Source organism: Cryobacterium psychrotolerans (assembly GCF_900101115.1).
In the GTDB taxonomy this organism is placed as follows: Bacteria; Actinomycetota; Actinomycetes; order Actinomycetales; family Microbacteriaceae; genus Cryobacterium; species Cryobacterium psychrotolerans.
The window spans coordinates 1-221,391 of sequence record NZ_FNFU01000004.1; the positions used below are offsets into that span (position 1 = coordinate 1).

The 221,391-nt window shown below is 68.3% G+C and carries 226 protein-coding genes, 4 tRNA genes and 1 riboswitch; of the genes, 65 read left to right on the forward strand and 165 right to left on the reverse strand.

Translation table 11 applies throughout. The features are described 5' to 3' along the window. Both BLQ39_RS04695 and BLQ39_RS04700 read left to right on the forward strand, forming a co-directional pair. On the forward strand, positions 1-295 hold a 295-nt coding region (locus BLQ39_RS04695), incomplete at its 5' end, for an IS30 family transposase (protein WP_143006461.1). Positions 296-369: 74 nt separating this feature from the next. Beyond that, a complete protein-coding gene (locus BLQ39_RS04700) occupies positions 370-1,188 on the forward strand; it encodes an aldo/keto reductase (protein ID WP_198417073.1) in 819 nt (272 codons plus the stop codon). A 43-nt stretch (positions 1,189-1,231) separates the two neighbouring features. Here the strand turns inward: BLQ39_RS04700 and BLQ39_RS04705 are convergent, their stop codons facing one another. From BLQ39_RS04705 to BLQ39_RS04715, 3 genes are all read right to left on the reverse strand, one after another. Beyond that, the gene (locus tag BLQ39_RS04705) at positions 1,232-2,548 is read right to left on the reverse strand and encodes an MFS transporter (protein ID WP_167738524.1); all 1,317 of its coding nucleotides are present in this window, start codon (positions 2,546-2,548) and stop codon (positions 1,232-1,234) included. Next, the gene (locus BLQ39_RS04710; RefSeq protein ID WP_092322143.1) at positions 2,545-3,531 is read right to left on the reverse strand and encodes an aldo/keto reductase; all 987 of its coding nucleotides are present in this window, start codon (positions 3,529-3,531) and stop codon (positions 2,545-2,547) included. The genes BLQ39_RS04705 and BLQ39_RS04710 overlap by 4 nt, the downstream gene beginning before the upstream one ends. Before the next feature lie 67 nt (positions 3,532-3,598). After that, on the reverse strand, positions 3,599-4,456 hold the full coding sequence (locus tag BLQ39_RS04715; RefSeq protein WP_092322145.1) for an alpha/beta fold hydrolase: 858 nt from the start codon (positions 4,454-4,456) through the stop codon (positions 3,599-3,601). 102 nt (positions 4,457-4,558) lie between these two features. On the opposite strand from BLQ39_RS04715, the gene BLQ39_RS04720 reads away from it, so the two are divergent. The 4 genes from BLQ39_RS04720 (at position 4,559) to BLQ39_RS04735 (ending at position 9,122) form a co-directional block, all read left to right on the forward strand. Then, complete coding sequence (locus BLQ39_RS04720) at positions 4,559-5,419, forward strand: DUF4349 domain-containing protein (protein WP_092322146.1); 861 nt, start codon at positions 4,559-4,561, stop codon at positions 5,417-5,419. Between the two features lie 10 nt (positions 5,420-5,429). Beyond that, positions 5,430-6,617, forward strand: coding sequence for an acyl-CoA dehydrogenase family protein (locus BLQ39_RS04725; RefSeq protein ID WP_092322147.1), 1,188 nt, complete (start codon positions 5,430-5,432; stop codon positions 6,615-6,617). After that, a complete protein-coding gene (locus BLQ39_RS04730) occupies positions 6,614-7,957 on the forward strand; it encodes a threonine/serine exporter family protein (protein ID WP_092322149.1) in 1,344 nt (447 codons plus the stop codon). Before BLQ39_RS04725 ends, BLQ39_RS04730 begins: the two co-directional genes overlap by 4 nt. Before the next feature lie 295 nt (positions 7,958-8,252). Beyond that, the gene (locus tag BLQ39_RS04735; protein WP_092322150.1) at positions 8,253-9,122 is read left to right on the forward strand and encodes an alanyl-tRNA editing protein; all 870 of its coding nucleotides are present in this window, start codon (positions 8,253-8,255) and stop codon (positions 9,120-9,122) included. 6 nt (positions 9,123-9,128) lie between these two features. Here the strand turns inward: BLQ39_RS04735 and BLQ39_RS04740 are convergent, their stop codons facing one another. After that, positions 9,129-9,911 (reverse strand): putative endonuclease domain-containing protein, encoded by a 783-nt coding sequence (locus BLQ39_RS04740; protein ID WP_092322152.1) that lies wholly within the window; start codon positions 9,909-9,911, stop codon positions 9,129-9,131. A gap of 151 nt (positions 9,912-10,062) precedes the next feature. On the opposite strand from BLQ39_RS04740, the gene BLQ39_RS04745 reads away from it, so the two are divergent. Then, positions 10,063-11,088 carry an acyl-CoA thioesterase gene (locus tag BLQ39_RS04745; RefSeq protein ID WP_241982779.1) on the forward strand — a complete coding sequence of 342 codons (1,026 nt, stop codon included), beginning with the start codon at positions 10,063-10,065 and terminating at the stop codon, positions 11,086-11,088. Between the two features lie 138 nt (positions 11,089-11,226). On the opposite strand, the gene BLQ39_RS04750 is transcribed toward BLQ39_RS04745, so the two are convergent. From BLQ39_RS04750 to galU, 4 genes are all read right to left on the reverse strand, one after another. Then, positions 11,227-11,299: transfer RNA gene (locus tag BLQ39_RS04750), tRNA-Ala, on the reverse strand. Positions 11,300-11,366: 67 nt separating this feature from the next. Then, complete coding sequence (locus BLQ39_RS04755; protein ID WP_092322153.1) at positions 11,367-12,317, reverse strand: hypothetical protein; 951 nt, start codon at positions 12,315-12,317, stop codon at positions 11,367-11,369. Positions 12,318-12,370: 53 nt separating this feature from the next. Continuing rightward, on the reverse strand, positions 12,371-13,030 hold the full coding sequence (locus tag BLQ39_RS04760; protein WP_092322155.1) for a GNAT family N-acetyltransferase: 660 nt from the start codon (positions 13,028-13,030) through the stop codon (positions 12,371-12,373). Positions 13,031-13,091: 61 nt separating this feature from the next. Further along, positions 13,092-13,985, reverse strand: a complete 894-nt coding sequence (galU, locus tag BLQ39_RS04765; protein ID WP_092322156.1) for a UTP--glucose-1-phosphate uridylyltransferase GalU — start codon at positions 13,983-13,985, stop codon at positions 13,092-13,094. A 33-nt stretch (positions 13,986-14,018) separates the two neighbouring features. On the opposite strand from galU, the gene BLQ39_RS04770 reads away from it, so the two are divergent. Genes BLQ39_RS04770 through mscL form a run of 3 tightly spaced genes read left to right on the forward strand, consistent with a single transcriptional unit; the run spans position 14,019 to position 15,487 of the window. Continuing rightward, positions 14,019-14,597 carry a 5-formyltetrahydrofolate cyclo-ligase gene (locus BLQ39_RS04770; protein ID WP_092322158.1) on the forward strand — a complete coding sequence of 193 codons (579 nt, stop codon included), beginning with the start codon at positions 14,019-14,021 and terminating at the stop codon, positions 14,595-14,597. 48 nt (positions 14,598-14,645) lie between these two features. After that, on the forward strand, positions 14,646-15,020 hold the full coding sequence (locus BLQ39_RS04775) for an FmdB family zinc ribbon protein (protein ID WP_092322160.1): 375 nt from the start codon (positions 14,646-14,648) through the stop codon (positions 15,018-15,020). Positions 15,021-15,046: 26 nt separating this feature from the next. Beyond that, on the forward strand, positions 15,047-15,487 hold the full coding sequence (mscL, locus tag BLQ39_RS04780; RefSeq protein ID WP_092322450.1) for a large conductance mechanosensitive channel protein MscL: 441 nt from the start codon (positions 15,047-15,049) through the stop codon (positions 15,485-15,487). 22 nt (positions 15,488-15,509) lie between these two features. Here the strand turns inward: mscL and BLQ39_RS04785 are convergent, their stop codons facing one another. From BLQ39_RS04785 to BLQ39_RS04825, 9 genes are all read right to left on the reverse strand, one after another. Further along, positions 15,510-15,749, reverse strand: a complete 240-nt coding sequence (locus tag BLQ39_RS04785) for a hypothetical protein (RefSeq protein WP_092322161.1) — start codon at positions 15,747-15,749, stop codon at positions 15,510-15,512. 17 nt (positions 15,750-15,766) lie between these two features. Continuing rightward, positions 15,767-19,531: an AAA family ATPase gene (locus BLQ39_RS04790; protein ID WP_422386357.1), complete on the reverse strand. Its 3,765-nt coding sequence runs from the start codon at positions 19,529-19,531 to the stop codon at positions 15,767-15,769. A 70-nt stretch (positions 19,532-19,601) separates the two neighbouring features. Next, positions 19,602-20,618 (reverse strand): magnesium and cobalt transport protein CorA, encoded by a 1,017-nt coding sequence (locus BLQ39_RS04795; protein WP_092322163.1) that lies wholly within the window; start codon positions 20,616-20,618, stop codon positions 19,602-19,604. Positions 20,619-20,864: 246 nt separating this feature from the next. Then, a complete protein-coding gene (locus BLQ39_RS04800; protein ID WP_092322164.1) occupies positions 20,865-22,655 on the reverse strand; it encodes an acyl-CoA dehydrogenase in 1,791 nt (596 codons plus the stop codon). Between the two features lie 75 nt (positions 22,656-22,730). Continuing rightward, positions 22,731-22,802, reverse strand: a tRNA-Arg gene (locus BLQ39_RS04805). Between the two features lie 46 nt (positions 22,803-22,848). Further along, on the reverse strand, positions 22,849-23,805 hold the full coding sequence (locus tag BLQ39_RS04810; RefSeq protein ID WP_092322166.1) for a CHAP domain-containing protein: 957 nt from the start codon (positions 23,803-23,805) through the stop codon (positions 22,849-22,851). 109 nt (positions 23,806-23,914) lie between these two features. Beyond that, a complete protein-coding gene (locus tag BLQ39_RS04815; protein ID WP_092322167.1) occupies positions 23,915-24,412 on the reverse strand; it encodes an HNH endonuclease in 498 nt (165 codons plus the stop codon). Between the two features lie 336 nt (positions 24,413-24,748). Further along, positions 24,749-25,438 carry a C40 family peptidase gene (locus tag BLQ39_RS04820; protein ID WP_092322169.1) on the reverse strand — a complete coding sequence of 230 codons (690 nt, stop codon included), beginning with the start codon at positions 25,436-25,438 and terminating at the stop codon, positions 24,749-24,751. 391 nt (positions 25,439-25,829) lie between these two features. Beyond that, a complete protein-coding gene (locus tag BLQ39_RS04825; protein ID WP_092322170.1) occupies positions 25,830-26,537 on the reverse strand; it encodes an iron-dependent transcriptional repressor DtxR in 708 nt (235 codons plus the stop codon). Positions 26,538-26,610: 73 nt separating this feature from the next. On the opposite strand from BLQ39_RS04825, the gene serC reads away from it, so the two are divergent. After that, positions 26,611-27,729 (forward strand): phosphoserine transaminase, encoded by a 1,119-nt coding sequence (serC, locus tag BLQ39_RS04830; protein ID WP_092322172.1) that lies wholly within the window; start codon positions 26,611-26,613, stop codon positions 27,727-27,729. 101 nt (positions 27,730-27,830) lie between these two features. Here the strand turns inward: serC and BLQ39_RS04835 are convergent, their stop codons facing one another. Together BLQ39_RS04835 and BLQ39_RS04840 are read right to left on the reverse strand one after the other, a co-directional pair. Then, positions 27,831-28,439 carry a DUF3027 domain-containing protein gene (locus tag BLQ39_RS04835; protein WP_092322173.1) on the reverse strand — a complete coding sequence of 203 codons (609 nt, stop codon included), beginning with the start codon at positions 28,437-28,439 and terminating at the stop codon, positions 27,831-27,833. Beyond that, entirely contained in the window at positions 28,432-28,812 is a 381-nt protein-coding gene (locus tag BLQ39_RS04840) for a cold-shock protein (RefSeq protein WP_092322175.1), read from the reverse strand. The genes BLQ39_RS04835 and BLQ39_RS04840 overlap by 8 nt, the downstream gene beginning before the upstream one ends. 113 nt (positions 28,813-28,925) lie before the next feature. Between BLQ39_RS04840 and BLQ39_RS04845 the strand changes: the two genes are divergently transcribed. The 5 genes from BLQ39_RS04845 to BLQ39_RS04865 all read left to right on the forward strand — a co-directional run bounded on the left by BLQ39_RS04845 (position 28,926) and on the right by BLQ39_RS04865 (position 35,333). Beyond that, positions 28,926-29,201, forward strand: a complete 276-nt coding sequence (locus tag BLQ39_RS04845; RefSeq protein ID WP_134574550.1) for a multidrug ABC transporter ATPase — start codon at positions 28,926-28,928, stop codon at positions 29,199-29,201. 4 nt (positions 29,202-29,205) lie between these two features. Then, positions 29,206-31,086, forward strand: a complete 1,881-nt coding sequence (locus tag BLQ39_RS04850; RefSeq protein WP_092322178.1) for a helicase-associated domain-containing protein — start codon at positions 29,206-29,208, stop codon at positions 31,084-31,086. 45 nt (positions 31,087-31,131) lie between these two features. Beyond that, a complete protein-coding gene (locus tag BLQ39_RS04855; protein WP_092322180.1) occupies positions 31,132-32,772 on the forward strand; it encodes a DNA repair helicase XPB in 1,641 nt (546 codons plus the stop codon). A gap of 114 nt (positions 32,773-32,886) precedes the next feature. Continuing rightward, positions 32,887-33,579 carry a response regulator transcription factor gene (locus BLQ39_RS04860; RefSeq protein ID WP_092322181.1) on the forward strand — a complete coding sequence of 231 codons (693 nt, stop codon included), beginning with the start codon at positions 32,887-32,889 and terminating at the stop codon, positions 33,577-33,579. A 32-nt stretch (positions 33,580-33,611) separates the two neighbouring features. Then, on the forward strand, positions 33,612-35,333 hold the full coding sequence (locus BLQ39_RS04865; protein ID WP_092322183.1) for a sensor histidine kinase: 1,722 nt from the start codon (positions 33,612-33,614) through the stop codon (positions 35,331-35,333). Here BLQ39_RS04865 and BLQ39_RS04870 read toward each other — a convergent pair. Beyond that, positions 35,330-36,253: a glycerophosphodiester phosphodiesterase family protein gene (locus BLQ39_RS04870; protein WP_092322184.1), complete on the reverse strand. Its 924-nt coding sequence runs from the start codon at positions 36,251-36,253 to the stop codon at positions 35,330-35,332. The two genes, BLQ39_RS04865 and BLQ39_RS04870, sit on opposite strands and share 4 nt — an antisense overlap. 215 nt (positions 36,254-36,468) lie before the next feature. Between BLQ39_RS04870 and BLQ39_RS04875 the strand changes: the two genes are divergently transcribed. Continuing rightward, complete coding sequence (locus tag BLQ39_RS04875; protein WP_092322186.1) at positions 36,469-36,759, forward strand: WXG100 family type VII secretion target; 291 nt, start codon at positions 36,469-36,471, stop codon at positions 36,757-36,759. A gap of 121 nt (positions 36,760-36,880) precedes the next feature. Here BLQ39_RS04875 and groL read toward each other — a convergent pair whose 3' ends face one another. The 5 genes from groL to BLQ39_RS04900 form a co-directional block, all read right to left on the reverse strand. Further along, positions 36,881-38,500, reverse strand: a complete 1,620-nt coding sequence (gene groL / locus BLQ39_RS04880; RefSeq protein ID WP_092322187.1) for a chaperonin GroEL — start codon at positions 38,498-38,500, stop codon at positions 36,881-36,883. A gap of 120 nt (positions 38,501-38,620) precedes the next feature. Continuing rightward, complete coding sequence (locus BLQ39_RS04885) at positions 38,621-39,670, reverse strand: DUF3048 domain-containing protein (RefSeq protein ID WP_092322189.1); 1,050 nt, start codon at positions 39,668-39,670, stop codon at positions 38,621-38,623. A gap of 90 nt (positions 39,671-39,760) precedes the next feature. Then, positions 39,761-39,964, reverse strand: coding sequence for a cold-shock protein (locus tag BLQ39_RS04890; RefSeq protein WP_092322190.1), 204 nt, complete (start codon positions 39,962-39,964; stop codon positions 39,761-39,763). A 242-nt stretch (positions 39,965-40,206) separates the two neighbouring features. Then, positions 40,207-40,785 carry a LytR C-terminal domain-containing protein gene (locus tag BLQ39_RS04895; protein ID WP_092322192.1) on the reverse strand — a complete coding sequence of 193 codons (579 nt, stop codon included), beginning with the start codon at positions 40,783-40,785 and terminating at the stop codon, positions 40,207-40,209. A 22-nt stretch (positions 40,786-40,807) separates the two neighbouring features. Continuing rightward, positions 40,808-41,104, reverse strand: coding sequence for a DUF3263 domain-containing protein (locus tag BLQ39_RS04900; protein WP_092322454.1), 297 nt, complete (start codon positions 41,102-41,104; stop codon positions 40,808-40,810). Between the two features lie 228 nt (positions 41,105-41,332). Here BLQ39_RS04900 and msrB point away from each other — a divergent pair, with 228 nt between their 5' ends. Both msrB and BLQ39_RS04910 read left to right on the forward strand, forming a co-directional pair. After that, complete coding sequence (gene msrB, locus BLQ39_RS04905; RefSeq protein WP_092322194.1) at positions 41,333-41,734, forward strand: peptide-methionine (R)-S-oxide reductase MsrB; 402 nt, start codon at positions 41,333-41,335, stop codon at positions 41,732-41,734. A gap of 6 nt (positions 41,735-41,740) precedes the next feature. Continuing rightward, positions 41,741-42,289, forward strand: a complete 549-nt coding sequence (locus tag BLQ39_RS04910; RefSeq protein WP_092322195.1) for a nitroreductase family protein — start codon at positions 41,741-41,743, stop codon at positions 42,287-42,289. Between the two features lie 45 nt (positions 42,290-42,334). On the opposite strand, the gene BLQ39_RS04915 is transcribed toward BLQ39_RS04910, so the two are convergent. Both BLQ39_RS04915 and BLQ39_RS04920 read right to left on the reverse strand, forming a co-directional pair. Further along, a tRNA-Thr gene (locus tag BLQ39_RS04915) sits at positions 42,335-42,407 on the reverse strand. Between the two features lie 61 nt (positions 42,408-42,468). Next, positions 42,469-43,389, reverse strand: a complete 921-nt coding sequence (locus BLQ39_RS04920) for a DsbA family protein (RefSeq protein WP_092322197.1) — start codon at positions 43,387-43,389, stop codon at positions 42,469-42,471. Between the two features lie 230 nt (positions 43,390-43,619). On the opposite strand from BLQ39_RS04920, the gene BLQ39_RS04925 reads away from it, so the two are divergent. Together BLQ39_RS04925 and BLQ39_RS04930 are read left to right on the forward strand one after the other, a co-directional pair. Beyond that, positions 43,620-44,717, forward strand: a complete 1,098-nt coding sequence (locus BLQ39_RS04925; protein ID WP_092322455.1) for an ABC transporter ATP-binding protein — start codon at positions 43,620-43,622, stop codon at positions 44,715-44,717. Between the two features lie 124 nt (positions 44,718-44,841). After that, entirely contained in the window at positions 44,842-46,134 is a 1,293-nt protein-coding gene (locus BLQ39_RS04930; RefSeq protein WP_092322198.1) for a DUF4032 domain-containing protein, read from the forward strand. A 99-nt stretch (positions 46,135-46,233) separates the two neighbouring features. Here BLQ39_RS04930 and rlmB read toward each other — a convergent pair whose 3' ends face one another. The 4 genes from rlmB to BLQ39_RS04950 form a co-directional block, all read right to left on the reverse strand. Beyond that, positions 46,234-47,319, reverse strand: a complete 1,086-nt coding sequence (gene rlmB, locus BLQ39_RS04935) for a 23S rRNA (guanosine(2251)-2'-O)-methyltransferase RlmB (RefSeq protein WP_092322200.1) — start codon at positions 47,317-47,319, stop codon at positions 46,234-46,236. After that, positions 47,319-48,734, reverse strand: a complete 1,416-nt coding sequence (cysS, locus tag BLQ39_RS04940; protein WP_092322201.1) for a cysteine--tRNA ligase — start codon at positions 48,732-48,734, stop codon at positions 47,319-47,321. Before cysS ends, rlmB begins: the two co-directional genes overlap by 1 nt. Then, positions 48,731-49,945 carry a 2-C-methyl-D-erythritol 4-phosphate cytidylyltransferase gene (gene ispD, locus BLQ39_RS04945; protein WP_092322203.1) on the reverse strand — a complete coding sequence of 405 codons (1,215 nt, stop codon included), beginning with the start codon at positions 49,943-49,945 and terminating at the stop codon, positions 48,731-48,733. Before ispD ends, cysS begins: the two co-directional genes overlap by 4 nt. A gap of 114 nt (positions 49,946-50,059) precedes the next feature. Next, complete coding sequence (locus tag BLQ39_RS04950; RefSeq protein ID WP_092322204.1) at positions 50,060-50,542, reverse strand: CarD family transcriptional regulator; 483 nt, start codon at positions 50,540-50,542, stop codon at positions 50,060-50,062. Between the two features lie 277 nt (positions 50,543-50,819). On the opposite strand from BLQ39_RS04950, the gene BLQ39_RS04955 reads away from it, so the two are divergent. Beyond that, on the forward strand, positions 50,820-51,302 hold the full coding sequence (locus BLQ39_RS04955; RefSeq protein ID WP_174775320.1) for a hypothetical protein: 483 nt from the start codon (positions 50,820-50,822) through the stop codon (positions 51,300-51,302). Between the two features lie 53 nt (positions 51,303-51,355). On the opposite strand, the gene BLQ39_RS04960 is transcribed toward BLQ39_RS04955, so the two are convergent. Both BLQ39_RS04960 and BLQ39_RS04965 read right to left on the reverse strand, forming a co-directional pair. Continuing rightward, positions 51,356-52,045: a response regulator gene (locus BLQ39_RS04960; RefSeq protein ID WP_092322206.1), complete on the reverse strand. Its 690-nt coding sequence runs from the start codon at positions 52,043-52,045 to the stop codon at positions 51,356-51,358. Beyond that, positions 52,042-53,196 (reverse strand): sensor histidine kinase, encoded by a 1,155-nt coding sequence (locus BLQ39_RS04965; protein WP_092322208.1) that lies wholly within the window; start codon positions 53,194-53,196, stop codon positions 52,042-52,044. Before BLQ39_RS04965 ends, BLQ39_RS04960 begins: the two co-directional genes overlap by 4 nt. Positions 53,197-53,383: 187 nt before the next feature. On the opposite strand from BLQ39_RS04965, the gene phoU reads away from it, so the two are divergent. After that, positions 53,384-54,040 carry a phosphate signaling complex protein PhoU gene (phoU, locus tag BLQ39_RS04970; RefSeq protein WP_092322210.1) on the forward strand — a complete coding sequence of 219 codons (657 nt, stop codon included), beginning with the start codon at positions 53,384-53,386 and terminating at the stop codon, positions 54,038-54,040. A gap of 79 nt (positions 54,041-54,119) precedes the next feature. Here the strand turns inward: phoU and BLQ39_RS04975 are convergent, their stop codons facing one another. The 4 genes from BLQ39_RS04975 to BLQ39_RS04990 form a co-directional block, all read right to left on the reverse strand. Then, entirely contained in the window at positions 54,120-54,869 is a 750-nt protein-coding gene (locus BLQ39_RS04975) for a phosphoglyceromutase (RefSeq protein WP_092322212.1), read from the reverse strand. Between the two features lie 143 nt (positions 54,870-55,012). Next, a complete protein-coding gene (gene ygfZ / locus BLQ39_RS04980; protein WP_092322214.1) occupies positions 55,013-56,176 on the reverse strand; it encodes a CAF17-like 4Fe-4S cluster assembly/insertion protein YgfZ in 1,164 nt (387 codons plus the stop codon). 4 nt (positions 56,177-56,180) lie between these two features. After that, on the reverse strand, positions 56,181-56,792 hold the full coding sequence (locus tag BLQ39_RS04985) for a heme-binding beta-barrel domain-containing protein (RefSeq protein WP_092322216.1): 612 nt from the start codon (positions 56,790-56,792) through the stop codon (positions 56,181-56,183). Positions 56,793-56,945: 153 nt separating this feature from the next. Next, positions 56,946-57,209 carry a hypothetical protein gene (locus BLQ39_RS04990; protein WP_092322217.1) on the reverse strand — a complete coding sequence of 88 codons (264 nt, stop codon included), beginning with the start codon at positions 57,207-57,209 and terminating at the stop codon, positions 56,946-56,948. A 73-nt stretch (positions 57,210-57,282) separates the two neighbouring features. Here BLQ39_RS04990 and BLQ39_RS04995 point away from each other — a divergent pair, with 73 nt between their 5' ends. The 8 genes from BLQ39_RS04995 to pstB all read left to right on the forward strand — a co-directional run bounded on the left by BLQ39_RS04995 (position 57,283) and on the right by pstB (position 66,207). Beyond that, positions 57,283-57,975 carry a winged helix-turn-helix transcriptional regulator gene (locus BLQ39_RS04995; RefSeq protein WP_174775319.1) on the forward strand — a complete coding sequence of 231 codons (693 nt, stop codon included), beginning with the start codon at positions 57,283-57,285 and terminating at the stop codon, positions 57,973-57,975. Then, complete coding sequence (gene mshD, locus BLQ39_RS05000; protein WP_241986916.1) at positions 57,950-58,834, forward strand: mycothiol synthase; 885 nt, start codon at positions 57,950-57,952, stop codon at positions 58,832-58,834. The genes BLQ39_RS04995 and mshD overlap by 26 nt, the downstream gene beginning before the upstream one ends. Before the next feature lie 57 nt (positions 58,835-58,891). Continuing rightward, positions 58,892-61,066 (forward strand): RNA degradosome polyphosphate kinase, encoded by a 2,175-nt coding sequence (locus tag BLQ39_RS05005; protein WP_092322222.1) that lies wholly within the window; start codon positions 58,892-58,894, stop codon positions 61,064-61,066. Then, a complete protein-coding gene (locus tag BLQ39_RS05010; protein WP_092322223.1) occupies positions 61,063-62,001 on the forward strand; it encodes an NUDIX hydrolase in 939 nt (312 codons plus the stop codon). The genes BLQ39_RS05005 and BLQ39_RS05010 overlap by 4 nt, the downstream gene beginning before the upstream one ends. 152 nt (positions 62,002-62,153) lie before the next feature. Continuing rightward, entirely contained in the window at positions 62,154-63,239 is a 1,086-nt protein-coding gene (gene pstS / locus BLQ39_RS05015; protein WP_092322224.1) for a phosphate ABC transporter substrate-binding protein PstS, read from the forward strand. 135 nt (positions 63,240-63,374) lie between these two features. After that, on the forward strand, positions 63,375-64,319 hold the full coding sequence (gene pstC / locus BLQ39_RS05020) for a phosphate ABC transporter permease subunit PstC (protein ID WP_092322226.1): 945 nt from the start codon (positions 63,375-63,377) through the stop codon (positions 64,317-64,319). Beyond that, positions 64,319-65,407 carry a phosphate ABC transporter permease PstA gene (pstA, locus tag BLQ39_RS05025; RefSeq protein ID WP_092322227.1) on the forward strand — a complete coding sequence of 363 codons (1,089 nt, stop codon included), beginning with the start codon at positions 64,319-64,321 and terminating at the stop codon, positions 65,405-65,407. Before pstC ends, pstA begins: the two co-directional genes overlap by 1 nt. 20 nt (positions 65,408-65,427) lie before the next feature. After that, on the forward strand, positions 65,428-66,207 hold the full coding sequence (gene pstB, locus BLQ39_RS05030; RefSeq protein ID WP_092322229.1) for a phosphate ABC transporter ATP-binding protein PstB: 780 nt from the start codon (positions 65,428-65,430) through the stop codon (positions 66,205-66,207). Between the two features lie 8 nt (positions 66,208-66,215). Here the strand turns inward: pstB and BLQ39_RS05035 are convergent, their stop codons facing one another. The 4 genes from BLQ39_RS05035 to BLQ39_RS05050 form a co-directional block, all read right to left on the reverse strand. Next, complete coding sequence (locus BLQ39_RS05035; RefSeq protein ID WP_092322230.1) at positions 66,216-67,103, reverse strand: aminodeoxychorismate lyase; 888 nt, start codon at positions 67,101-67,103, stop codon at positions 66,216-66,218. Between the two features lie 63 nt (positions 67,104-67,166). Then, positions 67,167-68,021 carry an anti-sigma factor gene (locus tag BLQ39_RS05040; RefSeq protein WP_092322232.1) on the reverse strand — a complete coding sequence of 285 codons (855 nt, stop codon included), beginning with the start codon at positions 68,019-68,021 and terminating at the stop codon, positions 67,167-67,169. Next, the gene (locus tag BLQ39_RS05045) at positions 68,018-68,602 is read right to left on the reverse strand and encodes a sigma-70 family RNA polymerase sigma factor (RefSeq protein ID WP_241986915.1); all 585 of its coding nucleotides are present in this window, start codon (positions 68,600-68,602) and stop codon (positions 68,018-68,020) included. Before BLQ39_RS05045 ends, BLQ39_RS05040 begins: the two co-directional genes overlap by 4 nt. Positions 68,603-68,909: 307 nt before the next feature. Beyond that, positions 68,910-69,539: a DNA-directed RNA polymerase subunit beta gene (locus BLQ39_RS05050; RefSeq protein WP_092322235.1), complete on the reverse strand. Its 630-nt coding sequence runs from the start codon at positions 69,537-69,539 to the stop codon at positions 68,910-68,912. 91 nt (positions 69,540-69,630) lie between these two features. On the opposite strand from BLQ39_RS05050, the gene BLQ39_RS05055 reads away from it, so the two are divergent. The 3 genes from BLQ39_RS05055 (at position 69,631) to BLQ39_RS05065 (ending at position 72,761) form a co-directional block, all read left to right on the forward strand. Continuing rightward, positions 69,631-69,703: transfer RNA gene (locus BLQ39_RS05055), tRNA-Lys, on the forward strand. Positions 69,704-69,816: 113 nt separating this feature from the next. Then, a complete protein-coding gene (locus BLQ39_RS05060) occupies positions 69,817-70,998 on the forward strand; it encodes a MarP family serine protease (RefSeq protein ID WP_092322236.1) in 1,182 nt (393 codons plus the stop codon). Positions 70,999-71,114: 116 nt separating this feature from the next. Then, on the forward strand, positions 71,115-72,761 hold the full coding sequence (locus BLQ39_RS05065) for an AMP-binding protein (protein WP_092322238.1): 1,647 nt from the start codon (positions 71,115-71,117) through the stop codon (positions 72,759-72,761). 24 nt (positions 72,762-72,785) lie between these two features. On the opposite strand, the gene BLQ39_RS05070 is transcribed toward BLQ39_RS05065, so the two are convergent. From BLQ39_RS05070 to BLQ39_RS05090, 5 genes are all read right to left on the reverse strand, one after another. Further along, complete coding sequence (locus tag BLQ39_RS05070) at positions 72,786-74,693, reverse strand: PKD domain-containing protein (protein WP_092322239.1); 1,908 nt, start codon at positions 74,691-74,693, stop codon at positions 72,786-72,788. A 161-nt stretch (positions 74,694-74,854) separates the two neighbouring features. Then, entirely contained in the window at positions 74,855-76,147 is a 1,293-nt protein-coding gene (locus tag BLQ39_RS05075; RefSeq protein ID WP_241986914.1) for a DUF445 domain-containing protein, read from the reverse strand. Beyond that, a complete protein-coding gene (locus BLQ39_RS05080) occupies positions 76,140-77,087 on the reverse strand; it encodes an aldose 1-epimerase family protein (protein ID WP_092322241.1) in 948 nt (315 codons plus the stop codon). Before BLQ39_RS05080 ends, BLQ39_RS05075 begins: the two co-directional genes overlap by 8 nt. Positions 77,088-77,133: 46 nt before the next feature. Continuing rightward, the gene (locus BLQ39_RS05085; RefSeq protein WP_092322242.1) at positions 77,134-78,030 is read right to left on the reverse strand and encodes an ABC transporter substrate-binding protein; all 897 of its coding nucleotides are present in this window, start codon (positions 78,028-78,030) and stop codon (positions 77,134-77,136) included. A 31-nt stretch (positions 78,031-78,061) separates the two neighbouring features. Further along, positions 78,062-78,538 carry a YbaK/EbsC family protein gene (locus BLQ39_RS05090; protein ID WP_092322244.1) on the reverse strand — a complete coding sequence of 159 codons (477 nt, stop codon included), beginning with the start codon at positions 78,536-78,538 and terminating at the stop codon, positions 78,062-78,064. Between the two features lie 40 nt (positions 78,539-78,578). Here BLQ39_RS05090 and BLQ39_RS05095 point away from each other — a divergent pair, with 40 nt between their 5' ends. Beyond that, positions 78,579-79,118: a gamma carbonic anhydrase family protein gene (locus BLQ39_RS05095; protein ID WP_092322245.1), complete on the forward strand. Its 540-nt coding sequence runs from the start codon at positions 78,579-78,581 to the stop codon at positions 79,116-79,118. Positions 79,119-79,183: 65 nt separating this feature from the next. Here the strand turns inward: BLQ39_RS05095 and BLQ39_RS05100 are convergent, their stop codons facing one another. The 5 genes from BLQ39_RS05100 to BLQ39_RS05120 all read right to left on the reverse strand — a co-directional run bounded on the left by BLQ39_RS05100 (position 79,184) and on the right by BLQ39_RS05120 (position 85,466). Beyond that, positions 79,184-80,881, reverse strand: coding sequence for a flavin monoamine oxidase family protein (locus tag BLQ39_RS05100; protein ID WP_092322247.1), 1,698 nt, complete (start codon positions 80,879-80,881; stop codon positions 79,184-79,186). Positions 80,882-80,885: 4 nt separating this feature from the next. After that, complete coding sequence (locus BLQ39_RS05105; RefSeq protein ID WP_241986913.1) at positions 80,886-81,719, reverse strand: nitrilase-related carbon-nitrogen hydrolase; 834 nt, start codon at positions 81,717-81,719, stop codon at positions 80,886-80,888. A 54-nt stretch (positions 81,720-81,773) separates the two neighbouring features. Next, positions 81,774-82,658, reverse strand: a complete 885-nt coding sequence (locus BLQ39_RS05110) for a bifunctional methylenetetrahydrofolate dehydrogenase/methenyltetrahydrofolate cyclohydrolase (RefSeq protein WP_092322248.1) — start codon at positions 82,656-82,658, stop codon at positions 81,774-81,776. Positions 82,659-82,736: 78 nt separating this feature from the next. Then, positions 82,737-84,035, reverse strand: a complete 1,299-nt coding sequence (gene glyA, locus BLQ39_RS05115; RefSeq protein ID WP_134474608.1) for a serine hydroxymethyltransferase — start codon at positions 84,033-84,035, stop codon at positions 82,737-82,739. Positions 84,036-84,062: 27 nt separating this feature from the next. After that, positions 84,063-84,151: riboswitch (ZMP/ZTP riboswitch) on the reverse strand. Between the two features lie 91 nt (positions 84,152-84,242). Next, on the reverse strand, positions 84,243-85,466 hold the full coding sequence (locus BLQ39_RS05120; protein WP_092322251.1) for an MFS transporter: 1,224 nt from the start codon (positions 85,464-85,466) through the stop codon (positions 84,243-84,245). A gap of 164 nt (positions 85,467-85,630) precedes the next feature. Between BLQ39_RS05120 and purU the strand changes: the two genes are divergently transcribed. Further along, a complete protein-coding gene (purU, locus tag BLQ39_RS05125) occupies positions 85,631-86,503 on the forward strand; it encodes a formyltetrahydrofolate deformylase (RefSeq protein ID WP_092322253.1) in 873 nt (290 codons plus the stop codon). Positions 86,504-86,617: 114 nt separating this feature from the next. Further along, positions 86,618-86,971, forward strand: coding sequence for a YrdB family protein (locus BLQ39_RS05130; RefSeq protein WP_092322254.1), 354 nt, complete (start codon positions 86,618-86,620; stop codon positions 86,969-86,971). Here the strand turns inward: BLQ39_RS05130 and BLQ39_RS05135 are convergent. The 4 genes from BLQ39_RS05135 to BLQ39_RS05150 form a co-directional block, all read right to left on the reverse strand. Next, entirely contained in the window at positions 86,964-88,172 is a 1,209-nt protein-coding gene (locus BLQ39_RS05135; RefSeq protein WP_092322256.1) for an MFS transporter, read from the reverse strand. The genes BLQ39_RS05130 and BLQ39_RS05135 overlap by 8 nt on opposite strands. A 97-nt stretch (positions 88,173-88,269) precedes the next feature. Beyond that, on the reverse strand, positions 88,270-91,356 hold the full coding sequence (locus tag BLQ39_RS05140; protein WP_241986912.1) for a S8 family serine peptidase: 3,087 nt from the start codon (positions 91,354-91,356) through the stop codon (positions 88,270-88,272). Between the two features lie 129 nt (positions 91,357-91,485). After that, entirely contained in the window at positions 91,486-93,378 is a 1,893-nt protein-coding gene (locus tag BLQ39_RS05145; protein WP_092322259.1) for a heavy metal translocating P-type ATPase, read from the reverse strand. A gap of 125 nt (positions 93,379-93,503) precedes the next feature. Beyond that, positions 93,504-94,718 carry an NADP-dependent isocitrate dehydrogenase gene (locus tag BLQ39_RS05150; protein WP_092322260.1) on the reverse strand — a complete coding sequence of 405 codons (1,215 nt, stop codon included), beginning with the start codon at positions 94,716-94,718 and terminating at the stop codon, positions 93,504-93,506. A gap of 156 nt (positions 94,719-94,874) precedes the next feature. Here BLQ39_RS05150 and BLQ39_RS05155 point away from each other — a divergent pair, with 156 nt between their 5' ends. From BLQ39_RS05155 to BLQ39_RS05165, 3 genes are all read left to right on the forward strand, one after another. Next, positions 94,875-95,327 carry a GNAT family N-acetyltransferase gene (locus BLQ39_RS05155; RefSeq protein ID WP_092322261.1) on the forward strand — a complete coding sequence of 151 codons (453 nt, stop codon included), beginning with the start codon at positions 94,875-94,877 and terminating at the stop codon, positions 95,325-95,327. A 2-nt stretch (positions 95,328-95,329) separates the two neighbouring features. Beyond that, positions 95,330-95,644 carry an MGMT family protein gene (locus BLQ39_RS05160; protein WP_092322263.1) on the forward strand — a complete coding sequence of 105 codons (315 nt, stop codon included), beginning with the start codon at positions 95,330-95,332 and terminating at the stop codon, positions 95,642-95,644. 61 nt (positions 95,645-95,705) lie between these two features. Then, a complete protein-coding gene (locus tag BLQ39_RS05165) occupies positions 95,706-97,199 on the forward strand; it encodes an alpha-amylase (protein WP_241982874.1) in 1,494 nt (497 codons plus the stop codon). Positions 97,200-97,251: 52 nt separating this feature from the next. Here BLQ39_RS05165 and BLQ39_RS05170 read toward each other — a convergent pair whose 3' ends face one another. The 9 genes from BLQ39_RS05170 to sucC form a co-directional block, all read right to left on the reverse strand. Then, the gene (locus BLQ39_RS05170) at positions 97,252-99,057 is read right to left on the reverse strand and encodes an ABC transporter ATP-binding protein (RefSeq protein ID WP_092322266.1); all 1,806 of its coding nucleotides are present in this window, start codon (positions 99,055-99,057) and stop codon (positions 97,252-97,254) included. Beyond that, complete coding sequence (locus BLQ39_RS05175) at positions 99,054-100,907, reverse strand: ABC transporter ATP-binding protein (protein ID WP_092322267.1); 1,854 nt, start codon at positions 100,905-100,907, stop codon at positions 99,054-99,056. Before BLQ39_RS05175 ends, BLQ39_RS05170 begins: the two co-directional genes overlap by 4 nt. 443 nt (positions 100,908-101,350) lie before the next feature. Continuing rightward, complete coding sequence (gene ddaH, locus BLQ39_RS05180; RefSeq protein WP_092322269.1) at positions 101,351-102,121, reverse strand: dimethylargininase; 771 nt, start codon at positions 102,119-102,121, stop codon at positions 101,351-101,353. A gap of 106 nt (positions 102,122-102,227) precedes the next feature. Continuing rightward, a complete protein-coding gene (locus BLQ39_RS05185; protein WP_092322270.1) occupies positions 102,228-103,307 on the reverse strand; it encodes a Glu/Leu/Phe/Val dehydrogenase family protein in 1,080 nt (359 codons plus the stop codon). A 152-nt stretch (positions 103,308-103,459) separates the two neighbouring features. After that, entirely contained in the window at positions 103,460-105,145 is a 1,686-nt protein-coding gene (purH, locus tag BLQ39_RS05190) for a bifunctional phosphoribosylaminoimidazolecarboxamide formyltransferase/IMP cyclohydrolase (RefSeq protein ID WP_092322271.1), read from the reverse strand. Continuing rightward, a complete protein-coding gene (gene purN / locus BLQ39_RS05195) occupies positions 105,142-105,735 on the reverse strand; it encodes a phosphoribosylglycinamide formyltransferase (protein WP_092322273.1) in 594 nt (197 codons plus the stop codon). Before purN ends, purH begins: the two co-directional genes overlap by 4 nt. Before the next feature lie 9 nt (positions 105,736-105,744). Next, positions 105,745-106,968, reverse strand: a complete 1,224-nt coding sequence (locus BLQ39_RS05200; RefSeq protein WP_092322274.1) for a cell division protein PerM — start codon at positions 106,966-106,968, stop codon at positions 105,745-105,747. Between the two features lie 245 nt (positions 106,969-107,213). Next, positions 107,214-108,101, reverse strand: coding sequence for a succinate--CoA ligase subunit alpha (sucD, locus tag BLQ39_RS05205; RefSeq protein ID WP_092322276.1), 888 nt, complete (start codon positions 108,099-108,101; stop codon positions 107,214-107,216). Between the two features lie 11 nt (positions 108,102-108,112). After that, complete coding sequence (gene sucC / locus BLQ39_RS05210) at positions 108,113-109,282, reverse strand: ADP-forming succinate--CoA ligase subunit beta (protein ID WP_092322459.1); 1,170 nt, start codon at positions 109,280-109,282, stop codon at positions 108,113-108,115. A 216-nt stretch (positions 109,283-109,498) separates the two neighbouring features. Between sucC and BLQ39_RS05215 the strand changes: the two genes are divergently transcribed. From BLQ39_RS05215 to BLQ39_RS05225, 3 genes are all read left to right on the forward strand, one after another. Beyond that, positions 109,499-110,209, forward strand: a complete 711-nt coding sequence (locus tag BLQ39_RS05215; RefSeq protein WP_092322277.1) for a VIT1/CCC1 transporter family protein — start codon at positions 109,499-109,501, stop codon at positions 110,207-110,209. Between the two features lie 86 nt (positions 110,210-110,295). Continuing rightward, complete coding sequence (locus tag BLQ39_RS05220; RefSeq protein WP_092322279.1) at positions 110,296-110,646, forward strand: DUF3054 domain-containing protein; 351 nt, start codon at positions 110,296-110,298, stop codon at positions 110,644-110,646. A 118-nt stretch (positions 110,647-110,764) separates the two neighbouring features. Beyond that, complete coding sequence (locus BLQ39_RS05225) at positions 110,765-112,084, forward strand: MFS transporter (RefSeq protein ID WP_092322280.1); 1,320 nt, start codon at positions 110,765-110,767, stop codon at positions 112,082-112,084. A 13-nt stretch (positions 112,085-112,097) separates the two neighbouring features. Here BLQ39_RS05225 and BLQ39_RS05230 read toward each other — a convergent pair whose 3' ends face one another. The 7 genes from BLQ39_RS05230 to BLQ39_RS05260 all read right to left on the reverse strand — a co-directional run bounded on the left by BLQ39_RS05230 (position 112,098) and on the right by BLQ39_RS05260 (position 118,987). Then, on the reverse strand, positions 112,098-112,334 hold the full coding sequence (locus BLQ39_RS05230; RefSeq protein WP_092322282.1) for a hypothetical protein: 237 nt from the start codon (positions 112,332-112,334) through the stop codon (positions 112,098-112,100). 106 nt (positions 112,335-112,440) lie between these two features. After that, entirely contained in the window at positions 112,441-113,232 is a 792-nt protein-coding gene (locus tag BLQ39_RS05235) for an FAD:protein FMN transferase (protein WP_241982873.1), read from the reverse strand. Next, positions 113,216-113,704 carry an FMN-binding protein gene (locus tag BLQ39_RS05240; protein ID WP_092322285.1) on the reverse strand — a complete coding sequence of 163 codons (489 nt, stop codon included), beginning with the start codon at positions 113,702-113,704 and terminating at the stop codon, positions 113,216-113,218. Before BLQ39_RS05240 ends, BLQ39_RS05235 begins: the two co-directional genes overlap by 17 nt. After that, a complete protein-coding gene (locus tag BLQ39_RS05245; RefSeq protein ID WP_241986911.1) occupies positions 113,701-115,113 on the reverse strand; it encodes a ferredoxin reductase family protein in 1,413 nt (470 codons plus the stop codon). Before BLQ39_RS05245 ends, BLQ39_RS05240 begins: the two co-directional genes overlap by 4 nt. Before the next feature lie 11 nt (positions 115,114-115,124). Continuing rightward, positions 115,125-115,403, reverse strand: a complete 279-nt coding sequence (locus BLQ39_RS05250; RefSeq protein WP_092322286.1) for a hypothetical protein — start codon at positions 115,401-115,403, stop codon at positions 115,125-115,127. Between the two features lie 47 nt (positions 115,404-115,450). Next, the gene (locus BLQ39_RS05255) at positions 115,451-117,940 is read right to left on the reverse strand and encodes an ATP-dependent helicase (RefSeq protein ID WP_092322287.1); all 2,490 of its coding nucleotides are present in this window, start codon (positions 117,938-117,940) and stop codon (positions 115,451-115,453) included. A 42-nt stretch (positions 117,941-117,982) separates the two neighbouring features. Further along, positions 117,983-118,987: a glycerophosphodiester phosphodiesterase family protein gene (locus BLQ39_RS05260; RefSeq protein WP_092322288.1), complete on the reverse strand. Its 1,005-nt coding sequence runs from the start codon at positions 118,985-118,987 to the stop codon at positions 117,983-117,985. 37 nt (positions 118,988-119,024) lie between these two features. On the opposite strand from BLQ39_RS05260, the gene BLQ39_RS05265 reads away from it, so the two are divergent. After that, positions 119,025-119,540, forward strand: a complete 516-nt coding sequence (locus BLQ39_RS05265; protein ID WP_092322289.1) for a hypothetical protein — start codon at positions 119,025-119,027, stop codon at positions 119,538-119,540. Positions 119,541-119,612: 72 nt separating this feature from the next. Continuing rightward, the gene (locus BLQ39_RS05270; protein ID WP_092322463.1) at positions 119,613-120,419 is read left to right on the forward strand and encodes a Bax inhibitor-1/YccA family protein; all 807 of its coding nucleotides are present in this window, start codon (positions 119,613-119,615) and stop codon (positions 120,417-120,419) included. Positions 120,420-120,553: 134 nt separating this feature from the next. On the opposite strand, the gene BLQ39_RS05275 is transcribed toward BLQ39_RS05270, so the two are convergent. The 9 genes from BLQ39_RS05275 to BLQ39_RS05315 form a co-directional block, all read right to left on the reverse strand. Next, positions 120,554-120,775: a hypothetical protein gene (locus BLQ39_RS05275; protein WP_092322290.1), complete on the reverse strand. Its 222-nt coding sequence runs from the start codon at positions 120,773-120,775 to the stop codon at positions 120,554-120,556. 96 nt (positions 120,776-120,871) lie between these two features. Next, a complete protein-coding gene (locus BLQ39_RS15770) occupies positions 120,872-121,048 on the reverse strand; it encodes a 2TM domain-containing protein (RefSeq protein ID WP_166784498.1) in 177 nt (58 codons plus the stop codon). 496 nt (positions 121,049-121,544) lie between these two features. Then, entirely contained in the window at positions 121,545-123,128 is a 1,584-nt protein-coding gene (gene guaA / locus BLQ39_RS05285; protein ID WP_092322292.1) for a glutamine-hydrolyzing GMP synthase, read from the reverse strand. Next, the gene (locus BLQ39_RS05290) at positions 123,125-123,562 is read right to left on the reverse strand and encodes a DUF3817 domain-containing protein (RefSeq protein ID WP_092322294.1); all 438 of its coding nucleotides are present in this window, start codon (positions 123,560-123,562) and stop codon (positions 123,125-123,127) included. Before BLQ39_RS05290 ends, guaA begins: the two co-directional genes overlap by 4 nt. 10 nt (positions 123,563-123,572) lie before the next feature. Beyond that, positions 123,573-124,334, reverse strand: coding sequence for an SURF1 family protein (locus BLQ39_RS05295; protein ID WP_241986910.1), 762 nt, complete (start codon positions 124,332-124,334; stop codon positions 123,573-123,575). Positions 124,335-124,339: 5 nt separating this feature from the next. Then, positions 124,340-125,782 carry a cation:proton antiporter gene (locus BLQ39_RS05300; protein WP_092322295.1) on the reverse strand — a complete coding sequence of 481 codons (1,443 nt, stop codon included), beginning with the start codon at positions 125,780-125,782 and terminating at the stop codon, positions 124,340-124,342. 3 nt (positions 125,783-125,785) lie between these two features. Next, positions 125,786-126,313, reverse strand: a complete 528-nt coding sequence (locus BLQ39_RS05305) for a cation:proton antiporter regulatory subunit (RefSeq protein WP_092322297.1) — start codon at positions 126,311-126,313, stop codon at positions 125,786-125,788. Between the two features lie 74 nt (positions 126,314-126,387). Next, on the reverse strand, positions 126,388-128,115 hold the full coding sequence (locus tag BLQ39_RS05310) for a glycerol-3-phosphate dehydrogenase/oxidase (RefSeq protein WP_174775318.1): 1,728 nt from the start codon (positions 128,113-128,115) through the stop codon (positions 126,388-126,390). Positions 128,116-128,156: 41 nt separating this feature from the next. After that, complete coding sequence (locus BLQ39_RS05315; RefSeq protein ID WP_092322298.1) at positions 128,157-129,275, reverse strand: GuaB3 family IMP dehydrogenase-related protein; 1,119 nt, start codon at positions 129,273-129,275, stop codon at positions 128,157-128,159. A gap of 117 nt (positions 129,276-129,392) precedes the next feature. Here BLQ39_RS05315 and BLQ39_RS05320 point away from each other — a divergent pair, with 117 nt between their 5' ends. Further along, positions 129,393-130,580: a MalY/PatB family protein gene (locus tag BLQ39_RS05320; RefSeq protein WP_092322300.1), complete on the forward strand. Its 1,188-nt coding sequence runs from the start codon at positions 129,393-129,395 to the stop codon at positions 130,578-130,580. A 38-nt stretch (positions 130,581-130,618) separates the two neighbouring features. Here BLQ39_RS05320 and guaB read toward each other — a convergent pair whose 3' ends face one another. Next, positions 130,619-132,121: an IMP dehydrogenase gene (gene guaB / locus BLQ39_RS05325; RefSeq protein WP_092322301.1), complete on the reverse strand. Its 1,503-nt coding sequence runs from the start codon at positions 132,119-132,121 to the stop codon at positions 130,619-130,621. 277 nt (positions 132,122-132,398) lie between these two features. On the opposite strand from guaB, the gene BLQ39_RS05330 reads away from it, so the two are divergent. The 4 genes from BLQ39_RS05330 to BLQ39_RS05345 are packed head-to-tail and all read left to right on the forward strand — an operon-like array spanning position 132,399 to position 136,317. Then, positions 132,399-133,664: a branched-chain amino acid ABC transporter permease gene (locus BLQ39_RS05330; RefSeq protein WP_092322303.1), complete on the forward strand. Its 1,266-nt coding sequence runs from the start codon at positions 132,399-132,401 to the stop codon at positions 133,662-133,664. 14 nt (positions 133,665-133,678) lie between these two features. After that, positions 133,679-134,659 carry a branched-chain amino acid ABC transporter permease gene (locus BLQ39_RS05335; protein ID WP_092322467.1) on the forward strand — a complete coding sequence of 327 codons (981 nt, stop codon included), beginning with the start codon at positions 133,679-133,681 and terminating at the stop codon, positions 134,657-134,659. Further along, the gene (locus tag BLQ39_RS05340) at positions 134,649-135,560 is read left to right on the forward strand and encodes an ABC transporter ATP-binding protein (RefSeq protein WP_092322304.1); all 912 of its coding nucleotides are present in this window, start codon (positions 134,649-134,651) and stop codon (positions 135,558-135,560) included. Before BLQ39_RS05335 ends, BLQ39_RS05340 begins: the two co-directional genes overlap by 11 nt. Beyond that, a complete protein-coding gene (locus BLQ39_RS05345; RefSeq protein ID WP_092322306.1) occupies positions 135,547-136,317 on the forward strand; it encodes an ABC transporter ATP-binding protein in 771 nt (256 codons plus the stop codon). The genes BLQ39_RS05340 and BLQ39_RS05345 overlap by 14 nt, the downstream gene beginning before the upstream one ends. A 503-nt stretch (positions 136,318-136,820) precedes the next feature. On the opposite strand, the gene BLQ39_RS05350 is transcribed toward BLQ39_RS05345, so the two are convergent. From BLQ39_RS05350 to groES, 4 genes are all read right to left on the reverse strand, one after another. Further along, positions 136,821-138,116, reverse strand: coding sequence for an ABC transporter substrate-binding protein (locus tag BLQ39_RS05350; protein WP_241982899.1), 1,296 nt, complete (start codon positions 138,114-138,116; stop codon positions 136,821-136,823). A gap of 161 nt (positions 138,117-138,277) precedes the next feature. Continuing rightward, on the reverse strand, positions 138,278-139,009 hold the full coding sequence (locus BLQ39_RS05355; protein WP_092322309.1) for an ABC transporter substrate-binding protein: 732 nt from the start codon (positions 139,007-139,009) through the stop codon (positions 138,278-138,280). A 48-nt stretch (positions 139,010-139,057) separates the two neighbouring features. Then, positions 139,058-140,026, reverse strand: a complete 969-nt coding sequence (rarD, locus tag BLQ39_RS05360) for an EamA family transporter RarD (protein WP_092322310.1) — start codon at positions 140,024-140,026, stop codon at positions 139,058-139,060. A gap of 73 nt (positions 140,027-140,099) precedes the next feature. Beyond that, positions 140,100-140,396, reverse strand: coding sequence for a co-chaperone GroES (groES, locus tag BLQ39_RS05365; RefSeq protein ID WP_066597535.1), 297 nt, complete (start codon positions 140,394-140,396; stop codon positions 140,100-140,102). A 131-nt stretch (positions 140,397-140,527) separates the two neighbouring features. Between groES and BLQ39_RS05370 the strand changes: the two genes are divergently transcribed. Further along, the gene (locus BLQ39_RS05370) at positions 140,528-141,718 is read left to right on the forward strand and encodes a class I SAM-dependent methyltransferase (RefSeq protein WP_092322312.1); all 1,191 of its coding nucleotides are present in this window, start codon (positions 140,528-140,530) and stop codon (positions 141,716-141,718) included. Between the two features lie 39 nt (positions 141,719-141,757). Here BLQ39_RS05370 and BLQ39_RS05375 read toward each other — a convergent pair whose 3' ends face one another. The 10 genes from BLQ39_RS05375 to glmS form a co-directional block, all read right to left on the reverse strand. Further along, positions 141,758-142,168 carry a hypothetical protein gene (locus tag BLQ39_RS05375; RefSeq protein WP_092322313.1) on the reverse strand — a complete coding sequence of 137 codons (411 nt, stop codon included), beginning with the start codon at positions 142,166-142,168 and terminating at the stop codon, positions 141,758-141,760. A gap of 67 nt (positions 142,169-142,235) precedes the next feature. Next, positions 142,236-142,793 (reverse strand): DUF4190 domain-containing protein, encoded by a 558-nt coding sequence (locus tag BLQ39_RS15775; protein ID WP_167738523.1) that lies wholly within the window; start codon positions 142,791-142,793, stop codon positions 142,236-142,238. A gap of 50 nt (positions 142,794-142,843) precedes the next feature. After that, a complete protein-coding gene (locus BLQ39_RS05385; RefSeq protein WP_092322316.1) occupies positions 142,844-143,293 on the reverse strand; it encodes a DUF4190 domain-containing protein in 450 nt (149 codons plus the stop codon). Positions 143,294-143,391: 98 nt separating this feature from the next. Continuing rightward, positions 143,392-144,459, reverse strand: a complete 1,068-nt coding sequence (gene tsaD, locus BLQ39_RS05390) for a tRNA (adenosine(37)-N6)-threonylcarbamoyltransferase complex transferase subunit TsaD (RefSeq protein ID WP_092322318.1) — start codon at positions 144,457-144,459, stop codon at positions 143,392-143,394. Next, positions 144,456-144,941, reverse strand: coding sequence for a ribosomal protein S18-alanine N-acetyltransferase (gene rimI / locus BLQ39_RS05395; protein ID WP_092322319.1), 486 nt, complete (start codon positions 144,939-144,941; stop codon positions 144,456-144,458). The genes tsaD and rimI overlap by 4 nt, the downstream gene beginning before the upstream one ends. Beyond that, positions 144,938-145,573, reverse strand: coding sequence for a tRNA (adenosine(37)-N6)-threonylcarbamoyltransferase complex dimerization subunit type 1 TsaB (tsaB, locus tag BLQ39_RS05400; protein WP_092322321.1), 636 nt, complete (start codon positions 145,571-145,573; stop codon positions 144,938-144,940). Before tsaB ends, rimI begins: the two co-directional genes overlap by 4 nt. Positions 145,574-145,582: 9 nt before the next feature. Further along, on the reverse strand, positions 145,583-146,137 hold the full coding sequence (tsaE, locus tag BLQ39_RS05405) for a tRNA (adenosine(37)-N6)-threonylcarbamoyltransferase complex ATPase subunit type 1 TsaE (RefSeq protein ID WP_092322322.1): 555 nt from the start codon (positions 146,135-146,137) through the stop codon (positions 145,583-145,585). A 10-nt stretch (positions 146,138-146,147) separates the two neighbouring features. Continuing rightward, entirely contained in the window at positions 146,148-147,266 is a 1,119-nt protein-coding gene (gene alr / locus BLQ39_RS05410; RefSeq protein WP_092322324.1) for an alanine racemase, read from the reverse strand. After that, positions 147,263-147,616 (reverse strand): holo-ACP synthase, encoded by a 354-nt coding sequence (locus BLQ39_RS05415; protein ID WP_092322326.1) that lies wholly within the window; start codon positions 147,614-147,616, stop codon positions 147,263-147,265. Before BLQ39_RS05415 ends, alr begins: the two co-directional genes overlap by 4 nt. A gap of 24 nt (positions 147,617-147,640) precedes the next feature. Then, the gene (glmS, locus tag BLQ39_RS05420) at positions 147,641-149,491 is read right to left on the reverse strand and encodes a glutamine--fructose-6-phosphate transaminase (isomerizing) (protein ID WP_092322328.1); all 1,851 of its coding nucleotides are present in this window, start codon (positions 149,489-149,491) and stop codon (positions 147,641-147,643) included. Positions 149,492-149,524: 33 nt separating this feature from the next. Between glmS and coaA the strand changes: the two genes are divergently transcribed. Then, complete coding sequence (gene coaA, locus BLQ39_RS05425; protein ID WP_092322330.1) at positions 149,525-150,481, forward strand: type I pantothenate kinase; 957 nt, start codon at positions 149,525-149,527, stop codon at positions 150,479-150,481. 89 nt (positions 150,482-150,570) lie between these two features. Here coaA and glmM read toward each other — a convergent pair whose 3' ends face one another. The 58 genes from glmM to rpoB all read right to left on the reverse strand — a co-directional run bounded on the left by glmM (position 150,571) and on the right by rpoB (position 200,861). Further along, positions 150,571-151,932 carry a phosphoglucosamine mutase gene (gene glmM / locus BLQ39_RS05430; protein WP_092322332.1) on the reverse strand — a complete coding sequence of 454 codons (1,362 nt, stop codon included), beginning with the start codon at positions 151,930-151,932 and terminating at the stop codon, positions 150,571-150,573. Between the two features lie 19 nt (positions 151,933-151,951). Next, positions 151,952-152,437 carry a 30S ribosomal protein S9 gene (gene rpsI / locus BLQ39_RS05435; RefSeq protein ID WP_092322334.1) on the reverse strand — a complete coding sequence of 162 codons (486 nt, stop codon included), beginning with the start codon at positions 152,435-152,437 and terminating at the stop codon, positions 151,952-151,954. Between the two features lie 48 nt (positions 152,438-152,485). Continuing rightward, positions 152,486-152,932, reverse strand: a complete 447-nt coding sequence (rplM, locus tag BLQ39_RS05440; protein ID WP_092322337.1) for a 50S ribosomal protein L13 — start codon at positions 152,930-152,932, stop codon at positions 152,486-152,488. Between the two features lie 177 nt (positions 152,933-153,109). Then, entirely contained in the window at positions 153,110-154,045 is a 936-nt protein-coding gene (truA, locus tag BLQ39_RS05445; RefSeq protein ID WP_092322338.1) for a tRNA pseudouridine(38-40) synthase TruA, read from the reverse strand. Between the two features lie 29 nt (positions 154,046-154,074). Beyond that, on the reverse strand, positions 154,075-155,118 hold the full coding sequence (locus BLQ39_RS05450; RefSeq protein WP_092322339.1) for a GNAT family N-acetyltransferase: 1,044 nt from the start codon (positions 155,116-155,118) through the stop codon (positions 154,075-154,077). A gap of 25 nt (positions 155,119-155,143) precedes the next feature. After that, positions 155,144-156,187, reverse strand: a complete 1,044-nt coding sequence (locus tag BLQ39_RS05455; RefSeq protein ID WP_092322341.1) for a GNAT family N-acetyltransferase — start codon at positions 156,185-156,187, stop codon at positions 155,144-155,146. Positions 156,188-156,532: 345 nt separating this feature from the next. After that, complete coding sequence (gene rplQ, locus BLQ39_RS05460) at positions 156,533-157,066, reverse strand: 50S ribosomal protein L17 (protein WP_092322342.1); 534 nt, start codon at positions 157,064-157,066, stop codon at positions 156,533-156,535. Between the two features lie 47 nt (positions 157,067-157,113). Continuing rightward, positions 157,114-158,103, reverse strand: a complete 990-nt coding sequence (locus tag BLQ39_RS05465; protein WP_092322344.1) for a DNA-directed RNA polymerase subunit alpha — start codon at positions 158,101-158,103, stop codon at positions 157,114-157,116. Between the two features lie 125 nt (positions 158,104-158,228). Then, positions 158,229-158,627: a 30S ribosomal protein S11 gene (rpsK, locus tag BLQ39_RS05470; protein WP_092322345.1), complete on the reverse strand. Its 399-nt coding sequence runs from the start codon at positions 158,625-158,627 to the stop codon at positions 158,229-158,231. A 45-nt stretch (positions 158,628-158,672) separates the two neighbouring features. Further along, positions 158,673-159,047 carry a 30S ribosomal protein S13 gene (rpsM, locus tag BLQ39_RS05475; protein WP_092322347.1) on the reverse strand — a complete coding sequence of 125 codons (375 nt, stop codon included), beginning with the start codon at positions 159,045-159,047 and terminating at the stop codon, positions 158,673-158,675. Positions 159,048-159,191: 144 nt separating this feature from the next. Continuing rightward, on the reverse strand, positions 159,192-159,305 hold the full coding sequence (gene rpmJ, locus BLQ39_RS05480; RefSeq protein WP_035834639.1) for a 50S ribosomal protein L36: 114 nt from the start codon (positions 159,303-159,305) through the stop codon (positions 159,192-159,194). Between the two features lie 66 nt (positions 159,306-159,371). Then, positions 159,372-159,593: a translation initiation factor IF-1 gene (gene infA / locus BLQ39_RS05485; RefSeq protein ID WP_055811571.1), complete on the reverse strand. Its 222-nt coding sequence runs from the start codon at positions 159,591-159,593 to the stop codon at positions 159,372-159,374. 245 nt (positions 159,594-159,838) lie between these two features. Next, positions 159,839-160,669 carry a type I methionyl aminopeptidase gene (map, locus tag BLQ39_RS05490; RefSeq protein WP_092322348.1) on the reverse strand — a complete coding sequence of 277 codons (831 nt, stop codon included), beginning with the start codon at positions 160,667-160,669 and terminating at the stop codon, positions 159,839-159,841. Between the two features lie 19 nt (positions 160,670-160,688). After that, a complete protein-coding gene (locus tag BLQ39_RS05495) occupies positions 160,689-161,291 on the reverse strand; it encodes an adenylate kinase (protein WP_092322350.1) in 603 nt (200 codons plus the stop codon). Further along, a complete protein-coding gene (secY, locus tag BLQ39_RS05500; protein WP_092322351.1) occupies positions 161,288-162,610 on the reverse strand; it encodes a preprotein translocase subunit SecY in 1,323 nt (440 codons plus the stop codon). The genes BLQ39_RS05495 and secY overlap by 4 nt, the downstream gene beginning before the upstream one ends. Positions 162,611-162,705: 95 nt before the next feature. Then, positions 162,706-163,416 (reverse strand): 50S ribosomal protein L15, encoded by a 711-nt coding sequence (rplO, locus tag BLQ39_RS15970; RefSeq protein ID WP_092322353.1) that lies wholly within the window; start codon positions 163,414-163,416, stop codon positions 162,706-162,708. Continuing rightward, positions 163,416-163,598 (reverse strand): 50S ribosomal protein L30, encoded by a 183-nt coding sequence (gene rpmD, locus BLQ39_RS05510; protein WP_174774754.1) that lies wholly within the window; start codon positions 163,596-163,598, stop codon positions 163,416-163,418. The genes rplO and rpmD overlap by 1 nt, the downstream gene beginning before the upstream one ends. After that, the gene (gene rpsE / locus BLQ39_RS05515; RefSeq protein ID WP_092322354.1) at positions 163,598-164,269 is read right to left on the reverse strand and encodes a 30S ribosomal protein S5; all 672 of its coding nucleotides are present in this window, start codon (positions 164,267-164,269) and stop codon (positions 163,598-163,600) included. The genes rpmD and rpsE overlap by 1 nt, the downstream gene beginning before the upstream one ends. A 35-nt stretch (positions 164,270-164,304) precedes the next feature. After that, positions 164,305-164,676 (reverse strand): 50S ribosomal protein L18, encoded by a 372-nt coding sequence (gene rplR, locus BLQ39_RS05520; protein WP_092322356.1) that lies wholly within the window; start codon positions 164,674-164,676, stop codon positions 164,305-164,307. A gap of 2 nt (positions 164,677-164,678) precedes the next feature. Beyond that, positions 164,679-165,215 (reverse strand): 50S ribosomal protein L6, encoded by a 537-nt coding sequence (gene rplF / locus BLQ39_RS05525; protein WP_092322357.1) that lies wholly within the window; start codon positions 165,213-165,215, stop codon positions 164,679-164,681. 6 nt (positions 165,216-165,221) lie between these two features. Further along, positions 165,222-165,620 carry a 30S ribosomal protein S8 gene (gene rpsH / locus BLQ39_RS05530; RefSeq protein WP_092322359.1) on the reverse strand — a complete coding sequence of 133 codons (399 nt, stop codon included), beginning with the start codon at positions 165,618-165,620 and terminating at the stop codon, positions 165,222-165,224. Between the two features lie 110 nt (positions 165,621-165,730). Beyond that, the gene (gene rplE, locus BLQ39_RS05535) at positions 165,731-166,318 is read right to left on the reverse strand and encodes a 50S ribosomal protein L5 (RefSeq protein ID WP_092322360.1); all 588 of its coding nucleotides are present in this window, start codon (positions 166,316-166,318) and stop codon (positions 165,731-165,733) included. After that, the gene (gene rplX / locus BLQ39_RS05540) at positions 166,318-166,677 is read right to left on the reverse strand and encodes a 50S ribosomal protein L24 (RefSeq protein ID WP_092322362.1); all 360 of its coding nucleotides are present in this window, start codon (positions 166,675-166,677) and stop codon (positions 166,318-166,320) included. The genes rplE and rplX overlap by 1 nt, the downstream gene beginning before the upstream one ends. 2 nt (positions 166,678-166,679) lie before the next feature. Continuing rightward, positions 166,680-167,048 carry a 50S ribosomal protein L14 gene (gene rplN, locus BLQ39_RS05545; protein ID WP_092322364.1) on the reverse strand — a complete coding sequence of 123 codons (369 nt, stop codon included), beginning with the start codon at positions 167,046-167,048 and terminating at the stop codon, positions 166,680-166,682. A 33-nt stretch (positions 167,049-167,081) separates the two neighbouring features. Further along, positions 167,082-167,381, reverse strand: a complete 300-nt coding sequence (gene rpsQ / locus BLQ39_RS05550; protein WP_092322365.1) for a 30S ribosomal protein S17 — start codon at positions 167,379-167,381, stop codon at positions 167,082-167,084. Between the two features lie 2 nt (positions 167,382-167,383). After that, positions 167,384-167,725 (reverse strand): 50S ribosomal protein L29, encoded by a 342-nt coding sequence (rpmC, locus tag BLQ39_RS16210; protein WP_092322367.1) that lies wholly within the window; start codon positions 167,723-167,725, stop codon positions 167,384-167,386. Beyond that, positions 167,725-168,144: a 50S ribosomal protein L16 gene (gene rplP, locus BLQ39_RS05560; protein ID WP_092322369.1), complete on the reverse strand. Its 420-nt coding sequence runs from the start codon at positions 168,142-168,144 to the stop codon at positions 167,725-167,727. Before rplP ends, rpmC begins: the two co-directional genes overlap by 1 nt. A gap of 2 nt (positions 168,145-168,146) precedes the next feature. After that, positions 168,147-168,920, reverse strand: coding sequence for a 30S ribosomal protein S3 (rpsC, locus tag BLQ39_RS05565; RefSeq protein WP_092322370.1), 774 nt, complete (start codon positions 168,918-168,920; stop codon positions 168,147-168,149). Further along, positions 168,920-169,285 (reverse strand): 50S ribosomal protein L22, encoded by a 366-nt coding sequence (gene rplV / locus BLQ39_RS05570; RefSeq protein WP_092322372.1) that lies wholly within the window; start codon positions 169,283-169,285, stop codon positions 168,920-168,922. The genes rpsC and rplV overlap by 1 nt, the downstream gene beginning before the upstream one ends. Positions 169,286-169,311: 26 nt before the next feature. Next, entirely contained in the window at positions 169,312-169,593 is a 282-nt protein-coding gene (rpsS, locus tag BLQ39_RS05575; protein WP_092322373.1) for a 30S ribosomal protein S19, read from the reverse strand. Positions 169,594-169,602: 9 nt separating this feature from the next. Continuing rightward, positions 169,603-170,442 carry a 50S ribosomal protein L2 gene (gene rplB, locus BLQ39_RS05580; protein WP_092322374.1) on the reverse strand — a complete coding sequence of 280 codons (840 nt, stop codon included), beginning with the start codon at positions 170,440-170,442 and terminating at the stop codon, positions 169,603-169,605. Positions 170,443-170,467: 25 nt separating this feature from the next. Then, positions 170,468-170,770 carry a 50S ribosomal protein L23 gene (rplW, locus tag BLQ39_RS05585; protein WP_092322375.1) on the reverse strand — a complete coding sequence of 101 codons (303 nt, stop codon included), beginning with the start codon at positions 170,768-170,770 and terminating at the stop codon, positions 170,468-170,470. Further along, on the reverse strand, positions 170,770-171,420 hold the full coding sequence (gene rplD, locus BLQ39_RS05590; RefSeq protein WP_092322376.1) for a 50S ribosomal protein L4: 651 nt from the start codon (positions 171,418-171,420) through the stop codon (positions 170,770-170,772). Before rplD ends, rplW begins: the two co-directional genes overlap by 1 nt. Before the next feature lie 5 nt (positions 171,421-171,425). Continuing rightward, complete coding sequence (gene rplC, locus BLQ39_RS05595; RefSeq protein WP_092322377.1) at positions 171,426-172,085, reverse strand: 50S ribosomal protein L3; 660 nt, start codon at positions 172,083-172,085, stop codon at positions 171,426-171,428. Positions 172,086-172,093: 8 nt separating this feature from the next. Continuing rightward, positions 172,094-172,402: a 30S ribosomal protein S10 gene (rpsJ, locus tag BLQ39_RS05600; RefSeq protein WP_005050520.1), complete on the reverse strand. Its 309-nt coding sequence runs from the start codon at positions 172,400-172,402 to the stop codon at positions 172,094-172,096. A 528-nt stretch (positions 172,403-172,930) separates the two neighbouring features. After that, on the reverse strand, positions 172,931-173,911 hold the full coding sequence (locus tag BLQ39_RS05605; protein ID WP_092322379.1) for a hypothetical protein: 981 nt from the start codon (positions 173,909-173,911) through the stop codon (positions 172,931-172,933). Positions 173,912-174,093: 182 nt separating this feature from the next. Beyond that, positions 174,094-174,303 carry an antitoxin gene (locus BLQ39_RS05610; RefSeq protein WP_241977134.1) on the reverse strand — a complete coding sequence of 70 codons (210 nt, stop codon included), beginning with the start codon at positions 174,301-174,303 and terminating at the stop codon, positions 174,094-174,096. A 192-nt stretch (positions 174,304-174,495) separates the two neighbouring features. Further along, complete coding sequence (gene tuf, locus BLQ39_RS05615; RefSeq protein WP_092322382.1) at positions 174,496-175,689, reverse strand: elongation factor Tu; 1,194 nt, start codon at positions 175,687-175,689, stop codon at positions 174,496-174,498. Between the two features lie 137 nt (positions 175,690-175,826). Beyond that, a complete protein-coding gene (fusA, locus tag BLQ39_RS05620) occupies positions 175,827-177,941 on the reverse strand; it encodes an elongation factor G (RefSeq protein ID WP_092322383.1) in 2,115 nt (704 codons plus the stop codon). 99 nt (positions 177,942-178,040) lie between these two features. Further along, complete coding sequence (rpsG, locus tag BLQ39_RS05625) at positions 178,041-178,511, reverse strand: 30S ribosomal protein S7 (protein WP_092322384.1); 471 nt, start codon at positions 178,509-178,511, stop codon at positions 178,041-178,043. Then, on the reverse strand, positions 178,511-178,885 hold the full coding sequence (gene rpsL, locus BLQ39_RS05630; protein WP_055811472.1) for a 30S ribosomal protein S12: 375 nt from the start codon (positions 178,883-178,885) through the stop codon (positions 178,511-178,513). The genes rpsG and rpsL overlap by 1 nt, the downstream gene beginning before the upstream one ends. Positions 178,886-179,170: 285 nt before the next feature. Further along, complete coding sequence (locus BLQ39_RS05635; RefSeq protein WP_092322387.1) at positions 179,171-179,824, reverse strand: spermidine/putrescine ABC transporter substrate-binding protein; 654 nt, start codon at positions 179,822-179,824, stop codon at positions 179,171-179,173. 24 nt (positions 179,825-179,848) lie between these two features. Then, on the reverse strand, positions 179,849-180,337 hold the full coding sequence (locus tag BLQ39_RS05640; protein ID WP_092322389.1) for a DUF6121 family protein: 489 nt from the start codon (positions 180,335-180,337) through the stop codon (positions 179,849-179,851). A 10-nt stretch (positions 180,338-180,347) separates the two neighbouring features. Then, complete coding sequence (locus tag BLQ39_RS05645) at positions 180,348-181,334, reverse strand: acyltransferase family protein (protein ID WP_092322390.1); 987 nt, start codon at positions 181,332-181,334, stop codon at positions 180,348-180,350. Between the two features lie 92 nt (positions 181,335-181,426). Then, the gene (locus BLQ39_RS05650) at positions 181,427-182,158 is read right to left on the reverse strand and encodes a type IV pilus inner membrane component PilO (protein ID WP_092322392.1); all 732 of its coding nucleotides are present in this window, start codon (positions 182,156-182,158) and stop codon (positions 181,427-181,429) included. A gap of 2 nt (positions 182,159-182,160) precedes the next feature. Further along, positions 182,161-182,826, reverse strand: coding sequence for a hypothetical protein (locus tag BLQ39_RS05655; protein ID WP_092322393.1), 666 nt, complete (start codon positions 182,824-182,826; stop codon positions 182,161-182,163). After that, entirely contained in the window at positions 182,823-183,872 is a 1,050-nt protein-coding gene (gene pilM / locus BLQ39_RS05660) for a type IV pilus assembly protein PilM (RefSeq protein WP_092322395.1), read from the reverse strand. The genes BLQ39_RS05655 and pilM overlap by 4 nt, the downstream gene beginning before the upstream one ends. 25 nt (positions 183,873-183,897) lie before the next feature. After that, positions 183,898-184,731, reverse strand: coding sequence for a prepilin peptidase (locus BLQ39_RS05665; RefSeq protein ID WP_092322396.1), 834 nt, complete (start codon positions 184,729-184,731; stop codon positions 183,898-183,900). A 3-nt stretch (positions 184,732-184,734) separates the two neighbouring features. Next, positions 184,735-186,369 (reverse strand): bactofilin family protein, encoded by a 1,635-nt coding sequence (locus BLQ39_RS05670; protein ID WP_135109259.1) that lies wholly within the window; start codon positions 186,367-186,369, stop codon positions 184,735-184,737. Further along, positions 186,360-186,944, reverse strand: coding sequence for a hypothetical protein (locus BLQ39_RS05675; protein WP_092322399.1), 585 nt, complete (start codon positions 186,942-186,944; stop codon positions 186,360-186,362). The genes BLQ39_RS05670 and BLQ39_RS05675 overlap by 10 nt, the downstream gene beginning before the upstream one ends. Further along, positions 186,944-187,372 carry a type II secretion system protein gene (locus tag BLQ39_RS05680; protein WP_134575349.1) on the reverse strand — a complete coding sequence of 143 codons (429 nt, stop codon included), beginning with the start codon at positions 187,370-187,372 and terminating at the stop codon, positions 186,944-186,946. Before BLQ39_RS05680 ends, BLQ39_RS05675 begins: the two co-directional genes overlap by 1 nt. Positions 187,373-187,505: 133 nt before the next feature. Next, on the reverse strand, positions 187,506-187,913 hold the full coding sequence (locus BLQ39_RS16215; RefSeq protein WP_092322402.1) for a type II secretion system protein: 408 nt from the start codon (positions 187,911-187,913) through the stop codon (positions 187,506-187,508). Positions 187,914-188,048: 135 nt separating this feature from the next. Beyond that, positions 188,049-189,278: a type II secretion system F family protein gene (locus BLQ39_RS05690; RefSeq protein WP_241982930.1), complete on the reverse strand. Its 1,230-nt coding sequence runs from the start codon at positions 189,276-189,278 to the stop codon at positions 188,049-188,051. Continuing rightward, on the reverse strand, positions 189,279-190,763 hold the full coding sequence (locus BLQ39_RS05695; protein ID WP_277870638.1) for a type IV pilus twitching motility protein PilT: 1,485 nt from the start codon (positions 190,761-190,763) through the stop codon (positions 189,279-189,281). A 19-nt stretch (positions 190,764-190,782) separates the two neighbouring features. Next, the gene (locus BLQ39_RS05700; protein WP_092322405.1) at positions 190,783-192,453 is read right to left on the reverse strand and encodes a GspE/PulE family protein; all 1,671 of its coding nucleotides are present in this window, start codon (positions 192,451-192,453) and stop codon (positions 190,783-190,785) included. Between the two features lie 165 nt (positions 192,454-192,618). Continuing rightward, positions 192,619-193,329: a hypothetical protein gene (locus BLQ39_RS05705; protein WP_092322407.1), complete on the reverse strand. Its 711-nt coding sequence runs from the start codon at positions 193,327-193,329 to the stop codon at positions 192,619-192,621. 99 nt (positions 193,330-193,428) lie between these two features. Next, positions 193,429-197,325, reverse strand: a complete 3,897-nt coding sequence (locus BLQ39_RS05710; RefSeq protein WP_092322408.1) for a DNA-directed RNA polymerase subunit beta' — start codon at positions 197,323-197,325, stop codon at positions 193,429-193,431. A gap of 44 nt (positions 197,326-197,369) precedes the next feature. Beyond that, entirely contained in the window at positions 197,370-200,861 is a 3,492-nt protein-coding gene (rpoB, locus tag BLQ39_RS05715) for a DNA-directed RNA polymerase subunit beta (protein ID WP_092322411.1), read from the reverse strand. Positions 200,862-201,249: 388 nt separating this feature from the next. On the opposite strand from rpoB, the gene BLQ39_RS05720 reads away from it, so the two are divergent. From BLQ39_RS05720 to BLQ39_RS05735, 4 genes are all read left to right on the forward strand, one after another. Next, a complete protein-coding gene (locus tag BLQ39_RS05720; RefSeq protein ID WP_092322413.1) occupies positions 201,250-202,119 on the forward strand; it encodes a spermidine synthase in 870 nt (289 codons plus the stop codon). Between the two features lie 146 nt (positions 202,120-202,265). Further along, entirely contained in the window at positions 202,266-202,850 is a 585-nt protein-coding gene (locus BLQ39_RS05725; protein ID WP_241977136.1) for a hypothetical protein, read from the forward strand. A gap of 141 nt (positions 202,851-202,991) precedes the next feature. Further along, the gene (locus BLQ39_RS05730) at positions 202,992-204,134 is read left to right on the forward strand and encodes a PQQ-dependent sugar dehydrogenase (protein ID WP_092322415.1); all 1,143 of its coding nucleotides are present in this window, start codon (positions 202,992-202,994) and stop codon (positions 204,132-204,134) included. Beyond that, positions 204,134-204,625, forward strand: coding sequence for a SprT-like domain-containing protein (locus tag BLQ39_RS05735; protein WP_092322416.1), 492 nt, complete (start codon positions 204,134-204,136; stop codon positions 204,623-204,625). The genes BLQ39_RS05730 and BLQ39_RS05735 overlap by 1 nt, the downstream gene beginning before the upstream one ends. Positions 204,626-204,636: 11 nt before the next feature. Here the strand turns inward: BLQ39_RS05735 and BLQ39_RS05740 are convergent, their stop codons facing one another. The 3 genes from BLQ39_RS05740 to BLQ39_RS05750 form a co-directional block, all read right to left on the reverse strand. Beyond that, the gene (locus tag BLQ39_RS05740; protein ID WP_092322418.1) at positions 204,637-205,191 is read right to left on the reverse strand and encodes a 2-phosphosulfolactate phosphatase; all 555 of its coding nucleotides are present in this window, start codon (positions 205,189-205,191) and stop codon (positions 204,637-204,639) included. Positions 205,192-205,303: 112 nt separating this feature from the next. After that, the gene (locus tag BLQ39_RS05745) at positions 205,304-206,569 is read right to left on the reverse strand and encodes a hypothetical protein (RefSeq protein ID WP_092322419.1); all 1,266 of its coding nucleotides are present in this window, start codon (positions 206,567-206,569) and stop codon (positions 205,304-205,306) included. Positions 206,570-206,711: 142 nt separating this feature from the next. Beyond that, positions 206,712-207,155, reverse strand: a complete 444-nt coding sequence (locus tag BLQ39_RS05750; RefSeq protein WP_241986909.1) for an EVE domain-containing protein — start codon at positions 207,153-207,155, stop codon at positions 206,712-206,714. A 42-nt stretch (positions 207,156-207,197) separates the two neighbouring features. On the opposite strand from BLQ39_RS05750, the gene BLQ39_RS05755 reads away from it, so the two are divergent. The 5 genes from BLQ39_RS05755 to BLQ39_RS05775 all read left to right on the forward strand — a co-directional run bounded on the left by BLQ39_RS05755 (position 207,198) and on the right by BLQ39_RS05775 (position 211,290). Next, a complete protein-coding gene (locus BLQ39_RS05755; protein WP_092322423.1) occupies positions 207,198-207,704 on the forward strand; it encodes a hypothetical protein in 507 nt (168 codons plus the stop codon). A 4-nt stretch (positions 207,705-207,708) separates the two neighbouring features. Further along, positions 207,709-208,347 (forward strand): DUF1684 domain-containing protein, encoded by a 639-nt coding sequence (locus BLQ39_RS05760; RefSeq protein ID WP_092322425.1) that lies wholly within the window; start codon positions 207,709-207,711, stop codon positions 208,345-208,347. Between the two features lie 263 nt (positions 208,348-208,610). After that, entirely contained in the window at positions 208,611-210,149 is a 1,539-nt protein-coding gene (locus tag BLQ39_RS05765) for a DEAD/DEAH box helicase (protein ID WP_092322426.1), read from the forward strand. Positions 210,150-210,277: 128 nt separating this feature from the next. Then, a complete protein-coding gene (locus BLQ39_RS05770; protein WP_092322427.1) occupies positions 210,278-210,811 on the forward strand; it encodes a GNAT family N-acetyltransferase in 534 nt (177 codons plus the stop codon). Further along, positions 210,808-211,290 carry a GNAT family N-acetyltransferase gene (locus BLQ39_RS05775; protein ID WP_092322429.1) on the forward strand — a complete coding sequence of 161 codons (483 nt, stop codon included), beginning with the start codon at positions 210,808-210,810 and terminating at the stop codon, positions 211,288-211,290. Before BLQ39_RS05770 ends, BLQ39_RS05775 begins: the two co-directional genes overlap by 4 nt. A gap of 112 nt (positions 211,291-211,402) precedes the next feature. Here the strand turns inward: BLQ39_RS05775 and BLQ39_RS05780 are convergent, their stop codons facing one another. After that, positions 211,403-211,990 (reverse strand): NUDIX hydrolase family protein, encoded by a 588-nt coding sequence (locus BLQ39_RS05780; RefSeq protein ID WP_092322430.1) that lies wholly within the window; start codon positions 211,988-211,990, stop codon positions 211,403-211,405. A gap of 161 nt (positions 211,991-212,151) precedes the next feature. On the opposite strand from BLQ39_RS05780, the gene BLQ39_RS05785 reads away from it, so the two are divergent. Further along, complete coding sequence (locus tag BLQ39_RS05785) at positions 212,152-212,811, forward strand: alpha/beta hydrolase (RefSeq protein ID WP_092322432.1); 660 nt, start codon at positions 212,152-212,154, stop codon at positions 212,809-212,811. Here BLQ39_RS05785 and BLQ39_RS05790 read toward each other — a convergent pair. After that, a complete protein-coding gene (locus BLQ39_RS05790) occupies positions 212,808-213,272 on the reverse strand; it encodes a DUF5997 family protein (RefSeq protein ID WP_166784356.1) in 465 nt (154 codons plus the stop codon). The two genes, BLQ39_RS05785 and BLQ39_RS05790, sit on opposite strands and share 4 nt — an antisense overlap. Positions 213,273-213,338: 66 nt before the next feature. On the opposite strand from BLQ39_RS05790, the gene BLQ39_RS05795 reads away from it, so the two are divergent. Continuing rightward, complete coding sequence (locus tag BLQ39_RS05795) at positions 213,339-214,130, forward strand: LysR family substrate-binding domain-containing protein (protein WP_092322433.1); 792 nt, start codon at positions 213,339-213,341, stop codon at positions 214,128-214,130. 45 nt (positions 214,131-214,175) lie between these two features. Here the strand turns inward: BLQ39_RS05795 and BLQ39_RS05800 are convergent, their stop codons facing one another. The 3 genes from BLQ39_RS05800 to BLQ39_RS05810 all read right to left on the reverse strand — a co-directional run bounded on the left by BLQ39_RS05800 (position 214,176) and on the right by BLQ39_RS05810 (position 216,597). Then, complete coding sequence (locus BLQ39_RS05800; protein WP_092322435.1) at positions 214,176-214,961, reverse strand: ABC transporter permease; 786 nt, start codon at positions 214,959-214,961, stop codon at positions 214,176-214,178. Between the two features lie 38 nt (positions 214,962-214,999). After that, entirely contained in the window at positions 215,000-215,998 is a 999-nt protein-coding gene (locus BLQ39_RS05805) for an ATP-binding cassette domain-containing protein (protein WP_092322438.1), read from the reverse strand. Between the two features lie 83 nt (positions 215,999-216,081). Further along, positions 216,082-216,597, reverse strand: a complete 516-nt coding sequence (locus BLQ39_RS05810) for a hypothetical protein (RefSeq protein ID WP_135109257.1) — start codon at positions 216,595-216,597, stop codon at positions 216,082-216,084. 174 nt (positions 216,598-216,771) lie between these two features. On the opposite strand from BLQ39_RS05810, the gene BLQ39_RS15540 reads away from it, so the two are divergent. Further along, positions 216,772-216,951, forward strand: coding sequence for a hypothetical protein (locus tag BLQ39_RS15540; RefSeq protein WP_134475362.1), 180 nt, complete (start codon positions 216,772-216,774; stop codon positions 216,949-216,951). 59 nt (positions 216,952-217,010) lie between these two features. Here BLQ39_RS15540 and BLQ39_RS05815 read toward each other — a convergent pair whose 3' ends face one another. The 3 genes from BLQ39_RS05815 to BLQ39_RS05825 form a co-directional block, all read right to left on the reverse strand. Beyond that, positions 217,011-218,426 carry a MinD/ParA family ATP-binding protein gene (locus tag BLQ39_RS05815; RefSeq protein WP_092322441.1) on the reverse strand — a complete coding sequence of 472 codons (1,416 nt, stop codon included), beginning with the start codon at positions 218,424-218,426 and terminating at the stop codon, positions 217,011-217,013. Between the two features lie 114 nt (positions 218,427-218,540). Continuing rightward, a complete protein-coding gene (locus BLQ39_RS05820) occupies positions 218,541-218,882 on the reverse strand; it encodes a hypothetical protein (protein WP_092322443.1) in 342 nt (113 codons plus the stop codon). 67 nt (positions 218,883-218,949) lie between these two features. After that, positions 218,950-220,167 (reverse strand): acyl-CoA dehydrogenase family protein, encoded by a 1,218-nt coding sequence (locus BLQ39_RS05825; RefSeq protein ID WP_241986918.1) that lies wholly within the window; start codon positions 220,165-220,167, stop codon positions 218,950-218,952. 133 nt (positions 220,168-220,300) lie between these two features. On the opposite strand from BLQ39_RS05825, the gene BLQ39_RS05830 reads away from it, so the two are divergent. Next, entirely contained in the window at positions 220,301-220,897 is a 597-nt protein-coding gene (locus BLQ39_RS05830; protein ID WP_092322446.1) for a TetR/AcrR family transcriptional regulator, read from the forward strand. Between the two features lie 72 nt (positions 220,898-220,969). Here the strand turns inward: BLQ39_RS05830 and BLQ39_RS15785 are convergent. Next, on the reverse strand, positions 220,970-221,391 hold a 422-nt coding region (locus tag BLQ39_RS15785), incomplete at its 5' end, for an HNH endonuclease signature motif containing protein (protein WP_176759154.1).

A 221,391-nucleotide genomic window follows, 5' to 3' on the forward strand; every position in this document is an offset into this window, starting at 1 on the left:
CTGGGACCGCGGCACCGAGCTCGCCGACTACGCCCGCATCCAGGTCGCCCTGGACACGAAACTCTTCTTCTGCGACCCGCGCTCGCCCTGGCAGCGCGGCAGCAACGAGAACACCAACCGGCTCCTGCGGTTCTGGTTCGAGAAGGGCTCGAACCTCTCAGCCCACAGCGCCGACGATCTCCGCCGAGTCGCTGCGACCCTCAACCGGCGTCCCCGACCGACCCTCGACCTCGACACCCCAGCCACCCGGCTGAACCAGCTGCTCAAGGCAGCTGAAACCACCCGCGTTGCCTAGACCGCTTGACTTTGCCGTCCAACGAAGGTGCCAAACTCACAGTTCGGCGGAAGATGGTTGGTTTAATGGGGGGCATGGATACGTGGCTCAGGTTTAATGACGGGCGGAGCATTCCGCAGCTCGGCCTCGGCGTGTACAAGGTGACGGATGCCCTCGCCGCGGACACCGTGCAGGTCGCGCTCGATGCCGGGTACCGCCACATCGACACGGCGGCAATGTACGAGAACGAGCGCGGCGTCGGCCGGGGCATCGCCCGGTCCGGGCTTCCCCGAGGCGACGTCTTCGTCACCACGAAGGTCTGGAACGACCAGCACGGCTACGAGGAGACCCTGCGCGCCTTCGACGACAGCCTCGCCAGGCTCGGGCTCGACTACGTCGACCTGTACCTCATCCACTGGCCCGCGCCGCGCCAGGACCGCTACATCGACACCTACCGCGCGCTCGAGACCCTCCGGGCCGACGGGCGCGCCCGCTCGATCGGCGTGTCCAACTTCCACACGCACCACCTCGACCGGCTGCTGCGCGAGACGGATGTCGTCCCCGCGGTCAATCAGGTCGAGCTGCACCCCTGGCTGCAGCAGGCCGAGGTGCGCCGGTACGACGCGGCCCACGGCATCCTGACCGAGGCCTGGTCTCCGCTGGCCCGAGGGCGCGCGATCGGCAACCCCGTGCTCGACGCGATCGGCGCCCGGCACGGCAAGACCGCAGCCCAGGTCGTGATCCGCTGGCACCTCGAGCTCGGGAACGTCGTGATTCCGAAATCCGTGACGCCGGACCGCATCCGCGAGAACATCGACGTCTTCGACTTCAGCCTGGCCGCCGACGACCTGGCGGCCATCACCGCGCTGGACTCCGGCGAGCGCACCGGCAAGGACCCCGACGACCACGGATAGGGGCGGCACGAGAGGTCGGCGCCAGGCCGGCGCTGCCGAGCGCCTAGCCCAGCGGCACGAGCGCGGCCGGGCCCATCGGGTCAGGCACGTCCTCCGCGTTGGGCAGGCTCGTGATGAACCGGAAGAAGGCGACCGCCAGCAGCGTGGCGACCCCTCCCCCGATGATGAACGGCAGTGCGAGGTCGACCCGGCCGACGAACCCGCCGAGCAGGCTGCCCAGCGGCATCGCCCCCCAGAGCAGGGTGCGCCAGGTTCCGTGCACCCGGCCGAGCAGGTGCCCGGGGATGATGCTCTGCCGCAGCGACATCACGAGGATGTTCCAGACCGTGATCGACCCGCTGGAGAGCGCGAAGGCCACTCCGACGACCCAGACGTTCGGCCAGACCCCGACCAGGATCAACGTGCTGCCGCTGAGCAGCAGCATGAGCGCCATCGTCGGGCCCGCGTTCAGCCGGTTCTTCAGCGGAGCCGTCAGGACCGAGCCGACGATCCCCCCGACCGCACCGGAGAGCATGAACACGCCGAAAGCCGCCTCCGGTACCCGGAGGGGTCCGAGCAGGAACAGCACGAAACTCGCCGTCGCGAACGAGAAGGCCAGCCCGCCCGCGGTACTGACCAGCCAGAGCGTCACCAGCATCCGGCTCTTCACGATGAACCGGTAGCCGTCGACGAACTGGAGGTACCAGGCCACCTGCGGCGTGTCGAGCAGTGCGGCGTGCTGGCGGCCCGAGGCGACCTTCGGCAGCAGGAGCGCGAGCGCGGCGGCGCCCAAGAAGGCCAGCGCGTTCACGCCCAGCGGGATCAGCACGGACACCGCGAACAGCAGGGAGGTCAGCGGCCCGGACAGGAAGCTCTGCACGACGAGCTCGCCGGCCTCGATCCGCGAATTCGCCCGGGGCAGATCCACCCGGGCGACGATGCTCGGCACCACCGCGCGGGTCGCCCCGTCGTACACGGTCTCGAAGGCGCCGTAGACGAAGATGACCAGGTACAGCCACCAGATCGTGAGGCCGTTCGTCGCGCTCAGCACGCACAGCGCGACGGCGAGCAGCATCCGCACGGTGTCGGCGAGCGCGAGGGCCTTGCGCCGGTCGATGCGGTCGATCAGGATGCCGGCGGGAATGGCGCAGAGCAGCCACGGCAGCATCGCCATGGCGGCGATCCCGCTGATCAGCAGAGGGTCGTCGGTGAGCCGAGCCGCCAGCAGCGGCATCGCGGTGCGGGCGATCCCGTCGCCGAGGTTGCTCGCGATACTGGCGGCGAAGAGATTGGTGAAGGCGGGCCCGAGCCCGCGCTTCGCCGGCGCGGGCGAGCGATCGCCCCGCGCATCCGTCGCAGCGGCCTCCCCCGGGCCGGTCACCACCGAGAGTGGATGTTCTCGCGCAGGAGTCGGTCGTAGATGTCCTGAACACCCTCGTTGAATGCGAGGCTGAGCGGTTCCGCGCGTCCGGCCGCGGCGTTGGCCTGCGCCTGCGAGATCGAGCGCGCGCCGGGGATGACGCTGCTGACGCCGTCGATCTGGGCGACCCAGGCGAGCGCCGCCTGGGCCGGCGTCAGGCCCTCGGGAACGAGCGCGGCGAATTCCGCCGCCGCGGCCAGCCCGGTCTCGAAACCGACCCCGGAGAAGGTCTCCCCCACGTCGAAGGCGCTGCCGTCGAGGTTGTAGTTGCGGTGATCGGTCTCGGCGAACTTCGTGTCGCGGGTGTACTTCCCGGTCAGCAGCCCGCTCGCCAGGGGAACCCGCGCGATGATGCCCACCCCGGCCGCGCGCGCCGCCGGCAGCACCTCGTCCAGGGGCTTGAGCCTGAAGGCGTTGAGGATGATCTGCACGGTCGCGACCCCGGGCCGGGCGATGGCCGCGAGTGCCTGGTCACAGGTCTCGACGCTGACGCCGTAGGCGGCGATCGCGCCTTCGCTGACGAGGGTGTCGAGCGCGTCGTAGACCTCGTCGGACTCGATCACCGAGCTCGGCGGGCAGTGCAGCTGCACGAGGTCGAGCCTGTCGGTGCGCAGGTTCGCGCGCGACCGGTCGGTCCACTCGCGGAAGTGGGCCAGCACGTAGTTCTCCGGCAGCTGCTCGGACCGGCGTCCCATCTTCGTCGCGACCGTGATGTCCTGGCCCGGCGCATCCACCTCGAGGAAGTGGCCGATCAGGCGTTCGCTGCGCCCGTCGCCGTAGACGTCTGCCGTGTCGAAGAAGGTGACGCCCGCGTCCACGGATGCCGCGAGCACGGCCAGCGCGTCGGCCTCGGAGACGTCGCCCCAGTCCGCTCCCAGCTGCCATGTTCCAAGTCCGATGACCGATACGGTTCGCCCGGTCCTGCCGAGGGTTCGCTTCTCCATGACGCCAGCCTAACCACCCGCGCGCGCCCTCGCGAGGTGCCGCGGCCGCCGCGCCGCTCCGCACCGCTCAGTCGACGGGAGGGCGGCGCGAGTCCCCGGCGGCCGACGCGGAGATCGCCCTCGATCCGGCTTCCTCGATCGCCCGGACGACGGTCCGCGCCAGGCGCGGCCGGATGAGGTGGTCGTTCGCCTCGACTCGGTACGTGGTGACGTGCCGCATCCGCTCAATCACCGTCATGCTCCCCGGCGCGATGAATGCGTCGAGTGACCCGTAGACGACCGCGACCGGGATGTTCAGGCTCGCCACGTCGCTCACCACGGTCTGCGACTCGATGCAATGCTCGAGCGACTTCACGAACGGGGTCCAGCTTTTCGTGGTGATCTCGAAGATCCCCTTGGGCAGCAGCCGCGAGATGATGGCCGCGTTGGCGAGCGTGAAGTCCTTGTTCGCCCGCAGGAATTCGTAGGCTCGCAGGTAGGCGGTCACCCGGCCGCGCACGCGGGGGTCGCCGATATCGGCCGGCGAGAGGTAGACCGGCGGGCCGACCAGCACCAGTCCGGAGACGTTTCGGCGGTTCTTCGCGGCGTAGCGGGATCCGATCAGGCTGCCCAGCGAATGCCCGACGAGGGTGAACGGCTCGTCGAGCTTGAGGGAGCGGATGGTGGCCTCGAGCGAGGCCACGTGGTCTTCGAGGGTGTACTCGGAGTTCTCCGGCGCGGGCGATTCGCCGAAGCCGAGGATGTCCACTGCGATCACGCGGTGTCGCGGCACCAGCAGGGGGACCATGTTCCGGAACGTCACCGACGACGAGGCGATCCCGTGCACGAGGACAACCACGGGACCTGACCCCTCATCGGTGGCGACGTGCAGGAGCGGTGGACGGCGCCGGCCGAACACTGCCGCGAGATCCGCCCACCAGGTCATGCGTCCAGTATGGCCGCGCCGGTCGAACCCCGACGCCGAATTGTGATTGGACTCCCAGACAACATGCAGACAGCGGCCGTCCGCGTGGCCATACTGTGAGGCATGAAGCGAACCCTGGCCGCCACCGCGATCGTACTCGCGGCGCTCATCCTCTCCGGATGCACGTCATCCGGGTCGAGCGACAGTTCCGGACCGCCGGTCAGCGACGGCGGCGTCACCGACGGCGGCGGCGTCACCGGCGAGCCGGCCCCGGACAAGGGAGTCACCGGCGGCGGCGAGGTCGTGACGGACAACCGCGACGTGATCACCACCGGAACGGTCTCGCTCACGGTGAAGGATCCGATCGAGGCCGCCCAGACCGCCGCGGACATTACCGAGAAGGCGGGCGGTCGCGTCGACAGCCGCACCGAGAACCCGAGCGTCGACGACCAGCCGGCGAGCGCGAACCTGGTGCTGCGCATCCCCGCCGACGAGCTCGACAACGCCGTCGTCGAGCTGAAGAAGCTGGGCACCGTGAACAGGGTGTCGCTGAACTCCACGGACATCACCCAGCAGACGCAGGACATCGAGGCCCGCATCACATCGCTGCAGACCTCCGTCGACCGGCTGCTCAGCCTGATGGCCAAGGCGACCGACGCCACCGACCTGATCGCCATCGAGAGCGCCCTGTCGCAACGGCAGAGTGAACTCGAAGGGCTGCAGGCGCAGCGCGACTACCTCGCCGACCAGGTCGATTTCTCGACGATCAGCCTCGAGCTGTACTCCGAGGGCACGGTCGATCCGCCCAATCCGGACAACTTCTGGGACGGCCTTCTGGCCGGCTGGAACGCGCTCATGTCGGCCCTCGGCGGCGCCCTCGTGGCCATCGGATTCCTGCTGCCCTGGCTGGCGGTGCTCGGCGCGATCGGCGCGGTCGTGCTGCTGATCGTCTGGCTGTCAACAAGGAAGCGCAAGGCTGCATAGGCTGGCAGGTGTGAACGATTCCACGCCTGCCACTCCGCCGCTTCTGAGCGACGAGTTGTTGGCGCGGATTCACGGGCGAGCGGCCGGTTACGACCGGGACAACGTCTTCTTCACCGAGGACCTCGCCGAGCTCGCCGAGGCCGGCTACCTCCGCGCCCTCGTCCCGGCCGGCTTCGGCGGACTCGGCCTGACCCTGCAGCAGGTCTCGCGCGAGCAGATCCGGCTCGCTGCGCACGCGCCGGCGACCGCCCTCGCCGTCAACATGCACCTCGTCTGGACCGGCGTGGCCAGGGCGCTGCTCGAGCGCGGCGACGACAGCCTCGCCTTCCTGCTCGAGGGCGCGGCGGCCGGCGAGGTCCTCGGCTTCGGCGTGAGCGAACCCGGCAACGACCTCGTGCTGTTCGGGTCGACGACGGATGCCCGCCCGCAGCAAGGCGGCGGCTACCGGTTCTTCGGCACCAAGGTCTTCACCTCCCTCTCCCCCGCCTGGACCAGTCTCGGCGTGATGGGGCTGGACTCCTCGGCGCCGGGCGCCCCGAAGATCGTCTGGGCGTTCATCGACCGCAGCGACCCCGGCGTCAGCGTCAAGGACGACTGGGACACGCTGGGCATGCGGGCCAGCCAGAGCCGGAGCACCGTGCTCGACGGCGCGTACGCCCGGCCCGACCGGGTGTTCCGCCGCCTCGACCCTGGGCCCAACTCCGATCCGCTGATCTTCGCCATCTTCGCGACCTTCGAGATCCTGCTGGCGTCCGTGTACACCGGCATCGGCCGGCGCGCGCTCGAGCTCGCCGTGGAAGCGGCCGGGCGGCGCACCTCGCTGAAGAACGACGGGCGCAGCCTGGACCAGGACCCGGACATCCGCTGGCGGGTCGCCGACGCCGCGATCGCCATGGACGGCATCTACCCGCAGATCGACGCGCTCGCCCGCGACGTCGACGCGCTCGCCGACCACGGCGCCCAGTGGTACCCGAGGCTCGCCGGGCTCAAGCACCGGGCAACCGAGAACGCGAAGCACGTGGTCGACCAGGCGCTCCGCGTCAGCGGCGGCTCCTCGTATTTCGCCGGGAACGAACTCGGACGGCTGTACCGCGACGTGCTCGCCGGCCTGTTCCACCCCTCCGACGCCGAATCCGCACACTCCACCGTGGCCTCGGCCTGGCTCGGACCGCTCACTGACTCTGGACCCGCAAAATGACCAAAACCTCGAGCATCGGCATCATCGACACCGCCGCCCACACCCGGGCCGTCCTCGACCTCACCATGCGCCTGGCCGAAGTCATTTTCGCCGCCGGCGCCGGCGCGGAAGATGCCACGGCGGCCATGGAGGCGATCACGCGCGCCTACGGCCTCAAGGGCACCGAGGCGAACATCACGCACACGATCATCAACCTGACCCACGAGGATCCGGCCACGCACGAATCCATCTCGCGCAGCCGAAACGTGAAATACCGGTCGCTGAACTACGCGAAGCTCACGGCGACATCCGAGCTGATCGCCGAGATCCTCGAGAACCCGATGGATGTCGCGGACGCCCGGAAACAACTGGCCACGATCGTCAGCGCGAAGCCGCAGGTTCCGATGCTGTTCCGCCGCGTCGGCTGGAGCCTGGTCGGTGCCGGCGCGGCCGTGCTGATCGGCGGCGGACCGGTCGTGATCCTGGCGGCGTTCGTCGCCGCGTTCATCATCGACCTGATCACGACCATGCTGGACAACCGCCGCGTCCCGGTGTTCTACCAGACGGTGGTCGGCGGCGCGATCGGACCGATCCTGGCGGCCCTCGTGCAGGTCATCGACCCCAGCGCCAACCCGTCGCTCGTCGTCGTCGCCGCGATCATCATGCTCCTGGCCGGGGTGACCACCTTCGGCGCCGTGCACGACACCCTGTCCGGGTTCTACCTGACCGGAACCGCCCGCGCCCTGGAAGCCATGGTCATCACCGGGGGTCTGGTCACCGGTGTTGCCGGGGCGTCGCTGATGCTCAGCCGGCTCGGCCTCGGGCTGCGGGTCGACTCGGATGTGGCCCTGACGCTGGCCAACCTGCCGCTGCTGCTGGTGGCATCCGTTGTCGTCGTCATCGGCTTCGGGCTCGCCGTTCAGGTTCCCTGGCGCGCGTTCTGGGTGGTCTGCCTGCTCGGCGCCGTCGCCGAATTCCTCTACCTGGCCGGAGCGAACGCGGGCTTCGGCCTGGTCTGGTCGTCGGGCGCGGCCGCGGTCGGCGTCGGCCTGCTCGCCGCGGTGGCCGCGCGCATCGTGCGCACGCCGCCGCTGGTCATCATGGTGTCGGCGCTCGTTCCGCTCGTGCCGGGACTGAGCCTGTTCCGCGGCCTGCTGCAGGTGTCGGAGGGCGAGATCGAGGGGCTGCTCAGCCTGCTGACGGCCGGCGCGGTCGCCGCCGCGCTGGCGGCGGGCGCCATCCTCGCCCAGTCGCTCGTGCAGTTCGTCTGGGGTCCGGCCCGCCGCCTGCAGCGCCGCTCCATCGGCCCGCTGATGGCGCTGCCGATCGCGCTCGGACGCGGCTCCGGCAAACGCATCTAGACGCCCGACGCGCCGATTCGGGCGATCCCGCGTAGGGTCGAGGAAACGGATGCCGCCGGGGCTCGGTTCGAAGGGGTACACATGGCTGACAAATCACCGAAGAAGGATGCGTCCAAGAAGGTCGCTGGAAAGTCGCTGAAGGAGAAAAGGGCCGACAAGCAGGCCAAGTCGAGCGAAACCGAGAAGGCCAGGAAGCGCTAAGGCCTGTCTCCTCCACCATCACCGGGTGCTGCCTCGCAAGACGGGGCAGCACCTTTGTTTTCCCGAAAGCCCTGTTGCTGAAAGAAAGGTCCCCATGACGCTCCCCACCCAGGACACCGTTGTGCTCTACCCGTCCGGGTCGGTGCGTAACGCAGCCACGGTCCTCCATGTCGAGGTGCTGCCCGGCGGGCGGGTGGCCGTGCTGCTCGACGCCACGAGCGTGCACCCCGTCGACGCCGGCTGGCCCGACCAGGGCGCCGACGCGGCCGTGCTGCGGATCGGGGAGATCGACCACACCGTCGTGGACGCCATCGTGGGGGCAACCGACGGGGCCGAACTGCACCTGGGCCGGGACATCCCGGTCGGCAAGGGCACCGAGGGCTGGGCGTTTGTCGTGGTGCACGTGCTGGAGAGCGGCGCCCTGGCGGCCGAGGGCGACCCGGTGCGCGTGTCCGTGGATGCCGGCGCCCGGCTGCGCACGTCGGCCGGCCACACCGGCTGCCACGTGGCCTCGCTCGCGCTCAACCGCGCCGTCGCCGACCGCTGGAAGAAGGAGATCCGCGCCGACGGCCTCGGCAACCCCGACTTCGACGGGGTGGCCATCGACGTCTCCCTCATCCGCGAGAACGGATCGACCGATACCTACCGTCTCGGCAAGTCCCTGCGTAAGAAGGGCTTCGTCACGGAGGGCCTGGCCGACGACCTGGCCCAGGTGCAGGACGCGATCAACGCGGCCCTGGCCGGCTGGGTCGCCTCGGGCGCCGCCGTGCGGATTGAGCGCGACGGCGATCTGCTCACCGACCGCCGGTACTGGGTCTGCGAACTGCCGGAGCAGACCGTGCGGATCCCCTGCGGCGGCACGCACGTGGACTCGCTGGCCGAGCTCGGCGCGCCGCAGGTGCTGCTGTCACTGTCGGAGGTGGACGGCACCAGCGTCCTGACGATGGAGACCAGCGTCGGCTGAACTCCCTCAGTCGGCTGAGCTGCCTCGGTCGACGAGGATCGCGTCCACCGGTTCGTCGCCGCGGATCTCGCGCAGCAGCTCCACGATCCGGTCGACGACGGCCATCGAGATGCCGGCACAGACAATGCTGTGCGGTCCGAGTTCACCGAGCCCGCCGGCGCGCACCCGGATGACCTCCCAGCCGACTTCGCCGAGCGCGGCGTCCTTCTCCCGGTCGGACGCCTCCTTCAGCCCGCGGTGTGCCGTGCCGTCCCGGCCGGGGTCGTCGTACTCAATCGCGACCTTGAGCGCGGGAATGATGATGTCCGGCCAGACCTCGGGCTTGCCGTAGAAGGTGCGGCTGATCCGAACGGCGTTGACCCGGTGCGGCAGACGGATGCGCTCGGCCAGCAGCATCCGCAGCCGCTGCTCGGTCATGGACGTTCGTGTCTTCAGCCCCGGTTTCATGAACGGGATGCCGCCCTCGAACCGTGCGGACGGCGCCTGCGCGTTCGCCCGGCACTTCGGGCAACCGGGCCCGGTGAGCGCCTCACGGACGCTCGCCTCGAACCGGGAATGCCCGCGTTCGCAGATCCACTCGTAGGAGGCCCCGATGCGGGTTTCGGCCGCGAGGGCCGCGCGACCGCCGGGGGCCACTTTCCGCAGCAGCTGAGCGCGGCGGCGTTTCGTCTCGGCCAGGAGCATGCAGAGCGGGCAGTCACGCTGGAGGGTGATCCTCGCCTCGCCCGGCGGGGCACCGTGCCCGCAGCGAAAACGGACGCTGCTGCCCTGGTTCGCACCATCGCCCATGCCTGCCCTCCTCCTGTCTGCATCCACGCTAATCACGTCCACCGACATCCGCGGGGACGGCGCGTCACACCCGCCCGCGGGGCTGCCGGATGTGCGATTCTGGGACCGGGACCGGACAGAGAGCACCCGGCCGCCCAGAGTTGGAGTTCCCGTGACGATCCCCGAGCCCGCCGCCGCCACCGTCCCCGAGCCCGCCGCCCAGCCCGAGCCCGAGCCCGAGCAGAGCGACCGCATCACCCTGCGGTTCATGGCCAATCCGCAGGATGTCGCCGCATCCGGCACCACGGTGGCCGCCGGCAGCGTACTCGAGTGGATCGACAAGGCCGGCTACGCCTGCGCCGTCGGCTGGAGCGCCTCCTACTGCGTCACCGCGTACGTCGGCAACGTCCATTTCACGCGGCCGATCGAGCCGGGCAGGCTTGTCGAGGTGCACGCCAGGATCATCCACACCGGCCGCACGAGCATGCACGTGCTGGTCACGGTGGAGACGACGGATGTCCGCGAGCGGCGGTACACGCCGGCGACACACTGCATTCTCGTCTTCGTGGCCATGGACGACGCCCGCCGCCCGCGCGAGGTCCCCGAGTGGCGCCCGCGCTCGGCGGCCGACGAGGCGCTGCAGCGGAACGCGAGGGAACGGCTCGAACCGCGCCGGCGCATCCAGGCCGCCATGCGCGACCAGCTCTATTCGGACGAGGGCACGACCCCCAGCACAGTCTTCCGCTTCCTGGCTGCGCCCGGCGACGTGAACTGGGGCGGCAAGGCTCACGGCGGAACGGTCATGCGCTGGATCGACGAGGCGGCCTACGCCTGCGCGGCGAGCTGGAGCTCTGAGGCAGCGGTGGCGGTGTACTCGGGCGGCATCCATTTCTACCGCCCGATCCGGATCGGCGACATCGTCGAGGTGGATGCCCGGCTCATCCATACCGGACCGCGCAGCATGCACATCAGCATCCGGGTACGCTCCGGGAGCCCCCGCACCCCGCACGACCTGCAGCTCACCACCCAGTGCATGAGCATCTTTGTCTCCCGCGGGGCGGACGGCGGCGCGGAGCCGGTGCGCTCGCTCCCCCTCGCCAGCGCGGAGGACGAGCGCCTCGACGCCCACGCCCGGGCGCTGATCGCGATGCGCGCCGACCTCCCGACCCTGCCCGTGGGCCTCGCGCACACCCCCTAAAGCGAACGCCACCCGCCTCCACGCTGAGTTGCGGACAAAGTACCTTCAATTTCCCAACGAAGGTACTTTTTCCGCATCTCAGCCAGGGCTTAAACCGGGAAGGGCCCGCCTTGCGGCGGGCCCTTCCTCAAACAGCGGTGGAGCTAAGGAGATTCGAACTCCTGACCTCCTCGATGCGAACGAGGCGCGCTACCAGCTGCGCCATAGCCCCCGACTGCTACTGAAGAATATCATGCACGCGCGGGTGGTGTGTGCCGCGGTCGGGTCGGCTGGGTCGGCTATCCGACGGCCCGACGGCGACGCAACACGGCGTCGAGGTCGGTCATGCCGGGTTCGGTCTCGCCGACGACGCCCATCGAGGCGAATCGGTTCGGCGCCGAGGTGCCGGCGGAAGCCGGCTGGGCGGCGGGGCGCGCGGCGGCCGGGCGGGAGATCGGGGTGACGGCGGCGGCGATCCGGGCGGCCCGGAGGGCGAGCTCGGATTCGGCGGCCGCCTTGCGCAGCTCGGCCGCGGCATCCACCGACGCCATCGCGGTCTGCGCGATCGAGCCCCGGGACAGGTGCAGGGGGCGCGGAAGGGGCTGCGGAGTCCAGGTGGGGTTGGCCACCGGGGCCTCGTCGAAGTGCACGGGTTCGAAGCGTTGTGCCGTGAGGGATGTCGCGATCGGCGCCCGGGCGAACACCCGGGCCGCACGGGCGATTCGGGCCAGCCGGGACAACGAGCCGAACGCCAGGGCGACGGCGATAGCGCCGAAGCCGAGCACGGTCCACGAACCGGCCACCAGGGCGGTGACCGCGCCGACCACCAGCGAGACGAGTCCGGACAGGAGCACGAGGGAACTGAGCGCGCGCCACCTGCGCAGCCGCCGGAGGGCGAGCGCGGGCGACCCCGCCGAAGCGGAAGCGGAAGCCGACCGGGCGAGGCCGGCCGCGCGCCGCGCCGCAGCGGCGGCATCCACCGCCTGCTTCGACTCCGCACGGGCATCGTCTTCGGCCCGGGCGAGGAGTTTCTGCTGGGCGGAGACCGTGCGCGCGTTCGCCTCCAGCCGAACCTGCTGGGGAACTTCGGCGGTTTCGGCCATGATTCGCAGCGTCTGCTGCAGCCGAACGGCGTTGCGCTCCACGGCGAGGTACTGGCGACGACGGGACCAGGTCGGCATCAGATAGGTCACCCAGAGGGTGGCGGCGACCGCCACCATCACTCCACCGCCCAGCGCCTCGCTACTCATGGTCACTACGGTATGAGCGCGGAGCACCACCGGGCATGATTACCAAGGGTGTGTCACCGCCCAATGATGGGCAAGGGCTGCGCGGCGGCGGCGAGATCCGCCGGCGACACCATGGCCGCATCCTCGGGCACGAGCCCGGCGCGCCAACGGCGCAACACACCCTCCGGCAGTTCCTCGGCGACGAGGCCGAAGCAGAAATGGTCGCGCCAGTCCCCGTTGATGTGGATGAAGCGGCGCCGGAGCCCCTCGTACCGGAATCCGAGCTTCTCGACCACGCGCAGCGACGGAGCGTTCTCCGGTCGGATGCAGATTTCCATCCGGTGCAGGCCCAGTTCGGTGAAACAGTAGTCGGTGGCCAGGGCGACCGCCGCCGGCGTGATCGATTTGCCGGCGAATTCCTTGCCCGCCCAGTACCCGATCGTGGCCGACGACAGCGAGCCCCAGGTGATCGACGACACGTTCAGCTGCCCGGCGATCTGCCCGTCGTACTCGACGATGAACGGCAGGCCGTGCCCGGCCCGGGCGTTGAGCAGCAGGTTCCGGATGCTCGCGCGGGTGTCGAAGGACATCGGCGCGTACGGGTTGGTCGCTTCCCAGGCGCGCAGCCACGCCCGGTTCTCCAGGAGAACGCGCTCGAGGGCCCTGGCATCACGCACCCGGATCGGGCGCAGGGCGACGGGGCCCTCGTGGAGCGTCGGGATCGCGAGTGGCACTGCTTGCCTGTCTAGTCGTGGGCCGCGGCCCGGTGGTTTGCGCCCACTGTAGTCGTCTGGCCTAGCTCATGCGGCCGGCGAAATCGCGCAGCCAGGGGCGAAGGTCCGGACCCAGGTCGTCGCGATCCACGGCGAGCTGGATGATGGCCTTGATGTAGTCGAGCCGGTCGCCCGTGTCGTAGCGTCGGCCGCGGAAAATCACGCCGTACACTCCCCCGGTCTCCTCCGGGGTGATAGCCATTTCCTGCAGCGCGTCGGTGAGCTGGATTTCGTTTCCCTTGCCCGGCTTGGTGTGCTCGAGCACGTCGAACACCTCCGGCCGGAGCACGTAGCGCCCGATGATGGCGAGGTTCGAAGGGGCGTCGGCGGCGCTGGGCTTCTCGACCAGGCCGGTCACGCGCACGACGTCGGGATCGTCGGTCTCTTCGATCGCGGCGGCACCATACATGTGGATCTGCGACGGGTCCACCTCCATCAAGGCGACAATGCTGGCGTTGCGCTTGTCCTGTTCGTGCAGCATCTTGCCCAGCAGCGGGTCGCGGGCGTCGATGATGTCGTCGCCGAGGAGAACGGCGAAGGGTGCCCGGCCGACGTGCATCTTCGCGCGCAGGATGGCGTGGCCGAGGCCCAGGGGGTCGCCCTGGCGCACGTAGTGCATGTCGGCCAGATCGGTGGATTCGTTGACCTTGGCCAGTTTGGTCAGGTCACCCTTGCGTGCGAGCAGGTCTTCCAGCTCGGTCATCCGGTCGAAGTGGTTCTCGAGGGAGTTCTTGTTGCGTCCGGTGATCATCAGGACGTCGTGCAGCCCCGCCGCGACCGCCTCTTCGACGACGTACTGGATGGCCGGCTTGTCGACAACGGGCAGCATCTCCTTCGGCATCGCTTTGGTTGCCGGCAGGAATCGTGTGCCGAGTCCTGCTGCAGGAATGACGGCCTTGGTTATAGGGGTGCCCATGGGGTCAAGGGTATCGGCATCTAGGATGACTTTATGGACTCCGACATCCCTCACCGAAAGCGGGCGCTCCGCGCCGAGTTGCGGGAGCGCCGTCAGAACATGACTTCGGTCGAGCGAGAGGCCGCGACTGCGGGTCTCACCGAGAACCTGCAGAGCCTCGCCATCGACCTGTCGGCCCGGTCGATTTCGTGTTACCTCTCCTCCCGCACCGAACCCAATACCCGCCCCTTCGTGAACTGGGCGGAGGCCGACGGCATCCGTGTCCTGTTCCCGGTGTCGCGCGAAGACGGGCTGCTCGACTGGACCGTCGGAGAAGGCAATGGCGAGACGGAGGGCATCGCCGGGGTTCCGGAGGCCGCCGGCACGCTCCTCGGCCCGATCGCCATCAACGACGTCGACCTGATCATCGTTCCGGCGGCGGCCGTCGACAGCACCGGCATGCGGATGGGCTGGGGTCGCGGTTATTATGACAAGACCCTCGGCTCCATGGACAAGTGCCCCCCGGTGTACGCCGTCGTGTTCGACAACGAGTTCGTCGACGAGGTGCCCCGCGAGGTGCACGACCAGCCGGTCAACGGACTGGTCACCCCCACGAGAATCATCTCGTTCTAAGACCCCTGGCCAGCATTTCGCTCGCCGTTCCATCAGCTGGAGATTGACGTGCCCACTTACTCGTACCGTTGCACGGAGTGCGACACCGCCTTCGACATCCAACAGTCCTTCAGCGACAGCTCACTGACCGTGTGCCCCACCTGCCAGGGCAAGCTGCGCAAGGTGTATTCCGCGATCGGGGTGAGCTTCACCGGTTCCGGCTTCTACCGCAATGACGCCAGGGCGGAAGCCACTGCGTCCCGGGACACGAGGTCAGGCGCGAAGAAGGCGGCCGACAAGGCTCCGGAGAAGGCGTCCGAGAAGCCGGCGAAGGCTGCCGGCGAGAAGTCGTCGGCCGCGCCCGCCGCCACGCAGAGCAAGCCGTCCGCCAGTGTCTCGCCGACCACGTCGAGCACGGGCTCCTCTGCCCCGAAAAAACCGTAGTGGAACGCTTTGAGAGAGGTTCGATCATGATCAAGGGCTTCAGGGACTTCATCATGCGCGGCAATGTGATCGACCTCGCGGTCGCCGTTGTCATTGGCGCGGCATTCACGGCGGTCGTGAATGCGATCGTGACGGGGATCTTCAACCCCCTGATCGCGACGCTCTTCAACGCCGAAAGCCTGGCCGAGTCCATGATCGTGGAGCTGCCGGGCGGGGCGAAGATGTCCTTCGGGCTCGTGCTCGCCGCGATCATCACCTTCCTGCTGATTGCGGCCGTGGTGTATTTCGTCTTCGTGCTCCCGCTCAACAAGATGAAGGAAGCCCAGGAGCGCCGCCGAGCCGCCGGCGTCCCTGCCGCCGCGGAAGCCGTCCCTGCGACCGAGCTCGACCTGCTCGCCGAGATCCGCGACCTCCTCGCGTCGAGCGCGAGCGAGGCCGCCAGCGAAGGCCCCAAGCACACGCTCTAACCAACGGGCCCGGCCCGACCGGCTACCAGTGCGGCGGGCGGTCCCGCCGGAGTCGGTCGTCGTTCGCGCCACGGGACCCCGACGCCGTGGGGGCAACGCCGCCCTCCTCGCGCTCGATCGGCACGTCCGGGCTCGGGTCCGTATTCGGCGCGGGCAGCAGTTTGGCGCGTCTCGCGCCGCGCTGGCGCACGATCGGCTGCCGGGGTGCGCCGGTCGTGCCGGCGCGCTCGTCCGCGCCACTGGTGTCGTCTTCAGCGCTCATGGGACAAGGCTAGCCCGTCAGTCGCGGGCAGGCACGACCGCGATCGGAGCCGTCGCCAGCTCGGCAGCGGGGCCACCCCGCTTGACCCCGGCGAGAGTCGCCACCCGCTGGGCGACGGCATCCGGGTTGCTGAAGAGTTCGAAGCTGTGCACCCTCAGGTAGTGCCAGCCCAGCCGGCGCAGCACCTCGGGGCGCAGCCGGAGCGACTCGCGCAGGCTCGCCCGGCCGACGACGGCGTCCGTTTCAACGACGACCGCACGGCCGGCGTGCGAGGCCGCGAGCGCGAGCTTGCCGCGGTGGCCGAGGGAGACGGTCAGGCCCAGCCGTTCGAGCCGGCCGGCCAGGTCGACCAGCATCGACTCACTCGGGTCGGGCGCCTGGTTCTCCCTGGCGCGCGCCTCGGTTTCGCTGAGCACCTGGGAGAGGGCCAGGATGCCGTGGCGCTGGCGGTCCGCGTCGATGTCCTCGGGCCGGAAGCAGGAGACGATGTCCATCGCACGCCTGGCACGGGTCATGCCGATGGCGAGCAACCGTTCGCCGCCCGGCTCGCCGAGGGACCCGAAGTTGGAGAGCAGCCGGCCGTGCGGGGTGCGCCCGTAGCCGATCGAGAAGATGACCCGGTCGCGGCTCTGCGCGACGGCCTGCTCGAGGGTGAGCACGGTGAACGGCTCGGCGCGGTCCTTGAGGATGAAGTCGGAGAGGTCGGTGCGCTTGGAGAACGCGGCCAGGACCGCCTGGTGCACCCGCACGGAATGGCGGGCGCTCGCGGTGATGACCATGAGCGACTCGCGGGGGCGCTTGACCGCGTGGTCGAGGACCAGTTCGACGACCTTGGCGACCTCGGCGTCGACACTCTCGATGGCGCCGCTCTCCGCATCCGGCATGCCGCGGCCGCCGGCGACGTAGCTGAGGCTGAGGCTCCCGTGGCCGAGGAAGCTGCCGGCCCAGGGCAGGGAGTCGATGCGGCCGCCGTAGAAGCGGTGGTTGACGATCTCGGCGAGGTCTTCTCCCCCGGCGCGGTAGCTGCGGGTGAGGGTGAGGGTCGGCAGCAGTTCGCCGAGGCGCGCCAGCGCCGAGTCGGCGTGCAGGGCGTCCACGTTGTGCGGTTCGGCGTCCCCGGATTCGCCGATGCCGGTCTCGAACGGTGAGGGCGTCTGGGTGACCGGGTCACCGAAGGCCACCACCTGCTTGCCGCGGCGAACCGCCCCGACGTTCTCGGCGAAGGTGGTCGCACCGGCGTCGACGAGCAGCACGGTGTCGAAGCTGAGCCGGTCGTCCAGGTCGGCGACCTCATACGGGGAGGCAAGCCACACGGGCGCCAGCACCCGGCCGAGGTGGGGGGCGGCATCGTGCAGCCTGGTCGGCGTGGCGCGGCCGGAGCGCAGCAGCCGGCGCAGGTGGTCGGCCTCCTCCGGCCAGTCGACGACTCCGATCTTCCACGTCTCGGCGAGCAGCCAGGCCACCAGCTGGCCGGTGGCGGATGCGTGCGCCTCGTCGACGAGCCGGAAGTCGGCTTCGAGGCGGTCGAGCACCTGCGTGTTCGCGTTCAGGAGGGCCTTGTTGTCGCTGAGCATCGCCTCGAGCACGGACTGCCACCAGGCGAGCTCGAGTTCGTCGGCGACATCCTTCTCCGACACGTGACGCTGTGCCAGGTCGGTCATCAGCGGGTCGAGGTTGTGCTCGCGCAGGGTGGAGAGCAGCGCGGTGCGCTCGTGCAGGTTCGCGAGCACTTCGCTTTCCGCGGCCAGCCCGGCGACGGTGTAGATGAGAGCCTTGATCGGACGGTTGGCGAGCATTCGGGTGGTCCCCGCGGCGCCGAGCGGAATGTCGAGCAGGCCCAGGTCTTCGGCGACGCGCTGGTAGGCCACGTGCACGTCGTTGATGCCGACGGGGACCTCGGGGGTGGAACCCGCGACGACGTACCGCTGCCAGAGGGTGCGCTGCTGCTGGATGCGGCGGAGGCTCTCGTTCATGTCGCTGACGTGCACGCCCGGCCGCAGGTACTCGTCCGCGAGCTTGCGCAGCCGGCGACGGCTGCTGGAGGGCATGTCGGGCGAGTCGCGCCGCGCCGAGGTGGCGGCGATCAGCTCGGTGAGCGGCCGGTCGTACACGGCCGGCTGGAACCGGTCGAGCGTTTCGCGGATGTCGAGCAGCAGCCGCAGGTAGATGCCCAGTTCCGCGATGGTCTCGAAGGGACGCAGCCGGGTCTGGCCGACCAGCCCCGACGCACGTTCGAGCAGGCGCGGCAGTTCGATCTGGTTGACCCGTTTGGCCAGCTGGTGCGCCGACGACGCCTCGGCGGTCGAGGTGAACGTCGCGCCGTACCAGGGCGAGTCGCCCGGGCCGTAGCGGAACTCGCCGAGCGCCGCCGCCTTGATCAGGGTCGCCGCGGCGGCCCCGCGGTTGTGCGCGAGCCGTTCGAGTGCGCCGCGGTCCAGCCGCGCGATCGTCGAGGGCGGGGACGGCAGCTGGGCGAGCCGGGCCAGTTCGCCGAGCGCGTCGAGCACGGACACGCCGAGCGCCGCGTCGCGCCGGGACAGGGCCGATCGGTAGTCGAGCAGAACCTTGCGCAGGCGCACGAGCGCGTCGTCGACGTCGCCCACGCGGGGCTGGGTGGCCTTCTCGTTGCGCGTGATCGACTGCACGAGGTCGCGGCGCAGGTTGCGCGGCGTGACGGCTGCTCCGGGGAGGCCGACCTGCACGAGTCGGTGGGCGATGCCGTCGAGGCTGGACCGGCGGGCGCTGACCACGAGCACGCGTTTGTGCTGGGAGATCAGCGCGCCGATGGCATTGACGATCGTCTGCGTGCCGCCCGTGCCCGGCAGCGTCTTCACGACGAGCGAGTTGCCGGCGGCGATCTGCGCGATGACGTTTTCCTGCTCCGGGTCGGCGTCGAGCAACAGGATGTCGGTGGCCGGCGGGCGCACGTCCTGGCCGATCGGGACGACCGGGTTGTACGCGGTCTCGACGGCGCGGCGGGCGGAGGGGTTTCCGGCGACCGCGTCGAGCAGCGGGTGGTCCAGCCGGGCGATGTCGGCGGCGAGGGCTCGCCCGACGTCGGCGAAGGAGGAGACCACCAGTCGCGGCACGACGTTGAACCAGGGCAGGTGCGAGGTGAGGCCGCGGAGCCGGTCGATCACCGGCTGGGGCTTGAACGCGCCGTTGGTGACCGCGAGCGCCACGAAGGCGTCCGCGTCGAGGGTGATCTGGAACTGGTCGTGCAGGGCGCGGGCCAGTTCCGGGTTGAGGAACGGCTGGCCCTTGAGCTTGAGTTCGAAGTCGCGCCCGTAGCGCCGGATCGCCAGCGGACGCAGCAGGATGGGCGCGCTGAACTCGGCCTCGCCGTTTTTCCACTGGGCCAGGCCGATGGCCAGGTTGACCGATTCGATCCCGCGCATGGAGCGCAGCTCGATGCCCTTCTGGGTGATCTCGTTGGCGGCCAGGCGGGCGTTGCGCAGCGCGAGCTCGTCGCGGATCAGGTTGGAGAGCAGGGTGGTCTTGCCGGTGATGAACTGCGGCAGGCCACCGGGGTGCGTGGCGCTGAGCTCGATGCGCGTGCGCGTGCCGTCGTTGAAGTGCAGCAGCGGGGACCGGCCGCCGACCGCGGCGAGTTCGTCGCGCCAGCGCTGCCAGGTCGGCTCGGCGATATTGCCGGCCACCAGGGACGGATCGCCGAGGCTCACGGAGTGCGGGGAGGTCGAATTCGGCGCGTCGGAGCCGGACGCATCCGTGTACTCCGACAGGATGCCGTCGTCATCTTGTTTCTTATCGAGGCGCCACACAGGGATACCCTAATTCGGACTGGCACGGTTTGCGGGTAGGCGCCCCCGGGTTTCGCTCGATCACTGATGGTCAGAGCCAGTTGCGCTTCTTGAAGATGACGTAGAGGCCCACGCCCATCCCGACCATCAGGGTGACGGCGAACGGATAGCCCCACTCCCAGAGAAGTTCGGGCATGTGCCGGAAGTTCATGCCGTAGATCGTGCCGATGAGCGTGGGCGCGAACAGGATGGCCGCCCAGCCGGAGATCTTCTTAACCTCTTCGCTCTGCGCCAGGCTCGTCTCGGAGAGGCTGCGGGTTTCATCGTTCTGCCGCTGGTTCACCAGGGTGCTGTGCACGGTGAGCGCGTTGGACAGCAGCTCCCGGAACGAGTCTCCCCGTTCCACCACGCGGATGGTGTGGTCGAGCACGTCGCGCAGGTGGTGGCGGATTTCCACGTCGACGTTGCGGGTCTCGAACCCGCGCTGCAGGGACTCCATCATGCCCACGAGCGGCTGGGTCGCCCGCTGGAACTCGATCACCTCGCGGGAGAGCGCGTAAATGCGGCGGGACACCTCGGGGTCGCCGGTGAAGAGCTGGTCCTCGATCTCATCGATGTCGTTCTCGAGGCCCGCGACGACGGGCCCGTATTCGTCGACGATCTGGTCGAGGATCGCGTAGAGCACGGCCTCGGGCCCGAGGGCCAGGAGCGCCGGGTCCTCCTCCATGCGGCGGCGCACGGTCGCGAGGTTGGGGGCCTCGGCGTGACGGATGGTCAGCACGAAATCCGGCCCGACAAAGAGGTGCACTTCGCCGAACTCGACCCGCTCCTCCGCGTCGATGTACCGCGCCGGGCGCAGCACGAGGAAGGCGATGTCGTCGAAGCGTTCGAGCTTGGACCGCTGGTGGCCCTTCAAGGCATCCTCGACCGGCAGGTGGTGCAGATTGAACTCCTCGGCGACGGAGCGCACTTCCTGCTCGGTCGGCCGGTACATGCCGATCCAGGCGAACCCCGCGTTCGCCTTGAGGACTTCGTAGGTCTCATCGAGCGAGGCCGGCGTCGCCGCCCGTCGGCCGTCCACGTAGATCGCATTGTCGATCAGCGCCATCGGTTCTCCTTCGCTCGCGTACCAGTGTCGCAGGGGCGGGGCGAACTGTGGTGCAAGCCGGGCGGGCCGGGCATGCGAAAGGGGGCCAAACCCGAATTGGCCCCCCTCGCAATTCCTGGCCAGGGTGACAACCCGAATGTCTCCTGAACCGGCGATGCAGCTCGAGGAGCGTGCATCGTGTTCCATAGTCTGCGGCAGCGCCGACGCCTCCGGTAGTCAGCTCTTTGGGGGACCGGCGGTCGCGCGTCAGCCGCGGCGCACCGCGCCCGCCAGCCGGCCGGCGTCCAGCGCGAACAGGTCTCGGGATCCGGCGGTGGCTGCCCCGAGCAGGCCGGCGCACTGCGGCAGGAGCTGCTCCGCGTAGAAGCGGGCGAGCACGAGCTGGGTCTCCGCCATCTCGGCGTCGCCGGTGGCCGGCCCGGCCAGGGCCGAGCGGGCCAGCAGCCATCCCCCGACGCAGAGCCCCCACATGCGCAGGTAGGGCGTGGAGCCCGACAGCGCGGAGTCCGGGTCGGTGCTTCCGGTGGAAAGCATCCACGCGGTGGCCGTTTCGAGGGCGTCGAACTGCCGGCCGAGCTCCATCCGGATCAAGTCGAAGTCATCGCCGGCGCTCGCCAGCTCCGCCTCGACCTCGCGCATGGTCGCGATGAACTCCATCGCCGAGGCGCCGCCGCGCACGCCGAGCTTGCGGCCGACGAGGTCCGCAGCCTGGATGCCGTTGGTTCCCTCGTAGATCGGGGTGATCCTCACGTCGCGGTAATGCTGCGCGGCTCCGGTCTCCTCGATGAAGCCCATGCCGCCGTAGACCTGGAGCGCGAGGGAGGTGATCTCGGTGCCGAGGTCGGTGCCGAACGACTTGCAGATCGGGGTGAGCAGGCCGACGACCTCGCCGGCCCGCGCGGCGGCCCGCTCGTCCTGGTCGTGGCTGGCGTGGTCCATCTGCACGGCGTTGAAGAGCATCATCCGGCGGAGCGCTGCGAGGTAGGCCCGCTGGGTCATCAGCAGGCGGCGCACGTCGGGATGCTCGATGATCGCCGAGTCCTTCCCCTCCGCCCCGATCGCCAGGCCCTGCCTGCGGTCCTGGGCGAAGTCGAGCGCCTGCTGGTAGGCGCGCTCGCCGATGGCGAGGCCCTGGGTGCCGACGGAGAGCCGGGCGCTGTTCATCATCACGAACATGATCCGCATGCCGAGGTTCTCCTCGCCGATGAGGTAGCCCGTCGCGCCCTCGTAGGAGAGCACGCAGGTCGGCGAGCCGTGGATGCCGAGCTTGTGCTCGATCGAGAGGCAGGTGACCGGATTGTGCTCGCCGAGCGAGCCGTCCTCGTTCACCAGGAACTTGGGCACGATGAAGCAGGAGATGCCCCTGGTGCCGGCGGGTGCGCCGGGCGTGCGGGCCAGCACGAGGTGCACGATCTGCTCGGCCAGGTCGTGCTCGCCGTAGGTGATGAAGATCTTCTGCCCGGTGATGGCGAAGGTCCCGTCACCGTTCGGCGCGGCACGCGTGGCGAGCGCCCCGACATCCGACCCGGCCTGCGGCTCGGTGAGGTTCATCGTGCCGGTCCACTCGCCGCTGATCATTTTGGGGAGGTAGCGCTGCTTCTGGGCATCGTCGCCGTAGTGCAGGAGCGCGTCGATGGCGCCCTGGGTGAGCAGCGGGCAGAGCGCGAAGGCCATGTTGGCGGATGCCGTCATCTCCTGGATCGCGAGGTTCACCGACCAGGGGAATGCGCCGCCGCCGAACTCCTCCGGGAACGGGACCGAGCCCCATCCGGCGTCGACGTACTGGCGGTAGGCCGCCTTGAACGGGGCCGGCGTGACCACCGAACCGTCGGGCTGGCGGCGCGCGCCTTCGACGTCGCCCGGCTGGTTGGTCGGCGCCACGACTTTGGCCATGAAATCGCCGCACTGTTCGAGGAGGTCGACCACGGTGTCGAGGTCGGCATGCTCGTAGCCGGGCAACCGGGCGACGCCCGGGTAACCCACGACATGCTCGAGGACGAAGGCGAGATCGGTCAGGGGAGGTCTGTAGGTGCTCACGATCGTCAGCGTAGCCCAGCCTCCAACATCCGCCGTAAGGCGTTGTAGGAAATATCCAAGTTGTTGGCGGTGAAGTGCCCCTGGAGGGATTCGAACCCCCAACCGTTTCCTTAGGACGGAACTGCTCTTCCGTTGAGCTACAGAGGCTGACCGGTCAAGTTTAGCGGTGTGCGCCAAACCCGGTGTGCGCCGACTATGTCGGGGGGTACAGGAAGAGCGGCACCTCGCTGGCCGGGACGGTGCGCGTGTGGTACGCGCTGCTGCCCATCCAGTTGTACTCCTCGAGCACGACGGAACCGCCGGCCGAGACCGACTGCACGTAGGCAACATGGTTGTAGTTGAACCAGGCGACCGCTCCGACGACGGGCTTGTTGCCGGTGGCCCAGCCGTGGCCGGACCAGGCGTTGGCCCATTGGGAGGCGTCTCCGCCGCCGGGGGTGAGGTTGCTCCAGGTCCAGCGCCAGTTGCCGCCGGTCACGCCGGCGTCGCGGTTGAGGCGCCAGGCGACGAAGTCGACGCACTGTCCGTAGACGTAGCCGAGCGGAGAGAGCCCGCTCGTCTTGCCCGCCCAGGGGTAGTCGTCACCGTCGGCACGGATGCCGTAGACGGCGTAGGCGGCGGTCGTCGCGCGGGCCGCGTCAGCGGCCTTCTCCGCGGCGGCCGCGGCGGCGGCGCGCTCACGCTCGGCCAGTTGCGCGGTGGTGGTCGCGCTGAAGCCGTCGCGGGCGACCGAGATGCTCGCCGAACCGGCTGCCACGGTCACGTCCTGCGCTTCCGCCGACGCTCGCTGGTGCGCCGTGCGGGCGCCTACGAGGCCCTCGCCCGGCGTGAACGCGTAGGCCGGGAGCGCCGCGGTGAGGAAGAGTCCGGGAATCGCGAGCAGGGTGACCGCGACCGTCAGGGGGCTGTTGCGCTTGGAAGGCGGCGGGCGCGTGGCCGCCGGCGTTGGGGTCACGGGCTGCGCGGCCATGGGCCGCGCGGCTGCGCGGGCGGCATCCGGGGCCACGCTGACGGCCGGGGCGGCCTTCTGCTCGGCCGGCTCGGTGGAAACTTCCGGGGTTTCTCCTGCCTCCCGCTGCGCGCGAAGTTCGCGGCGCGTGGGAGTCGCAGTGGAGTTCTCGGGAGAACCGGTCTGGCCGGGCTGGGGCAAAAGGGGGTCCTCCGGAGTGCGGGTTCAGGTCGTCTGGCTCCCCCACACTATGGGAACGAGCGCCGAATGTCACCTCGGGCGTTACATTGCCGTGACTTTCGCGTCGTCCTCAGGCTGCCGGGGCGAGGTACTCGTCCCACTGGGGCAGGGGGCGCTCGACGCCTCTGACCACCCAGGTGGTCCCCTGCGGCATGCGCGGATCGAAGAGCAGGTCCCAGTTCATTTCCGCCGGCGTGTGGTCGCCCTTGACGTTGTTGCAGCGCAGGCAGCAGGCGACGAGGTTGTCCCAGGTGTCCCGGCCGCCACGGGACCGCGGCAGCACATGGTCGATCGTGCTGGCCGATTTGCCGCAGTAGCCGCAGCGATGCTCGTCCCGGCGCAACACTCCCCGCCGGCTGACAGGCACGGCCACCGACCGTGGGATGCGCACGTATCGGGTGAGCAGGATGACGCTCGGGCGCTCCCAGAACCCGGAGGCGGCCACGACCGGGTGCTCCTGGTCGCTCTCGACGATCGTTGCTTTGTGATTCATGACCAGCACGAGTGCCCGTTTGAAGGACACCACGGCGAGGGGCTCGTACCCCGCGTTGAGGACCAGTGTGCGCATGCGCTCCCTTTCGAAGGAGGCTGGACGGCTTCCAGCCATTCGAACTACGTTCCGGCGCCCAGCGAAACAGGAGAGTGCAGCCAAACAAGAAAGAGCGCTGTCACGAGGACAACGCCCGACGAGCCACGGCGTGGCCCGGACATGTTTGACTGCCGTGCCGCAGCACCGAGTGTCCGCGCACATCCATGGCATGGACTGTGCGAAGCTCGCGCATTGGCTCTCCCGAAAGAAAATCGCAGAACATCAGGCCCTCAGGTTAACGCACAACTGGCGTTCCACGAAAATATGGCACGCCAGATGTGCTAAGGGCGGGTCGGCGGGGCGGCCGGCCGCGGATCAGGTTCCGATGCGGACGATGTAGTAGTTGCTCGTCCAGATGGGCTGGACCCGCACCCTGGTGCCCGAGTATGGGGCGTGCAGGATGTTGCCGTTGCCGGCGTAGAAGCCGATGTGGCCGGGCATCACGACGAGGTCGCCGGGCCTGGCGGAGGAGGTCGCGACGCGGGTTCCGGCGGCGGCCTGGCCGGCCGACGAGTGCGGCAGGCTCACACCGAACTGCGCGTAGACGTACATCACAAGCCCGGAGCAGTCGAAGCCGGCCGGCGTCGATCCTCCGTATACATAGGGGACGCCCTGGTACTGCGCTGCGACGTTGTAGACCGAGGACAGGCTGACGTTCGGATGCGCCGGGGCGGCCAGATACTGCTTGGCCGACGGGCCGGTGTACGACGCCGCATACGAGGTCATCTGCCTGGCCACTTCCTTGCGGCGCGCCTCAGCGGCCCTGGCCGCCGTTGCCGCGGCCCTGGCCCGGGCGCGGGACGCCAGCTCCTCCACCGTCGTCGCCGTGAAGCCGTCCCGGGAGACGCTGGTCGTTGCCGCCAGCGTGGACACCTCCACGGCCTGCGCGCCGGACCGGGCGAGCTCGGTGGCCGCGGTCGCCCCGTAGCGGATCTCGCCCTTGCCCGGCGTGAACGCATAGGCGGGAAGCGCCAGGGTGGCGACGAGCCCGCCGGCGAGGGTCATGACAACGATGTTGCCGAGGCTCCCCCGCCGGATCGAGGGCCGGGGTTGCCGGGGGACGGGAGCGGGCGGGGAGACCTCCCGCGGGTCCTGCGTGTTGAGTTTCGGATTTGTTCCGCGACGGAACCGTGTGATGCCGTAACCAGCCAAAGTTTTTACCTCCGGCGCCTCGACAACACTAGGGAGTTGTCCCGTCCACTGCGCTCATGGCGTGTGATGTACCGAGTCAAGAGACGGGAGGGAAAGGCGTCTTAACCCGGGCCCTTCGACCGACTTCCGGCCTGCGGGACAGGTCCGACGCTACGTGACGATCCCTCGTTTGTCACTTTCATCGACACATTTTTAACGAATTGGTAACGACAAACCGGCTGTGAGGGAGTGGCTCCCCCACGGTTCAGGCCGAGGCCGGCGGGGTGGCGACGAAGATGTGGACGGCCAGCTCGTGGGGCAGTTCGAGCCCCTCAGCGAACCCCTCGACCCGCACGGAAACGTACTGTCCGGCGGCCCGGAAGGTGCCGGTCCGGCCGGGCAGCACGCCGGCCTGCTTGAGCTGGCGCAGCAGCTCCGGGTCGAACTGCACGGGTTCGCCCAGTCGCCGGATGACGGCCGTCACGGGCTCGCGGGACGTCGCGACCACATCGACCAGGCTGGTCACTCCGGCCATGAACGCGACGGCGGGCGAGTCACCCAGCTCGTCGAGGCCTGGGATCGGGTTGCCGTAGGGGGATTCGGTCGGATGGCCGAGGATCTCGAGGATCTTGCGCTCGACCTGCTCGCTCATCACATGCTCCCAGCGGCAGGCTTCGTCATGGACGAACTCCCACTCGAGCCCGATGACGTCGCTGAGCAGCCGCTCGGCGAGGCGATGCTTGCGCATCACGTGGACGGCCTTGCTGCGCCCCTCGGTCGTGAGTTCCAGATGGCGGTCGCCCGACACGATGACCAGGCCGTCGCGCTCCATCCGGGCGATCGTCTGCGATACCGTCGGGCCGGAGTGGCTGAGTCGCTCGGAGATGCGTGCCCGGAGCGGCACGATCTGCTCCTCCTCGAGGTCGAGGATCGTGCGGAGGTACATCTCGGTGGTGTCGATCAGATCAGTCATCCGCAGCCCTCCGCTCGCCCTCCAGCAACGTCACAACCCTACCTGTCGCCTCCCGGCCAACTAGAATCGCCCTATGCCGGATCTGAAAATTCCCTCCGAACTCCTGCCCAGTGACGGTCGATTCGGCTGCGGCCCGTCGAAAATCCGGCCGGAACAACTCGAGCACCTGCTCACCGCGGGAGCGGCGGTGCTCGGCACGTCCCATCGCCAGCCGCCGGTCAAGGACCTCGTCGGTCGCGTCCGATCGGGCCTCGGCGAACTGCTGCGCGCGCCGGACGGCTACGAGGTCGTGCTCGGCAACGGCGGATCGACCGCCTTCTGGGACGCGGCCGCTTTCTCCCTGATCGACAAGCGCAGCCAGAACCTCGTCTTCGGCGAATTCGGCGGCAAATTCGCCGCTGCCGCGGCTGCCCCCTTCCTCGATGCACCCGACGTGATCTCGGCGGCTCCCGGTTCGCGCAGCGAATTCGTGGTCACCGAGGGAGTCGACGTGTACGCCTGGCCGCAGAACGAGACGTCGACGGGCGTCATGGCGCCGGTCACCCGGGTGCACGGCGACCCCGGTGCGCTCACCGTCATCGACGCCACGAGCGCCGCCGCCGGCATCGACTTCGACGCCGCAGCGTCGGATGTCTACTACTTCGCCCCGCAGAAGAACCTCGCCTCCGACGGCGGCCTGTGGCTGGCCCTCTTCTCCCCCACCGCCGTCGAACGGGTCGAACGCATCGCCGCGAGCGGCCGGTACATTCCCGAGTTCCTCAGCCTGAAGAACGCGATCGACAACTCGCGGCTCAACCAGACGCTGAACACCCCCGCACTGGCCACCCTCCTGCTGCTGGAGAGCCAGCTCGACTGGATCAACGGCAACGGCGGACTGGCCTGGGCGTCCGCACGCACGCGGGAATCGTCATCCGTGCTGTACGAGTGGGCCGAGCGCGTCGACTACGCGACGCCGTTCGTCACCAACCCCGATCACCGTTCGCAGGTTGTCGTCACCATCGACTTCGACGAATCGGTGGACGCGGCCGCCGTGGCGCGGACGCTCCGTGTCAACGGAGTCGTCGACACCGACCCGTACCGCAAGCTGGGTCGCAACCAGCTGCGCCTCGCGACGTTCACGGCGATCGCGCCGGACGACGTGCGCAGCCTCGTCGGGGCGATCGAGTACGTCGTCGCACACCTCGGCCGGTAGACCAGATGCGGCTCTGGCTGAAAGACAGCGAACGGCGCCCCGACCCGCTGCCCGCGCGCACGGATGCGCGCACGGCCTTCTTCGCGGGTTCGGCGGTGTGGCTAGTCGTCCTCGTCGTCGCGGTCGTCTTCCGCGTCGAACTCGCCGCTCGCGGCTTCGAATGGTGGGTCTGGTGTGCCGTCATCGGTCTCGGCCTCGGCCTGGGCGGCCTCGCCTGGGTTCAGGGGAGACGCCGCTAGCGCTTCCCCGAAATCGATGCCGTCGAGTTCGTCGTCGCCGCCATCCTCGTCTTCGAACTCGTCGTCCTCATCGAGGGCGTCGGCTTCGTCCGTCTCCACGTCGAACTCGTCGAGGGCGTCCAGCGCTTCGGCGGCGGCCTCGGCCTCGGCGAGTTCCTGTGCGGTGCGGTGGTCGGCCAGCCGGTCCGACCACGGAACCCACTCGGGGGCGAGCAGGGCTTCGCCGCCGGGCATGAGCTCGGTCTCGAGCACGGAGGGCTGGGAATCGCCATCGATGCGAGACAGGCTGACGGTCCAGTGCCAGCCGGGGTAACCGGTCATCAGGCAGTCGAAGAGGAGCGACACGACGTGTTCGCCCTCAACGATGTGGCCTACCGGTTCGCCGATGGTGTCAGCGGGGGTGATCTCGATCAGGGCGGCGCGCGCCACGTCAACGGCCTGGAGCAGGGTTTCGTCCGCCAGCTCAGGCATCGAGCTCCTCGGCAACCTTGCGCAGCATGGCCGCGATCTTCTTGCTGTGGGAGCTTTCCGGGTAGCGTCCTCGGCGCAGGTTGGCGCCCATCCCGTCGAGCAGCTTGACCAGGTCCTCGACGATGATCGCCATGTCGTCGGCCGACTTGCGGCTGAGCTTTGCGAGGCTCGGCGGTGACTCGAGCACCCGCACGGACAGCGCCTGGGCGCCCCGTTTGCCGTCCGCGATCCCGAATTCGAGCTTCGTCCCGGCCTTGACCGTCACGCCGGAGGGCAGGGCGGAAGCGTGCAGGAAGACCTCCTGGCCGTCATCGGAACTGATGAAGCCAAAACCCTTCTCTTCGTCGTAAAACTTGACCTTGCCGGTAGGCATCTAGACCTCGCTGGGTTCCGGGCGCGCGGAAATGCGCGTCATCCGAGCCAAGCCTATTCGCTTCGGCGGGTCCCCGCCCCGTCTTTGTCGGGTCCGACCACTATCCTTGGGGTGTGACCATTCAAACCGCACAAAGCTTCAGCCGGATCGAGCGCATCCTGGCATTTATGGTCGCGGGTGTTGTGGGTCTGTCGATCCTCGCCTTTCTGGGCATCATCTTCGGCACGATGGCCGGAGCCGGAACCAACGACGGTTTCAGCTCGGGAATCTGGCCGGTCATCTTCACGCTGCCGTACTACGGCCTGCCCGCCGGTTTCCTGGCCATCGTCGCCCTCATGGTGTTGACGGGCGTTCGCCGCAGTCGCGAGGCACGCCAGAGCAGGCGGTAGCGGCATGCTCTCGCTGGCAACGCGTCTCCGGTCCCTCGACGACGAATCCCTGCGCCTGGCGATCGTGGCCCGCTCCGTGCCGGCCACCGGCATCCGGGACTTCTTCGACCTGGCCGAGAGCCTGCTCGACCCGGCCTCCGTGCAGGCCGCGCTGGCCCACCTGGACCGGGCCACCCTCGCCGCCCTGGCCGTAGCCGGCGAGCTTGCTGGCGGCCTGGCCGCCGCGGACCCGGCCACCCCGGGGCCGACGATCGCGGAGCTCGCTGACCGATTGACTGTGCTTGCGGGGGCATCCGTCGCGGAAGCCGACGTTGCCGCGCGCGCCGCGGAGCTCCACCGCCTCATGCTCGCCTGCGTCTCGGACGGGCGGCTGGCCCCGTACGACGCCGTCAGTGCCCAGCTCCAGCGCTGGTCCGCCGACGGACTGCCGAGCGCCACCGAGCTGGCGGCCGCCCCGCAGCCCGCGCCCCTCCCCCCGGCGTCGGAGAACGACATCCGATTCGCCGACCGGCTGGCCACCGAGCGCGCCTTCACCGCCGTCTCCGCGATCGCCGAACTGGTCACGGAGCTCGCGCGCGAGCCCGCACGTGAACTCAGCCGCGGCGGGCTGGGGCTTCCGGACAGCAAACGGCTCGGCCTGGTCATGGCGGTGGACCTCGAGATCGTCGCCCCCCTGGTCGCGACCGCCGCCCGAGCCGGACTCATCGCTCAGTCCAACGGACACTGGCTGGGCACCGAGGCCGGGGAGGCCTGGATGCTCGAGGGCACCACCCGTCGCTGGGCGGCGCTCGCCCGCGCCTGGCACGATGCCCTGCCTGCCGATGTTCGCACCCTCCTGGCCCGCCGCCCCTCGTTCTCCTGGGGCGCGGGCCTGCACGCCTTCGTCAGCTGGCTCTACCCGGCCGGCGGCGACGCGATCGACGCACGCGTGAGGGAATTCACTCGCGATGCCGAACTCATCGGGGTCATGGCGCACCACATGACCAGCCCGGCCGGGGTGGCCCTCCTGGCCGGCGACCTCGACGCGGCCGCCGCACTCATGGGCAGGTCGCTGCCGGCCGAGGTCGGCGCGGTGTACCTCCAGCACGACCTGTCGATCGTTGCCCCCGGCCCCCTCGCCCCCTCGATCGACGCGCGGCTCCGCGGCCTGGCCGATGTTGAAAGCCGCGAGCTCGCCTCCAGCTACCGCATCACGGCGGCCTCGGTGAGCCGCGCCCTGGCGGCCGGCGAAACCGCCGACTCGCTGCTCGACTTCCTGCGCGCCGTTTCGCTCAGCGGCATCCCGCAGCCGGTGGAGTACCTCATCCGGGAATCGTCGGACCGGTACGGCCGCGTCCGGGTGGGCAGTGCCCACGCCCCCGGGTCCCCGACGCAGAGTTACGTCCGCTCGGACGACGCCGCGCTGCTGGGCACCATCGCGGTCGATCAGACCTTCGCGCCGCTCGCGCTCGTTCGAGACACCGAGAATCGCCTGACCAGCCGCATCCCCGTCGAAACCGTGTTCTGGGCGCTCACCGACGCGCGCTACCCGGTCGCCGCGGAAGACAGCGACGGCGAGATCGTGCACCTGCGCCGCCACCAGCTCGCCCGCGTGCAACCGGTCGTCGTGACCGACCCGGCTGCCGCGCTGGTCGAGAAGCTCCGCGCCGGTGACGGCGGGGAGGTCATGGCCGGGGACGCGTGGCTCGCCCGCCAGCTGGACACGGCCATCAAGGGCAAGCAAACCGTCACGGTGAGCATCGCCATGCCCGGCGGGGTCGTCGTCGATTACCTGCTCGAGCCGGCGAGCGTGGGCGGCGGGCGCTTCCGCGCCCGGGACCGCCGCGCCGACATCGAACGCACGCTTCCGCTCTCGAGCATCATCAGCATCACGCCGGTCGGGTAGGTCGGCTCCCGGCTTTCAGCGCGCGCTGGCGTAGGATTACCGGTTATGTCTGACGGACCCCTGATCGTCCAAAGCGACCGCACGGTTTTACTCGAGGTCGCCCATCCCCTCGCGGAGGATGCGCGTCACGACCTGGCCGTGTTCGCCGAGCTCGAGCGCGCCCCCGAGCACATCCACACCTACCGGATCACCCGCCTCGGGTTGTGGAACGCGCGGGCGGCGGGGCACGACGCCTCCGACATGCTGGCCACGCTGGAGAAATACTCGAAGTTCGCCATTCCGCAGACCGTGAGCGTCGACATCACCGAGACCGTCGGCCGTTACGGCCGGCTCGTGATCGAGCGCGACGACGCCGGCGCGCTCATCCTGCGCAGCAACGACCAGGCCGTGCTGATGGAGATCTCGGGCGCCAAGCGGATTTCGCCCCTGCTGGTCGGACATCCGACGCCGGATTCGTTCCTGGTCGAGCCGTGGGCCCGCGGGCAGCTCAAGCAGGAGCTCGTCAAGCTCGGCTGGCCGGCCGAGGACCTCGCCGGGTACACACCCGGCACGCCGCATCCGATCGCGCTGCTCCAGAGCGGCTGGGCGCTGCGCGACTACCAGAACAAGGCGGTGGCGAACTTCTTCGAGGGGGGCTCCGGCGTGGTCGTGCTCCCCTGCGGCGCCGGCAAGACGCTCGTGGGAGCCGGGGCAATGGCCACCGCGCAGACCAACACGCTCATCCTGGTCACCAACACGATCTCGGCCCGGCAGTGGCGCGACGAACTGCTCAAGCGCACGACCCTCACCGCCGACGAGATCGGCGAGTACTCCGGCCAGGTGAAGGAGGTCAAGCCGGTCACGATCGCGACCTACCAGATCCTCACCGCGAAGCGGAAGGGCGAGTACGCCCACCTCGAGCTCCTCGACGCCATGGACTGGGGCCTGGTGATCTACGACGAGGTGCACCTGCTGCCCGCGCCCGTGTTCAAGCTCACCGCGGAACTGCAGGCGCGCCGCCGGCTCGGCCTCACGGCCACCCTGGTGCGCGAGGACGGCCGCGAGGGCGACGTGTTCAGCCTGATCGGTCCCAAGCGCTTCGATGCGCCGTGGAAGGAGATCGAGGCCCAGGGCTTCATCTCCCCCGCGTCCTGCTACGAGGTGCGGATCGACCTGCCCCAGTCCGAGCGGCTCAGCTACGCGGCGGCCGCGGACGACGAGCGCTACCGCATGGCCGCGACCGCGCCGGCGAAGCTGGATGTCGTCAAGCAGCTGGTGGCGAAGCACCCGGGTGAACGCATCCTCGTGATCGGCCAGTACCTCGACCAGATCGACGAACTGGCCGAGGCGCTCGGCGCCCCGAAGCTCACCGGCGCGACCCCCATCGACGAACGCGAGCGGCTCTACCAGGCCTTCCGGGTCGGCGAGGAGAACGTGCTCGTCGTCTCGAAGGTCGCGAACTTCTCGGTCGACCTGCCCGAGGCCACGGTCGCGATCCAGGTCTCCGGGTCCTTCGGCTCCCGGCAGGAGGAGGCCCAGCGCCTCGGCCGCCTGCTCCGGCCGAAGGAGTCCGGCCTGTCGGCGAACTTCTACACCCTCGTCGCGCGCGACACCGTCGACCAGGACTTCGCCCAGAACCGCCAGCGTTTCCTCGCCGAGCAGGGTTACAGCTACACGATCCTGGACTCCCACAACCTCGCCGCCTGACTCGCGAAACCGCAGTTGTGCGCGTTATGAGCGCGTTTTAACGCGCACGACTGCGGTTTCGCGGGGAAGGGTAGCTCTCAGGAACATCCCAGCTAACGCGCAGATACTGGTGGCATGACCGATGGCCCCCGCATTCTCATTGTCGACGACGAACCCAACATCCGGGATCTTCTCACCACCAGCCTGCGCTTCGCCGGCTTCGCCGTGCGCGCCGTGGGTAACGGCGCCCAGGCGATCTCCGCCGTACTCGAGGAGGAGCCCGACCTGATCATCCTCGACGTCATGCTCCCCGACATCAACGGTTTCGGCGTGACCAAGCGCCTGCGCACGGCCGGCTACACGGCCCCGATCCTCTTCCTCACCGCGAAGGATGACACGGAAGACAAGATCACCGGGCTCACGGTCGGCGGCGACGACTACGTCACCAAGCCGTTCAGCCTCGACGAGATCGTCGCGCGGATCAAGGCGATCCTGCGCCGCACCATGCACGCCGACGAGGATGCCGTCATCCGCGCCGGCGAACTCACCATGGACCAGGACACCCACGAGGTGCTCGTCGGCGACCAGCCGATCGAGCTCAGCCCGACCGAGTTCAAGCTCCTGCGCTACCTGATGCTCAACCCGAACCGGGTGCTGTCCAAGGCGCAGATCCTCGACCACGTGTGGGAGTACGACTTCAACGGGGACGCCGGAATCGTCGAGTCCTACATCTCCTACCTGCGGCGCAAGGTCGACACGCATTCGAGCGAGCCGCTGATCCAGACCAAGCGCGGCTTCGGCTACATGCTCAAGGCGGCCAAGGCGTAGCTCACAGGCTGCGCCCGTAAACTGAGGGCCACATGCATGAGTCACTGACGGAGCGCTGGAGCCGTACCTCCCTTCGCTCCAAGATCACCGGCGTGACCGTGCTGATGCTGACCCTCGGGCTCCTCGTCTCCGGCATCGGCACGATGGCGATGCTCCGGCAGTACGTCATCCAGCAGGTCGACGCGCGCCTCCAGACCGAGGCGCAGACGGCGCTCAACGGCAACTCGGCGGCTTCCCTGACCGCGGGCAGCGCGGAGGGCGTGCCGTCCGACTACTTCGTCGCCCTGTACGACGAGAGCGGCACCCTCCGGGACCGCACCTGGCGGGACCGGCCCCGCCGGGACCTGCCCGTGGTCGACATGCCGCTCGATCTCCAGACCGTGACCCGGCTCGACGGCGAGATTCTGACGTTCCACAGCGCGAACCACGACACCGAGTTCCACGCCGTCGCGGTGCCGTTCGTGATCAGTCCCCAGGGCACCTACGGAACCCTGCTGATGGCCGTGTCGCTGAAGCCGACCGAGAATACCATGGCCACCTATCTCACCATCTTCCTCGGCTTCGGCGTGGGCGTCGTGCTCGTCGGCGCGCTACTGACCCGGCTGCTCGTGACGACCACCTTCGCGCCGTTGCGCGAGGTCGAGCGCACGGCGGCTGCGATCGCGGACGGCGATTTCAGCCAGCGTCTCGGCGGCGCCACCCCGAACACGGAAGTCGGCCGCCTGAACCGCTCGCTCAACACCATGCTCAACCGCATCGACCGGGCCTTCAAGGACCGCGCGCGCACCATCGACCAGATGCGCCGGTTCGTCGGTGACGCCAGCCATGAGCTGCGCACCCCGCTCGTCTCCGTTCGCGGCTACGCGGAGCTGTACCGGATGGGTGCGCTGCAGACGCCCGAGGACGTCGCGCAGGCGATGGAACGCATCGAGAAGGAAGCGATCCGGATGGGCGGCCTGGTCGAGGACCTCCTCGAGCTGGCCCGGCTGGATGAAACGAAGCCCCTGGACCTGGCCGAGGTCGACCTCATGCCCCTGGCCCGCGACGCGGCGCTCGACGCCATGGCGTCCTCCCCGGGCCGGCGGGTGACCGTCGTGTCGCGCCCGCCGGAGGAGGAGCTCCCCGACACCGCGGACATCCCCGCCGTCGACGCCGACCCGGCCGACACCGCTCGGCCCGTCAACGCGGCCGGAGCGCAGCCGGCCAACGGGGCTGCCCTCACCGGTCCCATCTCCTTCGCCGGCGCGACGCTCGCCCGGCTGCGCACGCGCAAGCCGCGCCGAACCGACCCCCCGGCCACGCAGACCGAGCCCGCGGCGCCGTCGGGCGCGGTCCCGGCCGTCGTGATGGCCGAGGAGAACAAGATCCGCCAGGTGATCACCAACCTGATGGGCAACGCCCTGCGCTTCAGTCAGCCGGACAGTCCGGTCGAGCTCGAGGTGTCCGTCGATCGGCGCAACCAGCGGGCGTCGATCGCGGTGGTCGACCACGGCGAGGGCATCCCCCCGCAGATTCGGGACAAGATCTTCCAGCGCTTCTGGCGCGCCGACACCTCTCGCGCCCGGGAAACCGGGGGCAGCGGCCTCGGCCTCGCCATTGTCGCGTCGATCGTGGCCAGCCACAACGGCACGGTCGAGGTCCTGGACACCCCGGGCGGCGGGGCAACTTTCCGGGTCTGGCTCCCCCTGGCCGGCTCGCCGAATGCGCCCCAGGGGATCACCCCGCCGAGTGCCCCCGAGGCGCGGTCGGATTAGCCTCGGGCGACCCCGTCGGCGAGGATGCGCTTCAGTGCGTCCGGCCGATTGGTGATCACGCCGTCGACGCCCAGGTCGATCGCACGCCTGATGTCAGCGTCGCTGTCGACCGTCCAGGTCAGGCACTCCATCCCGAGGCGGTGCACCTCGGCCACGTACGCGGCGTCGATGGAGTAGTGATACGGGTTGATCTGGTCGGCCCAGGTCGCCAGCTCGGGCAGTTGGGCGATCGTCGGCGTGCCGAGCAGCCCGACGGGGATGGTGGGCTCGAGCGACTTGAAGGCTTTCATCGAGCCGAAACTGAATGACTGCACGACGAGTCGCCCCGCGGCGACGGCCGACTGGACATAGCCGGGGAACGTGCTCATCTCAGCGGCCACCTCGGCCTCGATGCCGGGGTAGAGATCCGGCGCCTTGATCTCCAGGAGCATGCCGCCGCTGCCGTTGCGGATGGTCTGGATCGACTCGGAAAGGGTCGGGATCTTCTCACCGGCGAACTTCGGGTCCTTCCAGGAGCCGGCGTCGAGGCTGAGCATCTCGGCATAGGTGAATTCGCTGACTTTCCAGGGAGCGCGGTCGGGGAAGAGCTGCTCCACGTTCGTCGTCCGAGCCAGGTTGGTGTCGTGGATGACCACGAGTTCACCGTCCCTGGAGCGCTGCACGTCGAGCTCGGTGAGGTCCCCGCCGAGGGCGATTCCCTCCCGGAAGGAGAGAAGCGTGTTCTCGGGAAAGTAGGCGCTGGCACCTCGGTGAGCCGCGTTTACGACCGTGACGGACGCCGGGGCCTCGCTCGCGTGCGCGACAGCGGTCACGGGCACGGTCGCGCCGGCGGCGAGGGCGATACCCACGAACACACTCGCTGCCCTCGCGGACCGGCGTCCACTCGGACGGATCTGGCGGGTGGGGGTGAGAAGTCTCATGCGGTCTCCTTGGGGTTGGCGTTACGCCCTCAGGTTGTCGGGGGCGCACGACGCGCAGATGGCCCGAGGATGGCCGGGTCGTGGCCGCAGAGCGACCCTCGGGGGGCGCCCTCCCCACCGGCGGGCCCCCGGGGCGCCGTCCACAGTCCGGGCTCCCTCGATCGGGGCGGCAGTCGGCGGCACTACGGTCGCGTGCGAGCGGAAGGACGACGGACATGACGAGCTACCAGGTGGACAGCGAGGCCGTGCTGAGTACGACGGCCGCCGCGCGGGCGTCAATCGCCCGAATCCAGGCCGAGGTCGCCGGCCTGCTGGCGCAGTTGACCGGCCTCGAAGGGTCGTGGACGGGGCAGGCCGCAGCGGCCTTCCAGGGCGCCGTGGCCGATTGGCGAGCGACCCAGCGACACGTCGAGGAGAGTGCGGAGGGACTCAACCTGGCCCTGTCGCAGGCCGGCCGGCAGTATGCCGATGTCGAACAGGCAAACGCGCGCCTGTTCTCACGCTGACGTCACGGGCATCTGAGCGGGCGCCAGAGGCGGCGCAGGCGCACACGAGACACAACAATGGGCGCCTCCCGAAGGAGGCGCCCATCATCTGGAACTGCGGTGCTGTGGAACGGGTTGGGACTTAGAAGTCCATTCCGCCGCCCTGGTCGCCGGCCGGGGCCGGGTGCTTCTCGGGCTTGTCGGCGACAACGGCCTCGGTGGTGAGGAACAGTCCGGCAATCGACGCGGCGTTGAGCAGCGCGGAGCGGGTGACCTTCACCGGGTCATTGATGCCGGCGAGGAGCATGTCGACGTACTCACCGGTCGCGGCGTTGAGGCCCCAGCCGACGGGCAGGTTGCGCACCTTGTCAGCGACGACGCCCGGCTCGAGGCCGGCGTTGAGGGCGATCTGCTTGAGCGGCGCGTCGATGGCCACGCGCACGATGTTCGCACCCGTTGCCTCGTCACCCGTGAGGGAGAGCTTCTCGAAAGCGGTCTTGCCGGCCTGGATCAGCGCAACGCCACCACCGGCGACGATGCCCTCTTCAACGGCAGCCTTCGCGTTGCGGACGGCATCCTCGATGCGGTGCTTGCGCTCCTTGAGCTCAACCTCCGTCGCGGCGCCGGCCTTGATGACTGCAACGCCACCGGCGAGCTTCGCCAGGCGCTCCTGGAGCTTCTCGCGGTCGTAGTCGCTGTCGGTGTTCTCGATCTCGCTGCGGATCTGCTGCACGCGGCCGGCGATCGCCTCGACGTCTCCGCCACCCTCGACGATCGTGGTCTCGTCCTTGGTGATGACGATCTTGCGGGCGGTGCCGAGCAGGTCGAGGGTCACGTTCTCAAGCTTGAGTCCGACCTCCTCGGCGATGACCTGTCCACCGGTCAGGATCGCGATGTCCTGCAGCTGGGCCTTGCGGCGGTCACCGAAGCCCGGAGCCTTGACGGCGACGGACTTGAAGATGCCGCGGATCTTGTTCACAACGAGCGTGGCCAGGGCCTCGCCGTCGACGTCCTCGGCGATGATGAGGAGCTGCTTGCCGGTCTGGATGACCTTGTCAACGATCGGCAGCAGGTCCTTGATGTTCGAGACCTTGGAGTTGACGATCAGGATGTACGGGTCTTCGAAGACCGCTTCCTGACGGTCGGGGTCGGTCACGAAGTACGCCGACAGGAAGCCCTTGTCGAAGCGCATGCCCTCGGTGAGCTCGAGTTCGGTGCCGAGAGTGTTGGACTCTTCGACGGTGACAACGCCTTCCTTGCCGACCTTGTCGATCGCCTCGGCGATGATGGCGCCGATTTCAGCGTCACCGGCAGAGATGGAAGCCGTGGCCGCGATCTCTTCCTTGGTCTCGACCTCTTTGGCGTTCGCGATGAGCTCTTCGATGACGGCAGCAGTGGCCTTCTCGATGCCGCGCTTGAGGCTGATCGGGTCGGCGCCGGCTGCGACGTTGCGCAGGCCTTCGCGAACCAGCGCCTGAGCGAGGACGGTGGCGGTGGTGGTGCCGTCGCCGGCGACGTCATCCGTCTTCTTGGCGACCTCTTTGACGAGTTCCGCACCGATCTTCTCGTACGGGTCGTCGAGTTCGATCTCCTTGGCGATGGACACGCCGTCGTTGGTGATCGTGGGTGCGCCCCACTTCTTCTCCAGAACGACGTTGCGTCCGCGCGGGCCGAGGGTGACCTTGACCGTGTCGGCGAGGATGTTCAGGCCGCGCTCAAGGCCGCGACGGGCCTCTTCGTTGAAAGCAATGATCTTTGCCATAAGTGTTTCTCGTCCCTCCCGGACGTTCAAAAACGTGATGGGGTTAGCACTCATAAGGAGAGAGTGCCAAAGACGATTCTGGCACTCTGGTGCCGAGAGTGCAAGTGAACGGGCGGGGCGCTACGGCACCAGCTGGACGGAACCCTGCTTCGTCGGGACCAGCTCGATCCAGGTGTTGCCGGCGGCAAGCCGGATCGTCACGCCGTTACCGTCGACGAGACTGATCGGCGACGATGGGTATCGCTTGACCCAGGTGGCGCGCAGGCTCCGTCCGCCGGTCGAGACCCAGGCCTCTCCCGAACCGATCATGGTGGTCTTGGGGACGTCGCCGTAGCGCCGGTCGATGCCGACACGCATGACGACGACGTTGGTCGCCTTGAGCTGCGCGCCCTTGCTGTTGCGGTCCGGCGCGCCCTCCTGGGAGCGCAGGTAGTAATTCGCCTTGGCGTTCCAGGCCCAGGATGGCCAGCGTGCGGTGGAGAAGCGGGTCTGGATCGTGCGGATGGCCTTGCCGTCCACCACCGCTGACGACGACGCGGCGGTGGCCGCGTAGGCGAAGTGCTGCCTCGGCGGGGCCAGCTTGGGGTACCGGCCCACGAGCGTCCTGGCGTTCACCACGACATTGTGCGGGGACGACTTCGTGTCGATCCGGTAGAACAGTCCGCTGCGGTCGTAGTCGAAGACGGCGTTCACGACCGGGGTCGCCTCCATCGCCTTGACGAACTGCGGCTGGCCGCCGGAGTAGGCGACGATTCCGCCGAAGGGCGTAATGATGTCCGGATCCATCGGCCGGATCGAGCGCACCGGCCCGATCAGCTTCGGGATGTCCGAGTGCCAGACCCCGACGTAGCGGGTGATCCCGCCTTCGACGAGTTCCTCGAAGACGATGTCGGCGCTCTCGAGGCCGATCTGCGGCCTCGCCGCCTCGTGGTTGTCGATCTTCACCGCCAGCGACGGATGCGCCGCGCTCCCCGGAGGCACGGGTGTTCCGCGCAGCGGTGCGAGCACGGTCGCGGCCGGGGCCGTGTAGGTGGACACCCAGGCCTTCGCCGTCGAGGTCGGCTTGATGCTCGCGGTCGGCCGCGGTGCTTCGGCAGTGCAGGCGGCCAGAAGCAGGACCGGAATGACCGCGGCAACTATCCTCACGGTCACGCGTCGGCTGCGTTTCATCGCTTCACTGTTCTGATTCACCGTTTCACCCTAACGCCGCGCGGTGCTCCCGCGCGGCGTTGGGCGTGCAAGCCTCGAAACTGGTGCAGCTCAGGCCGGTCGAACCGACTCGGCCTGAGGGCCCTTCGCTCCGCTGCCAACCTCGAAGACGACCGCCTGGCCTTCTTCGAGGACTTTGTATCCGCTCATGTCAATGGCGGAATAGTGGACGAAGACGTCCTGCCCCCCGCCGTCAATGGTGATAAAGCCGAAGCCCTTCTCAGCGTTGAACCACTTTACGGTTCCGTGCGCCATGTGTTACTCCCCAGTGCTGTGATTGCGTCGGCACGGGCCCACTGGCCGCGCCGGGCCTTCCGCGGAAACTGCTTCGGTGCAGTGCCTGCGTCCACCATGGCCGTGCAACGGGTCCACCTCCACAGAGGCGAGCTGCACGGACAAAATGAGCGACCATGGCCGAGCGTAGCGAAGAGGCTCTGGAATAACAGGGGGTTGACAAATTGCCGGTCGATGGCTGAAAAGCAGGGCTGCCGGGCGCCCTATCCGGCCGGCGGAGAGTAGTCGTTGCCGACGACAACGGTGAGCTCGGCATCGGACTCCGCGAAGTCGTTCGCGAGCATTATTTCGGCCCCCGGCAGGGACTCTGCGACCCCCCGTGCCGCGCCCTCCAGGGCGGGGTCGGCGTAGTAGACGATCGTCTCGGCAACGTCGGAGGTGGCGGCGTCGCCGAGCGTCCCGACGGTCCACCCCTCGGAGCCGAGGACGTCTCCGACGGATCCGGCCAGACCCACCGTCAGGGTGCCGTTGAGCACGGTGACGGACAGGTTCGGGTCAACGGTCGGCTTCGGCGTGGGCGTCGCCGACGGCTCCGGCTTCGGCGTCGCGGTCGGGGTCGACGTGGCCGCAGTGGGCGCGAGTCCGGACGTGTCCGGCGCGAGGCGGTTGTTCAGGAACAGCAGACCCAGCGCTCCGATCGCGATCAGCACCACCGTGGCGGCCAGTGCCCACCAGAATGCCAGCCAGCCGCGACCCTTCTTGCCCGGGGCCCGGTGTGCGCCCACCCGGTCGAGAGCAGGCGGGTGGGCGTCGAAGCGGTCTTTCGGATAGGGCTGGGGCATTGTCAGTCTGGTTCGGTCTCGATCAGTCGGTGGGGAGTGCGGCGCGGCGCGCTCGCGCCTGTGCCCTGGCTTCGCGCATCCGATGCAGTCGCTTAACCAGCATGGGGTCGCGGGCGAGGGCCAGAGGTGAGTCGATGAGGGCACCCAACAACTGATAGTACCGTGCAGCCGAGAGACCGAATTCGGCCCGAATGGCCTGCTCCTTGGCGCCGGCGTGATTGCGCCACTGTCGTTCGAAGTCGAGGATCGCCACGTCCCGCGCGGACAGTGAGGCCGACTCCGGGCTGCCGTCGGCGGCCGGTTCGTGTGATTTCTCCATCGGCCACCTCTCCCTCGTCATCTCACCGGGCACGTGCCGCCCGCTTTCACCGACGCCGGCTACGGTCATCCTATTTGGGTGCGCCCGGTGCATGTCCGCCAACCGTACGCCGGTTCGAGTCTGTGGGAGTTCGCTGGACGCTGCCCGTGAAAGGAATGCCGGGGCGGCCGCGCGAGTTTAGGCTGATGGAGTGAGAACCGGGCGGCGCCCGGGAACGAAGGGACGCACATGGACCACGAAGTCAAGAAGTCTGAAGCCGAGTGGCGCGAGGAATTGGGGCCCGAGCGCTATGCGGTGCTCCGCGGGGCCGCGACGGAGCGCGCCTGGACGGGAGAACTGCTCGATGAGGCGCGCTCGGGCGTGTATACCTGTGGCGCCTGCAACGCCGAGTTGTTCAAGAGCGGCACCAAATTCGATTCCGGCTGCGGCTGGCCGAGTTTCTACGAGTCCGTGCGCCCCGAGGCGGTCGAGTTGATCGAGGACCGGACCCTGGGCACCGTGCGCACAGAGGTGCGTTGCGCCAACTGCGGCTCGCACCTGGGGCACGTCTTCGACGACGGCTTCGGCACGCCCACCGGAGACCGGTACTGCATGAATTCCATCGCGCTCAACTTCACGCCCGTCGAGTAGCCGGCGGTGTCGGCCGTTGCCGACGCGCTCGCGGCGCGCCGGTCGTACTCCAGGGTGACCCCGGATGCCCCCAGCCACGACGAACTGCTGCCTTTGGTAGCCGCCGTGGCACGTGTCGCCGACCACGGCGCGCTGAGGCCGTGGCGCCTGATCGAGGTGCGCGGAGACGCACGGCGGCGATTGGGCGATGCCCTGGTCGCGGCATCCGGCCACACGGCCGCCGAGGCGGCCACGACCGCTGCCAAACCGCTGCGCGCCGAACTCCTGATTGCCCTCGTGATCAGCCGCCGCGAGAGCGAGAAGGTCGCGGACTGGGAGCAGGATGCCGCGGCGGCCGGGGTCGCCCACGCACTGAGCCTGCTGCTGGCTGACGCCGGCTGGGGCGTGATGTGGCGCACCGGGCCCCACACGCGATCCGCGCCGGTTCGCCGCATGCACGAACTTGCCGACAACGAGGAGCTTCTCGGCTGGCTCTACGTGGGCGGCGTTCCGCCGGACGCCAAACCGGGGGTGCGCCTGCCCATCGATCCGGCCGAGTTCCTGACCGTTCTCTAGCGCCGAAACCCCTGGGCCGGGGCGGGCCTTAACGGGACTGTCCAGGGCCGGCCACGGGACTTGAACCCGTAACCCCCACTTTACAAGAGTGGTGCGCTACCAATTGCGCCAGGCCGGCATGAGGCCCGAGGGCCTCGAACACCCATCCTAAATCACAGAACCGAAAGGGCGGGCGCGTTCTACCCGGCCGGGGTCGTCGTCGGAGTGGGCGTCGGGGTGGACGTGGAGTACGTGGCGCCCGCCGACTGCAGCACGAACGCCGCGAATTCCTTGGGGTCCTTCAACGACCCGAGGTACTGCTTGCCGTTGACGAGCACGGTCGGCGTGCCGGTGACCTTGGGAATCGAGGCGTTGGGGATCGGGCCGGTCAGGGCCCGGTCGGTGGCGTCGAGAACCCAGGACTTGTACGTCAGGTCGTCGATGCACGTGTCGATCTTCGACAACGAGGACGTGACGCCCGAACTCCGCACGACCTGCTTGATTTGCTTGTCGGTGAGGCCCGCCGTGCCCTCCTCGGGCTGGTCGGCGAACAGGGCGGCGTTGAACGCGTAGAAGTCGTTGGGCGAGGAGTTCGCCACACAGGCAGCGGCATTGGCCGCGCGCAGGGAATACTGGGTACCGGCGGACTTGCTGGTCAGGATCGAAATGGGGTGGATCTCGACCGTCGCGGCCCCGGCCTCAACCCACTGGGCGATCTGGTCGCTGTTGTTCAGTTCGAACTCGCCGCAGTACGGGCAGAGGTAGTCGACGTAGACCCGGATGTCGGCCACGGTGCCGGTCGCGTCGGGCACCGAAGCGACGGGCTTCGCGTCGGGCTGGAGGGCGGGGGTCTTGACCGTGGTCAGCCCCTCGCCGATGAGCACGCCGTCGCTGGCCATGTTGGCCGGGCCCGGCCCGACCGGCCGGATGGAGTTGACGATGATCAGGGCGATGATGCCGACGATGGCGATGGCCGCCACGGCGATTCCACCCTGCAGGAAGACCCGGTTGCGACGATCCTTCTTCTTCTGTTCCTCGCGCAGCAGCGTGGCCTTTTTGCGGGCCGCGTCGCGTCGCTGATTCTTGGAAGGACGGCTGTCGCCTGGTCCGCCGTTAGTCATGAATAGTTGCTCCGAACGTGTGGATGCCCGCACTGTGTGTGCATAGCCCTCCACAGAGTAGAACGCGTGTCTGGGAAAACCCCAAACGGCGGCTGTACGCCCGCCGCGGGGCGAGGGCGGCTGCCATGCAATACTGGTCAGGATACCCGGCCCGCCTGGCGGGACAGGTGTCACATCCCACTCACAACGGATCGTCCGGCACGTTCCTGCCGGTGAAGGAGAAGAAAACCATGGCTTCGGTCACTTTTGACAAGGCAACCCGCCTCTACCCGGGTTCCACCCGCCCCGCTGTCGATCACCTCGACCTGGAGGTCGCTGACGGCGAGTTCCTCGTCCTCGTCGGCCCTTCCGGCTGCGGCAAGTCCACCTCGCTGCGTATGCTGGCCGGCCTCGAAGAGGTCAACGACGGCAACATCTTCATCGGCGAGCGCAACGTCACGGATGTCCCACCGAAAGACCGCGACATCGCCATGGTCTTCCAGAACTACGCCCTGTACCCGCACATGACCGTCGCCGAGAACATGGGCTTCGCGCTCAAGATCGCCGGCATCAACAAGGACGAGCGCGCCGCCCGCGTGCTCGAGGCCGCCAAGCTGCTCGACCTGGAGCCGTACCTCAGCCGCAAGCCCAAGGCTCTCTCCGGCGGTCAGCGCCAGCGCGTCGCCATGGGCCGCGCGATCGTGCGCCAGCCGCAGGTGTTCCTCATGGACGAGCCGCTGTCCAACCTCGACGCGAAGCTGCGCGTGCAGACCCGCACCCAGATCGCGTCCCTCCAGCGTCGCCTCGGCGTCACCACGGTCTACGTGACCCACGACCAGACCGAGGCGCTGACCATGGGCGACCGCATCGCGGTGCTCAAGGACGGCGTCCTCCAGCAGGTCGGCACGCCCCGAGACCTGTACGCGAAGCCGAACAACGTGTTCGTTGCCGGTTTCATCGGCAGCCCGGCCATGAACCTGTTCCTGGCCGACCGGGTCGACGGAGGCGTCAAGTTCGGCACCGCGACCGTCCCCGTGCAGCGCGACACCCTCGCTGGGGCGAGCGGCGACAAGGTGACCATCGGGGTCCGCCCGGAGGACATCCACCTGGCGACCGCGCAGGGCGAAGGACTCCAGGTTGAGGTCGACCTGGTCGAGGAGCTCGGCGCCGACGGCTACCTGTACGGTCATTCCACGGTCGAGGGCAAGCGCACCGACATCGTCGCCCGTGTCGACGGACGCTCGCACCCGAACGCCGGGGACACGGTCTACCTGACCCCGACGCCCAACCACCTCCACGTCTTCGACGCGGAATCCGGCCTGCGCCTCGGCGGAGCGGTTGCGGACTAGGTTCACGAAGTGACAACGGCCGGACGGGGCATTGCTCCGTCCGGCCTTGTCATTGCGGCGCTGATACGTTCCCCAACAGATTCATTCCTGCACAGATTCATTCCTGCACAGTGAGGCTCACTTCATGAGCGGTTCCCTCAACATCACGTCGGCCACCGCCGACCCCGCGCTTCTCGACCTGCCGTGGCAGCTCCCGCTTGACGCCTGGCCGAACGAGAACATCGCGGCACTGCCCAAGGGGATCTCGCGCCACCTGGTGCGCTTCGCCCACCTGAGCGGTCGCGTCGTGGCGATCAAGGAGACCACGAGCGAGATGGCCAAGCGGGAGTACGACATGCTGCGCACCCTCCAGACGCTGGAGATCCCCTGCGTCGAGCCCGTCGCCGTGATCACGAACCGGTCGGATGAGGACGGCGACCCGTTGAACTCAGTGCTCGTGACCCGGCACCTGAAGTTCTCGCTGCCCTACCGCGCCCTGTATTCCCAGACCCTGCGGCCCGACACCGCCACCCGCCTCGTTGACGCCCTCGCGGTGCTCCTCGTGCGCGTGCACATGGTCGGACTGTTCTGGGGCGACGTCTCCCTCTCCAACACCCTGTTCCGCCGCGACGCCGGGGCGTTCGCCGCCTACCTCGTCGACGCGGAGACGGGACAGCTCTACTCCGGCGGGCTCTCCAACGGGCAGCGCGAAAACGACCTGGAAATCGCCCGGGTGAATATCGCCGGCGAACTGATGGACCTCGAGGCCGGCGGCCGGGTGGCGGACGAGCTCGACCCGATCCGGGTCAGCAACGGCATCGTCGCGGCGTACCGGCTGCTCTGGAAGGAGCTGACCGGCTCCGAGTCGTTCGCGAGCTCCGAGCGGTGGCGCATCCGCGAACGCGTCGAACGTCTCAACAACCTCGGCTTCGACATCGACGAGCTCGCCATCAAGACGGATAACACGGGCACGACGGTGCGCATCCAGCCGAAGGTCGTCGACGCCGGGCACCACCAGCGCAGGTTGCTGCGCCTGACCGGGCTCGACGCGGAGGAGAACCAGGCCAGGCGCCTGCTCAACGACCTCGACTCCTACCGGGCCGCGTACGCCCAGCCGGACTCCGACGAGGAGATGATGGCCCACGAGTGGCTCGTGCGCGTCTTCGAGCCGGTCGTGCGCGCGATCCCCCGCGAGCTCAAGGGCAAACTCGAACCGGCCGAGGTCTTCCACCAACTGCTCGACCACCGCTGGTTCATGGCCCAGAACCAGTCGCGGGAGATCCCGCTGGCCGAAGCGGTGACCTCGTACGTGCAGGACGTGCTGCGCCACCGCCGGGACGAGGCGACCGTGATCGAGCCGCCGACGGGGTCGATCACGCTGCCGATCTCACTGCCCACCGACGCCGACGCCGAGCCCGACTGGCGCCTGAAGGTCTAACCCCAGTCTAACACCCCCCGCGAAACCGCAGTCGTGCGCGTTATGAGGCACTCATAACGCGCACGACTGCGGTTTCGCGGGGGTGGGGGGTGGGGCGGGTTACTTCGCCAGCTTGGCGGCGGCCTTCGCGGCCTTGGCTGCGGCGCGGAGGCGGGAGATTTCGTAGAGGGTCACTCCGGCGGCGATCCCGGCGTTCAGCGACTCGGTCGCCGCCTGGATCGGGATCGACACGATGGCATCGCAGGTCTCGGTGACGAGGCGGGACAGGCCCTTGCCCTCGCTGCCGACGACGACGACGATCGGACGTTCGGCGTAGCCGAGGCCGAGCTCGGGCAGCATGACGTCGCCGCCGCCGTCGAGGCCGATGACGAGAACGCCCTGCTCCTTGAGCGCCTTGAGCGTCTGGGTGAGGTTCGGGGCCATCGCGACCGGGGTGCGGGCGGCCGCGCCGGCCGAGGTCTTCCAGGCCGAGGCCGTGACACCGACCGAGCGGCGCTGCGGCACGATCACGCCGTGCCCGCCGAAGGCCGCCGTCGAGCGGATGATCGCGCCGAGGTTGCGCGGGTCGGTGATGCCGTCGAGGGCCACGAACAGCGGCTTGTGGCCCCGGCTGATGGTGAGCTCGAGCAGCTCCATCGGGTGCGCGTACTCGTAGGCGGGGACCTTGAGGGCGAGGCCCTGGTGCACCGAGTCACGGCCGGCGAGGCGGTCGAGCTCCGGGCGCATCACTTCGAGGATCGGGATGTTGCGCTGGTTGGCGAGGGTGAGGATCTCCTTGACCCGGTCATCCATCTCGATGCGGGTCGCGATGTAGAGCGTCGAGGCGGGGATCTTCGCCCGAAGCGCCTCGAGCACGGAGTTACGGCCGGTGACGATCTCGTGCTCGTCGACCTGCTTCGCCTTGCGCGTGGACGTTCCGCCGCCGCCGCTGCCCGCGGTTCCACGGGAGGCCCCGCGCGCGGCACCCTTGGCCGCGGCCGGGCGGGCGCGCCCGCCGCTGGCGGCGGTGTAGCGGTCCTCGGCGAGCTTGCGCTTGCCGGCGGGGTGGTACGGCCGGTCCTCGGCCTTGGGCGTGGGCTTCTTGCCCTCGAGCGCCTGGCGGCCCTGGCCGCCCGAGCCGACCTGCGGGCCACGGCTGCCCTTGCGCACGGCCCCGGTGCGAGCCTTGCGGTCTGTGTTCTTCATCAGTCAAAACTCCAATGTGCACCCGACGGGGTGTCTTCGATGGTGATTCCGGCGGCGACGAGCTCGTCCCGGATTCGGTCTGCGGCCGCGTAGTCGCGGCTCTGCCGGGCAATTTCGCGGTCGTCGAGCAGGCGCTCGACGAGCGCGGTGAGCGCGATCATGGCCGGTTCGTCCGTGGCAACGGACCAACCGGGCGAGAGGGGGTTGATGCCGAGGACCTCGCTCATCGCGAGCACCTGGCCGCGGGCGGATGCCGCCGCGTGCAGGTCTTCGGCATCGAGCGCGGCGTTGCCGGCGCGCACGGTTTCATGCAGCACGCCGAGGGCCTGGGGTACGGCGAGGTCGTCGTCCATGGCCTCAGCGAACTCCTCCGGCACGATTTCGACGCCCGATCCGGCGAACCGGGTGTCCGCCAGGCGCCGGTCGGCCCGGTCGAGGAAGCTCTCGATGCGCTCGAGCGCGGCCTCGGCCTCGGCGAGCGAGCCTTCGTGGAAGTCGATGGTCGAACGGTAGTGGGCCGCGCCGAGGTAGTAGCGCACGACGATGGCACGCGCCTGCTCGAGCAGCTCCGCCGCGTAGATCGAGTTGCCGATCGACTTCGACATCTTCTGGCCGTTGACGTGCACGAGGCCGTTGTGCATCCAGTAGTTGGCGAAGGCGTCGCCGGCCGCGGTGGACTGGGCGAGTTCGTTTTCGTGGTGCGGGAAGCGCAGGTCGAGACCTCCGCCGTGAATGTCGAACTGGGCGCCGAGGTAACGGGTGGCCATGGCGGAGCACTCGATGTGCCAGCCCGGGCGACCGTCGCCCCAGGGCGACGGCCAGGCTGCCGAGGCGGGCTCGTCGGTCTTGTGGCCCTTCCAGAGCGCGAAGTCGCGGGGATCTCGCTTGCCGCGCGGGTCGGCATCCGTGGCCGCTTCCATGTTGTCGAGCTTCTGCCGGGTGAGCTCGCCGTAGGCGGGCCAGCTCCTGGTGTCGAAGTAGACGTCGCCGGTATCGTCGGCGGCCGGGTAGGCGTGCCCGGCCTCGATCAGCCTCCCGATCAGGTCGAGCATGTTCTGGATGCTGGCGGTCGCGCGGGGTTCGTAGCTGGGAGCGAGGATGCCCAGCCGCTGGTAGCCGGCCGTGAACTCCAGCTCGTAGCGGTACGCCAGCGCCCACCACTGCTCGGTGGTGCCGGTGGAACTGACGAGGATCTTGTCGTCGATGTCGGTGACATTGCGGATGAAGGTGACGTCATTGCCGCGGTAGCTGAGCCAGCGGCGCAGCTGGTCGTAGACGAGGGCGCTGCGGAGGTGGCCGATGTGCGGCGAGGACTGCACCGTGGGGCCGCAGACGTAGATCCCGACCTTGTCCGGGACGAGGGGAATGAAGTCGCGAAGCGCCTGGGCCTTCGAGTCGTACAGTCGCATGGTCACGCCTCCCAGCTTAGGACAGGGCCCCGTGCCTCGGCAGGGACCAGGAGCGCGGTGGCGATCGCCGCGATGCCCTCACCCCGGCCGGTGAAACCGAGGCCGTCGGTCGTCGTCGCCGAGACGCTGACCGGCGCGCCCAGGATCGAGCTGAGGCGAGCCTCCGACTCGGCCCGGCGCGGTGCGAGCCGGGGCCGGTTGCCGATGACCTGCACCGAGACGTTGCCCACGCGGAAGCCGGCGTCGCCGACGCGGCGCAGGGTTTCGCGCAGGAAGACCTCGCCGTGGGCATCCGCCAGGGCCGCGTCGGCGGTGCCGAAGACGCCCCCGACGTCGCCGAGGCCGGCCGCCGCCAGCAGGGCGTCGCAGATGGCGTGCACGGCCGCATCTCCGTCGCTGTGCCCGGCCAGCCCGCGCTCCCCCGGCCAGTGCAAGCCTGCCAGCCACAGCTCGGACGTGTCGTCGAAGGCGTGCACGTCCAGGCCTGTGCCGACGCGGGGCGAGCCGGCGGGGTCCGCCGGGGTGGCCAGCAGCAGTTCGGCCCGGCGCAGGTCCCAGGGGGTGGTGATCTTGAAGGCGAGGGGGTCGCCCGGGATGATGCTGACCGGGAAGCCCGCGGCCGTGACGAGCGCTGCGTCATCCGTCAGCTCCTCGGTCGCCGCGGCGAAGGCCGCGACCAGCATCCGGCGCGGGAAGCCCTGCGGCGTCTGCACGGCGGAGAGCTCCCGGCGGTCGACGCCGGCGAGGACCGTGCCCCGCGGGTCGACGCGCTTGATGCTGTCGACCAGATCGAGGCCGGGCACGACGCCCGCGCCCGAGGCACGCACGGCGGCCACGACCGCGTCGCAGAGCGTCGACGGCGTCAGCGCGCGCGCCGCATCGTGCACGAGCACGGTGTCCACATCCGGCCGGAGCACGGCGAGCCCCCGTTCTACGGATGCCTGCCTGCTGTTTCCGCCGGGGACGACGTCCAGGTAGCCGCCGGCCGCGCCGGCGCGTTCGGTCGCGATGGCACGTGCCTCGTCCAGCCGGTCTTCCGGGGCCACGACGATGACCTGGGACGCGTCGCGCATGCCGAAGACGGAGTCGAGGGATCGCTCGAGCAGGGTGCGCCCGGAGAGCGGCACGAACGCCTTGGGCAGTTCGTGTCCGAGCCGGGTTCCGCTGCCCGCGGCGACGACGATGACCGCGACCAGGGGCGCAGGTGAATCAGTCATGTCTGGAGGCTATCTGGTGAGGTCGTGCGAGTGAAGGACCGCGCCCGGGGTGCGCGTGCGAGGGCAACGAGAAAGGCGGCACCTTTCGGCGCCGCCTTTCACCGAAACGTGGGGCTAGGACGCAAGGACCTCGTCGAGAACGCTGGAGGCCTTCTCTTCATCGGTCTTCTCGGCCAGGGCCAGCTCGGAGATCAGGATCTGGCGTGCCTTGGCAAGCATGCGCTTCTCCCCGGCCGACAGGCCGCGGTCCTGGTCGCGGCGCCACAGGTCGCGAACGACCTCGGACACCTTGATGACGTCACCGGAGGCGAGCTTCTCCAGGTTGGCCTTGTAGCGGCGTGACCAGTTGGTGGGCTCTTCGGTGAACGGCGCGCGAAGCACCTCGAACACCTTGTCGAGCCCCTCCCGCCCGATGACGTCGCGAACGCCGACCAGGTCGACGTTCTCGGCCGGGACTTCGATGGTGAGATCACCCTGAGTGACATTGAGCTTCAGGTACAGTTTCTCTACACCCTTGATCGTCCGCGTCTTCACCTCAGTGATCGTTGCGGCTCCGTGGTGGGGATAAACGACAGTTTCGCCAACCTCAAAAAGCATGTATTCATATCCCTTCAGCAACGTCTAGGATACCACAGCCTGCGGTGGTAGGGTTCGCCGAGCAGCGCCCGGCCACGCACCCCTCCACCGCCGCCTTTCCGTGAGTCTCCGGCCGCCGCCGCGAGCCGCGGGTAGGCTAAACTCAAAGCGAAAATTTGCGGCGTCCCGACCACTCGGCCGGGGCCCGAAATGACCTGGAGGTCTTGTGAGGGCGCGTATCGTCGCATCCGCCATTCTGGCGACTGCCATCCTGTCTGGGACTGCCGGCTGCGGCCTGATGGCGCCCCAGGCAACGACCATCCGCTACGACGCGAGCGACGGGGTGAGCGGCGACGTCGGCGACATCGCCGTGCGCAACGCCATCCTCGTCTCGGACGGGGCCGACTCGGCCAACCTGGTCATCACGCTCGTGAACCAGGGCGACTCGGCCCACATCGTGGGCGTGCAGTACGAATCGGACGGCGAGAAGGTGACGGAGGAGTTGACCGTCGAGGCCAACTCGACGCTCGCCCTCGGCAGCGAGGATGAGCCGGCCCTGGCCCTGCGCGGCATCGACGCCCAGCCCGGATCGCTTTTCCCGGTCTTCGTGCAGTACGGCAACGAGACCGGCGCCCGGCTGCTGGTTCCGGTGCTCGACGACACCCTGGAGCCGTACTCGACCCTGGTGCCCACGCCGGAGCCCACGCCGGTGGACTTACCCCTCCCGCAGGCCCCGACCGAGCCGCTGGAGCCGACTCCGACTCCGACCGCCGCGCCGTAACGGCGCTGCGCCTGCTGCACGACGCCGCTCCGGCACCGTACAGCAGGCGCAGGTCAGGCCTCGAAGCGGTAGCCGAGACCCCGGACGGTCACCAGCATGACCGGTTGCGAGGGGACCGCTTCGATGCGCGAGCGAATCCGTTTGATGTGCACGTCGAGCGTCTTCGTGTCCCCGAAGTAGTCGGTGCCCCAGACCCGGTCGATCAGCTGGCCGCGCGTGAGCACGCGCCCGGCGTTTCGCAGCAGGAATTCCAGCAGCTCGAATTCCTTGAGCGGCATGTTCACCAGCTCCCCGGAGACCATGACGGCGTGGCGCTCGAGGTCCATCTCCACGGTGCCGGCGGAGAGGACATCCGGCGCCTTGTCCCGCTCGTCGACGAGGTCGGCGTGGCGCCTCAACACGGCCCGGATGCGCGCCAGCAGTTCCCGGGTGGAGTACGGCTTGGTCATATAGTCGTCGGCGCCCAGCTCGAGGCCCACGACGATGTCCACCTCGGAGTCCTTGGCGGTCAGCATGATGATCGGCACGGCTGACCGGGTGCGGATCTCCCGGCACACCTCGGTGCCCGGGATCCCTGGGAGCATGAGGTCGAGCAGGATGACGTCGGCGCCGGCCCGGTCGAATTCGCGGATCGCGCTCGGCCCGTCCTCGGCCACGCTCACCTCGTACCCTTCGCGTTCCAGGATGAAGCTCAACGGCTCACTGAGCGAGCGCTCATCTTCGACCAAAAGGATGCGGGTCACGGGGTGTCTCCTGTCGCCGCCGGAGCGGGGTGGGGCGCCTCGGGGAGGCGGATGGTAAACGTGGAGCCCTTGCCGGGCTGGGACCAGACCCGGATGTCGCCGCCGTGGTTCTGCACGACGTGCTTGACGATCGCGAGGCCGAGGCCCGTCCCCCCGGTGTGCCGGGAGCGTGCCTGGTCGACGCGGAAGAAGCGCTCGAAGATCCGGTCCAGGTCCGCTTCGGGAATTCCGACGCCCTGGTCGGTGACGGTGATCTCGACTGCGCCGTCGTTCCGGCGCACGCCAACCCCCACGCGCGACCCGTCCGGTGAGTAGTTCACGGCGTTGGCGATGAGGTTGTGCACAGCGACCACGAGCAGCCGTTCGTCGCCGTAGACCTCGGAGCGCGATTTCTTCCCCACCGCGATCGTGATGTGGTTCGCGTCCGCGACGATCCGGGCCTGGTCGACGGCCGCGGCGACGACCGCGTCGATCTTCACCAGCTCCGGCTGCGCGACGGCCTCCTGCGACTGCAGCCGGGACAGCTCGATGATCTCCTGGGTGAGGCGGCCGAGGCGGGCCGACTCGGTGGTCAGGCGGTTGGCGAAGCGGCGAACCTGCTCCGGCTCATCCGCCGCATGGACGAGCGCCTCGGCCAGCAGGCCCACCGAAGCGATCGGCGTCTTCAGTTCGTGGCTGACGTTGGCGACGAAGTCGCGGCGCACCTCGTCGAGCCGGAACGCTTCCGTACGGTCCTCGGCCAGCAGCAGCACGTAGCGCGTACCCAGCCGGGCCAGCCGCACCCGCACGTGCATGCTCGCGTCGCCGAAGGGGCCGCGCGCCAGCAGGAGGTCGTCGGAGATCGGGTCGCCGGAGCGGCGCACCCGGCGGGCGAGGTCGAGCAACTCCGGGTGCACGAGCTGCTGATTGAACACCAGCCCCATGGCCAGCGCCCCCGGGGAGGTCTTGATCACGTTGTTGGACGGGTCCAGAACGATGCCCGCGGACTCGAGCGCGTCGAGGACCTGGTCGATCCCATCGGGGACGGCGGGGTTCACAACCTCGGCCGCGCGGCGCCCGTGTCGCTCCGCGACGTGCAGCAGAGTCACGAAACCGGCGCCAACGGCCAGCCCGAGTGCCAGCGACAGCAGCACGAGCCACGTCGATTCCATTCCCCCAGATTAGTGACTTTCTCCCGCGCCGACCGCGCCGGACGGGCCGGAGGGACGGTACGTTAGGAAGTGTTCAAACCCGCGGCACCTGCCGTTCACCTTTATCCGGCATGATCAGCCGGGACCCAGGCGGGTCTCACGCGCCAGTTGGTGCAGGATCCCAGCGGCCAGGAAGGACCACACAGCCATGCGCGAAGTATTCCAACAGGAACTCGCCGAGGTGCAGGAGCGCCTCGTCGAAATCTCTCGACTCGTCGCCGTCTCGATCGAAAAGGCAACGCGCGCCTTCAACGAGTCCGACGTGAGCCTCGCCGAGGAGGTCATCGCGGATGATGACAAGATCGACGCTCTCACCGTCGAACTCGACGAGCTCGCCATTACCATCCTCGCCCGCCAGCAGCCCGTTGCCCGGGATCTGCGCATCGTCGTCAGCGCCCTGCGGATCAGCGCCTCCCTCGAGCGGATGGGCGACATGTCGACCCACATCTCCCAGCTGGCGCGGTACCGCTTCCCGGACAAGGTCATCCCGAAGAGCCTGCGCCCCACCTTCGCGGAGATGGGCGCCCTCGACGTGAAGATCGCCAACATGCTCACCGAGCTGCTGACCAACGAAGACATGGTGCTGGCCGAGACCATTCGCAACGAGGACGACAAGATCGACGCCCTGCACCTGAGCGTGTTCGACGCCGTGCTCGGCGAGACCTGGAAGGGCCAGGCCGCCGACACGGTCGACGCCACGCTCGCCAGCCGGTACCACGAGCGTTTCGCCGACCATGCGGTCTCGATCGCGAAGAAGGTGCAGTACCTCGGCACCGGCGACTGGCACCAGCTCAGCGGCTCCTGACCCCTTCTTCCCTCCCCGCGAGACTGCAGTTGTGCGCGTTATGAACGACGTTTAGCGCGCACAACTGCTGTTTCGCGGGTTATTTTTTGCCTTGGGCGGCCACCGCGGCGGCGCCGGCAGCGGCGGCCTCCGGGTCGAGGTACTCGCCCGGGCCGAGCGGCATGAGGTCTTCACCGAGCTTGTAGACGAGCGGGATGCCGGTGGGGATGTTCAACTCGGCGATGTCGGCGTCGGAGATGCCGTCGAGGTGCTTGACCAGCGCCCGCAGCGAGTTGCCGTGGGCGGTGACGAGCACGGTCTTGCCGCTGCGCAGGTCCGCCGCGATGTCGGACTCCCAGTAGGGCAGCATCCGCTCGACCACGTCTTGCAGGCACTCGGTGCGCGGCACGGCGTCGCCGAGGCCCGCGTAACGAGGGTCGTTCACCTGGGACCACCGGGAGTCGTCGGCGAGCACGGGCGGCGGAACGTCGTACGAGCGGCGCCACAGCTGGAACTGCTCCGGGCCGAACTTGTCGAGCGTCTCCGCCTTGTCCAGGCCCTGCAATGCGCCGTAGTGGCGTTCGTTCAGGCGCCAGGAGCGCTTGACGTCGATCCAGGACCGGTTGGTCTGCTCGAGCGCGAGATCGGCGGTCTGGATCGCGCGGGTCAGCACTGAGGTGTGCACGACGTCGGGGAGCAGGCCGGATTCGGCGATGAGCTCGCCGGCACGGCGGGCCTCGATGATGCCCTGTTCGCTGAGCCTCACATCCACCCACCCGGTGAAGAGGTTCTGCTGGTTCCACAGGCTCTGGCCGTGGCGGAGAAGGATGAGTGTGTAGGGGGCTGGCATGTCTCAACTCTACCGAGAGCGGGCACACCCTCCGCGAAACCGCAGTTGTGCGCGTAATAATGCGGTTTTAGCGCGCACAACTGCGGTTTCGCGGGATGGGGATGGGGCGGGGAAGGGGGATGGGGATGGGGCGGGGAAGGGGGTTAGCGGTGGGGAGTGCGGATGCCGAGGCGCGGGAGCCGCGGGATGTCGGCGACGGACCCGGCGGACTGCGGCACGATCACTTCCTGGGCGGCCGCAATCGAGATCCCCTCCGACTGCACGAAGAGGGTGCTCGTCGCCGGAATGGCGCGCTTGACCACGGCCAGCGCGATCGGCCCCAGTTCGTAGTGCCGGGCACTCGAGGTGATCTGCCCGACGGGAACCCGTTCCGGCTCTCCGCCCGGCAGCCTGCGGTCCGCCCACACCTCGTCGCCGTGCACGGGAAGCACCGAGTCGGAACCGTCCAGGTGCAGCAGCACGAGGCGGCGCGGCGGATGCCCGAGGTTGTGCACCTTGGCCACCGTTTCCTGGCCCCGGTAGCAGCCCTTGTTCAGGTGCACGGCGGTGCGCAGCCAGTCGAGCTCGTGCGGGATGGTCTTCTCGTCGACTTCGGTGGCCGCCCGCGGACGCCACGCCGCGATGCGGAGCGCCTCGAAGGCCAGCAGCCCGGCGACGGCGATGCTGCCTTGGGCGGCGGCCTCACGCAGTCCGGCCAGGGCGGCCCTGGGCACGAGGACTTCGCTCCAGAGCCAGGTCGCACCGGGGTGAACCGGGGCGTCGGCGTATTGGTAACCGCCCGCGGCCACGCCGGACCACGGATCGCGCCAGACGAGCGGCATCCCGTTCGGCGCGGCCGGTTCGAGACCCAGCGCGGCCGGCTCGGGAGCCATGGTGCCGATCACCGCGTAGTCTTCCGTCCGGTCGGTGATCTCCACCCGGAGCATGAACCGCATCTTCTCCAGCCAGGCCTGCAACCCGGGAAGCTCGGCCGCCTCGAGGAGCAGGTAGGTTTCGACGCCGTCGTCGATGACGCTCATCGCGAACTGGAGCCGGCCGGTCGGATCGAGGAGGAGCGTTTCGGTGGACACGCCGGGGGCCAGGCTCCGCAGCTCCTGGCTGGAGAGCGAGTTGAGCCAGCTCAGCCGGTCCGGTCCGGAGACCCCGAGAACCCCGTGGTGGGAGAGGTCGACGATGGCGTCGCCGGCCAGCAGCCTGCGCTGTTCAATCATCGGGTTGCCGTAGTGAGCGGCCACGCCGGCGCCCCGCCCGTCGGCCTGCACGGCGCCGTCGACGCGCAGCAGGGGGGAGCCGTCTGGTGTGGTCATGGTGCTACTCCGCCCTGGCCAGGCGTCCGGATGCGTGGGTCCGCAGGTCCTGGCCGAGTGCCGCGATGTCCCACGCCCAGAGGAGGTGCTTCTCGACGAGGCCGTAGAGACGCGTCGCGGCGGTGTAGGGCTTGGCGCCCGACGTGTGCAGGACGGCATCCGTCACCAGGTCGATCCGCGCTCCCTTGACCTGGCCGAGGTAGAGCTCGGCGACACCGCCGGGATGCACGAGCGTTACTTCGATGTCGAACCCGCCGTCCGGGTTTCGAAGTGTTTCAACCTCTTCGGCGCTCGCATAGGGCCGGTCGCCCAGGCCGGGGATGAGGCCGGGTCCCGGATCTCCCTCGCCCTGGCTGCGATGCAGGCGCCAGTACCCGGTCTCGGTGACCAGCGGCGTCGGCTCGTCGGTCGTGCCGGGGGCCGGCTCAAGCCAGGTGTACGAGTTGTAGTTCAGGTGCGGAAGGCCGTCGTGGCTGAAGCTGATCCTCTGGCCGAACTCGCGGGTGACCGACTCGTCGCCGATCGTGTAGTCCAGGACTCCGGAGCCTTCCCAGACCCCGATCAGCCACGACAGTGGCACCAGTTCGGACGGCAGGTGGGCCGGAAGCTCGAACATTGTGGTTACCGCTGCCCCCGGAACAGCCTGAGCAGCACGATCACGGAGACCCCGGCGATCGCCAGGCTGGCCAGCGCCAGCAGGCCCAGAAAGAGAAGTTCGAGTGCGATCGTCGACATGGCTTGAGTCTACCCGTCGAGAGGGGGCCGGACTCTAACCGAGTCCGATGACGGCGAAATATCCGGTCGCCAACGCGAGCACGACGACCGCGCCGACAACGCTCGAGGTGACCCGGTTCACGTAGCCTTCCTTGCGCCCGGTCGCGAGCTGCACGCAGAGCGTGGCGAGCGTGCAGCCGGCCAGGGACAGGCCGATCCAGACGAGTTCCTGGCCCCGGGCGGAGAAGATCCCGGTCAGTACCGCGCACACGACGGCGAGGAGCCACACGACCCCGATGCTCTTCCACTGCCAGCTCACCCTCCCATTGTGCCCTGCCGCGGGCCGGTTCCGCGGCAGGTAGTATGGGGCGCACCGAACTTGGAGGATGCGCGTGGCGCAGTTGTTGATCCTGACCTCGGCGGTCAACAATGAGGTTCTTCCCGCCCTGCAGTTACTGTCGCACGGCATGCGGCTCATCCCTGCGCAACCGCACCACCTGATCTCGGCGCCCGAGTCCGACCTGATCCTGGTCGACGCGCGGGACAACCTGATGGCTTCCCGGTCGCTCTGCCAGATCCTCCGGACCACCGGGATTTCGGTCCCCCTCCTGGTCGTCATCACCGAGGGCGGCCTCACCGCGGTCAGCCCGGACTGGGGCGTCGACGATGTGATCCTCGACACCGCGGGACCGGCCGAGGTCGACGCGCGCATCCGTCTGGCCGTCGGGCGCGCGCAGGTCACCGCGACGTCGCCGATGATCCGGGCGGCCGGCATCGTCATCGACGAGGCCAGCTACTCGGCCAAGGTGCACGGCAAGCCGCTCGACCTGACCTACAAGGAATTCGAGCTCCTGCGTTTCCTGGCCGCCCACCCCTCGCGCGTCTTCACCAGGGAACAACTGCTCAGCGAGGTCTGGGGCTACGACTACTTCGGCGGCACGCGCACGGTCGACGTGCACGTCCGGCGCCTGCGTGCGAAGCTGGGCGACCACGAGTCGGTCATCGGCACCGTGCGAAACGTCGGGTACCGCTTCAATGTCAGCGAGGAGGAGGACGAACGTGTCCCTCACACTCACGGTTCCTGACCTGTCGGATGCCGCCACCCGGGCGCGCTTCGAGTCCGTCGCCGCGGCTGCGACCGCGGTCGACGGCCACCCGCCGTTCAACGAACAGGCGATGCTCGACCTCGCGTCGGGCCGCCGCACCCCGCTGCTGATCTCCGTGGGCGACGAGCCTGTCGGGGCCGCGATCCTCGGGCAGGGCGAACTCGACTTCGTCATCGCGCCCGCCCATCGAGGCCACGGCCACGGCGGCGAAGCCCTCCGGCAGATCCTGGCCGACGCACCCGACCAGCTCACCGCCTGGTCGCACGGGGACCATCCGGCCGCGCGCGTCCTGGCCAATCGTTACCGCCTGGCCGCCGCTCGCACCCTGCTTCAGCTGGGCGCCTCGCTGACCCGTGAGATCCCGGCCGAGGCCGCGCCGGCCGCACACTCCGGCGCCCGGATCAGCGCGTTCCGCCCCGGCGTGGACGACGAGGAATGGGTCGCCCTCAACGCACTCGTCTTCGCGAGCCACCCGGAACAGGGCTCGCTCACCCTGGCCGACCTCGCGGCCCGGCAGACGGAGCCGTGGTTCGACCCGGGCGATTTCCTGCTCGCCCGCGACGAAGCCACCGGGGCGCTGATCGGCTACACCTGGCTCAAGATCGAGCCGGGGTCGCCGAGCGGCGAGATCTATGTGGTCGGCGTCCACCCGGATGCCGCCGGCCGCGGCCTCGGCCGCGCGCTGCTGCTCGCCGGGATGGAGCGCCTCCGGGACCGCGGCTGCACGTCGGTGACGCTCTACGTTGAGGCGCACAACACCCCGGCCGTGAACCTGTATCGCTCGCTCGGCTTCACCGATCACACGGTCGACGTCCAGTACCGCCGGCTGCCGAGTTAAGCGGCCGTCGACGAGCCTTCGTCACCCGCGCGCGGGCTGCGGTGTAAGGATGGACAGATGGACGGCGATAACATCCAGGCGGACTCCGGCCTCGGCAGCGACTTTGATGACGATTTCGACCCGCTGGTCAGCGAGAACGACCCCGCGCTGCCCAGTGACAGGTATCTCGACCGCGAGCTCAGCTGGCTCGCCTTCAACCAGCGCGTGCTGGAGCTGGCCGAGGACCCGGACCTCCCCGTGCTCGAGCGGGCGAACTTCCTCGCCATCTTCGCGAGCAACCTGGACGAGTTCTTCATGGTGCGCGTGGCCGGGCTCAAGCGCCGCATCCTGACCGGGCTGGCCGTGCCCACGAACATCGGCCGGGCGCCGCAGGAAGCCCTCTCCGACATCTCCCGCGCCGCGCATGTGCTGCAGGATCGCCACGCCAGGGCGTTCGAGGTGCTGGTGCGCCCCGCCCTGGCCGACGCCGGAGTGCACATCGTCCGCTGGGAGAGCCTCGGCGAAGCCGAGCGCGCGTCGCTGCGCAACTACTTCGGCAACCAGGTCTTCCCGGTCCTGATGCCCCTCGCGGTCGACCCGGTGCATCCGTTCCCCTACATCTCCGGACTCTCCCTCAACCTCGCCGTGCGGGTGCGCAACCCGAAGACCGGCAAGCAGGAGTTCGCCCGGCTCAAGGTTCCGACCATGCTCCCCCGCTTCGTGCGGGTCGACCCCGCCGAGGGCGTCGAGAACCTCCGCTTCATCACCCTCGAAGACCTCATCGCGAACCACCTCGGCGACCTCTTCCCCGGGATGGAGATCCTCGAGCACCACGTCTTCCGCGTCACCCGCAACGAGGACGTCGAAATCGACGAGGACGAGACCGAGAACCTGATCAAGGCGCTGGAGAAGGAACTGCTCCGCCGCCGGTTCGGCCCGCCCATCCGGCTCGAAATCACCGAGAGCATGGACGACGTCACCCTGGGCCTGCTGGTGCGGGAGCTGGATGTCACCGAGCACGAGGTCTACCGGCTGCCCGCGCCGCTCGACCTCGGCGGCCTGTTCGACCTGCGGATCGACCGGCCGGACCTGCACTTCCCGAGGCATGTGCCCACGACGGCCGTGCAGCTCATGCCGGCCGAGCCCAACGCCGAACCGGACATCTTCAGCGCCATCGGCCGCCAGGACATCCTGCTGCACCACCCGTACGAATCGTTCGCGACGAGCGTGCAGGCCTTCCTCGAACAGGCCGCCGCCGACCCGAACGTGCTCGCCATCAAGCAGACGCTGTACCGCACCTCCGGCGACAGCCCCATCGTGTCCGCGCTCATCGACGCGGCGGAATCGGGCAAGCAGGTGCTCGCCCTGGTCGAGATCAAGGCCCGGTTCGACGAGCAGGCCAACATCTCCTGGGCGCGGAAGCTGGAGAAGGCCGGGGTGCATGTCGTCTACGGGCTCGTGGGCCTGAAGACGCACTGCAAGCTGGCCCTGGTCGTGCGCAACGAGCAGGGCGTGCTGCGCCACTACAGCCACATCGGCACGGGCAACTACAACCCGAAGACCAGCCGCCTCTACGAAGACCTCGGGCTCCTGACCGCGGACCCCCAGGTCGGCAAGGACCTCACCCGACTCTTCAACGAACTCTCCGGCTACGCGATCGAGAAGAAGTTCAAGCGTCTCCTCGTCGCCCCGCTGCACCTCCGCAGGGCGCTGCTCAAGCGGATCGCGGACGAAACGGCCAGCGCCGTCGCCGGCAAGCCGTCGGGCATCCGGATCAAGGTGAACTCCATGGTCGACGAGGCCATCATCGACGCCCTGTACCGGGCCAGCCAGGCCGGGGTGCGGGTCGACGTCTGGGTGCGCGGCATCTGCAGCCTGAAACCCGGCGTGCCCGGGATGAGCGAGAACATCCGGGTGCGGTCGATCCTGGGCCGTTACCTCGAGCATTCACGGATTTTCTCCTTCCACACCGGAGGCGACCCGCAGGTTTACATTGGCAGCGCCGACATGATGCACCGAAACCTCGACCGTCGGGTGGAGGCGCTGGTGCGCCTGGTCGACTCCGAGCATCTCGCCGAGATCGACGCGCTGTTCACCCGGGCAATGGACGACCGCACGTCCTCGTGGTGGCTCGACGCGACCGGGGAGTGGACGCGCCATCACCAGGACGACGCCGGCCACCCGCTCGACGACATGCAGAACCGGCTCATGCAACAGACGATTCACCGCAAGCGCCCGGTGGGCCGCCGATGACCGAGACCGCGGTATACGCGGCGGGCGCCGTGTGCTGGCGACTCGTCGAGGGCAAGCCGCACGTGCTCCTGATCCACCGGACCGTGCACGGCGACGTGACCATCCCCAAGGGGAAGGTCGACCCCGGCGAGTCCCTCCCCCGCACCGCCGTGCGGGAAATCGAGGAGGAGACCGGCCTGGCCGTCGCGCTCGGCGTGCCGCTGGGCGTATCGCACTACGACCTGCCGGGCGGGCGGGAGAAGATCGTGCACTACTGGGCCGCCGAGGTGACCCCGGAGGCGATCCGGCGTTCGACGTTCGTGCCCAACGGTGAGGTCGCCGCGATCGAGTGGGTCACGATCAAGAAGGCCAGGACCTACCTGAGCTACGGCGCCGACGTCGAAATTCTCGAGTCGTTCGCCCGGCTGGTCGACAACGGGGTCACGAACACGTTCGCCCTCATCGCCCTGCGCCATGCGAAGGCCGCGCCGCCGCGCAGCTGGGAAGGGCCGGACAGCACGAGACCGCTCACCGAACACGGCGTGCAGCAGGCGGCCGGAATCGTGGAGGCGATCACCGCGTGGCGGCCCCGTCGGATCTTCACGAGCACCGCGACGCGGTGCGTGACGACCGTCGCTCCCCTGGCCGCAGCCACCGGCATGAAGATCAAGCGCACCGAGCGACTCAGCCAGGAGGCCTTCGAGGAGGGCACCGGCGATGTGCGCGCGGCAATCGGCAAACGGGTTCGGGCCCGCAAGACGGCCGTGCTCTGCAGCCACGGCCCGGTGCTCCCGGAGATCCTGCGCGAAATCGCGTTGGCCACCGGAACCACGATCGGCGTTTACATTGCGGATGCCGCCGACCTCGAACCCGGCGGATTCTCGGTCGTTCACCTGTCGACGGATAACCCGAGTTCGGGCATCATCACAATAGAAACTCATTCGCCCCGGGTGTGACCCGGTCGGTGGCAGGTTGCCCGCAGCCGTTCACCTCCCGTTCACCAACCGGGGGGAGGTCCGTTAACCCGCCCGGGTAGCGTAGCTCGCGGGCCAGCACCGGCCCTGCCCAGCAGTTAGTCACTTGCATTCAACCCTCGAAAGGGATCCTCGTGAATTTCAAGCAGTATGGCCGACCCGCGGTCATCGCTATCGCAGCCGCCCTCGCACTCTCCTCCTGCGCCGCCAACGAGGGCGCAGCCCCCGACAAGGCCGCGAGCGACCTGTCCGGCACGATCAACGCCGGCGGCGCCTCCTCGCAGCAGGCAGCACAGGAAGCGTGGACCGCCGCCTTCCAGACGACAAACCCCGACGTCACGATCAACTACGACCCCTCCGGCTCCGGAGCGGGCCGCGAAGCCTTCATCTCCGGCGGCTCCGACTTCGCCGGCTCGGACTCGTTCCTGAAGGACGAAGAGCTGGCGGGCGAGTTCGCCACCTGCGCCCCCGACGCCAAGGCAGTCGACCTGCCCGTGTACATCTCGCCGATCGCCGTGATCTTCAACGTCGAGGGAGTCACCGACCTCAACCTGGACGCCGCCACGCTCGCCAAGATCTTCAAGGGCGACATCACGACCTGGAACGACCCGGCAATCGCCGCCCTGAACAAGGACGCGAAGCTCCCGTCGACGCCGATCACCGCCGTGCACCGCTCGGACGACTCGGGCACCACGAAGAACTTCGCGGACTACCTGGGCCAGAACGCGCCCGATGTGTGGACCGAAAAGGCCGAAGACCCGTTCCCGTACAAGACCGGCGAGGGCGCGCAGGGCACCTCCGGTGTCGTTGACGCCGTCACCAATGGCGTGGGCACCATCGGCTACGCCGACGCCTCACGCGCCGGAGACCTGGGCGTCGCAAAGATCAAGGTCGGCGACAAGTTCGTCGGTTACACCGCGGACGCCGCGGCCGCCGTCGTGAACGACTCGCCCCTCGTAGAGGGCCGCGACGCCAGCGACCTCGCCATCGCCCTCGACCGCAAGACCACCGACGCGACGCACTACCCGCTCGTTCTGGTGAGCTACGCGATCGTCTGCACCGAGTACGCCGACGCCGACAAGGCCGCACTCGTCAAGGAGTACGTCGGCTACATGGCGGGCGCCGAGGGACAGGCCGAGGCGGCCAAGTCCGCCGGAGCCGCCCCGCTCTCGACCGAGTTGCAGGACAAGGTCGCGGCGGTACTGAAAACCGTCAAGTAACACAACTCGAACCTGCCCGGCCCGGAACGTCGCATTGCATGCGGCTGACGGGTCGGGCAGACTGGGGTTTGTGGCCGTCGGCTCCATTCCCCCGTTACAACGACTTCACCCAAGCGCTCCAGGGAGACACCGGCAATGACCACCGCAGTTGACCGCGATGCACTCCGGACCACCCAGCGGGTCGGCGACCGGGTCTTTTCCACCGCCACGATCGTGGCCGGCAGTCTCATCCTCGCGGTGCTCGCCGCCGTCGCCATCTTCCTGTTCGTGCAGAGCATCCCGGCATTCCTGGCCGTCCCGGAGGACTTCGACCCGGGCGTGTCCAACTTCTGGGCCTACGTCTGGCCGCTCGCGTTCGGCACCCTCTGGTCGGCCTTGCTCGCGCTGATCATGGCCATCCCCGTGGCCATCGGAATCGCGCTGTTCATCTCGCACTACGCTCCGCGCAAGGTGTCGCAGGGCCTGGGCTACATCATCGACCTGCTCGCCGCGGTGCCGTCCGTGGTCTTCGGCCTGTGGGGCATCGGCGTGCTGGCGCCCATGCTTCAGCCGTTCTACAGCACCCTGGTCGAATGGTTCGGCTGGTTCCCGCTCTTCGCTGGGCCGGTCTCCGGTACCGGCCGCACGATTTTCACCGTCGCGATCGTCCTCGCCGTCATGGTCCTGCCGATCATCACCGCGATCTCGCGGGAGGTCTTCCTGCAGACGCCGGTCCTGCACGAGGAAGCCGCCCTTGCCCTCGGCGCCACCCGCTGGGAAATGATCACCATGGCCGTGCTCCCCTTCGGACGCGCGGGCATCATCTCGGCCGCCATGCTCGGCCTCGGCCGCGCCCTCGGCGAGACCATGGCCGTCGCCATGGTGCTCTCCCCGAGCCCCCAGGTCATCTTCCAGCTGCTGACCTCGCAGAACCCGACCACCATCGCGGCGAACATCGCGCTGAACTTCCCTGAGGCGCACGGCGTCGGCGTGAACATCCTGCTCGCGACCGGGCTGATCCTGTTCGTCATCACCCTCGCCGTGAATATGCTCGCCCGCTACATCATCAACCGCCGCAAGGCATTCTCGGGAGCGAACTGATGAGCACCACCACCGTCGGCGCGCCGCTCACCAACTCGCTCACCGCCGGCAAACTCCCCAAGCACACGTCCCTGGCCGTCCTGGCGGCGAGCTGGCTGGTGGCCGGTGCCGTGTTCCTGATGCTGCAGCTGTCGGGAGCCAGCGAGGATTTCAACATCGCCGGCACGCTCGTCTTCGGCACCGTGCTCTACGGCATCGCCATCTACCTGCTCTCCTACTTCGTCGAGGGAGTGCGCAAGGCCAAGGACCGCCTGGTCACCGCCCTCGTGACGGCAGCGTTCGTGGTCGCGCTCCTGCCGCTCGTGTCACTGGTCGTGACGACCGTCACCAACGGCCTGCCCGCGTTCCTCACGCCGACGTTCTTCACGTCGTCGCAGCGCAACGTGGTCGGCGCCGGCGGCGGCGCCCTGCACGCGGTCGTGGGCACACTGCTCATCACCGGACTGGCCGGGATCATTTCGGTTCCGATCGGGCTGCTCGCCGCGATCTACCTCACCGAGTACGGGCGCGGCCGCCTCGCGCGCGGCATCACGTTCTTCGTCGACGTGATGACCGGGATCCCCTCGATCGTCGCCGGGCTGTTCGCCTTCGCCCTCTTCTCGCTCCTGTTCGACGACCCCGGGATCCGCTTCGGGTTCGGTGGGGCGATCGCGTTGTGCGTGCTGATGATTCCGGTGGTCGTGCGCTCGAGCGAGGAAATGCTCAAGCTCGTGCCCAACGAACTGCGTGAGGCCGCGTACGCGCTCGGGGTTCCGAAGTGGCTCACGATCGTCAAGGTCGTGCTGCCGACATCCATCGCCGGAATCATCACCGGCGTCATGATCTCGATCTCCCGCGTGATCGGCGAGACCGCGCCGCTGCTGATCATCTCCGGCTTCACGGCGAGCATGAACTACAACCTGTTCAGCGAGCGGATGATGACGCTGCCGGTGTTCGTGTACAACCAGTACGCCAACCAGGGCACCGACGCGCAGGCCTACATCGACCGGGCCTGGGCCGGCGCGCTGACGCTCATCCTGATCGTCATGGTGCTCAACGGCCTCGCCCGGCTCATCGCCAAGATCTTCTCCCCCAAGCTCGGCCGCTAGCCGTCAACTCGAAGGATTACATGTCCAAGCGCATCGAAGTCACCGACCTCAACGCCTTCTACGGCAAGTTCCTCGCCGTCGAAGGGGTCTCCCTGACGATCGAGCCCCGCAGCGTGACGGCCTTCATCGGGCCCAGCGGCTGCGGCAAGTCCACCCTGCTGCGCACCCTCAACCGCATGCACGAGGTCATCCCGGGCGCCTACGTCGAGGGCGAGGTGCTCATCGACGGCAACAACCTGTACGGTCCCGGCGTGGACCCGGTGCTCGTTCGCCGCCAGGTGGGCATGGTGTTCCAGCGCCCGAACCCGTTCCCCACCATGTCGATCCAGGACAACGTGCTGGCCGGCGTGAAGCTCAACAACCGACGGATGTCCAAGGGCGACGCAGATGACCTCACCGAGAAGTCCCTCCGCGGCGCCAACCTCTGGAACGAGGTCAAGGACCGCCTGAACGGGCCGGGTTCGGGCCTCTCCGGCGGCCAGCAGCAGCGCCTCTGCATCGCCCGCGCGATCGCGGTCGAGCCCGACGTCATCCTGATGGACGAGCCGTGCTCGGCGCTCGACCCCATCTCCACGCTCGCGATCGAGGACCTCATCGAGGAGATGAAGGCCGACTACACGATCGTGATCGTGACACACAACATGCAGCAGGCATCCCGCGTCTCCGACCGCACGGCCTTCTTCAACATCGCCGGCACCGGAAAGCCGGGCAAGCTGATCGAGTACGACGACACGACCACGATCTTCTCCAACCCGAGCGTGCAGTCCACCGAGGACTACGTCTCCGGCCGCTTCGGCTAACCCGCCCGTCAGGCGGTGCGGCCGAGCAGGTAGGCGTTGAAGGCGCTGGTGCGCTCGGCGTCGACCGGGAACGGTGCGCCGTCGAGCTCGGTCACGGCGACGGCGAGGCGCACGCTGGAGACCAGCCAGGCGGCATCCGCTGCCCGCAGCTCGTCGACCGGGATGTCGCGGTATTCGACGCTCTCCCCCGCCGCCTCCAGGTACTCGAACAGGCTCTGCTGGGTGGTGCCGTGCAGGATGGCGCCGCTCGGCGCCGGGGTGACGTACCTGCCGCCCGAGCGGATGACCACGCTCGAGGTGGGTCCCTCCATCACGTAGCCGTCGTGGGTGACGAAGATGGTGTCGTCCGCGCCGCGGCGTTTGGCCTCGCGCAGCGCGGCCATGTTGATCGCGTAGCTGAGCGTCTTGGCGCCCATGAGCAGCCAGGGCGCGACCTCGGCGACCCCCCGCGGGTAGCCGCGGTCGAGCGTGATCACGCGCACACCCTGGTCGCGAACGGCGCGGTAGTCGGGCGCCCTGGTCGCATGCAGCCAGGCCGTCGGCGCCGGCCCCGACTCGACGCCGCGGCTCAGCACGAACTTGAGGGCGAGTTCGCCGCCCTTGGGAAGACGGTCCACCGCGTGGGCGATGGCCGCGCGCCACTGGGCCGGATTCGGTACCGGGAGTTCGCAGATCTGGGCGGAGTTCACCAGGCGGCTGATGTGCGGCTCGACCTCCTGCGGGTGGCCGTTGACCACGCTGAGCGTCTCGAAGATGCCGTCGCCGCGCTGCGTGCTGAGCTCCCCCACCCGCAACGCCGGTGCGGCGGAGTCCATCTCGTGGAAGGTGTCCTCGAAGTTTGTGCGGGACGAATCCGCGGGCACCGGGTCGATCAGCAGGGTGAAGGGCAGGTTCATGCCCCGAGCCTACTGGGATCTCCGGGCCCGGGCAGGGCCGCTGGCGAGTGTCAGCTCTGAGTGTCAGCTCTGGATGGCGACGATCGGCGCCGAGGTGGGCTGCGGCGAGCCGCCCTGCGGCTCGACGGTCACGCCGACCTGGTCGCCGGCATGCATGGTGCCCTCAAGCACCCGCCAGACCGTTCCGGATCCGGTCGAGTCGAACGTTCCGGCGGGGACCGCCCCGGCGTCGTTCATGTACCAGAGCTGGTAGTCCTGGTCGGCCGACAGCGCGGGCAGGTCCTGGACCATCAGTGCCGACAGCCCGAGCTCACCCGACCAGACCAGGGTGGCCGGCTGGCCGTCCGTGGTCGTGGTTGCGGCGCGCTGGGCGTCGGGAGCGGCGTTGATCTCGGCGAGCTGGGCCGCCTGCTGCTGCTCGAACTGGTTCGAGTTCAGGGCCTGGCCGACGAAGGTACCGCCTGCGAACAGGGCGACGGCTGCCGCGGCGGCGACCAGCATCCCGGCCGGGCGCTGGAACCAGCGCCTCTGGGCGCGGTCGGCCGCGGCGGAGCGCCTGGTGGAGCGCTCGGCGGGCGCCGCGGCGGGCACGCCGACGCCGGACTCGGTCACGCCGGCGGCCGGAGCGGCCTCGGGCGCCGACTGTTCGGCCGGAGCGGCCTCGGGCACGGGAAGCGGGGGCAGCTGCGGGGTGGAGGCGAGCCGGGCCATCAGGCTCGCCTTGAGGCCTTCGGACGGCTGGACCGGGTCCGCCGCCAGGCCGAGCGCGAGCGCGGTTTCGCCGAGCTCCGCCGCCTCGGTCCTGGCCTCGTCGGATCCGGCCAGGTACGCCTCGTAGACGGCCTTGTCGTCCGCGCCGAGCGCGTTCAGGGCATAGGCGCCGGACAGGTCGGCCGGGTTCTGCTTCTGCTCGGTCATGACGCCACCCCCAATTCGTCTCGCAAGCGGATCATCCCGTCACGCAGACGGGTTTTCACGGTGCCGAGCGGAATGTCCAGGCGTTCGGCGACTTCGCTGTGACTGAACCCGCCGTAGTACGCGAGGCTGACCGCCTCGCGTTGGAGTTCCGTCAGTCTGGACATCGCCTTCTTCACCCTTTCGTGCTCGATTCGAACTTCTACGGTTTCGGAAACATGGTCGTATTCGACCGCGAGATCGCGGATTCCGATCTTCTGGTCCCGGTCGCGCCCGGCCTGCGACGCGCGAATCCGGTCGACCGCCCGCCGGTGGGCCATCGTCATAATCCAGGTCGATGCCCCGCCACGCGTCGGTTCGAACCGTGTAGCGCTCTGCCAGATCTCCAGGAAGATCTCCTGGGTCACTTCTTCGGACTGTGCATGGTCGACCAGCAGGCGTTTGACGAGGCCAAGAACCCGCGGGGCGATCTCGTCGTACAGTTCTCCGAATGCCGCCTGGTCCCCGTGCGCGATCCGGCCGAGCAGCTCCTTCCTGGTGGCAGGAGCCGTCGACTCGGAGTCGTACGTGGAGTCGGCAGTCATGAGAACAAGCATGTCAGGTCTCGTCATGTTCCATGTAGAGGGTTCGGTGCCGAGTCCCGCGCGGATTGGTCGAATGTCTCGTGTCCGGGCAACCGGTGGCCCCCTCGACAGTCGCGTGGGACGACCGGAGGTGGACGACCGGAGGTGAAGGTCGGGCCGCAGAACGCCTCTCGGCGTGCGGCCGCTCTAGGCGGCGAATATTGGAGCCCGGGGTTACTGCGGCCCGACCATAACCCAGTGTAAACGAGGTCGGCCGCGGTCGGCGCGCTGTTCGCCCTGAGCGATGGCCTCGCCCGGGGCGGCTCGTTCAGTCGAGCGAGTGGTGGCGCCAGAGGCGGGCGCAGGCGGCGAAGTCCTGGGCGGTGGTGGAGAACCGGAGCGCCCGCGTGGTGAGCTCGGACGACCGGGCCGGCTCGGTGGCATCCAGGTCGTCGGCAACGCTCGTGCACCCGGCTCCGGTGACCCGGCAGAACGCGGCGGCGCGGTCGAGTGCGACGGCGAAGTCGCCGGAGAACGCGCCGCGGAGGATCTCGTCGGCCACCGCGATGATCTCGGCCGGTCCCGTCGGGATCGACGCGCCCGCCACGACGGGGTCGATCGACACGGTCACGTCCACCCCACGCTGGTAGAGGAACGCCGTGCCGTCGGGGTCCTGCCGGATCAGCAGCCGAATCAGGTACATGCGCCAGAGCGCGCCGGGCAGGCTGCGGGGCGTGGCCCGGGACCACAGCTCGGCGACCGTGTCGATTCCGTGCTCGTCGGTGTACGCGATGAGGCGCTCGACGATGCGCGGATCCGGGTCGCTGCGCACGCGGGCCAGGAGGGCCTGGGCGGTTTCATGGGCGACGCGGCTGATCGACGCCGGGTCGTCCCCGCCCTGGAACGATTCGAACTTGCTGCCGGAGAACTGGGTCGGCTTGTGGAAGTCCTCTGCCATCGTGTCCTCCCTCGGTTTGTCGGATGGTCGTGGGCCTGCATCAACGGTACCGACAAAAGCTCCGGGAAATCCGCGATAGATTATTACCCGCGGGCCTCTAGCTCAGTTGGTAGAGCAAAGGACTTTTAATCCTTGGGTCGTCGGTTCGAGCCCGACGGGGCCCACCCTCGCGCCTCTCGTGCGCCTCCGGCGCCGAATCAGGCAGCTTCGCTCCCAGTTCCCTCGGTTATCCTGATCGCGGCCCGCGAACACTACGAGCGATACGAGAGGATGCCGAATGCAGGACCCGATCCTCCTGGACGTGCTGCTCGTGCTCGTGCTCGTCGCCTCGCTGGTCAACGGCTATCGCAGCGGCCTGGTGCGCAGCCTGAGCGGCATCGCCGGGATCGTCGCCGGCGGCACCGTCGCGTTCTTCCTCGTTCCGCTGATCGGGCCCTGGATTCAGGCACCGGAATGGCGCACGCCGGTGACCCTGGGGGCCGCACTGGTGCTCGTGCTCGGCGGCTTCACGGTCGGGGAGTCGATCGGCCACGCCATCCGTCGCCGCGCGCACCGCACGAGACTCCGCGTGGTCGACCGGGTGCTCGGCGCGGGCGTCGCCCTGGTCGCGACCGCCCTGGTGATCTCCATGCTGGCGTTCAGCATCGGCGCCCTCGGGGTGCCGTTCCTGTCGCCGGCGATCGCCTCGTCCGGAACGGTCCGGACGATCAACGAGCTGACCCCCGACCCGGTGGAGCGCTTCCTCGCCCAGCTTCGCTCGAGCGCAGTGGAGGATGGGCTGCCCCGCATCGTCGAGGCCTTCACCGGTCCCAGCCCGGACATCCCCACTGTCGATACCGGCAGCCCCGCCCTTGTCACCGCGGCGCGGTCGGTGCTGAAGATCACCGGGAACGCCTATGCGTGCGGGCAGAACCAGTCGGGCAGCGGCTTCGTCGTGGCCGCCGGCCGCGTCGTCACGAACGCGCACGTCGTCGCCGGCGTGAGCGAACCTGTGGTCGAGGTGCCGGGCGGCGGCGCCCTGCCGGGCCGGGTGGTTTACTTCGACCCGGTCGACGACCTCGCCGTGATCGCGGTCAGCGGCCTCACCGCAGCCCCGCTCCAGCTGACCGGGAACCTCGCGCCGGGAACCGAGGCAGTCACCGACGGCTACCCCCTCGGCGGCCCCTTCGACTCCGATCCGGCCGAGGTGCTCTCCGTCGCCTCGGTCGGCGTGGCCGACATCTACGGCCAGAACCCGTCGCCGCGGCAGGTCTACACGCTCGCCTCCGACGTGCAGCAGGGCGAGTCGGGCGGGCCGCTGCTCAGCCTCGGCGGAGAGGTGGCCGGCGTCATCTTCGCCAAGGCCGAGGACACGCCCAACGTCGGCTACGCGCTGGCGATGGAGGAACTCGCGCCGGTCGCGGCCCGGGCGGCATCGCTTAGCTCACCGGTCGCATCCGGTCACTGTGTCAACGACTAGTTGTACCCGGCAGCACCGCGGCGATTCGTGCGCCTGGGGCCGCCATTGGTACGTTGCTCGGTAGCAGTTGTCACTCTCTTCGCTGAGGCTGGCCCGGCGATCAAAGGAGATCCTGCATGCTCTCGTACACCGACGCACCGTCAGACCAGCCGCTTCTCGAATGCACCATCGGTGTGGATTTCGAACGAAATGTGGCGCTGTTCGGCGATCGTGACGCCCTCATCGAGGCCGCCACGGGCCGAAAATGGACCTACACCGACCTGAACGCCGAGGTGGATGCGCTGGCCCGCGGCCTGCTCTCCCTCGGGGTCCGGCGCGGCGACCGGATCGGCATCTGGTCGCCCAACTGCGCCGAGTGGACGATCGTGCAGTACGCCACCGCGAAGGTCGGAGCGATCCTCGTTAACGTGAACCCGGCGTTCCGCTACGGCGAATTGGAATACGTCGTCAGGCAGTGCGGGATGCGCATGCTCATCACCGCCCCGTCGGACAAGAACAGCGACTACGCCGCGATGGCGCGCACGGCGCACCAGGACTGCGAGGACCTGGCCGAGCTCGTCTTCATCGAGCCCGACGGCCACGCACGGCGTCCGGGCGAGTTCAGCTACGCCGAGGTGGCGGCCGGGTCGGCCGACGTCGCCCCGGCGGAGCTGGCCGCGCGCCTGGCCGGACTCGAAGCGACCGACCCGATCAACCTGCAGTACACCTCGGGCACCACGGGCTTCCCCAAGGGCGCCACGCTCACGCACCGCAACATCCTCAATAACGGATTCTTCATCGGCGAGCTGCTCGATTACACCGAGCAGGACCGGGTCGTGCTGGCCGTGCCGTTCTACCACTGCTTCGGCATGGTCATCGGCAACCTCAATATCTACTCGCACGGCGCCGCGGCCATCCTCCCCGGCCGCAGCTTCAGCCCGGCCGCGGTGCTGCAGGCCGTGCAGGACCATCGGGGCACCTCGCTCTACGGCGTCCCGACCATGTTCGTCGCCGAGCTGGCGCTGGCCGACTTCGCCGACTACGACCTCTCCACCCTGCGTACCGGGGTGATGGCCGGGTCGACCTGCCCGGTCGAGGTGATGAAGCGCGTCATCGGCGAGATGCACATGAAGGATGTGGCCATCTGTTACGGCATGACGGAGACCGCGCCCGTCTCGACGATGACCCGCAGCGATGACGGCATCGACCGCCGCACGTCGACGGTCGGCCGGACCATGCCGCACCTGGAGAACAAGATCGTCGACCCGGACACCGGCCTGACGGTGGAGCGCGGCGTCATCGGCGAACTGTGCACGCGCGGCTACAGCGTCATCTCCGGGTACTGGAACGAGCCGGAGAAGACCGCCGAGGCGATCGACGGCGACGGCTGGATCCACACCGGCGACCTCGCCGTCATGGACGAGGCCGGGTACATCAGCGTCGAGGGCCGGATCAAGGACATGGTCATCCGCGGCGGGGAGAACATCTACCCGCGCGAGATCGAGGAGTTCCTCTACCTGCACCCCTCCATCCAGGACGTGCAGGTCATCGGCGTCCCCGACGAGAAGTACGGGGAGGAACTGATGGCCTGCATCATCCTCAAGCCCGGCGCCGAGATGATCTCGGCCGACGACCTCGCCGATTTCTGCCGCGGCCGACTCGCCCACTTCAAGGTGCCCAGGTTCACGGACGTCCGGGAGAGCTTCCCGATGACGGTCTCCGGCAAGATCCGCAAGATCGACATGCGGGACGAGGCGATCGCCCGGATGCGCCTGGGTGCCTGAGCGCCCGGGGCCCGTGCCCCGGAACTACCCGGTGGGACCGGCCCGGAGGTCGTCGAAGGAGACGACGAGGGAGGTGGGGCTGGCACTGCCGCTCAGGTAGTTGTACAGGCCGATGCCTCCCGCAGACTGGAGCGCGGCGGTGGAGTCGGTGGCGGTGAGCTGCCAGGCGACCGGCTCGGTCGTGCCGACCTTCCATACCGTGGCCCGGATCGTCGTCGGCGAGAGTCCCGTCACCTGCACGCGAAGCTGGAGGCGGTCGCCTGAGAGGTAGGTCAGGCCTGGGACGGTCGTGCTGAGCAGCACCGTGTTCGTGCTGCGCTGCAGCTGCAGCTTCACCGATCCGTTCGCATCCACGACGACGCGCGCGCCGTAGGTGGCCGCGCCCACGCGCCGCCCGATCAGGCCCGCATAGATGCTGCTGGCCGTCGGCCTGGTGAAGGACACGGTTGCGCTGAGCTCGGTGTCGCTGGAGGACACGCCGTCCAGGTACGCGAACCGGTTCGACCCGGCCGGGCTGGTCACTGCGGCTGCGCCGCCGTCGACGGCGAAGTTGGCCGCCGTGCCGGACGTCGTCCAGGCTCCACCGATCTCGGCCGACCCGAGGCCATTGCTGACCGTTCGGGTGAACGAGTCCTGCGCCAATGTCGACCCCGCGGGCGGCGGTGGTGGGGGCGGCGGTGTGACCTCGGACACCGTGAGAGCGTGGCCGACCATACCCGTGGCGCCGGCATTGTCCGTCACCGTCAGGGTGACCTGGTAGGTACCCGCGGCGGCATAGGTGTGGCTCGCCGTCACGCCGGTCGCCGTCGCCCCGTCACCGAAGGTCCACGCATAGGACGCAATCGTCCCGTCCGCGTCCGTGGACCCCGACCCGTTCACGGTCGCGGTCAGGGCATTCGCGCTGCTCGTGAACGCCGCGACGGGCGCCGCGTTCGACGCGACGGCGCCGAAGGGGATGCGCTGGACCTTCAGCACCGCCGCATCGGCCACGACGGTGAACTTCGTCCACTCGCTGGTGCCGCCCTTGACGGTGATCCTGGACAGGTTCGGCACAGCGGATGCGACGCCATAGTAGGAGCGCCAGGTCGACGACATCAGGGGCTTGTCGCTGGCCCAGTTGTGGGTGTCCCCGTTGACCAGGAAGACCGGTTTGGCGAAGCTCAGGCTCTCGGCTGCGATCGTCTTCACGAGCGATTGGAAGGCGGTTCGGTAGGTCGAGCCGTCCGCTCCGGGGGCGAACATGTCCGCCTGCGTGATCAGGACCACGGCACGGCTTCCGTTGGCCCTGGCCTGCGCGAAGGCGTCGCGCATCAGGGTGTTGCCGGCGTTCGTCCGGGCGGTCACCTCCGCCTTCTGCGCCGTCGTCGGCGATGAGTAGCCCAGGCCCGTCCACGTGTTGAGGTCGTTGTTGGAGCCGACGATGTGCACGGCCGCGATGGTCATCCCGCCGGCGTCGAAGAGCACGTTTTCGGGGTACCCTGACTGCGCGCTGACGCCGATCCGGTTCATCCCCAGCGTTGTTCCCGGGGCCGGGAAGAACGTCCTGCGCACAGCGCTCAACCGATCCAGGGGGTTGGCCTTCCCCACGGTCGCGCGGTGGCAATCGGCCCATTCGTTGTCGCCGGGAGTGTAGACGAAGGGGTCGACGAATCGGTCGAACTGTGTCTTGATCGCCGAGTAGTACGAGTCGGTGCAATTGAGGGGGCTACTGATGTCGCCGAGATGGCTGGCCAGCTGAACCGTAGGGTCGGCATTGATCTGGTCGATCTGACGGGGGAATGCCGCAATCTGGGCGGACCCGTACGGCACGTCGCCGATCACCGCGAAGGAGAACGAATCGGCGGCGGCGGCCGGCACCGGGGCGGCGGCCAGCGGGAGGCCGGCCAGCAGGAGCGCCGCTGCAATGACGGGGACGAATTTCCTGGATCGCACGGATGCTCCAAGCCGGGCGCGCTGCCCACGATGACGACGACGGAGCCTGCGACATGCACGAGTCGAAGGAGGTCCGGACAGCAAAAACGGTACACCGGGCGCGCGAGTCTCCGCTACGGCCATAAGGAGATTGGCCGCGGAGCGCCCGGCGGGTCAGCGGATCAGCGGGTCAGGGCGAGCATTCCCTGGGCCACCGCGAAGATCACCAATCCGGCGAGCGCGCCGACGACCGTGCCGTTGATCCGGATGAACTGCAGGTCCCGGCCCACCTGCAGTTCGATCTTCTCGGACGTCTCGGCGGCATCCCACCGTTCGACGGTTTCGGTGATCACCCCGGCGATCTCGTGGCGGTAGCTCTGCACGAGGTGGCTGAGCGCGTCGGCCAGCCAGCGGTCGATCCGGGCGCCGAGGGCGGCGTCTTCGGCCAGCCGCTCCCCGACATCCGTCACGGTCGACTGGATGCCGGCGCGCAGGCCGCTCGACGGGTCGGCCAGGGCGTCCGCCAGCGTCGCCTTGGCCGACTCCCAGGCCTCGCCGGCCAACTCACGCAGCCGGGCGTTGTCGAACAGGCCGGCCTTCAACGACTCGACCCGGGCGATGGTGTCCGGGTCGTGCTGCAGGTCGCTCATCAGTTCGGCCAGGTACCGGTCGATCGCCTGCCGGAGCGGATGCCCGGGCTGCGCTCGCACCGCGGCGACGAGGCCGAGCACCTCCCGGTAGGCCTTGTCGTCGACCATCTCGCCGACGAAACCGGGCAGCCAGCGCGGCAGCCGCTGGGACACGGCATCCCCGAATGCCTCCGGGTGAGCGGCCAGCCAGTGTTCGGTGCGTTCGAGCACCGCGTCGACGGCCGCCTCCTGCTGCCCCGCGGCGACCAGGCGCGAACCCACCCGGCCGAGGCTCGGCGCCCACTCCGGGCGCAGCAGGTGCTCGCGCACCACGGCCTCGATCAGGTCCTTCACGGCCTCGTCGCCGAGCAGCCGGAGCATGCCCGTGCCCGCGACCGCGAGTTCGTCGGCGACCCGCCGGGCGTTCTGCGGCCGACCCAGCCAGCCGCCGAGCCGCCGGGACACCCCGAGGGACTCGAGTTTGCCGCGCACGACGACTTCGGAGAGGAAGTTCGTCTCGACGAATTCGCCCAGGCTCGCGCCGATCTCGTCCTTGCGCCGGGCGATGATGTTCGTGTGCGGGATGCGCAGCCCGAGCGGGTAGCGGAACAACGCGGTCACCGCGAACCAGTCCGCGATCGCGCCGACCATGCCGCCCTCGGCCGCGGCCCGCACGTACTCCAGCGCCGGGTAGCGCTCCTGCAGGGCGAAGGAGACGGCGAAGACGACGGCCATCACGCCGAGCAGCCCGGCCGCGAGGCGCTTCATCCTCGTGAGGGCCGCCCGGCGGGCCGCGTCCTGCGGGCCCAGGGCGGGCCGGGCCGGGGCCGTCCGCGCGTCAGCCACCGAAGCCCTCGTGACGGATGCCCCAGCGCAGGGTCCAGGACTCGCCCGGCGCCAGGGCGCGCAGGCCGGCCCCTGAGTTGAAGGCGTTGGCGGGCGCGGTCATCGGCTCGATCGCGACGGCCTGCCCGCGCACGGGTTCGCTTCCTTCGGCGCTGACCGGGAAGTTCCGCGGTGTGAACACCTGCACGTACCGCATGTTCTCATCGCCCCAGAGCACGACGCGGCGTCCGTCCGGCGCCGTGAGCGAGTGCTCCGTGCGCCCGTTCGTGAACGCCACGCTGCCGAAGCCGTCGTCGAGGTCGAGGTCCCGCACCGTTTGGCCGTTCCGGAGGTCGAAGGGGGTGCCGTCGACCGGCGTCTCGCCGACCGGGTTCAGCCGGTCGTCGACGTCGATGTGGGTACCGGCCGCGACCCGCAGCACGAGGTCGCCGGTGGGCACGTCGCCGATCTTCAGGTACGGGTGGGCGCCGAGGGCGACCGGGGCATCCGCCTGCCCGACGTTCCGCAGAACGTGGGTGACCTCGAGGCCGTCGGCGGCCAGGGTATAGGTGACCTCGGTGTCGAGCTGGAACGGGTAGCCGGTCTGCGGGAAGACCGTGGCGCCGAGGGTGACCGATCCCGCCGTGCGGTCGAGCTCGCGGTAGGGAGCGAACCGGAGCAGGCCGTGGCTGGCGTTGCGCAGGGCCGGCTCGGTCAGCGCGAGCTCCCGCTGCACGCCGTCGTGAACCCAGACGCCGTCTCGGATGCGGTTGGGCCAGGGAACCAGCACGATCCCGGCGGCCTTCGGCGGCACCGCCTCGGACGGGAAGGTTTCGACCAGGTCTATGCCGCCAACGGAATACGCCCGGAGGCCGGCCGCGACCTCGGTGACGGTCGCCCGGGCCGGCCCGGCCGGCGTCGCCGCCGTCAATTCGTACTGGTGTCCCGTTGCTGCGCGCATGGGTTCAGCCTATTCCGGCCCGGAGCGCCTCGCGCCGGCGCGGACCCTAGCCCTTCGAGGCCGCGTTGATCGTGATCGTGTCGATCCCACCGTCCGAAACTCCCCAGGCCTCGAGGATCTCGGCGTAGGAGCCGTCGTCGACCATGGACTGCAGCGCCGCCTGCACGGCTTCGGCCATGCCGGAATCCTTGGCGACGGCCATGCCGTAGGGCGCCGCGTCAAAGGTCTCCCCCGCGGTCTGCAGCTTGCCCTTGAGCTGTTCGATCGCATAGAGGGTGACGGGCGAGTCAGCGGTGAACGCGTCGGCCTGGCCGAGCGTCACGGCGGTGGCGGCGGCATCCTGAGTGTCCAGGGCAACCTTCTCGATCGGCTTCTTGCCCGCGGCCACGCAGGCGGCGCTCTTCTCCGGGATCTCGACGGTGTCCTGGTAGGTCGTCGACTGCACGGCGACCTTGAGTCCGCAGGCATTGTCCGGGTCCACCGTCTTGCCGGTGGCCGAGGCCCACTGGATGCCCGCGGTGTAATAGTTCACGAAGTCGACCTGCTTCTCCCGCTCCAGGTTGTCGGTGAAGGAGGACTGGCCGACGTCGATCGTGCCTCCGACGATCCCGGGGATGATGTTTTCGAACCGGGCGATCGTGTAGCTCGGGGTAAGCCCGAGCTTCGCCGCAATCGCGTCGCTGACCTCGATGGCCCAGCCGATGGGCTCGCCCGCATCGTTCTTGAATTCATTCGGCGCGTAGTTCGGGCTGGTCCCGAAGACGAGGGTTCCCGCCTTCGCGAGCGAGTCCGGCAGGAGCGCGGCGGCCGCGTCATCCTTCTCGACGACCGTCCCGGACGGTGCCGGGCTCCCCTCCGCGCTCGGCGCGGAATTGTCGACACAGCCGGTCAGCAACAGGGTTGCGATGGCGGCGAGGGCGGGGAGGGCATGACGAGCGCGCATGGACGATCCTTTGGTTGGGAGTGGTCCCACCCTAGGGGACGACGGCGGTGGCCCTGCCGCCGGTGATGCGCACCAGCTCGTCGAACGTGGTCGGGAACACCGTGTGGGCGTGGCCCGCGGCCGCCCATACGACGGGGTAGCCGGCGAGCGCGACATCCACCAGGGTGCGCACCGGCGACGGATGCCCCACCGGCGCGACCCCGCCGATCACCTGCCCGGTCGCCTGTTTGACGGTCTCCTTGGAGGCCCGCCCGATCGTGCCGCCCAGCTGCTCCCCCAGCCACGCGGCATCGACCCGGTGGGCGCCGCTGGTGAGCACGAGCAGCGGCTCGCCGTCGAGGGTGAAGATGAGCGAGTTGGCGATCGCGCCGATCTCGATGCCGAGGGCCTCTGCCGCGGCCTGGGCGGTGGTGGCCGCCTCGTCGAACCAGCGGATCTCGGGGTGGAGGCCGTGCCGGCCGAGCGCGCTGCGAACGAGGTCGACGGCGGGATGTTCGGTGTTCACCATGCCCGAAAGTCTAAACGGCGGCCGCGACTAGGCTGCGGGTATGGCAATCGATCCTTCCGCGCGCATCATCGTGCTCCCGAACCTTCCCGCCCCGAGCGTGGCCGACTCCGCCTTCGTGGCCTCGGGGGCCGTCCTGGTGGGCCGGGTCACCCTGGCCGGGCGGGCGAGCGTCTGGTACAACTCCGTGCTCCGCGCCGAGGCGGAGCCGATCACGATCGGCGAGGGGTCGAACCTGCAGGACAACGTGTCCTGCCACGTCGACGGCGGCTACCCGCTCACCGTCGGGCGCAATGTGTCGGTCGGCCACGGCGCGGTGCTGCACGGCTGCACGATCGAAGACGACGTGCTGATCGGCATGGCGTCGACGGTCATGAACGGCGCCGTCATCGGCGCCGGCTCCCTCATCGCGGCCGGCGCGGTCGTGCTCGAGGGAACCGTGGTTCCCCCCGGCTCTCTGGTCGCCGGGGTGCCGGGCAAGGTGCGCCGGGCCCTGACGGACGACGAGATCGCCGGCAACCGCCACAACGCCGAGGAGTACCTCAGGCACTCCGCCCTGCACCGCGCAGCCATCCAGGACTGATCCGGGGCGCAGCCGGCGCGCATCCGGGGCTGGAGCCGGCGTGCGCGAGCCCGGGCGCGTCCTGACTACGGCAGGACGACGGGCGCGAGTTCCTCCCACAGGTCCCCCGGGCCGGGGTTGCCGGCCGCGGAGCGTCCGCCGAGGTGTTTCACCGTTCCCCAGACCGCGTTGAGCGCGGTCGTGACGGCACCCTCCGCCCAGCCGGCGGTGAACGAGATGTCGTCGCCGGCGAGGAAGATGCCCTTCTGGGAATCCGGAAGCTCGTCCTGCATGAAGTGGCCGAAGAGACGCTCCTGATACCGGTAGTGGCCGGGCAGGTTGTTCTTGAACGCCCCCATGAAGTTGGGGTCGGCCTCCCAGGAGACGGTGATCGGTTCGCCGACGATGTGCGAACCGATGTCCAGCTTCGGGTAGATCTGACGCAGGGAGTGCAGCATGAGCGTCGTTCGCTCGTCCGCGCTCAGCGACAGCCACTTCAGTGCGTCGTCGTTCCAGGTGTATGAGAGCAGGATCACCGCGGGTTTGTCCGGTCCGTCGTCGATCAGGTACGTCGCCCGGGGCAGGCGGTCGGTGAGCGTCATGCTCAGCACGTGGCGGCCGGTCTCAGGGTCGATGTCGTTCCAGAACGGGCGGTCCACCATGACGAATGTCTTCGAGGACTGCATGTAGTGGCTGCGTTCGATGGCGGTCCACAGCCTCGGCGGGAACAGGCCCTCTTCGGTGTCGATGCGCGCGGAGAGCAGCCATGATTGGCAGGTCACGATGGCGGCCTCGAATTCGCTGGCCCCGCCCCACTTCTCGCCGATCCGGATGCCGCCGCCCGGCCCGCGCCGGATGGACGCCACCGCGCCGCGGGGCACTCCGTTGTGCAGGCTCGACAGTGTCGTCCCGGCCGGCCAGTGCACGATGTTCTCCGGTGCGTGCGTCCAGAGTCCGTCCGGCAGCCGCTGCGCCCCGCCGACGATACGCCGGTGCTTGTCGTCGGCGTCCGTGAAGACGACCCGGAGGATTTCGAGGATGGAATTGGAGAAGTCGGTGTCCCAGCCGCCCGTGCCGAAGCCGACCTGCCCGAACGCCTCCCGGTGGGCGAAGCTCTTCTCCCGGAAGGCCGCGCTGGCGCCGATGAAACCGTAGAAGGTTTGCTCGTCGAGCTCGGCCACGAGCCGGTTCCAGATCTTCTTGATCCCCGTGACATCGCGCCGCCGGATCGCACCCTGGATCGCGGCGAGGTCAGCGTCTTCGAGCAGGGCGCGGCGCCAGGCATCCGCCACCTCGGTGAAGAACGGCGGGAGGTCCTCGTCCGTCTCCGCATACCACGACTCGCCCTCGAGCTCGATCAACGTGCTCGGCGTCACGTCGGAGAGCGGATTCGGGAATTCCCGGGTCTCGAGGCCCACCGTGTCGACGTAGTGGTAGAACGCCCGGCCCGACTCGGGGAACCGCATACCGCCGAGGTCGGCGACGACACCCGGCGCGGCGGCGAACCCCTGCGTCTTCAGCCGTCCGCCGATGCGATCGGCCTCGTAGAGCACCGGGTGCAGGCCGAGCCTCAGGAGTTCATAGGCGGCGATCACGCCCGACAACCCGGCCCCGATCACGGCGACCTTCGTGCCGTGCTTGAGTGCGGGCACCTCGCCGAGTCCGGCCGGATGCGCCAGGTAGTGGTCGTAGCTGAACGGGAAGTCCGGGTTCAGCATGGTGATCGGCAGCCCGCCGGCCTCGCCGGAGAGGGGTGTGTGCGGAAGATTGGTTGCCAGGGTCATTGATTCACGTTTCCTCAGTCGTGCGGTTCTGTTCCCAGGCTCGGTAGAGCCCGGGTCTGCGGTCGGCGAGGTAGTCCACGTCCACGTCGGGGACCGACAGGTCGGCGTAGACGAGGCCGGAGGCGCTCCCCGCGTCGACGAGGAGGTTTCCGTCCGGCCCGGCGACGACGCTCGCACCGGCCAGCTCGAGTCCGTCCTCGACGCCGACGTGATTCGAGTAGGCGACGATCAGGGAGTTCTCGAGCGCGCGGGCCGGCACGAGCACCCGGGCGACGTTTTCGTACCCCGCGGCCAGGGCGGTCGGCACGAGCACGACCTGGGCGCCCCGGAGCGCCGCGGCACGCACCGTCTCCGGGAACTCGACGTCGTAGCAGATCAGCAACTCCATGCGCAGGCCCAGCAGCTCCGCGACCCGCGGCGCCTCCGCGCCCGGCCGGAAACTGGAGCGCTCCGCCGGCCCAAACAGGTGGGACTTGGCGTAGCCGAGAATGACCGTGCCGGTATTGTCGACGAGGGTCGCCGTGATCTCCCGCTCGTCGGCCGGGCCCGGTCCGGGCAGGCTGAAGGCGAGCGCGATTCCCCGGTTCGCCGCGATCGCCCGGAGCGACTCGTGGGCGCCCGCGACCGACGCCGCCGAGACGGACTCGGCGATCAGCGTCGGTGCATACCCGGTGGCGAACAGTTCCGGCGTGAGCAGAAGGTCCGCTCCGGCTTCCCTGGCCTCGAGGGCGGAGGCGTCGACCAGGGCGAGGTTCTCCGTGAGGGCCAGCGGCTCCGCCCTCGCCTGGAGCATGGCCAGCCGGACGGTCCGGGTGTCGTGCCCTGGCTGGCGATCCACCGGACCTCCTCGGTCGCTCTGCCTCCATCGTGCCCCGGATGTGCCGGGGGCCCGCTACTTGCGGAGGGACTGTTCGGCGGCCTTGACCACGTTGCCCAGCAGCATGGCGCGGGTCATCGGTCCGACGCCGCGGGGGTTGGGCGAGAGGTGGCCGGCGACCGCCGCGACATCCGGATGCACATCCCCGGTCAGCGTGCCCTTGCCGGTGACCGGGTCGGTCACCCGGGTGATGCCGACGTCGAGCACGGCCGCCCCGGGCTTGACCCAGTCGGCCTGCACGAGGTGCGGCACCCCGACGGCGGCGACGACGATGTCCGCGCGTCGGACCTCGCCCGGCAGGTCGACGGTGCGCGAGTGGGTGAGGGTCACCGTGGCATCCAGCCCCTTGCGGGTGAAGAGCAGGCCGAGCGGACGGCCGACGGTGAGTCCGCGGCCGATCACGACGACCTTCCGGCCGACGATCGGCACGTCGTAGCGGCGCAGCAGCTCGACGATGCCCGCCGGGGTGCAGGGAAGCGGCGAGTTGAGCTCGCCCTCGATACCGAGCACGAGCCGGCCGAGGTTGGTCGGGTGCAGCCCATCGGCATCCTTGGCCGGGTCGATCAGTTCGAGCATGGCGTTGTCGTTGTGGCCGACCGGCAGCGGCAGCTGGATGATGTACCCGGTCACCTCGCGGCTGGCGTTGAGGTCGGCGATGGCGGCCCGCACATCGGCCGAGGTCGCCGAGGCGGGCAGGTCGATCCGGATCGACTCGATGCCGACCTCGGCGCAGTCGCGGTGCTTGCCCGCGACGTAGGAGCGGGATCCGGGATCGTCGCCGACGAGCAGGGTGCCGAGGCCCGGCACGATGCCGTGGGAGCGGAGGGCCGAGATGCGTTCGGCCAGCTCGGCCTTGACCGCGGACGCCGTCGCGACCCCGTCGAGAGTGATTGCCGTCATGAGTGATCCATTCTGTCGGTCAGTCCTTCAGCGAATTCGGCCCGGGCCCCGGCGAGGGCCGGGGCCCGGGTCTGGCCGTTACTGCTGCAGGCCCGGGTAGAGCGGGAAGGCCGCGGTGAGCACCTTCACCCGGGCGCGGAGGGCCGGGATGTCGGCATCCGGCTTGAGCGCCTCGGCGATGATGTCGGCGACGACGGTGAACTCGGCGTCGCCGAAGCCGCGCGTGGCGAGGGCCGGCGTGCCGATCCGCAGGCCGCTGGTCACCATCGGCGGGCGGGGGTCGAACGGGACGGAGTTGCGGTTGACCGTGATGCCGACCTCGTGCAGGGCGTCCTCGGCCTGCTGGCCGTTGATCGGCGAGTTGCGGAGGTCGGCGAGCACGAGGTGAACGTCGGTTCCGCCGGTGAGCACGTCGACGCCGCCGGCCTTCGAGTCCTCGGCGGTGAGGCGGTCGGCGAGGATGCTCGCGCCGCGCAGGGTGCGCTCCTGGCGCTCCTTGAACTCGGGCTCGCCCGCCAGCTTGAACGCGGTCGCCTTCGCGGCGATGACGTGCATGAGCGGGCCGCCCTGCTGGCCGGGGAACACGTTGGAGTTGAGCTTCTTGGCCAGCGTCATGTCGCGGGAGAGAATGAAGCCCGAGCGGGGACCGGCGAGGGTCTTGTGCACGGTGCTCGAGACGACGTCGGCGTGCGGAACCGGGGACGGGTGCAGCCCGGCGGCGACGAGGCCGGCGAAGTGCGCCATGTCGACCCAGAGCAGCGCGCCGACCTCGTCGGCGATGTTGCGGAAGGCCGCGAAGTCGAGGTGGCGCGGGTAGGCCGACCAGCCGGCGATGATGACCTTGGGCTTGTGCTCGAGTGCTTTGTCGCGCACGACGTCCATGTCGACACGGAAGGTCTCGGGGTCGACGCCGTAGGCGACCGGGTTGTACAGCTTGCCGGAGAAGTTGAGCTTCATGCCGTGGGTGAGGTGGCCGCCGTGGGCGAGCTCGAGGCCGAGGATGGTGTCGCCGGGCGTGGCGATCGCGGAGAGCACGGCCGCGTTGGCGGTCGCCCCGGAGTGCGGCTGCACGTTGGCGTACTCGGCGCCGAAGAGGGCCTTGGCCCGGTCGATCGCGAGCTGCTCGGCGACGTCGACGTATTCGCAGCCGCCGTAGTAGCGGCGGCCCGGGTAGCCCTCGGCGTACTTGTTGGTCAGCACGGAACCCTGCGACTGCAGGATGGCGCGCGGAACGAAGTTCTCGCTTGCGATCATCTCGAGGTAGTCGCGCTGGCGTCCGAGCTCCTGTTCGAGGACGGCGGCGATCTCGGGGTCAACGTCCTGCAGGGAATCGTTGAACGTGGAGGGCACGGAGTGGGCTGGCACGGTGGTGGACACGGGGGTCTCCTTAGACATATCGGTGGATGCTGCGGCCCAGGCGTGCGGCCACTAACCGTGTCAGTCGCTCCCCGATGGTGACCCATCTTCGTGCTACGCCAGTTGCGACACGAACGATCCTATCAGCCCGGGCGGGTGCCCGGCTCGTCTGTGACGAGCACGTCGTCACGAGCACATGCCCGCGTATTGCCGGGCTCCCTGGCCGGCTCAGGTGGCCCGTCGGCGCACGATCCGCCCGCTGACCAGCGCCAACGTGAACGCGGCGACCAGGATGCCGGCGTAGACGAACGGGACGACCGCGAGCCCGACGGTGTCGAGCAGCACCGCCCCGAGCAGGGCGCCGCCGCCGATCCCGGTGTTGAACGCGGTCGTGTAGAACGCGCTCGCGGTGTCGCGGATGCGGTGCGAGGCGGCGTGCAGGAGCCTGGTCTGCATCAGCGGGGGCAGCACGCCGAAGGCGAGCCCCCAGAGCACGAAGGCCGTGACGGCCACCGGAAGCGTCTCGGTGGACACGGCGAGCACGGTGACGCTGACTGCGGCGAGCGCGAGGCTGACCAGCAGGCCGCGCTGCGGCCGGGGGCCGAAGACCGTGCCGGCGAGGATGAGGCCGACGACGCCGGCGATCCCGAAGAGGAAGAGCAGGGGCGCGACGTCGACGCCCCGGACCCCCACCTCCTCGATCAGGAACGGTGCGATGTAGGTGTAGAACGTGAAGTGGCCGATCATTGTCACCGCCGTGATGACGCAGACCAGCACGACGGCGGGGACCGTCGGGTCCCGGCGGGGCGGGGCGGCGCCGGGGGCGGATGCCGCGGCATCCGTCGTGCCGGCGTAGTGCTCGACCGGCGGCAGCAGGCGCCAGACGAGCACGGCACCGGCGAGCATGAGCCCGGCCAGCACGGCGAAGGACAGGCGCCAGCCGAGCAGTTGCCCGGCGGCCGTTGCGACGGGCACGCCGAAGACGAAGGCCACGGTTCCGCCGGCGATCGTGATCGACACGGCGCGGCCGATCTGCTCCTTCGGCACGAGGTGCGCGGCGTAGGCGCCGACGACCGACCAGAAGAGCCCGTGGGCCATCCCGCCGACCACCCGGGAGACGACGAGGAACTCGTAGGTGGGCGCGACGGCAGTGAGCACGTTGCTGAGCGCGAAGACGATCAGCACGGCCACGATCAGCCCGTGCCGGGGCAGGCGTCGGGTCAGGTGGGCCAGCGGCGTGCTCGTGAGCACCACGGTGAAGGCGAACCAGCTGACGAGCAGCCCGATCCGGGACTGGGTGACGTCGAGGTCCCGGCTCATCTCCGGCAGCAGCCCGGTCGGCAGCATCTCGCTCGTCACCGAGAGGAAGACGGCGGAGGAGAGCGTGATCAGGCCGAGCCAGGGGAAGGCCGCCTGGCCGCGGAGCGGAACGTGGGGGGTGGTTTTCGACATGGGGCCATGGCTCACGGACGGCGGATCCTGCCGTTCACACCGGTGGGGCGGGGCAAGGATCGACTGCGCGCCAGCGTGCGCGCCCGGGGCCGAGCGGATTCCGACGGCCGTAAGCAGTCTAACCGACGGGCGCGCGGCCGCCTGGGGGCCGCTAATCTGGGGGCATGACCAGTAACCCGCCGCCGGTTGCCCACCACCACTGGGTGGTCACGCTGGTCTGCGCCGACCGGCCCGGCATCGTGCACGCGGTCAGCGGGGCGATCGTGCGGGCCCGCGGCAACATCACCGAGAGCCAGCAATTCTCCAGCGCCGACACCGGCCGGTTCTTCATGCGCCTGCAGGTGGAGTCCCCCGCCGACCGGGCGGAGCTCGAGGCCGGGCTGGCCCCCGTGGTCGACCGTTACGAGATGACCTCCGTCATCGACGTCGTCGGCCGCCCTCTCCGCACGCTCGTGCTCGCCTCGACGGCCGGGCACTGCGTCAACGACCTGCTCTTCCGCCAGCGCGCCGGCCAGCTGCCGGTCGAGATCCCGCTGGTGCTCAGCAACCACGGCACCCTGCGTGACCTGGTCGGCTTCTACGGCGTGCCCTTCGAATCGCTGCCGATCACGGATGCCGCCAGCAAGGCCGCGTTCGAGGCTCGCGTCGTCGACGCGGTCGAGCAGAACGACATCGAGCTCGTCGTGCTCGCCCGGTTCATGCAGATCCTCTCCCCCGGACTGTGCGAGCGCCTCGCCGGCCGGGCCATCAACATCCACCACTCGTTCCTGCCCGGCTTCAAGGGCGCCAACCCGTACCGGCAGGCGCACGCCCGCGGGGTGAAGCTGATCGGCGCGACCGCACACTTCGTGACCGGCGACCTCGACGAGGGACCGATCATCGAGCAGAACGTCGTGCGCGTGGACCACTCCCGCACGCCGGGCGAGCTCGTCGCGATCGGCCAGGACGAGGAGAGCCGCACGCTCAGCCAGGCGGTCAAGTGGTTCGCGGAAAACCGGGTGCTCGTCGACGGCGCCCGCACCATCATCTTCAAGTAACCCCCTCTCCCCTCCCGCGAAACCGCACTTGTGCGCGTTATGAACGCGTTTTAGTGCGCACAACTGCGGTTTCGCGGGGAGTCGGTGACGGGACAGGGTCGGTAGGATTGGCGGGTGAAAGAGACAGGCGAGACCACGATCGGCCCCAACGACGTCCTGAGGTTCCTGCTGGAGCTCTTCGCCTTCGTCAGCCTCGGCTTCTGGGGGTTCGCCGCGTGGCCGCTGCCCTGGCCCGGCGTGCTCGTGGGCATCCTGGCGCCGGCCTTCGCGATTGTGCTCTGGGGCCTGTTCCGCTCGCCCAAGGCCGTGTTCCGGCTCGACCCGTTCGGCAAGGCCGTCGTCGAGATCGCCGTCTTCGGTGCGGCGGCACTGGCCTGGTGGGACCTCGACCAGCCCGTCGTCGCAGCGGTCTTCGCGCTCGTCGCCACGGTCAGCGGCGTCATCTCCGGCCGCAAGGAACTCAGCTGACGCGCGTCTCCCGCGGCATCCGCATCGCGTAGGCGGACGTCGCCAGGAACAGCACCGCCCCCACCGCGAACGCGGCCGGGTAGGACAGGGTGTCGGCGAGCAGGCCCGCGACCAGCGGCCCGACGATGGCGCCGGCGTCGGCGAACATCGAGAACACGGCGACCGGCCGCCCCCCGGATGCCCCGGCCGCGTCCCCGACCGCCGCGGCCGGCGCGGTCCCCATGAACGCCGCCGCCACCCCGTACAGGCAGAGCAGGCCGGTGAGCAGCCAGATGTTGCCCGCGAAGGGTACGGCCAGGATCGTCACGGCGGCGAGCGCGAAGGCCCCGATCATCGCCGGCCGGCGGCCGACCAGGTCGACGAACCGGCCTGCCGGGCCGAGCGCCAGCGTCTGGGCGACCGCCGCGGCGGCGAAGGCGAGGCCCGTCCACGAACTGGGACCCTTGAGCACCTCGACGACGAGCACGGGGATGAGGGAGTTGCGCACGCCGAACGAGGTCCAGCCCTGCGAGAAGTTGGCCAGGCAGGCGGCGCGGAAGCGGCGGTCGCGAAGCACCGTGCGGAACGGGATGCGATCGGCCTGGGCGCCGGAACCGGCGGCGGCGGCGGCGCGGGTGGCCGGGCGCAGCAGGACGAGGCCGACCAGGCCGGCGACCGCGAGGGTCGCCGCGTAGAAGAAGAACGGGGCGGTCAGCGAGATCGTGGCCAGCAGCCCGCCGAGCGCGGGGCCGGCCATGCCGCCGATCAGGAAGCCGCCCTGGTAGAAACCGATCGCCCTGGCCCGGATGCCGGGCGAGGTCGAACCGAGCAGCAGCGTCATCGCCGACACGGTGAACATGGCCGAGCCGATGCCGCCGACACCGCGGAGCAGGAGCAGCTGCGGGTAGTCCTGGGCGATGCCGACCAGCCCGCTGGACACGGCGACGATTCCGATCCCGACGGCCAGCGTCGTGCGCTCGCCCCACCAGTCGATGAAGCGCGGGCAGAACGGGCTGGCGACCAGCCGCATCAGGGCGAAGGCCGAGACGACGGCCCCCACCTCGACATAGCCGACTCCGAAGCTGCGCACGTACACGGGCAGCACCGGCACGACCACGCCGAACCCGACCATGACGAAGAACGCGATGACGCCGAGCACGTAGACGTCACGGGAGAAGCGGGGCCTCACCGGCCGAGCTCGTCGCATCCCCTCTCGTCGCATCCCCTCAGGTTACGGTGTGCGCGGCAGGCAGAGAGAGAGGCGGCGACGGATGTTGCCTTCCGTCGCCGCCTCTCCGCTAGTGCTGGTTCGGTTGGTGCTAGTTCTTCACCGACACGATCGTCGAGAAGCCGGAGGTGCCGTAGCGCACCAGCCCCAGGTAATCGGTCCCGGAAGTCAGCCCGGACCACGACGCCGTGTACTGCGTTTCGATGCCCTGGACACCGTCGATGGAGGCCGGGACCGTGAAGGTTCCGACGCCGCCGTCCGGCATGACCGAGAAGCTGGTCAGGTCGTAGGTGTCGTTGCCGCTGAAGACCGACACGATGACCTGGTAGTACCCGGCGATCGGGTTCATCAGGTCGACGTGTTCGTCCGTCGCCGCCGTGGCCGACTGCCAGCCATCGACCGCGGTGCCGCCCTTGCCGTCCAGCCGGTAGACGATGAGGTCCAGGTCGGCGGCATCGGTCAGCGAGTCGAGGTCGAAGCGCTGCAGCGCCGTCCCCGCCGGAACCTGCACGTTGAAGGTGATCTCCGTGCCGGCGACTCCGTTACCGCTGTAGGCCTTGCCCGGGCCGCCCTTCTTCTCTTTGAGCTGCACGCCGGCCGCGAGGCCGTCGGTCGTCAGGGCGATGGGGCCGGTCGAACCCGGCGTCACGGCGATCTCCACGGAGCCGGACACGCCGGTTCCGTTGGCGGAACCGGGCGCCTCGATCGTGACGGGCTTGACCGCCAGCGGGCTGTGCACCACGGTGGTGCCGCTCGTCCAGTTCAGCGAACCGGTCGCGAACGTGTCGAGGGGCGCCGTGGTGCGGGTGAACGTCACCGTGTAGGACTTGACCTGGTTGGCCGAGTCGAACACGAGCTCCGCCGGTGAGGTCACCGCGGTGATGCCGTTGAGTCCGATCACCGTGGGGGTGAAGGTGCCCGCCTGCGTGGACGTCACCGTGCGGGTGACCGTCTCCGCCTTGGTGAGGGATCCGATGCCGATGGACGCCAGGTTGAGGTTCGACGGGTCGATCGCCGCGACATCGTCCGAGCCTTGCCAGGTGTAGCCGGCGCCCTTGATGAAGGACCACCAGTCGTCCGCGCCGTTGAGGTAGACGAAGCCCGGGTTGAAGAACTTCGTCGGGTCGACGTGGCCCGCCCCCTGGGTGAACGGGTCGGTCACTGCTCCGCCGGTCGCATTCTTCGTGTCGTAGGCGGTGGTCATGAACGCCGACTTCACCTCGGCCGGGCTGGCCGTGGGCTTCTCACCGAAGTACAGCGCGGCGAGACCGGCCATGTGCGGCGACGACATCGACGTTCCGGACAGGAACTTGTACGTGCCGGCGTCGCCCGCGGCGTTCGCGCCGCCGGCCAGGATGGCGACACCGGGGGCCGAGATGTCCGGCTTGATGATGTCGCTGCCGTCGGCCAGGACCGGTCCCCGCGAGGAGAATCCGGCAACCTGCGGCGTAGCCGGCGTCGTGCCGAGTTCGTTGCCCGGCGTGAGCGTCACCGTCGCACCGGCGGTGCCGGCGTAGGCGAAGGCCGTGGCGTAGGCGTCGCCGTTCAGGTGCACGGACGGAACCGAGTGCTGGTCCAGGTCGAGCGAACTCGACGACGGGTTCACCAGCACCATGCCGATACCACCGGCGCGCTTGACCTCGGCCGACTTGTCGACGCGGGCGTACACGCCGCGTGCGCAGAAGACGATCTTGCCGGCCACCTTGGTCGGGTCGAGCGAACCCGGTCCGCAGAGCAGCGGGTCGACGCCGCGGCGGGCCGCGACGAGGTCGCCGCGCACCAGGGAACCGGTCACACCGGTCGTCGGGACCGTGATCGAGCCACCGGCGAACTTCGCGCCGCTGCCGAAGGTGGCGGTGGCCTCGTAGCTCGGGATGGTGCTGGCCGCGACGGTGGTGATCCACGGTGAGGCGTTGTCCAGCGTCGACGCCGCCGAGCCGGAGTTACCGGCCGAGGCTGCGACGAAGATGCCGGCGGATGCCGCGCCGAGGAAGGCCATGTCGGTGGCGGACACCGTGGTCTGGGCCGCTCCGCCGCCGATGGAGAAGTTGATCACGTCAACGCCGTCCTTGGTGGCCTGGTCGATCGCGGCGACGAGGTCGCTGGTTGCGCATCCGTCGTCGTCCTGGCTGACCGCGTCGGGACCCGACCAGCAGACCTTGTATGCGGCGATCTTGGCTGCCGGAGCGACACCCGAGATGGTGCCGAAGTCGATGCCGCCGACGGATGCCGCGACCGCGTGGTTGCCCACCGCGGTGCTGCCGGTGTGCGAACCGTGTCCGTCGCCGTCTCGCGGGGAGACGTACTCGCCGACGTCGGCGCTGCCGATCTGCGAGGCGGCGAAACCGTTGACGTAGTACCGGGCTCCGACGATCTTGGTGCTGCAGTCGGCGGCGGTGAACTGCTCGCCGGTGACACAGGCGCCGGTAAAGGTGCCCCCGTCGGACTTGGCGAAGCTGATGCTGCCGTCGGCCGTGCGGTACGGCGCGGCGCCGCTGGCCGTGCCCAGCGGAGCGCCGGTGAACGAGGCATTCTCCGGCGCGATGCCGGTGTCGACGATGCCGACGACGACGCCGGCGCCTGCCGTGGCGACGCCGCCCGTGGACTCCCAAAGACCGCCGAGGCCGTCGGCCTTGCCGAGGCCGAGGAACTCGGTCGAGGACTGCGCCGTGATCTGGCGGATCGAGTCCTTCTCCAGCGAGAGCACGGCACGGTTGGCGTAGAGCGTGGCGGCCTGGGCCGCGGTGAGGGTGGCAGCGAAGCCGTTGATGGCAGTCGTGTAGGAGTAGTCGATGCTCACGCCCGCGGCCGCCGCGATCTTCTTCTGCTGGGCCTTGAGGTGGCCGGCGTACGCCTTCGAGTCCTTCGACCGGGCGTCGAGCTGCTTGCCCTTGGCCGGCTTCGTGGCCGCGAAACCGTTGACCCCGCCGGAGTACGTGGCGACAGCGCTGGCCGCCAGGGTGACCATGTAGCGGCCGTCCTCGAAGCTCGCGGACGGCTTGGCCGCCGCCGCGCTGGTTGTGGGCTGGGCCACGGCCGTTGCAGCGGTTCCGCCGAGAAGGGCCGCAGCGGCCACCATCCCGACCGTCAGTGTGAGGGCGGTCGCGCTGCGGAGCAGCGCGCGGCTTGATCGTGGTTCGTGGCCCGAGGTGCTCGGTCGCCGGGTGCGTAAGGTCACTTGTGGTGTCCAATCCGTTCGTCGTTGAATGGCATGCTGCCCCCCGGCCGAGGGACGTGCACGAATCAAAAACTAGCCGATGATCGGTGCATTGTGTCGACAATCACCCCCGTACTGGGGGCATGACGCTCAATCCCTGGCGAAGGAGGGTGCAGCGCGCCCAGGCACCGCCACGGCGGAGCGCGCGGCATCCCGCCGGCCGCCGATCGCGCGCAGGGCGTTCAGGATCGTGGCCAGGTCGACGAGTTCCTGGGCGAGCGCCCCGGCGGTGGCCGGGATGAACCCGAACGCGGCCGCCACCATGAGGCCCAGGCTCAGGATGATTCCCAGCCAGATGCTCTGCAGTGCGATCCGGATCGTGTCCTGCCCGATGGCGACGGCGCGCGCCGTGCGGGACAGGTCGTCGAGCAGGATGACGACGTCGGCCGATTCGCTGGCGGCCGTCGCACCCCTGGCTCCCATCGCGATCCCGATGTCGGCGACCGCGAGCACCGGAGCGTCGTTGACGCCGTCGCCCACCATGATGACCGGGCGGCGGGAGATCGCCTTCACGGCGTTCACCTTGTCGCCCGGCAGGCAGTCGCTCTGCACGCGAGTGATGCCGACCAGCCCCGCAATGTGCTCCGCCGTCGGCCGGGCATCCCCGGTGAGCATGACGGTGTCGCGCACCCCGCGGGCCGCGAATGCAGCGATCGTGGCCTTCGCGTTGTCGCGCAGCCGGTCGCTGGCCACGAGGCTCCCGGCGAACTTCCCGTCGACGGCCACGTAGATCGCGAGTTCGCCGCCGTCGAGCGGCGTGGCGGCGGCATCCGGAGCACGGTCGATGATGAACGACAGCTTGCCGACCGAAACCTCGCGTTCGCCGAAGCGGGCGACCACCCCGCGAGCGGCGACTTCGCCGGCCTGCTCGGTGCTCGTGAGCTCCACGCCCTGGTCGCGGGCGGCCGCGATGACGGACGCCGCGAGCACGTGGGAGGAGTACTGCTCGGCGGACGCCGCGAGCGCGAGCACCTCGCGCTCCGTGAACGGATGCTCCGGGCGCACGGCGACGATGGTCGGCTGGCCGTGGGTGAGCGTGCCGGTCTTGTCGAACACGACGGTGCGGGCGCGGGCGAGCTTCTCGAGCACGCCGCCGCCCTTCACGATGATGCCGTTGCGGGCGGCGCGGCTCATGCCGCCCATGAACGCGACCGGCGCCGAGATCAGCAGCGGGCACGGGGTGGCGACGACGAGCACCTCGGCGAAACGGGCCGGATCTCCGCTGAAGAACCAGGCGAGGCCCGCGATGGCCAGCGACACGGCCGTGAACGGCACCGCGTAGCGGTCGGCGAGGCGCACGACGGGCGCCTTGCTGGCCGCCGCTTCCTCGACCAGCGCGATGATCTGCTGGTACTGGCTGTTCGAGGCGGTCGCGGTCGCCCGGACGGTGGCCGCGGCCGTTCCGTTGATGGATCCGCTGAGCACGGGATCGCCGCTGCCGCGCTCGACCGGGAGGCTTTCCCCGGTCAGGGACGACTCGTCGAAGGACGCCGTCTCGGACACGAGGTCGCCGTCCACGGGGACGATTTCGGCCGGGCGCACCAGGATCACGTCGCCGACCTGCACCCGGCCCGCCGGGACATCCTCGACCTCTCCCTGCCCGTCTCGCACCCGGTGCGCGATCTGCGGTGCGCGCTTCAGCAGGGAGTCCAGCTCCCGCTTGGCGCGGCTGACCGCGTAGTCCTCGAGGGCGGCTCCGCCGGAGAGCATGAGCACGATGATGAGCGTGGCGATGTACTCGCCGACGAGCACGGTGGCGACGATGGCCGTGATGGCGAGGAAGTCGATGCCGAAGCTGCCCCGGCGCAGCTGCCTGACCATGCCGACGGCCTCGATCCCGGCGACGAACAGGCCGAAGCCACTGAAGAGCCACCGCACCCCTGCGGTCTCACCGCTCAGCCAGAGGACCACCCCGACCACGGCGACCAGGATGGTGGCCGCGACGATCGGATACCGGCGTGCGGCATGGGCAAAGGTTCGCATGCTCAACATTCTTCCCCCGGCAGGCGCCCCTCGCCAGCAAGGACAGGCTCTCCTGACCGATGCCCGGCCCCGGACGCGGAACGGCCCCGACCTGGTGAGGTCGGGGCCGTCGCCGTGCGAAACGGTCAGGCCAGGCGCGCCTGCAGGTTCTGGTCGATCGCAGCGAGGAACTCCTCGGTGGTCTGGAACGCCTGGTCCGGACCCACGAGCAGGGCGAGGTCCTTGGTCATCTTGCCGCTCTCGACGGTCTTGATGACGACGTCTTCCACCGTGAGCGCGAACTCGGCCAGGGCGGCGTTGTCGTCCAGCTTGGCCCGGTGGGTGAGCCCACGGGTCCAGGCGTAGATCGACGCGATCGGGTTGGTCGAGGTGGGCTTGCCCTGCTGGTGCTGGCGGTAGTGGCGCGTCACGGTACCGTGGGCGGCCTCGGCCTCGACGACCTTGCCGTCCGGCGTCGAGAGAACGCTGGTCATCAGGCCGAGCGAGCCGAAGCCCTGCGCGACGGTGTCCGACTGCACGTCGCCGTCGTAGTTCTTGCAGGCCCAGACGTAACCGCCCTCCCACTTCATGGCGGATGCCACCATGTCGTCGATGAGGCGGTGCTCGTAGGTGAGGCCGGCAGCCTCGTAGGCGGACTTGAACTCGGCGTCGAAGATCTCCTGGAAGATGTCCTTGAACCGGCCGTCGTAGGCCTTGAGGATGGTGTTCTTCGTGGAGAGGTACACCGGGTAGTTGCGCTCGAGGCCGTAGTTGAGCGAGGCGCGGGCGAAGTCCGTGATCGACTTGTCGAGGTTGTACATGCCCATGGCGACACCGCTGCCGGGCGACTGGAAGACCTCGAACTGCTGCGGCGCGCTGCCATCCTTCGGGGTGAAGGTCATGCTGAGCGTGCCTTCGCCTTCGAAGCGGAAGTTCGTGGCCTTGTACTGGTCGCCGAACGCGTGGCGGCCGATGATGATCGGCTTGTTCCAGCCCGGAACCAGGCGGGGGATGTTGGAGATGATGATCGGCTCGCGGAAGATCGTGCCGCCGAGGATGTTGCGGATGGTGCCGTTGGGCGAGGCCCACATCTTCTTCAGGCCGAATTCCTCGACCCGCGCCTCGTCGGGCGTGATGGTCGCGCACTTGACGCCGACGCCGTGCTTCTGGATGGCGTGTGCCGCGTCGACCGTGATCTGGTCGTCGGTCTCGTCGCGCTTCTGGATCGACAGGTCGTAGTACTCGAGGTCGATGTCGAGGTACGGGTGGATCAGCGTGTCCTTGATGGCATGCCAGATAATGCGGGTCATCTCGTCGCCGTCGAGCTCGACGACTGTGCCTTCAACCTTGATCTTCGACAATGGTTCTCCTCAAAAAGTAGGTGGGCCGCGAATGGCCGACGCCAAGCTTACTAGAGGAGTGCAAGTATCTTGACATCGAGAGACTTTGCCGAGAGTTCATCCTGTGCGTACGGCTGCCGACTACCGACCGGACCGGCCGCAGGTTAGCCTGTTCCCATGGCGACGCTACGACTGGAAGAACTGTCCGCACGCAACATCGTTGCGGCCAATAACCTGAGCCTGAAACCCGGCCAGGAGCAATTCATCGCACCGGTCTCCTATTCCGTAGCGGCCACCGTCATCAACCCGGCCACCGCCTGGCAGCGCGTGGTGCTCCAGGGCGACGACGTCGTCGGCTTCATTCACGGCAACTTCGACCCCGAAGCCGAGCACGAGGAGTTCCGCGCGTGCATCTGGCGGATCAACGTCGACGCGGCGGCCCAGGGCAAGGGCGTGGGCAAGTTCGCCGCGGAGGCCCTCGCCGAGGAGGCCCGCTCGCGCGGGTTCGACCACATCAACGTGATCTGGGAGCCGGGCGAAGAAGGCCCGGAGGAGTTCTTCCACCGGATCGGCTTCCGGGACGTCGGGCAGACCCAGTACGGCGAAACCATCGGCGCGCTGCAGCTGTAGCGGTGCGTTTCACCCCCGACAGCGCGTTCGTGGCGGACGTGCTCGACATCGTCGACACGATCCCACCCGGCAGGGTGATGACCTACGGCGACGTTGCCGCCGCGCTCGGCTCGCGCGCCGCGAGGGCCGTCGGCCAGGTCATGTCCCATTACGGGTCGGATGTTCCGTGGTGGCGTGTCATCCGGGCCGGCGGCCACCCGCCGATCGAGCACGAGGACCGCGCCCTGCCGTTCTACCTCGCCGAGGGCACACCGCTCGTCACGAGCGCGACGGCGTATCGGATCGACTACCCGGCCGCACGGTGGTCCCCCTCCTGAACGCCGGCCGTACTAGTCTCGGTGCAAGCGTTTGCATTGGGGCTGCGCGGGAAGCGGTGCCGTGGTCTCTGTTCGAATGCCGGCCGCGGCGACGCTGATCGCGGCATCCGTCGCCCTGCTCTCCGGATGCTCCGGGCTGTCGACTGCGGGCACCGTCGCCGCGGACCAGCCGGCCGGCACGCACGACGTGGGCGTGCAGCTGTTCCAGTGGAACTGGGACTCGATCGCCCGCGAATGCACCGACACCCTCGGCCCCAACGGCATCGCCTGGGTGCTCGCCTCTCCCCCGAACGAGCACGTCACCGGGCCGGAGTGGTGGACGAGCTACCAGCCGGTCAGCTACCGCGTCGAGTCCCGACTCGGCACGCGGGAGCAGTTCGAGTCGATGGTGTCGACCTGCCACGAGGCGGGGGTCGACGTGCTCGCCGACGCCGTCGTGAACCACATGACAGGCCGGGACGAACCCGGCGTCGGCTGGGCCGGCAGCCGCCACGGGCACTACGACTACCCGGGGCTCTACTCCGACGCCGCCGGGGACTTCCACCACTGCGGACGGGGCGAGGGCGACGACATCGCCAACTACCGGGCCGCGTTCGACGTGCAGAGCTGCGAACTCGTGAACCTCGCCGACCTGGCCACCGAGACGCCGCACGTGCGCAAGACCATCACGGCGTACCTGGCCGACCTGCTCTCGCTCGGCGTCGACGGCTTCCGGATCGACGCGGCCAAGCACATCCCGGCCGCCGACCTGGCGGCGATCCTCGCGCCGCTGCCACCCGACGCCTACGTCGTGCAGGAGGTCATCCGCGGTTCCCGGGAGGCGGTCCAGCCCGAGATGTACACGGGCAACGGCGACGTGTTCGAGTTCGGTTTCGCGCGCGAGCTGGAGGGCATGGTCGAGTCCGGCACGATGAGCGTCAGCGAGGGATTCGGTGAGGACTGGGGCTTCCTGCCCGGCCGCATCGCCCGCACCTTCGTCGACAACCACGACACGGAACGCAACGGGGAGACCCTGAACTACACGGATGGTGCCCAGTACGTTCTCGCGAATGTGCTGACCCTGGCCCTCCCCTACGGCTCCCCCGTGCTCTACTCCGGCTACGCCTTCAGCGCCGGCGACGACGGGCCGGCGCAGGACGCATCCGGCCGGGTGCAGGACGCGGACTGCGGCACGGTCGGACCGGAGGTGAGCCATTCCGACGGGGACTGGGTCTGCCAGCACCGCTGGGACGCGATCGCCGGCATGGTGTCCTGGCGGAGCGCCGTCGGCGACGCGCCGCTCGAAAACTCGTGGACCCGGGGCGACGCGTACGCGTTCAGCCGCGGCGAGCGCGGGTTCGTCGCCATGAACGCGGGCGACGAACCGCTGACCCGCCGGTTTCAGACCGGCCTGGCCGCCGGCCGCTATTGCGACGTCGTGACCGGCGGCGGCACGCCGACGGCGGCCGAAGCCTGCTCGGGCGGGTCCGTCGAGGTCGCCGCCGACGGCACGGCCAGGGTCACCGTGCCGCCCGGGGGCGCCGTTGCCCTGCACGTGGGGGCCCGGCTGTCCTGAACTGCCGCCCGGCCTGCGCTGCCGCCCGATGCACCCGCGGCAGGTTTCCGGTTCAGACCAGCGACTCCCGCCAGGCCGCGTGCAACTGCGCAAACCGGCCGGTGCCCGTGATGAGCTCCTCCGGGGTGCCGTCCTCGACGATCCGGCCGTTCTCCATCACGAGCACCCGGTCGGCGATCGCGACGGTCGACAGCCGGTGCGCGATGATCACCGCGGTGCGATCGCTCAGCAGGGTCTGCAACGCCTCCTGCACGAGGCGCTCGCTCGGGATGTCGAGCGAGGAGGTCGCCTCATCGAGGATGAGCACCGCGGGGTCGGCGAGGAACGCCCGGGCGAACGAGATCAGCTGACGCTGGCCGGCGGATACGCGCCCGCCGCGCTTGTTCACGTCCGTGTCGTACCCGGAGGGGAGCCCCTCGATGAAGCCGTGCGCGCCCACCGCCCGCGCGGCCGCCGTGATCTCGTCCAGCGTCGCATCCGGCTTGCCGATCGCGATGTTGTCGGCGACGGACCCGCTGAACAGGTACGCCTCCTGGGTGACCATGACGATCGCCCGGCGCAGGTCCTTCGGGTGCAGGTCGCGCAGGTCGACGCCATCGAGCAGCACCCGGCCCTCCGACGGGTCGTAGAACCGCGAGATGAGCTTGGCCAGCGTCGACTTTCCCGCGCCGGTCGAGCCGACGAGGGCGATGGTCTGCCCGGACGGGATCGTGAGGTCGAAGTGCGGCAGCACGACCCGATCGGTCTTGTAGGCGAATTGCACGTTGTCGAAGCGCACGTCGCCGTCGGCCTTCCACAGGTCGACCGGCTTGATCGGGTCGGGCACGCCGGGGCGTTCCTCGAGCACGCCGGAGATCTTCTCGAGCGCCGCCGCGGCCGACTGGTAGGAGTTGTAGAACATCGCCATCTCCTCCATCGGGTCGAAGAAGCGTCGCGTGTAGAGCAGCGCGGCCAGGAGCGCGCCGATCGCCAGCTGGCCGTCGGCGACGCGGAACGCGCCCACCAGCAGCACGGCGGCGACCGTGACGTTGCCGATCAGCACGAGTCCGGGGTCGAAGATGCCGAACAGCTGGATGACCCGGCCGTTCACGTCGCGGTAGCTCTCGACCAGGCCGGCGAACTGCTTCTCGTTGCGCTTCTCCTTGCGGAACGCCTTGACCGCCCGGATGCCGGTCATCGTCTCGACGAAGTGCACGATCAGGCTCGCCGAGGCGACGCGGGACTGCCGGAACAGGGTCTGCGAGCGCAGCTGGAACCAGCGGGTGAGCACGATGAGCGGCACGAGCGCGGCGAACAGCACGAGGCCGCTCTGCCCGTCGAGCGTGAACAGGGCGATGGCGGTGAAGACCATGTAGAGCACGCCCTGCACCAGCTGGTTGATGCCCGAGTCGAGCAGCTCCCGAATCGTGTCGAGGTCGCTGGTCTGGCGCGAGATGATCCGGCCCGACGTGTACGACTCGTGAAACTCGAGGCTCAGCTTCTGGGTGTGCAGGAACACACGCTTCCGCAGGTCGATCAGCACGGCCTGGCTGATCCTCGCGGACAGCACGGTGTACCAGGCGATCAGCAGCGCGCCGATGATCCCGGTCAGCAGGTAGGCGCCGCCGGCCAGGGCCAGCGGCATCCAGTCCTGCTGCATGAGCGCCGGCAGGCCCTTGTCGATGCCGAAGGCGATCAGCAGCGGGCCGGCCACCTGCGCGGCCGTGGAGACGACCACGACGAGCATGGCCCCCACCACCGGCCAGCGCAGCGGGTGCAGCAGCGAGCCGAGCAGCCTCAGCGACCGTCGGCGGATCTGGGCGCTTTCCGCCCGGGTGAAGTCATGGCGTTCTTCGCCCTCTACCCCGGTGACACTCACAGCGAGTCCTCTTTCCGCATCGACTCTCGTCGTTCTTCGTCCTCCAGGCTGGAGATGACGAACTTGTAGTGCTCGCTGGTCGCGAGCAGCTCGGAGTGCCGCCCGACGGCCGTGATCCGGCCGTTCTCGAGCAGCGCCACCCGGTCGGCCAGCATGACCGTCGAGGGGCGGTGGGCCACGACCAGCGCCGTGGTCGACGCGAGCACCTCGCGCAGGGCCGCCTCGACGAGCGCCTCAGTGTCGACGTCGAGCGCCGACAACGGGTCGTCGAGCACGAGCACGGCCGGCCTGGCGGCGACCGCCCGGGCGAGCGCCAGGCGCTGCCGCTGGCCGCCGGAGAGGCTCATGCCTTCCTCGCCGACGAGCGTGTCGACGCCCTGGGGCAGGTCGTGCACGAAGCCCGCCTGCGCGATCTGCAGGGCCTCCTCGAGCACGGCATCCGCTTCGGGGCTCGGCTCCGCGAACTCGGACCGGCCCAGCAGCACGTTGTCGCGAACGGATGCCGAGAACAGGGTGGCGTCCTCGAACGCCATCGCCAGGTGCGTGCGCAGCTCCTCACGGCCGAGGTCGCGCACGTCGACGCCGTCGAGGGTGACCCGGCCGCCCGTCACGTCGTACATGCGCGTGGTCAGGGCGGTCAGCGTGGACTTGCCGGAGCCGGTGAGCCCGACCAGGGCCATGGTCTCGCCCGGTTCGAGCACGAGGTCGATGCCGTCCAGCAGGTCGGGGAACCGCTCGGGCGAATCCTGGTACCGGAAGTGCACGTCCTCGAACGCCAGCCGGCCGAGGGGCTTCTCGACCGTGACCGGACGCTCGGGATCGGTGATCGTGTTCGGCGCGTCGAGGATGTCGAAGAACCGGTCGGTCGCCGTGCGCGCGTCGAACGTCATCGACAGCAGGAAACCGATCGATTCGACCGGGAAGCGCAGCACGGTCGCCGTGGCGAAGAAGGCGACCAGTTCGCCCGCGCTGAGCTGCCCCTGCCCGGCCAGCCAGACACCGGCGACGAGGCAGAGCGCGAAGGCGACATCCGGAACCAGCAGCAGCCAGAGCCAGATGCCGGCGATCGCCCTGGCCTTCTCGATCTCCGTGCCGCGCAGGCTTTCAGCCTGGCTGGCGAAGTTCTTCATCGCGTACGTGCCGCGGCCGAACGCCTTGAGCACGCGGATGCCGTGCACCGACTCCTCGACGGCGGTCGCGAGGTCGCCGGCCTGGTCCTGGCTGCGCCGGGCGATGATCGAGTATTTCTCCTCGAACACGTAGCCGTAGATCCAGATCGGGATCGAGCAGACGACGAAGATCACGCCGAGGATCCAGTTCATCGAGACCAGGATCACGACGCCGACGACGATGGTGAGGAAGTTCACCACGAGCAGCACCAGCCCGAACGAGATCCACCGGCGGATCAGGTTCAGGTCGCTCACCGCGCGGGAGAGCAGCTGCCCGCTCGGCCAGCGGTCGTGGAACGTGACGGGGAGGTCCTGCAGCCGGGCGTAGAGGCCGTTGCGCATGCGGGCCTCAATGAAGGTGCCGGGGCGCAGCACGAACCAGCGCCGCAGCGCGATCAGGATCGCCTCGACGACGCCGAGGGCGAGCACCATCAGCACGGCCGGCCAGATCTGGCTCGGGTCGCCCTGCGACAGCGGACCGTCGACGAGGCGCTGCAGCACCTGCGGGATCGCGAGCGCGACCAGGCCGGCGAGCAGGGCGGCGGCCATGCCGAGATAGATGCGCGGCATCGCCGGCTTGGCGTACGGGTAGAGGCGCAGCAGCGTGCGGAAGGTGTTCATCCGGCCTTCCTCCCGGGCGTCCGGGCCGGCTGGCGGTGAGTGTTCGGCGAGTGCGGTCATGTGTGGGGGTCCTGAAAAAGTGAGCGTGGCGTCAAGAAAAACGGGCATCGGCGATCGAAGTCGCTCGAGGGCGGCGGAAGACGTGCGCTTCCGGCGTGACGGGCGGCAGGTGCCGCCGACGACGTGCTGCGGTGGGGTGAGTGGGGTGGGGTGGCTGTGCGCGGGGCCGCTAAGGAGCGGTGAGCGGGCCGGCGATGGAGGCGGCGGCGTTGGGGGCGCCAAAGGCAGTGCCGGTGTTCGCAGCCATCGCGACCCTGAGCTGTGCTGTCTTTGTCATGTCGGCCTCCTGAGCGCGTCGTTCTTCGTCTTTGCCCCCCTGATCAGGCAGCCTTTCAGACTAGGCCCCCCGCCCCCCGCACCGCAACCACAACTCCCGCGAAACCGCAATTGTGCGCGTTAAAACACGCTCATATCGCGCACAACTGCGGTTTCGCGGGGGTGTGTCAACGCACCCGCACGCTGAGGCAGGTGACGCAGCCCTCGAGCTTCTCGAATTCGGAGATGCCGACCGTGACGACGGTGTAGCCCAGCCCGCGGAACAGGTCCGCGCTGCGGGGCGCTGCGGACGACATGAGCACGGTCTGCTCGTCGAGCACGACGACGGCGGTGCCTTCGGCCTCCGGCACGGCCAGGAAACGATCGAACAGGCCCTCGTCGTCGACGAGCGGCGGGAAGCCGATGACGGTTCCGTCGGGCAGCGCGGTGACCGCGGTCTTCAGGTGCAGCGCGCCGCTGACGGGCACGGCAACCACGGTGTACCCGAGCGGGCCGACGATCGCGGTCAGCTGGCGCACGCCCTCGGCGTTCGTGCGCAGGCTCCGGCCGACGTACACGGTGTTCCCCACCTTGAGCACGTCGCCGCCGTCGAGCGTGCCCGGCAGCTCGAGCCGGCGCACGGTGCCGCCGAGCCGGCGCACGGCCGCCTCCGCCCCGGCGCTCTCGCCGCGCCGGCTCTCGGCCCCCGGGCTCGTGACGACGGCCACGTCGCCGAACATGACGACGGCATCCTCGATGAAAACGGAGTCCGGAGCCTCGTCGGCCGGATCGACCTCTCGGGTCTCCCAGCCCGCGGCGGCGAGCGCCTCGACGTAGTCGCGCCACTGCGCGCGGGCCAGCTCCAGGTCGACCGGGGTGCGTTCGATGTGGGTCAGCTGCCCCGCGGCGAGGTTCGCGGCCGGCCTCCGGACCAGGGCAATGCGTCTCGCGTGCGTCATCCCGTCAGCCTACTTCCCGCCGCTTCACCCCCGCGAAACCGCAGTTGTGCGCGTTATTCGGCGTTCATAACGTGCACGACTGCGGAATCGCGAGGGTGGTGCGGGGCTATTCGGCGGCGTCGAGGCGGGCTGCGGCGAGGCGCTCGGCTGCCTCCAGCGTCGTGATGCCCTGCGCGCGCGCATCCGTGAAGATGGTCGCGACGGTGTCGCCGATGGCGTCCACCCGGGCGGCGATGGCGTCGAGGTCGGCGCCCGGCTCGCCGGCGTACGCGAGGTAGATCACGCCGCCCGCGTTGACGACGAAGTCGGGGGCCCAGAGGATGCCTCGGGCGTCCAGTTCGGCGGCGCCCTCGGACGACTCGAGCTGGTTGTTGGCGGCGCCGACGACGCCGAGCACATTGAGCTCGCCGATCACCTGCGGAGTGAGGACCCCGCCGAGGCCGCAGGGCACGAACAGGTCGGCCTGCACGCGGTGCGCTCCGGCCACGGGCACCCAGTCGGCGCCGAGTTCCTCGGCCAGCTCGCGCTTGTCGAGGTTGACGTCGGTCACGGTCAGCTGAGCTCCGGCGGCGGCGAGCGCCCGGGCGAGGCGGCCGCCGACCTGGCCCAGGCCGGAGATCACGATGTGGCGTCCGGACACCTCACGGCTGCCGAACAGCGCCTCGAGGGTGGCGACGAGGCTCGCGTAGACGCCGGCGGCGGTCGCGTCGGCCGGTTCGCCCACGCCCCCGCTGGATGCGGGCAGGCCGCAGACGTTCGGGGTGCGCTCGGCGACGATGGCCATGAGCTCGGCGCTCGTGCCGACATCCTCAGCGGTCATGTAGGCGCCGTTCAGGCTTTCAATGGCGTCGCCGAGGTCGAGCATGGCGTCGCGCTTCTGCTCGTCGGTGAGCACGGTGCCGACCGGCAGATAGATGACGGACTTGCCGCCGCCGCGGGTGAGGCCCGCGGCCGAGTTCTTGAGCGTCATCGCAGCCGAGAGGCGCAGCGCATCGGCGACGGCTTCGGTCCAGTTCTCGTACTGCCAGACTCGGGCGCCGCCGAGGGCCTGGCCGAGGCGGGTGGAGTGCACGGCGACCGTGATGACGAGCCCGGAGCGGACGCCCGTGGTGATGAGCACGCGTTCGTGCGTGAACGGGATTCCGGCGAGAGCATCCAGCGACAGTGATGGTTGCGAGAGGGTCATGAATGGTTCTTCCTGTGGTGGCCTTGTGGGCGGTGTGTGTCGCCTGATTGTGTCGGGCGGATACCTCAACCCTAAAGCCTTCCCCTCCCCGCGAAACCGCAGTTGTGCGCGCTAAAACCCGCGCATAACGCGCACAACTGCGGTTTCGCGGGCTAGTGGAAGAAGTGGCGCTCGCCGGTGAAGTACATGGTCACGCCGGCCAGGGCCGCGGCGGCGATGACCTCCTCGTCGCGCACCGAGCCGCCGGGCTGCACGACCGCGGTGACGCCGGCGTCGAGCAGCACCTGCAGGCCGTCAGCGAAGGGGAAGAACGCGTCCGAGGCCGCGACCGAGCCGGCCGCGCGGTCGCCGGCGCGCAGCACGGCGAGGTGGCACGAGTCGACCCGGTTGACCTGGCCCATGCCAACGCCGACGGATGCCCCGCCGCGCGCCAGCAGGATGGCGTTCGACTTCACGGAGCGGCAGGCCTTCCACGCGAACTCGAGGTCGGCGCGAGTGGCCTCGTCGGCTTCCGGGCCCGCCACGAGCGTCCAGCCAGCCGAGCTGAACTCCTCGAATGTGTCGGACTCCTGCACCAGCAGGCCGCCGGAGATCTGGCGCAGCTCGAGTGAGGAGCGGCGGTAGTCGGCCGGCAATTCCAGGAGGCGGATGTTCTTCTTGGCGCGGAGGAGTTCGAATGCGGCCGGCTCGAATCCCGGCGCGACGAGCACCTCGGTGAAGATCTGGCTGACCGTCTCGGCCATGCCGAGGGTGACCGTGCGGTTGGCGGCGATCACGCCGCCGAACGCGGAGACCGGGTCGCAGTCGTGGGCCCGCCGGTGGGCGGACGCAATCGCATCCGGCGCCTTGCCCGCGGCGACGGCGATGCCGCAGGGGTTGGCGTGCTTGATGATCGCGACGGCCGGCTGGTCGAAGTCGAAGGCGGCGCGCACCGCGGCATCCGCGTCGACGTAGTTGTTGTAGGACATCTCCTTGCCGTGCAGCTGCAGGGCCTGCGCGATTCCCTGCCCGCCCTCGCCGGCGTAGAGCGCGGCAGACTGGTGGGCGTTCTCGCCGTAGCGCAGCACGGCGCTGCGGGTGGCCTCGATGACCAGGGCGTCCGGGAAGAACGGGATGTCGATGTCCTCGTCGGCGCCGGTCACGGCGTCGAATGCTTCAAGGATGTCTTCGGCGAGCGTCTCGGTGTCGTCGGCCCACTGGTCGTACACGTTCTCGGTGAACCAGGCCGACACCGACAGGTCGTAGCCGGCGGTGTGCTCGAAGGCGAGCGAGGCGAGCTTCTGGCGCTGGCGCAGCGTCGTGCCGCCGGTCCCGACCGCGGCGATGATCTCGGGGTAGTCCTCCGGGTCGACCACGATCGCGACGTTCGCGTGGTTCTTCGCCGAGGCGCGCACGAGGGCGGGGCCGCCGATGTCGATCTGCTCGATCACGTCGGCCGGGGCAGCGCCGGACTGCACGGTCTCGACGAACGGGTACAGGTTTACCACGACGAGCTCGAAGGCGGCGATGCTCAGGTCCTTCAGCTGGTCCTCATGCGCCTCGAGGCGCAGGTCGGCCAGGATGCCGGCGTGAACGGCGGGGTGCAGCGTCTTCACCCGGCCGTCGAGGGATTCCGGGAAGCCGGTGACCGTGGAGACATCCGTCACCTCGTGGCCGGCCGCGCGAATGGTGGCCGCCGTCGACCCGGTCGAGACGATTTCGACTCCCGCGGCGACGAGCGCGTCGGCGAGGTCGATCAGGCCGGCCTTGTCGCTGACCGAGATGAGGGCGCGCCGCACGGGGATGACGTCCCGGTCGCGGTAGAGGCTCGCTGCGGTGCTCTGTGTGTGGCCGCTCATGTGTGGGAAAGCTCCTTGAGGTTGACGTGTCCGTTGGCGATGTCGAGCACTGCCTGCACCAGCAGGCGACGCTCGACGGTCTTGATGCGTTCGTGCAGGGTGGTCTCGGTGTCGCCCGCCAGGACGGGCACCCGTTCCTGCGCGATGATCGGTCCCTCGTCGACGCCGTTGTCGACGACGATGAGGCTGGCCCCGGTCTGGCCGGCCCCCGCGGCCAGGGCGTCCCGGACGCCGTGGGCGCCGGGGAACTCGGGCAGGTAGGCCGGATGCGTGTTGACCAGGTTCGGGGAGAGCGCGGCGACGACGCGCGGCGGCAGCAGGCGCATCAGGCCGCTGAGCACGACGAGGTCCGGCTGCCACTGCTGGATCTGCGCGAGGAGTTCGTCTCCCCAGGCCTCCCGGTCGGCGTGCGAGGAATAGGGGACGGTGAAGGTGGGCACGCCGAACTCTTCGCCGAGGGCGAGTCCGTCGGCGTCGCGGTCGGCGCCGATCGCGACGACCCGCGCGGGAAACTCGGCGTCCTCGGACGCCTCGAGCAGGGCGCGGAGGTTGGATCCCCCGCCGGAGATCAAAACGACCAGTGACAGCACCCTTCGAGCTTACCGTTTCGCGAAGGAGCGCCCTTCGGCCCGTACGATCGCCGGGCGCCCACCGACCAGCATGCCGAGGCCGGCGGCCAGGCCGACCTCCACAGCGGCGAGCGCGCCGACCAGGAACGGGTCGGGTCCGACCATCGACAGGCGGCCGGGGCCGATCGCACCGGCCGACCACCAGGCGAGCAGCCCGAGCAGGATGCCGGCCACGAGCCCCATCGACAGTCCGGTGACCAGGCGCTCCGCGGCGCCCGGCAGCGGGGCATCCGTCCCCTCGGACCTGCGGCGGGTCATCCGTGCGGCGCCGAAGCCGATCAGCACGGGCACGACCAGACCGACGAACCCGAGTTCGAGGGTGCCGTGCGGCAGCGCGCCGAGGATCGGGAGCCCGGGGACCGCGCCGAGGGCGGTCCCGACCGGCGACAGGCTCGTGCCGACGCCGACGGCGATGCCCGGGCCGACGAACCAGGCCGCGGCCCAGATGACGAGGTTCGGGATGAGCGCGAGCTGCGCCAGGGTGAGAATGATGCCGCCCAGGACCCCGGACTGCAGGGTTTCGTACAGGCCGATGATGGTCGCGTAGTTGATCAGGGTGAGCACGGCGACGGCGACTGCGGAGACCCCGATCACGCCGACGGCCGCCGCGCTCCCGCCGCGGAGCGCCCCCGCGACGACCGCGCGGGCCGTCTTCGGCAGGTCCGCGAACCGCTCACGGATCCCGCGGGCGCCGGAGCCCAGCTCCGAGCCCACCAGCACGCCGGACGCGTAGACCAGGGTCGGCAGGAGCATCCCCTGCGGCACGGAGGGACGCACGAGCTCGGTGCCCGCCGAGAGGGTGACCAGGGTGGCGAGCAGGCCGTAGGCGGAGATCGCGGAGAGCACGCCGACCCAGCGGTGCGGGGTCGCGGCGGCGCGGCGGCCCGTTCGCACCCCGAGCACGACGGCCGGCAGGGCGACGCCGAGGAAGGCGATGGTGACCGGGAACGGCTCGAGGGCGGCCGGCATCCCGAGCGCGGAGACGACGGCGGGGCCGAGCTGCACGTGGAGGTCCACCCCGTTGCCGAGCAACCACGCGTCGGCGGCGGCCCGCCAGAAGACGAGCCAGTCGAGGCCGAGGTCCACCTGCGTCGCCCAGAGCACGGTCAGGGGCACGAGCGCGATGCCGATGCCGATGGCTACGACAATGAGCGCCTCGAGCGCGGCGAGCAGGGCTGTCGTTAAGCGGTTCATCGGCCTCTGAGCCTACCCGCCGATCCGGCCGCACCGGGCGCGCGCGTGCGGTGCGTGCGAATTCGACGGAGATTCTACTTGCGGTACGGCTCCTTGATCATCGCGACGATCGCCGCGAGGCCGAGAGTCGCGCCGACGAGAACGAATCCGGTGAGAAAGAGGGTGAGAAAAGTCGCCATAGGAACCATTATGGCGCACGCGAAAGGGCCCGGCGATAACGCCGGGCCCTCTCACTGGATGCTTGTTTACAGTGCGGCGAGAACCTCGCGCAGCAGGGTGGCGGTCTCGCTCGGCGTCTTGCCGACCTTGACCCCGGCGGCCTCAAGGGCCTCCTTCTTGCCCTGGGCGGTTCCGGCCCCGTTGGAGACGATGGCGCCGGCGTGGCCCATGGTCTTGCCCTCGGGGGCGGTGAAGCCGGCGACGTAGCCGACGACGGGCTTGGTGACGTGCGCCCGGATGTAGTCGGCCGCCTTCTCCTCGGCGTCGCCGCCGATTTCGCCGATCATGACGATCGCCTTGGTCTCCGGGTCCGCCTCGAACGCCTCGAGGGCGTCGATGTGGGTGGTGCCGATGATGGGGTCGCCGCCGATGCCGATCGCGGTGGAGAAGCCGAGGTCGCGCAGTTCGTACATCATCTGGTAGGTCAGGGTGCCCGACTTGGAGACGAGGCCGATCGGGCCCTTGCCGGTGATGTTCGCCGGCGTGATGCCGACGAGCGCCTCACCGGGGGTGATGATGCCGGGGCAGTTCGGCCCGATGATGCGGGTCTTGTTGCCCTTTGCCTGGGCGTAGGCCCAGAACTCGGCGGAGTCCTGCACCGGGACGCCCTCGGTGATGATGACGAGCAGCGGGATGCCCGCGTCGATCGCTTCGATCACGGCGTCCTTGGTGAAGGCGGGCGGGACGAACGCGATGGAGACATCCGCGCCGGTCTTTTCCATCGCCTCGGCGACCGTGCCGAACACGGGCAGCTCGACGTCGCCGTGCACCACGGTGGTGCCGGCCTTGCGGGCGTTCACTCCGCCGACGACCTGGGTGCCGGCCTTGAGCATGAGGGCGGTGTGCTTGGTGCCCTCGCCGCCGGTGATGCCCTGGACGATGACCCTGGAGTCCTTGTTGAGGAAGATTGACATTCTCGGAATCCTTACTTCGCGGCGTGGGCGAGTTCGGCGGCCTTGGCGGCGCCCTCGTCCATCGTTGCGGCCAGTGTGACGAGCGGGTGGTTGGCCTCGGCCAGGATGCGGCGGCCCTCGTCGACGTTGTTGCCGTCGAGGCGCACGACGAGCGGCTTGTTCGCGGACGTGCCGAGTTCGGCGAGCGCGCCCACGATGCCCTTGGCGACGGCGTCGCAGGCGGTGATGCCGCCGAAGACGTTGACGAAGACCGACTTGACCTGCGGGTCGCCGAGGATGACGTCGAGGCCGGCAGCCATGACCTCTGCGGATGCTCCGCCCCCGATATCGAGGAAGTTGGCCGGCTTCACTCCGCCGTGGTTCTCACCCGCGTACGCGACGACGTCGAGGGTGCTCATGACGAGCCCCGCGCCGTTGCCGATGATGCCGACCTCGCCGTCGAGCTTGACGTAGTTGAGGTCGTTCTCCTTGGCCTTCGCCTCGAGCGGGTCGGCCGCCGCGGCGTCTTCGAGGAACGCGTGCTTCGGGTGGCGGAAGCCGGCGTTCTCGTCGAGCGTGACCTTGCCGTCGAGGGCGATGATGTCGCCTTCTTCGGTGAGCACGAGCGGGTTGACCTCGACCAGGGTCGCGTCTTCGCCCGTGAACACGTTGTAGAGCTGCACGAAGATCGGTGCGACCTTGTCGACGAGCTCGGCCGGGAACTTCGCGTCGATCGCGATCTCCCGGGCCTTGGCCAGGTCGATCCCGGCGAGCGGGTCGATCGACACGTAGGCGAGCGCCTCCGGCTTTTCGACCGCCAGGACCTCGATCTCCACGCCGCCTTCGTAGCTGGCGAGCGAGAGGTACGAGCGGTTCGCCCGGTCGAGCAGCACGGAGAAGTAGAACTCCTGCGCGATGCGCGCGCCACCGGCGACCATGACCCGGTTGACGGTGTGGCCCTTGATGTCGAGGCCGAGGATGGCGCGGCCAGCTGCTTCCGCGTCATCCGGGGTCTTCGCGACCTTGACGCCGCCGGCCTTGCCTCGGCCGCCGACCTTGACCTGCGCCTTGACGACGACGACGCCGCCCAGCTTCTCGGCGGCCGCGCGCACCTCTTCGGGTGTGTCCGCGACGATTCCCGGAAGCACCGGGACTCCATACTGCTCAAACAGGTCTCTTGCCTGGTATTCGTAAAGATCCACGCTGCTCTTCCAATCCGCGTCATAGCGTTCGTGCATGGTGAGGGGTGTCGGGCGACGCAGTCGATGTCGGATTTAGCTCGACGTCAAGACATACGACCCGGTCAAACTCTACAGTCCGGGCCAAACAGTCGCTAATCGCCGCCGTCGGCAGGCGGCCGGGCCGGGGCATACCGCGCGTCGCTGGCGCGGGCATCCCCGGGGTGATTTGCTGTACCCATGACTGAACAAGCACATGGCGTAGACCCGCACACGGCCGGACACGCGTCCCGGCTCAACTGGCTCCGCGCCGGGGTGCTCGGCGCCAACGACGGCATCGTGTCCGTCGCCGCGCTGGTCGTGGGTGTCGCCGCCGCGACGACGGATTCCGCTGCAATCCTGATCGCGGGCGTCGCGGCCCTGCTCGCCGGCGCCATCTCGATGGCCCTGGGCGAGTACGTGTCGGTGAGCAGCCAGCGGGACACCGAACGGGCGCTGATCGCCAAGGAGCGCTACGAACTCGAGCACATGCCCGAACAGGAGCTCGCCGAACTCGCCGGGCTGTACGAGGCGAAGGGGCTGAGCCCCGCGACGGCCAGGCAGGTGGCGGTCGAGCTGACCGAGCACGACGCACTCGGAGCCCACCTCGAGGTGGAGCTCCACATCGGCACCGAGGAACTGTCCAACCCGTGGCACGCCGCGTTCGCCTCGGCGCTCGCCTTCACCGTCGGCGCCATCCTGCCGCTCCTGTCGGTGCTGCTCCCGCCGCCCGAGTGGCGCGTGCCGGCCACGTTCCTCTCCGTCGTCATCGCCCTGGTCATCACCGGTTGGCTCAGCGCCTACCTCGGCGGAAGCCCGAAGGGCCGCGCCATCGGCCGGATCGTGGTCGGAGGCGGCCTCGCCCTCGTCGTCACCTACGCGATCGGCGCCCTGATCGGCACCGCCGTCTAACCGCGAAAGCGCAGTTGTGCGCGTTATACGTGCCGTTTAGCGTGCACAACTGCGGTTTCGCGGGAAATTGGGGGGAGGATGGAGGGATGATATTCGCCGCGGCCATCGACGTCGCCCTCGTGTTCGCGTTCGTGCTGATCGGGCGAGCCAGCCACGGCGAGGACCTCCTCGGTGTCCTGAACACGCTCTGGCCGTTCCTCGGCGGGCTTGTCGCCGGCTGGCTGGTCATGCGGGCGTGGCGCAGCCCGCGGCGGATCGTCTGGACCGGCATCGGAATCTGGCTGGGCACCGCCGCGGGCGGACTGGCGCTGCGCCTGGTCGGCGGGCAGGGCGTGCAGCCGAGCTTCGCGATCGTGACCGTGCTGGTCCTGGGCGTGTTCCTGCTCGGCTGGCGGGGCGTCGCGCTGCTGGTTCGCCGCGTCCGGTCGCCCCGCTGAACCCGCCGCGGCCCGGCCGGATTCGCCGGGGTGCGGCCCGGCCCGGCGGTTGCGGCCCTGCGCGGCGGCACGGAATCATGGACAGGTCGCACTTGCGGCCGGAAGGACCACGCTCGCCATGAGGGATGACGCCGCCACGGGCACGCCTCCGCGCCGTCGGCCCGGGCTGCCCCGGGCCGCGCGGCCCTTCCGGGAGGGGCAGTACCGCATCCTGATCGGCGCGATGACGCTGTCGCTGTTCGGTGCCGGCATGTGGCTGGTCGCCGTGGTCTGGCAGGTGATCGAGCTCGGCGGAGGCCCGATCGAGCTCTCGATGGTCGCCACCGGCTCGGCAGCCGGTCTGCTCGCGGCCGTCCTGATCGGCGGGGTCGCCGCCGACCGCATCCCCCAGCGCCGGATCATGCTCACGGTCGAGGCCACCAAGACCGTGGCCATCGCGGTCGCCGCCGTTCTGGCGTTCACGGGGTCCGTCGACGTCTGGAACCTGGCCGTCATTTCCTTCGCGCTGGGCGTGGCCGACGGATTCTTCTACCCGGCCTATTCGGCGCTGCTGCCCTCGATCCTCCCGGCCGGGGAACTCCTCGCCGCGAACGGCGTCGAGGGGGTGCTGCGGCCGATGGTCATGCAGGCGGCCGGCCCCGCCGTCGCCAGCGCCGCCATCGCGGCCTCCTCGCCGGGCTTCGCCTTCGCGCTGATTGCCGGCGCCCAGCTGCTGGCCGCCGTCGCCCTCGCGTTCCTGCGCCCCACGGCCCTGCGCCGTGAGCCGCCCGCCCCGGACGCGCCCCGGCAGCATCCGTTTCTGGCGGTGCTCGTGGATGTGCGCGCGGGCTTCGCCTACATGATCAGGACTCCGTGGCTGCTCGGCACGCTCTCCTATTTCACCCTGCTGGTGCTCGTGCTGATGGGGCCGATCGAGGTGCTGCTGCCGTTCGCAGTGAAGGACCAGGCCGGCGGCGGACCGGGCGGCTTCGCCCTGGCCCTGGCCGCCTTCGGGATCGGCGGGGCGGCCGGATCGGTGGTCGTCGCCTCGCGCCGGCTGCCGCGCCGCTACCTGACCGTGATGAACGCACTCTGGGGGCTCGGCTGCGTGCCCCTGGCGGTCATCGGGCTGACAACCGAGCTGTGGGTCATGATCGTCGCGCTCTTCCTGGTCGGGTTCGCCTTCCAGGCGGGAACCGTGATCTGGGGCACCCTGCTGCAGCGGAGGGTCCCCCCGGCGATGCTCGGCCGGGTATCGAGCCTGGATTTCTTCGTCTCTCTGGCCTTCATGCCGGTTTCGATGGCGCTCGCGGGGCCGGTAGGCGAGGCCATCGGCCTCGCACCGGCCTTCCTGGTCGCCGGACTCGTGCCGCCGGTCCTCGCGCTGAGTGCGATCGTCATCTTCCGGATGTCCCGAGACGAGTTGGAGCATCCGCTCGACCCGGGCGACGAGCCCTGAGGCGCCTGCCCGGTCAGTCCTGCTCTTCGCCCTGGTCGCGATCCTCGTCGCGATCCTCGCGATCCTCGCGATCCAGATCGACCGGGCGCTCGTCGGCGTCGGTCGCCCACTCGTCGTTCTCGTCCTCGCCGCCCGCGAGGTCCTCGTCGAGGGTCAGGTTGGTGTCGTCGACCTCACGGTTCTCGTCGACCCCCTCGCTGCCGAGGCCGGGCCGCCTGGGCCACAGCGCGTCCGGGTCGCTTGCCATCATCACAACTCCTCACGTGCTCCCGGCGGAGGGGAAGGCTCCCCCGCGCGAGCCACGGTACGCCCGTCCCCAGGCCCGGGCAAGGCGCTTCCGGCGCGCCGCGGGCTGGTCAGGAGGCGGGGCGGCGGAGCCCGGGCGTGGCGAGCAGGCGGCCGTCCCGGAGCACAGCCAGCACCTCGATCGACCAGCGGTCGGTGCTCTCGTCCAGCGTCTTCTCGCCGCCGGCGACGATCGCCGTGGCGATCACGTCCGCCGTGACGATGTCGCCCGCGAACACGCTGACCTGCCGGTAGGGCGAGGGCGCACCGGGCAGCGCCGTCCAGATGTGCTCCCCGCGTTCGGCGCTGCCCGAGGTCGCGACCGCGCGCATCCGCCCGGTCTGCGGCACGCCGGCCAGCACGGCGCCTCGGTGCAGCGGGTCCACGATCCCGCTCATCCAGTCCGAGCCCGGCGTCGGGCGCCCGCCGACCAGGATGTCCCCGCCCCCGTTGATGCTCCAGCCGGCCAGGCCGAGACCGGCGAGCACCCCACCGGCCTCGTGTATCGCCAGCGCCTTGACGATCCCGGAGAGGTCGAGCACGCCGTCGGCCCGGTGCGGGGTGAAGACCCCGTTGGTGCGATCACGCCAGTCCAGGGCCAGCGCATAGCAGTCGCGCAGCTCCCGGCTCGCGTCGGTGAGACGGATGTCGCCCCGGGCGATCCGGCTGAGTTCGGAGTCTGCCCGGTACAGGCTGAACCGCTCGTCCCAGCGTCGGAAGGTGTCCCGGGCCGCGGCGTGGGCCGCCCGGCGCACCGACTCGCCGGCGTCGCCGGCAGGGCCGGCCAGCCGCAGGCTGACGACCGTTCCCATCGACTCGAACGTGAGCGAGGGACGCCCGCCGGGATCAGAAGTTCGCGGCATCGAGAGCGGACTGCAGGGACTGGAGGTACCCCTCGGTCGTGTAGGTCGCGCCACCGATGTTCTGCACCGAGGCCGACTGCGCCGACAGAACCTCCTCGCGGAGCACGGGCGCGGCCCGATTGCTGATCGCCACCGACTTGCCATCGCGGTCGGTCAGCCGCAGCGCGGTGACGTCGGTGATCGCGCCCCCGGCGATGGTCACCGACACCTGCACGGGGCCGAACCGGGTCTGCACGGCGGAGCCGGTGAATGTGCCGGACGGCGCGGCCGCTGCGGCCGGCGCGGCAGCTGCGGGAGCGCCGCCGGGCGAGGCGGCACCCGAGGAGTCGGACGTGCCCGCCGCCGTGCCCGCCGCCGTGCCCGCCGGCGACAGGACGCCGGCCTGGACGCCGGCCTGGACGCCCAGCTCCCAGCCTGCGGCCAGGACCGCCACGGAGGCCAGAGCGGCGAAGGCCGATGCTCGCTTTCTCACCAGTCGAACCTTTCGTAGTGGATTTGCCGGGTCGGCACGTGAGCCGCCCGGGCGTCGGCCACGACCGCGTCGGTCCAGCGCCTGGGCCCGCAGACGTACACGTCCGCCTCGCCCACGTCCGGCACGAGGGATGCCAGCGTGATGCCGGCGGCCGCGGCATCCACCGGCAGCCAGCTGTCGACGCCGGCCGGCCGGTGCCCGGCGATGACCCGCAGGGTGGCCCCGCGGCGAGCGCACAGCGCGGCCATTTCGTCGGCAAGGTAGAGCTCTCCCGGCGACGGCGCCCGCAGGATGACCGTCGCGCCGCCCGGCTCGAACGACGCGCTCTCCAGCAGCGAGCGGATCGGCGCGACGCCGATGCCCGCGGCCACGAGCACGATCCGGGGCGAGGTCCTGGCCCGTTCCGTGAACAGTCCGTAGGGGCCCTCAAAGCTCACCCGGGTGCCCGTGGGCAGGGTGGGGAGCGCGGCCGATGCGTCGCCGAGGCCGCGAACGGTGATCCGCAGCGTGTCTCCGCCCGGCGCGGCCGACAGCGAGAAGGGGTGCGCCTGCCACCAGAGGCCGGGCGTCCAGAACCTCCAGATGAAGAACTGGCCCGCGCTCGCGTTCAGCTTGCGGAGTCCGCGCCCGGTGAGGCGAAGGGAGACGACGCCGGGGGCGACCCGGTCGACGCCGGCAACAACGAGGCGGTGCCGGATGGAGCGCACCGTCGGGATGATGAAGCGGAACAGCAGGATCGAGCCGGCGACCCCGGCGTAGAGGGCCAGCCAGTAGTAGCGCTGGATCGATCCGTCGCGGAGCAGCCCGCCGACGCTCAGCTGGTGCGGGATCGACACGAGCACCGCTGCGTAGGCGAGCAGGTGCACGGCGTGCCAGGCCTCGTAGCGGAAACGGCGGCGCACCACGACGATCGAGCTGACCACGACGGTGACCAGCAGGGCCAGCCCGACGAAGGCGAGCGGCATGTCGGGAAGCTGGGTGAGCATGGTCCACACCTCCGCCGGGAGGGTGGAGTTGTCGGCGAGCGCGTAGCCGCCGATCAGCAGGGCGCCGTGGCCGAGGAGCAGGTAGAGCGCGGGCTTTCCGAGGGACTGGTGCACGGCCATGGCCCGGTCGTGGCCGAAGGCACGGTCGATCAGGGGCAGGCGCGCGGCCAGCAGCAGCATGACCAGCAGAAGGTCGCTGCCGACCAGCCCGCTCAGGATGCCGAGCGACGTGAGCGCGTCGGCCGGCGTCGTGAACCGTACGGCGCCGCCGTCGGCGAGGAAGATCGCGATGACGAGGGCGACCGAGACGACGCTGAGCACCTGCAGCGTGTCGGCCAGGCGCATCCGCCGCTGGTACGCCGGGTGCACTGGCGGCGCGGACGGTGCGCGGGCGGGGCGTCTCCTGGTCGTGTCGATGCTCATGAGAGCCAGCATCATCCCCGAGGCAATCGAACGGCTATCGGGAAGCTGAGAACCGGCTGTGGGCTTCCGATGCGCCCGCCCTGCCGGTCAGGCTGCTGCCGGCCGCAGAGCGAGGTCATCGCCCCGAAGGCCGCATAGGGCGCCAGATCGACGCGCCCCAATGCCACGAGCACGATCAGCGGCACCAGGACCGCCACGGTCGCGCGGAAGGCGACCTCGACATCGAGGGCCCGCAGCGACGTGATCCGTTCGAGCAGGGTCTCCGGCCTCTCGCGCCTCTCGCCGCCCACGCCCTCGCCCTCGCCCTCGCCCTCGCCCTCGCCCTCGCCCCGGGCGACTACAGTTTCTCGATCGGGGCGATCTTGATCAGCAGCTTTTTCGCGCCCGCCGTGTCGAATTGCACGTGCGCGATCCGCTTGGCACCGTCACCGGTGACCTGGTTGACGCGCCCGTCGCCGAAGTCGACGTGACGGATGCGGTCGCCGGCCGCCAGAGTGAGGTCGCCGTTGTCGCGCACTGTCCCGGTGACCCGGTTGGCCCACTCGGTCTTCGGCTTCGGCGCGGGCGGCAGGCCCGGCGGCGTGCCGTCCCGCTTGCCGAATCCGCCCCCGAAACCGTCCCGGCGGGCGTTCAGCGCGCGCGGCTGGGTTCCGCCGCGCGAGTTCGCCATGCCCGGCGACTGCTTCCAGTCGATCAGGTCGACCGGGATCTCCTGCAGGTAGCGGCTCGGCATCGCCACGTTGATGTCGCCGAACTGGGCCCTGGTCATCGCCAAAGACAGGTAGAGCCGCTGGCGGGCGCGGGTGATGCCCACGTAGAACAGCCGGCGTTCCTCGGCCGGTCCGCCCGGTTCGCCGGCGGACATCTGGTGCGGCAGCAGCCCCTCCTCGACCCCGGTGAGGAACACGGCCTCGTATTCGAGGCCCTTCGCGGTGTGCAGCGTCATCAGCGACACGGTCCCGGATGCGTCGTCGAGGTCGTCCGCGGCGGCCACGAGCGACACCTGGGTGAGGAAGTCGACCAGGCCGCTGTCGGGGTTCTCCCGGTTGAAGTCCTTCGTCTGGGCGACGAGTTCCTCGATGTTCTCCGCCCGGGCTTCGTCTTGCGGGTCGCGGCTGTTGCGGAGGCCGGCGAGCAGGGTGCTCCCGTCGAGCAGGAAGGTGAGCAGCTCCGAGACGTTCGCCGGGCCGGCCGGGCTGGCCGGGCTGGCCGGGTCGAGCTTGAGCGCGGCCTCGTCGAGCAGGGTGGACAACGCCAGGATGGCCCCGGTGACCTTCGGGCCGAGCCCCAGCGCGCCGGCGTTCCGCATGGCCTGCCGGAAGGTGATCTGGTTCGCCTCCGCGAAGCTGGCCAGCTGCGTTTCCGTGGCCGGGCCGATGCCGCGCTTGGGGGTGTTCAGGATGCGCCGCAGGGCCAGTTCGTCGACGGGGTTGGCGACCGAGATCAGGTAGGCGAGCGCATCCTTGATCTCGGCGCGTTCGTAGAACTTGGTTCCGCCGACGACCCGGTACGGCACGGCGGCGCGCACGAGGATCTCTTCCAGCGCCCGGGTCTGGGCGTTGGTGCGGTAGAACACGGCCATGTCGCGGTAGGCCATCCCGGCCTGGTGGAGCACCGCGATCTCGTCGGCGACGAACTGGGCCTCGTCGTGGCCGGAGTACGCGGTGTAGCCGACGATCTTCTCGCCGTCGCCGCCCGCGCTCCACAGCTTCTTCTCTTTCCGGTCGAAGTTGTGGCCGATCACGGCGTTGGCTGCCGAGAGGATGTTCTGGGTCGAGCGGTAGTTCTGCTCGAGCAGGATTACCTTCGTGCCGGGGAAGTCGCGTTCGAACTCGCTGATGTTGCGGGTGTCCGCGCCGCGGAAGGCGTAGATCGACTGGTCGGAGTCGCCCACGACGGTGAGCGAGGCACCGGGGATCGCGCCCGTTGCGTCGCGCAGATTGCGCACGTGCACGCCGTCCGCTTCCATCTCCTCGGCCAGCTCCCGCGAGACCGGCCGGGTGAGCTCGCGGACGAGCGCGTACTGGGCATGGTTGGTGTCCTGGTATTCGTCGACCAGGAGGTGCCGGAACCGTCGCCGGTACAGCGCCGCCACGGCGGGGAAGGCGCGGAACAGGTAGACCGTCTCGCCGATCAGGTCGTCGAAGTCGAGGGCGCTGGCCGCGCGCAGCCGGCTCGTGTACTGCCGGAAGATCTCGACGAACATGACCTCCTGCGGGTCGCTCATGTTCGCGTTGCGGGCGTAGGAGTCGACATCCGCCAGCTCGTTCTTGAGCTTGGAGATTCTCGCGGACACGTTGCCGGGGGTGAAGCCGAGGGTGTCGGCGTCGAGGGACTTGATGATGCGTTTGAGGGTGACCTTGGTGTCGGCGGAGTCGTAGATGCTGAACGTGCTCGTCAGGCCCGCCTTCTCGGCCTCCCGGCGCAGGATGCGCACGCAGGAGGAGTGGAAGGTGGAGATCCACATTCCGTCGGCGCCCTGGCCGAGGATCGCCCTGACCCGGTCCCGCATCTCGGCGGCGGCCTTGTTGGTGAAGGTGATGGCCAGGATCTGGCTGGGCCAGGCCTCCCGGGTCTCGAGCAGGCTGGCGATGCGGCGGGTGAGCACGCTGGTCTTGCCCGAGCCGGCGCCGGCGATGATGAGCAGTGCGGGGCCGCGGTACTCGACGGCCTCGCGCTGCTGGGGGTTGAGCCCGTCGAGCAACGGGCTCCGGTATCTCTCTCCGCCGGCGGCACCCGGGCCGAAGCCGGGCCCGTCCATGATCACGGGCGTGGCAGTGGGGGCCGTGGTCGCGGGGGCGCTGTCCGGGGCTATGGGGGTCGTCATATCACTGTCAATTCTAGGTGTTGCCTCCGACACGCGGCCGCGTCAGAGCTCGTCCCTGACCATCACGGCGAGGTCGGGGTGGTCCACGAAGACCCCGTCGATCCCCGTGCGCATGATGGTCCGGAATTCCGTCAGCCAGTCGCCGTAGTCGGCCTTCAGCCTGCCCCGCCGGAACGACTTCGCCAGGAACCGGTTCTCGGGCCGCAGGGTCCAGCAGTAGATCTCCAGCCCGGCGGCGTGGGCCTGGTCGACGAGATCGGAGGCGCCGAGGACCCTCCCGGCCTCATCCGTCTCGAGGATGAGCGACTTGTCGACGCTGATGCCGTCGACCCGGCCGCTGAGCCCGTAGAGGCCCGCCCCGGTGAGGTAGTCGGCGTAATGCGGGGCCTTCGCCCCGAGCCGCGCCACCTGGTCGAACGGTTTGCCGCGCGCTTCGATGAGGTACACCCGTTTGCCGTAGATGCCGCGGGCGTAGATCCCGTCGAGCACGCCCTGCTCGAAGCTCTCGATCGTGAGGCGCCCGTCGGCCCCGTTCCAGCCGGCCGCGTTCACCTCCTCGGCGAACAACTCGTCCAGGGGCAGGCCGATCGAGTCGAAGTAGGTAGCGTGCTTGATCTCGGCGACCATCCCGAAGGCCCGCTTCTCATGCTCGGCCGCCCGGTCGATGATCTCGAAAACGTCTCGCAGGCGCAGGATCGGGAACCGGCCGTCGAAGGTGGCGCTGCTCCGGCGGATCTCGGGGATCCGCTCCCGGGCGCGGAGGGTGCTGAGTTCCGGCCAGGTGAAGTCCTCGGTGAACCAGCCGGTGAGTTCCTTACCGTCGAGTAGCTTCGTCGCGCGCCGGTCCGCGAACTCGGCGCGGGAGGCGACATCCGTCGTGCCGGAGATCTCGTTTTCGTGCCGCACGACGAGCACGCCGTCGCGGGTGGCCACGATGTCCGGTTCGACCGCGTCCGCGCCGAGCGCGAAGGCCAGTTCGTAGGCGGAACGGGTGTGCTCCGGCCGGTAACCGCTCGCGCCTCGGTGGCCAATGACGATCGGTTTCATTCCCCAAGATTAGCCGCGCGACTGCCAGAATCGACGCGTGACCATCGTGATCGAACCCGCCACGCGCGTGCACCGCCGGGGCGGCTATCGCGCGCGCTACCTGGCCGGCCTGGCCGCGGTGGTGCTGGGCGTCGCCGCCACCAACCTGACGAGCACGTACAGCCTGTTTTTCCTTCTCCTCGGACCGGCGGTGCAGCTGACCGGCTGGCTGGTGCTCCCCGGCGCGCTCTGGCGGCGCCTCGTTGTGATCGTGCCCGGCCTGGTGGCCGGCCTGGTGCTCATCGGCGGGGCCGACTTCGCCGGGGCGTGGGTCGTGCTGCTGGCCGGCTGGCTCCTCGTGCGACACCGCCCGGCGCTGAGCTACCTCGCCGTGCTGCCCCTCGTCGTCACGGTCTTCCTGCTCAAGTTCACGCTGAGCGAGTACAGCCAAAACTGGCTGGGCCTGCTGATCGGCGCGATCGTGACCGTCGGCTGCGCCTGGGCGGCCGCCTGGCTGGCGTCAATTAGGCCCGTACCGGGCATTTCCGAGCGGATGCCCAGCGTGTCTGAATAGAATCAACGTGGAACATCCCCCGGCGCCGACGTGGCGACGGCCGACACCCGACCGAATGTGAGCCAGGAAACCATGGCAACCTCCAACCCCGCCTTCTCGCGCAACGCCGCCTTCGGCGCGCCCGGTGCGCTGGCCTCGACCAAGGTACTCTCGCCCACCGAACTGCAGGACCTGTACAACGCCCCCGCCGCGGGCGCCCAGGACACCGACCGGATGAGCTACGAAGACACCATCGCGAAGACGACGCTGAGCTTCGCGCTGCTGCTCGTGGCCGCCGCCGCGTCGTGGTTCCTCACGCCGAGCATGATGTTCCTGCCCATCCTCGGTGCGATCGTCGGCCTCGTGCTCGGCCTGGTCAACACGTTCAAGAAGGAGCCGTCCCCGGGACTCATCCTCGCCTACGCGGTCGCCGAGGGCCTCTTCGTCGGCGGCATCTCGGTGATCTTCGAGCAGCTCTACCCGGGCGTCGTCGTGCAGGCCGTGCTGGCCACCCTCGTCGTCGTCGGCGTGACGCTCGCCCTGTTCGCGAACGGCAAGATCCGCGCCTCGAAGAAGGCCACCAAGGTCTTCATGATCGCGATGGTCGGCTACCTGGTGTTCTCGCTGGTCAACTTCGGCCTGGTCGCCTTCGGCGCCCTCGACAGCCCGTTCGGCCTGCGCAGCGCCGAGTTCATGGGCATCCCGCTCGGCCTGATCATCGGCGTCCTCGCCGTGATCATGGCCGCGTACTCCCTGGTGCTCGACTTCGACTTCATCCAGCGGGGCGTGAACAACCGCGCCCCCCGCAAGTTCGGCTGGTCCGGCGCCTTCGGCATCATGGTCACCGTCGTCTGGCTGTACGTGGAGCTGCTGCGCATCTTCGCGATCGCCCGCGACTAGCACCCCCGCAGGACAGACACGGCAGCACGGGCCGCCCCTCGGGGCGGCCCGTGCTACTTCCCGTCCCGCTGCTTCCCCGCCCGGCAAGCTCGGCACCGCGGCGGCACGGCGGAGAGGTGGAGAGGCGGAGAGGCTCAGTCGACGGCTTCGACCTGGGTGCGGATGTAGCTCTGCTCCCCGGAGGACAGCCGCACGACACCCGAATCGGCCGGAGGAGCCGTGCCGGCGAGGGCGTACACGGCCGCCAGCGCGGCCGGGCTGAGCTGCGCAGCCAGGTCGGCGAGGATCTCGTGCTTGAAGGTGACGTCCAGCGGAGGCCACCACCGCTCGATCGGGGGAAGGCCGTTGCTGTTCATGTCAGCCTCCTTTCAGGGCGAATGCATGCGGGACGCAGGGCGTGTAGGCGCGGGGCGCGAGGTGCAGCCGCGTAAGGCAGGGGATCGCCGCGGCGCTCAGCGCCCGCCGCGCAGTTCTCGATCGATGTCGGATTCGGTGATCGGCCGACGGTAGAGGGTGTTCCAGGCGTCGAGCCGCAGCGCCAGGCCCCAGCCGGCGAGCACCCAGCCGGGCCAGAAGTAGCCCCTCCCGGTGACCGCCCAGACCCCGACCAGGAACGCGTTGACCACCACGTAAGGACGATGTCGCCGACGAGCTTGCGTTTTCTCTCCAGCCGCCGCCGGGCATCCGCGCGTTCGGGCGGCGGGGCACCGAAGTCGTCGGGCGGAAGGGGCCGTCCCGGTTCGGCATTCATCGACATGGAGCCACCTCCTGCAACCGACACGGCGCATGTCATCTCCTCCGAAAGATACCCGCCCCGCGCCCCATCCACCATGCCCCGCTCACCACGCCCACAACACCCGCCGAACTGTGAGTTTGGCACCTTCGTTGGGCTCGGGAAGGTGCCAAACTCACAGTTCGGCGGAGGGGACCAGAGGCCAGGGGCCAGAGGCCAGGGGGCCAGGGCTAGGGGGCCAGGGCTAGGGCGTGTCTCCCAATTCGTTGGTGTGGGAACGATGCGCTCGTAGTACGCCGCTTCGCGGGCGATGCGCCACCTGCGCAGCGGCGCACCACCCGCGCAACTCAATTCCGCGCGAAGTCCGGCTTTGGGAGACACACCCTAGGGGGCTACTCCCACTCGATGGTGCCCGGCGGCTTCGACGTGACGTCGAGCACGACCCGGTTGACGCCCTCGACCTCGTTCGTGATCCGGTTGGAGATCTTCGCCAGCAGGTCGTAGGGCAGACGGGTCCAGTCGGCCGTCATCGCGTCCTCGGACGACACCGGACGCAGCACGATCGGGTGGCCGTAGGTACGGCCGTCGCCCTGCACTCCGACCGACCTCACGTCGGCCAGCAGCACGACCGGGCACTGCCAGATCTCGCGGTCGAGCCCGGCGGCGGTGAGCTCGGCGCGCACGATCGCATCCGCCTTGCGCAGCAGGTCGAGGCGGTCCTGGGTGATCGAACCGACGATCCGGATGCCGAGGCCCGGTCCCGGGAACGGCTGGCGTTGCACGATCTCGGCCGGCAGCCCGAGCTCGGCGCCGATGGCGCGGACCTCGTCCTTGAACAGGGCGCGGAGCGGCTCGATCAGCTCGAACTGGAGGTCGTCGGGCAGCCCGCCGACGTTGTGGTGGCTCTTGATGCTCGCCGTGCCGCTTCCCCCGCCGGACTCGACGACGTCCGGGTACAGGGTGCCCTGCACCAGGAAGCGGATCGGGTCGCCGTCTTCCGCGGCGGCCTCCCGGATCAGCTCGGCCTGGGCCTGCTCGAAGGTGCGGATGAACTCGCGGCCGATGATCTTGCGCTTCGTCTCCGGGTCGCTGACCCCCTCGAGCGCGGTCAGGAACTGCTCCCGCACGTCGACCGTGACCAGGCGCACGCCGGTTGCCGCGACGAAGTCTTCCTCGACCTGGCGGCGCTCGTCCTCGCGGAGCAGGCCGTGGTCGACGAAGACGCAGACGAGCTGGTCGCCGATGGCCTTGTGCACGAGCGCGGCGGCCACGGCGGAGTCGACTCCGCCGGACAGCCCGCAGATGACCTTGCCGCTTCCGACCTGGGCCTGGATCAGCGCGACCTGCTCGGCGATGACGTTGCCGCTGTTCCAGTCGGCTGCGATGCCGGCGGCGCGGTGCAGGAAGTTCTCCAGCACGTGCTGGCCGTGCTCGGAGTGCTTGACCTCGGGGTGCCACTGCACGCCGTACAACCGGCGCTCGTCGTTGGCGAACGCGGCGACCGGGGTCGAGCTCGTCGACGCGAGCACGGTGAAGCCCTCCGGCGCCTTCGACACCGAGTCGCCGTGGCTCATCCACACGGTCTGCTCAGCGGGCTGGTCGGCGAGGAGGGCGTTGGCCTCCGGCCGGGCGGCGACCGGCGTGGAGCCGTATTCGCGGGCTCCGGTGTGGGCGACCTCGCCGCCGAGCGCGGTGGCCATCACCTGGAAGCCGTAGCAAATGCCGAGCATCGGCACGCCCAGGTCGAAGATGGCGGCGTCGAACGCGGGAGCGCCCTCTGCGTACACGCTGGACGGCCCGCCGCTCAGCACGATGCCGAGCGGGTTCAACGCCTTGACCTCGGCCGCGGTAATGGTGTGCGGCACGATCTCCGAGTAGACGGATGCCTCACGCACGCGCCGGGCTATCAGCTGTGCGTACTGCGCGCCGAAGTCGACGACAAGAACGGGACGGTGGGGTGCGGGCTGGTCGCTCACGGGCGTGCCTCCAGGGTGGCAGCGGATGCTTCCCGGTCAGCGAGGAAGGCCTCGACTTCCCGGGCCACCCTCACCTCCAGGAAGAAGGACAGGGTGGGGATGATTCCGCCGAGGGCGATCAGCAGGAACCGGGTGAACGGCCAGCGCATCATGCTCCAGAGCTGGAAGTCGCTGAACAGGTAGAGCACGTAGAACCAGCCGTGCACGATCAGGATGCCGGTGCTCAGGTTCACGCCGGTGAGCGTGCCGGTCGGGGAGAAGGCGAGGAAGCCGTTCGGACCGCCGAGTTCGAGTTCGTGGCCGAAGGCGTACTTCACGAGCATCTCGGCACAGAGGAGCAGCAGAAAGACTCCGGTGATGACCGAGGAAATCTTGTAGAGCCGGAGAGCACCGGGGATCCTGGGAATGTCGGCGGGCTTCGGTTCGAGTGACATGCGCCTAATTCTACGTGGCCGCCGCAGCGGCCTCGGCCTCGTCCCGTTCCCGCTCCCAGGCGTCCCTCACCAGCCGGTACCAGAGGAAGACCGCGAAGCCGGCGAAGACTGCCCACTCGAGCGCGTAGAAGATGTTGAGCCAGTTCAGCTCGACGTCGTCGCCGGGGACCGGGGAGTCGATCACGGTAAGGCCGTCGGCCGCGTCGGTGTCGACGAGGTATCCGGAGTACACGGGCTGCTCGGTGTACTCCGCCCAGAGGTTGAGCAGGGCGGCGGGCGACACCGTGGTCATCGTGTGCGGGTCCCGGCCGTCGCCCGGCACCTCGGGGGCTTCGGCCGGCACGAACCGGCCGGTGATCGTGGCCGCCTGGCCGGGGGCATCCGTCGCCAGCGCCGCCATCACCGCGCGGGCGTCGTCCTCGTCCGCGGCCCAGCCGCGGGCGACGGGGATGCTCGCCGAATCGGTGTCGGTCACGAAATGGCCGACCACCCAGAACCCGGAGGTTCCGCCGTTGAAGCGGTCACTGACCAGCTGGTCGTCGCCGGGCACGAAGGCGCCGCTCGCGCGCACCATCTGGCCGGTCGCCTTCGTCGGCGCCGCGCCGCCGGGCTGGACGACGTCCGCCAGCGGCAGCACCGTCTCGGTGGTGCGCTGCACAACCTCGCCGGAGTCGATCGCCCGCTCCAGCTGCCACTGGCCGAGGATCGCGAAGGCCGCCGCGACCCCGAGGGCCAGCAGCAGCGCCAGTACCCAGCGGGGGCGCATCATCATCCTGATCACGTGTAGTCGCCCGGCCGTTCGCGTGTGTCCGGCTTCTGCTCGGTGTCCTCCGGCGGAAAGCGATCGGCAATGAAGTCGGCCATCGAGTCCGTCGGCGGCTCCCGCGGCTGGTCCGGTTTATCATCGGGGCCTCTGACCTGCTCGACCACCCGTTGCACGGCGCGCTGCGTGCCGTGGTCGACTCCGGAGCCGATCTCGGCGGTCGCGGCCTCGACCAGGGCGATCTCCTCGACCAGCAGCGGATCCCGCGGCACCTTGCGCGGGTGCGCCTTCGGTTTCGTGCGCCGCAGGGCGGTGCCGATCCGCTCCGACCGCGCGGCGAAGAGCGGCCCGAGGATGGCCATCAGCAGCACGTACAGGCCGGCGAACGGCTGCAGGCGCTCGTCCAGCCCGGCGCCGATGGACAGGGTCGCCAGGATCAGCGTGAACTCGCCGCGGTTCACGAGGATGGCCGCGGAGTTCAGGCCCTCGACCAGTCCCATCCGGTGCAGCCTGGCCAGCAGCAGCCCGGAGATGATATTCAGCGCAAACGTCATCACGACGGCGATCAGCACGATGCCGATGACCGAGCCGAACTCGGCCATGTTCAGGGCGAGTCCGAAGTTGAGGAAGAAGAACGCGCCGAACACGTCGCGCAGCGGCACGGCGACCCGCTCGATCTTGCCGCGGTAGGTGCTGGCGCCGAGGACGACGCCGATCAGGAACGCGCCGATCGCATCCGTCACCCCGATGATTTCGCCGATGCCGGCGAAGAGCACGACCAGCCCGAAGAAGAGGATGGTGAACAGCTCGTCGTCTTTCGTGCGCACGAGCCGGGACACGACCCGGCCGCCCCAGCGCGCGAGCGAGAACATGACGATCAGGAACAGGAAGGCGATGCTCAGCTGCAGCACGATCGGCCAGACCTCGGTCTTGCCGCTGAGCACGACGGACACGATGGCGAGGTAGATCGCGATGAAGATGTCGCCGACGACGGTGACGCCGAGGATCATCGGCGTTTCCTTGTTGGCCAGGCGCCGGAGCTCGATCAGCAGCTTGGTGATGATCGCGCTCGAGGAGGTGCCGGTCATCCCGGCGATGACGAGGGCTTCCCGGGTTCCCCAGCCGACCATCATTCCGAAGGCGAAGCCGAGTCCCATGTTGATCAGCACGTACGAGCCGCCGGAGATCAGGAGCTTGCCGGCGTTGTCGAAGAATTCCTCCTGGTCGAACTCGAGGCCGAGGCTGAACAGGAGCAGGATCAGGCCGAAGACGGCGATCAGCTCGATATCGGCGGACTCGAAGTTGAGGGGGAACCACCCGGTGTGCGGGCTCGCCAGCAGGCCGACGATCATGTAAATCGGAATTGACGGAAGCCCGATCAGCTTCCCGAGACGCCCCAGGATGTAGGAAATGACGAGCAGGACGCCCAGGATGATGAGGTCTTCGCCGATATGCATCGGTTAGCCTCCGGGCGGCGAATCAACGGACTTGGCCTTGACCTCACCGGTACGGAAAAAGGTGAAGGCCTTGACGACCTTCTCGGGCGAGCCCGCGACGACGAGCGTGTCGCCGGGGAAGACCTTGAAGTCGGGCGCGGGCGCGGGATTTGCCGACTCGCCGCGGACCACGGCGACGACAGTGAGTCCGGCGATTCCCCGCTCGGCCGGGTTGCCGAGCGGCTGGCCGGCGATGTGGTCCTCGTAGTCGACGGTGAACCAGTCGATGCTCAGGCCCGGGATCTGGTCGAGCGCCGTGAGCGACTCGGTGATCTGGGTGCCGCCGAGCAACTCGGCCAGGGTGTGCGCCTCGTCCTCGCTGAGGCGCAGCGACACCTTGCTGGCGTCCGGGCCGCCCTCGTCATCCGCGAAGGTGATCAGGTCGCTGTGGCCGGAGCGGTGGGCGATGACGCCGACTTTGCCGCCGTCATCCGTGATGAAGGTGTGCAGTACACCCACACCGGGGAGTTTGACACGCCGAACGTCAACCATGAACGACTCCTAGGTTTGGGGGCTGTTCGTCTATTCTACCGGGCGCCCGCGCGGCCCCCGACGGCGCCGGCGCGCTACCGGGACGCGACGATGTCGGGCGCTTCGAGCCGCACCCGGTCGGCGGATTCGTCGTCGGGCTGCTGCTGGCTCGATCGCTCCGCGGCGACCCGACTGAGGTAGAACGCCACCTCGCGTTCCTCGCGCTCGCTGTCCCAGCCGAGCACCCCGGCCATCAGCCGGGCCGCGACGGGCGCCGCGGACACGCCGCGGTCCCAGGCCTCGATCGAAATCCGGGTGCGGCGGGCGAGCACATCCTCGAGGTGCAGGGCGCCTTCATGGGAGGCCGCATAGACCACCTCCGCCTCGATGTAGTCGTCGGCCCCTGGCAGGGGGTCTGCCAGCGACGGCGTCTCCCTGATCAGGTCGAGCAGTTCATCGGTCAGGGTGCCGTAGCGGTTCAGCAGGTGCTCCACCCGCACGGTGTGCAGGCCGAAGGCACGGGCGATCTTGCCGCGCTTGTTCCACGCCGCCTGGTAGCCCTCGGCGCCGAGCAGGGGGATGTTCTTCGTCGTCGACTCGGGGATCCTGCCGTCGAGCGCGTCGACGGCGGCATCGATGGCGTCCTTGGCCATCACCCGGTATGTCGTCCATTTGCCGCCGGCGATCACGACCAGGCCGGGCACGGAGTGGCCGACCAGGTGGGTGCGGGCGAGCTTGGAGGTCTGTTCGGACTCACCCGCCAGCAACGGGCGGAGGCCGGCGTAGACGCCCTCGACGTCTTCGCGGGTGAGCGGCACGGTGAGCACCGCGTTGACGTGTTCGAGGAGGTAGTCGATGTCGGCTGCGGTCGCGGCGGGGTGCGCCTTGTCCAGCTGCCAGTCCGTGTCGGTGGTCCCGATCAGCCAGTGCCGGCCCCACGGAATCACGAACAGCACGCTCTTCTCGGTGCGCAGCAGCAGCCCCATCGCCGACTGGAACCGGTCCCGGGGCACGACGAGGTGAACGCCCTTCGAGGCGCGTACCTTGAAGGTGCCGCGTTCGCCGACCATCCGCTGGGTGTCGTCGGTCCAGACCCCGGTGGCGTTCACGACCTGCTTGGCGCGCACGTCGAACCGTTCGCCGGTCTCCAGGTCGTGCGCGTGCACGCCGACGACGCGCTCGCCGACCTTGATGAAGCCCTCGACCCGCACCCGGCTGAGCGCGTGGGCGCCGTAGAAGGAGGCCGTGCGCACGAGCGACGCCGTGTACAGGGCGTCATCGACCTGGGCGTCGTAGTAGGTGATGCCGCCGACCAGTGCGCCGTGGGCCAGGCTCGGCACGAGCTTCTGCACCTGGCGCCGGCTGAGGTGCCGGTGGTGGGGCACGCCCGGGCGCCCACCCAGGTAGGAGAGGGTGTCGTAGAGCAGCATGCCGGCGCCGACGTAGGCGCGTTCGATGACCCGGGTCTTCAGCGGGTAGAGGAACCTGACCGGCTTCACCAGGTGCGGCGCGAGCCGCTTGAGCAGCAGGCCGCGCTCGGTGAGCGCTTCGCGCACCAGCTGGAAGTCCAGTTGTTCGAGGTAGCGGATGCCCCCGTGCACCAGCTTGGACGAGCGGCTCGAGGTGCCCGAGGCCCAGTCGCGCGCCTCGAGGATGCCGACGCTGAGGCCGCGGGTGACGGCATCCGTGGCGCAGCCCGCGCCGACGATACCGCCGCCGACGACGAGGATGTCGAGTTCCTTCGTCTTCACGCGGGCCAGGGCCGCCTCGCGTTCCTCAGGCCCGAGTTTGGTGGACCGTGTCACCTTGCTGCGCTGGTTCATCTGCTGCGTCCCCTCCTGCCGAATTGCCGGTGTGCTCGAAGCTACTTCACCCGGTACGGTGCGACAACCACCTCGACCCGCTGGAATTCCTTCAGGTCGGAGTACCCGGTGGTGGCCATCGAACGGCGCAGGGCCCCGACCAGGTTGGCCGTTCCGTCCGCGACCGGGGCCGGGCCGTAGAGGATTTCCTCGAGCGGGGCGACCGTGCCCACCTCGACCCGCTTGCCGCGCGGCAGCTGGGCGTGGTGGGATTCGGCGCCCCAGTGGAACCCGCCGCCGGGGGCGTCGGACGCCCGGGCCAGGGCCGTGCCGAGCATGACGGCGTCGGCGCCGCAGGCGATCGCCTTGACGATGTCGCCGGAGGTGCTGAGTCCGCCGTCGGCGATGACGTGCACGTAGCGGCCGCCGGACTCGTCCATGTAGTCCCGGCGTGCGCCGGCGACATCCGCCACGGCCGTGGCCATGGGCGCGTGGATGCCCAGGGAGGCCCGCGTGGTCGACGCTGCGCCGCCGCCGAAGCCGACCAGCACGCCGGCCGCGCCGGTGCGCATGAGGTGCAGGGCCGCGGTGTAGGTCGCCGCGCCGCCCACGATCACGGGCACGTCGAGCTCGTAGATGAACTTCTTGAGGTTGAGCGGTTCCTGGTTCTGCGAGACGTGCTCGGCGGAGACCGTGGTGCCGCGGATGACGAAGAGGTCGACGCCGGCGGCGACGACGGTTTCGTAGAGTTCCTGCGTGCGCTGCGGGGAGAGCGCACCGGCCACGGTGACCCCGGCGGCGCGGATCTCGGCGAGGCGCTCGGTGACCAGTTCGGGCTTGATCGGCTGGGAGTAGATCTCCTGCATCCGCGCGGTGGCCTTGTCGTCCGGCAGGCTGCGGATCTCGGCGAGCAGCGGCTCGGGGTTCTCGTACCGGGTCCACAACCCCTCGAGGTCGAGCACGCCGACGCCGCCGAGCTGGCCCATCATGATCGCCGTCGTCGGCGAGACGACGGAGTCCATCGGCGCGGCGAGGAACGGGGTGTCGAACTTGTAGGCGTCGATCGACCAGGTGACCGACACGTCCTCCGGGTCCCGCGTGCGCCGACTGGGCACGATCGCGATGTCGTCGAAGGCGTACACGCGGCGAGCGCGCTTGGACCGGCCGATTTCAATTTCCATACTCACCCGCCCAGTTTAGGTGCAGGCGGGGCAAAGCACCGGGTTGCGTGACCCGGCGCTCGTCGGGGCCGCAGCCGCACCCTCGACCGCAGACGGCCGAGGGTGCATCCTGATCACATGGATGTCACCGCCGATCCCCTGTCCCTGCTGCGCACCCGCACGAGCATGAAATGGCGCAGCTACCCGGACGACGTCCTGCCCCTCTTCGTCGCCGAGCTGGACTTCCCCCTGGCCGAGCCGATCGGCGAGGCGCTGATCGCGGCCGTGCGGCGCAGCGACACCGGCTACGTCGCCCCGGTGAACGAGCTCGGCGAGGCGTTCGCCGCCTTCGCCCGGCGGCGCTGGGGGTGGCGGGTCGACCCCGGCCAGGTGGCGAGCACGACCGATGTCAGCGTGGCGATCGTGGAGAGCATCCGCCGGGCCATCACGCCCGGCGACCAGGTCGTGATCAACACGCCCGTCTACCCGCCGTTCTTCGACCTTGTGCCTGAGGCCGGCGGTCGGGTTGTGGAGGTACCGCTCATCCACGGCCAGACCGGCTGGGCGATCGACCTCGATGGGCTCGAGGCCGCCTTCAGGGCGGGGGCGCGCGCCTTCCTGCTCTGCAATCCGCACAACCCGCTCGGGCACCCCCAGAGTGTCGAAGACCTGACCGCGGTCGCCGAGCTGGCCGCCCGCTACGACGTGAGCGTCATCAGCGACGAGGTGCACGCCCCGCTGACGCACTCGGACGGCACGTTCACGCCGTTCCTCTCCGTGTCTCCGGCCGCGGCGGAGCACGGCATCTGCGTCACGGCCGCCAGCAAGGCCTGGAACATCGCCGGCCTCAAGTGCGCGCTCATGGTCACCGGTTCCGAACGGATGCGAGCGCTCGTCGCCGGCATGCCGCAGGAGGTCAACTGGCGCACCGGCCAGTTCGGCCTGATCGCCAGCATTGCGGCCTACCGCGACGGGGAGCCCTGGCTGGACGGGGTCGTTGCCGCCCTCGAGGCCAACCGGGTCCTGCTCGCCGAACTGGTGGACGCCCAGCTGCCCGGCGCCGGCTACGACCAGCCGAGGGCGAGCTACCTCGCCTGGCTCGACCTGCGCTCCCTCGGCTGGGGCGATGACCCCTCGGTGATCGCACTCGAACGGGCCCGGGTCGCGCTGCACCCCGGCCCGATGTTCGGCGCCCCGGGTCGCGGCTTCGCCCGGCTCAACTTCGGGTGCTCCCCCGAGGTGCTCGCCGAGGCGATCTCCCGCCTCGCACATGCCCTCGCCCACCCCCGCGAAACCGCAGTTGTGCGCGCTAAAAGTGCTTCTTAGCGCGCACAACTGCGGTTTCGCGGTGGGGGTGGGACGGATCAGCGGCGGTAGTTGGGCGCCTCAACCACGATCTGCACGTCGTGCGGGTGCGACTCCTTGAGCCCGGCGGACGTGATGCGCACGAACTTACCCTTCTGCTTGAGCTCATCGATGGTGCGCGCGCCGACATAGAACATCGACTGGCGCAACCCGCCGATGAGCTGGTACGCCACCGCCGACACCGGCCCGCGGTACGGCACCTGGCCCTCGATGCCTTCGGGGATGAGCTTGTCGTCGGAGGGGACATCCGACTGGAAGTAGCGGTCCTTGGAATACGAGGTCTTCGTGCCCCTCGACTGCAGGGCGCCGAGCGAGCCCATGCCCCGGTAGGTCTTGAACTGCTTGCCGTTGACGAAGACCAGTTCCCCGGGGCTTTCGTCGCAGCCGGCCAGAAGCGAGCCGAGCATCACGGTGTCCGCTCCGGCCACGAGGGCCTTGGCGATGTCGCCGGAGTACTGGAGCCCGCCGTCGGCGATCACGGGGATGCCGGCCTCACGGGCGGCCAGTGACGCCTGGTAGACCGCGGTGATCTGCGGCACGCCGACGCCCGCGACGATGCGCGTGGTGCAGATGGAGCCCGGGCCGACGCCGACCTTGATCGCGTCGGCTCCCGCGTCGATGAGCGCCTGGGCGCCGGAGCGGGTCGCCACGTTGCCGCCGATCACGTCGACCGCCGCGAACGCCGGGTCGGACTTGAGCTTGCGGATGATCTCGAGCACGCCGGCGCTGTCGCCGTTGGCCGTGTCCACGACGAGCACGTCGACGCCCACCTCGAGCAGCGCGGTCGCCCGGCGCCAGGCATCGCCGAAGAATCCGATGGCCGCGCCCACGCGCAGCCGGCCGGCCTCGTCCTTGGTGGCGTGCGGGTACTCCTCGGACTTGTCGAAGTCCTTGACCGTGATCAGGCCGGTGAGCTTGCCGCCGCCGTCGACGAGGGGCAGCTTCTCGATCTTGTGCCTGGCGAAGATGGCCACGGCGTCCTCGGGGCGCATGCCGACCTTGCCGGTGATCAGGGGCGACCTCGTCATCACCTCACGGACCAGGGTCGTGTGCTTCTTGGTTTCGGAGATGAAACGCATGTCCCGGTTGGTGATGATGCCCACCAGCACGCCGTCGGAGTCGACGACCGGCAGGCCGCTGATCCGGAACTGGCCGCAGAGCGCGTCAACCTCCGCGACGGTGGTGTCGGGCGAAGTTGTTACCGGATTGGTAATCATGCCGGATTCGCTGCGCTTGACCAGGTCGACCTGCTCGGCCTGGTCGCCGATGGAGAGGTTGCGGTGCAGCACACCGAGCCCGCCCTGACGGGCCATCGCGACGGCCATCCGGGTCTCGGTGACGGTGTCCATCGCACTGGAGATGAGCGGGGTTGCGACGGAGATCCGGCGCGTCAGCCGGGACGTCGTCTCGGCCTCACTGGGAATGACGTCGGTGTGCCCCGGCAGGAGCAGCACGTCGTCGTAGGTGAGTCCGGTGAATCCGAACGGATCTGGCTGATCCATGAAACCCCTTTGCGTGTGGCGGAAGCGTGCGGAAGAAATGTCCGGGGATCAGCGGGACTGGACCGGTTCTTCAATGTTAAGCGAGAATGCGGCCCCGGCATTCCGCGGCCCCAATCCACGGCGAAGCGGGCCGCGAAACAAATACGACATAATCTCTAGGTACTGTCAACAAAGTTGTTGCAGGAAAAACCCGAGGTCCGCTCGGCCACAAGCCGGGCCGGCGCCACATGGAGGTGCAGTGAATTCCACTGGTATAGCCCACAGATTCTCACCCCGGATGTTGGTGGTCTTCTTCGGTGTGCTGCTTGCGGCCCTGACGCTGTCGACCCTCGCCATCAGTCCGGCGCATGCGGATGAGATCAACACCGACAAGTACGACTACGTGCTCACCGGTAACGCGCAGTTCGACGGCGAACCGCTCGACGGCGTGCTCATCACCGTGACGGGCGGCGGCTACGAAGCCGAGGTCAAGACCGGCGTCGACGGCAAGTGGAAGATCGGGGTCCCGGAGAAGGGCACCTACAAGGTCATCCTCGACGAGGAGACGCTCCCCGAGGGTGTCGTCGTGACCAAGGGCGGCGCGGAACTCACGGCCGAATTCGGCCTCACCAAGGTGAAATCGGTGAACTTCTTCCTCGGTGAGGGCGTCCGGACCACGGTGCCGTTCTTCGACCAGTTCCTCAGCCAGTTCGTCAACGGCCTGAACTTCGGCCTGCTGCTCGCGCTCGCCGCCATCGGCCTGTCACTGATCTTCGGCACGACCGGGCTGAGCAACTTCGCCCACTCGGAGATGATCACCTTCGGCGCCCTGATGACCCTCGCGTTCTCGGGGCTGGGCCTGCCGATCTGGCTCGCCATCATCCTCGCCATCGTGCTCAGCGGCGCGCTCGGCTGGGGCCTCGACGCGACGATCTGGAAACCCCTCCGCCGCAAGGGGGTGGGGCTCGTCCAGCTGATGATCGTGAGCATCGGCCTGTCCCTGGCGATGCGCTACACCTACCAGTACTTCATCGGCGGCTCCACGAGCCAGCTCCCCGGCGCCGGCCAGGCCGACCTGAAGTTCGGTGCGGTCCGCATCTCGCCGATCGACCTCGCCAGCATGGGGATCAGCATCGTCGTGCTCCTGGCCGTCTCGTACTTCCTGCTGCGCACCCGCCTCGGCAAGGCAACCCGAGCCGTCTCCGACAACCCCAGCCTCGCCTCGGCGAGCGGCATCGACGTCGACGGCGTCATCCGGATCGTCTGGATCGTCGGCGGTGCGCTAGCCGGCCTGAGCGGCGTGCTCTGGGCGTACTTCCGCCCCGGCGTGAGCTGGGACATGGGTTTCCAGATCCTGCTGCTCGTCTTCGCCGCCGTCACCCTGGGTGGCCTCGGCACCGCGTTCGGAGCGTTGATCGGTTCGATCATCGTCGGCTTGTTCGTTGAGCTCTCCACGCTGTGGATCCCGTCCGACATGAAGTACGTCGGCGCACTTGTCGTGTTGATCCTGGTGCTGCTGCTTCGGCCGCAAGGCATCCTGGGTCGCAAAGAGAGAATTGGCTAGAAGGGCATCCGATGATCGACTGGGGAGCAATCTTTAGCAACGCAGCCGTCGAGCTGATCAGCCCGACCACCGCTGCATACGCCCTCGCCGCGCTGGGCCTTGCGGTCCACTTCGGCTACACCGGCCTCCTGAACTTCGGGCAGGCCGGGTTCATGGCCCTCGGCGCGTACGGCTACGCGATCTCGATCCTGACCTTCGGCTTCCCCGTCTGGGGCGCCGTGCTGGTCGGGATCGGCGCATCCGTCGTCTTCGCCCTGATCCTCGGTATCCCGACGCTGCGACTGCGGGCGGACTACCTGGCCATCGTCACGATCGCGGCGGCCGAGATCGTGAGGCTGCTGTTCACGACGAACAGCTTCGCCTCGGTCACTGGCTCGGCCAACGGGCTGAGCGGCTACAAGCTCGGCTTCGCGGCCCTGAACCCGATCCCCGAAGGCACGTACGGCTTCGGGCCGTTCGAGAACAACGCCTACGACTGGTGGCTGCGCATCGTGGCCTGGTCGGTCGTGGTGCTTGTCGCCCTGTTCATCTGGCAGGTCATGCGGAGCCCGTGGGGACGCGTGATCAAGGGCATCCGTGAAGACGAGGATGCCGTGCGTGCGCTCGGCAAGAACGTCTACGCCTACAAGATGCAGTCGCTCATTCTCGGTGGTGTCTTCGGAACCATGGCCGGAATGATCTTCGCTCTGCCCCGTGCGGTCGTGCCGTCGAACTACCAGACGTCGCTGACCTTCTTCATCTACGCGATCCTGCTGCTCGGCGGGGCGGCGACGATCCTGGGCCCGATCATCGGCTCGATGATCTTCTGGGTGCTGCTCTCCTTCTTCTCCGGGTTCATCGCCCGCGCGGTCGAGGCGGGCTGGCTGCCGTTCATGACGAACGTCCAGGCCGGGCAGTTGCGCTTCATCCTCGTCGGCGTCGCGATCATGCTCATCGTCATCTTCAGACCCCAGGGCATCTTCGGAAATAAGAAGGAGTTGGCCTTTGTCCACTAACACCGTCCCCAACGGCAAGCCCGTCAAGTCGACCGACCTCCACATCGGGGCCGCCGAACCCGGCTGCAAGAAGCGCGACCCGATCCTCGTCGCCGAGGGCGTCAGCCGCACCTTCGGCGGCCTCAAGGCGGTGGATGTCGACCACCTCGAGATCCCCCGCGGCGCCATCACCGCCCTGATCGGGCCGAACGGGGCCGGCAAGACCACCCTGTTCAACCTGCTCACCGGCTTCGACAAGCCGGACACCGGATCCTGGACCTTCGAGGGAAAGTCGCTGGCCGGCATGCCGGCCTACCGGGTCGCCCGGATGGGCCAGATCCGCACCTTCCAGCTGACGAAGGCGCTCAGCCTGCTCACCGTCATGGACAACATGAAACTCGGCGCCAAGGGCCAGATCGGGGAGAACCTGTTCCGGGCCCTGCTGCCGTTCCTCTGGCGCAAGCAGGAGGAGGAGAACGAGGCCAAGGCCCTCGATCTCCTTGCCCGGTTCAAGCTCGACGAGAAGAAGGACGACTACGCGGCCAGCCTCTCCGGCGGGCAGCGCAAGCTCCTCGAGATGGCGCGGGCCCTGATGAGCGACCCGACCCTGGTCATGCTCGATGAGCCCATGGCCGGCGTGAACCCGGCGCTGACCCAGTCGCTGCTCGACCACATCCTCAACCTCAAGGCGGAGGGCATGACCGTGCTCTTCGTCGAGCACGACATGCAGATGGTGCGCCACATCGCCGACTGGGTCGTGGTCATGGCCGAAGGCCGCGTCGTCGCAGAAGGCGACCCGCACGAGGTCATGAAGAACCAGGCCGTGATCGACGCGTATCTCGGCCAGCACCACGATGAAGACCTCGGCGCTGACACGGAGCACGTGGAAGCCATTAAGGAGCTGCTCGATGACAAACTCTAGCCCGATGTCCGCACCGGCGCAGACCGAGACCAGGGCCGCGGTCGTCGAGGTCAGGAACGTGACGGCCGGGTACGTGCCCGGTGTGAACATCCTGAACTCGTGCTCGCTCACCGCCTACGAGGGCGAACTTATCGGCATCATCGGCCCGAACGGTGCCGGCAAGTCGACGCTGCTGAAGTCCATCTTCGGCCAGGTCAAGGTACGTGAGGGCGAGGTCATGCTGCGCGGTGAGAACATCACCAACCTCAAGGCGAACAAACTCGTCTCCAAGGGCGTCGGCTTCGTTCCGCAGACGAACAACGTGTTCCCGACGCTCTCCATCCTGGAGAACCTCGAGATGGGCATGTTCCAGAAGCCCAAGGGGCTCGCGGAACGGCTTGAGTTCGTGACGGAGATCTTCCCGGAGCTGAAGAAGCGCCTGTCGCAGCGGGCCGGCTCGCTCTCCGGCGGCGAGCGGCAGATGGTCGCGATGTCGCGCGCACTGATGATGGGCCCGCACGTGATGCTCCTGGACGAGCCGTCCGCGGGGCTGTCGCCGGTGCGCCAGGATGAGGCGTTCCTGCGCGTGAAGGAGATCAACAAGGCCGGCGTGACCACGATCATGGTCGAGCAGAACGCCCGCCGCTGCCTGCAGATCTGCGACCGCGGCTACGTGCTCGACCAGGGCCGCGATGCCTACACCGGCACCGGACGCGAACTGCTGAACGACCCCAAGGTGATCGGCCTCTACCTCGGAACCCTCGGCCAGGACGAGTAGCACCACCCCGCGGCCGCCTGCGGCCGCTCTGAAGCGGCGTCCGGGTTCCCCGGGCGCCGCTTCCGCGTGTCGCCCCGCGCGCGTCACCGCCCGCCGCGGCCGCCCGCCGCGAGAGTCGCCGATTGTGCCGAGAGTCGCCGCTGCACCGGCGACACTGGGCAGAAACGGCGAGTCTCGGCGCAATCTTCGCCGAGATTGACACGTCCGGTCGAGTTGCCCGGCACGCCAGGGCAACTCGACCGGAACGGTCAAAGTCGGCGACACGTGCGGGGGCGCACGGGCGGGGGCGCACGGGCGGGGGCGCACGGGGCGAAGGGCGCACGGGGCGAAGGGCGGGCAAAGGGCGCGAGGGCGCGCAGGCTGCCGAGGGGACGGCTGCCGCCTTTCGCGACGCCCCGCGTCGCGTGCGAGCAACGCAAAAGGGCCCCGACCGGAGTCGGGGCCCTTTTGCGTCAGTACTGCTCAGCCAGTGACCGATAGATCAGTGACCGGCAGGTCAGTGACTAGTTGATGCGCTTGTATGTGTTGTCAGCCTTGTACTCGTAGACACCGATGGTCGCCTCGGTCGGGTCGCCGTTCTCGTCGAACGTGACCGGGCCGGAGAAGCCGTCGTAGTTGACCTGCTTGCCGTCTGCGAGAGCCTTGGCGGCTGCCTTGAAGTCGGAGACCTTCTCGCCTTCACCCTCGCCACCGGAAACCTGGCGGAGGAAGTCAGCGATCTTGGCGCCCGAGACATCGTTGGCTGCGTAAGCGGCCAGGGCGATGAGCATGACGGAGTCGTAGGACTCAGCCGCGTAGCTGAAGTCCTTCAGCGTCGGGTCGACCTCGAGCAGGCGCTCGGTGAAGTCGCCGAGGGTTCCGACGTCGAGGCCGGGCAGGGTGCCCTTCGAGCCTGCGATGAGACCGGGGGCGAAGTCCTTGCTGTAGTCGGCGAGGTTTCCGTCAACCAGGTAGAGCTTGTCGCCCGGGTAGCCGGTTCCGACGAGCGCCGGGATGATGATCTTGGCCTGGTCGAACGTGATCAGGGCGATCGCATCCGGGTTGGCCGCGGTCACTGCGGAGATCTGCGCCGCGAAGTTGGAGTCACCCTCGTTGAAGAGCTCCTCCGCGACGACCTCGCCGCCGGCGCTTTCGAACGTCTCCTTGAGGGATGCGGCCAGGCCGGTCCCGTAGGCGTCGTTCAGCACGATCATGCCGAGGGTGCTGTTGCCGTCTTCGGCGATCTGGTTGCCCAGAACCTCGCCCTGCAGCAGGTCGGAGGGAGCCGTGCGCCAGTAGAGGTTCTTGTCGGCGTACTCGGTGAAGTCCGGCGAGGTGTTGGCCGGGGAGAACTGAACGACGCCAGCGGCGACGATCTGGTCGATCACGGTCTTGGACACACCCGAGGATGCCGCACCGACGATGGCCGAGACATCCTGCGAGAGCAGGTCGGTCACGGAAACGGTCGCGGTGTCGGTCGTGGTGTCGCCCGAGTCACGGAAGACGGCTTCGACCTTCATCCCGAGGTTCGCGTCGTTGATGTCGTTCACGGCCAGCTGCACGCCGGCTTCTTCGGGCGGGCCGAGGAAGGCCAGGGCGCCACTCTGGGGAAGAATCGTGCCGATCTTCAGGGTGAGATCGCGGTCGCCGGCCTTGACCGTCTTGGCGTCACCGCTCGCAGCGGGGGCCTTGTCACCGGCGGGTTCTGCGGCGGTGCCGCTGCAGCCGGTGAGCAGAAGTGCACTGACGCCGACCATGGCGATACCAGTGACGACGGCCCGGACTGAGCGGGAGGCCGAAGCCTTCGCGAGTACGCTCAATTTTGCTCCTTGGTAGTAGGAAAAGTCATACATCACGGCAGCCGAGTGGCTGCCGTTCTGTCACAGTAGGCATAGCACCTGCGGGTAAACAAGGAAATCGGCTCCAAGTTGAGCAAACCGTCCCAAATCGTTACGAAAAACGATCAATACGCATCAAATCGTTACGAACGCTCCCCCGTCGCGCCGACAAAGCGAATCTCCTGCTTGTCCGCGAGTGCAGCGAGGCATTCGCCCCAGGACGTGCAGGCCGTCGGCCCGGATGCGACGAAATCGAGCCTCGAGGCGACGGACGGTCCCCCGTCGTCGCCGGCGACGGTCGCGGCGAGCGCGGCCGTGACGACGCCGTCAAAGGCCTCCGCCCCGCCAACAAAGCCGGTCAGCCCCGGGTCGGCCGAGCGAAGCCGCTTCGCGAACGGGTTGCCCGGGGCGATGGGCTTTCCATCGTGCATGAAGTCGCCGAGCGGAAGGATCGGGATGTCCGCCGCCTCGAGGGCCGCCACCGCCGCCTCGGGCACCTTCACGGCGGGATCCCAGAGCACCACGTCGACCTTGCGGGCGATGAGGTTGGTCAGGGCGACATCGAGGTCGCCCGCCGAGTTGCGGTGGACCAGCTCAAGCGGCTTGCCCAGAACCCCGCCCTGCTCGGTGATCTCCCGCAGGGCGACCTCCGTCCCGGCGACCTGGGCCTTTCCCGTTGCCGCGGCATCGCCGGTAATCGGGAACATGGTTCCCAGGCGCAGGATGCCGTCACCCGACGGGGCGGGCACCGGCAGTGCCGTCGCGGACGGAGTCGGCTTCGGGGTCTTCGGGGCCTCGGGGGCGGTGCATCCGGTCAGGCCGACGACCAGGGCTAGGGCCCCGGCGATGACGACGGGGAAGGCGCGGTACGTCATCTGGTGTGTCCTTTCACAGCGGGGTACGCCTTCGAGCGTACCGTCCACTCAGGCAGGCTCGAGGGATGCCCGGCGCGGTGCGCGGCCCGTGGCGATCATGTCGACGGTCAGGATGAGCAGCGCGAGCCAGACCAGCCCGAAGCCGGCCCAGCGCTCGGTGGGCATCGGTTCGCGCAGGATGACCACGCCGACGAGGAACTGCAGGAGCGGCGCGAAGTTCTGGATCAGCCCCAGGTAGCTCAGCGGCAGGCGTCGGGCGGCCGCGGCGAAGAAGAGCAGGGGCACGGCGGTGACGACCCCGGATGCGACGAGGCCGAACGTGTGCCACGGCGAGACCGTGCCGAAGGTGAGGCCGGACATCATGCCGACCACCACCAGCTGGATGACCGCGATCGGAGCGAGCCAGGCCGTCTCCAGGGTGAGCCCCGCGACGGCATCGACGTCGCCGCCGACGCGCTTCTTGATCAGGCCGTAAAAGCCGAAGGAGAACGCCAGCACGAGCGAGATCCAGGGCAGCCGGCCGTACCCGATGGTGAGCACGACCACGGCGAGCAGGCTGACGCCGACGGCCACCCATTGGAGGCGCCTGAGCCGCTCCTGCAGCACGAGCACGCCGAGGACGACCGTCACGATCGGGTTGATGAAGTACCCCAGCGCCGCCTCGACCACGTGGCCGCTGAGCGCGGCGAAGACATACGTCTGCCAGTTGATGAAGATGAGCAGGCCGGCGAGTCCCATCGTCCAGACGACGCGGGGCCTCCGCAGCAGGCCGACGAGCGAGCGCCATTGCCGGGTGACGGTGATGATGAGCGCGCAGAAGACGAGCGAGAACAGCACCCGCCAGGCAACGACCTCGAACGCCGACGTCGGCACGAGCAGGATGAAGTAGAGGGGAAGAAGCCCCCAGAGAGAGTAGGCGAGGACCGCGAAAATCAGGCCGGTGCTCTGGTCGCTGCGCGGCGCGCGCCCGGTGCGCCCACCTTTCGGCGCAGCGGTCCGTGTCGGCTCGTTATCCATCGCGTATCCCTCCGAACGTGAAGAATCCCGGATGGCGATGCCATCCGGGATTCAACGATAACGCGGGGGGTGACTAGCGAACGACGACCGCGAGCACGTCGCGGGCGGACAGGACGAGGAGGTCCTCGCCGCCGAACTTGACCTCGGTTCCGCCGTACTTGGAGTAGATCACCTTGTCGCCGACGGCGACGTCGAGCGGGATGCGGTTGCCGTTGTCGTCAATGCGGCCGGGGCCGACTGCGACAACTTCACCCTCCTGGGGCTTTTCCTTGGCGGTGTCAGGAATGACCAGACCTGACGCGGTGGTCTGCTCTGCGTCGACCTGCTTGATGACGATGCGATCCTCGAGCGGCTTGATGGAGACCGACACGGTTGACCTCTTTCTTAACGAAGTTTTGGGTTAGCAGACTCACAGCGAGAGTGCTAAAAACGAGTTTAGGGCGCATCTGGCACTCACGCAACGTGAGTGCCAGACACGGGCGGGCTTGGTAGGTTTGCGGGATGGATCGCTCTGAGCTCGTCGAGCTGTTGTCGCCCGAGGGTTTGCGCCTGTTGGACTCGTTGCCGCCGTATGAATCGACGGTCGATGTCGTGCGGATGGTGAGCGACCTGCGCAAGGCCGGCCACCCGCCGGGCCTGGTCGCCGCGGTGCTGAGCCAGTCCCGGCTCCGCGCCAGGGCCGAAGCCAAGTTCGGCGAGTTCGCCGGGCGGATGCTCTTCACCGAGGCCGGGCTGGAACAGGCCACCCGGTTCCGGGTCGCCGCGCTGCACGCCGGCCGGTTCGTCGCCGCCGGCACCCACCGGGTCGTCGACCTCGGCTGCGGGATCGGCGGGGATGCGATGGCGATGGCGGCGATGGAGCTCACGGTGACGGCCGTCGACGCCGACGAGGTCACCGCCGCGGTCGCCAGCTACAACCTGGCCCCGTTCCCGAGCGCGACCGTGCTCAACGCCGAGGCGGAGAGCATCGACCTCGACGACTTCGACGCGGCCTGGCTCGACCCGGCCCGGCGCACGGCCGGACACACGAACACCTCGCGGCTGACCAGGCCGGAGGACTACTCCCCCTCGCTCGACTGGGTCTTCGGCCTGGCCGAGCGCCTGCCCATCGGCGTCAAGCTGGGTCCCGGCCACGACCGCGACCTCATCCCGGCCGCCGCCGAGGCGCAATGGGTCTCCGTCGACGGCAAGCTGGTCGAAATGGGCCTGTGGTTCGGCGTCCTGGCCCGGGACGGGATCCGCCGCTCGGCCCTGCTGCTCGGCCCCGACGGTGTCGCGGAGCTGACCGCCCCCGCCGACAGTGAAGACGTCGGGGTCGGCCCACTCGGCAACTACCTGTACGAGCCCGATGGTGCGGTCATCCGCGCTCGCCTGATCGGCGACCTCGCCCGCTCCCTCGATGCGCACATGCTGAGCGAGGGAATCGCCTACCTGACCTCCGCTGCCCTGCAGCCGACCCCGTTCGCCTCGGCCTTCCGCGTGCTGGAATCACTGCCGGTCGACGAGAAGAAGCTGCGCCTGGCCCTGCAGGAGCGTCGCATCGGGACGCTGGAGATCAAGAAGCGCGGGGTGGATGTCGACCCCGCGACCCTGCGCGCGCGCCTGCGCCTGAAGGGCCCCGAGTCGGGAACCCTCGTGATGACCCGCGCCGGCGGGCACCGGGTCGCCCTGCTGGTGGAACGCGTTCGTTAGCGGGACTTCGCCCGTCCGGCGGTCCCGGCCCGGCGTCCCTCAGGCCAGCGCCGGAAGCAGCACCTGGGTGATGTAGACGATCCAGCCGACCGCGATGGCCAGCCCGGCCACTCCGGCCACGAGTCCGGAAACCCACCAGGTCTTCGCCCGGCACTCCAGGCTCCGACCCACCAGGGCCAGAATGACGGCGGCGAGGGCGAAGGTGGCACCCCAGATGCCGAAGATGCCGAGCAGCAGCCCCAGGAGCCCGCACACGAACGACGCGATCGAGAAACCGCGCCGGTTGACCACCGTGTGGATCTCGTCCTCGGTGTACACGCGGGGCACCCATTCGGTGGGTGCCGTCATCGTGGACTCCCAGGCGAGCTCGCCCTCGACCTGCACCGGCGGGCGGGTCAGATCGAGGCGGAAGTCCTCCGGCGACCTGAGGTCGCGGTCCTGCCCGGTCATGTCGGTTCCTTAGAAAGCCAGGTGCGCGCCGCCGAGGCGACGGCGCCCACCGTCGGTGATTGTGCGATCAGTACTGAGGTGCGGGCAGCGTGCCCGGCTGGTAGCCCGCGAAGAAGATTCCCCAGAGCACCAGGCTGAGCAGGGCCACGGCGACTCCGACGATGCCGGTGATGATGCCGGTCAGCCAGAGGCCCCTGGCCCGGGGTTCCCTGGACTTGCCCAGGAAGCCAAGAACAATGGCTCCCGCAGGGAAGAACAGGCCCAGGACTCCACCCACGAAGGGAATGAACGCGATGGGCGATCCGACGATGCCGATGACGCCGGCGACGAGTGACAGGACGCTCAGGATCGGCGGCTTCTGTGCCGGGGCACCGGCGTACGGGCCGACGGCCGGCATGCCGTACCCCGGAGGAGGCGGCGTGGGCGCGCCGTAGGCCGGCGGCGGCGTCTGGGCGGCCGGCGGCACCGGCGGAGCCGTCGGCGGATCGGCAGGCGGAGCTGCGGGCGAGGCCTGCGGCTGCTGGGGAACCTCGGGAACCTGGGGAACCTGGGGCACATCCGGAACCTGCGGGACGTCCGGCACCTGCGGGACCTGCGGGCGGTCGGGGTTGTTGGGATCGGTCATGGTGAATCCTTCCACTGAAGACGGGGTTGCCGCGGACCCGCTGCGGCGGTCTAACCGGTCATCGACGACGACGTTTCGTACGCGGCCATGACGACGAAGAAGAAGATCACCGCCGCGATGCCCGCCAGGAGGCCGAGGTAGCCGAGGATGAGGCCGGCGATCGCAAAACCGCGGCCCTTCTCCTGGGTCCGGCCGATCTGGCTGAGCCCGATGTGCCCGGTGATGATGGCCACGAGCGAGATGCCCAGGATGCCGGTCACCATCGCGATGATCGACAGCACATTGTACTTCTCCTGGCCCGGGTACGGCTGGCCGTAGGGCTGCTGGCCGTACTGCTGCTGGCCGTAGGGCTGCTGGCCGTACTGCTGCGGCTGGCCGGCGGGCTGCTGCGGCTGGTAGGCCGGCGCCGCGGGCGGTACCGCGGGCGGTCCGTAGCCGGGCGGGGGCGGCGGCTGGTTCTCGGACGGCGGCCCAACGGGCGGCATGGTGGGATCGGTCATGAGGACTCCTTCTGTGATCCGGACGAGAGCAGGCCGGTCACGAGCAGATCGAGGCGGCGGTGCCAGAATACCGCGAATCCCCGGGTGGGGCGCCGGTTTCAGACCTGGATGTCCGACACCGGCAACGTCGAGTCCGCGCCGAATCCCAGCGAGGAGGGTTCGTGCCCGGCCACGATCAGCTGCGCCCCGAGCGCCGCGATCATGGCCCCGTTGTCGGTGCACAGGGACAGCGGCGGGATGCGCAGGGCGATCCCGGCCGCATCCGTGCGCTCCTCGGCGAGCTCCCTGAGCCGCGCGTTCGCGATCACACCGCCGCCCAGGAGCAGACGGGGCACCTCGAGGTCGACACAGGCGGCAACGGCCTTGGTGAGGAGGATGTCGACGACGGCCTCGCGGAAACTGGCCGCGACATCCGCGATCGGCACGATCTCGCCGGCGTCCTGGCGCTGTTCGACCCAGCGCGCGACCGAGGTTTTGAGGCCGGAGAAGGAAAAATCGTAACGGTGCAGGGCCATGTCCTTGGGTCGGCTCAGCCCGCGCGGGAAGCGGATCGCCTTCGGGTCGCCTTCAAGCGCCGCGCGGTCGATTTCGGGTCCGCCGGGGTAGGGCAGGCCGAGGATCCGCGCCACCTTGTCGAAGGCCTCACCGGCCGCGTCGTCGATGGTCTCCCCGAGCAATTCCACGTCGGAGACCAGGTCGCGCACCAGCAGCAGCGAGGTGTGGCCGCCGGAGACGAGGAGGGCGATCGTGGGGTATTCGAGCGGCTCGTCGGCGTCGTCGGCGCCGTTCCGCAGCAGGTCGACTCCGACGTGGCCGACGAGGTGGTTCACGGCGTAGATCGGCTTGCCGAGGGCAACGGCCAGCGCCTTCGCTGCGCCGACCCCGACCATGAGCGCCCCGGCCAGCCCCGGCCCGCTGGTCACGGCGATGGCGTCGAGGTCCGTAAGCCGGATGCCGGCCTCCGCCACGGCCGCGGAGATGGCCGGGACCAGCTCCTCCAGGTGCGCCCGGGCGGCGACCTCGGGAACCACGCCGCCGTAGCGGGCGTGTTCCTCCATCGAGGACGCGATCGTGTTGGAGAGCAGGGTGGTGCCGCGAACGATTCCGATCCCGGTCTCGTCGCAGGAGGTCTCGATGCCGAGCACGAGCGGGTTCAGGCGATTCATCCGGTGGCCTCCATCGTCGGCGCGGGGATGACCAGTCGCATGACGATTGCGTCAACGTTGTCGGGTTGGTAGTAGCCGCGGCGCACGCCGACCTCGGCGAAGCCGAGCCGTTCGTACAGGCGCTGCGCCGAGGGGTTGTCGGCGCGCACCTCGAGGAAGACGTCGCGCGCGCCGCGCTTCCGCGCCTCGCCGATCAGGGCCTGCATGAGCGTGCGGCCGAGTCCGCGGCCGCGGGCCACTGGAGCGACGGCGATGGTCTGGATGTCGCCCTCCGGCGCTCCACGCGGGGCGAGCAGCCCGGCGTAGGCCTCGATCCGCCCGGGCTCGTCCGGGGGGAACGCGACGAGGTAGTAGCAGTTGGGGTCGGCGACATCCCGGGCCATCGCCTCCGGCGACCAGGCATCATTCTCGAACGTGCTCGTCTCAAGGGCCATGATCGCGTCGACGTCGGCGGGCGTGGCGTGCCGCAACTGCCAGGTCATCGGCTCACCCGCTTCGGGCCGGCCGAGATGGTGACGTCGGGCGAACGCAGGTAGAGCGCTTCGTCGGCGGCGAACGGATGCCCCTCGACAAGGCGCAGCGCCGCGACCCGGCCGAGCTCGCCGGCCGATACCGCGGCGGCGTCGAACCGGGGCAGCCCGGCATGCGCCCACTGTTCCCCCAGCAGCACGTCCGGTTTGGCCACGCCCGGGCCGTCGCTGCGCTCGGGCAGCCCGGCGGCGTCCGTGCCGCTGTACGCGGACCAGTAGACCTCGCGGCGACGGGCATCCGTGACGACGAGGAGGCCGCCGGTGTGGCCGGCCTGGTACCGGCCCCAGGCGATGGCGTCGTGGCTGATCACCGGGAGGAACGGCCTGCGGGCGCCGAGCGCGAAGACGCGGGCCGCGGCGATCCCCACGCGGAGGCCGGTGAACGGTCCGGGGCCCATGCCTCCGACCACGCCGGTGAGCGCGCGGGCATCCAGCCCGGCCTCGCGGAGGCAGTCCTCGATCAGCAGGCCCACGACTTCGGCGTGCCGCATCGTGTCGTCGGTGCTCCGTTCGGCGAGCACGTCGCCGCGGAGGTCGACGACGGCGACGCTCGTGCCGGCGGAGGTGTCAATGGCGAGAAGCACGCTTTCAGCCTAAGCGGTGGGCCCTGCCTCGCGCGCCCACGCGACGTCGCCGGCCCAGCGGGGGCCGACGGCGGTGATGGTGACGGTGCGGGGTTCGTCGAGGTCGAGGTCGCTGTCGATCGGTGCCTCGGCCGGGGAGGGTGCGGCCCGGGAGGCGCCGAGGGGGCGCTCGATCTCGATGTCCAGCCACGAGTCGGTGATGCCGTCCAGCATGCCGCGGCCCCATTCGACCACGACGATGGAGCGGGCGAAGTCGATGTCGAGGTCGTCGAGCTCGACGGCGCTGGCGAGGCGGTAGGCGTCCACGTGCACCAGAGGGGGCCCCCAGGCCGTGCTCGGGTGGGTGCGGGCGAGCACGAACGTGGGACTGGTGACCGCGCCCCGCACGCCCAGCCCTTCGCCGAGCCCGCGGGTGAGCGTGGTCTTGCCTGCGCCGAGCGGTCCGGTCAGCACGACCAGGTCACCGGCGCGCAGCCGGCCGGCGAGGGCGCGGCCGAATTCGTGCATGGCTTCGGCGTCGGGAATCGACCAGGTCGCCGGTGCCGGGGTGGGGTGGGATGGCATGGCCGCTCGCCTACTCCGCCGCCCGGTAGCTGCGCGGAACGCGCCGGCCGATCCGGGTGACGATGTCGTAGTTGATCGTGCCGGCCGCGTGCGCCCAGTCGTCGGCGGACGGAACCCCGCTCGCCGGGTCGCCGAAGAGCACCACCTCGTCGCCGACGGCCACCGGCTCCAGCCCCACGCTGACGACGAACTGATCCATGGCGATGCGGCCCACGACGGGGTGGAGAACGCCGCCGATGCTCACCTGGGCGCGCCCGGACGCCTGTCGAGGCACGCCGTCGGCATAGCCCAGCGGCACCAGCGCGAGGGAGGAATCCACCGGCGCGCGCCAGGTGTAGTCGTAGGAGACGCCGGTGCCCGCGGGAACGTGGCGCACGGCGGCCACCCTCCCCCGGAGCGTCATCGCCGGCACGAGGCCGAGGTCCGCCGAAGACGCGTCGTCGAAGGGCGAGAGTCCGTAGATGCTGATGCCCAGGCGCACCATCGAATAGCGGGCGGCGGGCAGGCGCAGGGCCGCGGCCGACGCGGCGAGGTGGGTGAGTTCGGGCGTGAGGCCGACGGCGGCCGCGAGGGCGAGACCGCGGTCGAAGCGCGCGATCGCCTCCGTGTCTTCGGCCGGTGACGCGTTGGAGAGGTGGCTGAAGATGCCGCGCACGCGCACCCGGCCGGATCGTTCGAGTTCGGCGGCGAGGGCGAGCACGGGGGCCCACTCCGATTCCTGCACGCCGTTGCGGCTGAGCCCGGTCTCGAGTTTGATCTGCACGGATGCGGTGCAATCGAGCGTTGCCGAGGCATCCGCCACCTGCTGCAACTGCACGGCCGACGAGAGGCCGAGATCGACGTCGGCGGCGATGGCCGCTGACCAGTCCGTATCCGGGTCGTGCAGCCAGGCCAGGACCGGCGCCCCGATGCCGGCCTCCCGCAGTTCGAGGGCCTCCGCGATGTCGGCGACGCCGAGCCAGTCCGCGCCGCCCGCCAGAGCGGCCCGGGCAACGGGAACGGCGCCGTGCCCGTACGCGTTCGCCTTGACCACCGCCATCGTGTGCGCGGTTCCGGTCAGCGCGCGCAGGTGCGCGACATTGGCCGAAATGGCGTCGAGGTCGACGACGGCCTCACGGTAGCCGGTCATGGTCCCTCCATCACCACGAACGCGCAGGCGACTCCGGCGTCATGGGTCATCGTGAGGTGCACGCCGCTGATGCCCCGGTCCGCGAGCGCGGCGAGGGCACTGCCGTGCAGCACGAACCCGGGGTTGCCGTGGCCGTCGGTGACGACCTCCAGCTCCTGCCAGGTGATCGCCTGGCTGTCGCCAAGGGCCTTGACGAAGGCCTCCTTCGAGGCGAACCTCGCGGCCAGGGAGTGGATCGGCAGTCCGCGCTCGCTTTCGGTGAAGAGGCGCGGGACGAGCCCGGGGGTGCGCTCGACCTGGCGCTCGAAGCGAGCGAGGTCGACGATGTCGACGCCGATTCCTCTGATCATGCGCACCCCGTGTTCATGCGTCGGCTACTCGACCGTGACGGATTTCGCGAGGTTGCGCGGCTGGTCGACGTCGAGCCCCTTGGCGATGGACAGTTCCATCGCGAAGATCTGCAGCGGAACCACGGCGAGGAACGGCTCGAACAGCGGCGCGGCGAGGGGAATGTGGATCACGGTGTCCGCGAACGGCAGCACGGCGGCATCCCCGATTTCGGCGATCGCGATGATGCGCGCGCCGCGCGCCCGGATCTCCTGGATGTTGGAGACGACCTTGGGGTGCAGGTGTGCGGAGCCGCGCGGGCTCGGCACGATCACGAACACGGGCTGGCCCGGCTCGATCAGGGCGATCGGGCCGTGCTTGAGCTCTCCGGCGGCGAAGCCTTCGGCGTGGATGTAGGCGAGCTCCTTGAGCTTGAGCGCGCCCTCCATGGCGATGGGGAAGCCGACGTGGCGGCCGAGGAACAGCACCGCGCGGGTGTCGGTCATCCACTGGGCGAGCTGGCGGATCGAGTCAGCCTCGAGCAGGGTGGTGGCGACCTTGTCGGGGATCGCCTGGAGTTCGGCCGTCTGCACCGCGAGCTCGGCTTCGGTGAGGCTGCCGCGGACCCGGGCGAGGTGCAGGGCGAAGAGGTAGAGCGCGGCGATCTGGGAGACGAACGCCTTCGTCGACGCGACGGCGACCTCGGGGCCGGCGTGCGTGTAGATGACCGCATCCGACTCGCGGGGAATCGTTGCGCCCTGAGTGTTGCAGATCGAGATGGTCTTCGCGCCGGCCTCCCTGGCATACTTGACGGCCATCAGCGTGTCCATGGTTTCGCCGGACTGGCTGATCGACACGACGAGGGTGTCGTCGGTGATCACCGGGTCGCGGTAGCGGAATTCGTGGCTGAGTTCGACGTCGACCGGCACGCCGGCCCATTTCTCGATGGCGTACTTCGCGGTCTGGCCGGCGTAGGCGGCCGTTCCGCAGGCGATGATGACGATGCGACGGATGCCCGCCAGCACGTCGTCGCCGAATTCGGTCAGCTCGGGCACAACGACGTGGCCGTCGGTGATGCGTCCGCGCAGGGTGTTCGCAATGGCATCGGGCTGCTCGGAGACCTCCTTGGCCATGAAGCTGGACCAGCCGCCCTTCTCGGACGCGGAGGCATCCCAGGCAACCTCGAACTCCTCGCACTCGACGGCATTGCCGTCGAAGTCGGTGATGGTGACGAGGTCGGGCGTGATCGTGACGATCTGGTCCTGGCCGATGGCGAGGGCGCGGTGCGTGTACTCGACGAAGGCTGCGACGTCGGAGCCGAGGAAGTTCTCGCCGTCGCCGAGGCCGATCACCAGCGGTGAGTTGCGGCGGGCGCCGACGACGACGCCGGGCTGGTCCTGGTGCACCGCGAGGAGGGTGAACGCTCCTTCGAGGCGGGCGACGACGGTGCGGAAGGCCTCGCTCAGGTCGCCGACGCGCTGGTACTCGCGGCCGAGCAGGAGGGCCGCGACCTCGGAGTCGGTTTCGCTGGTGAAGGCGAAGCCCTCGGCGAGGAGTTCGTCCCGGAGCGGCCCGAAATTCTCGATGATGCCGTTGTGGATGAGGGCGAGCCGGCCGTTGTCCCCGAGGTGCGGGTGCGCGTTCTGGTCCGTGGGGCCGCCGTGCGTGGCCCAGCGGGTGTGCCCGATGCCGGTACGCCCGTTGTTGATCGGGTGCGCCTCGAGCTCGGCGGTGAGCATGGCGAGCTTGCCGGCACGCTTGGCCGTGTTGAGCTTTCCGTGGTCATCGATGACGGCGATCCCGGCGGAGTCGTAGCCCCGGTATTCGAGTCGGCGCAGCCCCCCCATGAGAACTTCCACACTTTTGCTGTCTCCGACATATCCCACGATTCCGCACATGCACCCGATTTTAGTCGGACTAAACTGGGTGGAATGTCCGAGCCGGTTGTGAGCAATGCAAACAGCGGTCACGGCACCCCATTTGTCGAGCTCGACCGGGCCGATTGGGCCGCTCTGGCTCACTCCACCCGGCTTCCGCTCCGGGAGACGGAGATCGTTCAGCTGCGCGGGCTCGGCGAGCCACTCGACCTGAACGAGGTCTCCGAGGTCTACCTGCCGCTGAGCCGGCTGCTCAACCTCTACGCCGCCGGCGCCCGGCAGCTGCACCGGGCCACGAGCGACTTCCTCGGCGAGCGGGCCCAGCCCACCCCGTTCGTGATCGGGGTCGCCGGATCCGTGGCCGTCGGCAAGTCCACCATTGCGCGCCTGCTGCGGGAGCTGCTTGCCCGCTGGGAAGACACCCCCCGGGTGGAACTCGTCACGACCGACGGCTTCCTGTTCCCGAACGCCGAGCTCACCCGCCGCGGCCTGATGGAACGCAAGGGATTCCCCGAATCGTACGACCGGCGCGCCCTGCTCCGGTTCGTCGCCGCGGTCAAGAGCGGCGCCGAAGAGGTCAGGGCCCCGTTCTACTCGCACCTTCGCTATGACATCGTGCCCGACGCCCAGATCGTCGTGCGCCAGCCCGACATCCTCATCGTCGAGGGCCTGAACGTGCTGGCGGCGCCCGGCCCGGGGCAGGGCCTGGCGGTCAGCGACCTGTTCGACTTCACGGTGTACGTGGATGCCCGCACCCAGGACATCGCCCGCTGGTACGAGGAACGCTTCCTCAAGCTGCAGCGCGGCGCATTCGCCAACCCGAAGTCGTTCTTCCACCGCTATGCGGAGCTGAGCGAGGACGAGGCTCGGGCGCGGGCCCGGCAGATCTGGGGCAGCATCAACGAGCCCAACCTGCTGCACAACATCCGCCCCACCCGCTCGAGGGCGACTCTCGTGCTGCGCAAGGACCCGAACCACGCCGTCTCGAAGGTGCTCCTCCGCAAGGTCTAGCCGCCCCTATCCCCGCGAAACCGCAGTTGTGCGCGTCAAACCCGTCGAATAACGCGCACAACTGCGGTTTCGCGGGGGTGTGTGGAGGGCTAGTTTGCCAGGCGCTTGAGGACGATGTCGGCGAGGCTGTGCGCGAGCCGGTCGGCTGTCGCCTGGTCGGCCGCCTCCACCATCACGCGCACCATCGGCTCCGTACCCGAGGGGCGAAGGAGCACACGGCCCGAGTCGCCCAGCTCGGTTTCGGCAGCGACAATCGCGGCGGCGATGACGTCGTCGGAGTGCAGGGCACGGTGGTCGACGCCGCGCACGTTCACGAGGATCTGCGGGTACACCGTCATGACGGAGGCGAGTTCGGCGATCGTCTTGCCGGTGCGCGCCATTTCCGCGACGAGGTGCAGCCCGGTCAGGATGCCGTCGCCGGTCGTGGCGAATTCGGTCATGATCACGTGGCCGGACTGTTCGCCGCCGAGGGAGAGCCCGTCGGCGTTGAGCGCCTCGAGCACGTAGCGGTCGCCCACCTTGGTCTGGATGACCGTGATGTCGTTGGCCGCCATGGCCTTCCGCAGGCCGAGGTTGCTCATCACGGTCGCCACCAGGGTGCGGTCCTTGAGCACGCCGCGTTCGGCCATCGACACGGCGAGGATCGCCATGATCTGGTCGCCGTCGATGATCTTGCCCTCGCGGTCCACGGCCAGGCAACGGTCGGCGTCGCCGTCGTGGGCGATCCCGATGTCGGCGCCGTGTTCCAGCACCGCCCTGGCGAGGTTGTCGAGGTGCGTCGAGCCGACGCCGTCGTTGATGTTGATGCCGTCCGGGTCGGCGCCGATCACGGTGAGCGTGGCGCCGGCATCCGTGAAGACCTGGGGCGAGACGCCGGCCGCGGCGCCGTGGGCGCAGTCGAGCACGACGTGGATGCCGTCGAGGCGATTGGGCAGGGTGCCGAGGAGGTGCACGACGTAGCGGTCCTCCGCGTCGGCGAAACGGCGGATGCGACCGACGTCGCCGCCGATGGGCATGAGCACATCCATCGAGAGGTGGGCCTCGATGCGGTCCTCGACGTCGTCGGGAAGTTTGGTGCCGCCGAAGGCGAACAGCTTGATGCCGTTGTCGGGGGCGGGGTTGTGCGAGGCGGAAATCATCACGCCGAAGTCTGCGCCGATGTCGGCGATGAGGAATGCGGCGGCGGGCGTCGGGATGACCCCGGCGTCGAGCACGTCCACGCCGGAACTGGCCAGGCCTGCGGCGACCGCGGCGGAGATGAACTCCCCGGAGACGCGCGGGTCGCGCGCGAGCACGGCCACCGGACGGCGGCCTTCTGCCCGCCGTTCCTCGGCGCGACGGCCCTGAGTCAGGACGGTGGCGCTCGCCTGGGCGAGGCCCAGGGCCAGGCCAGCCGTGAGATCACGGTTGGCCAGGCCCCGGACACCGTCCGTGCCAAAAAGTCGAGGCATAGTGCCGTCGGCTAACGGATTAACGCTTCGAGAACTGCGGAGCCTTACGGGCCTTCTTGAGTCCGGCCTTCTTGCGCTCCTTGACGCGAGCGTCACGGTTGAGGAAGCCGGCCTTCTTGAGGATGGCGCGGTTGTTCTCTTCGTCGATCTGGTTGAGCGAGCGCGCGATGCCGAGGCGAAGTGCGCCGGCCTGGCCGGAGGGGCCGCCGCCGGTGATGCGGGCGATGACGTCGTAGCTGCCCAGGAGATCGAGGACCTTGAACGGGTCGTTGATCAGCTGCTGGTGCAGCTTGTTCGGGAAGTAGTCGTTCAGCTCGCGGCCGTTCACCGTGATGGTGCCGGCTCCGGGAACGATGCGCACGCGGGCGATGGCCTGCTTGCGCCGGCCAACGGCTGCGCCGGGGACGGTGAGGATGGCGCGGGGCGCCTTGGTAGCAACTTCAGCGGGAGACTCGGTCGAGTAACTCTCCGGAGCCGCGTCAATCTGGTCTGCGATTTTCGCCACGATGGTGTGAATCCTTTTTCTTAGAGTCGAGAAGTCTGGAGGCCGGCGCTACTGCGCGACCTGGCCGAGGGTGTACGGCTTGGGCTGCTGCGCAGCGTGCGGGTGCTCCGGGCCTGCGTAGACCTTGAGCTTGGCCAGCTGGGCGCGGCCGAGCGAGTTCTTCGGCAGCATGCCGCGAATCGCCTTCTCAACTGCACGCGTGGGGTGCTTCTCGAGCATCTCGGAGTAGTTGGTTGCCGTCAGGCCGCCCGGGTAACCGGAGTGGCGGTAGGCGATCTTCAGTTCGAGCTTCTTGCCGGTGAGGGCAATCTTCTCGGCGTTGACGATGATGACGAAATCTCCCATGTCCATGTGGGGAGAGAACGTGGCCTTGTGCTTGCCGCGGAGGAGAACGGCGGCGTGGCTGGCAAGACGACCGAGAACGATGTCTGTGGCGTCGATGACGACCCAGTCGTGCTGGACTTCGCTTGCCTTGGGTGTGTAAGTGCGCGTCACTAGTGTGCTGCTTTCTTTTTTCGAACGGAGGTGTTCGTGAATCCCGCTCCGGGTGTGTTCTAGAAGAAGAACACGATCGATGGAGGGCTCACGTTCGTGTGCCTGGCTGCAACGCACAGACACCAAGGGTCAATAGTAGTCGGCCGGCGCCGGACTCGCAATTCGGGCGGCGCGCGCTCAGGCGGGGAAGGCGTCCGGGTGTACCCGTCGGGCCCTGGTTTCGACCGCGCGCATGGCCAGTTCGGCGTCGTCAGGGTATCCGACCTGGATGAGCGACAGCCCGTGCGGCGCCATCACATTGAAGTCCCCGCTCGGGCGCTCCCGTTCGAACCGCAGGTCGATGAGGCGCGCCGGGTCGAGCTTCCCCTCCCCCACCGCGACGCACGCGCCGACGAGCGAGCGCACCATGCTGTGGCAGAACGCGTCGGCCTTGACCACGGCGACGAGCACCCCGTCGGGGTCGCGGCGCCAGCTGAACTCCTGCAGGGTACGGATCGTCGTGGCCCCGGGGCGGCGCTTGCAGTAAGCGGCGAAGTCGTGCAGGCCGACGAGGCTCGCGGCCGCGGCATCCATCGCCCCGGCGTCGAGCTCGTGCGGATACCACGTGGTGCGCAGGCGCTGCAGCGGGTCGTGCAGGGCCCCGCGGTCGGCGATGCGGTACTCGTAACGGCGCCAGAGGGCCGAGTAGCGGGCGTCGAATCCGGCGGCCGCCCGGCGCGCGCGGACGACGACGATGTCGGGCCGATTGACCAGGATGCCCCGCAGCCGGTGGTGCAGCTCGGCTCCCAGTTCGAGCGTGGCGGGGCGCACCCCGATGCCCTGGCGCGGGCGCACCAGGCCGTCGGCCTGCTCCGCGGTGAGATCGACGTGGGCGACCTGCCCGAAGGCGTGCACCCCGGCATCCGTGCGCCCGGCGACCGCCACCGTCGGCCCGGGCGGGTAGCGTTTGAGGATCGCCGCGAGCCCGGACTGGATCTCGCCCTGCACCGTGCGGAAGCCCGGCTGGATGGCCCAGCCGGCGAAGTTGGTGCCGTCGTAGGCGATCTCGAGCCGGATCCGGATGCTGTCCGTGGTCTCCGGGCGCCGGGAGACGTCATCCGGGGCTCGATTCACAGTCCCAGCCTAAGCCGCCGCGCGGCCCGCTAGAACTCGTGCGTGAACGCGAACTCCCGGTTGGTCGGCGTGAACCCCATGCCGGTGTACAGGCCGAGGGCGCCCGTCGCGCTGGCAGAGTCGACGTCGAGGGTCGCCCGCTCGTGGCCGGCCGCGCGGGAGGCCGCCAGCTGCACGGACAGGAGCGCCTGGGCGATGTGCCGGCCGCGCCAGTTCCGCCGCACCCCGACCAGGCTGATGTACGAGCCCGGGAACCCCTGGCGCTCCCAGTCGTCTTCGTTCACCGTGGTGAGGATGAAGCCCACGATCTCCTCGGTGCCTCCCGGGCCGGGGCCCAGGGCGACGAAGGACAGGTCGCCGCGGAACACCTCTGCCCCCACGAATGCGTCCCAGCCCTCGGCGCTGATCGGCTGGCTGGACCAGTGGTCCATGAACACCTCGTCGCGGGCGGCATGGACGGCCGCCGAAAGCTCCGGCGTGTAGGGCGCGATCCGGATGCCGTCGGCGAGCGCGATCTCCCGGATCGGGTCGGCGAGCACCCGTTCGAGGGCGAGGAAGTGCCGCGCGAGGGTCAGGCCGCCGCGCTCGTACAGCCGGGCGTTCTGCGGTGCGCGCTCGTCGCTGAACGCGATGACCCACCCGGGCAGCGTCTTCGGCGACGACGCGAGCTGCTGCTTCGCCCGGCCGAGCTGCCAGGCGAGGAGTTCGCGGCCGATCCCCCGGCCGCGCAGTTCGGGGTGCACCCCGCCGTGCAACACCGAGCGCACGAGCGTCTGCTGCCCCGGCGGGAACATCACCATCCCGTTGGCGACGATGCGGCCCTCGGCATCCAGGCCGACGAGGGAATCCAGCGCCGGGTTGAAGTGCGAAAAGCCGAAGTCTTCGGCGATCTCGTCCCGCGTGGCCAGGTAGTTGGGATGGTCGACCCGGTCCATGGCCCGGTCGAGCTGCCAGATGCCGTCGATGTCGGCGACCGTTGCCGGGCGCCAGGCGGCGACATCCGGATGCGAGGGAAGCGGCAGCGACTCCGGGGCGCTGACGCGGTCGCGGAGCGGACGCACAGTGTCAACCATGTGCCAACCCTATTCCCGGGCCCGGTCAGAACTCGAGCGTGAACGCGAGCTTCCGGTGAACCGGCTGGAACCCCATGCCGGTGTACAGGCCGAGGGCGCCGGTGAGGCTGGCCGAGTCGACGGCGAGCGTCACGCGCTCGTGCCCCAGGGCGCGCCCCGCCTGCAGCTGGGCGGCGAGGAGAGCCTGCGCGATGTGCTTGCCGCGCCATCCGCTGACCACGCCGACCAGGTCGATGTAGCTGCCGGTGAAACCCTGGGTCTTCCAGACGTCTTCGTTCGCGGTGGTGAGCACGAAGCCCACGACCTGTTCCTGGCCGCTTGGGTCGGTGCCGAAGGCGACAAAGGAGAGGTCGGGCCGGAACCAACGCGACCCCACGAAGGCGGCCCAGTTCTCGTCGCTCATCGGCTGGCTGGCCCAGTGGTCCATGAACGCGTCGTCGCGCGCTGCGTGCACCGCGGCCGAGACCGCGGGCGTGTACGCGGCGATGCGGCTGCCGTCGGCCGGCCGGGCCGCGCGGATCGGCTCGGCGAGCACCCGTTCGAGCGAGAGGAAGTAGCGGGCGAGGTTCAGCCCGGCGCGTTCGAACAGCCGCGCGTTCTGCGGGGCGCGCTCGTCGGCGTAGAGCAGGATCCAGCCCGGCAGGCGTTTGGCGGAGGAGGCCAGCTGCTGCTTCGCGCGGTCCAGCTGCCAGGCGAGCAACTGCCGCCCGATGCCGCGGCCGCGCAGCTCGGGGTGCACGCCGCCGATCGCGATCGATCGCACCAGGGTCTCCTGCCGGGGCGGGAGCAGCACCACGCCGTTGGCGACGATGCGCCCGTCCGCGTCGAGGCCGACCAGCGAGTCCAGCTCCGGGTGGAAGTGGGAGTAGCCGAAGTCGGCGGCGATTGCGCCGCGCGTGGTGAGGTAGTTCGGGTGGTCGAGCCGACCCATCGCCTGGCGGAGCCGCCAGATTCCGTCGATGTCGGCGTCGGTCGCCGGCCGCCACTCGGCGACATCCGGATGCTCCGGCAGCGCCGGTTCGGTCGGCGCGGTGACGCGCTCGCTCAGCGGACGCAGTTCTTCAGCCATCCGTCCAGCCTAGCGACGCCCTCGCCCGCGCTCCCTCTCCCCCTTCGCCACCTCCCCCGCGCGCCGCCTCCCCCTTCGCCCTCTCCCGCGCGCCACCTCCCCCGCGATCCTCCCCCTTCGCCACCTCCCCCCGCGCCACTTCCCCAGCCCCCGCGCGCGCAGGGCCATTCCACGCTGAGTTGCGGAGAAAGTACCTTCAATTTCGAAACGAAGGTACTTTCTCCGCAACTCAGCCAACGCGCGCGACAGCGGGAGGGCACACGAAAGGGGCCCGACCGAAGTCGGGCCCCTCTCGAGATGGAACTGGTGAAGCTGGTGAAGCTGGTGAAACTGGTGAAGCTGGTGTTACTTGGCTTCTTCGGCGTCTACCGCGGCGTCTGCCTCGGCCGGAGCCTCGGTGGATTCGTCCGTGGACTCCTCGGCGACCGGAGCCTCGGTGGGCTCCTCGGCAGCGGGCTCTTCGACAACCGGCGTGGCAGCCTTGGCGGAAGACGTCTTGGACTTCTTCACCTTCGGCGTGACGGGCTCGAGAACGAGTTCCATCTGAACCATCGAGGCGTTGTCGCCCTTGCGGAAGCCGAGCTTCGTGATGCGGGTGTAGCCACCCTCACGAAGAGCAACCTGCGGCGCGATCTCGGTGAAGAGCTCGTGCACGACGGTCTTGTCGCCGATGGTGGCGAGCACGCGACGACGAGCGTGCAGGTCGCCCTTCTTGGCGAACGTGATCAGTCGCTCGGCAACCGGACGCAGGCGCTTGGCACGGGTCTCGGTCGTCTTGATCGACTTGTGGGTGAACAGGGACGCGGCCAGGTTGGCGAGCATGAGGCGCTCGTGGGCCGGTCCGCCGCCGAGGCGGGCTCCCTTAGTGGGCGTAGGCATTGGTAATCTCCAGTATCAAAAGTCGAAAGTCAGTCTTAACGACTGCTTTAGATGGTTTCTTCGTCGTAACCGCTGTAGAAGTGAGCGCCGTCGAATCCGGGCACCGAGTCCTTGAGCGACAGGCCGAGCTCTACGAGCTTGTCCTTGACCTCATCCACCGACTTCTGACCGAAGTTGCGGATGTTCATCAGCTGGGTCTCCGAGAGGGCGACCAGTTCGCTGACGTTGTTGATGCCCTCGCGCTTGAGGCAGTTGTACGAGCGAACCGACAGATCGAGGTCTTCGATCGGGATCGACAGCTCGTTCGAGAGCACGGCGTCAACCGGCGCGGGGCCGATTTCGATGCCCTCGGCAGCGGTGTTGAGCTCGCGGGCCAGGCCGAACAGCTCGGTCAGGGTGCGACCGGCGGATGCGATGGCGTCGCGGGGGGTGATCGCCGGCTTGGTCTCCACGTCAACGACGAGGCGGTCGAAGTCGGTGCGCTCACCGGCACGGGTGGCCTCAACGCGGTAGGTCACCTTGAGCACGGGCGAGTAGATGGAGTCGACCGGGATCTGGCCGGCTTCCGAGTACTCGTTCCGGTTCTGGGTGGACGACACGTAGCCGCGGCCACGCTCGATGGTCAGTTCGAGTTCGAACTTGGCCTTGTCGTTGAGGGTCGCGATGACGAGCTCGGGGTTGAGAACCTCGACGCCGGCCGGAGCCGAGATGTCGGCGGCGGTGACCTGGCCGGCACCCTGCTTGCGCAGGTACGCGGTGATCGGCTCGTCGTGCTCGCTGGAGATGACGAGGCCCTTGATGTTCAGGATGATCTCCGTGACATCTTCCTTGACACCGGGAACGGTGCTGAACTCGTGCAGCACACCGTCGATGCGGATGCTGGTGACAGCCGCGCCGGGAATCGAGGAAAGAAGGGTGCGGCGCATCGAGTTGCCGAGGGTGTAACCGAAACCGGGCTCAAGCGGCTCGATCGTGAACTTGGAGCGGAACTCCGAGACGTTCTCTTCGGTGAGCGTGGGACGCTGTGCGATAAGCACTATTGATTCCTTTCGGCTAAGTGTCCGCTATATGACACTTGCGATGATGTTTTGAGTTATGAAAGAAAACGAAGAACCGGTGAAGGAGCAGGCCCGCGAAGGCCTACTCCTTCACCGCAGGGTGGTTAGACGCGGCGACGCTTGGGCGGGCGGCAACCGTTGTGCGCCTGCGGGGTGACGTCGTTGATCGAACCGACCTCGAGGCCTGCGGCCTGAAGCGAGCGGATCGCGGTCTCGCGGCCGGAGCCCGGTCCCTTGACGAAGACGTCAACCTTCTTCATGCCGTGCTCCTGCGCCTGGCGGGCTGCCGACTCGGCGGCCAGCTGTGCGGCGAACGGGGTCGACTTGCGCGAGCCCTTGAAGCCAACGGCGCCTGAGGACGCCCAGCTGATGACCGCACCGGTGGTGTCGGTGATCGAGACGATGGTGTTGTTGAAGGTGGACTTGATGTGGGCCTGGCCCACAGCAATGTTCTTCTTTTCTTTCTTACGCGGCTTCCGTACGGCCGACTTGGGTGCTGCCATGAATTTCTCCTGAATCCTAAAGGCGTGGGCGCGCTGGGCCGAGGCCTAGCGGGCCTTCTTCTTGCCGGCTACGGTGCGCTTCGGGCCCTTGCGGGTGCGAGCGTTGGTCTTGGTGCGCTGGCCGCGAACGGGCAGGCCCTTGCGGTGGCGAATACCTTCGTAGCTACCGATCTCGACCTTGCGGCGGATGTCAGCGGCAACCTCGCGGCGGAGGTCACCCTCAACCTTGAAGGTTCCTTCGATGTAGTCACGGAGCAGGACGAGCTGGTCGTCGCTCAAATCCTTGACTCGGATGTTTCCATCGATTTCGGTGTCGGCGAGGGTCTTGAGGGCCCTCGTGCGTCCAACGCCATAGATGTAAGTCAGTGCAACTTCCACGCGCTTGTCGCGGGGAATGTCAACGCCGGCTAGACGTGCCATTGTGGCTTCTCCTGTAGATGAGTGGAGGTCTGTAGCAGCACCTGTGCATCGGCCTCCAACCGATGGTGTCGCCCCGAAGGGTTCCCGGTGCTGCTATGAAACTGTGGTGGTCGAGATCCGGCCGGCTGGGCGCCGGGTCGGACTCTAACCCTGGCGCTGCTTGTGACGCGGGTTTTCGCAAATCACCATGACGTTTCCGTTACGGCGAATTACCTTGCACTTGTCACAGATCTTCTTGACGCTGGGCTTGACCTTCATGGTGATTCCTTGTGTTCGCTGTCTTCGTACCCACGGGATGCCGCGGGCCGTTACTTACAGCAGCCGTTACTTGTAGCGGTAAACGATCCGGCCGCGGGTCAGGTCGTACGGGCTCAACTCAACGATCACGCGGTCCTCGGGGAGGATGCGGATGTAGTGCTGACGCATCTTGCCCGAAATGTGGGCAAGAACACGGTGGCCGTTGGTCAATTCAACGCGAAACATCGCGTTGGGAAGAGCTTCGACTACTGCGCCCTCGATTTCGATGACACCGTCTTTTTTCGCCATAGCCTCACTGTCGCTCAATGCATTGGTTGCTGGTCATGCGTGGATTGTGATGTAAAGACACGCCGGATTCGACGGTGCAAGACACCAAGGATCAACTCTAAGGTATGAAGTTGCCTTATAGCAATTCTCTCCTATAATCCCCGGCCTCCCGACCCCTCTCCCCCACCGCGAAACCGCACTTGTGCGCGTTAAAACGCGTCCATAACGCGCACAAGTGCGGTTTCGCGGTGGGGGGAGGAGGGGAATTAGGGGATCGGGACGGGCGTGATGCCGAGCGGCTTCAGGCCGGATGCGCCGCCGTCTTCGGCGGTGAGCACCCAGATGCCGTCCTTGTGCACGGCAACGCTGTGCTCCCAGTGCGCGGCGGCCTTCAGGTCGCTCGTGGCGACCGTCCACTCGTCCTCGCGCACGAACGTTTCAATGGAGCCGAGCACCACCATCGGTTCGATCGCGACGACCAGGCCGGGCTTGACGTCCGGGCCCTTCTGGCGCACCCGGTAGTTGAACACCGGCGGAGTCTCGTGCATCGAGCGTCCGATGCCGTGGCCGACGTAGTCGGTCAGGATGCCGTAGCTGCCCTGCGACTCGACGTAGTCCTCGATGGCCTCGCCGACCTCGTTGAGGTGCCGGGCCACGGCCAGGCGGGCGATCCCGTGCCACAGCGACTGCTCGGTGACCCGGGACAGCTCCTCGCGCGCGGCGACGAGCTCCGGGCGGGACGGGTCGGGGATCACGAAGGTGAAGGCGGCATCGCCGTTCCAACCGTCGATGACGGCGCCGCTGTCGATCGAGACGATGTCGCCGGCGGCCAGGCGCCGTTCGGTCGGGATGCCGTGCACGACCTCTTCGTTGATCGACGCGCACACGGTGTGCCGGTAGCCGGGCTCCAGCTTGAAGTTGGAGGTGCCGCCGAGGGCGACGATCGCCGCCTCAGCGGCCGCGTCGAGCTCCAGCGTCGAGACGCCCGGCCGCATGACGGCCCGGGCCGCGACCAGCGACGCCGCGGTCGCGAGGCCCGGCGCGATCATGAGGCGCAGCTGCGCCGGCGTCTTGTAAATCGAGCGTCGGAGGCTCATCGGATTCCCCGCGAACCGGTCAGGATGCTTCGACCGGGCGAACGGCATGCAGCCCCCGCGCGGCGAGGCCGACCAGGATGCGGTCGGTCACCTCGTCCACGGGGCCAAGCCCGTCGACGGTGACGACGAGGCCGCGCGACCCGTAGACCTCGGTCAGCGGCGCGGTCTGCTGCTCGTAGATGTCCATCCGGTGACGGATCACCTCGACCGTGTCATCCGCCCTGCCCTGTTCGGCGGCCCGCTTGAGCAGCCGGGCGACGACCTCGTCGGTGTCGGCGACAATCTGGACGACCGCGTCGAGTGCCGTGCCGTCGGCGAGCAGAAGGCGATCGAGTTCGTGCACCTGCTCGGTCGTGCGCGGGTAGCCGTCGAGGAGGAATCCGCCGGCGGCGTCGACCTCCTGCAGGCGGTCGTGCACGATCGCGTTGGTCAGGGAGTCCGGCACGTACTCGCCGGCATCCATGAACTTCTTCGCTTCGAGGCCCAGTTCGGTGCCGTTCTTCAGGTTCGCCCGGAAGATGTCCCCGGTGGAGACGGCGGGAACATCGAACGCCTCGGCGAGGCGCGCGGCCTGGGTTCCCTTGCCGGCGCCCGGCGGGCCGATCAGGAGCAGTCGGGTCATCGGAGAAGCCCTTCATAGTGACGTTGCTGGAGCTGCGAGTCGATCTGCTTGACCGTCTCGAGGCCGACGCCGACGATGATCAGGATGCTCGCGCCGCCGAACGGGAAGTTCTGGTTGGCGCCGATCGCGACGAACGCGATGAGCGGTATGAGTGCGATCAACCCCAGGTAGATCGATCCGGGGAGGGTCACTCGCGTCAGCACGAAGTCGAGGTACTCGGCCGTCGGGCGCCCGGCACGGATGCCCGGGATGAACCCGCCGTACTTCTTCATGTTGTCGGCGACCTCTTCGGGGTTGAAGGTGATCGCGACGTAGAAGTAGGTGAACCCGACGATGAGCAGGAAGTACATGAGCATGTAGAGCGGGTGATCGCCCTTGGTCAGGTAGTTCGTGATCCAGACAACCCAGGCTGCGGGCTCCTGGCCGGCCGCCGGCTGATTGAACTGGGCGATCAGCGCCGGCAGGTAGAGCAGCGACGACGCGAAGATGATCGGGATCACGCCCGCCATGTTCACCTTGATCGGGATATACGTGTTGTTGCCGCCGTAGGTGCGCTTGCCGACCATCCGCTTGGCGTACTGCACCGGGACGCGACGTTGCGACTGCTCGACGAAGACCACGGCCGCGACGATCAGCAGGCCGATCGCAAGCACGATGAGCAGGATGTCGATGCCGCGCTGCTGGGCGATCGACAGGAGCGAGTTCGGGAACTGGGCTGCGATCGAGGTGAAGATGAGGATCGACATGCCGTTGCCGATGCCGCGCTCGGTCACCATCTCACCCATCCACATGATGACGCCGGTGCCGGCGGTCATCGTGAGGACCATCAGCATGATGGCGTACCAGGCGTCATTGGTGAGCAGCTGCGAGCACTCGGGGCTGCCCGACGTGCCGAACAGGGCGCCACTGCGGGCGACGGTGATCAGCGTGGTCGACTGGAGGATGGCCAGGGCGATCGTCAGGTAACGCGTGTACTGCGTCAGCGTGCCCTGGCCGGACGCACCCTCCTTGTAGAGGGTGTCGAAGTGGGGGATGACCACGCGCAGCAACTGCACGATGATCGAGGCCGTGATGTACGGCATGATCCCCAGGGCGAAGATGGAGAGTTGCAGCAGTGCGCCACCGCTGAACAGGTTGACGAGCTGGTAGAGGCCGCTGGCGTCCTGGTTGGCTGCGAGACAGGCCTGGACGTTCCCGAAATCCACAAAGGGGGTCGGGATGAACGAACCCAGGCGGTACACCGCAATGACGATCAGGGTGAACCCGATCTTCCTGCGAAGGTCCGGTGTGCGGAATATCCGCGCAATGGCGCTAAACAAAAGGCCTCCAGTTAAATGCGTTGATCGAGCTTGTCGAGATCCGCCACTAATTTCTTGGTGGGATCACTCAACAAGCTCGACCAGCGTCTACGGACTTACTTGATCGAGCCACCTGCTGCGACGATCTTCTGCTCTGCTGAGCCGGAGACCTTGTCGACTGCAACTGTCAGCTTAACCGCAATGTCCCCGTTACCGAGAACCTTGACCTTCTCATTGTCGCGAACGGCACCCTTGGCAACCAGGTCGGCGACGGTTACGTCCCCACCCTTCGGGTACAGCTCGGCCAGGCGCTCCAGGTTGACAACCTGGTACTCGACGCGGAACGGGTTCTTGAACCCGCGCAGCTTCGGGGTGCGCATGTGCAGGGGCATCTGCCCACCCTCGAAGCCGATACGCACCTTGTAGCGTGCCTTGGTGCCCTTGGTGCCACGACCCGCGGTCTTACCCTTGGATCCTTCACCACGGCCGACGCGCTGCTTGGCCTTCTTCGCACCGGGAGCCGGGCGAAGGTGGTGAACCTTCAGCACGTGCTCGCGGGTCTCGGTGGGCTCGGCGGCGGCCTTCTTCGGCGCGGCAGCCTTGGCCGGAGCCTTGGTTGCAGCAGCCGTCTCGGGCGCGGCGTCCTTGGCCGGAGCCTTGGCAGCCTTGGCCGGAGCCTTGGCGTCCTTGGCCGGAGCCTTGGCGGCGGCCTTCCTCGGCGCGGCAGCCTTGGCCGGAGCCTTGGCAGCAGCAGCCTTGGGGGCAGCCTTCTTCGCGGTGGCGGGCTTGTCGGCTGTCTTCTTGACAGCGTCCTTCTCGTCAGCCATTAGTCAATCTCCTCGACCTTCACAAGGTGAGCGACGGTGTTGACATAGCCACGGTTCTGCGAGTTGTCCTCGCGAATTACCACGGCGCCAATGCGTCGGAGACCCAGGCTGCGAAGCGTGTCGCGCTGGTTCTGCTTCTCACTAATTTTGGACTTGATCTGCGTCACTTTGAGGCGAGCCATCAGGCACCTGCCTTTGCTGCCGCTGCAGCAGCTGCTGCGTCGGCGTCGGCGCGCAGGAAGCGGGCCGGAGCCACATCTTCGTACGCGAGGCCACGACGAGCTGCGACTGCACGCGGCTCTTCGAGCTGGTGCAGCGCCTCGACCGTGGCGTGGACGATGTTGATGGTGTTCGACGAACCGAGCGACTTGCTCAGCACATCGTGGATGCCGGCGCATTCAAGCACGGCGCGAACCGGGCCACCGGCGATAACGCCGGTACCGGCAGCGGCGGGACGGAGCAGGACAACGCCTGCTGCTGCCTCGCCCTGCACCGGGTGCGGGATCGTCAGGCCGACGCGGGGAACGCGGAAGAAGTTCTTCTTCGCTTCCTCGACGCCCTTGGAGATCGCCGTCGGAACCTCGCGAGCCTTGCCGTAGCCAACGCCAACCAGGCCGTTGCCGTCACCGACGACAACGAGCGCGGTGAAGCTGAAGCGACGACCACCCTTGACCACCTTGGAAACGCGGTTGATGGTGACAACCCGCTCCAGGAACTGGCTCTTCTCGGCGTCGCGGCTGCCGCGGTCCTTGTTCGGGCTGCGCTCACGTCCGCCACGACGAGCCTCGCGGGGCTCGTTCTGGGGCGGAGTCGTTGATGCAGCGGTCTCCACTGGTGCCTCTGCAGCCACCACGGTCTCTTTTGTTGCTGTCTTAGCAGTTTCAGTGCTCACAGGTTCAATCCACCCTCTCGAGCTCCCTCGGCGATGGCCGCGACGCGACCCGCATACTTGCTGCCACCACGGTCGAATACGACGGCGTCGACACCGGCTGCCTTGGCGCGCTCGGCGACGAGTTCGCCGACCTTACGAGCCTTGGCGGTCTTGTCACCATCGAAGGTGCGCATGTCCGCTTCGAGCGTCGAAGCCGAAGCGAGGGTGAAACCCTTGCTGTCGTCAACGACCTGCACGAATACGTGGCGAGCCGAACGGGTGACGACGAGGCGCGGACGAACCGCGGTGCCCTCGATTTTCTTACGAAGACGTGCGTGCCTGCGTCCGCGGGCAGCCGACTTGCTTTTTCCTCTAGTTCCGAGACCCATGGTTACTTACCACTCTTTCCGGCCTTGCGGCGAACAATCTCGCCGGCGTAACGCACACCCTTGCCCTTGTAGGGCTCAGGCTTGCGAATCTTACGGATGTTGGCGGCAACCTCGCCGACGGCCTGCTTGTCGATGCCACCGACCGTGAGGCGGTTGACGCTGTCCACGGTGAGGGTGATGCCGGCGGGCGGTTCGATGAGGACCGGGTGCGAGAAGCCGAGGGCGAACTCAACTGAGGTGCCCTTCTGCGCAACGCGGTAACCGGTACCGACGATCTCGAGGCCCTTGGTGTAGCCCACGGTCACCCCGATGATCTGGTTGGCGATCAGGGTGCGGGTCAGTCCGTGCAGCGAACGCGAGTTGCGCTCGTCGTCGGGACGCGTGACGACAACCTGGCCGTCTTCGACCTTGACCTCGATGGGCTTGGCGACGGTGAGCGCGAGCTCACCCTTCGGGCCCTTGACGCTGACGGCCTGGCCGTCAGCCTCCACCGTGACCCCCGCGGGGATCTGGATGGGAACTCTTCCAATACGTGACATTGTCGGCTACCACACGTAAGCGAGAACTTCTCCGCCTACGCCCTTCTTCTCAGCCTGGCGGTCCGTGAGGAGTCCGCTGGACGTGGACAGGATGGCAACGCCGAGGCCGCCGAGAACCGTGGGGATCTCGGTCGACTTTGCGTACACGCGAAGGCCGGGCTTGGAAACCCGCTTGATGCCGACGATGGAACGCTCGCGGTTGGGGCCGAACTTGAGGTTCAGCGTGAGGGTCTGGCCTACCTTGGCATCCTTGACGTCCCAGGCGGAGATATAACCCTGGGCCTTGAGGATGTCAGCGATGTGCGCCTTGAGCTTGCTGTGCGGCATCGACACTGTGTCGTGGTACGCCGAGTTAGCGTTGCGCAGTCTGGTCAGCATGTCTGCGACCGGATCTGTCATTGTCATGTTGTGGTGCCTTTCTCGCCTGGTTTCGTGCACCCGTTACACGGATGACGACCTGTGGTGGTTGCGGGGCTGAACGGCTGTCCAGCCCCCGGGGGTAATACTGGCCCGTGTTACGGGGTGTTCTCGGCCGTCTTGAAGGGGAAGCCGAGCGCCTTGAGCAGCGCGCGTCCCTCTTCGTTGTTGCGGGCGGTCGTCACAACTGTGATGTCCATTCCGCGGATACGGTCAATCCGGTCCTGGTCGATCTCGTGGAACATTACCTGCTCGGTGAGACCGAAGGTGTAGTTACCGCTGCCGTCGAACTGCTTGTCCGAGAGGCCGCGGAAGTCACGGATACGGGGAAGCGCGAGGCTCAGCAGGCGGTCGAGGAATTCCCACATGCGGTCGCCACGAAGCGTGACGTGGGCGCCGATGGGCTGTCCCTCACGCAGCTTGAACTGCGCGATCGACTTGCGTGCCTTGGTGACCTGCGGCTTCTGGCCGGTGATCTTGGTGAGGTCGGCGACGGCGCCGTCCATGATCTTGCCGTCGCGGGCAGCCTCGCCGACACCCATGTTGACGACGATCTTCACCAGGTTCGGCACCTGGTGCACGTTGGTGAAACCGAGGTCCTTGGAGAGCTGGGCGGAGATCTCGTCGCGGTACTTCTGCTTGAGACGCGGCTGGATTTTGCCAGCTGCAACTGCTGTGTCAGTCATTACAGGTCCTTACCAGACTTCTTTGCGTAACGAACGCGGACCGTCTTGGTGACGCCGTCCTTCGTTACCTCTTCAATGCGAACTCCGACGCGAGTCGGCTTCTTGGACTCCGGGTCGACCAGGGCCACGTTGGACACGTGGATCGGGGCCTCCATGGTCTCGATGCCGCCGGTCTTGGTGCCGCGCTGGCTCTGGCCGACGCGGCTGTGCTTGGTGACGAAGTTGATGCCCTCAACGAGGACCCGGTTCTTCTCTACCTGCACTTCGAGGATGCGACCCTGCTTGCCTTTGTCGCCTCCGCGAGCCTGGCTGCGGCCGGTGATGACCTCAACGAGGTCACCCTTCTTGATTCTGGCCATGATTAAATAACCTCCGGTGCCAGCGAGATGATCTTCATGAACTTCTTGTCGCGAAGCTCGCGACCGACCGGTCCGAAGATGCGGGTGCCACGAGGGTCCCCGTCAGCCTTCAAGATCACTGCGGCGTTCTCATCGAACTTGATGTACGAACCGTCTGAACGACGGGTCTGCTTTTTGACTCGAACGATGACGGCTTTGACGACGTCACCCTTCTTGACGTTGCCGCCCGGGATGGCGTCCTTGACCGTGGCGACGATGACGTCACCGAGACCGGCGTAACGACGGCCTGAGCCGCCGAGCACGCGAATGGTCAACAGTTCCTTGGCACCCGTGTTGTCGGCAACCTTGAGTCGTGATTCCTGCTGAAGCACTTTCTAACTCCTTATGTCAAGCAAGCGCGAGGCTTACTTGGCCTTCTCGAGAATCTCGACCAGGCGGAAGCGCTTGGTGGCACTCAGCGGACGGGTCTCGCTGATCATGACCAGGTCGCCGACGCCGGCGATGTTCGCCTCGTCGTGCACCTTCAGCTTGGAGGTACGGCGGATGACCTTGCCGTACAGCGGGTGCTTCACGCGGTCTTCGACCTCAACGACGATGGTCTTGTCCATCTTGTCGCTGGTCACGAATCCGCGCATGGTCTTGCGGTAGCCGCGCTCGAGAGCCGTGGCCTCGGCTGCGACGACCTTCTCGTCTGACTTCGCCATGACTAGGCCTCCTTCGTCTCGACGGCCTCGGCTGCGACGTCATCCGTTACGGGTGCAGTCTCGGCCTTGGCCTTCTTGGTCGTCTTCTTCTCAGCCTTGGCCGGAGCCTCGACTGCGACGGGAGTGGCACGAATGCCCAGCTCGCGCTCACGGAGAACCGTGTAGATACGAGCGATGTCCCGCTTGACCGCGCGGAGGCGGCCGTGGCTTTCGAGCTGGCCGGTGGCCGACTGGAAGCGCAGGTTGAACAGCTCTTCCTTGGCCTTCTTCAGCTCGTCGAACAGCCGTTCGTTTTCAAAAGTGTCGAGCTCGTCTGAGGCGAGCTCCTTGGATCCGATCGCCATTATGCGTCGCCCTCCTCGCGCTTGATGATGCGTGCCTTGAGGGGCAGCTTGTGAATTGCGCGGGTGAGCGCTTCGCGAGCGACGGCGTCAGAGACACCGCTCAGCTCGAAGAGCACGCGACCCGGCTTGACGTTCGCAACCCACCACTCAACGGAACCCTTACCGGAACCCATGCGGGTTTCGGCCGGCTTCTTGGTGAGCGGACGGTCGGGGTAAATGTTGATCCATACCTTGCCGCCGCGCTTGATGTGACGCGTCATGGCGATACGAGCGGACTCGATCTGACGGTTGGTCACGTAAGCGGGGGTGATGGCCTGGATGCCGTATTCACCGAACGAAACGGTGGTGCCACCGGTTGCATGGCCGCTACGGCCGGGGTGGTGCTGCTTGCGGTGCTTGACTCTGCGTGGAATCAACATGGTTATGCCTCAACTCCTGCCGCTGCGGCCGGAGCCGCAGGTGCCTCTGCGCGGGGCGCACGGCGGGGACGGTCGTCGCCGCCGCGGCGCTCGGGGCGCGATGACTTTGCGCTTGCCTGCTCGCGGGCGAGTTCCTTGTTCGTGATGTCGCCCTTGTAGATCCAGACCTTCACGCCGATGCGGCCGAAGGTGGTCTTGGCTTCGTAGAAGCCGTAGTCGATGTTCGCGCGAAGCGTGTGCAGGGGCACGCGGCCTTCGCGGTAGAACTCCGACCGGCTCATCTCAGCGCCGCCGAGACGGCCCGACACCTGGATGCGAACACCCTTGGCGCCGGCACGCTGGGCGCCCTGCAGGCCCTTACGCATCGCGCGGCGGAAAGCCACACGAGCGGAGAGCTGCTCGGCAATACCCTGGGCGACGAGCTGGGCATCCTGCTCGGGGTTCTTGACCTCGAGGATGTTCAGCTGGATCTGCTTGGCGGTGAGCTTCTCGAGGTCGGAGCGGATGCGCTCGGCCTCGGCGCCACGGCGACCGATCACAATGCCCGGACGGGCGGTGTGAATGTCGACGCGGACGCGGTCACGGGTGCGCTCGATCTCGATGCGGGACACGCCCGCACGGTCGAGGCTCGTGCTCAGCAGACGACGGATCTTGACGTCTTCAGCAACGAAGTCGCTGTAACGCTGGCCCGGCTTCGTGCTGTCAGAGAACCAACGCGACACGTGGTCGGTCGTGATTCCCAGACGGAAGCCATAGGGATTTACTTTCTGACCCATTACTTCGTCCCCTCCTCAGGAGTGGTGAGCACAACCGTGATGTGGCTGGTGCGCTTCTTGATCTGGAATGCGCGGCCCTGTGCCCGTGCCTGGAAACGCTTGAGGGTGGTTCCCTCATCGACGTATGCCTGGCTGACGAACAGGTCCTGCTCGTCCAGGTAGGTGTTCGCGGCGTCTGCCTTGACCCTCGCGTTAGCGATGGCCGAAGCAACCAGCTTGTACACCGGGTCGCTTGCACCCTGCGGTGCGAACTTCAGAATGCCCAGGGCTTCCTGCGCCTGCTTGCCGCGGATCAGGTTGACAACGCGACGAGCCTTCTGGGGGGTAACGCGGATGTGACGCACGCGTGCGATCGACTCCACCATTTCTTCTCCTCCTTCACGTCCCCGCGTTAGCGGCGACGGCCCTTCTTGTCGTCCTTCACGTGTCCACGGAAGGTGCGGGTGGGAGCAAACTCGCCGAGTTTGTGCCCAACCATGGTCTCGGTGACGAACACCGGGATGTGCTTGCGCCCGTCGTGCACGGCGATGGTGTGTCCCAGCATGGCGGGGATGATCATCGAACGGCGCGACCAGGTCTTGATCACATTCTTGCTGGAGGCTTCATTCGCCCTGACAACCTTGCGAAGCAGGTGGTCGTCAACGAAGGGGCCCTTCTTAAGACTTCTTGGCATCGTCTACTCCTACTTACGCTTCTTGCCGACGGTACGGCGACGAACAATGAGCTTGTCGCTTTCCTTGTTGATGTGCCGGGTCCGGCCTTCCTTCTGGCCCCAGGGGCTCACAGGATGACGTCCACCGGAGGTCTTGCCCTCGCCACCACCGTGGGGGTGGTCGACCGGGTTCATGGCGACACCACGAACTGTGGGGCGAACGCCTTTCCAGCGCATGCGGCCGGCCTTGCCCCAGTTGATGTTCGACTGCTCGGCGTTGCCGACCTCGCCGATCGTGGCGCGGCAGCGGGCGTCGACGTTACGGATTTCTCCGGACGGCAGGCGCAGCTGGGCGTAGATGCCATCCTTCGCGACGAGGCGAACCGATGCGCCAGCGGAGCGGGCCATCTTGGCACCGCCGCCGGGGCGGAGTTCGATCGCGTGAATGATGGTACCGGTGGGGATGTTCTTCAGCGGCAGGTTGTTGCCGGGCTTGATGTCAGCACCGGCGCCCGACTCCACAATGTCGCCCTGGTTGAGCTTGTTCGGGGCGATGATGTAGCGCTTGGAACCATCCAGGAAGTGCAGCAACGCGATGCGTGCCGTACGGTTCGGGTCGTACTCGATGTGAGCGACCTTCGCGTTGACGCCATCTTTGTCATTGCGCTTGAAGTCGATCACGCGGTACTGGCGCTTGTGGCCACCACCGATGTGACGAGTAGTGATGCGTCCCTGGTTGTTGCGGCCACCGGTCTTCGACAGGGGGCGGAGCAACGACTTCTCGGGGGTCGAACGGGTGATCTCTGCGAAGTCCGCAACAGATGATCCGCGACGACCCGGGGTCGTGGGCTTGAACTTACGAATAGCCATTTCTTAGTCCTCTTGTCCGCGCCGCTTAGCCGACGGCCGTGAAGATGTCGATGGAGCCGGACTTCAGCGTGACGATGGCACGCTTCGTGTCCTTGCGCTTGCCGAGTCCGAACTTGGTGCGGCGAGTCTTGCCCTGACGGTTCAGGGTGTTGATCGACGCGACCTCGACCTTGAAGATCTTCTCGATAGCGAGCTTGATCTCGGTCTTGTTCGCGCGGGGGTCCACAACGAAGGTGTACTTGCCTTCATCGATCAGGCCGTAGCTCTTCTCAGAGACGACCGGAGCGATGATGACGTCGCGGGGGTCCTTCTGGATCTGGGTAGCCATTATGCGGACACCTCTTCCTTCTTGGTCTTGCTCTCCACGAACGCGTCGAACGCGCCCTTGGTGAAGACGATGTCGTCGCTGACGAGCACGTCATAGGCATTCAGCTGGTCCCACGAAAGAACGTGGACCGTCGGGACGTTGCGCACGCTGCGAAGCGTGAGCTCATCGGTGCGCTCCAGGACGACCAGCACGTGCTTGCTGGTGGCAATCTTGGTGAGCAGCTCGATGGCGCCCTTGGTGCTGGGCGTCTCGGCGCTGAAGAGCGCCGTGACGACGTGCAGGCGGTCACCGCGGGCGCGGTCCGAAAGCGATCCGCGCAGTGCTGCCGCGATCATCTTCTTGGGGGTGCGCTGCTCGTAGTTGCGCGGCGTCGGGCCGTGCACGATGCCACCACCGGTCATCTGAGGGGCGCGGATCGAGCCCTGACGAGCGCGACCGGTTCCCTTCTGCTTGAACGGCTTGCGCCCTGCACCGGAAACCTCGCCGCGACCCTTGGTCTTGTGCGTGCCCTGGCGTGCGGCAGCGAGCTGCGCGACAACGACCTGGTGAATGAGCGGAACGTTGGTCTGAACGTCGAAGATCTCGGCGGGCAGCTCAACGGTGCCGGCCTTCTGACCCTTCGCGTCAATGAGGTCAAGTGAGTTAGTCATAGTGACTACGCTCCCTTCACTGCGTTGCGGACGAATACGAGGCGGCCCTTGGCGCCGGGAACGGCACCCTTGACCAGCAGGAGGCCCTTCTCGGCGTCAACCGCGTGAACCTTGAGGTTCATGACGGTGACGCGCTCTCCACCCATACGACCGGCCATGCGCATGCCCTTGAAGACACGGCTCGGGGTCGAGGAAGCACCGATGGAACCGGGCTTGCGGTGGTTACGGTGTGAACCGTGCGAAGCGGAAACACCCTTGAAGTTGTGGCGCTTCATGACACCGGCGAAGCCCTTGCCCTTGCTGGTGCCCATGACATCGACCTTGGTGCCGGCAACGAAGACACCGTCAACGGTGAGTTCCTGGCCCAGGGTGTAGTCAGCGGCATCCGCGGTGCGGAGCTCGGTGAGGTGACGGCGCGGCGTGACGCCGGCCTTGTCGAAGTGGCCTGCGGCCGGCTTGTTCACCTTGCGCGGGTCGATGGCGCCTGCAGCGATCTGAACGCCGGCGTAGCCGTCGATCTCCTTGCTGCGGATCTGGGTCACAACGTTCGGCGAGATCTCGATGACGGTGACGGGTACGAGCTTGTTGTTCTCGTCCCACACCTGGGTCATGCCGAGCTTCTTGCCGAGCAGACCCTTGGTGGTCTTGGTATCGGAGTAAGACATACCGGCCCCTACAGCTTGATCTCGATGTTGACGTCTGCCGGGAGGTCGAGACGCATAAGCGAGTCGACGGCCTTCGGCGTCGGGTCAATGATGTCGATCAGACGCTTGTGGGTGCGCATTTCAAAGTGCTCCCGGCTGTCCTTGTACTTGTGAGGGGAACGGATGACACACACCACGTTCTTCTCGGTCGGAAGCGGCACGGGGCCGACGACGGTGGCACCCGCACGGGTGACTGTGTCGACGATCTTGCGCGCCGAGGTGTCGATGACCTCGTGGTCGTACGACTTAAGCCGAATGCGGATTTTCTGTCCCGCCATGTCGAACTCTCTCTCTGTCAAGGCTTCTTACATCCCGAAGGCTGCATTGGACGCCGTAGTAGCACTACTGCTGAAGCACCACTGTTCTTCTGTCAATTTCAGCTCACACCGAAGGATCGGTCTTCGCTAAGGCCAACTCCCGCGCACCGGCGAACCGGAGGGCGGACGTGGTTCTACCCACATCTTTTGGAGAGTTGATTCAAGCTGTGCTCTGCTACCCGCGGCCTAACCTGGACTCCCCTGGGGAGCGGTTATGCACTGCCTGGCAGTGATTCCAGCCGCTGCGCAGAACGCGGGCCGAAAGTGTTGAACTAGAAGAGTCTGCCACACGGTTGATGCTTTCTGCAACCCGGGCGTGTCGCTTTGGGCGTGTCCCTCTCGCCCAATGCCCGCCCGGGAGTCGCGCGACGACGGTGCGGGCGCGGGAACCCGCGCGCCGATGTGCATTCCTGCGAGTTTCTCCCGAATCTCGCGTTGCGCGGGTGGCGCGCCGCTGCGCGGGTGGCGCACGTCCCGCGCAGCGGCGTATTACCCGCGATTCAGCCGCGAAGGTCCGACCGGAAGCCCGAGCTGGAGCAAACGCGCCCGTAGCCGGTACTGATTCAGCCCGGTGGCGGTGTCCCAGCGTGTGAACGCACGTACCTGTCGCCGGATGCCGTCCTCCCGCAGCTTCTCCGCGTACACCACCTCGGCCGGCGTCCGCCCCCCGAGCATCACCGGGTCGAAGTATTTGCCTGCACCGTCGCACTCGCCGACGCAGTCGTAGTCCCGCCAGAAGAAGTCCGTTTCCACGGCTCGGCCGTCAACCTCGAAGCGATGCTGGAGTTCCGGGGCCGGGAATCCGCTCAGCGCGATGTTGACGCGGCTCCCCGATTCGCTGGAGGATCCGGACAGGTGGGTGCCGAAGTCGATGATTGCGCGCGCCCGAACGGATCCTCGGAAGGGAAGCATCCTTTCCCAGGTGTCAAATAGCTCCTCCCTGGTCGTCAAAGGGAGCACTCGGCCGAAGCGGTCGACTGCGAGCGCACGATCGACCGCCGCGACCGCCGACTTCAGATCCATGGTGGCGGCGAGATCGACGACCGTTCGCCCGACGGTCGTCAGGAGCACTCCATCGCGTTCGGTCACGTCTGCCTCGTGAATGCCCAATGCGTGCTTTCGAATCCCGGGATCAGACCGACCGCCGGCCGCGCGTTCGATCAGGAAGTGGACCTCCCGCGGCCATGGCACAAGAATCGGCAGCCCCCAGAGGACCGCGGCAGATTGATGGGATACCGGCAGGGAGCCCCTGCGGGCCAGCGCGGCACCGCGCACCCGAAGCTCGTACTGCTGGTCCGGCGTGAACTCCCGCCAGCGAGCAGCAACGATGTACTGCCCGCGGTAGAACCGATATAGGTGCCCACGCCCAGCCAGGCGACGCAGACGAAGGTCTTCGCCGAGGGCCCCGCTGAGGTCGGAGGCGAGCACGAGGCCGTCGGTGAGGGCGTCTGCGTCATTCGGCTCGAGCATCCGTTCAGTCTGTTCGACGGACACGCACGCCGAGTGGGTACGGCGCCAATCGGGTGGAGGATCCCCATGCGCGCCCACTGGGGAGGACTCCCGTCCGCCCGAGTTACGCGGGCGTTGCGCCCGTGCGCGGGCGGCGCAACGCCCGCGTAGCGGCGCACTACCCGCGCTCGGCCCGGCTGCCGCTATTCGTTGCCGACCTTCTTGTCGGCTGCGTCGCGGGCGCCCTCGATCTGTTCGTCGAACTTGCCGCCCGTGACCTTCTTGACGGCATCCGCTGTTCCGCCGAGCAGCTTGTCGCTGATGTCCTCGGCCTGCTGGCTGTTCAGCGCTTCCTTGACCTTGTTGTCGTCCAGGAATTCCTGGGCCTTCCTGGTGATGTCCTCGAGTCCCACGATCGCTCCTCCGGTGTCGGCCGCCCTGCGCGGCTCATCCCGTCAAAACTAGAACGACGCTGCGACCGGCGCAATGCCCCGACCCTTGGCACACAAGCCGGGCACGCAGCCGGGCACACAAAAAGGGGCCGGGCCCGAAGGCCCGACCCCTTTCGGATCGACTAGCTCAGCATGCGAGCCGGCAGAAGGTTGTTACTTGAGTACCTTGGTGACAGTTCCGGCGCCGACGGTGCGGCCACCTTCACGGATAGCAAAGCCGAGGCCCTCTTCCATGGCGATCGGCTGAATCAGCGTGACCGTCATGTCGGTGGTGTCGCCGGGCATGACCATCTCGGTGCCCTCGGGCAGCGTGATGACGCCGGTGACGTCCGTGGTGCGGAAGTAGAACTGCGGGCGGTAGTTGGCGTAGAACGGGTTGTGACGGCCACCCTCATCCTTTGACAGGATGTAGGCGGTGCCCTCGAACTCGGTGTGCGGCGTAACCGAACCCGGCTTGACGACGACCTGGCCGCGCTCGACGTCTTCGCGCTTGGTGCCACGAAGAAGAAGACCACAGTTCTCGCCGGCCCACGCCTCGTCGAGCTGCTTGTGGAACATCTCGATACCAGTGACCGTGGTCTTCTGCGTCGGGCGGATGCCGACGATCTCGACCTCGGAGTTGATCTTGAGGGTTCCACGCTCGGCGCGGCCGGTGACAACGGTTCCACGACCGGTGATCGTGAAGACGTCCTCGACGGGCATGAGGAACGGCTTGTCCTTGTCGCGGACGGGGTCCGGGATGAAGTCGTCGACAGCCTTCATGAGCTCAAGGATGTTCGCGGTCCACTTGGGGTCGCCCTCGAGCGCCTTGAGTGCAGAGACGCGCACGACGGGAGCGTTGTCCCCGTCGAAGCCCTGGGCGGAGAGGAGCTCGCGAACCTCGAGCTCAACGAGCTCAAGGATCTCTTCGTCATCGACCATGTCGGACTTGTTCAGCGCGACCATCAGGGACGGCACGCCGACCTGCTTGGCGAGAAGAACGTGCTCGCGGGTCTGAGCCATCGGGCCGTCAGTAGCGGCAACCACCAGGATTGCGCCGTCCATCTGAGCAGCACCGGTGATCATGTTCTTGATGTAGTCAGCGTGGCCCGGGGCGTCAACGTGTGCGTAGTGACGCTTCTCGGTCTCGTACTCAACATGCGAGATGTTGATCGTGATGCCGCGCTGGCGCTCTTCGGGAGCGGAGTCGATCGACGCGAAGTCGCGCTGAACGTTGGTCTTGGACGGATACGTGTCGGCAAGGACCTTTGAGATCGCTGCAGTCAGCGTGGTCTTTCCGTGGTCAACGTGACCGATCGTTCCGATGTTTACGTGCGGCTTGGTCCGCTCGAACTTGGCCTTGGCCACTGTAGGTCCTCCTCAGGATCCTCGTGCAGTCCACCGGCCGCTTTTCACGGCGACCGGTGACGCTGCTGGAGATGTGTCTACTTATGTTACTTGGGCCAGGCGGCCTAAGCGATTCGGCCCGAAGGCCAGGGGTTGGGCTATTCGCCCTTGTTCTTCTGGATGATCTCGTCGGCGACAGCCCTCGGGACCTCCGCATAGCTCTCGAAAGTCATCGAGTACACGGCGCGGCCGGAGGTCTTCGACCTCAGGTCACCGATGTATCCGAACATCTCCGAGAGGGGCACGTGGGCGCGAATTACCTTCACGCCCTGCGCGTCCTCCATGGTCTGGATCTGCCCGCGACGCGAGTTGAGGTCTCCGATGACGTCTCCCATGTATTCCTCAGGGGTACGCACCTCGACGGCCATCAACGGCTCGAGCAGAACGGGGTTTGCCTTGCGAACGGCTTCCTTGAAGCCCATCGATCCGGCAATCTTGAACGCCATCTCCGAGGAGTCGACGTCGTGAGCAGCACCGTCGAGCAGGCTCGCGCGGACGCCGACCATCGGGTAGCCGGCCAGGACGCCAACGTGCAGCGCGTCCTGGATACCAGCGTCGACCGACGGAATGTACTCGCGCGGGATGCGGCCGCCGGTGACCTTGTTCACGAACTCGTACGTCTTGTCGACGGTGATTTCCATCGGCTCGAGTGCGATCTGGATCTTCGCGAACTGGCCGGAACCACCGGTCTGCTTCTTGTGCGTGTAGTCGTGACGCTCAACCGACTTGCGGATGGTCTCACGGTAGGCAACCTGCGGCTTGCCGACGTTCGCCTCAACGTTGAATTCACGCTTCATGCGATCGACGAGGATGTCGAGGTGAAGTTCACCCATTCCCTTGATCACCGTCTGGCCAGTTTCCTGGTTCTGCTCGGTGCGGAAGGTGGGGTCTTCTTCGGCCAGCTTCTGGATCGCGAGACCCAGCTTTTCCTGGTCCTGCTTCGTCTTCGGCTCGATGGCAACCTCGATGACCGGCTCCGGGAACGTCATCGACTCGAGCACGACCTGTGAGTTCGGGTCGCACAGGGTGTCGCCCGTGGTCGTGTCCTTGAGGCCGATGACCGCGTAGATGTGACCGGCGGTCACGAAGGCCACCGGGTTCTCCTTGTTGGCGTGCATCTGGAAGATCTTGCCGATGCGCTCCTTCTTGCCCTTGGTCGAGTTGATGACCTGGGCTCCGGAGTCGAGGCGGCCGGAGTACACGCGCACGTAGGTCAGGCGACCGAAGAACGGGTGCACGGCAACCTTGAAGGCGAGAGCGGTGAACGGCTCGTCGGCATCCGGGTGACGCATGACGACCTTCTCTTCGTCGCGTGCGTCGTGCGCCTCAATGGCGGGCACGTCGAGCGGCGTCGGGAGGTAGTCAACGACTGCGTCGAGCATCGGCTGGACGCCGCGGTTCTTGAACGCGGAACCGCAGAGAACCGGGTAGATCTCGCTGTTGACGGTGAGCTTGCGGATGGCGCCCTTGATCTCGGCGACAGTCAGCTCTTCGCCGGCGAAGTAACGCTCCATGAGGTCATCGTCGGTTTCGGCGACGGTCTCGAGGAGGAGCTTGCGGTACTCGGCAGCCTTCTCAACGAGGTCGGCGGGGATCTCTTCGATGGCGTACTTGGCGCCCATCTCGACGTCACCCTTGGAGTCGCCGCGCCAGGTCAGTGCACGCATCTGGACGAGGTCGACAACACCCTCGAAGTTCGACTCTTCACCAATGGGCAGCTGGATGACCAGCGGCTTTGCGCCGAGGCGCTTGATGATCGTGTCGACCGTGAAGTAGAAGTCGGCGCCGAGCTTGTCCATCTTGTTGACGAAGCAAATGCGGGGCACGTCGTACTTGTCGGCCTGGCGCCAGACGGTCTCGGACTGGGGCTCAACGCCCTCCTTGCCGTCGAACACGGCGACGGCGCCGTCGAGGACGCGGAGCGAACGCTCCACCTCGACGGTGAAGTCAACGTGACCGGGGGTGTCAATGATGTTGATCTGGTTGTTGTCCCAGAAACACGTCGTCGCAGCAGACGTGATCGTGATGCCGCGCTCCTGCTCCTGCGCCATCCAGTCCATCGTCGAGGCGCCGTCGTGGGTCTCGCCGATCTTGTGGTTGACACCCGTGTAGAACAGGATGCGCTCGGTCGTGGTGGTCTTGCCGGCATCAATGTGCGCCATGATGCCAATATTGCGGACCTTGCTCAGGTCGGTCAGCACGTCAAGTGCCACGGGAGTCCTCCGGAAGTCTGTGGTTTGGTGGGGCTAAACAAGCACGGTGATCGAGCTTGTCGAGATCTGTGACCTCGACAAGCTCGATCATCGAAACGACTACCAGCGGTAGTGTGCGAAGGCCTTGTTCGCCTCAGCCATCTTGTGAGTGTCTTCGCGACGCTTCACCGCGGCGCCGAGGCCGTTGGATGCGTCGAGAATCTCGTTGGTGAGACGCTCGGTCATGGTCTTCTCGCGACGCGCCTTGGCGTAGCTGGTCAACCAGCGGAGGGCCAGGGTGTTGGCGCGGTGAGGCTTGACCTCAACCGGCACCTGGTACGTGGAGCCACCGACGCGGCGCGAACGCACCTCGAGGGTCGGGCGCACGTTGTCGAGTGCCTTCTTCAGCGTGACAACGGCATCCGCGTTGTTCTTGGCGGTGACTCCTTCGAGTGCGTCGTAAACGATGCGCTCGGCGAGCCCCTTCTTGCCGTCGAGGAGGATCTTGTTGACCAGCTGGCTGACGATGGGAGCACCGTAAACCGGGTCAGCGATAACGGGACGCTTGGGCGCTGGGCCTTTACGAGGCATTACTTCTTCTCCATCTTGGCGCCGTAACGGCTACGAGCCTGCTTGCGGTTCTTGACGGCCTGGGTGTCCAGTGCGCCGCGAACGATCTTGTAACGAACACCCGGGAGGTCCTTAACGCGACCGCCGCGGACGAGCACCATCGAGTGCTCCTGCAGGTTGTGACCCTCGCCTGGGATGTAGGCGGTGACCTCGGTACCGTTCGACAGCTTGACGCGGGCGACCTTGCGAAGAGCCGAGTTCGGCTTCTTCGGGGTGGTGGTGTAGACACGGGTGCAAACGCCGCGCTGCTGTGGGTTGGACTTCAGGGCGGGAGCCTTGGTCTTGGTGACCTTGGGGCTGCGGCCCTTTCTGACCAACTGCTGAATGGTGGGCACTAATTACTCCTTGATATAACTGCACGGTGACAGCTCATTGATGGCTAGCATTCGTTCCGCACGTCTCCGGGCGAATCGAGTTCATCTGGACCCACCAGCGCGCGGAACGTGTTTCCGCGATTCAGGTGGGTATGCCGTGGGGGCTGCTCGGAGAGCAAACCCTGAGTGCATGTTCTTGTCGACGGCATAGTTCAACCGCACGACAAAGCGCACACCCCAAAATACTAACCCGCGCCTGCCCACCCGGTCAAATGGATGCCGCTGATCGAGCTTGTCGAGATCCCGCTACCCGCTGCTCGGCCAGAGCGGCGAATCCAGCGCACTCTCCAGGTCGGCGAGCAGCGCCTTCACCTGCGGTTCGACGTACTCGGAGACCGCCCTGTGGATCCGTTCGCGGTGCTCGGCGAGTTCGGCGCAGACCCGCTTGCCCACGAGGATCGCGTAGTCGTCGGCGAGCTTCAGTTCGGCGCGGATGGCCGCCTTCTCCTCAAGTGAGAGCTGCGGGGGCGGTGGCTGAACGTCGACGGGTTCCTCGGCGTTGGCGAGTTCGCCGAAGGTGAAGAGGTACGGGGCATCCGGGGCTGCCGGCGGGTCGAGGTCGAGGCCCTTGAACTCGGGCTCGAGCCCCTCGGCCGGCCGGTATTCCGTGGAGGCCTTGCGAGCCTCATTGAGGCGGAGCTCCCGGCTGAGCAGCGGCAGGTTGCGGTCGGTGTACTCATCCACCGACGCATCGATCACGAGTTTCATGCGCATCGAGAGCGCGTGCTGCACCGCGTGAGGGACATCCGTGGCCAGGCCGGCGGCGGCGACAATCGGCGACCCGAAGCACTGCCGGCAGAGCCTGGCGCGGCCTCGGTGCGTGCCGGGGCGCCAGCGGGGAACCCAACGCAGCCAGTTGTCAACCTCGTGGCTGACGCGCGACTCGATGGACCCTTCCATGGATACTGAGGATACTCCCTACGGCTACTCGCCGCGGCGTTCCCACGGCCACAGCGGGCGACCGTTTTCGCCCACGCGGGCCGCGAGGATCCAGGAGTAGACGAGCACGACGATGAAGGCGAGGATGCCGGTCGCCGCGGCGTAGGGGCCGAGCAGCATCGATGACGCGAAGGTGAGCATATTGATCGACTGCCCCTCCCCTACCGCGTAGAGCACGGCGCCGGCGACAACGAAGGCGGCCACGGCGGCCAGGCCGGTGCCGACGGCGAATCCGACCGCGATCCGCTGCCGCTCCGGCGGCGTGTTCACGCCGAGCACGAGCAGGAGGATGAAGACGAGCAGCACGGCCGTTCCGGTCATGCCGGGCCCGACGAGGGGCCCGGCATCCGGCTGGGTGATGACATCCGTGTTGGTGGCCAGGCTGATCAGGCCGAAGGCGGCGACGACCAGCGCGAGGTAGAGCACCGCCGTGAAGACGGCGAGGATCGTCGCGTATTTCTGGTAGTCCCGCACAAGGCCGAGCTTAGGCCGAATGGGTGAGCTGCGGACCTTCGGCGAGCTGGCGCTCGTACTCGGCGCGGGTCTCGGCGTTGCGGGCGGTGACGGAGCGTCCGCTGCGCGCGATCCAGGCACCGGCCCAGATCGGCACCTCGCGGGCGATGACCGCCGCGGCGATGGCGAGCGGGTTCAGCCAGAGCGTGTTGACGAACCGCACGGCCTCATCCGGGGAGTAGTTCCACGCCTGCACGGTGAGCAGGGCTCCACCGATGTAGGAGAAGTACACGACGGCCGCGACCACGAAGCCGAAGAGCACGTAGGCCCACCAGCCGCCGCGGTTGACGAGGGCGACGAGCACCGCCAGGGCGATGAAGAAGAACAGGACCGGGATGTAGAACACGGGCCGGATGACGAACTCGGTGAACCGTGCGGTCGCTTCGGCTGCGCTGTCGACGTTGACGCCGACGACGATCATGGCGACGAGCGCGTAGAGGGCTGCGTAGACGACCGTTGCGAGCGCGGCAACGAGGACGCCGGTGGCGCGGTTGCCGCGGTTGCGCGGGGGTGTGGGGGCCTGCACGTAGATGGGCTGCTGGGTGGCCGTCTGGGTTGCGGCCGCAGCGGGGACGTACTCGGGGTGCTCGCCGCGCGGCGTGTATTCGGGGGCGGCGGGCGCTGTCGGGGCCGCTGCGGTATCGGATGCAGCTGCCGCGGTGCCGACCGTGGCGGCGGGCCGGTAGGCCTCGTGCGTGAGGGGCTGGTCCTCCGCGGTTTCGTTGCGGTAGTCGGACGTGGCCTCCGGCTCGGAGGCGGCGGCGTGCGAGCCCGTTCCGGTGTAGCCGTTCGGGTCGGTCTCGGTGGTGGCGTGGTGCTCATCGGAGTGCTGCTCGGTGGCGTGTTCTTCAGCAGACTCCGGGGAGTCGGCGGGCTCGCGAGCCTCGCCGGCGTCCGACGGGTTCTCGTCCCGGTTCTGGTCGTTCCGGTTGCCGTTGTTGGGCGTGGTGTCGCTCATGCTGCGCTCCTCGTGGCCTGGGCCGTAGTTCTCTGCAGCAACTGTAGCAACGCGCACGCCCCGATCAGCGGACTGCTGGGCGCGCGGCGCGCCTAACCCGTCTCGACCAGCGCATCCGCGGTCGGGTCGAGCAGCACGTAGACGAAGGCGGTGATCGTGCCGGTCACGTTGCCGGAGTCTTCTTCCTCCGAGGTCTTGAACGTGGTCACCATGACCAGTCGCTTGCCCTTCTGCAGCCCCGCGACAAAGGTGAGCACGTCGTCGTAGCGACCGTTGACCTCGAGCGAGATGGGTACAGCGACGAAGTTCTGCGCCGTCACCAGCGGATTCACGACCGGGGCAGGAACCGCGGCGGCCGCCGCCGCTTCTGCCGCGGCAGCTGCTGTAGCGGCCGCGTCGACAGGTGCCGCGGCTGCGGCATCGCCCGTAGCGGCGCCATCGGCCGGCGCAACCTCGGCGGCCGGGGCTGCGACGACGGGCACATACGGCTGGGCGTCGCTGACTGTGATCTGGGTGAGCGCGACCCTGTGCTTCTCGGCCATCGTGCCGAGCTGGCCGACGAACGCCGGCATGTCCGGCCCGCTGGGTACGGACTCCCGAAGGCCCGCGAGCTCGTCGCGGAGGTCGTCGATGCTCTCGAACTGTTCTTTGAGCGTCACCAACTGGGCCTCGAGATCGGTGTTCTGCGTCTCCACTGTCTCCTGCTGAGCTTTGGCCTCCCGCGCTTCGCTGAGCTTGGGCGAGATGCCGAGCATCCAGCCCAACACGGCGACGATGCCGATCAGAAGAACCGCTCCGAGCACCCACAACCTGTTCATATTCATGACTACTTCTCCTCGGTTTCGGCGAAGCGGTTGGAGTACGCGCCTTCATTGATGTGCAGGGTGAGGTCGACCTGGTACGCGCCCGTGTCGGAGCGCCTGATTGAGGTCGGCGAGCCATCTGCATAACCTGGCAGGGCTTTCATCTCCTCGAGCCAGTCGGGGACCGTCGGCAGGCCGGGGCTGGTCATCGTGATCATGATGGTGGCGATCCGCGCCGCTTGCAGGGGAACGGTCGGCTGCTCGAAGAGCACGAGCGGCGACGCCGCGCTGATGTCGACGGTGTCGATCGTCACGTCCGACGGCAGCACCCGGCGGATCTTCTCGAGATACGCTTTCCAGTCGACCTCGGTCGAGGCGCCCACCTGGCGTGCGGCCATCGACAGGTCGACGTCATCCTGCACCTGGCGCACCTCCACGAACTTGGCCTGCTCGGCCAGCAGTTCGGTCGTGCGCTGCTGCACGGAGGCGAGCTTCGCCTGGCTCGCGGCGGCCTGCCAGAACGCCACGCCCGCCCCGGCGGCCACGAGCACGACGATTGCGACGACGGCAAAGCCGAGGTTCCTGCGGAGGATCCTGCCGCGCTGCCTGTCCTTGACGATGGGAGGCAGCAGGTCGACCCGCGGCTCCCCGCCGATGATCAGTTCGTCGGTTGCGGATGTGCGGCTCATGCTTTACTCCCCAGCGCCAGGCCCAGCGCGACCAGGAATGCGCCCCTGGTCTGCGTCAAGGCAGTTGCGTCCACGCCGCGACCGAGGGCCACGGACCCGATCGATTCCGGAGCCACAACCGGAAGCCTCGTCATCTCCCCGAGCGCCTCGGCGAACCCGCCCAGTTGCGCTCCGCCGCCGGTGAGCACGATGCGGGTCACCGTGAGGTGGTCGCGTGTGTTGGTGAAATAGTTGACGGTGTTCCGCAGGCTGTTGAGCAGCTCGGTCGTGACCTCGCGGATGATCGTGACGGCCGCGTGGTGTTCGGGCAGGGCGCCCGCCGGGGAGAGGCCAAGGCTCCTCTTCATGGCCCCTGCCTGTTCGGCGTCGATGGCCAGACGAACGGTGAGCGCCTGGGTGAGGTCGTCGCCCCCGGTCGGGATCAGGCGCACGAACTGGGGCACGCCGGCGATCGTGATGACCACGCTCGTCGTTCCGGCGCCGACGTCGATCTGCACGACCGCTCCATCCGTGTTCTCGCCGCGGTGGATGGCGCGGCTGAGCGCGAACGGGATGAGGTCGACTTCGACGGGTGTCAGCCCGGCGAGCTCGGCTGCGAGCACATTGCCGAGCACCGCTTCTTTCACCGCCGCGATCAGCAGGCCATTGACCTGCGGGCCGTTCTCTCCGTCGCTCTCGGAGATCGGGTAGAAGTCGAGCAGCGCGTCGGAGACCGGAACGGGCAGCATGTCCTGCACCTGGAAGGGCAGCGCCTCGCGGATGTGCTTCATCGAGGCCTTGGGCACCGCGAGGTCCCGAGCGAGCACCCGGTGGTTGCCCATGCCGAGCACGACGTTTTTGCTCTTGAACCCCCCGGCTGACCATAACTGCTTGATGGCGGCCGCGACCGTATTCGGTTCGACGACCTCGCCGCGGCTGACGGCGCCGCCGGGCAGGGCCACCTCATGGAAGCGCACGAGCGTTGGCTTCGCCTTGCCGGCGTCGCTCACTTCTACGGCGCGCACCGCGGCGCTGCCGATGTCGATCCCTACGACGCTGGTCGTCATGGCTTCTCCCCCGCTAGTCGTGTCGTCATGCCAAACCAAAGAGTGACAGGTACCAAGTGGCGATCGTTTCGCCGCCGAAAATGCCCAGCCACGCTCCGGCCAGCATCCACGGGCCGAACGGAATACCGCTCTTCCGGTTTGCCCTGCGGGTGATGACAAGCACAAGACTAAAGACTCCGCCGAGCAGGAACGCGCTGAACGCGCCGACGGCGAGCGGAGCCCAGCCGAGCCAGCCGAGGTAGAGGCCGAGCAGCCCGGCCAGTTTCACGTCACCCAGGCCCATGCCGCCGGGGTAGATGAGCGCAAGCAACAGGTAGAGGCCGAACAGCGCCGCCCCGCCCGCAAGGGCGGTGAGCAGCCGCTCGGGCGTTCCCGCCAGGAGGGCGCCGCCGGTCAGCAGCACCGCCGCCACAGGGTACGCCGGCAGCACGATCCGGTTGGGCAGCGTGTGCGTGTCCAGGTCGATCATCGCGAGCGCCACGCTCACGGCAGCGAGATACAGAAAAGCGACCAGCGTTGCGGCGACCCCAGCGGTCGCGCTACCGGTGCTGGAGCTTGTCGACACCACGCCAGACAAGAGCCACCACGCAACGACCCCGAAGAACAGAGCAGTCCCCAGCTCCACCAGCGGATACCGCACCGAGATCCCCGCCGCACAGTCGCGGCACCTCCCGCGCAACAGCAGCCACGAAACCACCGGCACGTTGTCCCACGGTCGAATCCGGGCGCCACAACTGCCACACGCACTCGGCGGCGCGACAATCGAGCGCCCCGCAGGCAGACGGAAGATCACCACGTTCAGAAACGATCCGATGAGCGACCCGAAGACTCCGGCCACGCCAGCCAGTGCGCCAACCATCAGCTAACTCAGGTCTCGGAAGCTTGTTCGGCTTCCCAGGTGTGCGGGGATCGGCGGCGTGGGCGCCGGCCCACCGAGGTTCACGCCCGGGATACCCACCGGGGCAAAATTCATCTGGGCCTGCTGGTTGAACTGCACCTTCGCGCCGTAGAGCTGGCCGCGCCAGTTGTTGCGGTCGATCAAGATGTTGCAGGGCGTGTAGACCATAACGGACAGGGTCACGTCGGTGTTCGTCTCGTTGTTGAGGTAGATGTCCCCAGGTGGCACACAAGTCGGTGCGTGGTCTGCGGTGTTGTCGGGCACAATCAGCCAGAGCTTCCGGCTGCCTCCAACCCCCGTCGCCTCGAGCTTGGTGATCGTGAAGCTCTTGGCGATGATGGCGACATTGGCATTCAGAGCGATGGGCTTGATGCTGCTCTCCGTGGTGATGCCGTTCGGGCAGTTCAGGGCGTTCACCACCGTGGGAACGACAAGGTCCTTTATCCACTCTGCTTCGAGGTTCTTGATCGAACAGCTGGCGGGCGCGCCCGCCCAGGGGATCTCGACATACCCCTGCCCCTTCCAGGTCGAGGTGGCGAACCACGCTGCCGAGGCGGGGGACGCGTAGGGATACGGCACATCCACCCAGCTCGGAATGACCGGTGCCGGCGGCGGCGTCAGGCTGCCGACGCCGGTGCGCACGGTGCCCTGCACGGCGCCCGTGGCGACGGTTGCCGTGCCGCTCGAGAGGAGGTCACCCATCACCGTGGAGCCCGCTGTGACGGTCGCGACGCTGGTTGCGGTTCCCGCCAGGATGATCGATTTCTTCACCGTGCTGCTGGACACGGTGGTGTTTCCGCCGGCCCAGATGCTGCCGTTGACGGTTCCTCCAACGGTCACGGTGCCGCTTGCGATCACGTCGCCCTGCACGGTCCCGCCGGTCAGGGTCACGTTCTTCGACGCGTGGATGGAGCCGGTGACGTCACAGTTGTTCAGGATGATGGATCCCTCGCCCGCCATGACGCTGCCGGCGATTCCCCCATTGGTCTTGCAGTCGATGTCAATGTCACCGTGCCCGACCTGGACGTCGGCCAGGATGCTGTCGGTGATGATGGGGTCGACGATGCCGAATTGGCTGTGCGTGGCCGCGAAGGTTTCCGCGTAGATCGCGGCTCCGGTCGCGGCGATCTGGGGGATGCCTGGGTAGGCGGGGATGTAGTCGTAGAGGGCTTCGACCTTCTCCGTGTCCCCCGACGTGGCACCGGCGACTCCGTTGGCCTCGGCATACCCGGTGGACCGGATGCGCACCTGCGACGTCGTAGTCGTGGGACACCCTGCCGTCCAGCCCGCGCCCGCCTGATACTCGATGACTGCGCTGTACTTCGGAACCGCCCCGACCGCGGACGTGTACACGTGACTGACCGCGGCACAGCTGCCGGCGGTCTGGAGACCAACCGCGGCGACGTCGACGCCCGCCTCTGCCGCAGCCCTGGCTTGCACGGAGGCGCGGCTGCTGCTGGTGACACCCAAGCTATTGACGGTGGCCGCGGTAACCGTCATGCCTATTACGAGGGTCACCGCCATGACGCCCAGCACTGCCATCAGCGCGCTCCCGCGCTCCTTGCGCTGAAGACGGTCCAGTCCAGCGGCTAGAAACATGGGAGGCTCACTTCCACTCCGGTCGCCGGCACGGGCTGCCGACTGTGTAACGAGGTTTCGATGCGTAGGGGCTGACCTTTGCCTGAGTCGACGTCGAGCTTGAGGACGACGGTTCGGCCACTACCACCGAACACTGGGAAGCCTGCGACCGGCGCCATTCCGTCCCCGATAAGGGTCCAGGTCGCGATGTTTGCGGTTGTGGTGGGGATGAGGTCCGGTGAACTCGTGGATCGAATTTGGCCGTTTTGGAAGGACCAGGCCTGGCAGAACCAGCTCTCGGTGCTCGCGGTCCCGGCAGTTCGGACGATCAGGACTTGGGGAACGGCCCCGGCGGGACTGCGCCAAATGGAGCTGGAATTGCGAACGCCCTGGCCTACAGACTTCGAGACAAGCTGGCCCGTGCTGCTCGACTGGGCCGCATCGCGCACCGTGCGCTCAGCAGTGAGGGAATTGATGAGGAGACTACCCACGACCAGAAGCACGACGACTGCGAGCACCATGTAGATCAGCAGCTCGATGAGGCTGAAGCCGACCTCTGCGGATTCGCGCCCCGACACCCCACTGCGCGAGGGCATCAGGGCGCCCTCAGGTAGATTCGCGTGCTGGCGGTCTGGGCAGGCGCAGTCGACCCGACAACCGAAACGGACACGATGACCTTTACGGTGGTCGGATAGGCGACCACCGCGGAGCAGGACTCCACATTGCGCGTCGGTTGATAGCTGACTCCGCGCGCGTCAGGAGGAACGACGGCCAGGGATGCACTCCCAAAAGCGGTGATGAGAGAACAGGTGTCGCCCGCCGCGCGGGCTTGCTCCATTTGCTGGTTGACCAACTGGGTCGCCGTGGCGATGGTCGAGTTGCGAACGGAAGTCTGCAGAGAAGTGACGAGAAGAGGGAGAAACGCGACGGACAGAAGGCCGAGCAGGAACATTGAGACGACAATTTCTATCAGGCCGAACCCAGCTTCGCACGGTCCGCGGTTGACCCGCAGTCGCTTGTTCACGCGCCGACCCCTTCCTGAGGATTGAGAGTGCGTTGAATGGCAAAAACGGCGGTGGAGCGTCACTTCAACGACGCCCCACCGCCAAAGGGTCCGATTCCTCCGCGTCAGACGGGAGAGCCGGGAGCCCTGCGATCTAGGCGCAAGCTGCCTTCTTGACTCCACCGGAGTTCGTAATGCTGTATGCAACCGTCGAACCGCTGACAGCGTCGATGCAGAAGTTCGTTCCACCGGTCTTGATCAAGACGCTTGTCACATCGGCGGACTTCACAAATCCGTACGCGGTGAGATCTCCGATGGTCGTTGTACCGGCCGGGGTGTCGAGGAGCAGGCTCACATAGGCGACCTTGGCCGTCGCGAGGTCCGACTTTGCGGCCGAATCTTTGGCCTGGTTCTGCTGGCTGAGGAAGATGGGGATGGCGATGGCGGCGAGGATGCCGATGATGATGACGACGACGAGAAGCTCGATGAGCGTGAAGCCCTTTTCCTTCTGGCCGAGTTCTGAACGCTTGCGGGCAAGCGCCTCAGTGATGCTTCTGATCATGTGAGTGTCCTTTACTGGATGGGTGCTGGGAAAGGCTTTTGCGTTGCCTGAGTTGAAGCTTATGGGCCACAGCGTGGGGCAATATCCCACTTACAGGGGGTTTTCTGGCATAACGCGCCCCCAGTGAGGGGGCGGCTACTTGATGTATTCGAAGATGCTGAACATGGGCATGTACAGCGCGACGATCATGCCGCCCACGACGACTCCGATGAAGGCGATCATCAGGGGCTCGATCAGGGCGGTGAGCTGCTCGGCCGTGGACTGCACCTCCTGGTCATAGAAGTCGGCTATCTTGCCGAGCATCTGCTCCAGGGCGCCGGCATCTTCACCGACGGCGATCATCTGAGTGACCATGGCGGGGAAGACCGGCTCGAGGCTCAGCGGACCGGCAATCGACTTCCCTTGTCGCACGGACTCCTGCACCTTGCGCACGGCAGACTCGACTACCCAGTTGCCTGATGTCTCGCCGACGATGTTCAGTGCCGCCAGGATGGGGACACCCGCGCCGATCATCGTCGAGAAGTTGCGGCTGAACCGCGCGATGGCCAGCTTGGTCATCAACGGGCCGAAAACGGGGAGCTTCAAAATGATCGGGTCCAAGATCTTGCGTACGACTTCTGTGTTCTTGTTCTTGCGCCACCACACGGCAAAAACGATTCCGCCGACTATGAGCAAGGGGAGCAGCCACACCATTGCTTGAGAGAGCACGACAAGAACTTGAGTCGGCAGCGGCAATTGTCCGCCAAGGTTCTTGAACATCTTCTCGAAGACCGGAACGATAAACGTGAGCATGCCGATCACGGCAACCACAGCCATGATGAGCACGATCGTCGGGTAGGCCATCGCCGACTTGATGGTGTCGCGAAGTTTGCCCTCCGATTCGAAGTTACCGGCGACCGAGTTGAGCGAGTTCTCAAGGAACCCGCCGGTTTCGCCCGCCTTAACTAGGTTGATCATGATCGGCGGGAAGACCGTGTTGTGTTTGTCCATCGCCTCTGACAGGGAGACACCGGATTCGACGTCGTTCCGAATCGACGTGAGGATTCGGGCGAGCTCCTTGTTCTCAGTCTGCTCCGAGAGGATGTTCAGCGTACGGAGCAGCGACAGCCCGGCAGAGGTCATCGTGGCCATCTGGCGGCTCATGATCGCGAGGTCCTTGAGCCCGACACCCTTGCCGAAGCCGGGGATCTTGATCTCCATGCTGAGGCCGGTGCCCACAGCGACTTCCGACACGCTGATGGGCGACAGCCCCATGGTGCGCATGCGTCCCATCGCCGCAGCCTCGGATGCGGCATCCAGGCGTCCCTTGACGACCTTGCCGGCCGCGTTCCGGCCCTTGTACGCGAAGGCCAGGGTCGAGGGCACCTACTTGCCCTTGGGCGAGAAGGAGTCGCCGAAGTCGATGCCGCCGGCCATGGGATCGTCGGAGGGGTCGACCCGGCGAATAAGCTGGGCGAGGCCTTCGAGATCCTGGGCCTTTTCCTCCGCCGAGTGGCGAGTGATCAAGCCGCTGTTGACGAGCTCGGCCAGGTGCTGGTCCATTGTGTGCATGCCCTGGCTGCGACCGGCCTGCATCGAGGAGGCGATCTGGTAGGTTTTGCCCTCGCGGATGAGGTTGGCGATGGCCGAGGTCGTGACGAGCACCTCGGTGGCCACCACACGCCCGCCGCCGACCTTCTTCACCAGGGTCTGGCAGACGACGCCCTGCAACGTCGCCGCGAGCTGCGCCCGTACCTGGCCCTGCTGGTGCGGCGGGAAGACGTCGATGATGCGGTCGATCGTCTGCGCGGCCGACTGGGTGTGCAGCGTGGCGTAGACGAGGTGGCCGGTCTCTGCGGCGGTCAGGGCCACCGAGATCGTCTCCAGGTCGCGCAGCTCGCCGATCAGGATGACGTCGGGGTCCTGCCGCAGCACGTGCTTGAGCGCAGCGGCGAAGCTGTGCGTGTCGCTGCCGACCTCGCGCTGGTTGACCAGCGACTTCTGGTGCCGGTGCAGGAACTCGATCGGGTCTTCGACCGTGACGATGTGGTCGGCCCGTGTGCGGTTGACCAGGTCGACGAGCGCGGCGAGCGTGGTCGACTTGCCCGAACCGGTGGGGCCGGTGACGAGCACGAGGCCACGCGGGATCGCAGCGAACTGGGCGACCGACTCGGGCACGCCGAGGTCTTTCAGCTGCTTGATCTCGCGCGGGATCAGCCGGAAGGCGCCTCCGATCGAGCTGCGCTGCTGGTAGTAGTTCACGCGGAACCGCGCCCCGCCGGCGGTGTAGGCGAAGTCGAGTTCGAGTTCACGCTCGAACTCCTCCCGCTGCGCCGGAGTCAGGATGCTCTGCAGTGCCGAAAAGACCTTGTCGCGCATCCACTTGGTCGAGCCGTCGATGGGCCGGAGGCCGCCGTCGAGGCGGATGCTCGGCGGCGCGCCGACCGTGATGTGCAGGTCGGAGGCGTTGAGGTCGAGCACCTCGGCGAGGGCGCCCATGAGGTCAGGGTCGGGCGCGTTGGTGTCGCCCGCGCGGGTGCGGCGGGGGCGTTCGGCGAAGGTGACGATGTCTGCCTCGGCGACGCCCTCGAACTGGCCGAGCGGCACCTCGGGGGTCGTCACCGACGGCACTGACGGCACCGGCAGGCGCAGGGTGGGCGGGTCGAAGTCGATGACGCCGGAGGCCGACTGTCTTTCCGCGTGGCCTTCCGCACGGCTGTCCGTGTGGGTCTCCATCCGGGCCGCGGCCTGGGCGGCAGCAGCGGCCATGGCCTCCGCGAGCCCGGACTCGGTTTCGGGCTCGCTGAGGCTCCAGCTGGCCGCCGTGGTGCCCGGCGGCGTGACCGGAATCTCGTAGATGGGCTGGTTCATGCGGATTTCCCCTTCGGCACTATGCGACCACCCGGAGAATTTCCTCGATGGACGTCAAACCAAGTCGAACTTTCGCCCAACCATCTTCACGCAGCGTGAGCATCCCCTGCTCGCACGCGGCCCTGGAGATGTCCGCGCTCGACGCGCGGGCAACCGTGAGGCGTTCGATCTCTTCCGAAACCGTCATGACCTCGTGCACGGCGACGCGCCCTCGGTAGCCGGTGTTGGAACAGCTCGCGCATCCGACCGGCTTGTACAGCGTCGGCAGCGGGAGATTCGGATCGAAGCGTATGCCCAGGCTTTGCAGCTCGGACGCGTCATGCTCGCCGGGCGCCTTGCAACGCGGGCAGAGGCGACGCGCGAGCCGCTGGGCCACGACGCAGTCGAGCGCGGAGCCGACCAGGAACGGCTCGATCCCCATCTCGGTGAGGCGGGTGATCGCGCTGGGCGCGTTGTTGGTGTGCAGAGTGGAGAGCACGAGGTGGCCGGTGAGGGCTGCCTCGATCGCGATCTGCGCCGTCTCGTGGTCGCGGATCTCACCGAGCAGCACGACGTCGGGGTCTGAACGCAGGATCGAGCGCAGGGCGCTGGCGAAGGTGAGGCCGGCCTTGACGTTGACCTGCACCTGGTTGATGCCCGCCATCCGGTACTCCACCGGGTCTTCGACGGTGATCACGTTGATCTCCGGCCGGGCGACCGAGTTCAGGGTCGTGTACAGCGTCGTCGACTTGCCCGAGCCCGTGGGCCCGGTCACAAGGATCATCCCGTACGGCTTGGAGTACGCCGTCTTGTAGGCCTCGGCGTTGTACTCGAGCAGGTTGAGGGCCGAGAGGCTCATGGTGGTGCTCGCGTTGTCGAGGATTCGCATGACGATCTTCTCGCCCCACACCGTGGGCAGGGTCGCCACGCGCAGGTCGATCTTGCGGCCGCCGTGGCTGACCGACATGCGGCCGTCCTGCGGTTTGCGACGCTCGGCGATGTCGATGTCGCTCATGATCTTGAGCCGCGAGATCACGCCGTTCTGGATGCTCTTCGGCGCGGTCTGCATTTCGTGCAGCACGCCGTCGATGCGGTAGCGCACGCGCAGGCTGTTCTCGGCCGGCTCGATGTGGATGTCGGAGGCCAGGTCCTGGATCGCCTGGCTCACCAGGAGGTTGACGAACCGCACGATCGGGGCGTCGTCGTCGCCGGCATCGGCCAGCCCGAACGAGGAGCTTTCGATTGCGGCGTTCTCGTCCTCCAGGGTGGAGGTGAGGTCGCTGAGTTCGTCGTCGGCCCGGTGGTAGCGGGCGAGGGCGCCGAGCAGGTCGGAGCGTTCTGCGACGACCGGGACAACACGCATCCGTGCCGCTTCGCGCACGTCGTCGATGGCGAAGACGTTGCCGGGGTCGACCATGGCGAGTACGAGGTGGCCGCCGTCGATCTTGATCGGGAGCACGTTGTGGCGTCGGCAGACTGCGGCGGGAACGAGCGAGACGGCGAGCCGGTCAACCGGGTAGTCGAGCAGCTCGACGAAGGGCAGGTTCGCCTGCGCGGCGACGGCCCTGGCGAACTGGATCTCGCTGATCACGCCGCTCTTGACCAGGGCGCGCACGGCGCTCTCGTCGGCCGGATCGCCGGACATGAGGGTGTCGAGCACCTCGATGGGCAGGAGGCCGTGCAGGATCAGGATTTCGGTCAGGGTTGCCACGTTGGTACTCCCCCCGGGTCGGGCGCTGCATGCGGAACCGTCGGGCGGTGCAGGGTAAGGCTGTGCCCGGGGTGTGATTTAGCTCAAGGCTAACGGTACCGGCGGGCCGACACGCTCGACAGTCCCGCGATCTGGGGGTGAGTCGGCGCCGGATGTCCCGAGAAGCTACGCGGCCTTCCAGACATTGGCGATGATGTCGTGCGTGTAGCCGTCGGGGCCGGCGTTCGTGTACTTGGTGGCCAGCCAGATGCCGTCGCGCAGGAAGTGCGATTCGCCGAACGTTCCGGACTCCGTGGTCGTCTGGATGACGCAGCGGAGGCCCTCGAGCTCCTCGTAGCAGCGGAGGCCGGCCTCCTCGAGCCGGGCCTTGACCGCGCCGCTCTGCGCCGGTGTGACCCGGACGAGGTCGGTGACGACGCCGGTGTCGGAGCCGCCCGCCGCGGTGCCCCAGATGCAGGTCAGGTTCTCGGCCGTGTCAATGACCCTGCGGAGCGCTGCATCGTCGGATCCGTAGAGCACCTCGGCGCCGGGGGCGGTCGCCCAGGCCGGGTTCAGCACGAGGTCGCCCATGGCCTCCACCATCGACGGGCTGTAGAGCTCGTCGCAGTTGGTCGGCCGCGGCGTCCCGTCGTCGGCCACGAGCGTAGGGGTCGGAGTGATCGGCAGGGCTGTCGCGGGAGAGCTGGGCACCGGGCGCGCGGCGGGGGCATCCGGGCCGGTCGGGGTGGTCGGGCTGGTCCCCCTGGGCAGGAGGGCCAGGACCACCAGGACGACGACCGCGATCACGGCGACCGCAAGCAGCACGAAGACCCAGGGCCGCGGCGCCCCGACGGGCCGCCCGGCACCCGGCGCGCGTCGAGCTCGATCAGCGGCCACCGGTTACCCCTTCGAGATTGGCTCTACCTTATCGCTCACCGTGAACGACGGATGGCCCCCTGCCGAAGCAGGGGGCCATCCGTTGGACTAAACGCAGTACTAGTTGTACGTACCGGGCGTCGCGTCGTCAGACGAGAAGCTGTCGAAGTCGACGAAGCTCAGGTCACCCTCGGTGAACGACGCATCATCGGTGAAGATGCGGTTCGGGTAACGCTCAGCCTTGGCTTCATCCGTTGCCTCGACGTTGACGTCGCGGTAGCGGGGAAGACCGGTGCCGGCCGGGATCAACTTACCGATGATCACGTTCTCCTTGAGGCCCATCAGCGGGTCGCTCTTGCCTTCCATGGCCGCCTGGGTCAGAACCCGGGTGGTCTCCTGGAAGGAAGCGGCCGACAGCCACGACTCGGTTGCCAGCGAAGCCTTGGTGATACCCATGACTTCCTGACGAGCCGAAGCCGTCTTCTTGCCCTCGGTGAGCGCGGTGCGGTTGAGCTCGTTGTACTTCAACCGGTCAACGAGCTCGCCCGGCAGCAGGCCGGTGTCGCCGTGGTCCACAACGGTCACCTTGCGGAGCATCTGGCGAACGATGACCTCAATGTGCTTGTCGTGGATCGGCACGCCCTGCGAACGGTAGACATCCTGCACGCCACCGACGATGTGCTTCTGCACCTCGCGCACACCCTTGACTCGAAGAACTTCCTTCGGGTCGACGGCGCCGATGATGATCTGCGTGCCGAGCTCGACGTGCTGGCCGTCCTCAACGAGGAGGGTCGAACGCTTGAGCACCGGGTAGGCAATCGCTTCGTCGCCGTTGTCGGGGGTCAGGATCACCTTGCGGCTGCGGTCCGTGTCCTCGATCGTGATGCGGCCGGCGGTGTCGACGATCGGCGATGCACCCTTGGGGGTACGCGCCTCAAACAGTTCCTGCACGCGCGGCAGACCCTGGGTGATGTCGTCGGCGGATGCCGAACCACCGGTGTGGAAGGTACGCATCGTGAGCTGGGTACCCGGCTCACCGATGGACTGTGCGGCGATGATACCGACGGCCTCACCGATGTCGACGAGCAGCCCGGTGGCAAGCGAGCGGCCGTAGCAGACAGCACACACACCGACGGCCGACTCACACGTGAGCACCGAACGCACCTTGATGTTCTCAACGCCCGCTTCGACCAGCTTGCCGATGAGCACGTCGCCCACGTCGGCTCCGGCGTCTGCGACGACCTCGCCCTTGGCGTTGACCGCGGGAGCGGCCAGGCTGCGAGCGTAAACCGCGTTCTCGACGTTGGGGTGGCGAACCAGTGCCCCGGTCGAGTCGGCGACGGCGATCGGCAGCTCGAGGCCCTTGGTCGTTCCACAGTCGTCTTCGCGGATGATGACATCCTGCGAGACGTCCACGAGACGACGCGTGAGGTAACCCGAGTCGGCGGTACGAAGCGCCGTGTCGGCCAGACCCTTACGAGCACCGTGAGTAGCAATGAAGTACTCGGCGACGGACAGGCCTTCGCGGTAGCTCGAGATGATCGGGCGAGGGATGATCTCACCCTTCGGGTTGTTCACCAGGCCTCGCATGCCGGCGATGTTGCGCACCTGCAGCCAGTTACCACGAGCACCGGATGTCACCATGCGGTTGATCGTGTTGTCTTCCGGGAAGTTCTCCTGCATGGCCTTGGCAACGTCTTCCGTTGCGCGGGTCCAGATCTGGATGAGCTCCTGGCGACGCTCGAGGTCGGTCGTGAGACCCTTCTCGAACTGTGACTGCACCTTGGCGGCCTGCTTCTCGTAGCCGGCAACGATCTGCGGCTTGTTCGGCGGGGTCAGGATGTCGCTGAGGGCGACGGTCACGCCCGAGCGGGTAGCCCAGTAGAAACCGGCGTCCTTGACGCGGTCAAGCGTCGCGGCAACTTCCACCTTCGGGTACCGCTCGGCGAGGTCGTTGACGATCCCGGAGAGCGTGCCCTTGTCGGCCACCTTCTCGAAGTACGGGTAGTCGACCGGCATGGCCTCGTTGAAGATCGCGCGTCCGAGCGTGGTGGTCACGAGGACCGTTCCCACGGCCTGGCCGTTGACAAGCTCGACGCCTTCGGGCTGCGTGCCCTCGGTGAAGTACTTGTCGGTCAGGCGGATGCGCACCTTGGCGTTGAGGTCGAGCGACTTCTGGTCGAAGGCGAGGATCGCCTCTGACGTGGAGGAGAACGCGCGGCCTTCGCCTTCGACGCCTTCCTTGAGCGTGGTCAGGTGGTGCAGACCGATGATCATGTCCTGCGTGGGCAGGGTCACCGGGCGGCCGTCTGACGGCTTCAGGATGTTGTTCGACGCGAGCATCAGGATGCGCGCTTCGGCCTGGGCTTCCATCGACAGCGGCAGGTGGACTGCCATCTGGTCGCCGTCGAAGTCGGCGTTGAACGCGGCACAGACGAGGGGGTGCAGCTGGATGGCCTTACCCTCAACGAGCTGAGGCTCGAACGCCTGGATGCCCAGGCGGTGAAGCGTCGGTGCACGGTTCAGCAGCACGGGGCGCTCGCGGATGATCTCCTCGAGCACGTCCCAGACCTGCGGGCGGCTCCTCTCAACCATGCGCTTGGCGGCCTTGATGTTCTGAGCGTGGCTCAGGTCGATCAGGCGCTTGATCACGAACGGCTTGAACAGCTCCAGCGCCATCTGCTTGGGCAGACCACACTGGTGCAGCTTGAGCTGCGGGCCGACGACGATGACCGAACGGCCCGAGTAGTCGACGCGCTTGCCGAGCAGGTTCTGACGGAAGCGACCCTGCTTGCCCTTGAGCATGTCGCTCAGGGACTTGAGGGCGCGGTTGCCGGTACCGGTGACGGGGCGGCCACGACGACCGTTGTCGAACAGCGCGTCAACGGCTTCCTGCAGCATCCGCTTCTCGTTGTTCACGATGATCTCGGGAGCACCAAGGTCAAGCAGACGACGCAGGCGGTTGTTGCGGTTGATCACACGACGGTAGAGGTCGTTGAGGTCCGAGGTCGCGAAGCGGCCACCGTCGAGCTGCACCATCGGGCGCAGTTCCGGCGGGATGACCGGCACGACGTCGAGCACCATCGCGGCCGGCGAGTTGCCGGTCATGATGAATGCGTTGACCACGCGGAGGCGCTTGATCGCACGGATCTTCTTCTGGCCCTTGCCCTCGGCGATCTGCAGGTGCAGGTTTTCGCTTTCGGTGACCAGGTCGAAGGCCAGCAGGCGCTTCTTGATGGCTTCGGCACCCATGTAGGCGTCGAAGTACATGCCGAAGCGGTCCTGCAGTTCGTGGAAGACCGAGTCCTCGGGCTTCAGGTCGCCGACCTTGAGGGTGCGGAAGTCTTCCCACACGCGCTCGAGGTGAGCGATCTGCTCGTCGAGGGACTTGCGGACCTGGCTCATCTCCTTCTCGGCCGAGTCCTTGGCACGCTTCTTCTGGTCGCTCTTGGCGCCTTCGGCCTCAAGTGCTGCGAGGTCGGTTTCGAGGCGCTGCAGGCGGTCGGCGATCCGGGAATCGCGCTGACCCTCGATGGTCTTGATCTCGAGGCGCAGTTCGTTCTCCAGGCCAGGCATGTCCTGGTGGCGACCGTCTTCGTCAACCGTGATGACCATGTACGCCGCGAAGTAGATGACCTTTTCGAGGTCCTTCGGGGCCATGTCCAGCAGGTAGCCGAGACGCGAGGGAACACCCTTGAAGTACCAGATGTGGGTGACCGGGGCGGCGAGCTCAATGTGGCCCATGCGCTCACGGCGCACCGACGACTTGGTGACCTCTACGCCACAGCGCTCACAAACGATGCCTTTGAAGCGCACTCGCTTGTACTTGCCGCAGGAGCACTCCCAGTCGCGGGACGGGCCGAAGATCTGTTCGCCGAACAGTCCGTCCTTTTCCGGCTTGAGCGTGCGGTAGTTGATGGTTTCGGGCTTCTTGACCTCACCGTGCGACCAACGACGGATGTCGTCAGCGGTAGCCAGGCCAATGCGAAGCTCGTCAAATGTTGTTACGTCGAGCAATTTCTCTCCTTGGAAAGTTTTCGAAGTCTCTTCAGTGGCCAGGCTTAGATGTCGTCAATGGATGACGACTCAAACCGGGTGGAAATGTTGATGCCCAGTTCCTCCGCAGCGCGGAAGACCTCGTCATCCGTGTCGCGCAGGCTGACTGCGGTACCGTCCGCCGAGAGCACCTCGACGTTCAGGCACAGCGACTGCATTTCCTTGATCAGAACCTTGAAGCTCTCCGGAATACCGGGCTCCTGGATGTTCTCGCCCTTGACGATCGCTTCGTACACCTTGACGCGGCCGAGGATGTCGTCCGACTTGATGGTCAGGAGTTCCTGCAGGGCGTAAGCGGCTCCGTATGCTTCGAGCGCCCACACCTCCATCTCACCGAAACGCTGTCCACCGAACTGCGCCTTACCACCCAGCGGCTGCTGCGTGATCATGGAGTACGGACCGGTCGAACGTGCGTGAATCTTGTCGTCAACCAGGTGGTGGAGCTTCAGGATGTACATGTAGCCAACGGAGATCGGCCGCGGGAACGGCTCGCCGGAGCGGCCATCGAACAGCATGGTCTTTCCGGTGGAGTCGATCAGGCGGTCGCCATCGCGGGTCTTGGTCGTCGAGTCCAGCAGACCCTCGATCTCGGCCTCGAGCGCGCCGTCGAACACCGGGGTCGCAACCTTGGTGCCCGGGGCCGCGCTGTGCGCCTGCTCGGGAAGCTTGGCAGCCCACTTGGGCTTGCCCTCGACGTTCCAGCCCTGCTTGGCGATCCAGCCGAGGTGGGTTTCGAGCACCTGACCGAAGTTCATTCGACCGGGGATACCCAGCGGGTTGAGGATGATGTCAACCGGGGTTCCGTCGGCGAGGAACGGCATGTCCTCGACGGGCAGGATCTTGGAGATGACACCCTTGTTGCCGTGACGGCCGGCAAGCTTGTCACCTTCGGTGATCTTGCGCTTCTGGGCGATGAAGACGGCAACTCGCTGGTTGACGCCCGAGCCGAGCTCGTCGTCGCCATCCTGCGAGTCGAACACCTTGACGCCGATGATCGTGCCGCGCTCACCGTGGGGAACCTTCAGGCTCGTGTCGCGAACTTCGCGGCTCTTCTCATTGAAGATGGCGCGCAGCAGGCGCTCCTCGGCGGAAAGCTCGGTCTCGCCCTTCGGCGTGACCTTGCCCACGAGGATATCGCCGGGGCGAACCTCTGCACCGATCCGGATGATGCCACGCTCGTCGAGGTCGGCGAGGAGGTCGGGCGACACGTTGGGCAGGTCGCGAGTGATCTCTTCCTTGCCCAGCTTGGTGTCGCGGGCGTCGACCTCGTACTCCTCGATGTGAATCGAGGAGAGGGTGTCGTCCTTCACCAGGTTCTGGCTCAGGATGATCGCGTCCTCGAAGTTGTGACCCTCCCACGGCATGAATGCCACGAGGAGGTTCTTTCCGAGGGCGAGCTCTCCGTTGTCGGTGGCCGGGCCATCGGCGATGACCTCGCCGACCTCAATACGGTCGCCCGCATTGACGATGACGCGGTGGTTGTAGCTCGTTCCCTGGTTGGAGCGGGCGAACTTGCGCAGGTAGTAGTCCTGCGTTCCGCCCTCGTCCAGCTGGATGGTGACGACGTCGGCCGAAACCTCCATCACCACACCGGCCTTGTCGGCGGTGAGCACGTCGCCGGCGTCGATGGCCGCGAAGACCTCCATACCGGTTCCGACCAGCGGGCTGTCGCTGAGAAGAAGCGGCACGGCCTGACGCTGCATGTTGGCACCCATGAGCGCACGGTTGGCATCGTCGTGCTCGAGGAACGGGATGAGCGAGGTCGCGACCGACACCATCTGGCGCGGCGAGACATCCATGTAGCCGATTTCGTCGGCGGGGAAGAGGTCGACCTCTCCACCCTTCTTACGAGCCAGCACGCGGTCTTGCGCGAAGTGCGAGTCCTTGGTGAGCGGCGCGTTTGCCTGGGCGACGATGAACTCGTCTTCCTCGGACGCGGTCAGGTAGTCGATATCCGTGGTGACGTTGCCGTTGACTACACGGCGGTACGGGGTCTCGATGAAACCGAAGGCGTTGATGCGGGCGAACGATGCGAGCGAACCGATCAGGCCGATGTTCGGGCCTTCCGGGGTCTCGATCGGGCACATGCGGCCGTAGTGCGAGGGGTGAACGTCTCGCACCTCGACGCCGGCGCGGTCACGGGACAGACCACCCGGGCCGAGCGCAGACAAGCGACGCTTGTGCGTGAGGCCCGCGAGCGGGTTGTTCTGGTCCATGAACTGCGAGAGCTGCGAGGTACCGAAGAACTCCTTGATCGCGGCAACGACGGGGCGCACGTTGATCAGGGTCTGCGGGGTGATCGCTTCGATGTCCTGCGTGGTCATGCGCTCGCGAACGACGCGCTCCATGCGGGACAGGCCGGTGCGGACCTGGTTCTGGATCAGCTCGCCGACGGCGCGGATACGACGGTTACCGAAGTGGTCGATGTCGTCGATGTCGATCCGAATGTCGGTCTTCTTGCCCTCGCGGGTGCCGACGATCGTCGTCTGGTTGTCGTGGAGTGCGACGAGGTACTTGATCGTGGCCAGGATGTCCTGGAGCGTCAGTACGGAGTCGCTGAGCGGGGCCTCGAGGCCGAGCTTGCGGTTGATCTTGTAGCGACCAACCTTGGCCAGGTCGTAGCGCTTGGAGTTGAAGAAGAAGTTGTCCAGGAGCGCGCGTGCGGCCTCGGCGGCAACCTGCTCGCCCGGGCGGAGCTTGCGGTAGATGTCCTTGAGGGCTTCTTCCTTGGTGAGGATGTTGTCCTTCTCGAGGGTGAGCTCGATGGACGCGAAGCCCTTGAACTCCTCGAGGATTTCCTCGCTGGTGAGTCCGAGCGCCTTGAGGAAGACGGTCACGGACTGCTTGCGCTTGCGGTCGATGCGAACGCCGACCTGGTCGCGCTTGTCGATCTCGAATTCGAGCCAGGCACCACGGCTCGGGATGACGCGAGCGGAGTAGATGTCCTTGTCGGAGGTCTTCTCCTGCTGGCGGTCGAAGTAGACGCCGGGCGAACGCACGAGCTGCGAGACGACGACACGCTCGGTGCCGTTGATCACGAAGGTGCCCTTGGGCGTCATGAGGGGGAAGTCACCCATGAACACGGTCTGGGTCTTGATCTCACCGGTGAGGTGGTTCATGAACTCAGCGTTCACATAGAGCGGTGCGGAGTAGGTCTTGCCCTTTTCCTTGCACTCGTCGATGGTGTACTTCTCCGGCTCGAGCTCCGGGTTGGTGAACGACAACTGCATCGTTTCGCCGAGGTCCTCGATGGGAGAGATCTCTTCGAAGATTTCGTCGAGTCCGGTACGGCTGGGCAGGTCCTGACGACCGGCCTTCTGCGCCTCAGCGAGGCGCGCCTTCCAGATATCGTTCCCGACAAGCCAGTCAAAGCTCTCGGTCTGCAAAGCGAGCAGATCCGGAACAGTGAGGTTGTCGCTGATCTTTGCGAACGAAAGACGCTCTGCTGAGCGACCGTTCTTGGGTGAGTTGGTGGTTGCGTTGCGCGCAGCAGCCAAGAAAATAACCTCCGTGGACCCCGTCAGGCCTAGTTACTGTTATTAAGGGATTACTCCACAGACCCTCTGAAGTCTGAGACCTCGTGGAAGATGTGCCGCAAGTTGGCTTGAGCACGCAAAGCCGACCGCAATATGAAGGCAGAGTTAATCTGGGAGCGCAAAGATCAATCATATTGTTTTTGAATCGCCGTGTCCACTGCATTCTTGACCTTGTGCAAATTCTCAGGTATAACCCCGCTTCGCCCCCCCTCCTCCTCTCCCTGCCTCCGCCTCCGCCTCCCCCTCCCCCCTCCGCGAAACCGCACTTGTGCGCGTTATAACCCCCGAATAACGCGCACGACTGCAGGTTCGCGGGGGTCGAACGCGTTCGACGGGGGAAGATGGGGGGATGAGCAGGGGCGAGCAGCAGCATCCGTCGATCGTTTTGAAGCTGAGCGGGCACGTGGCCCTGATCGAGCCCGACCGCTTCACGCCGGGAAGCTTCCAGCTGATCGTGGACGGCACGCCGCAGTCGCACGTGAACATGGACAACCCGGGCGAGCTGTTCTTCGAGTACGTGCAGCGCATCGGCCACGTCATCGACCTGATCGGCGACCCCGGCGAGCCGATCACCGCGGTGCACCTCGGCGGCGGCGCCCTGACGCTCCCCCGCTACGTCGAGGCCACCCGGCCCGGCTCACGCCAGCAGGTGGTCGAACTCGAGAGCGACCTGATCGACCTGGTGCGCGCCGAGCTGCCCTGGGACAAGCGCGCCCAGCTGCGCGTGAGGCACGGCGACGCCCGGGAGGTGCTCGGCAAGCTGCCCGCGGGGCTGCGCGGCGCGGTCGACCTCGTGGTCGTCGACGTCTTCTCCGGCGCGCGCACCCCCGCGCACGTGACCAGCCGCGAGTTCTACGAACTGGCCGCGCCGCTGCTGAGCCCGCGCGGGGTGCTCGCCGTGAACGTCGCCGACGGCCCCGGTCTGGCCTTCGCGCGCGGCCAAGCCGCCACGCTGTCCGCCGTGTTCGCGCACGTGATCGGGCTGGCCGAGACGCAGGTGCTCAAGGGCCGACGCTTCGGCAACATCGTCTTCGTGGCCGCGAACACGCCGATCGACACCGACTGGATCCCGCGGCTGCTGGCCGGCGGGCCGCACCCGGCGAAGGTGATCGAAGGCGCCGAGTTCCGTCAGTTCATGGCCACGGCCGCCGTGTCGACGGATGCCACGGCCACGCCGTCGCCGCTCCCCGGCCGCACGGTCTTCCAGATCGGCAACTGAGCCCGCGCCCCTCGTGCGCCGAGTTTGCCTGTTGCGGTCGACTTTGCCAGGCGCACCGGCCAATCTCGACCGCAACAGGCAAAGTCGGCGAGCCGAACGGCGACCCGGGGCGCGTCTGGGGCTCAGCCCGCGGCGGCCGAGTTAGTGTGGAAGACTCACCCCCCGTACGCGGCACGTGCCGCCTTGGACTACAGGAACACGCCCTGAGCATCATCATCGGTTACGACGCAGTCACCCTGCGCGAAAAGGTCGACCTCCGGGCCGCCGCGGAACGCCTCGACGAACTCGGGGCGCTGCGCAGCCTGTCCGCGCTCAATGAGAAGGCCGCGCTGCTGCGCCTGCTCGGCCGACTCGACGAGGCCTGGGACCTCGCCAACGAGGCCACCCGCCAGGCCCGGTTCACCGGGTCCCGCGAGCAGCTCACGGCATGCCGCATCCGTCGCGCCCAGGTGCTGCAGGCCCAGGGCAAGCTCGACGATGCCGCCTACGAACTGACGCACTGCGTGGCCGACGCCGAGACGCACGACTGGACCCACGTTGCCGCCTTTGCCCGGCAGCACCGGGGCAAGGTGCATTTCGACCAGGGCAACCTCGAGGACGCGCTGACCGACTTCACCGCGGCCGTGTTCCTGCGGGAGAAAGGCGGCGCCCCGGCCGACCAGCTCGAGAGCTCGCTGATCGCGGTCGCCGTCGTCGAATCCTTCATCGCCGAGCGCGACCAGGCGCGCTGACCCGCACTCCTCGGCTGCGGAGGCAGCGCCGAGCGCGCAGACCCGCGCCATGCCTCGCCGCACTCGCCGCACCCGCCGATCTGCGCCATGCTGTCACCAGCGGGTGTCGACCTGCGAACGTCAACGAGGTGGAACGTGAACATGCGGGCGGGGTCTGTGGCACCGGCTGCGCTGGCAGCAAGTGTGCTTCTCGCGCTCTCCGGCTGCATGGCGAGCGCCCCCGCACCTTCCGCCTCGACATCGACGCCGAGCCGGGACGTCCCGTCTTCGAGTCCGTCGCCCGGAGCCGTTCCGCGCCCGGTGCACCCGGTCGGCGACCCCGTCGTCATCGCCTCCGGCCTGGCCGCACCGTGGTCGATCCTGCGCATTCCCGGCGGCGGCACCCTGATCAGCGAACGCGACACGACGCTCATCCGTGAACTGCGCCGCGACGGAAGCCTGCGGCGGGCCGGTGCCGTCGCCGATGCCCGGCCATCCGGTGAGGGCGGCCTCCTCGGCCTGGCGTTCCTCGCGGACAATGCGGCCCCCGGCGGGCAGGGCTGGGTGTACGCCTACTTCACGGCCGCCGACGACAACCGCATCGTGCGGATGCCCCTCGACGGCCCCGCGGGACGCCTCACCCTGGGCGCTCCCGAGCTCGTGCTCGACGGCATCCCGAAGGCCGGGAACCACAACGGCGGCCGCATCGCGTTCGGACCGGACGGACTGCTCTACGCGACGGCCGGCGACGCCGGGAACGGTGCGAACGCGCAGGACCGGGACTCGCTCGGCGGCAAGATCCTGCGGATGACGCCGACCGGCCGGGCGCCGACCGACAACCCGTTCGGTACGCTCGTCTACTCCTACGGGCACCGCAACCCGCAGGGGATCGCGTGGGACTCCCGGGGTCGGCTCTGGGCGAGCGAGTTCGGCCAGAACACCTGGGACGAGCTCAACGAGATCACGGCGGGCGCGAACTACGGCTGGCCGATCGTCGAGGGGACCGGGGACCGCGAGGGCTTCGTCGACCCCCTGGTCCAGTGGCCGACGGACCAGGCCAGCCCCAGCGGGATCGCGATCGTGGGCGACACCGTCTTCATGGCGAGCCTGCGCGGCCAGCGGTTGTGGCGCATCGACCCCTCGACAGGCGAGTCCAGCGACTGGTTTGTGCACAGTTACGGGCGGCTGCGCGATGTGGTGCCGGGTCCGGATGGCACACTGTGGTTTGTGAGCAACAATACGGATGGCCGGGGCAGCCCCGCTCCCGGCGACGACCGGCTGTACCAGGTGGAGGTGGCGCCCTGATGGCAGACCTCGACCGAGTGCGCCGGTGGGCGAATGCGCTCATCGCCTTGCACCTCGACCCCAGCTGGACCTTCGACTTCGACAACGCGAAGAAGCGCGCGGGCCTCTGCAACTTCACCGCCCGGCGCGTCACCGTCTCCCGCTACCTTGCGGCCCGGTACGACGACGACGAGATCCACCAGATCCTGCTGCACGAGGTCGCCCACGCGCTCGCCGGCCCTCGCGCCGCCCACGGCCCGAGGTGGAAAAAGGTCGCCCTCGACCTCGGCTACGACGGCAAGCGCACGCACGACGGCGAGATCGCCGACGAGCTCGCTCCCTGGGTGGGAACCTGCCCGGCCGGGCACACGCACTACCGGTACCGGCAGCCGACCCGCGCGCTGGCCTGCGGGCTGTGCGGCCGCGGGTTCAACCGCGCCCACCTGATCACCTGGGACCGGCGCGAGATCACCGCGGCGGCCCGGCGCCGGGCGGCAGCGGCCGCCAGCTGACCGCCCGGGGTTCAGGCTGGAAAGGTAAATTCCCCGAGTGCCAACACGGTGCAGGAGTCGTCCAGCCGCCCCGCGGCTTCCACCTCGAGCTCCCGGCCGGCTCGGGCGAGCGCCTGGCCGGTTTCGGAGGCGCTGGTGAGGTGCCGCAGCGCGCGCTTCAAGCCCACGAAGGCCGCGGATGCCGCGGCCGCCTCCGGAGAACAATGGTCGATGCCGAGGCCGGTGAGGGCGTCGATCACGGCACCTGCGACGAGGAGGTCTTCGACGGCGACGCGCGGTGTGCCGTCGGGGCGGCGCTCCCCCACGGCGATGACGGCGACGGCGAATCGGTCGCCCTTCTCGGTCTGGCGGGCGAGCACCCACTCGGCCACGGCGCTGCGATTGCCGAACCCGGCGGCGATGACCTGGTGCGCGGCGAGCGGTGTCGGGTAGCCGCTCTCGGCATCGGTCCCGGGCAGCGCGTCGGCGAGGATGACGACGTCCGCCTGCGCCGCGAGGGCCTGGAACCCCGCCAGCCCCCAGTCGAACCTCACCTGGTACTTCTGCTGCGGCTGCTCGTCAATCACCCCCCAAGGCTAGCTAACTCCGCGTGAGGGGTCGCATATCGACCTTCGTTGCCCTCGGGAAGGTCGATATGCGACCCCTCACGCGCGGGAACGGCGGGGCGGGACGGGCGGCTCAGGCGGCGTCGTAGTGGGCGAGGGCCTCGGCATCCGTCCCGAGGGTCATGGCCCGGCGGGCGGCGTCGAGGGCGGTGACCGGGTCGGCCTCGGCCTCGGCGAGCGCTAGCTGCCGTTCGGCCTCGGCGAGACGGGTGCGGGCCGCCGCTCCCACCCGGCCGCGGTGCCCGGTGATGAAATCGCGGGTGAGCGTGATCTGGCTGCGGGCCGCGAGCAGCGCGCCGCCCAGCGCGGTGCGCGCGTTCTCGAGGCGCAGTTGGCGGTTCCGTGCCGCGGAGCGCATGACGTCGAGGCCGTCCATCGCGTCCCGGAGACGGGCGAGGTCCACCGACGGATGACTCAGCCTGGTCGGATCCCGCAGCTCGCCGAGCACCCGGCCGGCCTCGGCGATGACCTGGTTGAGGTCGGCGCTCGTGTCGGCTTCCTCGTGGCGGTCGCGCAGCGCGCGCGCCTCGGCGAGTTCCGTCTCGGCCGCGTCGAGGGCGGTGACCAGGCCGGCGTGGCCGATGTGCAGCTCGTCCTCGCCGGTTTCGATCGCATCGAGCAGTCGGGTGGCGAGAAACAGGCCGCGCTCGGCCTCGCGCATCTGTTCTCCCACCGGCTCGGTCGCCCCGCGCTCCAGCCGGTCGGCGGCGACGTCGGCCGCGGATCGTGCCTCGTCGAGGGCGCTCTTCGCCCGCGCCACATTGCCAATGATCGGAGCGAGGGCCGGGGCGTCGTACGTCCGGCCCAGGCGGTCCAGGCTCGCCGCCCCGGATTTGAGGCGGTCGGCGACCCGGTCCAGGCGCCGGCTCAGCTGGTCGAGCCGGCGCGGGGCGTCCAGCTCCATGCCGCGTTTTGCGTCGAAGTCCCGGGTCTGCTCGTCCAGGCGCGCCGTGGCCTCCGCGGTGAGCTCGATGATCTGCTCGCTCCAGCGCCGCCGTTCGGCGGCGCTGTCGGGCATCGCGTCGTCGAGTTTCTGCTGCACGGAGAAGGCGTCGCCCAACTGGCGGCGGGACACGGCGAGCGCCGCCGCGAAGTCGCCGGTGGCCTTCTCCCCGAACTGCGCGATCGCGAAACCCAGTTCGTCGGTGGCAGCCTGGATGACGTCATCGGCACGCACGAGGCCGATCGAGGCCGTGCGGGCGAGGTCGGCCGCCGCCGCGTCAGCGACCCCCTCACGCTGCCGGCGTCGCCGCCCGGCGAGCATCACGGTGAGCGCGACGAGGGCTAGGACCGCACCGAAGACAATGACCGAAGGTACCCACCACAGTTCGCCAGTCATAGTCGCGAGTCTAACGATCCCCCGGGGCCCGGCCCGGCGCATCCGCCGGCCTGCGCCGCGTTGACCGGTTCCGGTCGAGTTGCCCGGGTGCGCCGGCCAAACTCAACCGGAACGGGCGAACTCGGCGAGCCAGGTGCCGGCGCTACCGGTCGTCGGCCGAGGGTCGCCGCATCTGCCGGCGGATCTCCTCGAAGTCATGCCGGGAGATCTCGAGCAGGCCGCGCCTGAGCTGATACCCCCAGTCCGGATTTCCGCGGGTGAGGTCGAGCAGGGGCAGGAGCGGGCGGATGGGCGCTTCCACGGCGCCCGGGTCGTACTCAATCCGACGCCGCCACGGCCGGTAGCCGCCCGCCGGGGACTCGGCGGGCTGGAAGACCGTGTCGTCGGCCACCCACCCGATCGCGGTGAACGATTTGAGCGGCTCGCCCTCGAAGTCGGATTTGGGCGAGTAGTAGACGATCCCGTCAGAGTCCCGCATGCTCTCCAGCGCCTCCCGCGCGCCGTTACTGACCTGGGCGATGCCCATGGCGACCCCGCGCCGCACGTTTTCGCGCTGCGCAACGCCCAGCCAGTATCGGATTGCCACGCTCCAGTTGTATCCCATCCCGCTTCCACAGAGACTGGGGGCATGCGCGTGCTGCTGAAAGAAATTCTCGACTGCCCCCCGGATGCCGCCTGGCGCGCCATCCGAAGCCCGGCCGTTTTCGCCGAGGTGAGTTCGCCGCTCGTCAGGATGGAGTCGCTCGGCGACGAGGGCTTCCCCACCGTGTGGGAGTCCGGCGAGCACCCCGTCGCGCTGCGCGGGCTGGGCCTGGTGCCGCTCGGCGAGCAGGTCATCCGGCTGACCATGGCGACCACGAGGCCCGACGGCGTGCGCATCCTGCGCGACACCGGGCGGGGCACGTCCGGCTCGCTGGCCGCGGTGACGTTGTGGGACCACCGGATGGCGATCGCCCCCGACCCGGCCGGCACCGGCAAGACGCTCTACCGGGATCAGCTCGTCTTCCGAGCCGGCCCGGCGACCCTCGCCCTGTGGCCCGCTTTCTGGGCGTTCTGGCAGTGGCGGGCGCTGCGGCTCAAGCGCCTCGCCCCCACCTGGCGCCTCGACCTCGGCGCCGACATCCCGCTAGCCTGACGGAATGAGTTCAACACTGGGCGCCCTGCAGCTCGTCGACTGGCGGCGCCGGGTCTTCGGCCTCTACGCCGGAGTGCGGCAGCTCAGCGTGCAGAACCCGGCCGCAGGCCACGAGCTGTGGCGCTCCGGCCGCGACGAACTCTTCGCCGGGCATCCGTCGTCGCCGCTGCTTCCGGATGACCGCGCCGCGTTCACCGGCCTGCCCATCGCCGCCTACGACCCCGACTGGCGGTTCGAGGCCGAGGTGCACCGCGCCGAGGAACCGCTGCGCATGGTGGTCGAGACCGGAACGGATGGCGCGGTCCCGTTCGACCTCGTCGGCACGGTTCGGCTGCCCTACATCGGCGTGCTGGACGTGTGGCGCCTCGCCGGCTACGCGGGCGGCCTGTTCCTGCCGCTCAAAGACGCCCTGGCCGGCAAACCCGGCGGAACCTACGGCGGCGGGCGCTACCTGCTCGACACCGTCAAGGGCGCGGACCTCGGCCCAGGCGTGGACGACGACACCCTCATCCTCGACTTCAACTTCGCCTACAACCCATCGTGCGCCTTCGACCCGATGTGGGCCTGCCCGCTCCCCCAGGCCGGCAATATCGTGCCGGTCGACGTGCCGGTCGGCGAGCTGTACCACCCGCGTCAGTACTAGCTTTCTGACCCGACTTGACAGCATCCGCTAAGCTGGAATCACTTGCGAGTGCATTGCTGCGCTTGCTGCGTCGTAGAACGCCCTCTTCTTATCGAGGCCTCCCGCATCACCTGCAGGCCCGGCCCGATTTTTCGAATGTCACTTTCTTACGGCGAACGGATGTGCCCTTCGGCACCTTCGCCATGTGATTCCTCCCTGATCCCGGCTCGTCGCCATCGCGGCGTGCGATCCGGCGAGGACTCTGATGCCCGAAAGGCACCACTTTGTCTGCAACTTCTTCATCTTTCAGCACGCTCGGCGTGCCGGCTCCCCTCGTCACCATCCTGACGAGCCAGGGAATCGACAGCCCCTTCCCGATCCAGGTCGACACCCTGCCCGACACCCTCGGCGGACGCGACGTGCTCGGCCGCGGGAAGACCGGCTCCGGCAAGACCCTCGCGTTCTCGCTGCCCATGGTGGCGCGCCTCGGCGGCAAGCTCGCCGGCGGCAAGCGTCGCCCGGGTCGCCCGCTCGGCCTGATCCTCGCCCCGACCCGCGAGCTGGCCACCCAGATCACCGCGGCGCTCACCCCGCTGGCCGAGGCCTACGGCCTCAACACGACAACCATCTTCGGTGGCGTGTCGCAGGGCCGCCAGGTGCAGGCCCTCAAGGCCGGCGTCGACATCGTCGTGGCCTGCCCCGGCCGCCTCGAGGACCTCATGAAGCAGGGCTTCGTGAACCTCGACTCGGTCGAGATCACCGTGCTCGACGAGGCCGACCACATGGCCGACCTCGGCTTCCTGCCCGTTGTCACCCGCATCCTCGACAAGACCCCCAAGGGCGGACAGCGCCTGCTGTTCTCGGCGACGCTCGACAACGGCGTGGACAAGATCGTCCGCCGCTTCCTGAACAACGAGGTGCTGCACTCGGTCGACGAGGCCACCAGCCACGTCTCCGCGATGACCCACCACGTGTTCGAGGTCGACGGCACCGACTCCAAGAAGGCGCTCGTGCAGAAGCTGGCCTCGGGCAGCGGACGCCGCATCCTCTTCATGCGCACCAAGCACCAGGCCAAGAAGCTGGCCAAGTCGCTCACCGACTCCGGCATCCCCTCGGTCGACCTGCACGGCAACCTCTCGCAGGTGGCCCGCGACCGCAACCTGGCCGCGTTCAGCGCCGGCACCGTCAAGGTGCTTGTCGCCACGGATGTCGCCGCCCGCGGCGTGCACGTCGACGACATCGAACTCGTCATCCACGTCGACCCGCCCGCAGAGCACAAGGCGTACCTGCACCGCTCGGGCCGCACCGCCCGCGCCGGCAGCGCCGGTGACGTCGTCACCGTCGTGCTCCCCGAGCAGAAGCGCGACACGGACGCCCTGCTGAAGAAGGCCGCCATCAAGGTGACTCCGCAGCGCGTCACCGCGCATTCGCCCGCCGTGGACGCCCTCGTCGGCGAGGTTGCCGCCTATGTGAAGCCCGTCCCGCGCATCGAGCAGCCGCAGGGCCAGTCGCAGGGCGGACGCTCGCAGGGCGCCAACGCCCAGCGCAAGCGCGTCAACCGCGACGACCGTGACAACGGCCGTGGAGGTCAGGGCGCCGGGGGCCGCGGTGGCCGCAGCAACGACGTCGCCCCCGGCGGGAACCGCCACGAGCGCGGCGAGCGCCCCGCAGCATCCGGCCGCGGCCACGCACCCCAGGGCAACGGCGGACGCTCGGCTCAGGGCTCCGGTCGCACCGGCGGCCTGCAGGTCGGCGGCCTCGTGCGCGGCGGCGGTTCCACCGGCGGCGCACGCCGCTCGGCACCGCGCCGCGCCCAGGGCTAAGCGCCCGGCGTTCCATCACTCCGCACGCAAATGGGTCGGTCTCTCACGAGGCCGGCCCGTTGTGCGTTGCCGACGGCGTCGGCATCCGCCGGTAAAACCACCCCGCGGGCCTCGGCTAGTGTCGGTTCATGGACACCACAGTCGTCGTTCGGCCCGCCGTAGAAGCGGATGCAGACAGCCTTGGCCGCGTACACGCGGCCTGCTGGCATGAAACCTACGATCACCTGCTGAGCGCCGCCGCCCTCTCGCAGCTGCACCCGGAGCGGCTCGCCGCCATGTGGCGCCGGTACACGTCGCAGGGGCCGGAGTACCGCCAGGTCGTGGCCGTCGTCGACGGGGAGATCGTCGGCTTCGCCGGCAGCGGACCCGGCCACGACGCCGACCTGCCCGGCGTCCCTGAGCTGTACTTCGTCTACCTGCTCGACGCCTACCACGGCACCGGAATCGGCCAGAAGCTCTTCGACGCGGTCGTCGACCCGGGACCGTCGTCGCTCTGGGTGGCGTCAGACAACTCCCGCGCGCACGGTTTCTACGCCCGCAACGGGTACACGCCCGACGGCCGGAACAAGGTCGAGGAAGTGCTCGGAGAGGAGCTGAGCGAGGTGCGTCTCGTTCGCCAGGCTGTGGCGCAGACCGGGGGCGATGGGGGGGATCGAACATGAGCGTCAGTATTCGCGAGGCGCGTCCGGAGGATGCCGCCGCGCTCGGCGTCGTGCACGTGCAGTGCTGGCGGGAGAGCTACTCGCACCTGCTCTCGCAGCAGCTGCTCGACAGCATCCGCCCAGAGGACCGGGCGAGCCGCTGGGAGCAGATCATCGCCAGCCCGACCGACCAGCAGTGGGTCGCCGAGGTCGACGGCGAGATCATCGGATTCGCGGGCACCGGGCCCGGCCGTGACGACGACGCCCCGCGCGAGCTCGAACTGTATGCGCTCTACGTGCTGACGGCCCACCACGGATCCGGGGCGGGCCAGGACCTGCTCGACGCGTCGATCGGCACGCTACCGGCCTTCCTCTGGATCGCCACCGACAATCCCCGGGCCGAGGCCTTCTACCGGCGCAACGGCTTCGAGTTCGACGGCACGCAGAAGGTCGCGCCGTTCTTCGGCGAGATGCTGCGCGAATCCCGGATGATCCGCTAGCTCGTTCGTACTCCGGGCTGAGTTGCGGAAAAAGCACCTTCCCGCGCGAAACGAAGGGCGCTTGTCCGCAACTCAAACGTGAAACGGCCTCGTGACACAGGACCCTGGACAGCTAGCGCAGCTGGCCGACCGAGGCGAGTGCCGTGCGCAGCAGGGAGCCGCGGCCGCCCTCCATCTCCGCGGAGACGGCGTCGGATGCGGCCTCCTCCGGCGACATCCAGGTGAGCTCGAGGGCGTCCTGCCGCGGGTCGCAGGTGCCGGTGACCGGAACGACGTAGGCCAGTGAGACGGCGTGCTGGCGGTCATCCGTGAAGGCCGTCAGCCCGGGCAGCGGGAAGTACTCGGCCACCGAAAACGGCACCGGGCTCGCGGGCAGCTGCGGGAACGCCATCGGCCCGAGGTCCTTCTCGAGGTGGCGGAACAGCGCGTCGCGCAGGGTCTCGCCGTACATGACGCGCCCCGAGACGAGGGTGCGGGTCATTTTGCCCTCCGGCGTCGCGCGGAGCAGCACCCCGATTTCGACGACCTGGCCGAGGCCGTCAACGCGCACCGGAACGGCCTCCACGTAGAGCAGCGGCAGCCGACGGCGGATCTGGGTGAGCTCGACGTCGCTGAGCCAGCCCGGGTTCGTGTTGACCGGTGGACCGTCCTCGGGGCCAGGGGTCCAGTCCGGATCGGGGTCAGGGGTGCGCACGCTCATGTCTTCATTGTGACTCACCCGGGGCCCGGATGGGCGCCCGGGCCGGAAGTGGAGCCCAGGGACGGACGTCGAAACCGGGCCGCGGCAGTGAAAGGATGTAACGACCGGTTGCCCGGCCCCCGGCCTGCACCCCCGACTCCGCAACGAACGCGAGGACCCCGATGGACAACAGCGACCGCATCGAGCCGATCGACACGGATGCCGTGCTCTGGTCCGCCGGCGAGCACGACCGGGAGGGCCGCCCCCTCCTGCTCATCCTGCACGGCTTCGGCTCGCACGAGGGCGACCTGTTTGCGCTCGCCCCGCACCTTCCGCTGGAGCCGGTGATCGCCGCCCTGCGCGCCCCGCTCACCGCCGGGCAGGGCTGGTCCTGGTTCCCGATCGGGGAGCCCGGCGACCCCGGGCCGGAGGCTCTCGACGCGGCGGCGGCCGGCGTGCTGGAGTGGCTCGACGCGCTGCCGGAGCAGCCGGCCTCCATCGGCCTGCTCGGCTTCTCCCAGGGCGGCGCGATGGCGCTGCAGCTGATGCGCCACGCTCCGGAGCGCTTCGCCTTCGCCGTTCAGCTGTCGGGTTTCGTCGCCAGCGGCGAGCGCCCGGGCGATGCGCGCCTGGCCGAGCTGCGTCCGCCGGTGTTCTGGGGGCGGGGCACGGCCGACCAGATCATCCCGCAAACGGCCGTCGCCCGCACCCAGGACTGGCTGCCGGATCACTCGACGCTCACGGAGCGCATCTACGAGGGCATGGCGCACTCGGTGTCGCAGACCGAACTCGACGAGATCGTCGAGTTCCTCCGCGAGAGGTACGCCACACCTCGCGCCTAGCGGCGGTTCTTGCCCCTGGGCTTTTCCTTGACCGGCTTGCCCTCGATCTGAGCCGCCTGACGGGCGACGTGCGCGGCCTTGCGTGCGCGCTCGGCGTCACGGTCCTTGACCCGGATCTGCTCTTCCCGCACCTCGTGCTGGGTGGCGCGCTCTGTGACGAGCCAGGCCGGGGGCTGCTGCAGCAGGGCGCTGATCTCAGCCGTCGTCAGCGACTCGGTCATCTCGCCGCGGGCGAGGCCGGAAATCGATACGCCGAGCTTGGCTGCGACGACCTGCTTGGGGTGCGGCCCGTTGGCGCGAAGGTCGACCAGCCAGGCCGGCGGGTTCTCTTCGAGCTCGGCCAGGTCGGTGCGCGAAATGGCGGAGTTCTGGAACTCCTCCGGAGCTGCCTCGAGCAGAATCCCGAGCTTCTGGGCCGCCGTGGCGGGCTTCATGGTCTGGGTCTTCTTCTCGGAACTCATCTATCAAGCGTATAGCCTGAGAGCACCCGCTGAACGGCGGGTTCGACACCGTGAGAAAGGACGCCCATGACCCTCGTCATTGGCTTCGCCGCCGGTGTCACGCCGACCAAGTGGACGCGCATCTGGGCCGACCGCCGGCCGGACGTTCCGCTCGAGGTCTTCCGCACCGACCCGGCCGAGCAGGATGCCGTGCTGCGCGACGGCCGAGCAACCGTCAGCCTGGTGCGCCTGCCGATCGACGAGACCGACCTGAGCGTGATCGGGCTCTACAACGAGATCCCCGTGGTCGTCGCCGCGAAGGACCACGCCCTCGGCTCCGCCGAAACCGTGACCGTGGCCGAACTGGCCGACGAGCACCTGCTGCAGGACCCCGACGCGGTGCCGGAGTGGCGGGACATCGCCACCGAAGTTCACGACGGCACCCGCCGGGGCCTTCCCGCCATGCCGGGCCTGGACGAGGTGATGGAACAGGTCGCGGCCGGCGTCGGCATCGCCATCCTCCCCCACTCCCTCGCCCGCCTGCACAGCCGCAAGGACGTCATCTCGGTGCCCGTGCAGGGCGTCGCCGAGACCCGGATCGCGCTGGCCTGGCTCACCGCCGAGACCACCGAAGACATCGAGGAGTTCGTCGGAATCGTGCGGGGGCGCACGAAGGGCAGCTCACGCGCCGACTCCCCCGCGGCTCAGGCCGACGGCGACAAGCCGGCGAAGAAGGCAAAGAAGACCGATAAGGCCAAGGCCGCAGCGAAGGCCGTCAGGGCCGCCGCCGCGCAGGCCAGGCCGGCTTCCGCGAAGAAGACCCAGAATGCGCCCGGCCGCACTCGCAATGCCCCGAACCCGCGGCGACGACGCAGCTGAGCCCTGCGTTGCCGATCCCCGCGGGCCCGATCCCCGGAAGCCGGATCACCGCGAGCTGATCGAGGCGAACTTCCTGATGCACAGCGGCACGAAGACAACGAGCATCACCGAAATGCCGATCAGCACCGTGGCGAACGGATGCTGCATGGTCCAGACATCCGGAACCGGCGCCGTGCCGACGTTGCCGAACAACTCCCGGGCCGCCTGAACGAGCGAGGACACCGGGTTCCACTCGGCGAAGGTGCGCAGCGGTTCCGGCAGGGTGTCGCTGGGCACGAAGGCATTCGAGATGAACGTCAGGGGGAACAGGATGAGGAAGGAGGCGTTATTGATGACCTCCGGGCTGGTCACCATCATCCCGAGCAGCGCCATCACCCAGCTGAACGAGTAGCTGAACAGCAGGAGCAGGCCGATCCCGGCCATGAACTCCGGGAACGACGAGTTCACGCGCCAGCCCACCGCCAGGCCCGTCAGCATCATGATGACCATGGAGATGGTGTTGAGCGCGAGGTCGCTGTTCGTGCGCCCGATCAAAACCGCCGACCCGCTCATCGGCAGGCTGCGGAAGCGGTCGATGATGCCCTCCTTGAGGTCCTGGGCCATCGCCGAACCGGAGAACGTCGAGCCGAACACCACGGTCTGGGCGAAGATCCCGGCCATCAGGAACTGGGTGTAGTCCGTCCCCTGCACCTGGATGGCGCCCCCGTAGACCTGGCTGAACAGCAGCACGAACATGATCGGCTGGATCACCGCGAAGACGAGCATGTCGGGCGACCGCTTAATCTTGGTCAGGTTGCGCTTGGTCACAGTCCAGCCGTCGGAGTACCACATGGTCAGCGGATTCCACGTGGGCAGTGTCGAGGCGGCGCTCACTTCGCCTTCCCCAATGCCAGGTCGGGGGCATCGCCCTCGGCGGCCCTGTCGGCCATGTGCCCGGTGAGCTTGAGGAACACGTCGTCGAGGGTCGGCCGGCGCATGCCGGCGTCGTGCAGGCCGATTCCCGCCGCGCCGAGGTCCGCCAGCACGTGCTGGAGGGCCCAGGGCCCGTCTCCCACGGCGACCTCGATCCCCCGGCCGTCGCCGGACACCGTGGGCTCGCCCTCGCCGTACCGGCCCAGGACCTCCCGGGCGGCGGGACCGTGGCCCGCGTCGATGAGCGCGACCACGACCCGGTGACCTCCGATCTGCGCCTTGAGCTGGTCGGAGGTTCCCTCCGCGATCACGCGGCCGTCGTCGATGACGGCGATGTCGTCGGCGAGCTGGTCGGCCTCCTCCAGGTACTGCGTGGTCAGGAGCACGGTCGTGCCGTCCGTGACCAACTGCTTGATCACGCCCCAGAGGGCGAGCCGGCTGCGGGGGTCCAGCCCCGTCGTCGGCTCGTCGAGGAAGAGGATCTTCGGGTTGATGACGAGCGCGCCGGCGAGGTCGATTCGTCGCCGCATCCCGCCGGAGAAGCCCTTCACCGGCCGGTTGCCCGCCTCCGTCAGGTCGAAGAGGTCGATCAACTCATGGGCGCGACGTTTCGCCGCGGTTCCGCCCAGGTGGTAGAGCCGACCGACCATCACGAGGTTTTCGAAGCCGGTGAGGTTCTCGTCGACGGCCGCATACTGGCCGGAGACCCCGATGACCCGGCGTACGGCCTTCGGGTCCTGGACGACATCGATCCCGTCGACGATCGCCCGGCCGGAATCCGGCCGGATCAGGGTCGTGAGCATCTTGACGACGGTGGTCTTGCCGGCGCCGTTCGGACCGAGCAATGCCTTGACGGTTCCCCGCGGAACGGCGAGATCGAGGCCGGCCAGCGCGTGCACCGGCCCGCTCTTCGATTTATACGTTTTGGTCAGGCCGGTGGCCTCGATGATGCTCATTCGAATGTTCCCTGCGTGTGGGGTTCCGGGTGCGTACAGGCGAGTACTGAGTCAACGCTAATACGGCTCGTGGCCCGAGGCTACTAGCGCTCGAGGCTCGCTCGCGACGTGGTGACCAGCGCGTGCAGCTCGGCGTCCCCGGACTCCGTGCGAGCGGCTCCGAGCGGGAGCGAGACGGCCAGGTCGCGCGCGAAGAAGAGGGTGAGCCGGATACTGCCCGGCCAGGCGGTTGTCTGGTCGAAGGCATCGTGGTCGCAGGAGAGGCGCATCGACGTGAGCGACGAACGCGACAGCGCCGTGACCGATGGCTCGGCCCGGTCGCCGCTCTCCGTGCCCTGGGTGCCGGTTACCGTCGCCCGAACGTACAGTTTGTTGGTGAAGAGCACCGCGTTGAGCGAGAAGGCGCTCCCCTCAAGCAGGTACGAGGCCGAGAGATAGAGCACGTGGGCGTTGCCGGTCGCGAGGATGAGCGACGACAGCAGGCGTCCGTACCAACCGGGAACCACGGCGGCGAAGACGCTTGCGAGTTCGGCTTCCCTGCGCAGCCGCTGATCGAGCTCTCCGACCAGGGTCAACTGCTGTTCATTCGAAAGTCCCACGCCAGCCTCCCTCACCTGTGAGGATAGCGCCGAACCCCCGCGTTCGGCAGGGCAGGCACGGATTCGTCCATCTGTAAAGGGGGTGGAGTGTAGTGCCAGGCCCAGTTATATTTTTGACATCAGGCGCGTGTCGCGTCAGGAAAACCGGTCGCAACGAAACGAGGAAACGACGTCATGAGGATAACCTGCCCGTACTGCCACTCCCAGGCCAACCTCACGCCGAACCCCGCCCACGCCGACCGGATCTCCTTGCCGCTGTACCTGCTCGCGTGCTCCGGATGCGATCGCACCTCAGTACGTCGCGACCCCGTGCGTCGCGACCCCGTGCGACTGCCGCGCGTCGCCTTCAGCTGACCGAAGCGCGCTGACCCAGCGCTGACCCAGCGGTGACCGGCGCGGCCCGGGGGTTGCGGCTACAGCCCCTCGGCGATCGCGGCCGTGGCCCGGAGCCACGCCTCGCGGGTCTGCGGGGCCAGCGCCTCGATGTTCAGCGGCCCTCCCGCGACCAGGGACGGGTCGTAGGGGACATCGAGCACCGTGCGGGTCAGCTGCTGGAAGTGATCGTGCAGGCGGCGAGACAGCTTGTTGTCGACGCGCTTCGCCGGCGAAGCCAGCAGCGTGACGGCCTGGGCCACCTTGTCCGCGTGGCCCTTCTGCCGGAGCCCGTCGAGCAGCGAGGCCGCGCCGTAGCCGGTGTCCTCGCGGATGGTGGACACGACGACGAGTTGGTCGGCCGTCTCGACGGCCGCCTCCCAGTTGGACGCGCGCATGTTGTTGCCGGTGTCGATGACCAGGATGCGATAGAAGCGGCTGAGCGTGGAATGGAGCTTGCGGAAGGCGACATCGTCGATACTGGCCGCGCCGGCCGGATCCTGGTCCGAGGCCAGGGCGTCGAACCGGGAGTCCCCCTGGTTGCGCACGTACCGGTCCACGTCGGCCACGCTCACCGTGCGGTCGCCGTCCAGGCGGTCGAGATCCCGGAGCAGATCGACGGCGGTGTTGTTGTGGGCGGCGCCCTGCGCCCGCACGCCGAGCGTGCCCATGGTCTCGTTGTTGTCCCAGGCGAGCGTGTAGCCGCCGCGGTGGATGCCGAAGGTCGCCGCGATCAGCAGCGTCGCCGTGGTCTTGTGGGCTCCGCCCTTGGGGTTGAGCACCACGATCGTGCGGGGGCCGCTGAGCCCGCGCTGGACCGCTGCGATGGCGGCACGGTGTGTGACCTCGATCCGGCTGGGGGAAGGAGAGACGCGCCCGCCGGTCATCCGGCTCACCGTCCCCTGCCAGCCCCGCTCTGCGGGGCCCGCGGTTTCTTGAGGCCTGGACTTGAGGAAGTCGGCGAGATCGGGTGTCGTGGAGCCGGACGTCGGCAGTGAAACGGGCGGCATGCGCCTCTCCGTTGGCTTGGTGATGGGAGCAGCGGCCACGGCGGCCACGGGGGCGGCAGTTACCGCCGCGAGGATCGAGAGAATGGGGTCGGCAACCGGTGCCGCTTCGGGCTCGGGCTCGGCCTCCAGCTCGGGCTCCAGCTCGGGGAGCGCGTCCGCGAGCGTCGACCGACGCTCGGAGGCGGGGACGAAATCCCCGTCCGACTCGACGCGACCGTCCGGGTACACGATCAGCGGCGACTGGCCCTGCGAGTCTTCGGCCACGAGCCGCACCGGCCCGCCGATCCTGATCGCCGCGCTGGTGACCCGAGCGATGATTTCCTCGCGCACGCCGGCTTCGTCGGGCGCGGCCACCAGCTGGCGCACGCCGTCGATGGTCACCTCGCCGGTGGAGTCATCCCCCACGAATGCAATGATGCGGGGGAGGAGCGGTGTGTGCTGTGTCATGGTGCTCTTTCTCCTATCCCGGGCCGTGCCTCTGCAGTTTATGGCCAGACGGCCCCCGTTCGGGCATCCGGGCCACTCGTTGCTCGGGCGAATGTCCCGGTGAACCGTGCCGGGCTAGCCCATCCCGGGGATTTGGAGCCAGCCGGCCGAGGTCAGCACGACCACCGTGTTCACGACCAGTGCGATGATGACCAGGGTCGGTGCGCCCTTGCGTCCGCGGCCCGGCAGCACGAGCAGCAGCACGAGAACGGCCTCGAGGGCCAGGGCGAAGAAGAAGGTGGTGAACGGGGCCGGCAGGGCGGTGAAGGCCGAGACCAGCATCAGGGCCGCGACGGCGACTTCCGCGATGGCCAGGATCGAGTTGTTGCGCGAGCCGCGCAAACGGATGATTCCGTCCGCGAGCGCGAGGGCTGCGGCCAGGACGGTGACGATGATGAGCCAGGACAGGGTGATCATTCTTCTGCTTTCGGAAAGGTTCGGTGCGGGTGCCGAGCGCGTCGCCGCGTCCCAAGGCTACCCGCCGTCAGGAAAACGCCGAGATTCCGGTGACGGCCCGGCCGACGAGGAGCGCGTTGATCTCGTAGCTGCCCTCGTAGGAGTAGATCGCCTCGGCGTCGGCGAAGATCTTGGCCATCTCGAAGTCGGTGCTGATGCCGTTGCCACCGAGGATGCCCCGGCCGAGTGCCACCGTTTCGCGCATGAGCGACGTGCAGGATGCCTTCGCGAGCGCCGCCTGATCCATGCTCAGGCTGCCCGATTCCTGGAGCCGCGCAAGCTGGATCATCAGCGACAGGGACAGGGTGGCGTTGCCGATCATCCGTGTCAGTTGCTCCTGGATCAGCTGGAACGAGGCGATCGGCTTGCCGAACTGCCGCCGGTCGAGGGCGTAGGCGCGCGCGACGTCGAACGCAGCGAACTGCTGGCCGACCGATTGCCAGGCGACCCACACACGTGAGTTGCGCAGCAGCTGGTTCGTGTCCCGGAAGCTGCTGGTGCCCGGCAGCCAGTTCTCGAGGGGGATCCGCACGTCCCGGAGGGTCAGGTCCGCGTTCTGAACAATGCGCACGGCGATCTTGTTCTCGATCGTGGACGCGGAAAACCCGGCCCGCCCCTTCTCGACGATGAAGCCCTTGATCTGCTGGTCGGCCGTGTCACGGGCCCAGACGAGCACGTAGTCGGCCATGGCGCCGTTGCCGATCCACCGCTTCTGCCCGTTCAGCACCCATTCGTCACCGTCGCGGGTCGCGGTGGTCTGCATGTCCCGCGAGATGTCGGACCCGTGCCCGGGTTCCGTCAGGGCGAAGGCGCCGATGGTCTTCAGCGCGAGGAGGTCGGGAAGGAGCCGGGCCCGCTGGTCATCAGAGCCGAGCGTTTCGATCGCGGTCGCGAACAACTCGTGATGCACGCCGAAAAACGTCGAGATCGACGTGTCCGCCCGCGCGAGCTCCATCTGGAGGAGCCCGGACAGGAGGGGGCTCGTGCCCCCGGCGCCGACCCCGCTGAGGTTCTGGCTCGCCAGCTTCGGCAGGATCGCGAAGGGGAACTCTGCGCGGTTCCAGTGCTCCACCGCGATCGGACGCACCTCGGCCTGGAAGAACGCCCGGGCCGCGGCGAGCCGTCGGCGTTCGGCATCCGAGAGCAGCTGATCGATGAAGAGCAGGTCGGCATCGGGGTAGGGCGGCTGGTCCGGGGCCGTCGGGCCCGTCTGGGTGGCCGGCGCGGCCGGGTTCTCTGCCGTGATCGTCACTGTGTGCCTCGCGTTCGTTCGCATCGTCAATGATACGATTTCGAGTACGAGCGTACACTGGAATCTACAAGCTTCGGAATTCACAAGCTGGAGTCCGCCCGCCGACCTGGACGAGAGTGAGACGACCGTGACCACCACCCCCCTCGGCAGCCCGCGGCGACGCTGGTCGGCCCGGCAGGACGAGCTCTTCGGCCAGCTCGTGGAACTGTTCCTGCGGGAAGGCTTCTCGGGCATCACCCTCGGCGAGGCGGCGAATCGGCTGCACTGTTCGAAGACGACGATCTACTCGCTGGCGAGCAGCCGCGAGCAGTTGGTCCGCACGGCGGTCGTGCATTTCTTCAAGGGCGCCGCGGACCGGGTCGAGCAGAAGCTGTCGGCCGCTGCGGATCCGGCCGATCGGATCGCCGTCTACCTGAGGGCGGTCGGCGACGAGCTGCGTCCGGCATCCGCCGCCTTCGTCGACGATGTCGCGGCCTTCCCGCCGGCGAACGAAATCTACGAACGCAACACCCAGATCGCCGCGGACCGGGTGCGGGAACTCATCTCCGCGGGGGTCGACCACGGCTCGTTCCGCCCGGTTCCCGCCGCGTTCATCGCCGAAGCGGTGACGGCCGTCATGGTGCGCATCCAGCAACGCCAGATCGCCGACACCACGGGCCTCACCGACGCCGAGGCGTACGACGAGCTGGCCACCCTGATCGTGCAGGGCATCCGACTTCCCTAAGCCTGGGCTTAGTTCAGCCAACATCTGGTTCGGCTAGCACCGGGTCCGGCTGACACTCAGTCCGGCTGGCGCCTAGTCCGATTGGGCCAGGCGGAGATCGAGTGCATCCGCGATCCTTGTGCGGGAGGTGGTGACGTAGCGCCATTTGCCGCCGCCGGGGTCGAGCCAGGGTGGCGCCTTGAGCTGGGGAACGCCTCTCAGCATGCGGATCTTCCAGCCGGAGGTCTCGATCGTTCGATGATGGAACCAACAGAGAAGCACCCCGTTATCGGTGTGGGTATCGCCGCCGAAGGCGTCCGGGATGACGTGGTGGATCTCGCTCCAGCTGGCCGGGATCTGACAGCCGGGGATGATGCAGCCACCGTCCCGGGCGGAGATCGCCCGGCGCTGCTCCCGATTGAAGCAACGGTCGGGCACACCGAGCGAGCAGATCGCGTTTTCGTCGCCGAAGACAACGGGCTGGATGCCGCCGGTGCAGACCTTCTGCTTCACGG

Coding starts and splice junctions, on each gene's coding strand:
- BLQ39_RS04870 (WP_092322184.1), bottom strand. CDS start 36,253: ATGAGACTTCTCACCCCCACCCGCCAGATCCGTCCGAGTGGACGCCGG.
- BLQ39_RS05315 (WP_092322298.1), bottom strand. CDS start 129,275: ATGGAAATTGAAATCGGCCGGTCCAAGCGCGCTCGCCGCGTGTACGCC.
- BLQ39_RS05770 (WP_092322427.1), top strand. CDS start 210,278: ATGGACACCACAGTCGTCGTTCGGCCCGCCGTAGAAGCGGATGCAGAC.
- BLQ39_RS05745 (WP_092322419.1), bottom strand. CDS start 206,569: ATGACTGGCGAACTGTGGTGGGTACCTTCGGTCATTGTCTTCGGTGCG.
- BLQ39_RS05120 (WP_092322251.1), bottom strand. CDS start 85,466: ATGTCGAAAACCACCCCCCACGTTCCGCTCCGCGGCCAGGCGGCCTTC.
- galU (WP_092322156.1), bottom strand. CDS start 13,985: ATGGGCACCCCTATAACCAAGGCCGTCATTCCTGCAGCAGGACTCGGC.
- BLQ39_RS05090 (WP_092322244.1), bottom strand. CDS start 78,538: ATGGTGAACACCGAACATCCCGCCGTCGACCTCGTTCGCAGCGCGCTC.
- BLQ39_RS04865 (WP_092322183.1), top strand. CDS start 33,612: ATGCATGAGTCACTGACGGAGCGCTGGAGCCGTACCTCCCTTCGCTCC.
- pstA (WP_092322227.1), top strand. CDS start 64,319: ATGAGCACCACCACCGTCGGCGCGCCGCTCACCAACTCGCTCACCGCC.
- BLQ39_RS05225 (WP_092322280.1), top strand. CDS start 110,765: ATGAGGGATGACGCCGCCACGGGCACGCCTCCGCGCCGTCGGCCCGGG.
- BLQ39_RS05675 (WP_092322399.1), bottom strand. CDS start 186,944: ATGCCCTCGCGCAGTGGGGTGTCGGGGCGCGAATCCGCAGAGGTCGGC.
- BLQ39_RS04955 (WP_174775320.1), top strand. CDS start 50,820: ATGGCGCCCCAGGCAACGACCATCCGCTACGACGCGAGCGACGGGGTG.
- BLQ39_RS05260 (WP_092322288.1), bottom strand. CDS start 118,987: ATGAAACCGATCGTCATTGGCCACCGAGGCGCGAGCGGTTACCGGCCG.
- BLQ39_RS05370 (WP_092322312.1), top strand. CDS start 140,528: ATGGATCGCTCTGAGCTCGTCGAGCTGTTGTCGCCCGAGGGTTTGCGC.
- rpsH (WP_092322359.1), bottom strand. CDS start 165,620: ATGACAATGACAGATCCGGTCGCAGACATGCTGACCAGACTGCGCAAC.
- BLQ39_RS05245 (WP_241986911.1), bottom strand. CDS start 115,113: ATGAGCATCGACACGACCAGGAGACGCCCCGCCCGCGCACCGTCCGCG.
- BLQ39_RS05185 (WP_092322270.1), bottom strand. CDS start 103,307: ATGACCCTCTCGCAACCATCACTGTCGCTGGATGCTCTCGCCGGAATC.
- tsaE (WP_092322322.1), bottom strand. CDS start 146,137: ATGCCATCCCACCCCACCCCGGCACCGGCGACCTGGTCGATTCCCGAC.
- BLQ39_RS16215 (WP_092322402.1), bottom strand. CDS start 187,913: ATGATCAGAAGCATCACTGAGGCGCTTGCCCGCAAGCGTTCAGAACTC.
- rplB (WP_092322374.1), bottom strand. CDS start 170,442: ATGGCTATTCGTAAGTTCAAGCCCACGACCCCGGGTCGTCGCGGATCA.
- BLQ39_RS04895 (WP_092322192.1), bottom strand. CDS start 40,785: ATGCCCCAGCCCTATCCGAAAGACCGCTTCGACGCCCACCCGCCTGCT.
- BLQ39_RS04985 (WP_092322216.1), bottom strand. CDS start 56,792: ATGTTCGAGCTTCCGGCCCACCTGCCGTCCGAACTGGTGCCACTGTCG.
- tsaD (WP_092322318.1), bottom strand. CDS start 144,459: ATGAATCGCCTGAACCCGCTCGTGCTCGGCATCGAGACCTCCTGCGAC.
- sucD (WP_092322276.1), bottom strand. CDS start 108,101: ATGTCAATCTTCCTCAACAAGGACTCCAGGGTCATCGTCCAGGGCATC.
- BLQ39_RS05275 (WP_092322290.1), bottom strand. CDS start 120,775: ATGAACAGCAACGGCCTTCCCCCGATCGAGCGGTGGTGGCCTCCGCTG.
- rpsC (WP_092322370.1), bottom strand. CDS start 168,920: ATGGGTCAGAAAGTAAATCCCTATGGCTTCCGTCTGGGAATCACGACC.
- BLQ39_RS05650 (WP_092322392.1), bottom strand. CDS start 182,158: ATGAATATGAACAGGTTGTGGGTGCTCGGAGCGGTTCTTCTGATCGGC.
- BLQ39_RS05735 (WP_092322416.1), top strand. CDS start 204,134: ATGGCAGACCTCGACCGAGTGCGCCGGTGGGCGAATGCGCTCATCGCC.
- BLQ39_RS05235 (WP_241982873.1), bottom strand. CDS start 113,232: ATGCCGCGAACTTCTGATCCCGGCGGGCGTCCCTCGCTCACGTTCGAG.
- BLQ39_RS05805 (WP_092322438.1), bottom strand. CDS start 215,998: ATGAGCATCATCGAGGCCACCGGCCTGACCAAAACGTATAAATCGAAG.
- pilM (WP_092322395.1), bottom strand. CDS start 183,872: ATGACGACCAGCGTCGTAGGGATCGACATCGGCAGCGCCGCGGTGCGC.
- BLQ39_RS04700 (WP_198417073.1), top strand. CDS start 370: ATGGATACGTGGCTCAGGTTTAATGACGGGCGGAGCATTCCGCAGCTC.
- BLQ39_RS05230 (WP_092322282.1), bottom strand. CDS start 112,334: ATGATGGCAAGCGACCCGGACGCGCTGTGGCCCAGGCGGCCCGGCCTC.
- BLQ39_RS04795 (WP_092322163.1), bottom strand. CDS start 20,618: ATGGCGCTGATCGACAATGCGATCTACGTGGACGGCCGACGGGCGGCG.
- BLQ39_RS04770 (WP_092322158.1), top strand. CDS start 14,019: ATGGACTCCGACATCCCTCACCGAAAGCGGGCGCTCCGCGCCGAGTTG.
- msrB (WP_092322194.1), top strand. CDS start 41,333: ATGGACCACGAAGTCAAGAAGTCTGAAGCCGAGTGGCGCGAGGAATTG.
- rpsG (WP_092322384.1), bottom strand. CDS start 178,511: ATGCCTCGTAAAGGCCCAGCGCCCAAGCGTCCCGTTATCGCTGACCCG.
- BLQ39_RS04850 (WP_092322178.1), top strand. CDS start 29,206: ATGCTCTCGCTGGCAACGCGTCTCCGGTCCCTCGACGACGAATCCCTG.
- rpmJ (WP_035834639.1), bottom strand. CDS start 159,305: ATGAAGGTCAAGCCCAGCGTCAAGAAGATCTGTGACAAGTGCAAGGTA.
- serC (WP_092322172.1), top strand. CDS start 26,611: ATGCCGGATCTGAAAATTCCCTCCGAACTCCTGCCCAGTGACGGTCGA.
- rplP (WP_092322369.1), bottom strand. CDS start 168,144: ATGTTGATTCCACGCAGAGTCAAGCACCGCAAGCAGCACCACCCCGGC.
- BLQ39_RS05095 (WP_092322245.1), top strand. CDS start 78,579: ATGGCAATCGATCCTTCCGCGCGCATCATCGTGCTCCCGAACCTTCCC.
- groL (WP_092322187.1), bottom strand. CDS start 38,500: ATGGCAAAGATCATTGCTTTCAACGAAGAGGCCCGTCGCGGCCTTGAG.
- BLQ39_RS05320 (WP_092322300.1), top strand. CDS start 129,393: ATGGATGTCACCGCCGATCCCCTGTCCCTGCTGCGCACCCGCACGAGC.
- BLQ39_RS05145 (WP_092322259.1), bottom strand. CDS start 93,378: ATGCGAACCTTTGCCCATGCCGCACGCCGGTATCCGATCGTCGCGGCC.
- rplQ (WP_092322342.1), bottom strand. CDS start 157,066: ATGCCTACGCCCACTAAGGGAGCCCGCCTCGGCGGCGGACCGGCCCAC.
- rpsS (WP_092322373.1), bottom strand. CDS start 169,593: ATGCCAAGAAGTCTTAAGAAGGGCCCCTTCGTTGACGACCACCTGCTT.
- BLQ39_RS05220 (WP_092322279.1), top strand. CDS start 110,296: ATGATATTCGCCGCGGCCATCGACGTCGCCCTCGTGTTCGCGTTCGTG.
- BLQ39_RS04820 (WP_092322169.1), bottom strand. CDS start 25,438: ATGACCCTCGCCGGCGGGCTCGTCGCCACCCTGGCGCTTCCCGCCTAT.
- BLQ39_RS05310 (WP_174775318.1), bottom strand. CDS start 128,115: ATGAACCAGCGCAGCAAGGTGACACGGTCCACCAAACTCGGGCCTGAG.
- rpmD (WP_174774754.1), bottom strand. CDS start 163,598: ATGGCTCGCCTCAAAGTGACGCAGATCAAGTCCAAAATTAGTGAGAAG.
- BLQ39_RS05385 (WP_092322316.1), bottom strand. CDS start 143,293: ATGACCGATCCCACCATGCCGCCCGTTGGGCCGCCGTCCGAGAACCAG.
- BLQ39_RS05780 (WP_092322430.1), bottom strand. CDS start 211,990: ATGAGCGTGCGCACCCCTGACCCCGATCCGGACTGGACCCCTGGCCCC.
- BLQ39_RS05100 (WP_092322247.1), bottom strand. CDS start 80,881: ATGACCCTGGCAACCAATCTTCCGCACACACCCCTCTCCGGCGAGGCC.
- BLQ39_RS04875 (WP_092322186.1), top strand. CDS start 36,469: ATGACGAGCTACCAGGTGGACAGCGAGGCCGTGCTGAGTACGACGGCC.
- infA (WP_055811571.1), bottom strand. CDS start 159,593: ATGGCGAAAAAAGACGGTGTCATCGAAATCGAGGGCGCAGTAGTCGAA.
- BLQ39_RS05290 (WP_092322294.1), bottom strand. CDS start 123,562: ATGTCACTCGAACCGAAGCCCGCCGACATTCCCAGGATCCCCGGTGCT.
- rpsQ (WP_092322365.1), bottom strand. CDS start 167,381: ATGGCGAAGTCAGACGAGAAGGTCGTCGCAGCCGAGGCCACGGCTCTC.
- BLQ39_RS04890 (WP_092322190.1), bottom strand. CDS start 39,964: ATGGCGCACGGAACCGTAAAGTGGTTCAACGCTGAGAAGGGCTTCGGC.
- rplX (WP_092322362.1), bottom strand. CDS start 166,677: ATGGCCAGAATCAAGAAGGGTGACCTCGTTGAGGTCATCACCGGCCGC.
- BLQ39_RS05665 (WP_092322396.1), bottom strand. CDS start 184,731: ATGGTTGGCGCACTGGCTGGCGTGGCCGGAGTCTTCGGGTCGCTCATC.
- alr (WP_092322324.1), bottom strand. CDS start 147,266: ATGACCGGCTACCGTGAGGCCGTCGTCGACCTCGACGCCATTTCGGCC.
- BLQ39_RS05730 (WP_092322415.1), top strand. CDS start 202,992: ATGCGGGCGGGGTCTGTGGCACCGGCTGCGCTGGCAGCAAGTGTGCTT.
- rplO (WP_092322353.1), bottom strand. CDS start 163,416: ATGGCTGACGAGAAGGACGCTGTCAAGAAGACAGCCGACAAGCCCGCC.
- BLQ39_RS05045 (WP_241986915.1), bottom strand. CDS start 68,602: ATGACTGCCGACTCCACGTACGACTCCGAGTCGACGGCTCCTGCCACC.
- BLQ39_RS05800 (WP_092322435.1), bottom strand. CDS start 214,961: ATGTGGTACTCCGACGGCTGGACTGTGACCAAGCGCAACCTGACCAAG.
- rarD (WP_092322310.1), bottom strand. CDS start 140,026: ATGGATAACGAGCCGACACGGACCGCTGCGCCGAAAGGTGGGCGCACC.
- BLQ39_RS05305 (WP_092322297.1), bottom strand. CDS start 126,313: ATGGTTGACGTTCGGCGTGTCAAACTCCCCGGTGTGGGTGTACTGCAC.
- BLQ39_RS05455 (WP_092322341.1), bottom strand. CDS start 156,187: ATGGCTGAAGAACTGCGTCCGCTGAGCGAGCGCGTCACCGCGCCGACC.
- rplF (WP_092322357.1), bottom strand. CDS start 165,215: ATGTCACGTATTGGAAGAGTTCCCATCCAGATCCCCGCGGGGGTCACG.
- BLQ39_RS04950 (WP_092322204.1), bottom strand. CDS start 50,542: ATGCTTTTTGAGGTTGGCGAAACTGTCGTTTATCCCCACCACGGAGCC.
- BLQ39_RS05050 (WP_092322235.1), bottom strand. CDS start 69,539: ATGGCAGAGGACTTCCACAAGCCGACCCAGTTCTCCGGCAGCAAGTTC.
- BLQ39_RS05375 (WP_092322313.1), bottom strand. CDS start 142,168: ATGACCGGGCAGGACCGCGACCTCAGGTCGCCGGAGGACTTCCGCCTC.
- BLQ39_RS05215 (WP_092322277.1), top strand. CDS start 109,499: ATGACTGAACAAGCACATGGCGTAGACCCGCACACGGCCGGACACGCG.
- ddaH (WP_092322269.1), bottom strand. CDS start 102,121: ATGACGCACGCGAGACGCATTGCCCTGGTCCGGAGGCCGGCCGCGAAC.
- rpmC (WP_092322367.1), bottom strand. CDS start 167,725: ATGGCGATCGGATCCAAGGAGCTCGCCTCAGACGAGCTCGACACTTTT.
- BLQ39_RS04710 (WP_092322143.1), bottom strand. CDS start 3,531: ATGGAGAAGCGAACCCTCGGCAGGACCGGGCGAACCGTATCGGTCATC.
- BLQ39_RS05255 (WP_092322287.1), bottom strand. CDS start 117,940: ATGACGACCCCCATAGCCCCGGACAGCGCCCCCGCGACCACGGCCCCC.
- BLQ39_RS05330 (WP_092322303.1), top strand. CDS start 132,399: ATGTTGGTGGTCTTCTTCGGTGTGCTGCTTGCGGCCCTGACGCTGTCG.
- BLQ39_RS05010 (WP_092322223.1), top strand. CDS start 61,063: ATGACCGAGACCGCGGTATACGCGGCGGGCGCCGTGTGCTGGCGACTC.
- BLQ39_RS04815 (WP_092322167.1), bottom strand. CDS start 24,412: ATGCGCACACTGGTCCTCAACGCGGGGTACGAGCCCCTCGCCGTGGTG.
- BLQ39_RS05785 (WP_092322432.1), top strand. CDS start 212,152: ATGGACAACAGCGACCGCATCGAGCCGATCGACACGGATGCCGTGCTC.
- BLQ39_RS05820 (WP_092322443.1), bottom strand. CDS start 218,882: ATGATCACCCTGTCCTGGCTCATCATCGTCACCGTCCTGGCCGCAGCC.
- BLQ39_RS05760 (WP_092322425.1), top strand. CDS start 207,709: ATGAGTTCAACACTGGGCGCCCTGCAGCTCGTCGACTGGCGGCGCCGG.
- BLQ39_RS05755 (WP_092322423.1), top strand. CDS start 207,198: ATGCGCGTGCTGCTGAAAGAAATTCTCGACTGCCCCCCGGATGCCGCC.
- BLQ39_RS04930 (WP_092322198.1), top strand. CDS start 44,842: ATGAGCGGTTCCCTCAACATCACGTCGGCCACCGCCGACCCCGCGCTT.
- BLQ39_RS05200 (WP_092322274.1), bottom strand. CDS start 106,968: ATGAACCGCTTAACGACAGCCCTGCTCGCCGCGCTCGAGGCGCTCATT.
- BLQ39_RS04860 (WP_092322181.1), top strand. CDS start 32,887: ATGACCGATGGCCCCCGCATTCTCATTGTCGACGACGAACCCAACATC.
- BLQ39_RS04715 (WP_092322145.1), bottom strand. CDS start 4,456: ATGACCTGGTGGGCGGATCTCGCGGCAGTGTTCGGCCGGCGCCGTCCA.
- BLQ39_RS05005 (WP_092322222.1), top strand. CDS start 58,892: ATGGACGGCGATAACATCCAGGCGGACTCCGGCCTCGGCAGCGACTTT.
- BLQ39_RS05495 (WP_092322350.1), bottom strand. CDS start 161,291: ATGACCCGACTGCTCCTGATCGGCCCGCCGGGCGCCGGCAAGGGAACC.
- BLQ39_RS05085 (WP_092322242.1), bottom strand. CDS start 78,030: ATGCGCGCTCGTCATGCCCTCCCCGCCCTCGCCGCCATCGCAACCCTG.
- rplC (WP_092322377.1), bottom strand. CDS start 172,085: ATGTCTTACTCCGATACCAAGACCACCAAGGGTCTGCTCGGCAAGAAG.
- coaA (WP_092322330.1), top strand. CDS start 149,525: ATGTCCGAGCCGGTTGTGAGCAATGCAAACAGCGGTCACGGCACCCCA.
- BLQ39_RS05415 (WP_092322326.1), bottom strand. CDS start 147,616: ATGATCAGAGGAATCGGCGTCGACATCGTCGACCTCGCTCGCTTCGAG.
- BLQ39_RS05270 (WP_092322463.1), top strand. CDS start 119,613: ATGGCAACCTCCAACCCCGCCTTCTCGCGCAACGCCGCCTTCGGCGCG.
- BLQ39_RS05040 (WP_092322232.1), bottom strand. CDS start 68,021: ATGACCGAGCAGAAGCAGAACCCGGCCGACCTGTCCGGCGCCTATGCC.
- rpsK (WP_092322345.1), bottom strand. CDS start 158,627: ATGGCAGCACCCAAGTCGGCCGTACGGAAGCCGCGTAAGAAAGAAAAG.
- BLQ39_RS05815 (WP_092322441.1), bottom strand. CDS start 218,426: ATGACACAGCACACACCGCTCCTCCCCCGCATCATTGCATTCGTGGGG.
- rplE (WP_092322360.1), bottom strand. CDS start 166,318: ATGACTGACACAGCAGTTGCAGCTGGCAAAATCCAGCCGCGTCTCAAG.
- BLQ39_RS04735 (WP_092322150.1), top strand. CDS start 8,253: ATGACGCTCCCCACCCAGGACACCGTTGTGCTCTACCCGTCCGGGTCG.
- pstB (WP_092322229.1), top strand. CDS start 65,428: ATGTCCAAGCGCATCGAAGTCACCGACCTCAACGCCTTCTACGGCAAG.
- BLQ39_RS04835 (WP_092322173.1), bottom strand. CDS start 28,439: ATGCCTGAGCTGGCGGACGAAACCCTGCTCCAGGCCGTTGACGTGGCG.
- BLQ39_RS05790 (WP_166784356.1), bottom strand. CDS start 213,272: ATGAGTTCCGAGAAGAAGACCCAGACCATGAAGCCCGCCACGGCGGCC.
- BLQ39_RS05065 (WP_092322238.1), top strand. CDS start 71,115: ATGCTCTCGTACACCGACGCACCGTCAGACCAGCCGCTTCTCGAATGC.
- BLQ39_RS04920 (WP_092322197.1), bottom strand. CDS start 43,389: ATGACTAACGGCGGACCAGGCGACAGCCGTCCTTCCAAGAATCAGCGA.
- BLQ39_RS05355 (WP_092322309.1), bottom strand. CDS start 139,009: ATGACGTACCGCGCCTTCCCCGTCGTCATCGCCGGGGCCCTAGCCCTG.
- map (WP_092322348.1), bottom strand. CDS start 160,669: ATGAGCCTCCGACGCTCGATTTACAAGACGCCGGCGCAGCTGCGCCTC.
- purH (WP_092322271.1), bottom strand. CDS start 105,145: ATGAGCGGCCACACACAGAGCACCGCAGCGAGCCTCTACCGCGACCGG.
- BLQ39_RS04925 (WP_092322455.1), top strand. CDS start 43,620: ATGGCTTCGGTCACTTTTGACAAGGCAACCCGCCTCTACCCGGGTTCC.
- glmM (WP_092322332.1), bottom strand. CDS start 151,932: ATGCCTCGACTTTTTGGCACGGACGGTGTCCGGGGCCTGGCCAACCGT.
- rplW (WP_092322375.1), bottom strand. CDS start 170,770: ATGGCTACCCAGATCCAGAAGGACCCCCGCGACGTCATCATCGCTCCG.
- ygfZ (WP_092322214.1), bottom strand. CDS start 56,176: ATGACCACACCAGACGGCTCCCCCCTGCTGCGCGTCGACGGCGCCGTG.
- rlmB (WP_092322200.1), bottom strand. CDS start 47,319: ATGAAGAACACAGACCGCAAGGCTCGCACCGGGGCCGTGCGCAAGGGC.
- BLQ39_RS04885 (WP_092322189.1), bottom strand. CDS start 39,670: ATGAAACGCAGCCGACGCGTGACCGTGAGGATAGTTGCCGCGGTCATT.
- BLQ39_RS05670 (WP_135109259.1), bottom strand. CDS start 186,369: ATGTTTCTAGCCGCTGGACTGGACCGTCTTCAGCGCAAGGAGCGCGGG.
- BLQ39_RS05110 (WP_092322248.1), bottom strand. CDS start 82,658: ATGACGGCAATCACTCTCGACGGGGTCGCGACGGCGTCCGCGGTCAAG.
- BLQ39_RS05450 (WP_092322339.1), bottom strand. CDS start 155,118: ATGGTTGACACTGTGCGTCCGCTCCGCGACCGCGTCAGCGCCCCGGAG.
- rplD (WP_092322376.1), bottom strand. CDS start 171,420: ATGACTAACTCACTTGACCTCATTGACGCGAAGGGTCAGAAGGCCGGC.
- BLQ39_RS05035 (WP_092322230.1), bottom strand. CDS start 67,103: ATGAACCTGCCCTTCACCCTGCTGATCGACCCGGTGCCCGCGGATTCG.
- BLQ39_RS04855 (WP_092322180.1), top strand. CDS start 31,132: ATGTCTGACGGACCCCTGATCGTCCAAAGCGACCGCACGGTTTTACTC.
- BLQ39_RS05635 (WP_092322387.1), bottom strand. CDS start 179,824: ATGGAAGGGTCCATCGAGTCGCGCGTCAGCCACGAGGTTGACAACTGG.
- BLQ39_RS04720 (WP_092322146.1), top strand. CDS start 4,559: ATGAAGCGAACCCTGGCCGCCACCGCGATCGTACTCGCGGCGCTCATC.
- BLQ39_RS05655 (WP_092322393.1), bottom strand. CDS start 182,826: ATGAGCCGCACATCCGCAACCGACGAACTGATCATCGGCGGGGAGCCG.
- rplV (WP_092322372.1), bottom strand. CDS start 169,285: ATGGTGGAGTCGATCGCACGCGTGCGTCACATCCGCGTTACCCCCCAG.
- BLQ39_RS04785 (WP_092322161.1), bottom strand. CDS start 15,749: ATGAGCGCTGAAGACGACACCAGTGGCGCGGACGAGCGCGCCGGCACG.
- pstC (WP_092322226.1), top strand. CDS start 63,375: ATGACCACCGCAGTTGACCGCGATGCACTCCGGACCACCCAGCGGGTC.
- BLQ39_RS04825 (WP_092322170.1), bottom strand. CDS start 26,537: ATGACTGATCTGATCGACACCACCGAGATGTACCTCCGCACGATCCTC.
- BLQ39_RS05345 (WP_092322306.1), top strand. CDS start 135,547: ATGACAAACTCTAGCCCGATGTCCGCACCGGCGCAGACCGAGACCAGG.
- BLQ39_RS05135 (WP_092322256.1), bottom strand. CDS start 88,172: ATGCGACGAGAGGGGATGCGACGAGCTCGGCCGGTGAGGCCCCGCTTC.
- BLQ39_RS05295 (WP_241986910.1), bottom strand. CDS start 124,334: ATGATGATGCGCCCCCGCTGGGTACTGGCGCTGCTGCTGGCCCTCGGG.
- BLQ39_RS04900 (WP_092322454.1), bottom strand. CDS start 41,104: ATGGAGAAATCACACGAACCGGCCGCCGACGGCAGCCCGGAGTCGGCC.
- glmS (WP_092322328.1), bottom strand. CDS start 149,491: ATGTGCGGAATCGTGGGATATGTCGGAGACAGCAAAAGTGTGGAAGTT.
- BLQ39_RS05155 (WP_092322261.1), top strand. CDS start 94,875: ATGGCGACGCTACGACTGGAAGAACTGTCCGCACGCAACATCGTTGCG.
- rimI (WP_092322319.1), bottom strand. CDS start 144,941: ATGACCTGGCAGTTGCGGCACGCCACGCCCGCCGACGTCGACGCGATC.
- BLQ39_RS05175 (WP_092322267.1), bottom strand. CDS start 100,907: ATGACCGCACTCGCCGAACACTCACCGCCAGCCGGCCCGGACGCCCGG.
- BLQ39_RS05775 (WP_092322429.1), top strand. CDS start 210,808: ATGAGCGTCAGTATTCGCGAGGCGCGTCCGGAGGATGCCGCCGCGCTC.
- BLQ39_RS05695 (WP_277870638.1), bottom strand. CDS start 190,763: ATGAACCAGCCCATCTACGAGATTCCGGTCACGCCGCCGGGCACCACG.
- BLQ39_RS04965 (WP_092322208.1), bottom strand. CDS start 53,196: ATGGAATCGACGTGGCTCGTGCTGCTGTCGCTGGCACTCGGGCTGGCC.
- rpsJ (WP_005050520.1), bottom strand. CDS start 172,402: ATGGCGGGACAGAAAATCCGCATTCGGCTTAAGTCGTACGACCACGAG.
- BLQ39_RS05645 (WP_092322390.1), bottom strand. CDS start 181,334: ATGAGCGACACCACGCCCAACAACGGCAACCGGAACGACCAGAACCGG.
- BLQ39_RS15775 (WP_167738523.1), bottom strand. CDS start 142,793: ATGACCGATCCCAACAACCCCGACCGCCCGCAGGTCCCGCAGGTGCCG.
- BLQ39_RS05060 (WP_092322236.1), top strand. CDS start 69,817: ATGCAGGACCCGATCCTCCTGGACGTGCTGCTCGTGCTCGTGCTCGTC.
- BLQ39_RS04755 (WP_092322153.1), bottom strand. CDS start 12,317: ATGAGTAGCGAGGCGCTGGGCGGTGGAGTGATGGTGGCGGTCGCCGCC.
- ispD (WP_092322203.1), bottom strand. CDS start 49,945: ATGACTGATTCACCTGCGCCCCTGGTCGCGGTCATCGTCGTCGCCGCG.
- purU (WP_092322253.1), top strand. CDS start 85,631: ATGACCAGTAACCCGCCGCCGGTTGCCCACCACCACTGGGTGGTCACG.
- phoU (WP_092322210.1), top strand. CDS start 53,384: ATGCGCGAAGTATTCCAACAGGAACTCGCCGAGGTGCAGGAGCGCCTC.
- BLQ39_RS05080 (WP_092322241.1), bottom strand. CDS start 77,087: ATGCGCGCAGCAACGGGACACCAGTACGAATTGACGGCGGCGACGCCG.
- BLQ39_RS05605 (WP_092322379.1), bottom strand. CDS start 173,911: ATGCTCGAGCCGAATGACGCAGACGCCCTCACCGACGGCCTCGTGCTC.
- BLQ39_RS05720 (WP_092322413.1), top strand. CDS start 201,250: ATGAGCAGGGGCGAGCAGCAGCATCCGTCGATCGTTTTGAAGCTGAGC.
- BLQ39_RS04730 (WP_092322149.1), top strand. CDS start 6,614: ATGACCAAAACCTCGAGCATCGGCATCATCGACACCGCCGCCCACACC.
- BLQ39_RS05300 (WP_092322295.1), bottom strand. CDS start 125,782: ATGCATATCGGCGAAGACCTCATCATCCTGGGCGTCCTGCTCGTCATT.
- BLQ39_RS04840 (WP_092322175.1), bottom strand. CDS start 28,812: ATGCCTACCGGCAAGGTCAAGTTTTACGACGAAGAGAAGGGTTTTGGC.
- rplR (WP_092322356.1), bottom strand. CDS start 164,676: ATGGGTCTCGGAACTAGAGGAAAAAGCAAGTCGGCTGCCCGCGGACGC.
- BLQ39_RS05795 (WP_092322433.1), top strand. CDS start 213,339: ATGACCCTCGTCATTGGCTTCGCCGCCGGTGTCACGCCGACCAAGTGG.
- BLQ39_RS04740 (WP_092322152.1), bottom strand. CDS start 9,911: ATGGGCGATGGTGCGAACCAGGGCAGCAGCGTCCGTTTTCGCTGCGGG.
- BLQ39_RS04975 (WP_092322212.1), bottom strand. CDS start 54,869: ATGCCAGCCCCCTACACACTCATCCTTCTCCGCCACGGCCAGAGCCTG.
- BLQ39_RS15540 (WP_134475362.1), top strand. CDS start 216,772: ATGAGGATAACCTGCCCGTACTGCCACTCCCAGGCCAACCTCACGCCG.
- mscL (WP_092322450.1), top strand. CDS start 15,047: ATGATCAAGGGCTTCAGGGACTTCATCATGCGCGGCAATGTGATCGAC.
- guaB (WP_092322301.1), bottom strand. CDS start 132,121: ATGGATCAGCCAGATCCGTTCGGATTCACCGGACTCACCTACGACGAC.
- rpsM (WP_092322347.1), bottom strand. CDS start 159,047: ATGGCACGTCTAGCCGGCGTTGACATTCCCCGCGACAAGCGCGTGGAA.